Origin of the sequence: Pseudomonas fortuita (assembly GCF_026898135.2) — a bacterium.
Lineage (GTDB): Bacteria > Pseudomonadota > Gammaproteobacteria > Pseudomonadales > Pseudomonadaceae > Aquipseudomonas > Aquipseudomonas fortuita.
The window spans coordinates 1,623,199-1,851,193 of sequence record NZ_CP114035.2 but is presented as its reverse complement, the minus strand read 5'-3'; the positions used below and the strand labels follow the sequence as shown (position 1 = coordinate 1,851,193).

Sequence of the window (227,995 nt, the reverse complement as noted above, 5' to 3'; positions counted from 1 at the left end):
TCCACAGCTGGCGGGTCTTCTCCTCACCAAAGCCAAGCTTCTTGCCAACATCCCTGAGCGAGGTGTCGCGGGAGGTGTAGTACTTGATGATGACCTGGCCGCACTCTGGGTAACGCTTACTGAGCCGGCCTACCAGACGGTCAATGAACAAGGCATCGTCATCCGTGATCATTGGATCGAGGATGGTGTTCTCCCGCGATGCGCAGCACGAAACGCCGGAGCCCAGTACAACCCAGCGACCCCAGTGCTCCAGCAGGTATTCAGCCGACTTTTCTACGTTGCTCATGTCCTTCCCCCTCAATCGCCGGTGTAGTTGGTGCCGCCGGCGCCGCGCCGGTTGCTTCCCTGATATGTAGCCTCAGGCCCGGATGCCTGAGGGTTCTTCAATTGCTCGATCTGCCGATGCGCGGCCCGCAGGGCCATGCTCAGCTGGGTCACCAGCTCATCCAGCGCCAGACCCTCGCCTGTTGCAGCCGCCACAAAGCCCGAGGCGTTGCAGTGGTCGCATGGCAGTTCGTAGAACACACCCTTGGTGACCGCTCTCCCACGGCACAAAGGGCACTTGTCCAGCTCGATCACGGCCTTTTTGAAGGCTGGGCCGTGGTTCTTCATCACTTAGCTACCTTCAGTCCTTGGGCGGTAATGGACTCAACTACCTGGGATACCCACATCTGCCCATCCATGGCCAGTGGCAGCTCCACCACCACTGCCTCCCGGGAGGCCTGCCAAACCAAGAAATAGATCTGGTAAGGGTGAATCAGCTGGCTTTGGCACCAGGCAGCAAACTCTGCATACCCTGGGTGCCCAGTGATTGCCTGCTCTACCAGCGCCGGGAGGTCATTGCGCATCCTGTTGCCGCTGCTCATTTTGAATCCTCGCTTATGGTGGATACCGGAAGTCCGCCGAACCCCGCTCGCTCTGCGGCCTTGCAGAGAATCCATGAATCCGTTGATCTATCACCGGTCAAGCCGTGAACCGAGGCGAAACCCTTCTGATCAAGGTGGGCGTGCCACTTCTCCAGCGCCTCACGCTTGCGCGCCATGACGTCGGACTGGATGTACACCTTCACGTTGTGGCCCATGGCATGGTTGATCAGCAGCTCACCCACCAGGTGGTCGACGCCCAGGTCAGCCCAACCGGTGCGGGCCAGCTTGCGCAGGTCGTGGCTGGTCCACTCGCCCTGCCCCATAACGGTGAACACGGCGGATGCCTTGGCCTCGCTCATGGGCTTGCCCTGGCGCCCCGGGAACAGAAACTCGCCGTCGTAGCCTTCGTTGCGCTGGATCTCGCGGTAGGCCATCAGCAGGAAACGCACCTGGTCGGTCAGTGGCAGACGGTGCTGCACGCTGGTCTTGGTGTGCTCGGCGGGAATAAACCACTCTCGCTCGGCCAGGCTGATGTGGCTCCAGCGGGCCAGGCGGGTTTCGCCCAGTCGGGTGCCGTGGCACAACATCATCAGGGCCAGCACGCCATGCTGCGGCCGGTTGGCCAGCGTGCTCTTCATGCGGGCCATCAGGTCGTCGAGGTGCACACCACGCAGGCGCGACGGCTTGACCTTGACCTTGGCCTTGGAGAAATCACCAAAGCGGATGCCGGCCATGGGGTTCGAGCTGATCTTGCCGAGCTTGCGAGCCTGCCGGAACGCCAAGGCCAGCAATTGGAACACGAGGCGCACGTAGTCGATCGACAACGACTCTTGCAGCGGCCACATCAGCTCGCGGTCGAGCAGCGCCTTGTCGATCTGGGCCAGCGGGATCTGGCCGAGCCGCGGCACCAGGTGCTGCTTGATAGCCGACGCCGCCGTGCTCTTGCGCTTGGTCGACAGGTTGCGGTCGCGGGACATGCGCTCAGCGAACCAAGCCAGCAACTCGCCGGTCAGCACCCAGCTCGATAGGTTGGAACCCTCACCCGCTTCCAGCCGCAGGCGGATATCAGGCAGCGCAGCGGCCACCTTGGCAGCGCTCAGCTCAGGGTATGAGCCGATCAGGTTCCACTTGCCCTTGTGGATCAGGTACCAAGACCCGCGCTCCCGGGAACGGTGAAAGCGAAAATACAGGCCGTGGTTGCCCAGAGCGCGCAGGTCACGCACCTGGCCGGCGGCCTGCCGGCGAATCTCTGCATCGCTGATTTTCACAGCGGCGGTGTTGGTCATGCTGCAACCTCCGTTTTCGGCAGCAGCAAGTAGGCCCGCAGCTGCTCCATAGCGTCGAAGTGCCCTCGGCACACGATGGCGAGATAGCCCTGATCATTTAGGCGCCGGATACACGCCTGCTGACTGGGCGAGACGGGCGCGGGGTCAACCGTCGCCTTGAATTCGATGTACATGCCGAAATAGCCGCCCCGGGCCATCGGCAGCACCAGATCAGGGATGCCGGCCTTCACGCCCTGGTCCTTCAGCTTTTCAGCAACCTTCTTGTGCCTGTGGCCGCCATTCGGTACGTGGTAGATCAGCTCGAATACGTCCGGGTAGCGAAGCGCGATTTCTTCCATCAACGCGGCCTGCTCTGGGCCTTCCCGGTCTACAGGCTTCGCCCGAGGCTTCTTGGCCCGTACAGGCTTCATGATCGCCGGCTTCACTGTTCAGCCCTCCCCAGCTGGGCTTGGATCTTCGCCAGGGCTTCAGGTGAGACGAACGCCCGGCCGCCCAACATGATCATCGTGTCGCAAGGGACTTCCTTCGCACGCTTCCGGTAACGAAGGGCCGGAGCGTTCTTCCAGTGGCACCACTTCCGCTCTGTCTGCCAGCGAACGGTTTTCGTCCTTGGCAGGTGCTCGCTGACATAGATCGGGATGCCGCTGAACATCATGGCTGGACTGATCATGCGGCCACCTTCCCTTCGCTCACGAGGATGGCGAGCGTTCGCACTACGCCTTCCAGGTGCATCAACCGCAGCTCTTCGTGGCTGAACGTGGTCTTCCTGCGCGAATCGACAGCGTCATGGCACGCGCTGCAAGACCAGGCGCCCTGCAGGTCGTTCGGCTTGATACCCGCGCCGCAGGTGCCGGCCAGGCGGTAGTGCGCCAGAACGGTGGTTTCCGGGTTTCCGTTGCACACGCCAGGAATGCGTACCTGGCACTCCCGGCCGCGCGCGGCCTTAGTCAATTTGGTCTGCCGCATGGTCAGAACTCCTCCTTGCCACGGTGAGATTCCCACTCGAAGGGCACCACCACTCCGCCACCCTCGCGCAAGCGGTCGTAACACCGCTCGCCCATGGCGTGGCGCAGCTGGCTGGCCTCCAGATTGGAGATCACCACAGTGGGGCGCATCTGCTCATAGCGCCCGTTGATGATCGAAAACAGGGTTGTCAGCTCAAACTCACTCGGCTGCTCTTTGCTGACGCCTACCTCGTCGAGCACCAGCAGCGACGGCTCGATCAGGCTGGACAGGATGTCGGCCTCGGACTGTTCGCTTTGGCGGACGTAAGTGGCGCGGATGGACTGCAGAATCGCGCCCACCGTGCGGTACACGGCGGTGGCAGAGGTGTTGCGCATCAGCTCGTTGGCCATGCCGGCACCCAGGTGGGTCTTGCCGGTGCCGACCTTGCCCAGCAGCATCAGGCAACGCCCGGTACGCTCGATCTCCTCGAACGCGGCCACGTAGCGCGTGCAGTAGGCTAGGGCCTTGCGCTGGCCTTCGTGCTCTACGCGGTAGTTGGCCAGGGTCCGCTCGGCGAATCGCTTCGGGATCAGCGCTGAACCCAACTTGCGGGTCATGGCCTCGCGCTTCAGGCGGGCTTCCTCGGTCTGCTGCTTGGCCTGGCGCTCGGCAATGGCGGCCTTCTCGCACTCTGGGCAGCGCCCGACGATCTCGCGCCCCATGAGCATGGTCACGCGCTGCTCGAAGTCGCCGTGATGCTCGCAGTGCGCAGGTTGGACGCGGAAGCCGGCGGCGTTTCGCACGTCGGACATGGTGATCACCGATTCAGATCGCATAGGTACCGTCCTCCCGCGAGGCCAGGCCAGCGGTGTAATCGCGGTCGTTGAAGCCGTGGTGGCGGCTATGGTGTTTGGCTTGGGGCGCCGGCTGGGCGCCGATCCGCTTGGTGATCCAATCCACCTCGAAACCCTGCCAGCCGTTCTCGACAGCGATCGCCAGGGCCTGGTCCGGCTGCACGCCGAAGGCCTTGCACTGCTCGAGCTTGGAATTCAGGGTCGACCAGACTCGGGCGGTCAACGGAGCGCGCTTGGCTTTGCGGACGGCAAGGTAATCAGCGATCAGCGCCTCGCTCAGGTCGTGCGGGTTGTCGGCCAGCATCGCTACCTTGCCGAAGGGAGCCTTGCGCTCAGCCTTCACCGGGGACTGCCCAGATTCACTGGGGGGGCATGTAACATCTTCCGAAGGAAGATTTACATAGGGGGTTTCTTTCTTAGAATAAAGAAGGGAGCCGGCGGTTTTGGTCTGTTTCGACTCTTCGCCGATTCGGACCACTTCAGCCGAATTGGCTGTTTTGGTCTGTTTCGGATCATTCACGTATACCCAGTCTTTCGGGTCATTCACGCCGATGTCGCCCCGGGCACCACCTTCACGGAACAGCACGCGACGGCGCAACAGGCTGGAAACGGCCTTTGACACGGTGTCAGGGTGAGCGTGGATAGCTTTCGCAATGTCGGTGGCCGGGATGCGCTGGGCACCAGCCCCAAAGTTGATGGTGGCCTTGGCCACGTACAGCACAATCTTCATCTCCCGAGCGGAAAGATCGATAGCCAGCAGGCCATCCATGAGCTGGTTGTCCATCCGGGTGAACCCCCTGGACTTGTCAAGTGGGACGATGTTTGTCATGCTTAAACCCGTTATGAAGCTGTAGAGAAAGCCGCCCTGCCAGGCGGTTTTTTTTCGTCTGCGATTCAGGTACTGGATGAATCAGCAGGTGTTTCGATCATCTACTGGCTCAGTGCCAGATCAGTAATGATTCAAATATCAGGCTGCTTCTGGGTCGCGAGCCGTTGGCGGGAAGACATCGTCAAGGCTGCACTCGGCGCCTAGCCCGTTCAGCGCAGTGACAATCTTCCGGGCCGCATCCAGGCCGACACACCGTCGCCCGGCCTCGTAGTTGGCCAGACGCGACTGGTTCCAGCGGAGCTCCCGGCATAGCCGGGCTTGGCTAATCCCCGCAGCTACCCGGATCTTGCGAACGTTGTTCATTCGGGGTTCCTCAATGACTAGCACTCAGGATAAACACGCATCGTGTTAATATCAATCACAATAAGTGAAAGCCGTGTATTTCATTTCGTGATGAAATCCCGCGCATGAATGAATCACTGAGCCAGCGCATTAAGCGCTTGAGAAAAGCGACGGGAATGTCCCAGGCCCAGCTGGCAGATGCTTGCGGCTGGAAATCGCAGTCACGCGTCGGAAACTATGAAGCCGGTACGCGAGAGCCAACGCTGGCGGATATTGCCGCTATGGCAGCTGCCCTTGGAGTCGACCAATCCGAGCTACTCCTGAACTCTGCGGCAGTGACCGAGGTTTCGGCGCCAGCCCGGAGTACGACTGATCTTGTCAGGCAGATGCTCGCAAAGAGCGGCAAAGGCATTCCGGAAGAGGCCCGTCAGCGCCTCCTTGCTGCGGCTGAGGAGCCGAGCGCCAGCAGTGCCGTCGCGGCTAACTTCGTTCGCCCAGGCCTCGTGGGCGATGAGGTGTGGATTGCTCACTACGACGTGCGCGGAGCAATGGGCGATGGCGAAGTAGCTCACGACTTCCCTGAAATGCTGCAGGACATCCGCGTCAGCCCTACTCACCTGCGAGAGATGGGGGTCGAGTTCAAAGAGCACTTCCACCTGAAGCTCATTACGGGTGTCGGTCAGTCCATGGCCCCGACCATCAAGAGCCGCGACCCGTTGGTCGTTGACATCAGCATCCGTGAGTTCGTGGGCGACGGGATCTACTACTTCTCCCATCAGGGTCATCAGTACATCAAGCGTCTGCAGAAGAAGGGCCGCAACCACTTCAAGATGATTTCGGACAACACCAATCATCCGCCTGAGGACATCCGAGTTGATGAGACCTACATCCAGGCCCGAGTGCTGCTGGTGTGGAATGCGCACCTGGTGTGAATCATCCGCGAGCGGGGATTATCGGCAAGGATTTGGCGAGCTGGCAGCTTTAATTGTTGGCTCCATTAGCAAGGAAACTATATGTCGCGACTGATTTTGGCTGTATTTGGCTTTGCTTTGATTCCTGCGGTTTCTGTGGCCGCAACGCTACACGTGCCATCCGACCCCAAGGCTGCCTATACGATCTTGGCCCGGGATACCTCTGGCAATGAGCGTACGATCACGACGAAGCGCGTCGGATCGAGTGGCACGTCCTATTCTCGACGCCTGTACAACTGCGCAGATCGCACAGTGAAGTACCTCGGCAGCGGTGAAACCCTGGAGCAAATGAAGGCGTCTCAGCCTGATCCCCGAATGGGACCCATTGTGAGTGGTTCGATTGCCGATTACGTCGGCGCAGAAGCTTGCCGATAGACTGAGGCCTTCCCATGCCCCTAACCAAGCCTAACCAACAGCTGCGCCGAGACCTGAAGGATGCTGCTTTTGCCTTGGAAAGCGCCGCACTGGAGATCTTCCACAAGGCTCAAGGCGGTGAGGAAGACCAGTTCCTGGAGGCGATGAAGCGTGTCGGGAAGCTGCATGAGCTTGCCGATCGGTTGGTAGGGTATGGGGATGAGGTGAAGGCGGGGCGGATCATTCGGGCAAAGGAATAGATCCGGCAGATGCGAAGTTTCGACGGGAAGGTGCCTACATCTAGGTCCGGGTTCTGCTGGTGTGGAATGCTCACTTGATGTGATAGTTTGGCTGCGAAGAGTGAGTCAAGGGGAGCGCCCACTCTGCGGAACGCCGGAAATCCAAGAAGAGTCAGGCCGTTGCCAGTCTCCGAAAAACTGCGCCGCGGATGTGCATAAATTCATTCAGCTCTTCTGAAACACCCTTTTGCCCATAGAATCGGCCAGAGTCAACACCATAGTCAACGGTCAACTGAAGACGCTTCCGGAGATCTGCCACATAGACAGGATCATATTCTTCCCGTCCGTGTTTACCCTTCTTTAAAATCCTTGTAACGATTTCCCCTTCCTTGAGGACATCCACTAATCCGTTCCGCTCCGAGAGCTCAAAGTCAAACCTTCCCAGTTTTTCTCGCAAATCACTGAAAGAAAGATACTTGTCGGATTTCATGATTTTTCGTGAATTCCGAAGAAGCCAGTCGACTATTACTGAAATTTCATCTTCACGCTTTTCTGCTATTTCATGAGCTGCAATTTGCCGAGTAAACTCAAACATATCGTCATCATTGCAGCGATCAACCCAAATATTGTTTTCACCTAGATAATATAGCGCGCTCAGGAGAGCGGTTCGCTTATTACCGTTATGAAAGCAATGATTTGCGATGATCCCATGGAAGATCGCGGCCCCCTTTTCGTACTCCGTTTCATAGGCATCTCTGCCATGAACTGTTTGAAAAGGTCTGGCGCATGCTGATTCAAGCAGATTGTAGTCCTTAACTCCAGAGGGTTCTAAAGGGTCATCCGAATCCGCAAAGTGATCAACCAAATACAGGTGGATACTTTCTACCAACTCCCTGTCCATCTTCCCCTCGGAAAAGCTTTAGAGCTTTGAAAATTTAGATTTGAGTGTTTCGTTATTGTAATACGCGTCAGCAGCCAGCTCGTCGAGCTGAGAAACGTCAAACTTTACACTCCAGTGCTTAAGCCAGCAGGAGAAATCATCAATGTCAAAAGTGTGCTTGGCAAGCCCCTCAAACATCTCAACCACTTGCTCCCATGGCGCCTTAAGCATCACTCCATTAATTAGCAAAAACACCATCACGGCCGCAGCCGCAGTTCTTTTATTAGCATTAAAAAATGGATGATTTTGGACCAACGCTTCGGAAAAAACTGCACCCAGTACAAAAATATCGCTGACGCCAGCGTAATTTTGATACTGAATAGCTCGATATTGAGCGGATGAGAGCCCTGAAAGATTCAGGACCCCCACTGGCTCCATCGGAGTTTGAGCATCAATCAAATTATGATTGAGCGACGCTATGTCTGATTCACTTAGCCATTGAATTACATTTGCAGATCCAGCCATATCAAACTTTCGCCAATTCTTCAAAGGCACGTTCGTATTGCGCAAATATAATCAAGAACGCGTTGTTAACCTGCTTCGTGTGGGCAGAATAGCTTCTTCTACTGACCACAGCGCTCACGTTTCCATTTTTCGCGTTTGGACGAATTGCCCCTGGTTTAGTGTGTGCCATAGCTATCTCCAGCATGTGAGCCTTCTCCTTAAGTCTGTAGCTTAGGCCGATCTTGGCCTAGTTTCCTGCGGCTTCACGGACATGCTTCGTTCTGTGCAAGCAATCTCACGCGCTCACACGCACGTCTTATATCCTCAACCGTATCGTCTTGACAGTGGTTTCGCTGCGTTTTATCAAAAATATTTTTTGTCAAGGCAGCAAGGCTGTACATCAAACCAGTATTACGATCTCTAGAGACGATCAGAAAGGCGCCTCTTCCTCCACCACCTCCTCCTCCCAGTCCTTCTCCACGACCAGGTCGTCGCGATCCTCGGCGCTCTGCGGCTCCCACCGAACCGTCACGCTCTCGTCGTCGTTGAAAGTCAGGTCTAGCTCTGGCGTTTCGGTTAACAGCCCCATCACCTCCTCCCACTCCATGTCTCCATCCGTGTCCAGGCGATGGATTGTCACCCACCGCTGAGACTGTGCAATGGGGTGATTGATCATCGACGAAATCCGCAGCCCGAGCCGCTCTACCCCGCTCATCTCTTGGCGTCCTTGTGGTGCCGTCTTCTTCTGCTTGGACATAAGCTATCTCCTTTACTGTATATCCATCCAGCTATTGCAATGAGCTTACATCACGCCTCGTGAAACGTGAACCCGCCTCGTAGGGAAAATCCCCAACACAACCTCAGGCAAAATAAATCACACATTGTGTTGACATAAAAAACACGATGCGTGATATTTGCCTCAACACGCAGCCACTCACCAGGGACTGCCGAGGCCCTCACCGGCCACCGCTCTTTACACAACCAGACGTGACCACCTCGACGCACCCAGGCCATTACCTGGGTCGGGACAAGCTAAGTCGTCGACCACGCAGCCTCTGGATAGCTGCCGGACCTCAGGCATTGAGGGACGCCTAACCATGCAAGCCAGCCGGGAAGAACACCGAACACGAAATGTGTGACCCGGCCAGGTGGGGATACCGCGGCGCCGCGCATGGTGCGGACAACAGATTTCACTGACTGGCCTTGGCGACAGGGCCAGGCGGGAAATCAACCGATAGCGGAGCATGTAGAGATGACCACGATTATCCAAGACCGCTTCGATAGCGGTGCCCAAGTGAGCCTGGAGATGGACAAGAGCGAGGGCGAGCTGTTCGTCTTCCACTGCCCGGCAGGCCAAGGCTGCAAGGTCAGCAAATGGCCGCTGGATAGCTATCACATGCCCATCGCGATGGCTCATTACGAGCAATGTCTCGAGCTGGAACGGGCTGCCTTTGAAGCCTGCTCCACGTCAGCCTGAAGTTAACTGCCCGACGCCCTGCTACCCATCGCAGGCTGCATCGGTGTGTGATCTGAGTACCGTCACCCAGCGCGAGAGCAATGGGCGACAAACGTCATGCAGATCACACCCCGATGCAGTTTTCACCAGTTTAAAGCGCATCACCGTAAGCCTTATCCAAGTTAAGGCTCACCGCAGTAAAGATTAATCGACGTACACGCAGGCGAATCCGGGGCCTACCCGGCCAGACCAGATGCATGTGAGGTAGCGCTCACCGCCTGCACCCCTTCCCTTCACATACGACCGCATTGGCAGGCGCCAGGCCACCTTCACGGTGGGTCTGGTCACCCGCGCTTGGCGCCTGACCAATGCGGTTGCTGAGGACAATCATGGAAACGATCACTTGCGGCTCATGGATTGGCCAGCTCGGCAAGGCGCTGGCTCCCCGTGAGCTCGAAGCACTGCTGTGGGTGGCTCAAGGCCTCACTACGAAGGAAATCGCCCGCCAGATGGCGGTCAGCCCGGGCACCGTGGCCAACCGGATCGAGGCAGCGCTGTTCAAGCTGGAAGCCGGCCGGCGCATCGAGGCGGTCACTAAGGCCATGCGCCAACAGCTCATCAGCCCGCTCTGCATCGCCCTCGCCTGCCTCATCGCCATGCATGCGGTGATCAACGACAGCGACCCCATGCGCCGAGACCGCCGCGCGCCAGAGCGCCGCACCGCCCAAGTTCGAATCGTTCGCAAGGCCGAGGCCTTCGAGCTCCACGCCTGATCACAATGAGGAATACCACCATGCAAACAGCCATTGAACAGAGCAAGGCCGGGCTCGAAACGCTCCGCCAGGAAGTCATCACCGCTACCGAGGCATTCCACGCCAAGTCGCGTTTCACCGTAACCAAGGCCGGGAACGGCTGGATGGTGGTCTCGTCCCGCGACAATCGGGTCTACGGCCGCAACACCAGCTATCCACAGGCAGTTCGCTATGCGGAAAGTCTGGAGCGCGCCATCGAGGCGAAAGCCCTGCCTGTTGTTGCCCTGGTGAGGGCCCGCCAGGTCGGCGAGAGCGCGACGCGCTGGTGCTCACTCATGGCCCTGCTGTTCATCGTTGCGGCAGCGGTTGCTCAGTCATGAGTCGCGGGGTCAACAAGGTCATCTTGGTCGGAACCTGCGGCCAAGACCCGGACGTGCGCTACTTGCCGAACGGCAACGCCGTAACCAACCTGAGCCTGGCCACCAGCGAGCAGTGGACTGACAAACAGTCGGGGCAGAAGGTCGAGCGCACCGAGTGGCACCGTGTTTCGCTGTTTGGCAAGGTCGCGGAGATCGCCGGCGAATATCTGCGCAAGGGCTCGCAGTGCTACATCGAAGGCAAGCTGCAAACTCGCGAGTGGGAGAAGGACGGCATCAAGCGCTACAGCACTGAGGTGCACGTCGACATGCGCGGAACGATGCAGCTGCTCGGCAGCCGGCCGCAGGGTCAGCAGCCCGGGCAAGTGCCAGATCGGCAGCCGCAGCAGCGCCGGCCAACGCCTCAGCAGCAGAACCAGCAGGCCGCGCCGCCGGATCACGACAGCTTTGACGACGACATCCCGTTCGCCCCGCTCCACTACCTCGCCGGCGCGTAGAGATGAAGCGCCGGCAGCGTGTTCACCCACCCGCGTACTACCTCGGCCGCGCCTGCCGCGACAACAGCCAGTCACGCGATGCCCAACCTTACGACTGGCTAACGGTGAACTGCGGTTGGTGGCTTGCCGGCTGGCATGACCGAGACATGGAGCTTTCCGCTTGAAACGCATCACCGCGCGCGTCCGCCACGGCCGGCGCCAGCAGCACATCAATCTGCCGCCCAGCGGCTTGGGAGGTATCAGCAATGGCGAAGACGCCAACCCAGCGCAAGCAAGAACAGCGCGAGCGGGACAAGCTGACGAAGGAAGAGCGCGAAGCCCTTTTGCTGTCACGCCGCATTGTCACGGACCTCTATCACAACACGGACAACGCACTTAAACGCTCGATGGCCCGCGCCGGGATCGAGGAAGAGCAGGACCTGATTTCGCGCCTCATCCACGGCGCCGATCGCCTCACGGACAAGCAGCTCGAAAGGCTGATTCGCACAACGTGACATGTCGCCGTGACAGGCGATCCAGACAAAACAGACTCATTGCCACCATGCCGCATGCCGGCCACGGAGAATCACCCATGCCCATTCGCCACGCAGTGATGCACTTTATCGACAAGAAGCCGGACGGCAGCCCAGCGGTCCTGCACCTGGCCAGTTCGGAGCTTCCGGACAGCTCCGCTATCCAAAACCTGCTTTGCGACGTTAATGGCACCTACAACGCCAAGACCGGAAAGGGCTGGGGCTTCTTCCACCCCGCGTCCGGCGCCTATCCACTCAGCGGGTGGCTGGGCAAGGTCATGATCGACGAAATAGCGTTCCTCGACTTCACCAGGACCGGAGCGGAGCACTTAACGAAGCTGATGGAGGAGTTGAACCTGTCTGTCGGTGGTCACGTTCTGTTCGCACTCTACACCCAGGGCATGACTGACTACCTGATGATCGCAATCCTTCAACAGGTTGATACGGTAGCCGTTGCCCATGACCTGACCGTTGCCACATCCCGCCAGATCGACACCCGAACATTGCACTTCGCCGCTCGAATCAACCTGAGCGAGTGGAAGAACAACCCGGCGTCGCGGCAGTACGTTTCCTTCATCAAGCCGAAGGGCGGTCGCAAGTCTACCGCCTACTTCCGCGACTTCATTGGAGCGCAGGAAGGAGTCGACGCCCCGGGCGAAACCCGCACCCTGCTCAAGGCCTTCGCCGACTTCGTGAAGGCCGAGGATCTGGCAGACGACACCGCCAGCGAGAAAAGCCACAACCTGGTGGCCTACGCACAGGCACAAGGAAAGATCGACGAGCCTATCAGCCTGGACGAACTATCTGAGTTGATGAACGAGGACAGCCCCAAGACCTTCGCCGAATTTATCCGGGCAGGGGAATACGGGATCTCCGAGTGCTTCGCAGCCGACAAGCGCACCCTCAACCAGTACCGACGCTACACCGGGCGCGCCGAAGGGATGTCAATCAGCTTCGAGGCCCATCTGCTCGGCAAGCGCGTCGAGTTCGACCAGGACAGCGCCAGCCTCACCATTAAGAACCTACCGACTCAGCTGATTGACCAGCTCAAGCGTTCATCTGCTGCCTGATATCAGCTCAGGTTGGGGGCCGGCAAGCTCTTCATAGGCAGCAGGAACAGCTACCCGCAGTACGCCGCTAAGACATAGAGCCTTGAGTTGTTCTTCGGCGCCACGCATAGCGTCGGCGCTGGTTCGCAAATTCTGGGTGGTTGGTATTTGTTTTGACCTGTACGCGGAGCCCGCCTTAACACGAACATTAGCCTCGCCCTGCCAGGGGCCTTCGCCGAGTGAAGTTGCAGACAGGAAGTAATGAACCCCGGCGAACACGCTATCGAATTTCATCCCCTTGCCCTCGCTATGCGGTCTTGATGGTTCTTCGTCATACCGCACCATCAAAGAAAACTCAACCATGCCGCATCCGGCCACGGAGGGCGGCGCATGCATGGAGAAAGCCATGAGCCAATTCTACCTTCAGGACAGTCGGAGCCATGTCGGTGACGGCCTCATGTTCTGGGCCCTGGGCGGCGGGTACACCACCAGCCTCGACAAGGCCGAGGTTTTCACGCAAGAGCAGGCCTGCAGCCATCGCGATACCGACATCCCTGGGCCAAAAGACTACGTTGACGCCCGCGCACACGTTGGCGTCGATCATCAGTACATCAGCCTGGATGAAGCCCGCGACCACCTGACCCCGGGATGCACTGTTGTCCTGCAGATCCCTGGGCACTGGAACGGGAACGACATTGCCTTGGCCAGGTGGCCAATAGGCCACACCTTCCGATTCGAGAAGGCACATCACCTCACCTTCGAGGCTGCCAAAGCGATCGGCAACACTCCAGAGGAAGCGGTGATCTGGCCCTTGTCTTACCTTGAGGCCAAGGCCAGGCGCCTGGTGCATAAGCGGGACGTGAATATCAAAGAAGCCCTCCGTGGCACCGGCATTGAGATAGCGAAGCCGCGGAAGCAGCGCAAGCCCTGTGACCGACCGCTCAACTGCCATGGCTGCGGACGCTTCATCAGCTGGGACGGCCGATTCCTCAACGACTGCCAGAACTGCGGCGCGAACAACTGCCCGTGACCCTCCGGCGCTACCCGCCCGCCTCAGTCGACTGAGCGGGCGTCAACACAAGTTGCAACGCATTCGACGATCGCCGTGAAGCTACCGGTGAAGCTGTGCCGCAGCTCTCGCGGCATGTCGTAGGAAAAGTGGATCAGCCAGGAACCGTCGCCCAATAGCACAGCCTCCCGACGATACTTAGCAACCTGATCCTCATCAATTCCGAGAACTGCTGCGACTTCCTGGTTTGTTGGCTCGCGGTCCATCGGGGATTCAACTCGCTGGTCTGGAATCACAAGCAATAGACCAAACGACATCAAATTGCCACTAATAAACGCCACCCCGGCGAGGGCGGCGCCTGCACGCAAGGACCACAACATGACCTGTATGACCTCCCTCGCCCTGCCCTTCGAAAAGGAGCTGGTCGTCGATCTCTTCGCCGGCGGAGGCGGCGCCAGCAGCGGAATCGCTGAGGCGTACCGCGAACCGGATGTGGCGGTGAACCACAACCCGATCGCCCTGGCTGTGCACCGCGCCAACCACCAGCAGACCGAGCACTACGTTGCAGACGTGTTCGAAGTCGATCCGATCCTGGCAACGAAGGGGCAGCCGGTCGGCATCTTGTGGGCTTCGCCCGACTGCCGGCACCACAGCAAGGCCAAGGGCGGGAAACCCCGTGACCGCAAGATTCGCGGCCTCGCATGGGTGATCATTCGCTGGGCATACCAGACTCGTCCGCGACTGATCTTCCTTGAAAACGTGGAAGAGTTCGCCGACTGGGGGCCGCTCGACGATGAGGGCAAGCCGGTCAAAGCCGAAAAGGGCCGGACATTCCAAGCGTTCGTGAACGTCCTGGGCAAGGGGATTCCAGAGGATCACCCAGACCTGCCTGAGATCTTGGCCGAAATCGGCGACCACGTACCCAAGGAAGCACTGGTGCGAGGCCTTCGCTACAACTTCGAGCACCAGGTGCGCGTCGCGGCCGATCAGGGCGCGCCAACGATCCGCAAGCGCCTTTACGGCATCGCGCGGCGCGATGGCAAGCCCATCGTCTGGCCGGCACCGACACACCACAAGAACCCGGGCAAGGGTCAGAAAGCCTGGCGATCCGCCGCCGAATGCATCGACTGGGAACTGCAGGGCCGCACGATCTTCCGGGACGACGCTCTGGTCGAAAACACAATGAACCGTATCGCCAAAGGCCTGTGGCGGCACACCCTGGCCTGCAACGACCCGTTCATAGTCCCGCTGCGCGGAACCTCGAAGTCGCACACCAGCACGCACAGCGTCGGTGAGCCAGCCTCGACCATCAGCGGTGGCGGTACCCATCACGCCCTGGTTCAGCCGACGATGGCGATGGCGGGATGCCTTACTGAGCATGCGAATGGGTCGACCCAGCGCACTTTCGACACTCTTGAGCCACTGCGAACCCAAGTTGCTCAAGTCAAGGGAGGCCACTTTGCGTTGGTCGGCGCGCATCTGACACACCTGACGCACCATGGCGATCGATCAGGCTACCCTGCCACGGACCCTGCCATGACGGTGACAGGCGCCAATCGCGGCGAGCAGGCACTGGTTTCGGCCTCCCTGGTAACGTTACGCAAAGGCTGCGTGGGTGCTGCCGCAAACGGCCCTCTCAGCTGCATCACGCAAAACAGCGGTCACCACGCTGTTGCATCCGCCCACTTGGAGCAGGCCAACGGCGGCTTCTACAAGGGCGACGGCCGTGCAGCGGACGATCCGTTCTCGACCGTCCTGGGCAAAGGCTCAAATCAGCGTCTGGTCACTGCCTACATGGTGAAGTACTACGGTGCCGAGAAGGACGGGATCTCACTTCGTGAGCCGGTCCACACGATCCCGTCGAAGGATCGCATGGCTGTGGTCGAAGTCGTCCAGTTGCACAGCCACACGCTGACAGATGAGCAACTGGCCGGTGCCCGCAAGTGCGCGGCGTTCCTCCGAAAATACCTGCCGCAGCACTTCACCGAGCACGCCGATATCGTCATGGTCGGTGACTACGTGCTGATCGACATTACCCTGCGCATGCTGCAACCGCACGAGCTGAAACGCGCCCAAGGCTTCCGACCGGACTACATCATCGACCGAGGCCTGTTCCTCGATGAAGTGACCGGCCAGCTGCACTGGAAAGCCATCAGCAAGACTGACCAGGTGAAGCTGCTGGGCAACAGTGTCTGCAAGGACGAAGCCCGGGCCCTTGTCGCGGCGAACGCATCCGACCTCATCGAACTCTACCAGCGCCTGGCGGCCTGACGTTGCCAGCAGGAGACACCCATGCCCACAGAAAACCGATCCAGCACCATCGAGCAGCATGACCATATCGAGGGGATCATCGATATGGTAAGCGTGCCGCGCGAGTGGCTTAACAGCGTCGCCCTTCTGCAGATGCCGCTCGACGAACTTCAGGAACAAGCCATCCAGCATCTTTGCGAGCCCTGCAATGAGCCAGCCCCGCAGCCCCACCCCGAGCCTATAGCCTGGATGGTTGGTACTGCCTTCTGGTGGACCAATGAAGAGGCAGAGCGGGATGTGGCAGCGACTGGGCTGCCGATTGTGGGCCTGGGACCGATGTCCGGCTTAGCGCCTGCCGAGCAGAACCAGGGCCAGCCCTATGGCTGGGCTCACGACGACGGCAAGGAGTTCACCACTCATGCCGATTATGCGAGCGACTTGCAGAGAGAGGGCATTCAGATGATACCCCTCTACACCCGCGCCGATTCTGGGGAGGTTGAGCGGCTGCGCGAAGCACTGAAGCTGGAGCAGGAAGCCACCACAAAGTGGCAAGAAACGGCCGTAACCTTGGGCGCCCAGCTGGCCGAACAGGGTGACGCTTCGCGCAATGCCTTGGAAGTCCTGCGTCGAATCATCGAATCGAAGTCGGCTGGGGTTCAGTACGCTGCCGCTGTGGCGGCTTGCCACCAACTCAACGCCGCCCTATCCGCCAGCGCAGAGCCGAGCGTGCCAGGCAAACAAGGTGCGCCACTTGGAGCAGTGCGGGCGCCTGAGATCCAAGACTTGCTGGATCGAGCAGCCACCGCCATTGGGCAATACGGCGATTCATTGCTCGGCCGCGGCCAACGTGAAGATAGCGTCGACCTCCTTGATCTAGAGCGCGAGGTCCGAGACCTGGAGCAACAATTCAAAGGCGCCTTCGCTCAGCCCAGCACGTAGAGCACATTTGTACTCCACCCAGCTGTAACCCCTCGCCCCTCTATTTCGAGCAGGCCGCGTGCTTGTCCGTTGCAGCCAGGCCCTCGGTGGCGATTCGGCGAGCACGCCCCACGCCCCACGCTAATGCCCTGGTCATCGACTCGCCTGGACGAGAGTCGAACGCCTCTTCGTGGAGGGGAGCTCCACCCGCCGCATAAACGCCGAGGAACATCTGCGTGTTGCCCGTGCGCGACAGTCGCACTTGGACATCTATGAACGTTCCATCGTCGAGTGTTTCGTCATGAGTCCTATGGTGAAGCGTCGGGTCAGCCCAAGACCAAAAAACATCACCGCGAATTCTCATGCCGTCCTCCTTCGACTTCAGTTGTATGCATCAACCCACCATAGCCAAACCGAAGCGGTTCGCAACCCCACCTGCCTGTTTCGTGATCTGAATCAGACTATTGGCCATCACCAATGCTCCTAACCCCTCTCCCCTCTATTCACTGCCGCGATATGGCGGCCAAGGATCTGCCGTGGGCAAAACAATCATCCTGACCGGCAAGGCAGTCGTGAACTTCCGCAAGGTCATGAAAAACGTACCTGACGATGAGGTGCAGGACCTGGTGAGCATGAACGACACCCGGGAAGACCAGATCACCGAAGACGACCTACTCGACATCGAGTGGATTCATGACGACGTGACGATCAAGGTGAAGGAATGACCCGCCTCGTCCTCTGTCTCCTGCTGCTGGCCACTGGCGCCAGCGCAGATCCGTTGCCCCATGGAGTGCGCGTATTCCATGACGATGAGCGCGGCGCTACCTGTTGGCTCTACGGCTTCAGCTCGCCAGGCGGCATCAGCTGCATTCCCGACAGCCAGCTGCAGGCCGGCAACCAGCGCCAGCTCTCCCCGCACGAAACACAACCCGAACCTACACCCGCACTGGCGCCTGGGCGCTGGATTGATGAGAGGTATCAGCTGTGAGCGAAGATTTCGAGAAAGCCAAGGCCTGGCGCCAAGGGCTGAAGGCCGGAGCCGGCGTGGTGATCACTGAGAAAGGTATTGGTCGACGCAAGAGCATCACTACGGTTGAACGCGTTACAGCTACCCAGATCATCGTCAGTGACCGTGGGCGCCGATTCAACAAGCAATACGGGCGAGAGATCGGAGCTAGCTACGGACCGACCATCACCCCGATCACTGGCAAGGATAGCGCGGAAATTCGCGCTGATAAGAACCGCTCAGATTTCAATACTCTTACCTACAGAACTGAAAGGCTGACTGACGAAGAAATTGCCGTGATGCTTGATGCGGTTAGCGCTCTTCGCGCAAGCAATAAGCAGGTGACTCCATGACCGACCTGATCGAAGTGACTACGGCGGAGCTGGTCGGTGAGGCGCTGGGATGGGCTGTCGGCAAGGCCGAAGGGCTGGATGTGTACCTGGAACCTCCCGGGTACAACGGCGTGCCATGGCGGGTGTTCGCCCGGTACCGGGGCCAGGCCATCGAGCACACCAAGCGCTATAACCCATGGGAGGACTGGTCCCTGGCCGGCGCCCTGCAAGACAAGTACGTGCGCTTGCTAGAGCGTAGCGCGGACGGCGAGAGTGTTGCCATCACGTGGCGGCCTGGCTCGTGCCGTGAGGGTGAAGGCTGGGGGGATACGACGCCAGTAGCGGTGGGCCGGTCCATCGTCGAACTCATCCGCGGCGATACCGTCCAGGTGCCGAAGGAGCTGATGCCATGATCCTGCCCCTGATGTACATGGCCTACCTGATATACAGGGGGCCGCGATGAGTGCTGCAGCTAAAGTGCTCGACCCTTGCAGCGCCAGCCGCATGATGTGGTTCGACAAAGAAGACCAGCGCGCCCTGTTCGGTGACATCCGCGACGAAGAGCACCTGCTCTGCGACGGCCGGGTGCTGAAGGTTGAGCCCGATGTGCTGATGGACTTCCGTAGCCTGCCCTTCGAGGCCTCAACCTTCCGCCTGGTCGTGTTCGATCCGCCGCACCTAACCCGGGCCGGCGTCGATAGCTGGATGCGCGCCAAGTACGGACTGCTGACCAGCGACTGGCGGGAGGACATCCGCCAGGGCTTCGCCGAGTGCTTCCGCGTACTGAAGCCCGAGGGAATCCTGATCTTCAAGTGGAACGAAACCCAGGTGCTGGTCAGCGAGCTGTTGGCCCTCACCGATGAGAAGCCCCTGTTCGGCCACAAGTCCGGCAAGCGCGAAAAGACGCACTGGATCACCTTCATGAAACGCCCGGCAGCCTAACCCCTCCCCCTACAACGCAAGCTCGCAGACATGCGCGGGCGAGGCACGTGTCGAGCCTGCGCCAGCAGCCTGACCACCAACCTGCCGCCACCGGCGGCGTGGAGAACAACATGAATACCGCCTTCCTGCTGATGGCCCAGTACAACGGCCAGGCCATCATCCCAATCGACCTGGTCTGCAAGGACTACTTCGATATCACCCCAACCAAGCTCAAGGCCAAGGTGGCCCGGGGCGAAATCAACTTGCCGCTGGTGTGGATGGAGCCCAGCCAGAAAGGCGCACGCGGTGTGCACCTGACGGACCTGGCCGCCTACATCGACAACCAGCGCGAGAAGGCTAAAGCCGAGCAGGACAAGCTCATGGGTCGCGGCCTCAGGCGTGTCTCTTGACCCTCTTTTGGGCCTCGATAACGGGGCCCGTTACAACCTCTTCCAGCATCTCCCACCCCTCATAGGGGTCTCCCTTCCCCCGCAGGTGCGTATAGCGCCGCATCGAGTTCCAATCCCGGTGGCCCGACACGCTGGCCACGCGCGGAATATCCCACCCTTTTTCGAACAGACGGCTTACGCCATCGTGGCGCAGGTCGTGGAAGTGAAGGTCTTCAATCTGAAGGAAATGACAGGCCCTGGTGAAGGACGCCGATATCGACCTGGAGTTGTACGGAAACACCTCGTCGGCAACCTTTGGCATGGACTGCAAAATGCGCCATGCCTCGTCGGGCATGTGGCACCACACGTCGTTGCCGTACTTCTGGCCCGGGTTCTTCATGTCGGTGATCAGCGCCGATTGCTCCTGGTCATCGAGCGCAGCCCAGCGAATCCGGGTGATCTCTTCCTGGCGCCGGGTGGAGAACAGCGCGAAGACCACCACCCGCACCATGTCGATCTCTTGGCGCCTGGCATCGCGCACCTTCTGGAAGTACTTGATCAGCTTTTCGAGTTCATCCTTGGTCGGTCGGCGGTTGCGCTCAACGCTTTTGGTCACGGCGCCCAGCTTCTTTAATACGCGCCGGGCGTCAGGCATGGCCAGCGGATCAACCTCATAGCCCCAGGCCGGCCTGGCCACGGACAGTACGGCACCGAGGTGCGCCAGATCATTGCCGACCGTCTGTGGCTGGATGCCGTCCTTCTCGATCCGGTCCATGGCGTAGTCAACCAGCTTCTGGCTGGTCAGGTCTTGGTCTGCAACCTCGCCAAGCCAGCTTTCACCAATAGCCTTGAGGGTTGCACGCTTGGTCTTGCCCAGCGGCCGCAGCTTCTCGTACTCGGCCAGGTACTGGTCAATCATCTGCTTGACCGTCACGCCCTTCCGTTTGGCTTTCTCGATGGCGCCCGGCTCGTACAGTTCGGCCTCACGCTTCCTGATCCAGGCCTGCGCCGTCGCCTTCCGGTCGAACGTCTGGCTTTCCTGATAAACTGCCTTACCTTCCTTCATGATTCGGATCTGGGCCGTAAAGCCCGAAGACCCGTCCTTGCGCTTGCGCTGCGTGATGGTTCCCATGATTTGCTACACGGCTGATTGGAGTTGCTACATTGTAGCAACAGCGGTAGTAAAACCAGCAAGAACCGGAACAAAGTAGCAAAAAACAGAGATAGAGAAATGCCCCAGAAACAAGCAGAAAACCCCGGAAACTCAGGCAATACGGTAGTTAGGAGGTTTTCTGTTGCGCCGATGATGGACTGGACAGACCGCCACTGCCGCTTCTTCCTGCGCCTGCTCTCCAAGCAAACCCTGCTCTACACCGAAATGGTCACCACCGGTGCCCTGCTGCACAACGACGCCCACCGTTTCCTGCGCCACGATGCCTCCGAGCACCCGCTGGCCCTGCAACTGGGCGGTAGCGTGCCCGCCGATTTGGCCGCCTGCGCACGCCTGGCCGAGGACGCGGGCTACGACGAGGTCAACCTCAATGTCGGCTGCCCGAGCGACCGGGTGCAGAACAACATGATCGGTGCCTGCCTGATGGCTCACCCGGCATTGGTGGCCGATTGCGTGAAAGCCATGCGTGATGCGGTGTCGACACCGGTGACGGTCAAGCACCGCATCGGCATCAATGGCCGCGACAGCTATGCCGAACTCTGCGACTTCGTCGGCCAGGTGCGCGAAGCCGGCTGCCGGAGTTTTACCGTGCATGCGCGCATCGCGATTCTGGAAGGACTGTCGCCGAAGGAGAACCGCGAGGTTCCGCCCCTGCGCTATGAAGTAGCAGCGCAGTTGAAGGCAGACTTCCCGGACCTGGAGATCGTGCTCAACGGCGGGATCAAGACCCTGGAAGAATGCCAGGCACACCTTGAAACCTTCGATGGCGTAATGCTCGGGCGTGAGGCGTATCACAACCCTTACCTGCTGGCCGAGGTGGACCAGCGGCTGTTTGGCAGCGATGCGCCGGTGGTCAGCCGTAGCGAAGTGCTGGCGCAATTGCGGCCCTATATTGTGGCGCACATGGAAAGTGGCGGCGCGATGCACCACGTTACCCGGCATATTCTGGGGCTGGCCCAAGGGTTCAAGGGGGCGCGGCGCTTCCGTCAGTTGCTGTCGGCAGACATTCACAAGGCGGCGCAGCCGCTGGCAGTGTTTGACCAGGCGGTGGAGTTGCTGCAAGGACGGTGATACTACCCGTGCACGCGACACGGCCGTTGTAGGAGCGCCCTGTCGCGACACAAGGCCGCTCAGACGAGTATGTGGAACCTCAAGGCAGCCGGGCACTCGAATCTTCACCTTACGTACGGCCCTTCGTGGGCAAGCCCGCTTCTACAGGCCCTTGAGCGGCTGTCGGGGCTCGGGTAATGTCGAGTAAATGCACAGGACAGAGCACGCCCATGACTTCCAAGCTGGAACAACTGAAGCAGTTCACCACCGTGGTCGCCGACACCGGGGACCTGGATGCCATCACCCGCCTGAAGCCGGTCGATGCCACCACCAACCCGTCGCTGCTGCTCAAGGCTGCCGCCATCCCGGGCTACGCCGACCTGCTCAAGCAGGTGAAGGCCGATGCCAAGGGCGATGTCGACCTGGCCTGCGACAAGTTCGCGGTGGCCGTGGGCTCGGGCATTCTCAAGGTCATTCCCGGGCGTATCTCGACCGAGGTGGATGCACGCCTGTCGTTCGATGAACCGGCGCTGCTGAACAAAGCCCGCCAGCTGATCGGCCTGTATGACGCAGCCGGGGTCTCCAAAGACCGCGTGCTGATCAAGCTGGCCTCCACTTGGGAAGGCATCCGCGCTGCCGAGCAGCTGGAGAAGGAAGGCATCCAGACCAACCTCACCCTGCTGTTCTCCTTCGCCCAAGCCCAGGCCTGTGCCGATGCCGGGGTGTTCCTGATTTCGCCGTTCGTGGGTCGTATCTACGACTGGTACAAAAAGAGCACCGGCACGGATTACGTGGGCGCCGAGGACCCTGGCGTGCAATCGGTGACGCGCATCTACAACTACTACAAGGCCAATGGTTACAACACCGTGGTGATGGGCGCCAGCTTCCGCAACCTCGGCCAGATCGAACAACTGGCCGGCTGCGACCGCCTGACCATCAGCCCCGAACTGCTGCAGCAACTGAGCGACGATCAGGGTGAACTGCCACGCGTGCTCAAGCCGGGCAATGCCGGTGAGGCCAAGCAGCAGTTGAGTGAAAGCCAGTTCCGCTGGGCGATGAACGAAGATGCCATGGGCACCGAAAAGCTGGCCGAAGGTATCCGCCAGTTTGCCCGGGACCAGGAGAAGCTGGAGAAGTTGATGGCTGAAAAAGCCTGATACATATCCGGTTTGCCTGATGGGCGGGAAGTGTTCAGCATTTTCCGCCCGTTTTTGTTTTGCCAAGCTTTAGTTGTGAATTGAATTCCAGGGCCTCTTCGCGGGTAAACCCGCTCCCACACGCATACCCGCAGGCCTGAAATTGGCGCTGTACTTGTGGGAGCGGGTTTACCCGCGAAGGGGCCCGATAAGCCACCCGAGCTGTCGATGACCTCCTCTACCCCCTTGCCCCTCGTACTCGCCGGCCCGGTACTGCGCCGCCTGGAACCCCAGCGCCTGGCCATCTGGCTGGTCGCTACCCAACCGCTGCAACCCGAATTCATCCTCCCGGCAAGCGAGGCCACGGTGGATTGCCAGGTCGTCCCGGTCGGCCAGCACGCCTTCATCCACCTGCTGGATATCCACTTCGACAATGCCCTACCCCGCAACCAGCAGCTCGACTATGACCTGCTGATCAATGGCCAGGGCATCGCTGGATGGGGGCCGCATCTGCTCTACCCCGGCACCCAGCGCCCAAGCCTGGTGCTGCGCGATCGGCTCGACCACTTGCTGCACGGCTCCTGCCGCAAGCCCCACCACCCCGCCATCGATGGCCTGCTGTGCGCCGACCGCTTGCTGCAAGCCTGCAAGCAACCCGAAGATCGCCCGGCCGTGCTACTGATGACCGGCGACCAGGTGTACGCCGACGATGTTGCCGGCCCGATGCTGCGTGCTATCCATTGCCTGATCGAGCGCCTGGGCCTGTTCGACGAGCAACTGGATGGCGCAGTGGTGCCTGATAGCCAGGCGCTGTACCAGCACCCGGCCAGCTACTACCACCGCGCCGACCTGTTGCCGGCGCAGGAAACGAACGACACCCTGCGCGAGCGCTTTTTCGGCGGCAAGCGCAAGCCGATCTTTTCGTCCAGCAATGCCGACAACCACCTGGTGACGTTCGCCGAAGTCATGGCCATGTACCTGCTGGTCTGGTCACCCGTGCCTTGGCAGTGGGTGGACATGGCCATGCCCGACGGGCTCAGCGACCAGCGCCAGGCGCGTTACCGGCAGGAGCTGCCGCTGATTCAGGCGTTTGCCGAGAACCTCGGCCAGGTGGCGCGGGTGATGGCCCACCTGCCCTGTCTGATGATCTTCGACGACCACGACATCACCGATGACTGGAACCTCTCGGCACAATGGGAAGAAACCGCCTACGGCCACCCGTTTTCACGGCGGATCATCGGCAATGCCCTGCTCGGCTACCTGCTGTGCCAAGCCTGGGGCAACGATCCGGACGGCTGCAAGCCACTGGTCAGGCAATGCCAGGCGTCGAACAGCCAAACCCGCGATGAACTGATCGGCGATCTACTGCGCTTTCAGGGCTGGCAATTCAGCTTGCCAACAAACCCACCCTTGCTGGTGCTGGACACCCGCACCCGGCGCTGGCGCAGCGAAAGCAACCTGGCCAAGCCATCCGGCCTGCTCGACTGGGAAGCGCTTAGCGAATTGCAGCACGCGCTGCTCGACCACCCATCAGCGGTCATCGTCTCGCCTGCGCCGATTTTTGGCGTGAAGCTGATCGAGACCGTGCAGAAGGTGTTCAGCTGGCTGGGGTATCCGCTTTTGGTGGATGCCGAAAACTGGATGGCCCACCGCGGTGCGGCGCAGGTCATCCTCAACATCTTCCGCCACTCGCGTACGCCGGGCCACTACGTGGTGCTGTCCGGGGATGTGCACTACTCGTTTGTCTATGAAGTAATGATCCGCCACCGCCAGCGCAGCCCGCATTTGTGGCAGGTGACCAGCAGCGGAATCAAGAACGAGTTCCCCCGGCGCCTACTCGACGTGCTCGACCGGCTCAACCGCTGGCTGTATGCGCCACGCTCGCCGCTGAACTGGTTTACCAAGCGTCGGGAGATGGAAGTAGTGCCACGTACGCCGAGCCACAGCAAGGCCGGGGAGCGGTTGTGGAACGGTGCGGGGTTGGGGCAGGTGTTCTTTGATGAACAGGGGCGGCCGATGCGGGTGTATCAGCTCGATGCGGGTGGGGGTGAGGCTACCGAGTTTACTGGCGGAAAATAGTCTGCTCGAGAAATTCTGCTGCCTGTGCCGGCCATTTCGCGGGCTTGCCCGCTCCCACAGGGGCGGTGTACCGCTTGAAAACTACGCAGCACCTGTGGGAGCGGGCAAGCCCGCGAATGGGCCGGCGCAGGTTAACGATCAGGTCCGCTCCAGCGCATTGACCAGGTCATGGAAGGCTTCGCGGTTGGAGTCGTTCAGGCCCATGAGGATCTTGTGCGCCTCCAGTACCTTGGAACGCACCACGTCTTCGTTCTGGTCCTGCGACGGCAGGTCGGTCAGGCACTCAGGGCAAGGAATCGGGCGATCGACAATGTTGAACACCTGATCGAAGCCCATCGACTGCAACAGCCGGGAAATGTCCGGGTTGGTGGTGACCACGGTCGGCAACAGGCCGACCTTCTGCCGCGACAGGATCGACAGCTTGGCCAGCAGGCCCAAGGTAGTGCTGTCGATACTCTCGGTTTCGGTGAGGTCGATGACAATCGCCGAGAAGTTCAACGCAGTGAAAATTTTCTCGATCGTCGCATCCAAGGCCGAACACAGGGTCAGGCGCACTTCACCGACGAACTTCAGTACGAAGGTGCCGCTCTGCTCGGCGAACTGGATTCTACCGGTACTCATTGAAGGTTCCTGCTTAACACCAATAGGGCGATATCATCCGGCATATCCCCAAGCGTAGCTAATCCGAATCGTTGACGCAGCCCATCCAGGCTGCCACCTGCTGCCCTGACGATCTCCGGCAAGGCGGCTTCTTTATCTTTGAGCGTATCACCCGGCAAAAGGTCCAGAATGCCATCGGACATCAGGCTAAGGCTGAACTGCGGTGGCAGCTCAACAACCAGATCCTGATAAGTGGCCTCGTCGAACAGCCCCACCGGCAGGCCCCGGCCTTCCAGGTAACGGGTGTGCGCCGGGGTATGCAGCACTGGCAGCGGCAAATGCCCACCCACGGCGTAGGTCAACAGACCAGACTCTTCGTCGATCACCCCGCCGACCATGGTGACGTGCTTGCCCAGCTTGCTGTTGATCAGGCCGCGGTTGATGTGACTGAGCACTTCGGACGGCTTGAACTCGCGCATTTTGCTGCGCTTGAGCTCAAACATGAGTCGCGTGGTCATGAATTTCAACAGGACGGTGACAAAGGCCGACGACGCGCCATGCCCGGAAACATCAGCGAGGTAGAATGCGATGCGCCGCTCGTCCACGCGGAAGTAATCGACAAAATCACCCGACAGGTACAACGACGGGATGATCTGGTGCTCGAACGCGAACTCGCCAGCTACCCAGGGGCTTTCCGGCAGCATGTTCATCTGCACCTGGCGACCGGCGGTCTGGTCCTCCTGCAACAGGTGCAGGCTGGCCTCCAGCTCGCGGTTGGCCGCTTCGAGCTTGTCGCGGTAGCGCTGGTTTTCCAGCACCAGACGCGAGCGGTCGAGGGCACGGCGCACCGAATGCTCAAGGACGGCCAGGTCTTCCAGCGGCTTGATCAGGTAGTCGGCGGCGCCCAGGCGCAACGCTTCCACCGCATCGCTCATGACGCCGGCACCAGACACCACGATCACCGGTAACTGCGGCGCACGCTCGCTGACCTGACGGATCAGTTCGAGGCCGCCCATCTGCGGCATGCGCAAATCGCAGATCACAAGGTCGGGCTGGTGTTCTTCGAAGACCTGAAGCCCCTGCTGGCCATTACCGGCCTGGAGGACGCTGAAGCCACTGTCTTCGAGATAGGCGGCGAGGCTCGCACGGACCACGTCGTCATCATCGATAATCAGCAGCGTTGCACTGGTTTTCTGCATGTGGGCGAACGGCGCCGATTTGGGTTGGTGCAGCGGTGTCGGCAAAGCAGACGGCCAGCTACGGGAATTCTTGGTGGTCACACTCTACTTGAGTTGTAGGACAAGAACACCTGCCCGGCAACTGTCAAAGGTACCTTGTAAGGCGCAGACGGTACTCCCATCCGGCAGGCGTTTCAAGCATGCAACGGTCGACCTCGCCGCTCTTTACAGGGCAAATCACCGGGAGTTATAAGAAAGTCGACTAGCGCACCCCAATGGGAAGGATGCAGCATGCCCCACACGCCCTCCAGCCATAGTGAAAAACGCGATTTCATCCGCATGCGCATCGACACTGCGGTGAGCCTGCTGCATGAAGGCCAGGTGATTTCCGCCGTGTGCCTGGACCTGTCCAGCAGCGGCATGCAGGTGCAGGCCCCGCAACGCTTCCAGGTGGGCGATCAGATTGAGGTGCGCATCGATTCCGACCACCCGGCGTTGAAAGGGCTGCACGCCAGCACTGAGGTGGTATGGATTGCCGACCAGCCGGGTGGGCAGCAGAAGTTCGGGTTGCGCGTGCTGGCCATGCATTGAACAGGGGCCGATTGCGGCCCCTGTTCACAGATCAGAAGTCGTCTTCGACTTCGCCATCCTTGACCTTGAACTCGCGGTTCTGCAGGTAGGCGTTACGAATGAAGATGTACTTGTCACCCTGAATCAGCTTCTCGGCGGACAGCAGGTCGGCACGCGTGTCGATCACGTCCAGGGCGAATATCGAGTTGCGCGTCGGCACATGGTCGATGTAGCGGTAAGGCTTGGTGTAGCTGTCGGGGTACTTGGCCACGCCATCACGCACCGTGCTTGGCCCCAGCAGCGGGATGACCACGTAAGGGCCGCTCGGCACACCCCAGTAACCCAAGGTCTGCCCGAAGTCCTCGTCATTGCGCTGCAGGCCCATCTTGGTGCCCACATCGAAGAAACCGCCCAGGCCGAAGGTGGTGTTGACGATCAGCCGCGCAGTGTCCACACCCGCCGCATGAGGCTTGAACTGCAGCACGTCGTTGGCCAGGTTGGTCACGTCGCCCAGGTTGCGGAAGATGTTGTGGATGCCATCTTCAAGGAACTGCGGCGTGACAGCCTGATAGCCCTTGGCCAACGGCTTGAGGGCATAGGTGTCGAGGGTATCGTTGAAGCGGAAGATCGGCCGGTTGACCGCTTCCCAGGGATCTTCCTCGGTGGCTGCCTGGGTGGCTGCCACGGGCGCCAGCAGCATGCTGGCGCAGACACAGGCCTGGGTGACTCGTTCGATCACACTGGCACCGATCCTACGCATAGATGTCTCTCCATCGAATTTCTCGGCCGCAAGCGCAACGGGTCGCGCTGCTGGTAAGGCGGCAGTATAGAGGCTTGCGGGCTGATAAACAGCTTTACACATGTTTGTTCAATATTTTGTGAACAACTGTTGCACAAGGGCCGATGTCACAGGGCGGTAACAATCAACGAATAGCCTGCGGACTATTTGGGGGAAGTTGCCATGGACGCTGCACCCGCCTTCACTGCTGTGCTGTTCGGCTTGCGCGGCTGCCTGGTGCAGGCGGCCAATGGTAGCGCCCCCTCGCCCGCCCCCGGCGCCCTGGCTACCCTCGCCAGCCTGCGCCAGCACCAGGTGCCGTGCATCTGGCTGGATGACCTCAGCGCCACCCAAAGCAAGCGCCTGGCACACGTACTGCCCGACTGGCTGCCGGGGCATTCGGTAAACGGCGTACGCTGGCCGGCGCCCAACGCCTGCTGGCAGGCGTTGATGACCCTGGAAAGCGAACGCCTGGACGGCTGCGTACTGGTCAGCGGCAACCCACAACTGCTGCAGTCCGGCCTTAACGCCGGCTTGTGGACAGTTGGCCTGGCCGCCTGCAGCCCATTCTGCGATCGCAGCTCTCGGCAATGGCAAGCCATGACCTCACAGCAACAGGACGCGGCCCGTGGCAAGGCGACGCTGGAACTGTTCGGCCTGGGGGTGCACTCGGTCATCGACCACCTGGAAGCGCTGGATACCTGCCTGCAGGACATCACCCAGCGCCGGCGCAAAGGTGAAAAACCTTGATACAGCACCCTTGATGCGGATCATGCAAAGCAGCTTCAGGTGGATTACGCTGAAGGCAGACCAGAACCTTTGCCGCTTCGCTAAGGTCCATGGTTTGCCAAGCCATTGATGGAGAACTACCCATGCCTGCCCGCGAATTGCAAAAGCGCCTGAACAGCCTGCGCGAGCAACTGGACCGCAACGTACCGCTTTCGGAAGACGAACTGGCTGCGCTGCACGAAGAAGCGCGCCAGATCGAGGCGCAACTGAAACTGGAGGAAGCCACGCCAGACAACAACCTGGTGGATGGCGTGAACCTGGCAATCGAACGCTTCGAGGCTGACCACCCAGACCTTACCGCCACCCTGCGCAGCATTGCCAACTCGCTGCACAGCATGGGTATCTGATACAGCAAGGGCCGCTTCGCGCCCCATTCGCGGGACAAGCCCGCTCCCACAGGCTATTCGCTGCACTTGAGGGCAGTGCGGCACCTGTGGGAGCGGGCTTGCCCCGCGAATGGGCCGAGAAACGGCCCCAGTCCGGTCAGAGTTACTGACGCACCAGACGCACATTCTTCGGGCTGATCGCCCCAGTGCTACGGTACGGGTTGATATCCAGCCCACCCCGGCGCACATACCGCGCATACACCGTCAGGTGCTCGGGCTGCAGCAGGTTCTTCAAGTCCAGATAAATGCGTTCTACGCACTGCTCATGGAAGTCGGCATGCTGGCGGAAGCTGATCAGATAGGTCAGCAGGCTGGCGTGGTCCAGCGCCCTGCCCTTGTACTCGACCACCACGCTGCCCCAGTCCGGCTGGCCGGTAACGGGGCAGTTGGACTTCAGCAGGTGGCTGTGCAAGGTTTCTTCTACCACTCGCTCCGGGGTGCAGCGCAGCAGCTCAGGCTGCGGCTGCTCGTAGTTGCTGATGGCAACGTCCAGCGCATCGATGCACAGCCCAGGCAAGGCCTCCACGCCTTGGCCCTCGACTTCAGCCAAGGTACGTACCTTCACCCCCACCGGCTTGCCGGCCGCGGCAGACAGGTCTTTCTCCAGGCAGGCCTGCAATTCGCCCAGCGAGGCAAACACCGTCTGGTTCAGCGAGTTGAGGTACAGCTTGAACGACTTGGACTCGATGATGTTCGGCGAATCGGCCGGGATGGCGAACTCGCCGATCGCCACCACCGGTTTGCCCGACGGCAGCAGCCAGCTCAATTCGAAGCAGTTCCAGTAATCCACGCCCTGCCAGGGCAAGGTCTGTGCAGTGACGCCCAGCTCAGCCCACTTGGCGGTACGCGGAATCGGGAAGAGCTGCTCCGGGGAGTAGGTGGCAATGTATTCGCTGGACTTGCCCAGCGGCGAGTGTTCGGCAGCAGGATGCATGGAAACTGACCTAGAGGTTCGAAATTGCCCCTAGTCTACCGGTTTTGCACCCTGCCTTGGAGCGCAAGTCACTCGATGGTCAACGCCCCGACCATGCCAGCCTGATAATGCCCCGGCACGTTGCAGGCGAACTCGATGGGCGCCGACTTGCGGAAGGTCCAGGTCAGCTCGGCGCGCTGGCCTGGCATGACCAGCACCGTGTTGCCGCCACCGTGGCCATGGCCGCCGCCGTGACCCATCATCTGGCCGTGGTCCATGCCTTCGTGGTTCATGGCCTCGGTGAACAGCTTGCCTTGCATGGCGACCATTTCCTTCTGGTGCTCGGCATGCATGGCCTTGTCACCCAGGTTGAATTCATGCGGCAGCTTACCCTCGTTGACCAGCACGAAGCGCACCGTCTCGCCGGCTTTTACCTGCAGGTTTCTGGGCTCGAAGGCGATGTCCTTGAGCACCACGTTGACCGTGCGGGTGGCTTTGTTCGCCGGGGCCGGCTCGCCAAAGGCGAAAGTTTGCGCCTCGCCGGCAAAGGTCGGCAGGCTGGCCAAGGCAAGGGCGGCGATGAACAGGCGTTTCATGATGACTCCGGAAATGTACAACAGGATGAGGCCACCTTAGTCACGGGCGACTGGCAGCTACCTGACAGGGAGATTACAACTTTGTCAGCTTGGGCGTGCCTGCGCTTCGTCACGTATCATTTCAGCCACTACATCGCCCGCTTCCACAGGGCAGGTACAAACTTTCAGATTATGGACAGTGCATGAAACTGCTGATCGTCGAAGACCAGGCCCGCACCGGCCAGTACCTCAGCCAGGGCTTGAGCGAGGCCGGCTTCGCCACTGAGCTGGCCACCGATGGCGAAACCGGCCAGTTCCTGGCCCTGACCGGCGACCACGACCTGCTGATCCTCGACGTAATGTTGCCTGGACGTGACGGCTGGCAGATCCTCCAGGCCGTGCGCCAGGCCGGCCTGGATACGCCAGTACTGTTCCTCACCGCCCGCGATGCCGTCGAGGACCGCGTGCATGGCCTGGAGCTGGGCGCCGACGACTATCTGGTCAAGCCGTTCGCCTTTTCCGAACTGCTGGCCCGGGTGCGCAGCCTGTTGCGCCGCGGTACCAGCCCCAGCCAGGACACCACCCTGAACCTGGCCGACCTGCGCCTGGACTTGATCCGCCGCCGCGCCGAGCGCGCCGGCCAGCGTATCGACCTGACCGCCAAGGAGTTCGCCCTGCTCGAACTGCTGCTGCGCCGCCAAGGCGAGGTATTGCCAAAATCGCTGATCGCCTCGCAGGTGTGGGACATGAATTTCGACAGCGACACCAACGTGATCGAAGTGGCGATCCGCCGCCTGCGCCTGAAAATCGACGACCCGCACCCCAACAAGCTGATCCACACCGTACGTGGCATGGGCTATGTGCTCGAAGAGCGCACGGAATGATGCGCAGGGTTTCCCTCGGCAGCCGTCTGGCCCTGTTGTTCGCCGCCTGCACCGCCGCCGTTTCGCTGGGCGCCGGCGTGTTGTTCAGCCGGGCCAGCGAGCAGCACTTCGTCGAACTCGACCAGCAACTGCTGGACTCGCGCCTGTCACTGTTCCGTACGCAACTGGCTGGCATCGCCACCCCAACCGAGCTGCAGGCACGCCTGCCCGCCCTGCGCGATGAGCTGAGCCACCAGGCCGATCTGGCCCTGCGCATCAGCGGCAGCGACGGCACCACCTGGTTCGAAAGCCGCACCGGGCTACCGCAGGCACCGCTGCCCGCCGGGCTGGCCACCCTGCATGCACAAGGCACCGACTACCGCAGCCTGGCTGTGCACCTGGCGCAGGGCGCCGTGCAGTCGCCACAACTGGCCCTGTACCTCGACATCACCCACCACCAGCATTTCCTGCAGGGCATGCAACGCCTGATCTGGCTGACTGTCGGCCTTTCAGCGCTGGCCACCGCGCTGCTCGGCGCCTGGGCGGTACGCAGCGGCCTGCGCCCGTTACGGCAGATGGGCCAGGTGGCCGCCAGCGTGTCGGCACGCTCGCTCACCACACGCCTGCCGGTGGCGCAAATGCCCGAAGAGCTGGCCGAACTGGCCACCAGCATGAACGCCATGCTGCAGCGCCTGGACGATGCCTTCCAGCGCCTGTCGGCATTTTCTGCCGACATAGCCCACGAGTTGCGCACGCCGCTGTCCAATCTGCTAACTCATACCCAGGTTACCCTCACCCGCCCACGCAGCCTTGAGGAGTACCGCGAAGCGCTGCATGGCAACCTGGAAGAACTGCAGTGGATGGCGCAAATGATCAACGACATGTTGTTCCTGGCCAAGGCCGATCACGGCTTGCTGGTACCGGGGCAAGCGCCGTTGGCGTTGCATGACGAGGTGGATGCGCTGCTGGAGTACTACGCGCCGCTGGCCGAAGACAACAATGTGCAGATGCTGCGCGAGGGGGAGGCCGTGTTGCACGGTGACCGGCATATGCTGCGCCGGGCGCTGTCCAACCTGCTGGATAACGCCATGCGCTTTACCCCGGCGGGCGGGCAGATAAGGGTGACGCTGGCGCCTGGGCCGAGAATCAGCGTGGCCAATACCGGGCCGGCCATCGAGCCAGCTGCTTTGCCGCGGTTGTTCGACCGCTTTTACCGTGTGGACCCGGCACGGCGCGAAGGCAGTAGCGAGCATGCTGGGTTGGGCTTGGCGATTACCCGGTCGATCGTGCAGGCCCATGGCGGGGGCATTCGGGCGGAATGTGAAGATGGGTGGACACGGTTCGTGATCGAGTTCAGCCAGGATCGGTGAAAATGGGGCCGCTTCGCGGCCCATCGCCGGCAAGCCGCCCCCCACGGGTACGCATCAAGCCGAGAGCCTGCGCGGTACCTGTGGGAGCTGGCTTGCCGGCGATAAGGCCCTGGCACCTACCTCAAACCGCCAGGCCAATCGCCGGCTGCACCTGCGACGCCCGATAAGCCGGGTAAATGGTCGCCAGGAAGCTCATCACCAACCCCGCCGTGCAGATCATCACCACATCGCCCCACTGCAATTGCGACGGCAAGCTGCTGACGAAGTACACATCCGAAGTAAAGATGTGTTGCCCGCTCACCCGCTCCAGCCAACCCACGATCTGGCTGACATTGAACGCCGCAATCACGCCCAGCACGCCGCCGATCAGCGTCCCGACAACACCAATCAGGCTGCCCTGGACCATGAACGTGCCCATGATCTGCGCGGGCGTGGCGCCCAAGGTCCGCAGAATGGCAATGTCCGGCCCCTTGTCGTTCACCACCATTACCAAGGTGGCAATGATATTGAAGGCCGCCACGGCGATGATCATCATCAACAGCAGGCCGATCATGGTCTTTTCCATCTTCATGGCGCTGAACAGGCTGCCCTGGGTGTGCGACCAGTCATCGGCGCGGTAGGCGTCACCCAGCCCGGCTGCTATCGCCTTGGACACCTGCGGGGCGGCATACAGGTCATGCAGCTTCAGGCGCACGCCCTGCACCTGGCCCGGTGCCCAACGTTGCATCTCGCCGGCATCGGCGACGTGGATGTAGGCTTGCGAACCATCCAGCTCGGCACCGACCTTGAAGATACCGACCACGGTCAGGCGCTGCATGCGCGGGGTAATGCCACCCGGCTCCTTGCTGATTTCCGGCACGATCAGGGTCAGCTTGTCGCCGGTGTTCAGGCGGAAGCGCCGTGCGGTCAATTCACCAATGACCACACCGAACTCACCCGGCTGCAGGTCCTGCAGGCGGCCCTGGACAATGTGCTGGCCAACGATCGAGACCTTGCCCTCTTCGGCCGGGTCGATACCGCCCACCTGGATCGGCTGCATCGCACCCTTGTACGAGAGCATGCCCTCCATTTCGGTAATCGGCGCAGCCGCCATCACCGCCGGGTTCTGCAAGGCTGCGTCGGCCACCTTGTGCCAGTCGTCCAGCGGCTGCACGCCGAGGATGGCGGCATGCGGTACCAGGCCGAGAATGCGCGAGCTCATTTCGCGCTGGAAGCCGTTCATCACCGACAGCACCACGATCATCGCCAGCACGCCCAGCGACAGGCCGATCATCGAGGTCATCGAGATGAACGAGATGAAGTGGTTGCGCCGCTTGGCTCGGGTGTAGCGCGCGCCGATGAAGATGGGCAAGGGTCTGAACATGTACGAAATCACCCAATGAAAACAGGAAAACGGGGCGGCACCTGCCACCCCGAGCAGTCGATCAGATCGCCACCAGGTGGCCGTCGTCGAGCTTCAATACACGGTCCATCTGCCGCGCCAGGTTGAGGTCATGGGTCACCACCAGGAACGCCGTGCGCGACGAACTGGACAGCTCCTGCATCAGTTCCTGGATGCCTTGTGCGGTATGGTGGTCGAGGTTGCCGGTAGGCTCATCGAGCATCACCAGGCCGGGGCGGTTGACGAGTGCCCGGGCAATCGCCACCCGCTGGCGCTCACCGCCAGACAATTCGGCCGGCTTGTGGTTCAGGCGGTGGCCCAGGCCCACCCGCTTGAGCAGCGCCTCGGCACGTTCCCGGGCCTCAGGGATGGGCGTGCGGCCGATCAGCAGCGGCATGCACACGTTCTCGATGGCGGTGAATTCCGGCAACAGGTGGTGGAACTGGTAGACAAAGCCCAGCTCACGGTTGCGCAGCAGGCCACGGGCACGTTCACCCAGGGCCGACAGCTCTTCGCCAGCCAGCCATACGCTGCCTTGTGTGGGCCGATCAAGGCCGCCCAACAGGTTGAGCAAGGTACTCTTGCCCGAACCGGAGCTACCGACAATGGCCACCCGCTCCCCGGCATGCAGCTCAAGGTTGAGCCCGGATAGCACCTTCACCGATTCCGGGCCTTCGTCGTAAGACTTGCCCAGGTTGCGGCAACTCAGAACGGCTTTATCACTCATGCGCGACTCACTCATAACGTAGCGCCTCTGCAGGCTGGGTGCGGGCCGCACGCCAGGCCGGGTACAGGGTGGCGAAGAAACTCAGGACCAGCGCCGCACCACAGACCATGTACACGTCCTGGGACTGGATCTGCGACGGCAGGTAATCGATGAAGTACACGTCGGCGTTCAGGAACTTGTGCCCGATCAGCTTCTCGATGCCGGCGATCGCCGCACTCACGTTCAGCGCAGCAACGATCCCGACCACGGCGCCGATCAGGGTACCGATCACCCCGATCACCGTGCCCTGGACCATGAAGATGAGCATGATCTGGCCGGGCGTGGCGCCCAGCGTGCGCAAGATGGCAATGTCGCCGCGCTTGTCGTTGACCACCATCACCAGGGTAGAAATGATGTTGAACGCCGCCACCGCCACGATCAGCAGCAACAGCAGGCCGATCATGGCCTTTTCCATGCGGATGGCCTGGTACAGGTTGCCGTGGGTGCGGGTCCAGTCACGGCTGTAGAACTCCTGGTCGCCCAGCTGCTGTGCGATGCTCCAGGCCACGCGCGGCGCCTGGAACAGGTCGTCGAACTTCAGGCGCAGGCCCTGCACCTGGTCGGGCTTCCAGCGGTGCAGGCGGGAAAGGTCGCTGATGTTGGTCAGCCCCAGGTAACCGTCGATCTCGCCTGCGCCGACGTGAAAGGTGCCAACCACGGTGAAGCGTTTCATGCGCGGGAACATGCCGGCCGGCGTCACGCTGACCTCGGGGGCGACGAAGGTGAGTTTGTCGCCAATGCCCACCCCCAGCTTGGCCGCAGCCTTGTCGCCGATCATGATGCCCCACTCACCCGGCGCCAGCTGGTCGAGGCGGCCTTGCAGGACAAAGTTGTCGATGATCGACACCTCGCGCTCGCGGGCCGGGTCGATGCCGTTGAGCAGCACCTTCTGCACCTTGCCGTCATGGGTCAGCAGCCCCTGCATCTGGGTGAACGGCGCAACCGCCACCACCTGCGGATTCTGCTTTACTTGTTGGGCAAGGGCCGGCCAGTCGGCAATGGGCTGGCCGCTCTCCAGCGTGGCATGCGGGATCATGCCCAGCACGCGGGTGCGCATCTCGTGGTCGAAGCCGTTCATCACCGACAGCACCACGATCATCACCACCACGCCCAGGGCGAGGCCGATCATCGAGGTCAGGGAAATGAACGAGACGAAGTGGTTACGGCGTTTGGCACGGGTATAACGCGTGCCTATGAATGCGAAAAGAGGTCTGAACATGTCGGGGCTTGTTCGGATGAAAGGGAACGTCCTTGTGGCGAGGCGCCTACGGCGGCTTTACACTCGGACCACCGCCGCTACCTTGGGTTCGCCATGACGACATTAGACGAAGAAGATCGCCGCGAATACTACCGCATCGAAGACCGGATCGCACTTCAAATCAGCCCCCTCAGTGCGGCCGAAGCCCTTGAGCCAGATGTATTGCAAGATGATTCTCCGCTGTTCAACCTGCTGAGCGAGCTGCACCTGTCCGACTTCGAGTCGCAGCACCTGCTGCGTCAGTTGAGCGACAAGGACCGCACACTCGCGGCCTTCCTGCGGGCGCAGAACAAACGCCTCGACCTGCTCAGTGCAGTCGTCGCCCAGACCCTGCTCGGCGAAGTAGGCCAGCCGGTGCCGGTCGTGCTTTCCGAAGGCGGTATCGAATTCGCCCAGGCCACGCAGGTTGCCCCTGGCACCCGGGTGAAAGTGAAGATGGTGCTGATGCCCCGCGCCCACGGTTTGCTGCTGCGCGGCAAGGTCACCCATTGCGACCCGCGCCCCGCGGGCGGCTTCGAAGTCGGTACCGAATTCATCGACATGACCGACGCCCAGCGTCAACTGCTGGCTCGCTATATCCTGCAGCGCCAGCAACAACAGCGGCGCCAGCAGCTGGAACAGAACGATCCCGCCCCATGACCCTGTTTTTCTCTGATTTGAAGGAACGAACGTGACCCTGATCTACGGCCATCGCGGCGCCAAGGGCGAAGCACCCGAGAACACACTGCACAGCTTCCGCCAGTGCCTGTCCCACGGCGTCACCCGCTGCGAACTGGACCTGCACCTGTCGGCCGACAACGAGCTGATGGTGATCCACGACCCCACCCTCAAGCGCACCACTGGCCGACGCGGCAAGGTGGTCGACCACCCGGCCGCCGACTTGATGAAGATCGATGCGCGCAAAGGCGGCCCGGGCCACGTGCAGCCCTGCCCTATACCGAAACTGGAAGAGCTGTTCGAAAAATGCCCGTTCGAGCACTGGCAGCTTGAGGTAAAAAGCGCCTCGCGCACCCGTGCTGCCACCACCGTGTTGGCAATTCGCGAATTGGCCCAGCAGCATGGCCTGCTGGACAAGGTCACCATCACCTCCAGCTCACGCGAAGTGCTGGGCGCCGCCCTGGAGCTGGTGCCAGACGTGAAACGCGGGCTGGTCGCCGAGTACGCCTGGCTCGACCCGTTGAAGGTGGCGCAGAACTACGGCTGTGAACTGCTGGCATTGAACTGGACACTGTGCACCCCCGAGCGCCTGCTTAAAGCGCAGGGCCAGGGTTTGCACGTATCGGTGTGGACGGTCAACGAGCCGGCACTGATGCGCCGGCTCGCGGACTTTGGCGTGGACAGCCTGATTACAGACTTTCCCGGTTTGGCCAAGACCACCCTCGGGTAGGGTTGAAATCGGTCTCTCCGACCGGCTCAGGCCACCGGTCGGAGCCGCTCAAAAAAGCCGGTTCAGGCCATCGTAGGCAGCTACCCGATAGGCTTCGGCCATGGTCGGGTAGTTGAACGTGGTGTTGACGAAGTACTTCAGGTTGTTCTGCTCACCCGGCTGGTTCATGATCGCCTGGCCGATATGGACGATCTCCGAAGCCTGGTAGCCGAAGCAGTGCACGCCGAGGATTTCCAGGGTTTCACGGTGGAACAGGATCTTCAGCATGCCCTGCGGCTCGCCGGCGATCTGCGCACGCGCCATGCTCTTGAAGAAGGCCTTGCCCACTTCGTACGGCACCTTGGCCTGGGTCAGTTCCTGCTCGTTCTTGCCGATCGAGCTGATTTCCGGAATGGTGTAGATACCGGTCGGTACGTCATTGACGAAGCGCCAGCTGCCATTGTCGACGATGCTGCCAGCCGCAGAACGCCCCTGGTCATGGGCGGCACTGGCCAGGCTCGGCCAGCCGATCACGTCACCGGCGCCGTAGATGTTCGGCACGGTAGTGCGATAAGCCTCGTCGACCTCGATCTGGCCACGGCTGTTGACCTTGATGCCGATGTTCTCCAGGCCCAGCTTGTCGGTGTTGCCGGTCCGGCCGTTGCACCACAGCAAGGCGTCGGCCTTGATCTTCTTGCCCGACTTCAGGTGCAGGATCACCCCGTTGTCCAGGCCTTCGACACGCTCATACTCTTCGTTGTGGCGCACGGTGATGTTGTTGTTGCTGAAGTGGTAGCTCAGTGCCTGGGAAATTTCCGAATCCAGGAAGCTCAACAGTTGGCCACGGTTATCCACCAGCTCTACCAGCACGCCCAGGCCGCTGAAGATCGACGCGTATTCGCAACCGATCACACCGGCGCCGTACACAATCAGCTTGCGCGGGGTGTGGCTGAGGCTGAGGATGGTATCGCTGTCGTAGACCCGCGGATGGTGGAAGTCGATGTCGGCCGGGCGGTAAGGGCGCGAGCCGGTGGCGATGATGATGTGCTTGGCGTTGAGCTTTTCAACTACACCGTTCGGGCACACCACTTCAACGGTTTGCTCGTCGGCAAAGCTGCCGGTGCCGACGAACACATCAACACGGTTGCGGGCGTAGTAGCCGGTGCGCGATGCAACTTGCTTGGAAATCACCTTCTCGGCGCTTTTCAGCACGTCCGGGAACGAGAACCAGCGCGGCTCACCGATCGCCCGGAACATCGGGTTGGTGTTGAACTGCATGATCTGCCGCACCGAGTGACGCAGTGCCTTGGACGGGATGGTACCCAGGTGCGTGCAGTTGCCACCGACCTGGCGACGGTCATCGACCATCGCTACCTTGCGCCCTGCTTTGGCGGCGTTCATTGCCGCGCCTTCACCGGCCGGGCCGGAACCCAGCACCACTACGTCGTAGTTGTAGACAGCCATGCGTACTCCTTCAGAACTGGCCCGCAAGCCACGGTCGCTCGCGGGACGCGATCATGCCGCCGGGGCGTCATGAGAAAATTCGGGTGCAGTCTAATCAAGCCTGAACGCCGCGCACATTAACCCTTGGTCGCGTCGTAGGCCAATTTTGCCCGCACTACATTTGGTTCACCCATTCCCTGGCGGCCATCATCCCTGCCTGCGCTTTCAATCGCCTTTCACCGCCCGTTCGAATGCGGGCGTAGCTCGAGAGACGAAGCCACCCTCGGCCCGAGTCACCAATACCGCGGCCAAGCCGTGCGCCACGGCAAAATCCCAGCCACGCTCAGGGCCAAGGATCAGCAGCAGTGTCGAATAGCCGTCGGCCTGCAACGCCGAGGCGTCCAGTACGGTGACTGCAGCCAGGTCGTGCTGCACGGGGCGCCCGAGGCGGGCATCGAAGGTGTGCGAATAACGCCGGCCATTCTCCTCGAAATAGTGCCGATAGTCACCCGAGGTTGAGACTGAAAGCTCATTGACTGCAATGATCTGCCGGGCGATCTGGCGGTCTTCACGGGGCAACTCCAGGGCGATGCGCCAGGGACTGCCATCGGGCTTGCGGCCAACCGCCTTGAGCTCGCCAGTGGCTTCGGCGACAAAACTGGCTATACCCATGGCGCGCAGGCGCGCAGCGATCAAGTCCACGGCATGGCCGGCGGCGATGCTATTGAAGTCGAGCTGCACCGGGGCGTCCTTGCACAGGGCCTGGTCTTCGATATGCAAGTGCCGGTAACCCACACGCTGACGAACCTGGGCCACGGCTTGCGGGTCGGGTACCCGCTCATGGCGGGCCTGGGGGCCGAAACCCCACAGGTCAAGCAAGGGTTCAACGGTGAGGTCAAAGGCACCCTCACTCTGCTCGGCCAGGTGCTGGCCAAGGGCAACCAGTTCAAGCATGTCGGGTGGCAGGGCCAGGCACTGGTTGGCGGGCAACTGGTTGAACCGGCTGACGGTAGAGTCGCCGCGGTAGGTCGAATAGTGCCGGTCGATTTCACCAAGAATGGTTTCGACCGCTGCCTGCACCTGGGCCGGCGCCGGGCCGCCAGGCTCGCGAACGTACTGGATGCTGTAGCTGCTACCCATGGTCGGGCCGCCCAGGCGCTCAAGGGTGGGGCCCTGGTTGCAGGCGGTGAGCAGCAGGAAAATGAACAGTAAGGCTGTGCGCAAGGTTCGGTTCCTGGGTGCTTGGCTTGGGCTTTGGGGTATGGCGCATATCGAGCGCCGCCCGCGCGGCGCTCGATCTCACAGGCACCACACGACCCACGGCAAGCAAAAAAAACGGGAACCCGAAGGTTCCCGTTTTTTCATTGCCTTACAAGCGAATCAGCGTGGAAACGCTGGCGGGTTCACACCGGCCATGTCTTCCATCACGCGAACCACCTGGCAGCTGTAACCGAATTCGTTGTCGTACCAGACGTACAGGACAACGCGGTTGTCGTTGGCGATGGTGGCTTCAGCGTCAACGACACCGGCGTGGCGCGAGCCAACGAAGTCGGTCGAAACCACTTCCTGCGAGCTGACGTAGTCGATCTGCTTGTGCAGTTCCGAGTGCATGGCGGTCTGGCGCAGGTACTCGTTGATTTCGTCGCGGTTGGTGGCCTTTTCCAGGTTCAGGTTCAGGATGGCCATCGAAACGTTCGGCGTCGGTACGCGAATGGCGTTGCCGGTCAGCTTGCCCTTCAGCACTGGCAGCGCCTTGGCGGCAGCAGTGGCTGCGCCGGTTTCGGTGATGACCATGTTCAGCGGCGCGGCACGACCACGGCGGCTGCCCTTGTGGAAGTTGTCGATCAGGTTCTGGTCGTTGGTGAACGAGTGAACGGTTTCGACGTGGCCGTTGACGATGCCGTACTTGTCGTTGACAGCCTTGAGCACCGGCACGATGGCGTTGGTGGTGCAGGAGGCCGCCGAGATGATCTTGTCATCGGCAGCAATGTCACCGTGGTTGATGCCGTGCACGATGTTCTTCAGCGCGCCCTTGCCAGGTGCGGTGAGGATCACGCGGGCAGCGCCCGGGCAGGCCAGGTGCTGGCCCAGGCCGTCGGCATCACGCCATACCCCGGTGTTGTCGACGATCAACGCGTTTTCGATGCCGTACTGGGTGTAGTCGACTTCGCTCGGGCTCTTGGCGTAGATAACCTGGATCAGGTTGCCGTTGGCAGTGATGGTGTTGTTGGCTTCGTCGATGGTGATGGTGCCGTCGAACGGGCCGTGAACAGAGTCACGACGCAGCAGGCTGGCACGCTTGACCAGGTCGTTCTCGGCGCCTTTGCGCACGACAATGGCGCGCAGGCGCAGGCCGTCGCCACCACCGGTCTTCTCGATCAGGATACGCGCCAGCAGGCGGCCGATGCGGCCGAAGCCGTACAGGACAACGTCGGTGCCTTTGCGCGCCGAAGCGTTCTGCTGGCCAACCACGTCGGCCAGTTCTTCACGGACGAACTGCTCGGCAGTACGGCCATTGCCTTCCTGCTTGAACTTGTTGGCCAGCTTGCCCAGGTCGACCGAAGCGGCGCCCAGTTTCAGCTCGCTCATGGCCTTGAGCAGGGGGAATGTCTCGTGGACGGACAGCTCGGTTTCGTCGGCTTGACGATGACGCGCAAAGCGGTGCGCCTTGAGGATCGAGATAACCGAACGGTTGATCAGGCTACGGCCATAAATCGAGCTCACCACGTTGTTGTTGCGGTAGAGCTGACCGATAAGCGGGATCATCGCTTCAGCCAGAGCTTCACGATCAATCCACTCACCAAGACACTGGTCGGGCTTCTGAGTCACGGGAACCTTCCACATGTAGGGACAGAAAAAAGGGGCTACATTATGACGCCCCGACGCGGAACCGGCAATGAGCGCCTGTCGCAGTCACGCAAGCCAGCGTTCACGCCCTTTCGAGCCTGACAGCCGGCACGGTCACCGGTACAATCGGTGTCTTTGCCGCAACGCTTGGAGTGCAATCTCCCGTGTCAGTTCTGCGCCTACCGCACATGTCGGCCACGGCCGGCAAACAAACCTGGGGTAACCTGCCCGGTGCCGCCCTCAGCCTTGCCATCGCCGAGGCCGCCAGCAACGCTGGCCGCTTCACCCTGCTGCTGACAGCCGACAGCCAGGCCGCCGACCGTCTGGAGCAGGAGCTGCGCTTCTTCGCCCCGGACCTGCCGGTGCTGCCATTCCCCGACTGGGAAACCCTGCCCTACGACCTGTTCTCGCCACACCAGGACATCATTTCCCAGCGCATCGCAAGCCTGTACCGCCTGCCGGAACTGAGCCATGGCATCCTCGTGGTGCCGGTCACCACCGCCCTGCACCGCCTGGCGCCCACCCGCTTCCTGCTGGGCAGCAGCCTGGTGCTGGACGTGGGCCAGACCATCGACGTGGAGCAGATGCGCACACGCCTGGAGGCCAGTGGCTATCGTTGCGTCGACACCGTCTACGAGCATGGCGAGTTCGCCGTGCGCGGCGCGCTGATCGACCTGTTCCCGATGGGCAGCAAGCTGCCCTACCGCATCGACCTGTTCGATGACGAGATCGAGACACTGCGCACCTTCGACCCCGAGACCCAGCGCTCGATCGACAAGGTGGATTCGGTGCGCCTGCTGCCGGCACGCGAATTTCCGATGCAAAAAGAGGAAGTGACCCGCTTCAAGGCACGCTTCCGTGAACGCTTCGACGTGGATTTCCGCCGCAGTGCGATCTTCCAGGACCTGGCCAGCGGCATCATCCCGGCCGGCATCGAGTACTACCTGCCGTTGTTCTTCGAAGAAACGTCCACCCTGTTCGACTACCTGCCGGCCGACACCCAGGTGTTTTCGCTGCCTGGCGTGGAACAGGCCGCCGAACACTTCTGGAACGACGTGCGCGGCCGTTATGAAGACCGCCGTGGCGACCTCAGCCGGCCGCTGCTGCCGCCTGCCGAGCTGTTCATGCCAGTGGAGGACTGCTTCGCCCGGCTCAAGCAGTGGCCGCGAGTGGTGGTCAGCAGCGAAGACATCGAACCGGGCGCGGGCCGCGAGCGCTTCCCGGCGCGCGCCCTGCCCAACCTGGCGATCGAGGCCAAGGCCAACCAGCCGCTGGCCGAGCTGGCCAACTTCCTCGACCAGTTCCCCGGCCGCGTGCTGTTCACCGCCGAATCGGCCGGCCGCCGCGAAGTGTTGCTGGAGCTGCTCGAACGATTGAAACTGCGGCCGCACACTGTCGACGGCTGGGCCGACTTCATCACCGGAAGCGAGCGCCTGGCGATCACCATAGCCCCGCTGGATGACGGCTTGCTGCTGGACGACCCAGGCCTGGCCCTGGTCGCGGAAAGCCCGCTGTTCGGCCAGCGCGTGATGCAGCGCCGCCGCCGCGACAAGCGTGGCGAAACCGCCAACGACGCGGTCATCAAGAACCTCACCGAGCTGCGCGAAGGCGCACCGGTGGTACACATTGACCATGGCGTGGGCCGCTACCTGGGCCTGGCCACCCTGGAAATCGAAGGCCAGGCTGCCGAATTCCTTACCCTGGAATACGCCGAGAACGCCAAGCTGTACGTGCCGGTGGCCAACCTGCACCTGATCGCCCGCTACACCGGCAGCGATGATGCCCTGGCACCGCTGCACCGGCTGGGCTCGGAAGCCTGGCAGAAGGCCAAGCGCAAGGCCGCCGAACAGGTGCGCGACGTGGCCGCCGAACTGCTCGACATCTATGCCCGCCGGGCCGCGCGCAAAGGGTATGCGTTTGCCGACCCGTCCGCCGACTACGCCACGTTCAGCGCCGGCTTCCCGTTCGAAGAAACCCCGGACCAGCAAACGGCCATCGAGGCGGTGCGGGCTGACATGCTCGCGCCCAAGCCAATGGACCGCCTGGTGTGTGGCGACGTCGGCTTCGGCAAGACAGAAGTGGCCATGCGGGCGGCGTTCATCGCCGTGCACAGTGGCCGCCAGGTCGCCGTGCTGGTGCCCACTACCCTGCTCGCCCAGCAACACTACAACAGCTTCCGCGACCGCTTTGCCGACTGGCCGGTGACCGTGGAGGTCATGAGCCGCTTCAAGTCGGCCAAGGAAGTGGCCGCCGCCGCCGCCGACCTGGCCGAAGGCAAGATCGACATCCTCATCGGCACCCACAAGCTGCTGCAGGACGATGTGCGCTTCAAGGACCTGGGCCTGGCCATCATCGACGAAGAGCACCGCTTTGGTGTACGCCAGAAAGAGCAGCTCAAGGCACTGCGCAGCGAGGTCGACATCCTCACCCTGACCGCTACGCCGATCCCGCGCACGTTGAACATGGCAGTGGCCGGCATGCGCGACCTGTCGATCATCGCCACGCCGCCAGCGCGCCGCCTGTCGGTGCGCACCTTTGTCATGGAGCAGAACAAGAGCACGGTCAAGGAGGCACTGCTGCGCGAACTGCTGCGCGGTGGCCAGGTGTACTACCTGCACAACGATGTGAAAACCATCGAAAAATGCGCCGCCGACCTTGCCGAACTGGTGCCCGAGGCACGTATCGGCATCGGCCACGGGCAAATGCGCGAACGCGAGCTGGAACAGGTGATGAGCGATTTCTACCACAAGCGCTTCAACGTGCTGGTGGCGTCGACCATCATCGAAACCGGCATCGACGTGCCTAGCGCCAATACCATCGTCATCGAGCGCGCCGACAAGTTTGGCCTGGCCCAGCTGCACCAGCTGCGTGGCCGGGTCGGCCGTAGCCACCACCAGGCCTACGCCTACCTGCTGACCCCAACCCGACAGAAAGTCAGCGCCGACGCTGAAAAACGCCTGGAAGCCATCGCCAACACCCAGGACCTGGGTGCTGGCTTTGTGCTGGCCACCAACGACCTGGAAATCCGCGGTGCGGGCGAGCTGCTGGGCGAAGGCCAGAGCGGTCAGATCCAGGCGGTGGGCTTCACCCTGTACATGGAAATGCTCGAACGCGCGGTCAAGGCGATCCGCAAGGGTACCCAGCCAAATCTGGAGCAACCGCTTGGCGGCGGCCCGGAGATCAACCTGCGCCTGCCCGCACTGATCCCCGAGGACTACCTGCCTGACGTGCATGCTCGGCTGATCCTGTACAAGCGCATTGCTTCGGCCGCCGACGAAGAAGGCCTCAAGGACCTGCAAGTGGAAATGATCGACCGCTTCGGTCTGCTGCCAGAACCGACCAAGAACCTGATGCGCCTGACTTCGCTCAAGCTGCAGGCGGAAAAGCTCGGCATCAAGAAAGTCGATGCTGGCCCCAATGGTGGCAAGCTCGAGTTCGAAGCCGAAACCCCGGTCGACCCGCTGACCCTGATCAAGCTGATCCAGGGCCAGCCCAAACGCTACAAGTTCGAAGGCGCTACCCAGTTCCGCTTCCTTGTGCCGATGGAACGCCCCGACGAACGTTTCAACACCCTGGAGGCGCTGTTCGAGCGCCTGACCCCACAGCCTGCCTAAGGAAGATCCATGCGTGCCATCCGTTGCCTGACCCTGCTGCTGGCGCTGTTCGCGCCAGCCGCCTTCGCCGAAGGCCTGTATCAGGTAGAAATGATTCTGGTGCGGCAGAACAGCGTGCCCGCCTTCACCAGCCCGTTCGCCCCGGAAGACTGGAGCGCTGGCGCCCCACGCCTGGCAAAAGACGCAGAGCGCCCACTGGCGCTGGAAGACGAAGCCACCCGCCTGGAAGCCACCGCCGACTACACCGTATTGATGCACAAGGCCTGGCAGCAGCAGGTCGGCAGCGAACCTGGCCGCATTGCCCTGGGCGAAGGCGCCGAACAGTTCGGCCACTTCCCTATCGAAGGCAACCTGAGCATCGCGCAAGGCCGCTTCATCTCGGTCGAGGCCAACTTCTGGGTCAACCAGCTGGACGGCAACGGCAGCGTGCTGCAAAGCGAGCAGTTCAGGCAGAACAACAGCAACGTCAAGGCCGGCCAGCTGACCTTCCTCGACGGCGGGCACCTGGCGGTGCTGCTGAAGGTGACACCACCGGGTACGCCGAAAATGCCGGTGATGGACCCGGAGATGATGGAGCAGTAATCCGATGAAGCAAGATGCCGCCGAGATGGTGAACGCTTATCCGAACTGGACCCAATCGTTCAGCAAAGCTGCCCTGCAACGCGGTGAGCGCTATGCCGAGGAAGGCAGGGTCGAACTGGAAGGCTTCTATGGGCCGACCATCACGGCCAATTGCCAAGGGAGTGGCGACAACCACTATCGGCAAAGCATCGAGTTGCACGTAGCCGGCGGCCGTTGCCATGTGCACGGTGAATGCGATTGCCCTGTAGGGCAAAACTGCAAGCATTGCGCCGCTGCACTGTTCTGCATAAGCGACCCTTGGTCCAATCATGAGGCCACGCAAGCCGACCCGGCAACGTTGTCCGCGGAACTGCAGCACTGGTTGAGCGGCCTGGAGCAGGCCCCGCCCAAGCCCAACGCAGCCGAAGACAAACGCGGACGCATGGTGTGCTACCAGCTCGACCTCACCGATGATGCCGTCTGCGCCCTGCTGGTACGCAAGGGCACACGAACCGAGGACGGCATACGCTTCAGCCGCGTCCAGTCACTGTACGACTTTCTCTACGAGCCACCGCGCTTCGTGACGGAAGAAGACACCCGCATTCTGCGCCTGCTCTCGGCCCTGAATCAGGGCGGCGGCCAGGACCGCGGCTATAAACTGAAGGGCCAGGAAGGTGGCGAGTTGTTCCAGCGCGCACTCGAAACCGGGCGCATGTTTTACGATGTCGGCTTCCCACCGCTTCATCAAGGCCCGGTGCGCCATGCCGAGTTCCGCTGGGTACGCCTGGACAACGGAAACTACCGGGGACTGTGGTACAGCGGCGAGGAAATGCTGCGCTGCGTCATCCCGCTGCTGCCACTTTACTACTTCGATCTGCTGACCAGTGAAGTGGGCAAGGTTGAGCACAGCCTGGATCCGCATGTCGCCGTGCAGCTGACTATTGCCCCCGATGTACCCGAGCACCTGGTCGTACCCCTCAGCCATAAACTCAATGCCCTCAGCCACAAGGTGCCGACGCCGACGCCAGTGCAGGAGCAGTTGCTCGATCACATCCAGCCCAAGCCCATTCTTGCGCTCGGCAGCCTTGAATACACCGCCTACATGCCGAAAACCGGTCGCATGCAACGGCAAATGCAACACCGCGCCGCATTGGCATTCAACTATGACGGTTTGCAGGTCAGCGGCACCGACGAGAAGCCGCTGACCCGCCTGGCGGGCAGCACCAGCCAGCGAATTCGCCGACAGCCGCAAGCCGAGCTAGCCCTGCGCAATGCGTTACGCGACCTGGGCTTCAAACCCGCCACTCGGCAGAGCAAGGCCCTGCCCGACAGTGCCGGCGAAATGTATCAGTTGCCCGACGACGAAGCCTGGCTGCGCTTTGCACGCGAAGGTCTGCCGCGCCTGCGCGAAGCCGGCTGGAACATCGACATACACCGCGATTTCGCCTTCAACTTGCAGGAGGTGGACGACTGGTATGCGACCATCGACGAGGCGCCCGGCCATGAATGGTTCGACCTGGAGCTGGGCATTGTGGTCGATGGCCAGCGTCACAGCCTGTTGCCCATCGTGTTGCAACTGCTGCGCAGCAGCCCAGAGCTGCTGCGCCCCAGCGAACTGGCCCGGCGCAGTGACGATGAACACCTGCTGATCGACCTCAACCGCGGCCGCCTGGACACACCGGCATTGCGCGTCGCCCTGCCCTACGGCCGCATCAAGGCCGTGATGGGCACCTTGGGTGAGCTGTACCTGCACGAAGACACCGCTGGCCCGAGCCTGCGCATGGAGCGCGCCGACGCCGCGCGCCTGAACGAAATCGAGGGCCTGCCCTTGCACTGGGAAGGGGGCGAGCACGTACGCGACCTGGGCCGCCGCCTGCGCGATGCCCGCGAGCTGCAAGTGCCACCCCCCGCCGGGCTGCGGGCCAACTTGCGGCCGTATCAGCAGCAGGGCCTGAACTGGCTGCAGGCACTGCGCGGGATGGGTACCGGCGGCATCCTCGGCGACGACATGGGCCTGGGCAAGACCCTGCAGACCCTGGCACACCTGCTGCTGGAAAAACAGTCCGGGCGCTTGGGCGCACCGGCCCTGGCGGTCATGCCCACCAGCCTGATACCCAACTGGTTGGACGAAGCCCAGCGTTTCGCCCCTGACCTGCGCGTACTGGCACTGCATGGCCCAGGGCGCAGCAAGCATTTCACCCGGTTGCACGAATACGACCTGGTCCTGACCACTTACGCCCTGATGCCACGCGACCTGAAACACCTGCGCGCCCAAGCCTGGCACATGCTGGTGCTGGACGAGGCACAGAACATCAAGAGCAGCACCAGCAAGGCCGCCCTCGCCGTCTGCGAGCTACAGGCCGGCCAGCGCCTGTGCCTCACCGGCACGCCGATGGAAAACAACCTGGGCGAGCTGTGGTCGATCTTCCACTTCCTCATGCCCGGCTGGCTGGGCGACCTCAAACGGTTCAACCAGGACTACCGCGTCCCGATAGAGCGCCATGGCGACGCTGAGCGCCTGGCCCACCTGGTCACGCGTATTCGCCCCTTCCTGCTGCGCCGCACCAAGGAGCAGGTGGCCACCGAGTTGCCCGCCAAGACCGAGATGGTGCACTGGGTCGAGCTCAGCGACGCCCAGCGCGACACCTACGAGGCCGTGCGAGTGGCCATGGACCAGAAAGTCCGCGACGAAATCGCTCGCAATGGCGCCGCGCGCAGCCAGATCGTCATCCTCGACGCCCTGCTCAAGCTGCGCCAGGTGTGCTGCGACCTGCGCCTGGTAAAAGGGGTGGAAAGCCATGGGAACCAGGCCGACAAGGGCAAGCTGGGCGCGCTGCTGGAAATGCTCGAGGAGCTGCTCAGCGAAGGGCGCCGGGTACTGCTGTTCTCGCAGTTCACCTCGATGCTGGCACTTATCGAGCAGGAGCTGCAGAAACGCAAGATCCGCTATAGCTTGCTGACCGGCGACACGCGCGACCGGCGCACGCCAGTGCGGCAGTTCCAGCAGGGTGACAGCGAAGTGTTCCTGATCAGCTTGAAGGCAGGCGGGGTGGGCTTGAACCTGACGGCCGCAGACACGGTGATCCACTACGACCCCTGGTGGAACCCGGCCAGCGAAAACCAGGCCACCGACCGGGCGTACCGGATTGGCCAGGACAAGCCAGTGTTCGTGTTCAAGCTGATTACCCGGGGTACGGTGGAAGAGAAGATCCAGATGTTGCAGCAGGAGAAAGCGGCATTGGCAGCCAGCTTGCTGGATGGCGGGCAGGCTGGGCAATGGCGCATGGGCGATGAAGAAATCGAGGCACTGTTTGCGCCATTGCCAGGCAAGCGTGGGCGGTAAACCATCAACTTTCACTGCCCAAGCTGGCCTCTTCGCGGGTGAACCCGCTCCCACAGTGACCGCACCGCTATCTGGCATGCGCAGTACCTGTGGGAGCGGGCATGCCCGCGAAGCGGCCGAGGCAGTCAATCGACCAGCTGAGCTTCCTTCAACGCCCCCAACGCCTCCAGCCAGCGCGGCTGCTGGCGATAATCGGTCCGCGCAAACCCTTGCCCGCGCATCCGCGCAATCCGCGGCGATGGCTTGACCTTCATACGTTGCGCCGCACTCAGTGCCAGCTCCGCTGCCGCCCGGTCATTGCACACCAGGCCCATGTCACAGCCGGCGCTCAACGCTGCCTCGATACGGCTGGCCGCATCACCCACCACATGCGCACCGGCCATCGACAAGTCATCACTGAAGATCACCCCGTCAAAGCCCAGCTCGCCGCGAAGGATGTCCTGCAGCCAGCGCCGCGAAAAACCGGCTGGCTGGTTGTCAACCTGCGGGTAGATGACATGCGCCGGCATCACCGCCGCCAGCTGGCCGCTCAGGCGCGTGAACGGCACCAGGTCGGCCTGGCGTAATTGCTCAAGGCTGCGCTCATCGGTGGGAATGGCCACATGCGAGTCAGCCTCGGCCCAGCCATGGCCGGGGAAGTGCTTGCCACAGGCAGCCATGCCCGCCGCATTCATACCGCGGATGAACGCCCCCGCAAGTTGCGTGGCACGCAGGGGGTCGCCCTCGAAGGCACGGCTGCCGACCACGGCGCTGCGCTGGTGGTCCAGGTCCAGCACGGGTGCAAAGCTGAGGTCCAGGCCAACCGCCAGCACCTCGGTCGCCATCAGCCAACCGCACTGCTCCGCCAGGTACTCGGCGTTGTCATTGTCGGCCAGCGCACGCATGGCTGGCAGGCGCACGAAACCCTGGCGCAGGCGCTGCACGCGGCCGCCCTCCTGGTCTACCGCCAGAATAAGGTCAGGGCGTATGGCGCGGATCGATGCGCACAGCTCACGCACCTGGCGCGGGCTGTCGATGTTGCGGGCAAAAATGATCAGGCCGGCCACTTCGGGTTGGCGCAGCAAGTGACGGTCTTCGGCGGTCAGCCATTTACCGGCGATATCCACCATCAGGGAGCCTTGCAGGCTGACGGTCATGGGTAATCCTTCATTGAAGACAAAGAGAGGCCCACTGGGGGCAGGCGGCCTGTTCGATACGCACCGGGCAATGGGCCGGCACCCGCTCGAACAGGCTTAGCAAGTCAGTGTTGCGCAGGCGTATGCAGCCATGGGACAACGCTACGCCCATGGGTTCCGTATCCGGGGTGCCGTGCAGGTAGATGTAGCGGCGGAAGGTGTCGACCGCGCCCAGGCGGTTAAGCCCCGGCTCACAGCCGCTGAGCCAGAGGATGCGGGTGAGTATCCAGTCACGGCCCGGGTATTGCGCGTGCAATACCGGCGACCACACCTCACCCGCCCAGCGCCGCCCGACCAGCACTGCAGCAAGCGGCAGGCCCGCGCCAATTTTTGCCCGCACTTGATGCAGGCCACGCGGTGTGCAACCCGAACCGTAGCGCTCGCCCGCACCGTTGCGCGACGTGGAAACCGGCACGCGCACGCGCAGCTGGCCACAGGCAAAGCCATACAGGCATTGGTCGGCAAGGGAAATGTGCAGCAGGTCGAGATCGGGCATGGCGCTAGCTTAGCCGAAGCGCCCTGCCCCGCCCAGCCTTCAGGCCTTGGCGGTAATAGCGGTAGCTTTGCTGCGTGGTCGCAGCTGCGCCGTGGCCATGGCTTCGTCGGTGACGCCGCTGTCGGCACGCATGCCTGCAGCCAGGAACGGTACCATCAGGCGCATCACCTGCTCGATCGAGGTGTTGATGCCAAAGTCAGTCTCGGCGATCGCACGCAGCGCCTTGATGCCGGACATGCTGAAGGCGGCGGCGCCGAGCATGAAGTGCACGCGCCAGAACAGTTCCAGTGGTGGAATACGCGGCGCAGCCTCGTTGACCAGCAGCATGTAGCGGCGGAACACCTTGCCGTACATGTCTTCCAGGTAACGCCGCAGGTGGCCTTGGCTCTGGCTGAATGCCAGGCCCAGCAGGCGCATGAAGATCGACAGATCGTTGTTGCTGCGAGGTTGCACGACCAACGCCTGCTCCACCAGCATCTCCAGCAGCTCTTCGAGGCTGGGCTTGTGCTCCGGCTTGGCCTGGCGACGCTCCAGCTCGCGCTCCAGGCTGGCGCAGAACGGCCCGAGGAAGCGCGAGAACACCGCCTGGATCAACGCTTTCTTGGAGCCGAAATGATAGTTGACGGCCGCCAGGTTCACCCCGGCCTTGCTGGTAATCAGCCGCAATGAGGTTTCGGCAAACCCCCTTTCCGCGAACAGCTGCTCGGCAGCATCGAGAATGCGTTCAACGGTTTCCGATTGGGCCATGACTACTCCGCGTACTCCGCCAGACAAACAGGTGTTTGAAACATACGTTTCAGTCCTGCTTCTGTCAAGGCTCGGTGACCGGGCGGTCGCCATTTAAAAGCCCCAGGCGGCGTGCTGCAAGTGCCAGCGTTCAGGTTTAATGCGCCTTTTGGCTTGCAGCGCATCCAGTACTGTATATAATCCCAGTCACTGTACAAAAAGACAGAGCGCTCACCATGTTGAAACTGACGCCACGCCAAGCCGAAATTCTCGCGTTCATCAAGCGCTGCCTCGAAGACAACGGCTTCCCGCCGACACGCGCCGAGATCGCTCAGGAGCTGGGCTTCAAATCGCCCAACGCCGCCGAGGAGCACCTCAAGGCCCTCGCCCGCAAGGGCGCAATCGAGATGACCCCGGGCGCCTCCCGTGGCATCCGCATTCCCGGCCTGGAAACCAAGGCAGAAGAAAGCGGCCTGCCTATCATCGGCCGGGTTGCTGCCGGTGCGCCGATTCTTGCCGAACAGCACATTGAGCAATCCTGCAATATCAACCCCGCCTTCTTCCACCCCCAGGCCGACTATTTGCTGCGCGTACACGGCATGAGCATGAAGGACGTCGGTATCTTCGACGGCGACCTGCTGGCAGTTCACACCTGCCGCGAAGCCCGCAACGGCCAGATTGTCGTCGCCCGCATCGGCGACGAAGTGACCGTCAAACGCTTCAAGCGTGAAGGCAGCAAGGTCTGGCTGCTTGCCGAAAACCCCGAATTCGCCCCCATCGAAGTCGACCTGAAAGAACAGGAACTGGTGATTGAGGGTTTGAGCGTCGGCGTCATTCGCCGCTGATCCAGGAGGCGTCATGCAGCAGTTCATTCACGCACCCGAGCAAGCCCAGTTGCCCCTGTTCGAAGCATTTCTCGCCCAGCCCGTGCTACCTGGCCTGAAAGCCAGCGAACTGGCGCGCAAGCACAACCAGCCTGAACTGTTCAGCGAATTGTCGCTGCGCGGCGCGCCAGGTCACTGCCAAAGCCTGCTGGCACCGGTACTGCGCGAACTGAGCGAAGAGGACGCGGCCCGCTGGCTGACCCTGATCGCCCCGCCGTCGAGCCTGACCCAGGCCTGGCTGCGCGATGCCGGCCTCAACCGTGAACGCATCTTGCTGCTGCAACCTCGTGGCAATCAAACCCCGCTGCAACTGGCCTGCGAAGCTTTGCGCCTGGGCCGCAGTCACACGGTGGTCAGTTGGCTGGGCAACGTCAACGCCACCGCTCGCCAGCAATTGCTGCGCGCCGCCAGTGTCGGAAACGCACAAAGCCTGAACATCCGCCTCGGCTGATGCTCAGGCTTTGCCTGTCATTCGAAAACCCTGCTGGCTGCTGCACGGTCAGTGCAGCACACGCGGCCCTTCATCACGTTCGAGCTCACCATCCATGAGGCGGCCGGCCATCTGCACGCCCACGCTAAGCATGGCCTTGGCCACTTCTACATGCTGGCCCTGCAGGAACACCTTGGCGTCTTCCGAGAAATCCAGGGTTACCAGAGAGCCCTCATCCTCAGCGCGACGCAGTTCGATGCGGCCATCAGGCAACTCGACAATTTCCAGAAAAGACGTAGACATAAATGGCAGTTCTCCGCGAAAGGTCCGTATTGTACCAGCCGTAACGGCTATCAGCACTCACTCAACGCATCGCGGAAACGTCTCACCAAACCCTTGAGGTTGTTGCGCCAGCTTTCCAGCTCGGTACGCGATAGCGCCGGATGCTCGGGCTCATCGAGATTGACGGCCTGGATCAGAGGCTGCGTGACATCGGTTTTCGGCGCTTTCCTGGCGACCGGTGGTCGGAACAAATCGGCATAAGCACCCAGCATTTGCGCCAGCCAGGTTTCGCGCTGACGGGCAAGCTCAAGCAGCTCGGCCACTTCCGGGATAGCGATTCCATTCAGCGCGTCGTCGGCCAGCGCTTGCTCGACAGTTGCAACCACCGGCAGGCGGTAGAACACCCCGATTTCATGGCACAGGCCCAGCAGCGCGCCATACAGGTGGAACAGCGCCGATTCGCGCTCAGCCTGAACCAGGCCCTGTGCATTCATGGCCTGGCTTTGTTCAGCCTTGGCCATGGACTCCAGAGCGAGGCCGGCGAAGAACAGTTTCTGGTTGGTGCGAGTGTAGGTTTCCTGGGCCATTTCTTTGCCCTCCCATCAGGCTGCAAGGCGAATACATGCATCATAAATGATTGGGGCCGCTTTGCGCCCCTTCGCGGCACAAGGCCCTCCTGCAAGAGAACGCGATTCCTTGCAGAAGCGGCCTTGTGCCGCGAAGGGGCGCAAAGCGGCCCCAATTAAAGCACCGAAAGATCAGCGCTTGTCTTCAACCTTCCAGGCATTGCCGTCGTAGAAGGCCTTCCAGCCGGTCGGCTTGCCATCGACCTCGGACTGCACGTACTGCTCCTTGGTTTTGCGGCTGTAGCGGATAACTGCCGGGCGGCCTTCTGGATCTTTCTGTGGCGCATCGCAGAGGAAGTGGTACTTCGGATCGATCTCGTGCTTGTGCGGCACAATTTCAAGCACCAGCGGCGCACGGGTTTCACGGTTTTTCGGGAACTGACTGGCAGCCAGGAACAACCCCGAAGCACCGTCACGCAGCACGTAGGTGTCGTCCACCTTTTCGCACTTGAGCTCCGGCATGTCCACCTTGTCCATCTTCGGCGGCGCCGCCTCTCCACTCTTGAGCAGCTTGCGGGTGTTCTTGCACGTCGGGTTGGTGCAGCCGAAGAATTTGCCAAAACGGCCGGTCTTCAACTGCATCTCGCTGCCACACTTGTCGCACTCCAGGCTCGGCCCTTCGTAACCCTTGATGCGGTAGCTGCCCTCTTCGATCTCGTAGCCAACGCAATCGGGGTTGTTACCGCAAATGTGCAGCTTGTGCTTCTCATCCAGCAGGTAGGCGTCCATCGCTGTGGCGCAGATCGGGCAACGGTGCTTGCCCAGCAGCACGCGGGATTCCGATTCACCCTCGTCATCAGCGGCAATCTCGTCACCCGGCACCAGGTTGACGGTGGCCTTGCAGCGCTCTTTTGGCGAAAGGCTGTAACCCGAACAACCCAGGAAAACACCCGTGGAAGCGGTGCGGATCATCATCGGCCGGCCGCATTCCTTGCACGGAATGTTGGTCATGGTCGGCTGGTTGGCGCGCATGCCGTTTTCGCTGGACTCTGCAGTCTGCAGCTTCTTGCTGAAGTCGCCGTAGAACTCGTCGAGTACGTTTTTCCAGTCACGCTCGCCCTGGGCCACGTCGTCGAGGTTCTCCTCCATATCGGCGGTAAAGCCGTAGTCCATCAGGTTGGAGAAGCTTTCCGACAGGCGCTCGGTGACGATGTCGCCCATTTTCTCGGAATAGAAACGGCGGTTATGCAAGGTCACATAACCACGGTCCTGAATGGTCGAGATGATCGCCGCATAGGTCGACGGGCGACCAATGCCGCGCTTTTCCATTTCCTTGACCAGGCTGGCCTCGGTGAAGCGCGCCGGCGGCTTGGTGAAGTGCTGGCTCGGGTCGATCTGAATCAGCTTCAGCGCTTCGCCCTGGACCATCTCAGGCAGCACGTCGTCTTCGCCCGGCTTGCTCTGTTGCGGCAGCACGCGGGTATAACCGTCAAATTTGAGGATACGGCCCTTGGCACGCAGCTCGAAGTCGCCCGCAGCCACGGTGACGCTGGTGGACAGGTACTGCGCCGGGGGCATCTGGCAGGCCAGGAACTGGCGCCAGATCAGCTCGTACAGGCGCTCGGCGTCGCGCTCCATGCCGCTGAGCTTGGTCGGGTGCGTATTCACATCGGAAGGACGAATCGCTTCGTGCGCCTCCTGGGCCCCTTCCTTGCTGCCGTAAACCAGTGGCGCATCCGGCAGGTACTGCTTGCCGAACTCGCGCTCGATGTAGCTACGCGCCATGTCCAGGGCATCGACCGACAGGTTGGTCGAGTCGGTACGCATGTAAGTGATGTAGCCGGCCTCATACAAGCGCTGGGCCATCATCATGGTCTTTTTCACCCCGAAGCCCAGGCGGTTACTGGCCGCCTGCTGCAGGGTGGAGGTAATGAACGGCGCCGACGGCTTGCTGCTGGTCGGGCGGTCTTCACGCTTGACCACGCTGTAGCTGGAAGCCTTGAGCTTCTCCAGCGCAGCCATGGCCTGGGCTTCGTTCAGCGGCTTGAAGGCCTCGCCCTTCTCGCGCGCCACCTCGAAACGCACCTTGGCGTTCTTGGCGGTACCGAGGTCGGCATGAATCTCCCAGTACTCTTGCGGGATGAATGCACGGATTTCACGCTCGCGCTCCACCACCAGCTTCACCGCGACCGACTGCACACGGCCAGCAGACAGGCCGCGAGCAATCTTGGCCCACAACAGCGGCGAAACCATGTAACCAACCACACGGTCGAGGAAGCGCCGCGCCTGCTGAGCGTTGACCCGGTCGATGTCCAGCTCGCCTGGCTGCGAGAAGGCTTCCTGGATGGCCTTTTTGGTAATTTCGTTGAACACCACGCGCTTGTAGCGTGTGTCGTCACCACCGATGGCTTCGCGCAGGTGCCAGGCAATGGCTTCCCCTTCGCGGTCCAAGTCGGTTGCGAGATAGATGGTGTCGGCATCCTTGGCCAGGCGACGCAGCTCTTCGATCACCTTTTCCTTGCCAGGCAGGATCTCGTACTTGGCCTTCCAGCCGTGATCCGGGTCGACGCCCATGCGTGCCACCAGCTGGCGACGGGCCTTTTCTTTCGGCGACAGGGCCGGAGCCTCACCCGCGGCCTTGCCACGCTTGGCGGCCGGCTCTTTGCTTGCGCTGGCCGAACCGCTGGTGGGGAGGTCTCGGATATGGCCGATACTCGACTTCACCACGTACTGGTTGCCCAGGTACTTGTTGATGGTCTTGGCCTTGGCCGGGGATTCCACAATGACCAGCGATTTGCCCATGGATCGGAGTATTCCTGAATCTGAAAATGAAAAACGCGTCAGGTACCAAACGCGGCACCGCTATATATAGTGGCAAAAGTGTGAGGTCAAGCTCGGACAATCACTCGTGCGACTTGCCCAGCAACCCAGGCAGCCCTTCTTCGGCCTTGACCAAAGCAAAGCGTGGCACCTGCTCGCCGTCAACCTCGACGGACTCCTGGAACATCAAAAGGGGGCGTACCCAGAAGCTGTAATCACCATACAGGCATTGGTAGAACACCATCCACTCTTCGTTCTCGGAGTGCCGCGCAACGCTGAAGACACGATACTCAGGCCCTTTGTAATGCCGGTATACGCCTGGTTGTATCTGCATGTTGCCCACCCTCTTGAATAAAACCTGTAAAAACAAAACCGGGGCACAAGGCCCCGGTTGCTGTCCCGCAACGCGATCAGACGCGTTCGAAGACAGTGGTGATACCTTGGCCGAGGCCGACGCACATGGTCGCCACCCCCAGAGTACCGCCATTCTGCTTCATGACATTGAGCAGGGTGCCCGAAATGCGTGCCCCGGAGCAACCGAACGGGTGACCCAAAGCAATGGCGCCGCCGTGCAGGTTAACCTTCTCATCCATCTTGTCGAGCACTTTCAAGTCTTTCAGCACTGGCAAGGCCTGTGCAGCAAAGGCTTCGTTGAGCTCGATGAAGTCGATGTCGGCCATGGTCAGCCCGGCGCGCTTGAGCGCTTTCTGGGTCGACGGTACCGGACCATAACCCATGATCGCCGGATCAACACCTGCCACCGCCATCGAACGAATCACCGCCAATGGCTGGATACCCAGGTCCATTGCACGCTGGCCAGACATGACGATCATGCACGAAGCGCCGTCGGTGATCTGCGACGAGGTACCGGCGGTGACAGTACCGCCTTTCGGGTTGAACGCGGGCTTGAGCGATGCCAGGCCTTCGAGGGTGGTCTCCGGGCGAATGGTTTCGTCGAAATCGAATACCTTCAGGAAGCCGTTCTCGTCATAGCCCTGCATCGGGATGATCTCGTCCTTGAACTTGCCTTCGACCGTGGCTTTGTGGGCCAACTGGTGCGAACGCACGCCGAACAGGTCCTGCTGCTCCCGGGTGATGCCGTGCATCTTGCCGAGCATTTCTGCAGTCAGGCCCATCATCCCGGAAGCCTTGGCAGCATGCAAGGAAAGGTGCGGGTTAGGGTCCACGCCATGCATCATGCTGACGTGGCCCATGTGTTCCACGCCACCGACCACGAACACATCGCCGTTACCGGTCATGATCGCCTGGGCAGCGGTGTGCAAGGCGCTCATCGAAGAGCCGCACAGGCGGCTGACGGTCTGCGCTGCAGACGTGTGCGGAATCTGGGTCATCAGCGACGCCATGCGGGCGATGTTCCAGCCTTGCTCCAGGGTCTGGTTGACGCAGCCCCAGATCACGTCTTCGACTTCTTTCGGGTCGACCTTGCCGTTGCGCTCCAGCAGCTTGCTGATCAGGTGCGCCGACATGTCTTCGGCGCGGGTATTACGGTGCATGCCACCCTTGGAGCGGCCCATTGGCGTGCGACCGAAGTCGACAATCACCACGTCTCTTGGATTCAGGCTCATATCAAATCTCTCGCTCTAGCTCGTTGACCGCTCAGTTGAAGAAGCGCTGGCCGTTCTTGGCCATTTCACGCAGCTTCGCAGTCGGGTGGTACAGCGGCCCCAGATCGGCGTACTGATCGGCCAGTGCGACGAATTCGGCCACACCGATCGAGTCGATGTAGCGCAGCGCACCACCGCGGAAGGGAGGGAAACCAATGCCATAGACCAAGCCCATGTCGGCTTCGGCGGCGGTTTCGACAATGCCGTCTTCCAGGCAGCGCACGGTCTCCAGGCACAGGGGGACCATCATCCAGTTGATGATGTCTTCGTCGGTGACTTCACGCTGTTCGAACACGATCGGCTTGAGGACGTCGAGCACGGTGGCATCGAAGACCTTCTTCGGCTTACCGCGCTTGTCGGTTTCGTAGGCGTAGAAGCCCTTGCCGTTCTTCTGGCCCAGGCGGTTGGCCTCGTACAGCGCGTCGACGGCCGAGCGGCGGTCGTCCTTCATGCGGTCCGGGAAGCCTTCGGCCATCACGTCACGGCCGTGGTGGCCGGTGTCAATGCCAACCACGTCCATCAGGTAAGCCGGGCCCATTGGCCAGCCGAACTTTTCCATGACCTTGTCGATGCGCACGAAGTCGACACCGGCACTGACCAGCTTGGCAAAGCCGCCGAAATACGGGAACAGCACGCGGTTGACCAAAAAGCCCGGGCAATCGTTGACCACGATCGGGTTCTTGCCCATTTTCTTGGCGTAGGCCACGGTGGTGGCCACCGCCACTTCACTGGACTTCTCACCACGGATCACTTCAACCAGCGGCATCATGTGCACCGGGTTGAAGAAGTGCATGCCGACGAAGTTTTCCGGGCGTTTGAGCGCTTTTGCCAGCAGGTTGATGGAGATGGTCGAGGTGTTGGAAGCGAGGATCGCGTCGTCCTTCACCTGGCCTTCCACTTCAGCCAGCACAGCTTGCTTGACCTTCGGGTTCTCGACCACAGCTTCGACGACGATGTCGACATTGGCGAAGTCGCCATAGGACAGGGTCGGGCGAATGGCGTTGAGTGCCTCGGCCATCTTGGCCGGGGTCAGTCGGCCCTTCTCGACGCGGTTGCCGAGCAGCTTGGAGGCCTCGTTCAGGCCCAGCTGGATAGCTTCCTCGCGGATATCCTTCATCAGGATCGGGGTGCCCTTGACCGCCGACTGGTAAGCGATGCCGCCACCCATGATGCCGGCGCCGAGCACGGCGGCCTGCTTGACGTCGTGGGCAATCTCGTCATGCGCCTTGGCCTTGCGCTTGAGTTCCTGGTCGTTCAGGAACAGGCCGATGAGGCTTTCGGCAACCGACGTCTTGGCCAGCTTGGCAAAGCCTGCGGCTTCGACCTCCAGGGCCTTGTCGCGGCCGAAGTTGGCGGCCTTCTGGATGGTCTTGATGGCTTCGACCGGGGCCGGATAGTTCGGGCCGGCCTGGCCGGCAACGAAGCCCTTGGCGGTCTCGAAGGCCATCATCTGCTCGATGGCATTGAGTTTGAGCTTTTCCAGCTTCGGCTGACGCTTGGCCTTGTAGTCCAGCTCGCCGCTGATGGCCCGCTTGATCAGGTCCAAGGCACCGGCCTGCAGCAACTCAGGGGCGACCACGGCGTCGACAGCGCCCACTTTCAAGGCGTCCTCGGCACGGTTTTCCTTGCCGGAGGCGATCCACTCGATAGCGTTGTCCGAACCGATCAGGCGCGGCAGGCGCACGGTGCCGCCAAAGCCGGGGTAGATGCCCAGCTTGACTTCGGGCAGGCCAATCTTGGCGCTGGAGGACATGATCCGGTAGTCGGCGGCCAGGCACATTTCCAGGCCGCCGCCCAAGGCGATGCCGTTGATGGCAGCAACGGTCGGCACTTCGAGGTCTTCGAAGGCACTGAAGATGCGATTGGCTTCCAGGTTGCCGGCGACCAGTTCGGCCTCGGGCAGCTTGAAGTTGTCGACGAACTCGGTGATGTCGGCGCCGACGATGAACACGTCCTTGCCACTGCTGACGATCACGCCCTTGACCGAGGCGTCGGCCTGGATGGCGTCGACGGCCTGGCGAAGCTCGTTCAGGGTCAGGCGGTTGAACTTGTTGACGGACTCACCCTTGAGGTCGAATTTGAGCTCGACGATGCCACTTTCAAGAGCCTTAACCGTGATGGCTTTACCTTCGTAAATCATCAACTGATCTCCACGATATGGAAGCTGAACTGTACACGCCGATCGCTGCAGCAGAAGCAGGCCTAGCTGCCCTGCCCCAGGCACACCCGTCAGCGCGCTAGTCGGAAGTATGGCTTGGCGTCATGACATACAAACGCTCAATTCATACGCCCGTTTGATTTGGGTGTGCACACATTCTCCGAAAAGATCGGCGTTGTCAAATGCTCAGGAGCACGACGAAAACGCGACTTTCCAGTCACTTTGTATCGTCCGGGTGCAAAACATGATGACAGTGATCGCCGACCATTCACGTCAGCGATTGACCACGCCCGGTTGGACAGTGCTGCATCTTTCGGCTTGCGCGGCACCCCAGTGCGGCTACACTGGCACTTGCTTGAATGAATACCCGGCCTGCCTGGCCTTTTCTGCGTAGCAGAAACGCAAAGCGGCGACTTGGCACCCCACCCCTTCAGGGTTCTGCCAAGCCGCCGCTTTGTCGTTTAAAGCCCTGAACGCCTGCGCCGTACCTGTGGGAGCCGCCTTGTGCGGCGAAGAGGCCGATACGCCCGGAACAGTACTATCAGGCATACCGGCCTCTTCGCAGCACAAGGCTGCTCCTACGGGTACGACGTGGCCCCACGAGGTTTCAGGCCAGGGTTTCGAGGACGTAGGCAACATCCTGCAATACAGCCGTATCACCCCGTTCAGTCCAGTACAGGGCGATCATCCGCGCGTCGGCTTCGACCTTGTAGACGCTCGCCGGCAAGCGCGCCAAGGCCTCGATGAAGCGAGGATCTTCGCAGCGCTCGCGCCATTGGTTCCACCACACCCCTGGGGTGACCTGCCAGAAGCTGAAGCTGTCCTCATGCCCGCGACGCCGCGCCCGGTGGTATTGCGGGCAAGGGCTTGGCGGCTCCATTTCGAGCCAGTGCGGCCACTGCTGCGGCGCCAGTTGCATGGCCAACCCCATGCGCCGGGCCTCCAGCCGCAACTTCATCTGCTCGCTCTGCTTGCGCGAGCCTCGCAGCCAGGAAAGCGGGCTGAGAATCAGCGCAAGGATTGACACCACCAGCAATACCGTCATATCAGTAGTTCCCATAAAGCGTTGCAAATGAGCTGGTTAGCCATTTTTCACGGTAGACCCGCCCGAAAGCGACCATACTTCTTCTATCGCGATTGCCAGGAGTACCGCTCATGCAATATGAACATTTGTTGGTCGCCGTCGACCTGACCGAAGAATGCGACCCGGTGATCAAGCGTGCCATGAAGCTCGCCGAGCCCTCAGGCGCCAAGGTGTCCCTGGTGCACATCGTCGAGCCGATGGCCATGGCATTCGGCGGTGACGTACCGATGGACCTGTCGCAGTTGCAACAGCAACAGTTCGACCAGGCCAAGGAGCGCATGGACCGCCTGTTCAACAAATACCCGGACATCCAGCGCGGCGATTCCCACCTGACCTACGGCCAACCGCGCCAGGAAATCCACCAACTGGCCAAGGAACAGAATTGCGACCTGATCGTGGTCGGCAGCCATGGCCGCCATGGCCTGGCGCTGCTGCTGGGTTCCACCGCCAATGACGTGCTGCATGGTGCGCCGTGCGATGTGCTGGCGGTGCGGTTGCAGAAGAAAGAATGACTTAACCTGTACCGGCCTCTTCGCGGGGCAAGCCCGCTCCCACAGTGACCGCGCCGCGATACCTGTGGGGGCGGGCTTGCCCCGCGAAGAGGCCGGTACAGGTTAAAGCCGATCAGCCTTCCAGCTCGGCCCAGCGCTCTACCAGCGCATCCAGCTCACCCTGTAGCTTCTCGATCTTCGCAAGCACTGCCGAAGTTTCCGCAATCGGCCGCTGATAGAAGCCCGCCGCATTCACTTCTTCCTGGGCCTCAGCCATACGCTGCTCAACTTCGTCGATCTGCCCTGGCAGCATCTCCAGCTCACGCTGCAGCTTGTAGCTGAGCTTCTTCTTCGACGCCTCTTCCGCCACCGGCGCAGCAACAGGCGCGGGCTTGTCCTCGACTTTTTCCACCACTGCGCTGTTGAGTTCGGACTTGCCGCCCTTGCTCTCGGTCACACCCAGCAGCTTTGGCGAGCCGCCCTGGCGAATCCAGTCCTCGTAGCCGCCCACGTACTCACGCACCTTGCCCTCGCCTTCGAACACCAGCGTGCTGGTGACGACGTTGTCGAGGAAGGCCCGGTCGTGGCTGACCATCAGCACGGTGCCCTTGTAGTTGGACAGCACTTCCTCGAGCAGCTCGAGGGTTTCCACGTCCAGGTCGTTGGTCGGTTCGTCGAGTACCAGCAGGTTGGCCGGCTTGCTGAACAGCTTTGCCAGCAGCAGGCGGGCACGCTCGCCACCCGACAGTGCCTTGACCGGCGTGCGGGCACGCTGAGGGCTGAACAGGAAGTCGCCCAGGTAGCTCAGCACGTGGCGGTTCTGGCCGTCGATCTCGATAAAATCACGGCCTTCGGCCAGGTTGTCGATCACGGTCTTTTCCAGCTCGAGCTGGTGGCGCATCTGGTCGAAGTAGGCCACTTCCAGCTTGGTGCCGCGCTCGACCTTGCCCGAAGTGGGCTCCAGGCCGCCGAGCATCAGCTTGAGCAGGGTGGTCTTGCCGGTGCCGTTGGCCCCCAGCAGGCCGATCCGGTCCTGACGCTGCAAGACCATGGAAAAGTCTTTGACCAGCATCGGCCCGTCGGCGTGATGGAAGCTGACGTTTTCCAGCACCATCACCTGCTTGCCGGATTTTTCCGCCGCCTCGATCTGGATGTTGGCCTTGCCCTGGCGCTCGCGGCGCTCGCCACGCTCCACACGCAAGGCTTTCAATGCCCGCACACGCCCTTCGTTCCGGGTGCGGCGTGCCTTGATGCCTTGGCGAATCCACACTTCTTCCTGAGCCAGGCGCTTGTCGAACAGCGCATTGGCAGTTTCTTCGGCGGCCAGTGCGGCCTCCTTGTGCACCAGGAAGCTGGCGTAGTCACCGTTCCAGTCAATCAGGCCGCCGCGGTCCAGTTCAAGGATGCGGGTGGCCAGGTTCTGCAGGAAGGACCGGTCGTGGGTGATGAACAACACCGCGCCGTTGAAACTGCGCAGGGCCTCTTCGAGCCAGGCAATCGCACCGATGTCCAGGTGGTTGGTCGGCTCGTCGAGCAGCAGCAGGTCGGGCTCGGACACCAGCGCCTGGGCCAGCAGCACACGGCGGCGCCAGCCACCAGACAGCTCGGCCAGGGTCTTGTCGGCCGGCAACTGCAGGCGGCTCAGGGTGCTCTCCACCACTTGTTGCAGGCGCCAGCCATCACGGGCTTCCAGCTCGTGCTGGACGTGCATGAGTTTTTCCAGGTCTTCGTCGTTCTGGATATTCATGCTCAGGTGGTGGAACTGCGCCAGCAGCTCGCCGACGCCATCCAGGCCTGCGGCCACCACATCGAACACCGTGCGCTCGTCGGCCACCGGCAGTTCCTGCGGCAGCTCGCCGATCTTCAGGCCCGGGGCACGCCAGACTTCACCGTCGTCACCCTTCTGCTCGCCCTTGACCAGGCGCAGCATGCTGGACTTGCCAGTACCGTTGCGGCCGATGATGCACACCCGCTCACCACGAGCGATCTGCCAGGACACTTTGTCCAGCAGCGGCATGGCGCCGAATGCGAGGGACACATCGCTGAATTTGAGCAGGGTCATGTTGGTCTCCATAAATCGGGCGCGCATTCTACCTGACTTGGCCCTCGACGGCATCCGCTTGGCCACCCGGCGACCGCTTTGCGACATCTGGTCGAAGTTAATATCCCGATACAAGCACAGTGCTTTCACCCGCCGCCGGCAAACAGCTAAGCTAAGGGCAATCGCTTCCAACAGTGCTGGCTCCGCCGTCACTTCCCCATGGTTCTACTGCCCGGACGTATCATGCGCAGCCGCCTGTTACACATTGCATCATGCCTGCTGCTCACCGCTGCCACCTGCGCGGCGCAGGCCACCGACCTCACCCAGCAACGCCAGTACTACGACGAGGCCAAGCGTGCGCTGGCCAAAGGCGACAAAGGCCCGTACTTGCGCTATGCGCAAGCCCTGAGCGACTACCCGCTCACACCGTACCTGGCCTACGACGAGCTTACCGCCCGCCTCAAAAGCGCCAGCAACCAGGAGATCGAAGGCTTTCTCGCCAAGCATGGCGACCTGCCCCAGGCCAACTGGATGAAACTGCGCTGGCTACGCTGGCTGGCCGAACGCGGCGAATGGGATACTTTCGTCAAATACTACGACCCAAAACTCAACTTCACCGAACTGGACTGCCTCAATGGCCAGTATCAGCTCAGCCATGGACTGCGCGCCGAGGGCTACGCCACAGCCGACAAACTGTGGAACGTCGGCAAGTCGCAGCCTGCCGCCTGCGACACGCTGTTCGGCATGTGGGCGGCGGAAGGCCAACTGACCGAGGCCAAACGCTGGGAACGCACCAAGCTGGCGGCCCAGGCCCGCAACTACGCCCTGGCCAACAACCTGGTCAAGACGCTGACCACGCTAGGCCCGCAGGGGCGCCTGCTGGTCGATGTGGCGCAGAAGCCTGAGCTGCTCGGCCAGCCGTCGCGCTTTACCCCGGCCAACGACGCCATGTCCGACGTCGTCAGCCTCGGCCTGCGCCGTCTTGCACGGCAAGACCCGGACCGGGCCATGGCACTGCTCGACGATTACGCCCAGCGCATGCACTTTTCCCGCGATGAGAAGGTTGCCATCGCCCGCGAGATCGGCCTGACCCTGGCACGTCGCTACGACCCGCGCGCGCTCGACCTGATGACCCGCTACGACCCCGAGCTTCGCGACAACACCGTCAGCGAATGGCGCCTGCGCCTGCTGCTGCGCCTGGGCCGCTGGGAAGACGCCTACGAGCTGACCAAGCGCCTGCCCCAGGACCTGGCCAGCAGCAGCCGGTGGAAATACTGGCAGGCACGCAGCCTGGAACTGGCCCAGCCGAACAACCCGCAGATCCCCCTGCTGTACAAGACCGTGGCACGTGAGCGGGACTTCTACGGCTTCCTCGCCGCCGACCGGGCACAGACGCCGTACCAGTTGAACAACAAGCCGTTGTTGCTGAGCCCGCAACTGGTCAAGAAGGTCCGCAACACACCCGGCATTCAGCGTGCCCTGGAGTTCCACGCCCGCGGCCAGATCGTGGAGGGCCGTCGCGAGTGGTACCACGTCAGCCGCCACTTCACCCGCGACGAAATGGTTGCCCAGGCTCGCTTGGGCTATGAGCTGCGTTGGTACTTCCCGGCCATCCGCACGATCAGCCAGGCGCAATACTGGGACGACCTGGACATCCGTTTCCCGATGGCCCATCGCGACACCCTGGTGCGCGAAGCCAAAGTCCGCGGCCTGCATTCGAGTTGGGTATTCGCCATCACCCGCCAAGAGAGCGCATTCATGGAGGATGCGCGCTCGCCGGTGGGCGCCAGCGGCCTGATGCAGCTTATGCCGGCCACCGCCAAAGAAACCGCGCGCAAGTTCAGCATCCCGCTGGCATCACCGGCGCAGGTGCTGAACCCGGACAAGAATATCCAGCTGGGTGCGGCCTACCTGAGCCAGGTGCACGGCCAGTTCAACGGCAACCGGGTGCTGGCCTCGGCGGCCTACAACGCCGGGCCCGGGCGCGTTCGGCAGTGGCTGAAAGGCGCCAAACACCTGAGCTTCGATGTGTGGGTGGAATCGATCCCGTTCGACGAAACGCGCCAATATGTGCAGAACGTGCTGTCGTATTCGGTGATCTACGGGCAGAAGCTGAATTCGCCGCAGCCGCTGGTGGATTGGCATGAGCGGTATTTCGATGACATGTAAGGCCTGCTGAACCTGAACCGGCCCTATCGCCGGCAAGCCAGCGATAGGGCCGGTTCAGGCGGCACATTCACTCCAGAACTTCCACCTGCATTCCTGTTTCAAGCCACCCGCTGCCATCCACTGCCAGGTTCTGGCCAAACAGTACATCCCCCTCCTTCTCGCGAAAGGTCTTGAGCGTGACCATCGGCTCGCGGTCCGCACTGCGCTGCCCGGTTGCCGGGTCTATCGTGGTAAAGATGCACCGCACACTGGGCTTGAGCACGCGAAATTCCAGGTTGCCGATGCGGATTCGCTTCCAGCCATCCTCGGCAAATGGTTCAGCCCCCCGCACCACCAGGTTGGGTCGAAAGCGCAACATTTCCATGGGCCGGCCAATACGCCGGTTGAGCTCGTCCAGCGAGCCCTGCCCGATAAGCAGCAAGGGGAAACCGTCGGGAAACGCCGCCCGATCACTGTTGAAGCCATAACCATTGGGCAGGTAACGTGCGCGCTGCTCCGGGCAATACACCAGGCGCACGGGCTTGCCCAGCAACGCGGTCAACCAGGCGGCTGCCGCGTCGCCGGCATCCGGCACCCGCAGGGTGTCGCGCCAGATCGTCACGCCGCGCAGGGCCTCATCGGTAGCGGGCACGGGCACCCGCAACGGCACCCGCCCGGGCGCCTGCAGCAACAACTGGCCCTCGTCGTCGTCGCACGCCTGGAGCTGGCCAAGGTGCGGCCAGGCCCGCTGGGTCAGGAAGCGTCCATTTTCTTCCTCGACCACCATCCAGCGGCGGTCGCCTTGCAACCCCAGCAAACCCACCCGTGAAGCCTGCAGGCTTTGCGCCTGCCCCGACTTCACCGGGTATCGATACAACTCACTGAGAAACATCCCTGCAGCCTCGCATCATGCCAAACACCAAGCTTATACCTGGCCGGCCCAACGTTCACGCAGTGGCGGTATCCAGCAGCAGGCGTTGCTTGACCACATCGACCAGGCGGTCGGGCTGGAACTTGGACAGGAAGTTGTCGCACCCCACCTTCTTCACCATGGATTCATTGAAGCTGCCTGACAGTGAGGTATGCAGCACCACATAGAGCTGGCGCAGCCGCGCATCACTGCGGATCTCGGTGGTCAGCCGGTAGCCGTCCATTTCCGGCATTTCGGCGTCGGTAAACACCATCAGCAGCTTCTCGCACACGTCCTCACCCGCATCGGCCCAGGCCTTGAGCATGCGCAGCGCCTTCAGGCCATCGCTGGCCACATGTAGCTTCATGCCCAGCTGGGACAGGGTGTCACGCAACTGCGCCAGGGCCACACTGGAGTCGTCCACCAGCAGCACCTCGCGGCCACGGGCACGGGCCAGCACCGGGTCGGCGAGTTTATCGCCAGAGACCCGGGCGTTGTACGGCACGATCTCGGCCAGCACCTTCTCCACGTCGATCACCTCCACCAGCTTTTCATCGACCTTGGTGATGGCAGTCAGGTAGTGCTGGCGCCCGGCGCTGGCAGGCGGCGGCATGATCGACTCCCAGTTCATGTTGACGATGCGGTCGACACCGCCCACCAGGAAGGCCTGAACCGAACGGTTGTACTCGGTGACGATGATGGTGCTGTCCGGCCCCGGCTGCAGCGGGCGCATGCCGATCGCCTGGGACAGGTCGATCACCGGCAGGGTCTGGCCACGCAGGTTGACCACCCCGCAGACGAAGGCGTGGCGCTGGGGCATCAGGGTGAGCTTGGGCATTTGCAGCACCTCCTGCACCTTGAACACGTTGATCGCGAACAACTGGCGGCCGGCCAGGCGAAACATCAGAATTTCCAGGCGGTTCTCACCCACCAGTTGCGTGCGTTGGTCTACTGTGTCGAGAATGCCAGCCATTGGAAAACCCCCAGGCTTGAGTCAAAAAAGTGAAAACATCCACCCTGTATCGGCGGCTTCACGTGCACCTTGACCCTTGCGGGAAAATGCCGTGAAGGCAATTGATATCACTTTACCATCATGCTTTACTGCGGGCATTCCATGGGAATTCAGCGGGTGCTACAAAAGTTCCCCTCCTTAGCCCGGCATCAGGGAAACCCTTAGCTGCAATCGGGTGTAACCTGATGTTCGCGATATCCTTTAGCCATTAATGTGACGCCATTCTCAATGCATGAATGGAGTCAGGCTTTTGCTAGCTATCGTTTCGGCGTGCCCGCCCCCTGCGCCTGCACCACGCGCGGGGACCTGATCATGGACACTGCCTTATCGTTCGATGAAGCCCTGCAGAATTACCTGCTGGATGCACAGATATTGCTGACCCAGGCTCAGGAATGCCTGCAGCATCTGGAACTGATCGACAATGATCCGGATGCCTGCCGCTGCCTGGACAGTACCCTCGATAACCTTGCCCGGCAGGCCACGCGCCTGGGCCTGCGTGAAGTCGCCCATTACACCAACGCCCTGCAACAGTTGCTCGCCCCCGCCTGTCACCGCGGTCGCCTGCAACGTGAAGCCCTGCCCGCGCTAGAGGCCTGCCTGACCTTGCTGGCCTGGCAACTGGAACTGGTCGATGCCCGTACCGGGCGGCTGAACCTGGACATCGGCGAACAACTGGTGTTGCTGAAAAACCTGGCCAAGGTCGTGCAGCAACCCATTGCGCCGTCCTGTGCTTCCTGCGACGAGCAAGGCAGCGTGTGCCTGCACTCGCACACCACTGTGGCAGCCGGCACACGCCCCGGCCGGTCGAATCCACCGTATTAACCAGATACAAAAGGCAACTAAGCCTGCTCGTTCAGGCCCCGCCAAGATCAAACTTGAAAAGTTCTAAAAATGCTCGGGGGCCACGTTGAATGATTACCGCACGAGTTAAGCGACAAGTGCATAGTGCGCGATCAAAGGGTGGCACTTTGCTACCCGCCAAATGCCCCACCCGCAGGCGTTTCAAGGCGTTACCCAGCCGCGACCGATACAGTGCGAAGTGGTAATATGCGCCCCCACAAACGCTTGCAACCTGAATAAAGGTTGAACGATCACGTGTCAGAAAAGAAATCGAAAGTACTGCGCCAAAGCCTCTGAGCAGCATTGTGCAAGGCCTCCATCAGCAATACTTCAGTGGCTTCCCTACCTATGCTCCCACGCTTGAAGACTTCTTTGCGTTGCTGGTCCCGCGTTGCCCTGCTGCCTTGGGCCACGGCCGCGCTATGCGTGGCCTCGCTGGTCGCCAATCTGGTGCTCTACTTTACCCAGCAGGCAATCCCGGCCAGCCTGCTGGCTCTGCAACTGGCCGCTACGCTGGCCACTGTCGCCTATCTGGCCCTGGGCGCAAGGTCGATCAGCCTGCGCCCGGCGGAACTGGCCGAGCGTATGCTCAAGGTCCAGGAAGACGAGCGCCAGCACTTAAGCCGCGAACTGCATGACGACATCGGTCAGATGCTGACCGCTGCCAAGCTGCAACTGCAGTGGTTGCAACGGCGCATGCCAGACGAACTGCAGAGCCACTGCAACACCCTGCGCAGCACACTGGATGACACCTTGGGCAACGTGCGCGACGTGTCCGCCCTGCTCAACCCTCGGCAATTGGCCAGTCTTGGCCTTGAAGCCAGCCTGCGCGCGCACCTGGTGCGCACCCTGGCCAACAGCGACGTGCACTGGAGCCTGGCGTGCAACCAACGCCTGGGCGGCATCGACGAGGCAGTGGCCATGGCGGTGTTTCGCATTACCCAGGAAGCGGTGACCAACATGCTGCGCCACGCCCAGGCAGGCAACCTGATCATCCAGCTGCAGCGCACCCCAGAGGGGCTGGCGTTGTCGATTCAGGACGATGGCTGTGGGTTCGTCCCGACGCGGCACCCCGCCGCAGCTGGCCAGCGTGGCCTGGCCGGCATGCAGGAGCGGGTCACCGCATTGCAGGGTAGCCTCGACATCACCAGCCAGCGCGGCCTTGGCACGCGTATCGAGGCAGTGTTCCCTTGGCCTGCGCGTACTCAGCAACGTGCCGGGAGTACGAACACCCATGATCTGTAGACTTTTGCTGGTAGACGACCACTCGCTGATCCGCGCCGGTGTGCGCGCACTGGTCTGCGACATTCCTGGGTATGACGTCATCGGGGAAGCAGACGACGGCAGCCAACTGCTCGACAACGTGCGCGCGCTGGCGCCCGACATCGTCTTGCTGGACATCTCCATGCGTTCGACCAGCGGCCTGGATGCACTCACCCAACTGCGGGCAAGCGGCAGTCCGTGCAAGGTACTGATCCTGTCGATGCACACTGACCCGGACCTGATCATGCGAGCTCTGGAAAGCGGCGCCCACGGCTACCTGCTCAAAGACACCAGTGCCACCGAGCTGGAACAAGCCCTTGGTGCGGTACGCAACGGCGAACGCTACCTAAGCCCGGCCATCGCCCATACGGTCATCAACCAGGCCCTACGGCACACCAAGAATGGCAAGCAAGCTGCTGGCGAGCGGCACAACCTCACTGCTCGCCAACTGGAAATCCTGCGCCTGATCGTACGCGGCAAGGCCACTCGGGAAATCGCCACTGGCCTGGGCCTGTCGATCAAGACCGTCGAAACCCACCGCTCGCAAATCATGAAGCGCCTGCAGATTCATGACGTGGCCGGGCTTGTGCTGTTCGCCGTACGCGAGAAAATCATCAGCCTGGATGACTAAGCAATGGCGACCCGGCCGGCAGGTGCAGGCGTAACGCGGCAGGCCTGGCCTGGAAGCGTAGGTTGTCGGCCTGCAAAGGCTCGCCGTCAAGGTTCATGTCCAGCCCTTGGGCACTCTTGATCTCGACCCAAGGTAACCTGGCCCGAACGAACAGGCCGTCACCCGCCAGCAGGTCACGCAGCGCCCCAACCACCTCTTGTGGCGCTGGCAGGATGGCGATGTCGAGCAAGCCGTCGTTCACCACCGCGTCGGGGCATAGCACCTGACCGCCCCCAGCCTGACGACCATTACCGATACCCAGTGCCAGCAAGCTCCCCTGCCAATGGAAGTCAGGCCCCTGCAGCTCAACAGAAGCGGCCTGCAATTCGCTGAAACGTGACAAGCCAGTGAACAGGTAGGCCGCAGCACCCAGCACTTTTTTCAGGTCTTCGGAGGTGTTGGCGGTGACCTGGCTACCAAACCCGCCCGTGGCCATGTTGAGGAACAACTGGTCGCCGGCCTGGCCCAGGTCAATGGCCTGCGCGGGCGCATTCAGCAGCGCCAGTGCCGCAGCGGGCTCCAAGGGTATGCCGGCGGCTTTGGCGAAATCGTTGGCCGTGCCCAGCGGCAACAACGCCAGGCTGGCTTCGGCGCCCGCCAGCCCCATGGCCTCGGCCACATCCCGCAAAGTGCCATCCCCACCGCCAGCGACGATATGGCTGTAGCCAGCCGTCAGCGCCTCGCCGACCAGGCGCTGCGCGTCACCTGCCTCCCAGGTGACCCGCACATCCAGCACCCAGCCTGTATCACGCAGATCCAGCACGGCGCTGCGCAGCTCTTCATTCATCGCCTGCTTGCCGTGCAGAATCAGCATTGCCTTGCGCCCTTGCATCGCGCGTCTCCGAGAAATTGACCGACCCAGATCTCGACCACACACGGCCGCGGATCGTTGCATGCCCACAAAAAAATACCGAAGCGTGCGTGGTCTTTTTCCCACACCCGACAATGCGCGCTATGCTCAGAAAATGAACATTTGACAAGTTTTTGACCTAGGCAAACAACGCCCCCTGGCAAGTCAGTCTTTTGACGCTTGTGTGTGGGGCTCCGAACCCTAGCCATGGACGCGCCCCGGCAGTGGTACTCAGCACACTGGCGATGGGCGCGTCTTTACATCCGCGGCCTTTAGCGAGGATTCCGGGTCATGCGCATTCTCTGGACACTGCCCTATCTACCCTGGCCAACCACCAGTGGCAGCAAGACCCGGCAATACCACCTGATACGCGCACTGGCGCAGAAGGGCCATCGCATTACCCTGTTGGCGCAGTCAAAAATACCCCTGAGCGACGCAGCCCGCGAAGCCTTGGAGCCACTGCTCGAACGCCTGATCGTAATACCCCGTCGGCCATTGCACAGCCCGTTGAACCTGCTGGCTTCGCCAATCATCGACTACCCCATGCGGGCCATCATCAACGGCCTTTCGCCTTGTCTGCGGCACCGTTTCGAGCAATTGCTGGACGAACCCTGGGACGTGATCCAGATCGAGCACAGCTACAGTTTTCAACCCTTCGAAAAAGCGCTGCAGGCCCGCGGGCTGCCCTACATGCTAAGCGAACACACGCTGGAGTCGGTGATGGGTGGGGCCTGCCACGACCGGCTGCCCTTGTGGCTGCGTCCTCTCAACGCCTTCGACCGCTGGCGCTACCGCCGCTGGGAGCACAGGGTGCTCCGCCAGCCCACCGAACTGGTGGCAGTCAGCGCCCACGATGCCGAGCTGATCGCGCAGATCAGCGGACGGCCGGTAAACGTAGTGGTCAATGGGGTTGACTGTGATTTCTACCAGCACGTGGAACCCGCGCTACACAGCCAGCGCCTGTTGTTCGTCGGCAACTTCGAATATGGCGCCAACCTGGAGGCCATCGAGTGGGCGCTGGAGGACATCATGCCGCAGGTGTGGATGAGCAACCCGGCAGTGCGCCTGGCAATAGCCGGGCACGCCCTGCCGGCTAGCTGGAAACTGCACTGGAACGACCCGCGCATCGAATGGTTCGGCTACCGCCCTGACCTGCGTGAGTTGCAAAAACGTTCGGCACTGTTCTTCGCGCCGCTGCGCTATGCCGGCGGCTCCAAGGTAAAAATCCTCGAGGCCATGGCAGCAGGCCTGCCGGTAATCACAACCGGCAAAGGCGTATCGGGCCTGAGCGCAAACAATGGTGAGCACTACCTGGGCAGTGATGACGGCGACCAGCTGGCCCTGCTGATCACCCAACTGCTCAACCAGCCCTGGCGCATGAGCCAGTTGAGCGCTGCCGGGCGCCAGTTGGCCCGCCAGCGTCATGACTGGAGCGTAGCCGCACAGCAGCTGGAGAATGTGCACATGCGCCTGACCCAGGCAGCACCGTCAGAGGCCGCCCCACTGGGCAGTGCCTGGCTGGGCCGCTCAGCCAAGTAGCTCGCTGAAGGGAATGAACGGCACGCTGTCACCCTGTTTCAGTGTGCTGCCCTCACGCACTTCCACCAGCCCCTCGGCCCACGCCGCGCTACGCAGCACCCCGGAGCTCTGGTTCTTGTAGATACGCACCTGGCCGTGCTCGATGCGTGCACGCAGGTACTCGCGCCGGGTGCCAGGCTTGGGCCAGTCAAAGCCTGCCGGCATATCGAAGCGCAGCGGCGTGACATCCGGCACACCCTGGCGGCGCAACAGGTAAGGCCGGGTTAGCAGGCCAAAGGTGACCAAGGTCGAGGCCGGGTTACCCGGCAGGCCGATCACCGGTACGCCCTGGAAGTGGCCGAAGGTCAGTGGCTTGCCCGGCTTGATCGCCAGCTTCCACAAGGCCAGTTCGCCGGCTTCGCGCAGCGCCGCGCCCAGGTAGTCGGCCTCGCCCACCGAAACACCACCGGTAGACAAGATCAAATCAACGTCGCCCAGCGAAGCCAGGCATGCGCGGGTCAGCGCCAGGTCATCCGGCAGGATGCCTGCATCCACAACATCGCAGCCCAGCCGCTGCAGCCAGCTGACCAGCAGCCGACGATTGCTGTTGTAGATTTGCCCCGGCCCCAAGGGCAGACCAGGCTCGACCAGTTCGTCTCCCGTGGACAGCACCGCCACCCGCACCTTGCGCACCACGTCCAGGCGGCCGTGACCCAGCGTCGCCGCCAAGCCCAGTTCGATCGGCCCCAGCCGGGTACCGGCGCTCATCACCTGCTCGCCCTTGCGGGTTTCCTGGCCTTGGGGGCGAATGTTCTGATCAGCCTGCAAAGGTGCGAGAAAGCGCACCCGACCGCCGTCGACCACTTCGGTGTTTTCCTGCATTTCGACGCAGTCGGCACCTTCGGGCACAGGCGCCCCGGTGAAAATGCGCGCACAGGTGCCTGGCTGCAGCGGCTGCGGCGCATGGCCGGCGAAGATCCGCTGGCTGACCGGCAGAGGCTCGCCTTGCCAGTCGGCCTTGCGCAAGGCATAGCCGTCCATGGCACTGTTCGGCCAGGGCGGCAGGTCGAGCGAGGCCACCAGGTCGGTGGCCAGTACGCGGCCCTCGGCCTCGGCCAACGGCAGGTTCTCGATGTCACGGATTGGCGCCGTTTCGGCCAGCGCCAGCAGTTGCCCAAGGGCTTGCTCCACCGGCATCAGCGGCCGGGCCTGGCTGACCTCAGCCACGGCTGTCACAGGCCGCTGCCTGCTTCAGGTGCGCCACGAAGTTGCAGGGGCGATGGCGTGCATCGAGCTGCTCGGCCAGGATGCCATCCCAGCCCGTGCGCACCGCATTGGTAGAGCCCGGCAGGCAGCAGACCAACGTGCCGTTGGCCAGCCCGGCCAAGGCGCGCGATTGCACGGTGGAGGTGCCAATATCGGCCACGGATATCTGCCGGAACAGCTCGCCAAAGCCATCGACCTGCTTGTCCAGCAGGCAGGCCACCGCCTCGGGTGTGCTGTCACGGCCGGTAAAGCCAGTACCGCCCGTAATCAGCACCACTTGCACGCTGTCATCGGCAATCCAGGTGGCGACCTGGGCGCGAATCTTGTACAGGTCGTCCTTGAGCAGCACACGCTCGGCCAGGTGGTGGCCCGCGGCGCTCAGGCGGTCGACGAACAGCTGGCCAGAGGTGTCGGTGTCGAAGGTACGGGTGTCGCTGACCGTCAGCACGGCGATGTTCAGCGCCACGAAGGGGGTATCTGCCTTGGCTTTCATGGGTGTCCGTCACAACAGGATGAGATGGCCGCAGTTATATCACAGCGTACCTTTTCCGGCGTTGCGCCCATCAGCCTTGCCCTGGATCAAGGGGACAGATTTGTCGCTATGCTGCACTTGCAGTGAACTTGCACTAAAGTCCTGCGTCATAAATGTCATCTAGCACCATCGCACTTGGAGAAACACGATGATCAAACGGACCCTACCCGCCTTCCTGCTCGCTCTGGGCCTGGGCGCCCTCGCTGGCTGCTCGACCCCTACCGTCATCACCCTGAACGATGGCCGGGAGATCCAGGCAACCGACAAACCGTCCTTTGACGAAGACTCCGGTTTCTACGAATTCGAGCAGCTAGACGGTAAGCGCACGCGCCTGAACAAGGACCAGATCCGCACCGTCAAAGAGCTGTGAAAAACACCTTTTTTTGCCAATGGCCCTTTAAACAACAAGGGCTTGCGGGCAAAAAACGGATGCAGTAGGATTTTGTTCATCGGAGTGTAGCGCAGCCAGGTAGCGCGTCTCGTTCGGGACGAGAAGGCCGCAGGTTCGAATCCTGTCTCTCCGACCAGATCCTTTCAAAAAGCCCGCCTTGCGCGGGCTTTTTGTTGCGCTGAAATTGTCAGGCGCTCAGGCGCGAGGTCACTTCACCCAGTTGCCCCGACAACCCATGCAGGCGTTGCCCCGCCTGCTCGGTGTACTGCACAGACGCCTGGTTGGCCGTGGCAATACGGGTGATTTCGATGAGGTTGCGCGAGATGTCTTCGGCCACGCTGGTCTGTTCTTCGGCCGCCGTGGCGATCTGCCGGTTCATGTCGCGGATCGCCTCTACCGCGAGGGTGATGCGCTGCAACATCTGCCCGGCCTGCTGCACCTGCTCGGCCCCCTCTTCGCTTCGCTGCTGGCCGCTTTCGATGGCCTTCACCGCTTCCACCGCGCCCGACTGCACCGCTTCGATGATCTGATGGATCTCGGCAATCGAGGCTGCCGTGCGCTGGGCCAGGCTGCGCACCTCATCGGCCACTACCGCAAAGCCCCGCCCGGCCTCACCAGCGCGGGCCGCTTCGATCGCCGCGTTGAGCGCCAGCAGGTTGGTCTGCTCGGCAATACCGCGGATCACTTCCAGTACTTTGCCGATACGGGTGCTGTCATGCTCCAGGTCGCGGATCACCGCTGCGGTACCGGCGATTTCGCGGTTGACCACGCCAATGATGTCGATAGTCTGCTGCATGACCTGCTCACCGGCCTGGGCACTGTGGTCGGCGTCATCCGCCGCACGGGCAGCTTCTGCAGCATGGCGGGCAACTTCCTGAGCGGTGGCAGACATCTCGTGCATGGCCGTGGCCACCTGGTCGGTACGCTGGAACTGGTCATGGGTGCCGCGGGCCATGTAGCCGGCAATGCTGCGCAACTGGCCGCTGGCTCCTTCCAGCTCCTGGGCATTGTCCTTCAGCCGGCCGACGGTGTCGGCGAGGAAGTCGCGCAGGGTATTGGCGGCCCGCGCCAGGCGCCCCAGTTCATCCTCCCGGCGGCTGTCCACCCGGGCGGCAAAACGGCCCTGGCTCAGCTGCGCAACATACTCGATCAGCTGGCGGATCGGCTCGATCAGGCTGCGGTTCACCAGCCACAGGCTGAGCAGCCCCACCGTCACCGCCGAGGCCAGCATCACCAGCAGGCCCAGCCATACCGTGCGCTCGGCGCTGGCGCTGATACTGGCCGCGCGCTGGCGGGCATCGGCACGCAATTGCTCGACCAGTTCGCTCATCTGCTCACTGGCTGCGCGATCCACGCCCTTGACCGCCCGATCGCCGGCGACCGGGTCGCCACCCGCGGCGACGAAGGCCTGACGGCCCTGCGCATAGGCCTGGCCCAACTGTCGGTGGCTATCACGCAATTGCTGCAACGGCGCCTTGAGCCTGGCGTCGCTGCTGTCGATCAATTGCCCGAGCAGTTGCTGCACCTGTTGCTCGCGCGCCTGAAACTGCTGCCAGTACTTGTCCAGCTCAGCCGGCTGACGCCCGCGCAGCAGCACGTTCTTCCATTCCTGCACCTGGATCTTGAACTGCAGGTTGGCTTCGTCAATCAGTTGCGAGGCCCGAAGCGGCCCGTCGACCAACTCAGCATAACCGCGCACGCTGGACGACAAAAACTGGAAACACACCAGTGCGATCAGCAGCATCGCCACCAGGCTACCGCCAAGCAGCGAGAGAATTTGCACTCTGAGGGATTTACGCAACATCGTGGATCTCGAAACCGGAAGGAAAGGAATGGCGCGCATCCGCAACACCAGGTAAGACATTCCATGTCCTTGTTGGCAGGCCAAAAAAAAGCTGCCATCAAGCAATGGCAGCCAGGTCGAGCACTTACGCAACAGTTGAGCCAGATACTCTCAGGCAATTGCTACAAAATTGTTACAAGCTTACGACGCGTTAGCCGCTTGTGAATTGCAAGGCCGCCAGCCGCGCATACAGTGGGCTTTCCTCGATCAACTGGCGGTGGGTGCCCACCGCCACCACCCGCCCCTTGTCGATGACCGCGATGCGCTCGGCGTGCTGCACCGTGGCCAGGCGATGGGCGATCACCAGCGTGGTACGCCCGGCCATCAGGCTGGGCAATGCCTGCTGGATCAGGTGCTCGCTCTGCGCATCGAGCGCGCTGGTGGCCTCATCCAGCAACAGGATCGGTGCATCGACCAGCAACGCACGGGCAATCGCCAGGCGCTGGCGCTGGCCACCGGAAAGGCCGATGCCGCCCTCGCCCAAGGGCGTCTGGTAGCCTTGCGGCAGCTGCCGGATAAATTCGTCGGCATAGGCGCCATGCGCCGCTGCTTCGACCTCCGCCAAGGTCGCCTCGGGCCGGCCATAACGGATATTGGCCTCCACCGTGCCACGAAACAGTGAGGGGTTTTGCGCCACCAGGGCAAACTGCCGTCGCAATTGGTCGGGATCCAGCTCGGTAACCGGCAGCCCATCGAGCAGGATGCACCCTTGCTGGGGGTCGTAGAAGCGCAGCAACAAATCGAACAGGGTCGACTTGCCCGCCCCCGAAGGGCCAACCAAGGCCACGGTCTGCCCAGGCTCGATGACCAGGCTCAGGCCATCGACAGCCGCCACCGAGGGCCGTGACGGGTAGGCGAATACCAACTGCTGCAGCTCGATATGTCCGCTGGCCCGCTGCTGCGGTAGCGCCTGCGCCACGGTGGGTGGCAGGATCGCGCTGCGCGCCGCCAACAGTTCGGCGATACGCTCGGCCGCACCCGCCGCACGTTGCAGCTCGCCGATCACCTCACTCAGGGTGCCGAACGCGCTACCGACGATCAGGCTGTAGAACACAAAAGCCGCCAGCTCGCCTGCGGAAATACGCCCGGCAATTACATCCATGCCGCCGACCCACAGCATCACCCCCACCGCCCCCAACACCAGCACGATCACCAAGGTAATCAGCCAGGCACGCTGGGCAATCCGCTTGCGGGCGACGCCAAATGCGGCTTCGACCGTGTCGGCGAAACGCTCGCGGTCATGTGCCTGGTGGTTGTAGGCCTGTACTGTCTTGATCTGCCCCAAGGTCTCGGCCACGTAGCTGCCCACATCGGCCACCCGGTCCAGGCTCTGGCGCGACAGGCTGCGCACCCGCCGGCCGAACAACAGGATCGGTGCCAGCACCAGCGGCAGGGCCACCACCACGATGCTGGTGAGCTTGGGGTTGGTGATGAACAGCAGCACCACACCGCCAATGACCATTAGCGCGTTACGCAGGAACATCGACAACGAGGAGCCGATGACCGATTGCAGCAAGGTGGTGTCGGAGGTCAGTCGCGACTGGATCTCGGAGCTGCGGTTGTCTTCAAAAAAACCGGGGTGCAGGCCGATCAGGTGGTCGAACACGGCACGGCGGATATCGGCCACGCAGCGCTCGCCAATCCACGACACCAGGTAGAAACGACTGAAGGTGCCCACTGCCAGGGCTAGCACCAGCAGCAGGAACAGCCCGATGGTCTGGTTGAGTTGGTGCGCGGAGCGGGTCATGAAGCCCTGGTCTACCAGCAGGCGGATGCCCTGGCCCATGGACAGGGTGATGGCGGCAGTGACCACCAGGGCCAACAAGGCCAGTAGCACCTGGCGGCGGTACGGACGGACGAACTGCCAAGCCAGGCGTAAGGCACGGCGTTGGCGGGGAGAAACCGATTCTGGCATGGCAGCGACCACAATGGCGGGGAAACCGCAGACTATCATTCATCCGGGTCGGTGGAGTGTACGCAGGTTGCTATAACGCATTGGTCTAAACAGATCATGGAGCTTTCACAGGGTTTCTGTTGGACTGTTGCTGCCGTGACACAGAAGCTGTCACAGGCCAGTCACGGCGCAGGGCTACCCTGACCTTGAACCTGAAGAGGAGACAGTGCATGAGCTTGCAGCATGGCAATGACAACCAGAAGCCCCAGACCATCCCGCAATCACAGGCGTGCGGTTCGATCATCGACGGCAAGGGGCGCGAAGTGCCTATCACCGAGCAGATGATCCAGCAGGCCTGCAAGGCTCTGGAAGAAAGCCGGGTCGAGCGCGTACGCAAAGGTTAATCGGCGGATTTTTTGCAACCCGGCGCATGCGCCGGGTTTTTATTGCCTGACAGCCGGTGTACGCCGCGCCTACAGGGGACTGCAAAAACCTGGGGAATTGCCAACTTGTCAGACCAACTCAGCCCCCAAGGCACTGACCAGCTGCGCCAACTGCGGCGACTCCCCACGCAAGCGCACCGCCAGCCCTTCGATCTCGCGCCGAGGCGGGTACTGTTTGCGCAACTGGTCGAACGCCGCACGCTGCTGCTGCGGGTCATCACTCAGGCTGCGACGGAAGTCGGCATCGTCGCGTCGTGGGTCGTACACGGCGCGGCACAGGGTCGCCAATGCCCAAGCCGGGTCAGTGCTGGCATCCAGCTCGATCTGCGCCAGCGGCGGTCGGGGCAGCAAGTCTGCCAGCTGCACCTGCTCATGCACCCCCAGGAAACGGCACAGCGCCTGGTAGATCTGCGCCGTGCCACGCTGGCGGCCGTCGAGGCTGTAGCCGGCAATGTGCGGCGAGGCCAAGGTGCACAGGTCGGCCAATTGCAGGTCGACCTGTGGCTCGCCCTCCCACACATCCAGCACCGCATGCACATCTTCACGGTCCAGCAGCAGCTCGCGCAAGGCGGCGTTGTCCACCACCGGGCCTCGGCTGGCATTGATCAGCCAGGCACCCGGGCGCAACTGCGCGAGCTGCGCCTGGCCCAACAGGTGCCAGGTCGGGTGCTCGCCACCGCGCTGCAACGGGGTATGCAGGCTGATCACATCGCACTGTTGCACAATGGTTTCCAGGCTAACGTAGTTGCCGCCCTCGGCGGCCTGGCGCAACGGGTCGCACACCAGCACCTTCCACCCCAGGCCGTGCAGCACCCGCACCAGGCGGCCACCCACCTCACCCGCACCCACTACCCCGTACACGCGTTCGGGCAGTGCTGCTCCATCCAGCTCGGCCAGGGTCAGCAGGCTGCCTAGCACGTAATCGACCACACCGCGGGCATTGCAGCCCGGCGCACTGCTCCAGCGAATGCCGGCTTGGGCAAAGTAGTCCAGGTCCAGGTGATCGGTGCCGATGGTGCAGGTGCCGACAAACCGTACACGGCTGCCTTCGAGCAACTGGCGGTCGACCTTGGTTACCGAGCGCACCAGCAGGATATCGGCGTCCTTGACGCTGGCGGCATCGAGGCTTCGGCCGGGGTAACGGCGGATTTCACCGAAACCCTGGAAGAAGGCATCGAGCAGCGGGATGTTCTCGTCGGCAACTATCAGCATGGCGCTCTCCTGTCTGGGGAACGCAGTGTAGGCGCAACGTCGGGCGTGTTCCAGAGCGCTTCAGTCGGCTTTCTTGCGGATCCAGTACAAGAAAGTACCGGCGTCCTCTTGCTGTTGCAGCAGTTCGTGGCCGAGGAAGTTGCAGAACTTGGGAATGTCGCGGCGGGTCGACGGGTCGGTGGCGATGACCTTCAGCAGGCCGCCAGCGGCCAGGTCACGCACGTGCTGGTGCAGCATCATCACCGGTTCCGGGCAGTTCAGGCCGGTTGCATCGAGGATGGCGTCGGGGGTGAAATCGGTCATGGGGGGCTCCGAAAATGATCGCCATTGTCGCGCATAGCGCGACGCGGTCCAAGCACCGCTTGAGAAATGCCCAGCTGCGCCCCCCCCGGCCCAGCTCTTGATCTTGATCTTGATCTTGATCTTGATCTTGGATCTTCGCGACTTCAGGAGGCCGAACGCAGGCCTTGCGAAGGGAGGTGACGGGCATGGATGCCCGTCAAGCGCTGGGCCCCAGGATGGGGCCTGCAGCGCCATCCTCCCGGGAGCGAGGCCGGAGTGAGGGGACCCCGGAGCGCAGCGCAGGGGCCGGATGATCGGAGCGCAGCGTTTTTTAGTTACTTTTTGTCGCGTCTGACAAAAAGTGACTCGCCGTAAGGGCGAAAAGGTGAGTCAGCGTCACCATCGCAAACGGACTGTTCGATGCACCAAAACAGCCATATCCGCTTTTTAGCTTCTTGCGAGGTGGGCCTCAACACAGTGTAGACATTCGTTCGCGCAGGTGGCGCCGAGTCACCTTTCCGCCCTTCCGGCGGGTTACTTTGGTCTTGGCCAAAGTAACCAAAGCCGTCCGCTCCCATCATCCGGCCCCTGCGCTTCGCTCCGGGGTCCCCTCGCTCCGGGCTTGCTCCCGGGAGGACCGCGCTGCAGGCCCCATCCTGGGGCCCAGCGCTTGACGGGCATCCATGCCCGTCACCTCCCTTCGCAAGCCCTGCGCTCGGCCTCCTGAAGTCGCAACCTGCGTCGCCTGGACTACCGCGCGCTTAGAAGCAAAAACCGAAGCAAGAGCTAGAACAAGAGCTACCGCTGGAGCGCGAACAGCGCGCTGGGCTCAGCGCGGCTTCAGATCGAGCCGGCGCAGGTGGCAAGTCACTTCCTCACGGTCGTGATACAGCTGCTTGCAGGCAATCGACACCCTGATCTTGCGCGCCTTGAACGTCGCCTCCATGCGGTCGAGCAGCCGGCGCACTTCGGCATAGCGCTGCTTCATCGGCAGTTTCAGGTTGACCACCGCCTCGCGGCACAACCCCTCCCCCAGCCAGGTTTCGATCAGCGAGGTGGTGCGCGCCGGCTTCTCGACGATGTCGCACACCATCCAGTCAACCGGCTGCTTGGGCTGCCAGGTAAAACCATCAGCCATCAGGTGCTGGACCAGGCCAGTGTCCATCAGGCTTTCGGCCATCGGGCCGTTGTCGATGGCGGTCACCAGCATGCCCCGGCGCACCAACTGGTAAGTCCAGCCACCTGGCGAGGCGCCCAGGTCAACGCCGGTCATGTCATCCCCCAGGCGCTGGTCCCATTGCTCGCGCGGGATGAACTGGTGCCACGCTTCCTCCAGCTTGAGGGTCGAGCGGCTGGGCGCCTCGCGAGGGAATTTCAGGCGCGCAATACCCATGGGCCACAGCGCACTGTTGTTGACCGGGGCAACACCGGCAAACACCCGCCGGCCGCTGATGAAGGTGAGCAGCAGGCGTGGGCGGCTGGCATCGTCAACCAGGCGGCCGGCCTTTTCCAGTGCTTTGCGCAGCGGCACTTCGAACTTGCGGCAGAACGTAGACAATTCCTTGCCGTCGTTACTGTCCAGCACTTCCAGCCACAGGCTGCCAAACACCGGCAGTTCGGCCAACTGTGCCAGCAACACACTGATGCGGTCACTTTCCGGCAGCTCGACATAACCGCCCCGGGCCCACTGCCGCGGGAAAATCAGCTCGCTGAAACGCAACGCCCCCATCAGCCGCTCGGCACCGCCTTCTTCGGTACAGACAAACTCGGCGCTGGCACTGTGCGGCTTGCCTTTGGCGTAGCCCGCAATGCCAAGGCGGGCAGCATGTTCGCTGATTTCGGCGCACACCTCGCCCTCGAAACCAGGCCGGCAATGCATGAACAGGGTATTCATCTCTCACTCCACTACGGCTGGCGCGCAACAGGCGCCGGCAGGGCGGCGATGATAAAGGAAGTTCGGAACCTGCGACACGCCCCGCCGGTCCAGAAAAGGGTCAGGGGCCGCAAAGCGGTCTAACCTGACCACTCAGCCAGGTCCGTACCGTGCGGATCGACACAGAGCGGTGACACCGGCAGACCTTTAATATTTGCCGGGCACCGGCGCAGAAGGAGTTGGCAATGCCCTCGCTCGATAGCCTGAACACCCTCAAGCCCCTCCAGGTCGGGGACCAGACCTACCATTATTTCAGCCTTACCGAGGCCGCCCGCCAGTTGGGTGACCTGCAACGCTTGCCCATGTCGCTGAAAGTGCTGCTGGAAAACCTGCTGCGCTGGGAGGACGGCCATACCGTCACCGGCGACGACTTGCGCGCCCTCGCCCAGTGGCTGAGCGAGCGGCGTTCTGATCGCGAGATCCAGTACCGCCCGGCGCGGGTGCTGATGCAGGACTTCACCGGTGTGCCGGCCGTGGTCGACCTGGCCGCCATGCGCGCGGCAATGGCCAAGGCCGGCGGCGACCCCCAGCGGATCAACCCGTTGTCACCGGTGGACCTGGTGATCGACCACTCGGTAATGGTCGACCATTACGGCACGCCGCAGGCCTTCCACGAGAACGTGGACATCGAAATGCAGCGCAATGGCGAGCGCTATGCTTTCTTGCGCTGGGGGCAGAGCGCCTTCGACAACTTCCGCGTAGTGCCGCCGGGCACCGGCATCTGCCACCAGGTCAACCTTGAATACCTGGGCCGTACGGTTTGGACCCGTGAAGCCGATGGCCGCACCTACGCCTTCCCCGACACCCTTGTCGGTACCGACTCGCACACCACCATGATCAATGGCCTGGGCGTGCTCGGCTGGGGTGTCGGTGGCATCGAAGCCGAGGCGGCCATGCTCGGCCAACCCGTGTCGATGCTGATCCCCGAGGTAATCGGCTTCAAACTGACCGGCAAGCTGCGCGAAGGTATTACCGCCACTGACCTGGTACTGACGGTGACGCAGATGCTGCGCAAGAAGGGTGTGGTGGGCAAGTTCGTCGAATTTTATGGCGACGGCCTGGCCGAGCTGCCCTTGGCTGACCGTGCGACCATCGCCAATATGGCGCCCGAATATGGCGCCACCTGCGGTTTCTTCCCGGTTGACCAGGTGACGCTGGACTATCTGCGCCTGTCGGGCCGCCCCGAAGCGACAGTGCAACTGGTCGAGCAGTACTGCAAGGCCCAAGGCCTGTGGCGCCTGTCGGGGCAGGAGCCGCTGTTCAGCGACAGCCTGGCACTGGACATGCACGAGGTCGAAGCAAGCCTGGCCGGGCCGAAACGGCCACAGGACCGCGTGGCGCTGGGCCAGGTCAGTCAGGCCTTTGACCATTTCATCGAACTGCAGCCCAAGCCACTGGCAAAAGAAGTCGGCCGCCTGGAAAGCGAGGGCGGGGGCGGCGTAGCGGTGGGCAACGCCGACCAGGCTGGCGAGATCGATTACAGCCATGCAGGCCAGACTCACACCCTGCGCGATGGCGCCGTGGTAATTGCGGCGATCACCTCGTGCACCAACACCTCCAACCCCAGCGTGATGATGGCTGCCGGGCTGGTGGCCAAAAAGGCCGTGGAAAAAGGCCTGCAACGCAAACCCTGGGTCAAGAGTTCCCTGGCACCAGGCTCCAAGGTTGTCACGGACTATTTCAAGGCCGCCGGGCTCACCCCCTACCTTGAGCAACTGGGCTTCGACCTGGTCGGCTATGGCTGCACCACCTGCATCGGCAACTCGGGCCCGCTGGACGAAGCGATCGAGAAAGCCATCGGCAGCGCCGACCTTACCGTAGCCTCGGTGCTGTCGGGCAACCGCAACTTCGAAGGCCGCGTGCACCCACTGGTCAAAACCAACTGGCTGGCTTCGCCACCGTTGGTAGTGGCTTACGCACTGGCCGGCAGCGTTCGCCTTGACCTGACTCGCGACCCGCTGGGCACCGGCAAGGACGGGCAACCGGTGTACCTGCACGATATCTGGCCCAGCCAGCAGGAAATTGCTGCGGCCGTGGCCAAGGTCGATACCGCGATGTTCCACAAGGAATACGCCGAAGTGTTTGCCGGCGATGCGCAGTGGCAGGCCATCGAGGTGCCACAGGCTGCCACCTATGTGTGGCAGGCCGACTCAACCTACATTCAGCACCCGCCGTTCTTCGACGATATCGCCGGGCCGCCGCCACAAATCGCCGACATCCAAGGCGCCCGGGTGCTGGCGCTGCTGGGCGACTCGGTGACCACCGACCACATCTCCCCTGCCGGCAACATCAAGGCCGACAGCCCTGCCGGGCGCTACCTGCGTGAAAAGGGCGTGGAACCGCGCGATTTCAACTCATACGGTTCGCGGCGCGGCAACCATGAAGTCATGATGCGCGGCACCTTCGCCAACATCCGTATCCGCAACGAAATGCTGGGCGGGGAAGAAGGCGGCAATACCTTGCACGTGCCTACTGGCGAAAAGCTGTCGATCTACGACGCGGCCATGCGCTACCAGCAGGAAGGCACCCCACTGGTGGTAATCGCCGGCCAGGAATACGGCACCGGCTCGAGCCGCGACTGGGCGGCCAAGGGTACAAACCTGCTGGGCATCAAAGCGGTGCTGGCGGAGAGTTTCGAGCGCATTCACCGCTCCAACCTGGTGGGCATGGGCGTGCTGCCGCTGCAGTTCAAGGCCGGCCACGACCGCAAGCAACTGGTGCTGACCGGCAAGGAGCGGATCGATGTGCTGGGCTTGAACGGTGCACAGATCCGCCCGGGCATGAGCCTGCCGTTGCGCATTACCCGCGAAGACGGGCAGCAGGAACAGATCGAAGTGTTGTGCCGGATCGATACCTTGAATGAGGTGGAGTACTTCAAGGCCGGCGGAATCCTGCACTATGTGTTGCGACAGATGATCGCTGGCTGAGGCTGGGAGGTTCGGCTGCAGATTTGCGGCGCTCCCGAGACCGAGCGCCGCCCGCGCGGCGCATCGCGAGCTGGCGCTCGCTCCTACGTTTGTTTCGGGCCAGTTATGCCTGTGGCAGGCGCGCGCGACCGCCTTGTGTGTACGACGAGATATTGCGCCATGCACCAAGGCGTTCGCGCGCAAATTGCACAGGAAAAATTGGCCCGAAACAAACGTAGGAGCGAGCGCCAGCTCGCGATGCGCCGCGCAGGCGGCGCTCGATTTCACAGGCGCCAGAGCCCCAACGACGAACAAACGCAGCCACATTAAATAATCATTCAATAAAACCCATAGCTTGCCGATACCTGTCCAAAGCCCTGCGGACTATCAACCCATGCGTAACAACCAGCCGATTACCCAGAGAGAACGGACTTTCCCTGCCCAGCAGCGGTTGATCTCCACCACCAACGCCAAGGGCGTGATCACTTACTGTAACGATGCCTTCATCGACATCAGTGGTTTCACCCGCGAGGAGTTGACCGGGGCGCCGCACAACCTGGTACGCCACCCCGATGTGCCGCCTGCCGTGTTTGCCCATATGTGGCAAACCCTCAAGCAGGGCCAGCCGTGGATGGGCATCGTCAAGAACCGTTGCAAGTCCGGGGACCACTACTGGGTCAACGCCTACGTCACACCGATTTACGACAATAACCAGGTCATCGGTTTCGAGTCGGTGCGGGTCAAGCCAACCGCCGAGCAGATTCGCCGCGCCGAGGCCCTGTACCAACGCATCAACCAAGGCAAGCCCGCAGTACCTCGCAGGGACAAGTGGCTGCCGGTGCTCCAGGACTGGCTGCCGTTCATCCTGATCAGCCAGGTAGGCTTCCTGATCGGCAACTGGCTGGGCCATTCCTGGGGCTTTGCCCTGGCTGCCGGGCTATCCGTCCCCTTGGGCCTGCTGGGCTTGAGCTGGCAGCAGCGTGGCCTCAAACGCCTGTTGCGCCTGGCCGAACAGACCACCTCCGACCCGCTGATCGCGCAGATGTACACCGACAGCCGTGGCGTGCAGGCGCGTCTGGAGATGGCCATGCTCAGCCAGGATGCCCGCATGAAAACCTGCCTGACCCGCTTGCAGGACAGTGCCGAACACCTCAGCGACCAGGCGCGCCAGTCCGACGCCTTGGCACACAAGAGTTCGTCGGGGCTGGAGCGCCAGCGGGTGGAAACCGAGCAGGTCGCCGCCGCCGTCAACCAGATGGCCGCCACCACGCAGGAAGTGGCCAACCACGTACAGCGCACGGCCGACGCCACCCAGGAAGCCAACCGCCTGACCAGCCAGGGCCGGCAGATTGCCGGGGAAACCCGCGAGGCCATCGAGCGTCTGTCGGCAGCGGTGGGCGAAACCGGTCAGACGGTTACCCAACTGGCCAAGGACAGCGACGAGATTGGTGGCGTGGTCGATGTGATCAAGGGCATTGCCGACCAGACTAACCTGCTGGCACTGAACGCGGCCATTGAAGCGGCGCGTGCCGGCGAGATGGGCCGTGGCTTTGCCGTGGTGGCCGACGAAGTCCGCCAGCTGGCCCAGCGCACTGCCGAATCCACCGGGCAGATCCACGGCCTGATCGCCAAGCTGCAACAAACTGCCAGCAACGCCGTGCTGACCATGGAAACCGGCCACCGTCAGGCGCAGGAAGGTGTCGACCGGGTGATGCAGGCTGATGAGGCATTGGTGGGGATCAGCGAAGCGGTGGCCAACATCACCGATATGGCCACCCAGATTGCCGCTGCGACCGAGGAGCAGACTGCAGTGGCCGACGAGATCAGCCGCAACATCAGCACCATCGCCGAACTGGCCGACCAGACCGCCGAACAGGCGCAGCATTCAGCACTGCTGAGCGAGGCGCTGACCAGCACAGCGGGTAGCCAGTATTCGCTGGTGGAGCGGTTCAACCGCTGACGCTCCGGTATTCGCGGCTGAAGCCGCTCCCACAGGAACCTAGTGACCTTGGAGCCTGCGACGTCCCTGTGGGAGCGGGCATGCCCGCGAAGAAACCAACGCGGTGGATGGCACCGGCCCTGCCGGTGTTCGCGGGCATGCCCGCTGCCACAAGGGCCGCGTATGCCTGCGGTCTGTGTTACCAGTCCAGCCGCAGGCGGCTCTCGAAATAGCGTTCTTCGCCGCTCAACGGGTCTTCGAAACGCAAGCTCTGCGCCAGCAGTTTCAGCGGCCGTTGGTAGTCATCCTCTGCAGTAAGCAGCTGCGGGTAGAACGGGTCATTGCAGATTCCCGCCCCCAAGGCTGCCATGTGCACGCGCAACTGATGGGTCTTGCCGGTCACTGGTGACAGCCCATAGCGCCACAGCTCCCCATTCTTTTCCAGCACCTCGGCCAAGGTTTCACTGTTGGCCTCACCCTCCACCTCATGCATACGGAAAAACGGCTCGCCATGCACCAGGCGGCTTTTGTGCACCAGCGGAAATGCATGCTGCGGCATCGCCGCCGCAATGGCCTGGTAGCGCTTGTCGATGCGCCGCTCGGGGAACAGGCGTTGGTAAACGCTGCGGCTGTGCGGGTTGGCGGAAAACAGCACAAGCCCGGCGGTGTGCCGGTCTATGCGGTGCAACGGCACCAGATGCGGGTTATCCAGGCGACGAATCAGGCGGCGCAGCAAGGTCTGCTCGACGTACTCGCCCGTCGGCGTCACCGGCAGGAAATGCGGCTTGTCGGCCACCACCAAGTGTTCGTCCGCGTGCAGTACCACTTCCTGCACCGGGATCGGCCGCTCGTTCGCCACTTCGCGGAAGTAGTGCAAACGCAGGCCACGCTTGTAGGGTAACTCGGCAGCAATCGCCCGCCCCTCGGCATCCAGTACCCGGCCACGGGCAAAACGGTCAAGCCACTGGGCGCGGTCGATGGCCTTGAAATGGTCGCACAGGCAATCGAGCACCGTCGCCCAGTTACCGGGGGGCAGGCACACCGTGCTGGCTTGCTGGCGGGCGGGGTCGAAGGGCGCGGTCATGGCAGGGCTCGAAACGTTCACGGCCGCGCATTATCGCCCAAGCCCGCGCCCTCAACCAGCCTGGACTATCGCCTCGCTGCGTTCCTTCAGCCAGCGCAACACCTGCACCGGTTCCCAACGACCGGGGTCGTACAGGGCATAGAGCAACCCCTGGTAACCCACCACATCCAGCCCGCGGTGATAGCCGGCACGCTGGAACAAGGCCTCGATCTCGGCGAAGCAGGTATTGAAGTGGACTTTACCGAACGGCGTGCGGTCGTCGGTCACCAGGCCTTCGAGGCGCAGTTCCAGAACGGCGTCAGCCACCCGATCCACGGGCATGCGGTTGACGCTGTACTTGAGTTGCTCGACGTTGAGCATGACGTTACCTCGACACTGTATTTATATACAGCATACGAACATCCCCTTGCCGCCGTCAATGCGGTTCATTGCAGCCCCGGCAGGTAGCCGCTGCCTCTGCGCAGGGTCAAAACCTGCCTGCGCGGGGTGCCACGGGTTACCGAAAGATGCACCCATCTGTCGAACTCCAGGATGAGTTGATCGAACGGCACGGCACTTTCGTTGATCCGCCGAGCGGTTTCCCGAGGGCTGACTTCCATCACCGTGAAGTCAGCCGCCAGCCCCTGAATATGCTGGCTGTTGGTGGCACCGCCGATCAGCCGGTTAACCTTCTCGCTGCGAAAACCGCTGCTGACGATGATCGGCACGCCGAACAGTGCGCGCACCTGCTCCAGCGCACAACATAGCAATTGCAGGTTGGCCCGGGCATCAGGAGGTGGGGTGTTATCGAACCCGTCCCTGGCGGCGAGCTGGGAAACGGTCATTTCATCGAGCGTGAAATGTGGAGTGATCAACATGGCGAACTATTCCGATGATGGGAAAGGTGACCGGCGCCAGTGCGCCGGCACCTGATCATCAGCTCGCTTCACCCTTCATGGAGCAGGGTTGCAACTCCTCTGCAGCCATCATTGCCCCAGGAACGCCACCACCTGTTCGGCATCGAACGGCCAGTGCAGCTCAGCAGCATTGTCGCAGCGTCGCAACACCGGAATGATCAGGCCATAGCGCTCGAACAGCACCTCACTCTCGGCGATGTCGACCAGCTCGACCAACAGGCCATGATCGACAAAAGGCATCAGCACGGCCTCGGCCACTTCACACAGGTGGCAGCCGAGGGTACCGAACAGTTGGCATTCAGGCGGCATGGCTCAGGTCCCGGTTGGCATGCAGAGATACCTATTCTAGGTCTCTCGCACTCGTCATGCACCTGACCTGGCTCAATCCTGGCTGGTGGCGCCGATACGGTGCAGCGACAAGTCCGCGCCCTGAAACTCCTGCTCATGACTCAAGCGCAGCCCATGCAGCGCACGGATTGCGCCATACACGGCAAAGCCGCCGGCCAATGCCACCAGCACGCCCATCAGGCTGCCCAGCAGCTGGCTGGCCAGGCTGACACCACCCATTCCGCCCAGTGCCGTCTGGCCAAAGACGCCGCAGGCAATGCCACCCCACACGCCGCACAGGCCGTGCAGTGGCCACACGCCCAGCACGTCGTCGATCTTCCAGCGGTTTTGCGCTGCAGTGAAGGTCCAGACGAACAACGCGCCAGCCACCAGTCCGGTGGCCAGTGCGCCAATCGGGTGCATCAGGTCGGAGCCGGCGCAGATCGCCACCAGGCCGGCCAGCGGCCCGTTGTGCAGGAAGCCCGGGTCGTTACGCCCGGCCAGCAAGGCCGACAGGGTGCCTCCGACCATGGCCATGAGCGAGTTGATTGCTACCAGGCCGCTGACGCCTTGCAGCGTCTGTGCACTCATCACGTTGAAGCCGAACCAGCCGATGATCAGAATCCACGACCCCAACGCCAGGAACGGAATGCTCGAAGGCGCAAACGCCACCAAACGGCCGTCCCGGTAGCGCCCACGCCGCGCGCCCAGCAGCAATACCGCCGCCAGGGCTAGCCAGCCGCCCATGGCGTGCACCACCACCGAGCCTGCAAAATCGTGGAAAGGCGCGCCGAAGCGGGCCTGCAACCAGGCTTGCAGCCCCAGGTTGCCATTCCACACCACCCCCTCGAAGAACGGGTAGATAAACGCCACGATCAACGCCGTGGCACACAACTGCGGCACGAAGCGCGCGCGCTCGGCGATACCCCCGGAGATGATCGCCGGGATCGCCGCAGCGAACGTCAGCAGAAAGAAGCACTTGACCAGCGAATAACCATGGTCAACGGCCAGCGCCGCTGCCGGCTGGAAGAAATGGACACCATAGGCTATCCAGTAACCAATGAAGAAATACACCAGTGCCGAGATGGCAAAGTCGCTGAGGATCTTCGACAAGGCGTTGACCTGGTTCTTGTGGCGTACCGTGCCCACTTCAAGGAAGGCGAAGCCGGCATGCATCGCCAGCACCAGGATGGCGCCCATGAGAATGAACAGAGTGTTGGAACCGTGGACGAGGGAGTCCATTGCGCTGTGCATGTTTTCCATGAAATAGGCAGGCCTGCTAAAAAAGGCACCAGGACAGTTCAAGAACCTGCATCCCTGCACCGAATCGGTGCCAGCCCCCTGCCCTGTTTCGGTGAGCGGGTCGGAGCCTGCGTGGTTTTTTCTTGGGTTTGTCGTGGATTGGGTTAAGGTTTATCGGTACACGCTGCGCTGACGCCCTGAATCGGCGCAATCGCTGCCAGCGACGCCCCGCAACGTGGCAATGACTTAGCAAGGCCCATACCAGCACCGGCACTTGAACCTTCCGCGCGTGCTATTACTCGAACTACCAACACTCATCGACAGGGAGAGGCCCATGGCCAGCAAATCGGCAAAGACTGCACAAGAGATACTGATGGCTGACTTCCAGGCGTTGGTACGCGACACCGAGAGGTTGCTGGCCGACACTGCCAACCTGGCCGGCGACCAGGCCGACGAATTGCGCGAACAGATTCACGACCGCCTGACCCAGGCTCGCGAAACCCTGCAACTGACCCAGGACTCCGTGCGCCAGCGCGGCCAGGCCGCGCTGGGCAGCGCCGAGCAGTACGTGCAGGAAAACCCGTGGCAGGCAATCGGCATCGCCGCCGGCGTCGGCCTGTTGATCGGCCTGCTGGCCAACCGGCGCTGAGGGGTTCCCATGGAGAATGACGCCAACGGCGCCAGCGCCTCGGGCAAGCGCCTGGGCGCAGCTGCGCTGGGGCTGCTGCACAGCCACATCGAACTGCTTGGCATCGAATTGCAGGAGCAAAAGGGCCGCACCCTGCGGTTGCTGCTGTTCGCAGGCCTGGCCCTGGTGTTCGCCCTGCTGCTGCTGACAGCCCTTTCCGGGTTGTTACTGGTGCTCCTGTGGGACAGCTATCGCCTGGCCGGCATCATCGGCCTGTGCGTGTTCTATGGCTTTGCCGCGCTGTACTGCGGGTTGCGCCTGAAGGCAGCGGTGTTCGACGAATCGTCGCCATTCGGGGCCACCCTTGAAGAACTCGCCAAGGACCGGGAGCGCCTGTTGCCATGAGCCTGCCACAACTGCCAAACACCCGTAACCCGCGCGAACTGCGCAAAGCACTGCTGCGCCTGCGCATGGAGATGCACCGCCAGGAAATCCGCCATGAGTCCGGGCAACTGATGGAGCCGCTGCGCCGCGTGCGCGGAATGGGCAGCTCGCTGCACGCAGGGTTGGGGATCAAGCATGCGCCTTTATGGGGGATTGGTGCCGTGGTGGCGCTGGGCTTCCTCACTGGCAAGGGCGTGCGCAGCGGTAACCTGGCACGGCTGGTGCGCCTGGGCAGCAGCCTGCTGCCGCTGGTGCGCCTGTACCTGCAAGGCAACCGCCGCCCCTGAACACTGCACATTCCTTTGTAGGAGCAGCCTTGTGCTGCGAAGAGCCCGGCCCGGCGATACCCGTGTATCGCTCAAACAGGCCTCTTCGCAGCACAAGGCTGCTCCGGCAGGATATGCTGCTTCCTTCGATCCACAGGAGAATGCGCCTTGGACTGGCACACCCTGCTCACCCGCGAACGCCTGGGCAAAGCCCTTTATAGCGCCGATGAACTCGGGCGCAGCCCCTTCCACAAAGACCATGACCGCATCATCTTCTCTGGTGCCTTTCGCCGCCTCGGGCGCAAGACCCAGGTACACCCGGTTTCCAGCAACGACCACATCCACACACGCCTGACCCACTCACTGGAAGTCAGTTGTGTCGGTCGCTCCCTGGGCATGCGCGTCGGCGAAACACTGCGCGACAACCTGCCCGACTGGTGCGCCCCCAGCGACCTGGGGATGATCGTGCAGTCAGCGTGCCTGGCCCACGACATCGGCAACCCACCCTTCGGCCACTCCGGCGAGGACGCCATCCGCCACTGGTTCCAGCAGGCAGCCGGGCGTGGATGGCTGGATGACATGAGCGACGACCAGCGGGCCGATTTTCTGAATTTCGAGGGCAATGCCCAAGGCTTTCGTGTGCTCACCCAGCTGGAGTATCACCAGTTCGACGGCGGTACCCGGCTGACGTATGCCACCCTCGGCACTTACCTGAAGTACCCCTGGAGCGCGCGCCACGCCGACGCCTTGGGCTACAAGAAGCACAAGTTCGGCAGCTACCAGAGCGAACTGCCCCTGCTCGAGCAGATCGCCCGCAAGCTCGGCATGCCGCAACTGGAAGAACAGCGCTGGGCGCGCCACCCGCTGGTTTACCTGATGGAGGCTGCCGATGACATCTGCTATGCGCTGATCGACCTGGAAGACGGCCTGGAAATGGAGTTGCTCGAATACGCTGAAGTCGAAGCCCTGCTGCTTGACCTGGTCGGTGAAGACCTGCCAGAAACCTACCGCCAGCTCGGCCCCCGTGATTCCCGCCGGCGCAAACTGGCGATTCTGCGTGGCAAGGCTATCGAACACCTGACCAACGCTGCCGCCCACGCGTTCGTCGAGCAGCAGCAGGCATTGCTGGCCGGGCACCTGGCAGGCGACCTGGTAGAGCACATGCACGGCCCGGCCAAGCGCTGCGTGCTGCAGGCCAAGGACATGGCACGCAACAAGATCTTCCAGGACAAGCGCAAAACCCTGCACGAAATTGGTGCCTATACCACCTTGGAGATTTTGCTCAATACCTTCTGTGGCGCAGCGCTCGAACAGCACGGTGGGCGCACCCCCTCGTTCAAGAGCCGCCGGGTACTGGACCTGATCGGCAACAATGCTCCGGACCCACGTGCCTCGCTGCACAGTGCCTTCCTGCGCATGATCGACTTCATCGCCGGGATGACCGACAGCTATGCCAGCGAAATGGCCCGGGAAATGACCGGGCGCTCCAGCCCCACCTGAAGCACGCCGGTGCAGCCACGGTCCTTGAGCCAGTGCTGCACCGCATATTGCAGGAAACTTCCTACATATACTGACGGCAAATTAAACAGCCCGAGTAAAAGTGCACGAAAAGTTACCAATCACGCTTTGACATTGGGTCAAACACACAAAATTCGTAGCCCGTTTTGTTTTATCTTGTAAGCCATTTCCCATAAAGGGCGAATCGCCCTTCCTCGCATGTCTGACGACTTCCAACTGCGATAAGGTGCCGATTATCCCCCTCAATCGCCCGCAGGGAAGTTGAACATGCATTCCATATTTATTGTCGACGATCATCCTGTCATCCGCCTGGCCGTCCGTATGCTGCTGGAAAACCAGAACTACAAGATTGTCGGCGAGTCGGACAACGGCGTGGACGCCATGCAGATGATTCGTGAAGCCGCCCCTGACCTGGTCATCCTCGACATCAGCATCCCCAAGCTAGACGGGCTGGAGGTGCTTTCACGCTTCCAGGCCATGGCCCTGCCATTGAAGGTTCTGGTATTGACCGCGCAGTCTCCCGCATTGTTTGCCGTACGTTGCATGCACTCCGGCGCCGCAGGCTATGTGTGCAAGCAGGAAGACCTGAGCGAACTGCTCAGTGCAATCAAGGCGGTCCTGGCCGGTTACAACTATTTCCCCAGCCAGGCAATAAAGCATGACCAGACAGCCGATGCCGAGCTGAAACTCTTCAGGCAGGTAAATGACCGCGAACTGATGGTACTGCAACTCTTCGCCCAAGGCCGCAGCAACAAGGAAATTGCCAAGGGCATGTTCCTCAGCAGCAAGACTGTCAGCACCTACAAGAAGCGCCTCATGCACAAACTTCAGGTCAACACACTGGTTGACCTGATCGAAATTGCCAAACGCAACGCGCTGGTCTGAGGATGGTCATGCCGCGCCCTTTCGCTCGCCTGCTGTTTGCCCTGCTCCTGTTCAGCGGCGTCGTGCAGGCCACCTATCAAGAGGCCTCATCCTATACGTTACTGGCTCGGTCATCAGCCAAGCCGACCCGCCCCATGCTCACGGCCGAACAACGGCGATGGCTCGAAAGCCGTCAGGAACTGGTACTGGGCACGTCGGCTCCGGATTACCCGCCGTTCGACATCACCAGTGGCGGCCGCGACTACCAGGGCCTCACCGCCGAGTACGCGAGCCTGATCGGCACGGCCCTGCAGTTACCCGTGCGGGTGCTGCGTTTCTCCAGCCGGCAGGCGGCAGTGGAGGCGCTCAGGCATGGCGATATCGACCTGCTTGGCACCGCCAATGGCTACGAAGCGGCCAGCGACGGCCTGGCGCTGTCGCATCCGTATGCCGTTGACCAACCGGTGCTGGTAACACGCGAAGACGAAACCCGGGCGCTGGACGCGGACCTGACCGGCCTGCGCCTCGGCATGCTTTACCATTACCTGCCCAAGCAGGAGGTACGCCGCACCTACCCCATGGCCGAGCTACTGGCCTTTGGCTCCTCCAGCCAAGCCTTGAACGCCGTGGCGTTCGGCCAGGCCGACGTGTACATCGGCGACACCATCTCCACCCACTACCTGCTTAACCGCGGCCACCTGCCACGCCTGCGCATGGCCAATTTCGGCCAGCACGAAGCCATCGGCTTCGGCTTTGCCTTGCGCCAGCAAGACACGCAACTGCTGGCGCTGGTGAACACCACACTGGACAGCCAGCCTGCGGCACTGCGTGCCAGCATCTTCAAACGCTGGAGCGCCGGCAGCGACCTGCTGCTGACTGACCGCAAGCTGCAACTGACCGATGCCGAGGAACAGTGGCTGCAAGATCACCCGGTGATGCGCGTAACGATCGATGATACGGCTGCGCCGCTATCCTATTTCGATGGCTCAGGGCATTTTCGCGGCATCACAGCCGACCTGCTGGAGCTCATCAGCCTGCGCACCGGTTTGCGTTTTGACGTGCAGCGTGCAAGCGGCATTGCCGACATGATCGCCCGCCTCAAGGATGGCCGCGCCGATGTGATTGCCGCACTGGCCACTGGCGGGGTGACCAAAGACGACCTGCAGGTCAGCCGGGCCTACCTGGAGAGCGCCTTCGTGCTGGTCGGCCGCAAGGATGACAAGGGCATGAGCACGCTGGAGCAGTTGCAGGGGCATCGCGTGGCCATTACCCGCTACAGCGCCATGGACACCCTGTTGTCCCGGCACTATCCGAAAATCGGCTGGGTCGAGACCGAGAGCGCGTACTATTCCATGGCCTTGCTCAACAGCGGTGCCGTCGATGCGGTGATCACCACGTTGATCGACGCCAACCATGCCTTGGCCAGCAACCCTGGGCTGGTCATCCGCACCACGGTCGGCAGCGAGCCTGCCAACTTCGCCATGGCCACCAGCACCCCGTCACAGGCGATGCAGTCGATCCTCGACAAGGCGCTACTGAGCATCTCGCCCGAAGAGCTGGGGGTGATCAACAACCGCTGGCGCGGCTTCGGGCAGCACGACGATGGCAGTGGCAAAGACTACAGCCAGCTTGCGCTACAAGTGGTGCTGGGCATGGTCGCGCTGCTGTTGCTGGCCTTGCTCTGGAACGCCCGCTTGCGCTTGCAGATTCGCCAGCGCCAAACCGCCGAACGCGCACTGAACGACCAACTGGCGTTCATGCGCGCCCTGCTCAACGGCACGCCCCACCCCATGTACGTGCGTGACCGCGAGGGGTGCCTGCAAAGCTGTAACTACAGCTATCTGGAAGCCGTGCAGGCCCGCTCCGACGAGGTCATCGGCAAACGGCTGGACGCCAGCCTGTTTGCCGACAGCGAGCAGACACGGCAGATCCAGGCCGACTATCTGAAAGTCATGGCCGCAGGCTCGCCGTTGATCATGGACCGGCCACTGCGGATCAAGGGCCGCGAAATGACCATCTATCACTGGATACTGCCGTACCGTGACTCACTGGGCGAAGTACAGGGCATCATCGGCGGCTGGATCGACATCAGCGAACGCCGCCAGTTGGTCATGGAGTTGCGTCAGGCCAAGCAGCAGGCCGACGACGCCAACCGCGCAAAGAGCACCTTCCTGGCCACCATCAGCCATGAGATCCGCACCCCGATGAACGCCGTCATCGGCATGCTCGAACTGGCAGTCAAACGCGCCGACCAGGGCCAGGTGGACCGCAGCGCACTGGAACTGGCCCACCACTCAGCCAAAGACCTGCTGGGCCTGATCGGCGATATTCTCGATATCGCGCGTATCGAATCCGGGCACTTGTCCCTGGCACCGGAAGCCGTCGACCTTGCGGCCCTGGTCGAATCGGTAGGGCGCATTTTCGAGGGGCAGGCACGCCAGAAAGGCCTTGCCCTGGAGGTGATGATTGCACCCGCCGCGCGTTGCCACGCACTGCTCGACCCGCTGCGTTTCAAACAAGTGCTGTCCAACCTGGTAAGCAACGCCATCAAGTTCACCGAGCATGGCCAGGTTCGCATCTGCGTAGGCCTGCTGGATGACGGCAGCACCCTGCCCGCAGTGCTGGAACTGGAAGTGCGCGACAGCGGCATCGGCATCCATGCCGACGACCTGCAGCGCCTGTTCAATCCGTTCATACAGGCCAACCCGCATAGCCAGGGCGCCCGCGCGGGTACCGGGCTGGGCCTGGCCATCTGCCGCAGCCTGTGCGAAATGATGGGCGGCAGCCTGACCATCAAGAGCCTGGAAGATGTTGGCACCCAGGTGCGCCTGAAAATGCCGCTGCAGCGCATTGACGCCGCCCCGCATTCAGCGCCGCCCTTCGAACACCTCGAGGTGCCTGACCCGCGGCTGAATGTGCTGGTGATCGATGACCACCCGGCCAATCTGCAGCTGATGGCGCAGCAGCTCGGCTACCTGGGCCTGCCGCACGCCAGCGCCCGCGATGGCCGTGAAGGCCTGGCCACCTGGCGCGCAGGCGACTTCGATGTGCTGGTGCTCGACTGCAACATGCCGCACATGAACGGATACCAACTGGCGACCGCCGTCCGTGCCGAAGAACGCCATGGCAAGCGGCAGCGCTGCACCATTCTCGGCTACACCGCCAACGCACAGCCAGAGGTGCGCCGCCAGTGCCTGAGCGCCGGTATGGACGACTGCCTGCTCAAGCCGATCAGCCTGGGCACCCTCAGCCAGCGCCTGGCGGGCATTCGCCCGCGCCGCCAGCAAAAGCCCCGGCGCAAGCTGTACCACCTGGAAGGCCTGGCTGCAGTGATCGGGCATGACCCCGACGACCGCCAGCGCTTCCTGCTGACCTTGCAGCAAAGCCTGCAGGCCGACCGGGCCAGCTTGATGGCGCTGCACCCGGAGCAAGACAGCGAGGCCATTGCCGAGCAGGCCCACAAGGTGCTGAGTGCCGCGCGCATGCTGGAAGCCCGCGACCTGATGGCGGCCTGCGAAGCCCTGGAGGCCCGCGGCTTGCCTACCCCCCAGTTGCGCTTGCGCCGTCAGGCACTGGCGCGGCACATGTGCCGTGTGGAACGGGCGTTGGCCAACGAACTGACTACCGGCGCACGCACTCAGGCAGGCAGCCCCACGTGTTAACTGGTAGACTGCGCGGCGTTATTACCTAAGAGGATTGTTTCATGGCCACAAACCGCTCCCGTCGTCTGCGCAAAAAGCTGTGTGTCGACGAGTTTCAGGAATTGGGCTTCGAGCTGAACCTGGAATTCAAGGAAGATCTGGATGACCAGGCAATCGATGCTTTCCTCGATGCGTTCCTGGAAGAAGCGATGGACGCCAACGGCCTGGACTATGTAGGCGGTGACGATTACGGCCTGGTGTGCTCGGTCAAACGCGGATCGGTCAGCGAAGAACAGCGTGCTGCCGTTGAAACCTGGCTCAAGGGCCGTAGCGAACTGACCAAGATCGAAGTCAGCCCGCTGCTGGACGCCTGGTACCCGGAAAAGCCGATCAACAAGGCTGAGTGATACCTGCCTGGCTTGATCGCTGAAAAGGCTGCCCTTGTGGTGGCCTTTTTTATTGGCGGTGCTTTTCCGTCGAACGTGGCGCATCGTCGCTACGCTTGGGGCATAATGCGTACTCTTTCGTCGTGGGGCCATCATCTCTTACAGCCCCAATGCCCTTTTCCCTCGCCGCAGGGTATTTATCCATTATGATCAAAACGCTTCGTCCCCTCATTCTGGCAAGCCTGCTGTTGCCACTCGCATTGCCCAGCCAGGCCGCCACCGTCAATACCACCCTGCCCGCCAAAGTGCAGCAGGCGCTCAAGGCCAACAAGCTGCAGGACACGGCCCTGTCGCTGGTCATGCTGCCGCTGGACGGCCCCGGCACGCCCACCGTGTTCAATGCCGATGTGTCGGTGAACCCGGCCTCGACCATGAAACTGGTCACCACCTACGCGGCCCTCGAACTGCTCGGCCCGACCTTCCAGTGGAAAACCGAGTTTTATACCGACGGTACCCTGAGCAATGGCGTGCTCAACGGTAACCTGTACCTTAAAGGTGGCGGCGACCCGAAACTGAACATGGAAAAGCTGTGGCTGCTGATGCGTGACCTGCGCGCCAATGGCGTGCGCACCATCACCGGTGACCTGGTGCTGGACCGCAGCCACTTCGTGCAGCCCAACCTGCCGCAGTTCAACGATGACGGCGGCGATGAAAACAAGCCGTTCCTGGTCAAGCCCGATTCGCTGCTGGTCAACCTCAAGGCGCTGCGCTTCGTGGCCCGCAACGATGGCGGCAAGGTGACCGTTGCGGTCGAGCCACCGATTGCCAGCATCCGCATCGACAACCAGGTCAAGGCGGTGGCTTCGAAGCAGTGCACAGGCGATGTGCGCTACAACCCGGTGCCACAGGCCGATGGCATCAGCGTCACCGTCAGCGGCCAGCTGGGTGACGGCTGCAACTCGCAGACCTATCTGTCGCTGCTCGATCACGCCACCTACGCCGCCGGTGCCGTGCGCGCCATCTGGAACGAGCTGGGTGGCAGTATCCAGGGTGGCGACCGCATCGAGAATGTACCCAAGAGTGCTCGCCTGCTGGCCCGCGCCTTCTCGCCAGACCTGGTGGAAGTGATCCGTGACATCAACAAGTACAGCAACAACACCATGGCCCAGCAGCTGTTCCTGAGCCTTGGCGCGCAGTTCCGCACCGATGCCGATGGGGACGATGCCCGCGCCGCCCAGCGCGTGGTGCGCCAGTGGCTGGCAAAAAAGGGCATTACCGCGCCGCATCTGGTCATGGAGAACGGCTCTGGCCTGTCGCGTGCCGAGCGGGTCAGCACCCGGGAGATGGCCCAGATGCTGCAGGCCGCCTGGAAGAGCCCCTACGCTGCCGAATTCATGAGCTCCATGCCGCTGGTGGGCATGGACGGCACCATGCGCAAGCGCCTGAAGCGCACTGCCATGACCGGTGAAGGCCACATCAAGACCGGCACGCTGAATACCGTGCGGGCAATTGCCGGCTTCAGCCGCGACAGCAACGGCCATACCTGGGCGGTGGCGGCGATTCTCAACGACCCGAAACCGTGGGGTGCTTCGCAGGTGCTCGACCAAGTCCTGCTGGACCTGTACCGCCAGCCGAAGCTGGCCGGCAGCACAGCGGCCAACTGATTGGCTGGTCCGTACCGGCCCTTTCGCGGCTGAGAGCAAGTGTCTTGCGCAAACTGTGACAGTTTGCGCGATCACTGTGGGAGCGGCTTTAGCCGCGAAAGGGCCGGCACAGACAGCTGGCAGCTAACAGGCCGACTCCCCCTCCACCCGGTCCCGCCCGGCCTGTTTCGCGATGTAAACACCCGCATCAGCCCGTAGCAGCAGGGCATCGGCACCCTCCCCCGGCCGCCAGCCAGCCACACCAAAACTCGCGGTCACCTGGCCCACGCCTTCCACCGGCAACGTGCGCACCCCTTGCCATAACTCAAGCGCTAACAACCGCGCCTGCTCAGCATCACTGCCCGGGCACAGCACCATGAATTCTTCCCCGCCCAGCCGACAGAACACATCAGTACGCCGCAAACGCTGGCCGATACGCTGGCACAAGCTGCGCAGCACGCGATCGCCCATGGCATGGCCGAAGCGGTCGTTGATGCATTTGAAGTGATCGATGTCGAGCATGATCACGGCCAGCGCCACGCCTTCGCGCTGGGCGCGTTCCAGCTCAACCTTGAGCCGCTCCTGAAAGTAGCGGCGGTTATGGATGCCCGTCAGCGAATCGGTCACCGACAACGCCCTCAATTCCTCCTCCACGCCCTTGAGGTCGGAGATATCCGTCAGGTAGCCATGCCACAGCGTGCAGCCTTGCTCACCCACCTCTGGCGTCGCTTCGCCACGCACCCAGCGTAGCCCGGCACGCGGCAGGCATACCCGGTATTCCTCGCGCCAGGGCGCCAGGTGCTCGGCCGAATAACGCACCGAGCGGCGCACGCGGTCCAGGTCGTCGGGGTGGATACGCTCGAACACCAGCGTGGCATCCTCGCGCAGCTGCTGCAGGTCGACTTCATAGATGTCGTACAGCCCTTGGCTGGCATAGGGAAAGCACGAATGACCATTGGCATCGAGGCGATACTGGTAGATACCGCCCGGCACCTCGGCGCTGAGCTTTTCCAGCAGTCGGTCACGCGCCGCCAGCGCCTCATGCACCCGACGCCGCTCTGTGACATCAATGCAGATGGCCAGATAGCCCACCCACAAACCCTGTTCATCCAGCATGGCGGTAACCAGCATGTTGGCCACCAGCTGACTGCCATCGGCGCGCAACAATGTCCACTCCCCAGGCTCGGCACCCTGCGCTTGAACCGTTTCGGCGAACATGGCCTGACCACCGGCGATCGTGCGGCCATAGCGCAGGCTCAGCGCCTGAGCCCGCTGGCTCAGTTCTTCGGGCAGCACCAGGTGGTCAAGGCGAAGCTGGCCGATCGCCTCGCTGGCCGGATAACCGAGCATACGCTCTGCACCGGCATTGAACGTACTCACTACACCCTTGAGGTTGGTGGCAATGATCGCCACTTGGGTGGCCGCATCCAGCACGCTGCGCAACTGGTTGTGGGTACCTCGCAGCGACTGCTCGCTGACCCGCAGTTCGGCGGTGCGCTGCTCGACCAGGGCCAGGGCGCGCTGGCGCTGGCTGAACAGGTTGTACAGCAAGGCGCTGAGCAGCAGGCTCAACAACCCGCCCAGTAGAACGACTGCCAGCACAGCTGACGAACGATTAGCCTGCAAGAAGGCCAGGCTCGGCAGGATGCTCAACTCAAAGCGATGGTCGGCCAGCTGCAACACTTGGTTGCTGGCCAGCGACAAGGGGGCTGCCTGGTTCAGCGAGTCGAACATCACTTCCGGCCCTTGCAAGCCGGACGGATCAACGATACGCACCACCAGGTTGTCATCCGTCGCCACTGGCCGCCCATCGCTCACCAGCTCGCGCATGCTCAGCAAGGCCATGACGTAGCCTGCTGCTGCGCCATGCTCGTTTGCGTCGGAAAACACCGGCGCCACCAGCAGCAGACCACGCGCGTACGAAGGAATATCGTACAAGGCCAGGGGTTCTGACACCGCCATGCTGCCAGGCCCGAGTGCGCGCGCCAGCGCGGCCTGGGCCGCACCTTGGCCGGCAAGATCCAGCCCATACGGCAGCCCGGGCATTTCACCCGATTGGGTATACAGCACAGGGAAGTAATGGTCGCGCTGTGGCGCGGGGCGCCACTGGCCTTGCGCGTCCTGATCACGGATTACATAGCCCGGGCCCGAATGCTCACGCGCATGGCGCTCGAACTCGGCGCGTTGCGCAGCTTCGACGCGGGGCGCCCAGGCGTAGGCCAGCGTGCGCTGCAGCAACGGCCTGGTGTAACCGTCAAATTCAAGTGAGGTGACTGTGTTGGAAAAGCCGAAGAACCGCCGCAGGCCGTCCAGCCGCTGCTGCTGTTCATCGAAGCGTTCAGCAATGCGGCTGAAGCGCTCGCTGGCCAGCAACTCGAAACGCTGGCGCAACTGCTGCTTGTAGACACCCTGCGCGGCAAGCGCCAAGGCGGCCGTCAACAGGCCGCCCGCCACCAAGACCACCAGCGCCACCGCCCAGGCGGACACCGCTTCTGTGCACAGGCCAGATAACCGCGCACGCACGCCACACTTTGACATACACCCATCTCGTCACGTCAGCGTCCTGCGGATTAGCTTGCCCTGCCCTCATTTATAGCTATTGGCCATCAGCCGCGCAACGTACCTCGTCGGCTCAACGCAATTGCAGACGCCAGGCGCGGTGGATGCGGTTGTTACGGGCAAAGTCCGGGTCCAGGGTCTGGGCGGTGATTTCCTCCACGGCATAGCGTGCCATCAGGTGCTCGTCGAGCTGGAACTTGCGGAAGTTGTTGGAGAAATACAACACCCCCTCCGGCGCCAGCCGAGCCATGGCCAGGTCCAGCAGTTGCACGTGGTCACGCTGCACATCGAACACGCCTTCCATACGCTTGGAGTTGGAGAAGGTTGGCGGGTCGATGAAGATCAGGTCGTAGCTGTCGCGGTTGCTTTCCAGCCAGGCCATCACATCACCCTGCTCCAGGCGGTTGCGCTCGGAGAAGCCATTGAGCGCCAGGTTGCGACGCGCCCAGTCGAGGTAGGTTTTCGACAGGTCGACACTGGTGGTGCTGCGCGCCCCGCCCTTGGCTGCATGCACCGACGCCGTAGCGGTGTAGCAGAACAGGTTCAAGAAACGCTTGCCGGCAGCCTCGCGCTGGATGCGCATGCGCATCGGACGGTGGTCCAGGAACAGACCGGTGTCGAGGTAGTCGGTGAGGTTGACCAGCAGCTTGACGCCACCTTCGTTCACTTCCTGGAAGCGGCCCTCGGTGGCCTGGCGCTCGTACTGGCGGGTACCACTCTGCCGCTCGCGGCGCTTGAGCACCACGCGCTGCGGCGAAATGCCCAGTGCCTGAGGGATCGCCGCCAAGGCATCGAGCAGGCGCGATTGGGCCTTGTCCGGGTCGATCGAACGTGGCGCAGCGTATTCCTGCACATGCACCCAGTCGTGGTACAGGTCGACTGCCAGGGCGTACTCGGGCATGTCGGCATCGTACAGGCGGTAGCAGTCCACCTGCTCGCGACGAGCCCACTTGCCCAGTTGCTTGAGGTTCTTCTGCAGACGGTTGGCAAACATCTGCGCCCCTTCCGACAGGCGCGCCGGCTCGCTGGCTACCGACGGTGCCTGTTCGCGGACTTGCGCGCTTTCGGGCTGTGCCTCGCGGCGCTCGCCCGTCACGAACTGGTCAGGCTGCACCTTGAACAGCAGCAGCTTGCACGGCAAGGCGCCGTTCCAGAACGCGTACTGCTTGTGGCTGCGAATACCCATGCGCTTGCCCAGCTGCGGCGCGCCGGTGAACACCGCCGCCTCCCAGCCCATGCACGCCTGACGCAGGCGCTCGCCCACGTTCTGATAGAGGTACAGCAAGCTGGCTTCGTCACCCAGGCGCTCGCCATAGGGTGGGTTGCTGATGACCAGGCCTTTCTGGTTCTGGTCCGGGCGTGGTTCGAAGGTGCTGACCTCGCCCTGATAGATCTTCACCCAGTCGCCCAGCCCGGCACGCTCGACGTTATTGCGGCCCGGCTGGATCAGCCGCGGGTCGGCCTCGTAGCCACGGATCCACAGCGGTGGCTTGGCCAGGCCGGCCTGCGCCCGCGCCTGCGCCTCGTCGTGCACCTTGCGCCACAGCGCCGGCACGTGGCCGAGCCAGGCACTGAAGCCCCAACGCTCACGCTTGAGGTTGGGCGCGATATCGGCGGCGATCATCGCCGCTTCGACCAGGAAGGTGCCCACACCGCACATCGGGTCGGCCAGCGCGCCACCTTCGGCGGCAATGCGCGGCCAGCCCGAGCGGATCAGCACCGCCGCCGCCAGGTTTTCCTTCAGCGGCGCAGCCCCTTGCTGCAGGCGGTAGCCACGCTGGTGCAGGCTGTGGCCGGACAGGTCGAGGGAAAGGATGGCCTCACCACGGTCCAGGCGCAGGTGCACACGCACGTCAGGGTCGATTTTTTCCACCGACGGGCGCAGGCCTTCGCGGTTGCGCAGCTTGTCGACGATGGCGTCCTTGACCTTCAGCGCACCGAAGTGCGTGTTGTCGATGCCCGAGCCATGGCCGCTGAATTCCACCGCCAGGGTGCCGTCGGCTGCCAGGTGGTCGGCCCAGTCAACCGCGTTCACGCCGTCGTAAAGGTCGTCGGCGTTCTTCATGGAGAAGCGCTTGAGCACCAGCAGCACCCGGTTGGCCAGGCGCGACCATACGCACAGGCGGTAGGCGGTTTCCATGTCGGCGGCGCCGCGGATGGCCGAGGTGTGCTCACGCACCTCGTCAAGGCCAAGGCCCTTGGCCTCCTCGGCAAGCAGGCTTTCAAGGCCTTTAGGGCAGGTGAGGTAGAGTTCGAAACGGTCCGACATGAGTATTCCAGAGCCTTGGGCTATTTGACTGACGAGGCGACGCATCGCCCCGCGATGTTTGCCCGCATGCCTTTCCAGCAGGCGTGCGGGTGGCCCCTTTCGGCACATAAGCGTGCCGCGAAGGGCCGGGCCGCCTGACCGATCTGCGCTCGGCCCAGTGGCAAAGACAGCTTAGATCATCAGGCAGTACAAAAAATTCTGGCGATGCCGGGGCCTGTGTGACCCTTCGTCGCATTTCAAATTATTTCTGCCACCCGCCAGAGACGCTGGCGAAATGACGTCAATCATCAGCAAACCCCGATCATAGCGGGCCAAACCTCAAATAAGGTTAAGTCGCATTTATTTACTTATCCCCTGACCCTATGAAAGGTTACGTGCTTATGACAAATCGATCATTCACACCGTGACTCGCATTCGTTAGAACTGGTCTCAGGCCGCTTCGCAACGAGGCGGCACTTTCAGCTCGCCACGCCGGCAGCGAGCGCAAACCGGCAGAAAGACTCTGCCCGGCCTCAGAGAGGCCGACGGGACATTACAGTCAACAAGTGAGGGCAACACCCTATGAGAAGACTTAAGCGTGATCCGTTGGAAAGAGCATATTCACGTGGCTACCAATATGGGGTCACCGGCAAATCCCGCGAACTTTGCCCCTTCAATCTTCCTTCTGTTCGCCAAGCCTGGATCAACGGCTGGCGCGAAGGTCGCGGTGATAACTGGGACGGAATGACTGGCACCGCTGGTATCCATAGACTCAACGAAAATCACGCCGTTGGCTGATCGAGGACACTGAATTCGATTTACCATGCACGCCCCATCCGGGCGGCGGGCGAAGGCCCAGGGGCCCCTTGAAGGGGCCCTTTTTTTGTCTGCCGATCAAACCCGTGGCATTGCCGCGATAGCGTCCACCGCCTCGCGGACAAGTGCCGGCCCCTTGTAGATGAAGCCCGAATAGATCTGCACCAGGCTCGCCCCGGCGGCGATTTTCTCGGCAGCGTGACGGCCTTCGGTAATGCCACCGGCAGCAATGATCGGCAGTTTGCCGCCCAGTTCACCTGCCAGCACCTTGACGATGTGGGTGCTCTTCTCCAGCACTGGCGCGCCCGACAGGCCGCCCGCCTCGCCACCATACGGCAGCCCTTCGACACCTTCACGACCCAGCGTGGTGTTGGTGGCGATCACCGCATCCATGCCCGATTCCATCAGGGCGGCGGCTACCAGCGCGGTTTCTTCGTCACTCATGTCCGGGGCAATCTTGATGGCCAGCGGCACGCGCTTGCCATGGGTAGCGGCCAGCTGCTCACGGCGCACGGCCAGGGCATCGAGCAACTGCTTGAGCGAATCGCCGAACTGCAGGCTGCGCAGGCCGGGGGTGTTCGGCGAGCTGACGTTGACGGTGATATAGCTGGCGGCGGTGTACACCTTGTCCAGGCAGATCAGGTAATCATCGACGGCACGCTCCACCGGGGTGTCGAAGTTCTTGCCGATGTTGATGCCCAGCACGCCCTTGTAACGCGACGCACGTACCCGGTCGAGCAGGTTATCAACACCCAGGTTGTTGAAGCCCATGCGGTTGATGATGGCCGTGGCTTCCGGCAATCGGAACAGCCGCGGCTTGGGGTTACCCGGCTGCGGCCGCGGGGTGACGGTGCCGATTTCGACAAAACCGAAACCCAGCTGGGCGAAACCGTCGATGGCTGCGCCGTTTTTGTCCAGGCCGGCAGCCAGGCCCACCGGGTTGGCGAAGTTCAAGCCCATGACCGTGACCGGCAATGCTGCCGGCTGCTTGCACAGCATGCCGTTAAGGCCAAGGCGGCCACCGGCACCGATCAGGTCCAGGGACAGGTCGTGGGAGGTTTCCGGAGAAAGCTTGAACAGCAGCTGGCGGGCCAGGGTATACATGGGCAGGCAAGGCTCGGGGTAAGTGAGGGGGCGATTATAGCCACCGTGGCGCTGGCAGGACAGCAAATCATGGGCCAGTGCAGCCCTGGCACATCGGTTGCACCGGTTTGGCCCACAGCCTAATCAGTACAGGCGAGGAACCTTGTGAACACTGTACCCCGAGCAACGCCCCTGGCCTGGGTCAACGGCAGCGATGCGCCCGAGAAGCCCAGCCTGAACATCGGCTACATGGCCCTGACCGACTGCGCCTCGGTGGTGGTCGCGGCCACCCAGGGCTTCGCCCAACAACACGGACTTACCCTCAACGTCCACCGCCAGGGCTCCTGGGCGGGGCTTCGCGACAAGCTGGTCAGCGGCGAGCTGGACGCGGCGCACTGCCTGTATGGCCTGGCCTACGCCGTGCATCTGGGGATTGGCGGGGTACCCGCCAGTGATATGGCCGTGCTCATGGGACTGAACCAGAACGCCCAGGCCATCAACCTGTCCCCGGCGCTGCAGCGCAAAGGCGTGACCAACCCTGAAGCACTGGCGCGGCTGGTGCACCAGCAAGGCGCACGGCTGACCTTCGCCCAGACCTTCCCCACCGGCACCCATGCCATGTGGCTGTATTACTGGCTGGCCAGCCAGGGCATCCACCCACTGCGCGACGTCGACAGCGTGGTGGTGCCACCGGCACAGATGGCCGCACACATCCAGGCCGGTCGCATCGACGGCTTCTGCGTGGGCGAGCCCTGGGCCGCTGATGCGGTCGCCAAGGGCCAAGGCTTCACCCTGGCCACCAGCCAGTCGATCTGGCCGGACCACCCGGAAAAGGTCCTGGCCTGCGCCCGCGCCTTCGCCGAACAGTACCCCAACAGCGCCCGCGCCCTGATCAAGGCAATCCTCGCCGCCAGCCGGTTCATCGAGCAAAGCCCGGAAAACCGCCGCAGCACCGCGCAACTGCTCAGCGGCAGCGCTTATCTGGATACGCCGCTGGCGAGTATCGAGCCACGCCTGCTCGGCCACTACCAGGATGGCCTGGGCAACCACTGGCAAGACCGGCATGCCCTGCGCCTGTTCGACCACGGCCGGGCCAACCTGCCATACCTGTCCGACGGCATGTGGTTCATGACCCAGTTCCGCCGCTGGGGCCTGCTGCGCGAAGACCCCGACTACCTCGGCGTGGCCCGCCAGGTACAGCAACTGGCACTGTACAGCGAGGCGGCGCAAAGCCTGGGCGTAGCGTGCCCTTCGCTGCCGATGCGCAGCAGCCTGCTGATCGACGGCACCTGCTGGGACGGCAGCGACCCCTACGGCTACGCCCGCAGTTTCAGCCTGCATGCATTGGGCGACCTGCCCGAAGCCCGCGTCGGCGTGTGAGGGAGACCTACATGTTGCGCATCCTGCTGATTGACGACACCCAGCACAAACTTGGCCGCCTCAAGGCGGCGCTGATCGAGGCGGGCTTCGAGGTCACCGAAGCCCCAGGCTTGACCATCGACCTGCCCGCCTGCATCGAAACGGTGCGCCCGGATGTGGTGCTGATCGACACCGACTCACCTGACCGTGATGTGATGGAACAGGTGGTGCTGGTCAGCCGTGACCAGCCGCGCCCCATCGTGCTGTTCACTGACGAGCATGACCCCGGGGTGATGCGCCAGGCGATTCAGGCGGGCGTCAGTGCCTATATCGTCGAAGGCATCCATGCCGCCCGGTTGCAGCCCATTCTGGATGTGGCCATGGCCCGCTTCGAAAGCGATCAGGCACTGAAGGCGCAGTTGGTGGCACGCGACCAGCAACTGGCCGAACGCAAACGCATCGAGCAGGCCAAGGGTTTGCTGATGAAAATGAAAGACTGCAACGAAGAACAGGCCTACACCCTGATGCGCCGCCAGGCCATGAGCCGGCAGCAGAAGCTGATTCAGGTGGCAGAGCAGATCATTGCCATGCATGAAATGCTCGGCTAGCAGTGCAGGCCTTTGTGGGAGCGGCCTTGTGTCGCGATAGGGCTGCGCAGCAGCCCCGGCAAATTCAGTGGCGAAGCTGAAATCATGGGGCTGCTGCGCAGCCCTATCGCGACACAAGGCCGCTCCCACAAAGTCCGCGCTGCTCGATATTCCGAATTGGCCCGGCTCTTGCTGATGTATTTGCACCGGTAGCCAACGGCGGTTGCCCCACTTAAATCCCGACAAAGACGTCGCTCTCCCCTCCACCTCCGTGGAGCGGGTAGCGGCGTCTTTTTCGTTCCGCTGCATTGCCAAGTGAGGTGTTCGATGAGTACCAGCTTCTGGAAATCCGGGCATGTGCCCACGCTGTTCGCTGCGTTTCTGTACTTCGACCTGAGCTTCATGGTCTGGTACCTGCTGGGCCCGCTGGCGGTGCAGATTGCCGGTGACCTGCAACTGAGCGCACAACAACGGGGCCTGATGGTGGCCATGCCGATCCTGGCCGGGGCAGTACTGCGCTTTGCCATGGGCGTACTGGTCGACCGCCTGTCGCCCAAGACCGCCGGCGTGATCGGCCAGGTGGTGGTGATCGTCGCGCTGGCGGTGGCCTGGCACTTCGGCGTACACAGCTATGAACAGGTGCTGCTGCTGGGCATGTTCCTCGGCTTTGCCGGCGCTTCGTTCGCCGTATCGCTGCCGCTGGCGTCGCAGTGGTACCCGCCGCAGCATCAGGGCAAGGCCATGGGCATTGCCGGCGCCGGCAACTCCGGCACAGTGTTCGCCGCCCTGCTGGCGCCGGCGCTGGCCGCGGGTTTTGGCTGGAACAATGTGTTTGGCTTTGCGCTGATTCCTTTGACACTGGCGCTGGTGGTGTTCGCCCTGCTGGCGCGCAACGCCCCGCAGCGCCCAAAACCAAAGGCCATGGCTGACTACCTCAAGGCCCTCGGCGACCGTGACAGCTGGTGGTTCATGTTCTTCTACAGTGTCACCTTCGGCGGCTTCATCGGCCTGGCCAGTGCCCTGCCTGGCTACTTCAGCGACCAGTACGGTTTGAGCCCGGTCACCGCTGGCTACTACACCGCGGCCTGCGTGTTCGCCGGCAGCCTGATGCGCCCTCTCGGCGGTGCCCTGGCCGACCGCTTCGGCGGTATCCGCACCTTGCTGGGCATGTACAGCGTTGCAGCCATCTGCATAGCCGCAGTCGGTTTCAACCTGCCGTCTGCCGCCGCCCTGGCGCTGTTCATCAGCGCCATGCTCGGCCTGGGCGCGGGCAACGGCGCGGTATTCCAGCTGGTACCGCAGCGCTTCCGTCACGAAATCGGCGTAATGACCGGGCTGATCGGCATGGCCGGGGGCATCGGTGGCTTCCTGCTGGCCGCCGGGCTTGGCACCATCAAACAGCACACCGGCGATTACCAGGTGGGGCTGTGGCTGTTCGCCAGCCTCGGCCTGCTGGCCTGGTTCGGCCTGCACGGCGTGAAACAGCGCTGGCGCACCACCTGGGGCTCGGCTGCAGTCACTGCGGCGCGGGTCTGAGGCACCTCGATGAGCCTGCAACTGAGTTTCGCCCAGGCCAGCGCCACCGGGCCGCGCGAGGAAAACCAGGACGCCCTGCGCCTGGTTACCCCGGCGCCAGAGCTGGCCGCCAGCAAGGGCTACCTGTTCGCCCTTGCCGACGGCGTCAGCCAATGCGCCGATGGTGGCCTGGCAGCACGCGCCAGCTTGCAAGCGCTGGCCCTGGACTACTACGCCACCCCCGCCACCTGGAGCGTGGCCCAGGCCCTCGACCGCCTGCTGCTGGCACAGAACCGCTGGCTGCGTGCCCAAGGCAGCGGTCAGCCATTGTTGACCACCCTCAGCGCACTGGTGCTGCGGGGCCGGCGCTTCACCCTGGCCCATGTTGGCGACTGCCGTGTGTACCGCTGGCACGCCGGGCACCTGCAGTGCCTGAGCGAAGACCACGTGTGGGACCAGCCGGGCATGCAGCATGTGCTGAAACGCGCGCTGGGCCTGGATCAACACCTGCTGGTGGATTATCTGGAGGGCGAGCTGCAGGCGGGTGAATGCTTCTTGCTGGTCAGCGACGGCGTCTGGGCCAGCCTGGGCGACCAGCATATACAGGCGGTGTTGCGTGAGCAGCCCGACCTGCAACTGGCCGTCGACACGCTGGTTACCAGTGCGCACCTCAATGGCAGCCAGGACAACGCCAGTGCCTTGCTGGTGCAGGTCGAGCAACTGGGCACGGCCAACCTCGGCGACACCCTGGCACAGCTGCAGCAGGGGTCGGTACCCGGCCCGCTGCGCGAAGGCCAGGTGATCGATGGCTGGCTCACCGAACAGCTGCTGTCACACAGCCGCCAGTCCCTGGTCTACCGGGTGCGCGACGGCCAAGGTCAAGCGTGGCTGCTAAAAACCCTGCCTGCCGCACGCGAGCAGGAGCCAAAAGCGGCGCAAGGACTATTACTGGAGGAGTGGTTCCTGCGCAGGGTCGCTGGCCGACATTTCCCCGAACTGCATGCCGCCAGCCAGCGCCAGCACCTGTACTACGTGATGCGCGAATACCCCGGCCAGACCCTTGCAACGCTGCTGGCCGAACACGGCCCGCTGCCCTTGCCACAGTGGCTGGAAATGGCCCGGCAACTGCTGCAGGCGGTCGGCGTGCTGCACCGGCGCAACCTGCTGCACCGCGATATCAAGCCAGACAACCTGCACTTGGGCAGCGATGGCCAGCTGCGCCTGCTGGACTTCGGCCTGGCCTACTGCCCAGGCCTGTCCGAAGACCCGCTGCACGACGTGCCCGGCACACCCTCGTACCTCGCCCCGGAAGCGTTTGACGGCCAACCGCCCAGCCCGCGCCAAGACCTGTATGCCGTGGGCGTGACGCTGTACCGCCTGCTGACCGGTCACTACCCGTATGGCGAGGTGGAAGCCTTCCAGCGCCCGCGCTTCGGCCAGCCAGTCAACGCCGCGCGCTACCGCCCCGACCTGCCGGAATGGCTGCAGCACAACCTGCAACAGGCGGTGGCCGCCGACCCGGCGCAACGCTTCGAAACGGCCGAACACTGGTTGCTGCTGCTTGAACGCGGCGACCGCCAGGAGCTGCCCACCCGGCCACGGCCACTGCTGGAGCGTGAGCCGCTGAAGGTATGGCGCACCCTGGCCTTGCTGTCCCTGCTGTTCAACCTGATTTTGCTGTTCAGCCTGCAAAAAGGCTGAGCGGACCCTGCCGATGAGGAATACCTGATGAGTGCAAAAGTCTGGCTGGTGGGTGCCGGCCCTGGCGACCCTGAACTGCTCACCCTCAAGGCGGTACGCGCCCTGCAACAAGCCGCAGTGGCGATGATCGAGAATGCCTCGATGCCGCAGCAGCGGGAGTGCAGGAGCGATGTGCGAGGCATGGTTGAAGATGCGCGTGGGTTTGGCTTGCGTAGCCCGGCGATTCTGGTGATTGGGGAAGTGGTCGGGGAACAGCAGGCTCTGGAGCTGGTTTCAATCGCGGGCTGAATACCCTTCACTGCAGGAGCAGGCTGTGAGGCCGGTTAAAACCCAGGCAAAGAAAAACCCGGCCGAGGCCGGGTTTTTCATGAAGCATCAGGCCAATTACTTGGACTGAGCTTCTACCTGAGCTTCAACGCGACGGTTGATAGCACGGCCTTCTTCGGTGGCGTTGTCAGCAACCGGACGGGTTTCGCCGTAGCCAACCGAGTCAACACGGTTGGATTCTACGCCGTACTGCTGGGTCAGGACTTGCTTGACAGCGTTGGCACGACGCTCGGACAGCTTCTGGTTGTAAGCGTCTGGACCCACGGAGTCAGTGTGACCTTCAACCACGGTGGTGGTTTGTGGGTACTGCTTCATGAAGTCAGCCAGGTTCTTGATGTCGCCGTAGCTGTTTGGCTTGACGACCGACTTGTCGAAGTCGAACTTGACGTCCAGCTCAACACGAACGACTTCGGCAACAGCCGGGCAGCCGTCGGCGTCAACGGTAACGTTGGCCGGGGTGTCTGGGCACTTGTCGACGTTGTCGCAAACGCCGTCGTTGTCGGAGTCGGAGCACACTTCAGCTACTGGAGCTGGAGCGACTTCGGCTTGCTTCGGGCTACCGCCGAAGTTCAGGCCAACACCAACGCTTGGGGCCCACTCGGTGTCGCCCTGGTCGATGTTGTACTGAGCTTCTACGCCGGCACGGGCATAGAACATGTCGGTGATGTACCACTTGGCACCAGCGCCAACGTTGGCGAAGGTGGAGTGGTCACGACCGCCACGGCCGGTCTGGCCCAGCGACTGGTGCGAGAAACCAGCGGAAACGTACGGACGGATTGCGTCATACGGGTTGTTGAAGTGGTAAACGGCGTCCAGGGCGGTGTTCGAGCCCTTGATGTTCTTGCCGTCTTCGCCACGAGCGTTGTGAACTTCGTCGTAACCCAGGCGCAGTTCAACGTCGTCGGTCAGGAAGTAACCGATCGAGCCGCCGAACAGGTTGCCGTCGTTCTTGAAGTCACGCTGGCTGTCGAAGAACTCTTTCTTGTAGAAGCCTTCGACTTCCACAGCGCCTGTGCCTTGTGCCATAGCGCCAATCGAGGTAGCGGCTACGAGCGAACCAATGGCCAAGCCCAAGGTGTTTTTCAATTTCATCCGTTAAATCCCCATCTGGTGATAGTTAAGCAGTCCCACCACAAACAAGGGGGACAACTCGACGGCAAGTCTAGCAGAACTCGCCGGTTCGTTAGAGATATTTGCACGCCACTAAGTTTCATCCAGGCCGGCAAATTTCTCACGAAGCTTGTCTAGCGCGCGCTTGTAACGCATTTTCGTCGCGCTCAGGCCCATGTGCATGATGTCTGCAATTTCCTGAAATTCCAGCTCTGCGACAAAACGCAGCACCAAAATCTCCCGGTCAATCGGGTTCACATGCACCAGCCACTTGTCCAGCCCGCCTTTTTCTTCCGGTTTCGGTGCCTTGTCTTCGGACGCCTCTTCAACAGGGTCCAGGCTCAAGGCATCCATCAGCCGGCGTTTACGGCGCTCCTTGCGGTACTGGGTAATGCACTCGTTGTAGGTGATGCTGTAGAGCCAGGTCTTGAACTTGGATTTGCCTTCGAAGTTCTTCAGCCCGTACAGCACCTTGAGCATCACTTCCTGACAGACATCGTCCGCGTCACGGTCGTTCCCCAAATAACGCGCACAGACGTTGAACAGGGTTCGCTGATAGCGCCGCATGAGCTCCTCATAGGCGCGGGTAACGTGGTACAGCTCCTCATGCGAACGCGCCACCAACTCTTCGTCGGTGAGCTCGCGGGGGTCATAACGCATGGGCGGCGAATGAACTTTATTCAAAACGGATCTGGCCGACAGTCAGGTCAATGTCGCCGCGCGACCCCGTGGGTCGAATTTCGCGGCGGCATACATTAACAGCTTTTGTGCGGTTAGCGACTATTGACGCGCTGCTCGAGCAACTCTCGATTGGACAGCGACACCAGTTCGCCATCATCGGTCAGCAACGTAGTCTTGACCGTGCCGATTTCTTCAATATGCCCTTCGACCTCTCCAATTCGCACCTGCTGGCCGACCTGGTACAGCTCGCGCACGTAAATTCCGGCCAGAATCTGCCCGGCAATTTCACGGCTGCCAAGGCCCATGGCCAAGGCTACCGCCAGACCAACGGTAATCAGCCCGATGACGATCACGTGGTTCAGCAGGTCGGTTTTCACCTCCAGCTGGCTGATGGCCACCGAGATGCTGATGATGATCACCAAGCCCTGGGTGATACGCCCAAGGCCCGCCGAGTACTCCAGGCCGATACCTTCGGCGGCGCCGCGCACCAGGCCGTTGGCCACCTGTGCCAGCAGCACGCCGACCAGCAACACCAAGGCCGCGCCGAATACTTTCGGCAAATACAGGGCGAGCATGTCCAGGGTGGCCGAAACCCGCTCCAGGCCTAGCGATTCAGCGGCCGAGACGAGGAAGATGAGCAGCACGAACCAGTAGACAATCTTGCCGATCAAGGTAGAGATCGGTACCTGGATGCCGACCCGGCCGAGCATCTTGGTCAGGCCGGTGCCGGCCATCAGGCGGTCCAGGCCAAGCTTGGCCAGCAGCTTGGACAGCAGCGTGTCGAGCAGCTTGGCCACCACGAAACCGAGCAGCACCACGACCAGCGCGCCGAACAGGTTGGGGATGAAGTTCGCTACCTTGGTCCAAAGGGCGGTCATCGCGGTGACCAGGCTCTGGGTCCAGAGATCGAGTTCCATATTCAATCGGCCTTATCTGCTTTGCTGCCGCTGGCAGCGTTGCGGGAAGAGTGTCGACGCACCGGCGCGACATGCGCCGAGCCATTATTGACGGCAATCAGCAGCGCCTGGCTCCAGCGGCCAAGCAGGCTGAACAGATCACCCGCGCCAACCTGACGGTTGGCAGTTTTAAGCACGCGACCCAGGCAAGCAGCGTCGTCCAGGTCATCCCGGTCATTGCCGGAGGGTGACGCCTTGAGCAGGTCACGCAGGGATTCTTCAAACGGATCGTGCATGTGCACCTCGCGCAGTGTCAGCAAGAGACGAGATGGCCGGGCAATGGGTCACACATCCGATTGGCACGAATGTTTCAAAATGAACACCTAGACCCATCGCAACCGCCGGAACATCCACCACTGCCCCACCGCCAGCCCCAGCACGACGAGGCAGGCGAACAGGAAGCCATAGGGGTTTTCCGCCCCCGGGATGCCGCCGACATTGATGCCCAGCAACCCGGTGATGAAGCTCATGGGCAGGAAGATGCAAGTGATGATGCCAAAGCGGTACATGGTGCGGTTCATCCGCTCGCTGCGCCGGCGATCTTCGCTCTCCAGCACCAGCGCAGCGCGCTCGCGGGTCAGCTCAAGCTCTTCGAGGTAGCGGATCAGGCTGTTGTTCAGCTCGTTCCAGTAATCGGCATCGGCATCGGCAAACCAGCCCCATTTGCTGCGCGACAGCTGGGCATAGATTTCCCGCTGCGGTGCCAAAAAACGCCTCAGGCCCGCTGCACGACGGCGGATCTGCTGCAGGCTGCCGTTCTCCGGGGTGTACCGTTCGTCGGCTTCGACCTTTTCTTCTTCCAGGTCGACCAGTTCGGAGAGGTCGCTGACCAGGCCCTGGACCTTTTCGGTCAGCAGCTCGCCCATCAGCAGCAGCAGTTCGGAAGCCGACTTCGGCCCCCTGCCCTGCTCCAGCAACTGAAGAATCTCGTCACTGGCGCGCAATGGGCGCAAGCGCAACGATATGACCCGCTGCGCCTGGGCGAAGATACGCACCGAGACCATGTCTTCGGGTTCTGCGCCCGGGTTGAGGTTAACCCCGCGCAAAAACAGCAACAGCTGTTCGTCAGCCATGGGCAGCAGGCGCGGCCGGGTGTTTTCTTCCAGCAGCAGCTCGCAGGCAAACTCGCTCAGGCCGCTGTCATGCAGCAGCCAGGTGCGGGTTTGTGGATGGCTGCGATCCCAGTGCAGCCACAGGCTCTGCTCAGGTTGCAGCTGCAAGTCGTCCAGTTCGGTACGGGCAATCGGGCGGGCGCTACCTTTACCATCGAGCACCAGGGCATGGACCAGCCCCCACTGCGCGTTGTCTTCCTCGAACATCAAAGCTCCATCAGCGCGTGCGGCGCATCACTCCGGCATCTTCAGCGGGCTTGGCGAGACCAGCACGCCATTGTTGTCGGCATACACATATTCGCCCGGGCGGAAGGTTACCCCGGCGAAAGTCACCACCACGTTGAGGTCGCCGATGCCGCGCTTGTCGGTTTTCATCGGGTGGCTGGCCAGGGCCTGTACGCCGACATCGGTCTGGATCAATACGTCTACGTCACGCACGCAGCCATAGATCACCAGGCCTTCCCAACCGTTCTTGGCGGCCTTGTCGGCAAGCATGTCGCCAAGCAGCGCACGGCGCAGCGAGCCACCGCCATCGACCACCAGCACCTTGCCCTTGCCGTCGAGTTCGACCTGCTCCTTGACCAGCGAGTTGTCTTCGAAGCACTTGATGGTCACGATCTGGCCGCCGAACGAATCACGGCCGCCAAAATTGCTGAACATCGGTTCCAGCACCTGCACCAGGTCCGGGTAGGCGTCACACAGGTCGGGCGTTACGTAATGCTGCATGGGGAGGCTCCTGTCAGTCACAACGAAAGCGGGTATCGGCCAAGGCTACACCTTGGAGGCTGTCGTAGTCACCAAGGACCAAACGGTCATCTTCAGCCTGTGCGGGCCTCTTCGCGGGTGAACCCGCTCCCACAGGGATATCACAAGACTTCAGTGCTGTGTAATCCCAGTGGGAGCGGGTTCACCCGCGAAGAGGCCGGTACAGACAAAACAAGGTCAGCTGGCTGGCAAAGGCTCTACAGCCACAATGGACTCGTGCACCGGCAACAGCGGGTTACGCAACCAGCGTTCCACCAGCGGCCACACCTGCACCTGCGCAGCCTTGCTCACCAGCATGTCGACATGCCCGAAGGCGTCGAAGCCTTCCTCACGCCCAAGCCGCAGGAACTGCTTGCGCTCACCCCCCAGTTGCTCGAACAGCTTGCGGCAGGCCCACACCGGGTCTTGGAAGTCCCCCGCGCCAGCCACCGCCAGCAGCGGCACATCCACCTCTGCCAGCCCCGCCCACCAGTCGCTCTGCTTGTCGCCAAAGCGCCCGAACAGGCCGTGCCAGCGCATGCTCTCCAGCGCCAGACCGATCGGCTCATCCTCCGGCCCACGCTTGAAGCGCGGCCCGGAGATCTGCCCCCAGCGCTTGAGCAACAGCTTCGCGCCCCAGGCCAGCGGTGGCACTTTCAGCGGCCAATAGACGCGGCTGATCTGGGTACCGAACAGTGCCACGCTGGCCACCTGCCCGGCAGCCAGAAAACCACCGCCCAAGGCTGCCGCCAGGGTCGTGCCGCCGAGGGAGTGGCCTACCCAGTGCGGCGCCTGGCCCGACTGCTCGCGCACGAACGCAGCAATCAGTGGCAGGTCATCACGGGCATAGGCGGCAACAGTGTTGTGCTGCCAGGCGCGGTTACGCGGCGACAGGCCATGGCCGCGCATTTCCGGGATCCACACATCGAAACCGGCACGGGCGAGATAGGCGCCCAGGCCAACCCCTTTGGGCGAATACCAGAAACGCCGATTGGAAAAACTGCCGTGCAGGAGAATGACCGGCACGCCAAAGGCCTGCCCCTGATCGGCAAGCCCCAGACGGGTGAGGGCAAGCTCGACGCTAGGGTCGGGGCTGTTGCCAGCCTTGATCCGGTACACGTCTTCGCTGAGGTCGCCGCGCCGCTCGGCACTGAGCAGGGCCACGGGAAATAGAGTGCTGCTGCTTTGCATAAGGTTGCTTGGTGCACAAAAAAGGGCGGGAACCATTACTGGAACACGCCCTGGAAAAAACCAGGCGGGGGCACGCCAGACGTCCCCCCGCGTTTTACTGCGTCAGGCCGCGCCCTGGCCTTCGGCCAGGAAGAACCAGGTCTCGAGCACCGAGTCCGGGTTCAGCGACACGCTTTCGATGCCCTGCTCCATCAGCCACTTGGCCAGGTCCGGGTGGTCCGATGGGCCCTGACCGCAAATGCCGATGTACTTGCCGGCCTTGTTGCACGCGGCAATGGCGTTGGCCAGCAGCTTCTTCACCGCAGGGTTACGCTCGTCGAACAGGTGGGCAATGATGCCCGAGTCCCGGTCCAGGCCCAGGGTCAGCTGGGTCAGGTCGTTGGAGCCGATCGAGAAGCCGTCGAAGTACTCAAGGAACTCTTCAGCCAGAATGGCGTTGGACGGCAGTTCGCACATCATGATCACGCGCAGGCCGTTGTCACCGCGGGCCAGGCCGTTTTCGGCGAGCAGGTCGACGACCTGGCTGGCTTCGCCCAGGGTCCGCACGAACGGCACCATGATCTCGACGTTGGTCAGGCCCATCTCGTTGCGTACACGCTTCAGCGCACGGCACTCGAGCTCGAAGCAGTCACGGAACGATTCGCTGATGTAACGCGAAGCACCGCGGAAGCCCAGCATCGGGTTTTCTTCTTCTGGCTCGTACAGCTTGCCTCCGATCAGGTTGGCGTACTCGTTGGACTTGAAGTCCGACAGGCGCACGATGACCTTTTTCGGGTAGAACGCTGCAGCCAAGGTGCTGATGCCTTCGACCAGTTTCTCGACGTAGAAGCCGACCGGGTCGTTGTAGCCGGCAATGCGTTTGTCGACGCTTTCCTTGAGCTCCGGCGGCAGGCCCGCATAATTGAGCAGCGCCTTGGGGTGCACGCCGATCATGCGGTTGATGATGAACTCCAGCCGCGCCAGGCCGACACCGGCGTTGGGCAACTGGGCAAAGTCGAACGCACGGTCCGGGTTGCCGACGTTCATCATGATCTTGAACGGCAGCTCCGGCATGGCATCGACCGAGTTCTGCTTGATGTCGAAGCCCAGCTCGCCTTCGAAGATGAAGCCGGTGTCGCCTTCGGCGCAGGACACCGTCACACCCTGGCCGTCTTTGAGCACCTGGGTGGCGTTGCCGCAACCGACTACGGCCGGAATACCCAGTTCACGGGCGATGATCGCCGCGTGGCAGGTGCGGCCGCCGCGGTTGGTAACGATGGCACTGGCGCGCTTCATCACCGGTTCCCAGTCCGGGTCGGTCATGTCGGAAACCAGCACGTCGCCCGGCTGGACCTTGTCCATTTCCGATACGTCGTTGATCACACGAACCTTGCCGGCGCCGATGCGCTGGCCGATGGCGCGGCCTTCGACCAGCACGGTGCCCTTTTCTTTCAACAGGTAGCGTTCCATGACATTGGCGCTGGAACGGCTTTTCACTGTTTCCGGGCGTGCCTGCACGATGTACAGCTTGCCGTCGTCACCGTCTTTGGCCCACTCGATGTCCATCGGGCGCTGGTAGTGCTGCTCGATGATCATGGCCTGCTTGGCCAGCTCGCTGACCTCGGCATCGGTCAGGCAGAAGCGCGCGCGCTCGGCACGGTCGACTTCGACGGTCTTGACCGAGCGGCCGGCCTTGGCTTCTTCGCCATAGACCATCTTGATCGCCTTGCTGCCCAGGTTGCGACGCAGAATGGCCGGGCGGCCAGCCTGCAAGGTGTTCTTGTGCACGTAGAACTCGTCAGGGTTGACCGCGCCCTGCACCACGGTTTCGCCCAGGCCATAGGCGCCAGTGATGAACACTACGTCGCGGAAACCCGACTCGGTGTCGAGGGTGAACATGACACCGGCGGTGCCGGTTTCGGAGCGGACCATGCGCTGCACGCCGGCAGACAGGGCGACCAGCTTGTGGTCGAAGCCCTGGTGCACGCGGTAGGCGATGGCGCGGTCGTTGAACAGCGAAGCGAACACTTCCTTGGCCGCGCGGATCACGTTATCAACGCCGCGGATGTTGAGGAAGGTTTCCTGCTGGCCGGCGAACGAAGCATCCGGCAGGTCTTCGGCAGTGGCCGAGGAACGCACGGCCACCGCCATGTTGTCGTTGCCGGCAGCCATTTCGGCGAAGGCGGTTCGGATTTCCGAATCCAGACGTGCCGGGAATTCGGCTTCCATGACCCATTGGCGGATCTGCGCGCCGGTCTTGGTCAGGGCGTTGATGTCATCCACGTCAAGCGCATCGAGCGCCGCATGAATCTTGTCGTTCAGACCACTCTGTTCGAGAAAATCGCGGTACGCCTGCGCCGTAGTGGCAAAGCCGCCCGGCACAGATACACCAGCACCGGCAAGGTTGCTGATCATCTCGCCCAGGGATGCGTTCTTGCCCCCCACATGCTCTACATCATGGACGCCGAGCTTATCGAGGGAAACTACGTACTCTACCAAGGTGATCTCTCCACTAACTGTGTTGGAAAAGCTCAAAGAGGCGCCCGCCTGTCTTCGGTGACTTGGCCGGGCGTTTGTGGCCTGTACCTGGAAAATAAGTGAGAATGCCGACAGCCGCATTCGGCAAACCGAACTTATCATATCCAAGAAACGTCATCAGCTTAAGGCCCAGATCGCAAATGAAACGAACCGCGTTCTTCATCTCCGACGGCACCGGTATCACTGCCGAAACCCTGGGCCAGAGTTTGCTGGCGCAATTCGAGAGCATTCCGTTCAACAAATTCACCCGTCCGTACATTGATTCGCCCGACAAAGCACGCACCATGGTCCAGCAAATCAACGCGGCGGCCGAACGTGACGGGGTACGCCCGATCATCTTCGACACGATCGTCAACCAGGACATCCGTGAGATCCTGGCGACCTCGAACGGCTTCATGATCGACATCTTTTCTTCGTTTTTATCCCCCCTTGAACAGGAATTGACCGCCCATTCGTCGTATTCCGTGGGCAAATCGCACTCGATTGGCGGCAACTCCAACTACATGGAACGCATCGAGGCGGTGAATTTCGCCCTGGATAACGACGACGGCGCGCGCACCCATTACTACGACAAGGCCGACCTGATTCTGGTGGGTGTGTCCCGCTGCGGCAAAACCCCTACCTGCCTGTACATGGCGATGCAATTCGGCATCCGCGCGGCCAACTACCCGCTGACCGAAGACGACATGGAGCGCCTGCAACTGCCAGCGGTGCTGAAAAAGCACCACAGCAAGCTGTTCGGCCTGACCATCGACCCCGACCGCCTCACCGCCATCCGTCACGAACGCAAGCCCAACAGCCGCTATTCCAGCTTTGCCCAGTGCGAGTTCGAAGTGCGCGAGGTAGAGAGCCTGTTCCGCCGGGAGAACATTCCCAACATCAATTCCACGCATTTTTCAGTGGAAGAGATTTCCGCCAAGATCCTGGTGGAAAAAGGGGTGGAGCGGCGGTTCAAGTAAGCCTCTACCGGCCTCTTCGCGGGGCAAGCCCGCTCCCACAGCTGCTGCACTGAACTTGAAGGCAGTGGGGCACCTATGGGAGGGGGCTTGCCCCGCGAAGAGGCCGGTACAGACAAAAGAAAAGCCCCGGCATCACTGCCGGGGCTTTGTTTTACCGCACCATAAGGCTCAGGACGGTACCACCGCCGCCTGCCCGCTCATGGCCAGGTCGACCAGCTCGCGGTTGGCCACCGCGTACATCGCATAGTCGGTACCGGTGGCGTTGCGCAGGTCGTCCAGCATGGCGCGCCAGCGCTCCACCATGACCCGGTGCTGTTCAGCCCACAATGCCACACGGGCGTCCATGTCATCCGGCGCATCGGCCATTTGCAAGACCGAGATGGTGATCGCCCGCTGCTGCAGGTCGATATCGTCGCGGAAGGCTTCGCGGGCCAGCGCCTGCCAGTTGTTCTCAACCGGCAAGTTACTGATTTCCTGCAGGTACCAGGTCAGGTCCAAGGCACTCCCCACGGCAAAGAACGCCTTGGCCACCTGCGCCGGGTCGTGGCCCGTGACGTCGGCTGCTTCAATGATCGGCAGCAAGGTGTAGAGGTGGCTGGTACCCGCCACCATGCGCGCCAGCAACTCTGGAACACCGGCGTCGACAAAGCCTTGATAGCGAACCATCCAGCGTTCGCGGGTCGGGCCTTCGAGCAGTTCATCGAGCTTGAGCCCCAGTTGCGCGACTTTCGGCCCGAAGTGTGCGGTATCACGCCCAGCGTCCTGCTCGTTACGGCGGCTGCGCAGGAACCAGCGCGTGGCACGGCGGCCCAGGCGCATCAGTTCGTCCATCAGGGTCAGCTGGACTTCTGCCGGCACCTGGTAATCCAGTGCCTCGATCTGGCGGAACCAGTGCGGCAGGTGGAAGATGTCGCGCACGATCACATAGGCCCCGGCCACGTTCGCCGGGCTCATGCCGGTCGACTCCTTCAGGCGCTGGACGAAGGTGATACCCATGTTGTTGACCAGGTCGTTGGCGATCTGGGTGCTGACGATTTCACGCTTCAGGCGGTGGCGGCGCATGGAGTCGGCGAACTTGCTGACCAGCGACGGCGGGAAGGCGGTTTCCATGTCGCGGGTCAGGTAGTCGTCGTCTGGCACCAGCGACTTAAGCAGCTGTTCCTTGAGGTCGATCTTGCTGTACGAAATCAGCACCGACAGCTCGGCGCGGGTCAGGCCCTGGCCGGCCGCCAGGCGTTCGGCCAACTGCTCTTCGGACGGCAGGAACTCGATGGCACGGTCCAGCTTGCCACGGGCTTCCAGGTCGGCCATCAGGCGCTTGTACTCGGCAATCCGCTCGCGGGCACGACGGGCCGCCAGCGATAGCGCCTGGGTCTGCTTGTAGTTGTTGCCCAGCACCAGGGCGCCCACTTCGTCGGTCATGCTGCCGAGCAGCTGGTTGCGCTGCTTCTCGGTCATGTCGCCACCCTGCACCACTTCGTTGAGCAGGATCTTGATGTTGACCTCGTGGTCGGAGCAGTCCACGCCGCCGGCGTTATCGATGAAGTCGGTGTTGGTGGCGCCGCCGTTCAGGCCGAACTCGACCCGGCCGAGCTGGGTCATGCCCAGGTTGCCGCCCTCACCCACCACTTTGCAGCGCAGTTCGTTGCCATTGACCCGCAGCGCGTCGTTGGCCTTGTCGCCAACATCGGCGTGGCTTTCGGTGCTGGCCTTCACGTAAGTACCAATGCCGCCGTTCCACAACAGGTCGACCGGTGCCTTGAGCAACGCGTTGAGCAGCTCGGTCGGGGTCAGGCGGTCGGCTTCGATGGCGAAGCGCTCTTTCATCTGCGGGCTGATGGCGATGCTCTTGGCACTGCGCGGGAAAATCCCGCCGCCTTCGGACATGATGCTGGTGTCGTAATCGCTCCAGGCCGAACGCGGCAGGTCGAACAGGCGCTTGCGCTCGGCAAAGCTGGACGCAGGCTCCGGGTTCGGGTCAATGAAGATGTGCAGGTGGTTGAACGCCGCCACCAGTTGCAGCTTGTCGGACATCAGCAGGCCGTTGCCGAACACGTCGCCGGCCATGTCGCCCACGCCAATCACGGTGATCGGGTCTTCCTGCACGTTGATGCCGCGCTCGCGGAAGTGGCGTTGCACACCAACCCAGGCGCCGCGCGCGGTAATACCCATCTTCTTGTGGTCGTAACCGGCGGAGCCGCCCGAGGCGAACGCATCGCCCAGCCAGAAGCCGTAGTCGATGGCAATGCCGTTGGCGATGTCGGAGAAAGTCGCCGTGCCCTTGTCGGCCGCCACCACCAGGTATGGGTCGTCATCGTCGTGGCGCACCACGTTGGCCGGAGGCACCACGCCGCCGTCCTTGAGGTTGTCGGTGATGTCGAGCAGGCCGGAAATGAAGATGCGATAGCACGCCACGCCTTCCGCGGCGATCTCGTCACGGCTCCCCCCCAGCGGCAGGCGACGCGGCAGGAAGCCACCCTTGGCGCCGACCGGTACGATGACCGAGTTCTTCACCTGCTGGGCTTTCACCAGGCCCAGCACCTCGGTACGGAAGTCTTCCTCACGGTCAGACCAGCGCAGGCCGCCACGGGCGACGTTGCCAAAGCGCAGGTGCACGCCCTCTACCCGCGGCGAATAGACGAAGATTTCGAACTTGGGGACTGGTTTGGGCAGTTCGGGGATCAGCTTGGGGTTGAACTTGAAGCTGAAGTACGACTTGTTCTGGCCGTTGGTGTCCGGCTGGTAGAAGTTGGTGCGCAGGGTAGCCTTGATCAGGTCCAGGTAGCGGCGCAGGATGCGGTCTTCATTGAGCACCTGCACGTCGTCCAGCGCGGTCAGGATCGCTTGCTCCAGGCGCAGTTGCTTGTCGTCCAGGTCGTCCTGGGTGAGCTTGCGTGCCAGGTAGAAGCGGGTCTTGAACAACCGGGTCAGCTCGCGGGCAATGTCGGTGTGGTTGTTCAGGGTACTGGCGATGTAGCCCAGGTCAAAGCCCAGACGAATCTGCTTCATGTAACGGGCGTAGGCGCGCAACAGCGCTACGTCACGCCATGGCAGGCCGGCGGTGAGCACCAGCCGGTTGAAGGCATCGTTCTCGGCATCGCCGCCCACGATGTGGATGAAAGCGTCCTGCAGGGTGTCGTTGAGCTGCTGGATATCCAGGCTCAGGCCTTCGCTGTAGGTGAAGGCGAAGTCGTGGATCCAGTACTCGCGGCCATTGGCATGGCGCAGGCGGTACGGAAACTCGCCGAGCACACGCAGGCCGAGGTTTTCCAGGATCGGCAGCACATCGGACAGCGCCAGGGGCGTATCGGCGTGGTACAGCTTGCAGTGCAGGATGCGCTCGCCCACCTGGGTCAGCGGCTGGTAGAAGCTCATCGCCAGCGGCTTGCTTTCCGACAGGTTCAGCACGTGCTGCAGGTCGACCACCGCCGAGTGCGCGGCGAAGCGCTCACGGTACCCGGCCGGGAAGCCCTTGGGGAAATCGGCCAGGATGTTGGTGCCTTGGGCTTCACCAAAGTTCTCGACCACCAGGGTCGAGTAGTCGTCTTGCCACGAGCGGCAAGCCTGGATCACTTCGCGTTCCAGCTGCTGCGGGTCGATGTCGATGCGGTTTTTCGGGTCTACCCGCAAAATCAGCTGCACGCGTGCCAGCACCGACTCGGAGAAGAAGGTCCAGAATTCGCAGTCGCTGGCCTTCAGGCGCTCCATCAGCACCTGCTGGATCTTCTGCCGCACTTCGGTGGAGTAGATTTCCCGCGGGACGTAGGCCAGGCAGTAGCAGAAGCGGCCGTAAGGGTCCTTGCGCAGGAACACGCGGATCTTGTTGCGCTCCTGGATCTGCACGATCGCCATGACGGTGGTGAACAGCTCGTCGATCGGCGTCTGGAACAGGTCGTCGCGCGGCAGCACTTCCAGCACCTGGGCCAGTTCCTTGCCCAGGTGGGCCTTGGCGTCGAAGCCCGAACGGCGCTCGACTTCAGCCACCTTCACACGGATGTACGGAATGGCATGCACGCTTTCGCCATACACCGAAGAGGTGTACAGGCCCATGAAGCGGTGTTCCTTGATGACTTTGCCGTCGGCGTCCAGCTGGCGGATCGACACGTAGTCCGGGTAGGCCGGGCGGTGCACGCGGCTGGGCAGTGCGGCCTTGGCGAACGACAGCAACAGTGGTTCGTTGAGGTAGGCCACGGCGTAGTCTTCGATGCGCAGCTCTTCGGCCGTCAGCCCCACGCGCAGGCGGCGCGGCAGGCCGAGGAACGACTGCTCGTCGTAGACCATCTGGCCGCCGTCGGCGTCGCGCTTGACGGTGAATTCTTCATAGCCCAGGAAGGTGAAATGGTTGTCCAGCAGCCACTCGAGGAAGGCTTTGACCTCGCCCTTCTCGTTCTGGGCAGGACCAAAGGCGGTCTGCTCCACCTGCGCCACCACTTCACGCAGCTTGGCCTTCATCGGTTCGAAGTCGGCCACGGCCACCCGTACCTCGGCCAGCACCTGCTCGATCTCGCGGGTCAGCACGGTCAGTTCGGCGGCATTGGCGCAACGGTCGATCTCCAGGTACATCAGCGACTCATGACGCACGCCCTCGCCCTGTGTGCCCTTGGGCAGCAGCTCCAGCAGCTCGCCCTTGGCGCCACGGCGCACGCTGAGCACGGTGGTTTGCAGGGTATGGATGCTGTAGCCGCGGCGGTTGAGCTCGGTGCGCACCGAGTCGACCAGGAACGGCAGGTCGTGGTGCAGCACTTCGACCACGGTATGGGTCGATTGCCAGCCGTTGCGTTCGTAATCAGGGTTATACACCCGCACTTGCGGGTATTCGGGGTCGAAACGCTCGATGATGCGCCAGGCTGACAGGGTGCAGCCGGCCAGGTCGGAAAGCCTGCGTTGGGTGAGTTCGTCCAGAGAGATGATGCCGAAGAACTGCTCGGCGAACAGCGCCACTTGTGGCAGGGACTGTTCGCTGATGTGCTGCGCCAGGGCCGCTTGCAGTTGATGCTGGAAGTCGGCTTTGCTGGCTGCGGTGAAGAACGCCATCTGTGGTACTCCGCTTGGGCTTTGTAATAATTGAAGCGTCGCTGCGTGCGCCGTGTACGGATCAACGATAGCCAACCCGTGGCAAGGCGGACGGTAAAACCAGGCGTCGAACGTGCACAGGCACGCTCAGGGCTCGGCGAAGCTTAACGACTGATCGGTCATCAACGCTTGCAGCGCTGCGACAATTTCGGTCAAGGGGCGGTAACTTTACGTTTATGCCTGTACGCAAGACTGTCAGAATTCCCTTCCGTTTCCTTTGATCCGAGCCTGCTCATGCAAATCAACACCGCCCTGCTGTTCGCCACCCCTTGCGATGACGAGGAAGACAACATGGCGACCCTGTGCTGCCACAGCGACAAGGGTCAGATGTTCCTGCTTACCCGCTACCCGGACGAAGACACCGTCGACCTGACCCTGGATGACGAGCCGTCGACGCTCGATGGGCTGAAGGTGACGCTGAGTGCCAAGCGCCTGCTGATCGAAGTGGCGGCCGGCGACCAGGATGCGCTTAAGGGGGACGAGGTGCTGGAGATCCACCTCACCAGCGACCTGAGTGACCTGGACGAAGTGAAGCAAACCCTGGAAAACATCCTGACCGGGACCGGGACCTTCGTCTGCGAACTCTGAACCGCAGATTGCACATAGGACCGACCGTTGTTGCCTGTACTGGCCTCATCGCCGGCAAGCCAGCGCCCACCCCGACCACCTCTGCCTCAAGCCATGTGCAGCACCTGTGGGAGCTGGCTTGCCGGCGATGAGGCCGGCACAGGCAGCACAAAACCCCTTGGGAGAGTCAGGCGCTAGCGCAATGCTGCCTGCATTGCTTTAGCCTGCACCCGCAGCGCTTCGCAAAACGGCTCCACCGCTGCCGATGCCGGCCGGTGGTCGGGGCGTATCAGCATGACCTGGTAGGGCACCGACACCCGCAACCTGCGGATCGGCAAACCGCCCTGGGCCGCCTCCAGGCCGCTCAGCGGGTTGATGATCGCCACCCCGAGGCCTTGCCTGACCATGGCGCACACCGAGGCGGCACTGGTGGTCTCGATCACCGTGCGGCGGTTCACCCCCGCCGCGCGAAAGTGCTGGTCCAGGCGCTGCCGGTAGGTGTCCAGGCTGGCCAGGTTGATGAAATCGACCTCGTGAAAATCGCTCAGCTCCAACTCGGCCTTGGCCTGCAACGGGTGATGCTCGGGCAGCACGCACACCATGTTGGCGCTGAACAGCAATTCGCCATAAGCGCCGCGCGGTATCTGCTCCACCTCGGTCAGGCCAAGGTCATGCTGCTGGGCGACCAGTGACTCCTCCAGCAACGGCGATTCCTGCGCCAGGATGCTCACGCTCACGCCGCGGTGCTGCTGGTGGAAGCGCTGGCAGGCCTTGGGCAGCAAGGTCTGTGAAAACAACGGCAGGCAGGTGATGGCCAGCCGCCCCTGCTCGAAATTGCGGATGGCCTGGGCAAAGCGATCGATCCGCTCCAGCCCGACGTAGGCCCGCTCGACTTCTTCGATCAACAGCAGCGCCTGGGCGGTCGCCACCAGGCGCCCTCCCTCGCGTTCGAACAGGTTCAGGCCAGTCACCTGCTCCAGGCGCGCCAATTCGCGGCTGACAGTGGGCTGCGAGGTGAACAGCAGGCGCGCCGCCCCGGTGACACTGCCAGCGGCCATGATGGCGCGGAACACTTCGATGTGGCGGACGGACAGTTTCACGGCAGCACCCGGTGAGTCGACAATGGGTATATCAGATATGAATGACTGGCAGAAAAATAGCTATTTTTCTGAATTCCCGCTTTGATTCATCCTCGTGGCCTTCCTTATACGAGTAGTGCCACCATGACCGCACCCTTCTCCCTTCTGGCCGAGGCGGTTCGCCAGCACGGCTCGCCGCTGTGGGCGTACGACGCCAGTACCATCGCCGAGCGTGTCGAGCAGTTGAACGTATTCGACACCGTACGCTTCGCCCAGAAAGCCAACCCCAACCTGCATGTGCTACGCCTGATGCGCGCCCACGGCCTGGTGCTGGATGCCGTGTCGCTGGGTGAAATGGAGCGGGCCTTCGCTGCGGGTGCAAGCGTGGACGGTGATCCTGCCGGCGTGGTGCTGACGTGCGACGCGCTGGACCGGCCAACCCTGGAGCGCGTGGTGGCAGAAAAGATCGAAGTCAACGCCGGCTCCATCGACATGCTGCGCCAACTGGGTGAGCGCTCGCCCGGCCACCGCGTGTGGGTCCGCATCAACCCGGGCTTCGGCCATGGCCACAGCCGCAAGACCAACACCGGCGGCGAAAACAGCAAGCACGGCATCTGGCACGAGGAACTGGACGAGGCGCTGGCATGCATCAAGGCCCATGGCCTGCACCTGGTAGGCGTGCACATGCACATTGGTTCCGGGGTGGACTACCAGCACCTGGAACAGGTGGCTCGCTCGATGATCGAGCTGATCGGCCGCCTGGGCGTGGACATCGAGGCGTTCTCCATAGGTGGCGGGCTGTCCACCCCTTACCGCAGCACTGACAAGCCGGTCGACCTGCAGCGCTACGCCCAGACCTGGGCGGTGGCGCGCAAGGAAATCGAAGCCATGCTGGGTCACCCCGTGCGCATGGAGATTGAGCCTGGGCGCTTCCTGGTGGCCGAGTCGGGCTACCTGGTAGCAGAAGTGCGTGCCGTCAAGCAAGTGGGCCGCAATACCTTCGTCATGATCGACGCCGGCTTCAACGACCTGATGCGCCCGGCGATGTACGGCGCCTATCACGGCATGACCCTGCTCGACGCCAACGGCCAGCCGGTGGACCGCCCACGGCAGCCGACTGTTGTGGCCGGGCCATTGTGCGAATCGGGTGACGTGTTCACCCAGGATGACCAGGAACTGACCCCGCAGGACCTGCCTCAGGCACAGGTGGGCGACCTGCTGGTGATCCATGATGCCGGCGCCTACGGTGCATCGATGTCGTCGAACTACAACAGCCGGCCGTTACTGCCGGAGTTTCTGATCGAGGACGGGGCGCTGCGGATGATTCGCCGGCGGCAGACGGTGCAGGAGCTGCTGAGCCTGGAGGCCGGGTTCTAACAACGTTTTCAATGTGTGCGTCCTGCCTTTGTGTGAGCAACTGCCTTGCTCAGGATCCAGAAGCTGGCGCAACCTCTGTGGGAGCGGGCATGCCCGCGAACACCGGCAGAGCCGGTGCCATCCAACGTGTTGCCTGTTTCGCGGGCACGCCCACTCCCACAAGGCTGTGTGCATGCACACGATCCTTGCAATCAGCCCGCCCTACTACGACAATGCGATCAATTCCCATTAATATTGCGGTCTTGACGCATGTCGACGCTCGATCCCCAGGCCCTGCACCAGCTGTACAGCGAAAACAACAGCTGGCTGAAGGGCTGGCTGCGCGCCCGCCTGGGCAACGCCGCCGATGCTTCCGACCTGGCGCACGACACGTTCTTGCGGGTAATGACCGCGCGTAATCCGTTGCCGATCCGCGAGCCGCGCAGCTACCTCAGCGCTATAGCCCGCGCGCTGCTGATCGACAAAGCCCGCCGTCGCTCCATCGAAAAAGCCTACCTGCAAGCCCTGGCCCTGCGCCCGGAGCCGGTTGACGTCTCGCCGGAGGTGCGCTTGTCCATCATAGAAATGCTGGTGGCCGTGGACAGCCTGCTCGACGAACTCGGCGCCAAGACCCGCGCCATTTTCCTTGCCGTTCAACTTGAAGGCCTGACCTACGGTGCTGCGGCTGAGCGTTTCGGCGTGTCGGTTACCACCGTGAAGAACCACCTGATCAAGGCGATGACCCGCTGCCTGCTGGTAGTTGAAGGCTGAACGCGATGGATCTCAAGACACTCGAAGCCGCTGCCACCTGGTATGTGCAGCTCAACGATGGCGCCTGCGACGAGACCCGCACCCAGGCGTGGCGGCAATGGCTGCAGGCCAGCCCGCACCACGCTGCCGCCTGGGCGCGGGTGGAGAAGCTGCAGCAGCAATGGGCCATGGTGCCCGCGCAAGCAGCATTGTCCAGCCTTGGCGCTGCGCAGGCGCAGCGCCGCGATGTGCTGAAAGTGCTGGGCCTGCTGGTAGCCATGGGTGGCGGCAGCTGGCTGGCAGCCGAACAGGTGCCCTATCGCGCCTTGCTGGCACAGCAACGCACCGGCACGGGTGAGCGACGCACCCTAGCGCTGGCGGACGGCTCGCAGCTGGAGCTGAACGTGGGTACCGCGCTGGATGTACGCTATGACACGAAGGTGCGGGCGATTCAGCTGTACCAGGGAGAAATACTGGTCAGGCCTGTCAGCGAGGTGCAGCACCGTCCGTTCATCGTGCACACCGAGGACGGCAGTATCCTTGCCCGCAGCACCGAGTTCAGCATCCGCAAACTCGCGCACAAGACGCGCGTCGGGGTACTGCAGGCCAGTGTCGAGGTTCGCCCGCAGCGCCACGTTGAGCGGAGGCTGCAACTGCAAGCCGGGCAGCAGGTGAGTTTTGACCAGAATGACTTCGCCACCCCGCACGCCCTGCCCGTTGACTCGACTGCCTGGCGGCATGGCATGTTGAGTGTGAACGACTGGCGCCTGGGCGACTTCCTCGAAGAGCTGGGGCGTTATCGGCCAGGGGTGTTGCGCTGCGCCTCGTCGATCCAGGCCATGAGCATATCCGGCGCATTCCGCATCGACGACACCGATATCGCCTTGGCCAACCTGCCAAAAACACTGCCCGTGAAGCTGCGCTACCTCAGCCGCTATTGGGTGAGTGTGGAACCCGCCTGAGCAATTGCGAAAAAACTTTCGCCGCAATCTTGCTGATTTCGATTCTCGTCCGTCCCTGACACAAGCCGCGACGACAGCGACTTTCTGCCATGACTCGGAAGGATCACGAAATGCCTCACCTGCACCCTACCCCTGCAACCAAGCTGAGCCAGGCCGTGCGCCTGGTGCTGTTCGGCATGTCCCTGGCCAGCGCGCCGGGCCTGCTGCTGATGCCTGCCCAGGCCATGGCCCAAAGCCAGACCGCCTACCACGTCGCCGCTGGCCCGCTGGGCAATGCCATCACCCAGTTCGGCGTGCAGGCGGGCGTGACCATTTCGTTCGACACCGCCCAGACCCGCCACTTGAGCAGCGCCGGCCTGGAAGGCAGCTACAGCATCGAGGAAGGGCTGGTGCGGCTGTTGGCCAATAGCGGCTTGCAGGCACAACGCCAGGGCAATGGCGGCTACGTGCTGATGCCTGCCAACAACGGCGCGGCCATGGAACTGGGCCCACTGAACATCGATGCCAACCGGCTGGACGCCACCAGCGAGGGCACCCAATCGTACACGGCACGTGCAGTAACCATCGGCAAAGGCGTGCACACGCTGAAGGAAACCCCGCAGTCGGTCACCGTGATGACCCGCAAGATGCTCGACGACCAGAACCTCAATACGCTGGAACAGGTGCTGGACAAGACCCCGGGCATCACCGTGTACGACTCGCCCATGGGCGGCAAGTACTTCTACTCCCGTGGTTTCAACCTGGACGGCCAGTACCAGTATGACGGCGTGCCGCTGGACGTGGGCGGCAACTACGTGCAGGCCAACAGCTTTTCCAGCGACATGGCGTTCTACGACCGCGTCGAAATCCTCAAGGGCGCGGCGGGCATGATGAAGGGCTCCGGCTCCTCCGCCGGCGGCGTCAACTTCGTACGCAAGCGTGGCCAGGAAAAGGCCACCACCACCGTCACCCTGTCTGCCGGCAGCTGGGACAACTACCGCGGCCAAGTAGATGTAGGCGGCCCGCTGAACGAGTCGGGCACCGTGCGCGGGCGCGCCGTGGCCTCGCTGCAGGACCGTCAGTACTTCTATGACACGGCCAAGCGCCAGGACCAGATACTGTACGGTGCCATCGACTGGGACGTCACCGCCGACACCACCCTTGGCTTTGGCCTGGCCTACGAGGATGTCGATGCCACACCGTGCTATTCCGGCCTGCCACGCTACGCCAATGGCAGTGACCTGAAGCTGTCGCGCTCTACCTGCCTGGGGGCCAGCTGGAACGACCTGCAAAGCCAGCGTATTACCGGTTTTGCCGACCTCAAGCACCGCTTCAATGATGACTGGACGCTGAACTTCGCCTCGATCTACACCCACAACACCCAGGACATCGAATACGCCTACTCCGAAGGTACGGTGCCGGTCGGCGCCAGCACCGCCAGCATGAACGTGCGCGCCGGCCGCTTCGACTACGACCAGGACGACTACGGCTTCGATAGCTATGTCGATGGCAAGTTCGAGGCGTTCGGCTTGCAGCACGAGCTGATCATCGGCGCCAACGCCAGCCGGCAGAAAACCCATGATTACTTCGCGTTGATGCTGCTGAACGCCAAGCAGGACCCATTCAACCCAACCTCGAACTTCCCACACCCGTCCAAAGGCGATTATCTGGTCAACCCGAGCCGCGGTGGCAGCGTGCCAACCGATTCCACCACCACCCAATATGGCACTTACGCCAACCTGCGGCTGAAGCTGGCAGAGCCGCTGACCCTGGTGCTGGGCGCACGGGTCAGCTGGTACCGCAACAAGAGCGACTCCTATACCCAGCTCTACGATTACTGGGTGAACAACCGCAGCCAGGAAAACGGTCAGGTTACGCCATTTGCCGCCGTGCTGTACGACCTCAACGAGCAGTGGACCGCCTACGCCAGCTACGCCGACATCTTCCAGCCGCAGAGCGACAAGGTGAACGCCGAGCGGCAGTCGCTTCAGCCCAAGACCGGTGCAAACTACGAGATTGGCATCAAGGGCGAACTGCTTGATGGCGCATTGAACACTTCGTTCAACCTGTTCCGTACGGTAGAGAAACACCGTGCGGAAACCGACTACAACGAAGCCTGCCCGTCAGGCGACGGGTATTGCTACACCGACAGCGGCAAGGTCCGTGCCCAGGGTTTCGAGGCCGAGATCAGCGGCTCGCCAATCGAGCGGCTGCAGCTGCTGGCGGGTTACACCTACACCCAGACCAAGTACCTGAATACCATCGAAGACAGCGACCCCACCGAGCTGACCTTCACCTCCAGCTTCATCCCGCGGCACATGCTCAAGGTATGGGGTGACTACCAGCTGGGCGGTGCACTGGAGCGCTTCACCGTCGGCGCCGGCCTGAACAGCCAGAGCGAGAACTTCCGCACCACCGGCACTACCCGCGTCGAGCAGGCAGGCTACACCGTATGGAACGGCCGCGTGCAGTACCGCATCGACCCGAACTGGACAGTCGCGCTAAACGGCAACAACCTGTTCGACAAGAAGTACTACGCCACCATCGGTGCGCCGGCGTGGGGCAATTTCTATGGTGAGCCACGCAATTTCATGGTGACCTTGCAAGGCACGTTCTAAGCGATCACGACGCAGTTGTGGGAGATTGTGCAGAGAACAAAGACGGCAGGTAAGCCACTTGTGGGGGCAGGCTTGTTCCGCGAATGGAACAGGCGGTGCCTGGCACCGGCTTTGCCGGTGTTCGCGGGACAAGCCCGCTCCCACAAAGCCCGTGCTGGATCAACGGGCTGGCGGTCGTTCTATGAGGGCGCAAGCACGCTACTTGTGGGAGCGGGCTTGTCCAGGGTACAGACCGGAGACATCGTTGACATTTTCAACCGGGGACATGGTTGCGCTCCTGCATCAGGGCTTCGAACACCACCATCAGGTTGATATCGGCTTTGCGCAGTTCGTTGCGGTTCATTGGGGCTCCCGGCCATGGCCATGACGTGCGGACTCAATTCCAGCATCGATATGGATTGCGGTCGAGTAAAAACCGGAAACCCGACTCAGGCTGCATTGCCCCACACTGCGCAATCCGGGTAACCTTCTGCCATCTTCCCTTCCGGCTTCCCCTGCCGTGCACCGCCCAGGCGTTAAATCGCGAAGCGGTCATTCATGATGCCGACACCTGCATGGCCGCCACCTTTTGGCGCGCCCATCTGCCATCTATACATTCAGGATGACCCTATGATCATTCGCCAAGGCATTGCTGCAGACTTCCCGCAGCTGCTCGACATCTGGCTGCGCGCCGTACGCGCCACACACCACTTTCTGCAACCGTCCGACATCGACGCGCTGTTGCCACAGCTGCAAGACGTGTACTTTCCGGCCGTCGAGCTGTGGGTTGCAGTAGATACCGATGACCAGCCGTTGGGCTTCATCGGTTTCAATGAAAACCACGTGGAAATGCTCTTCGTCGACCCCGAGCGACATGGCCAGGGTATTGGCCGTGCGCTGCTGGATTTTGGCCGCCAGTCGCGTAACGCGATGAGTGTCGATGTCAACGAGCAGAACCCCCAGGCAACAGGGTTCTACGAGCACTACGGCTTCGTCCAGACCGGCCGCTCGCCGCTGGATGGCGAAGGCCGGCCGTTCCCCTTGCTGCATATGAGCTTGCCCACCAAGACATGACTAGAAGGCACACACCGCGATGGACCGGTCCATCGGGCCATGTGTCGCAAAAAGGGCCGCAAAGCGGCCCCCCAGGGCAGCCGTTCAGCGCAAGGTATTTTTGGTCAGTTCGACTTCGTTCATCAATGCCTTGGCCAACGCCGTGAGGTAATCGGCGGCGCCCAGGAATTTGTGGTCGTCCTCCATATCGCCTTCGCGCAGCAGATGCTTGATGTAGCTCAGCAGGATCGAAACTTGCTCATAGGCATCATCGATAGGAATGCCGGGCTGGACCCGCAGCAGATCCTGTGGATCGGGGACGAGCTTTTTCATTGTGTAATTCCAGCTTCTAGGGAAGGAACCACCACCTGAATCTTTCTCATGGATTGAAGGCGGCAGCCGTACGCAGGTGTGAGAAAACCGGGCAGAAGCTAGCAAAGGCCCGACCAGGCGAAAGCCCGCCCACGTACGGCCACCATGAAGGTGCTGCTAGCTTGACTGTCGGGTTCTCATGCCCGGTCGCCGGAGCGACGCGAAAACGTTATCCCTGAGGTACTTCGCCGACAACGGCGATAGTTCAGCAGCGCGCGTAGGATAATTCCTAAGCGGGTTGATTCTGAAGCGTTTGGTTTCATGTTCAGAAATGTCTTACAGGGGATGGCTTTGAGGTGCCTGCCAAGGGATCGGTCAGGGCCACCAGGTGCTTGCCGCAACATTTTCAGCGCCTACAAGACCGAGCGCCGCCCGCGCGGCGCTTCGCGGGGCAAGCCCGCTCCCACATGTGTTTCGGGCCAATTACTCCTGTGACAGGTGCGCGCGACCGCCTTGTTTGTCCGACGCGATATCGAGTCATGCGCCAAGGCGTTCGCGCGCAAATCGCACAGGCAGAATTGGCCCCAAAACACATGTGGGAGCGGGCTTGCTCCGCGAAGCGCCGCGCGGGCGGCGCTCGATCTCGCAGGCGATGAATAATTGCGCCGAACCGCCAACCTTCGCAATCAAGCATCAATAAACCGCCGTATAATCGGATCCAATACCGAGGATGCCCCGCATGCAAGCATTGGAAATGGACTACGGACACGGCGAAGAAGTGGCCAGCCACTGCCACGCCGAAGATCAGCTGATCTACGCCGCCAGCGGCGTCATGCGGGTCAGCAGCGAAGGCGGTAGCTGGGTGATCCCTGGCGGGCATGCGTTGTGGATGCCCGCCGGGGTCAGCCATGCCATCCGCATGGAAGGCGTGGTCTGCATGCGGACCTTGCTGCTCGAAGCACGTATCGAGCGCTGCCAGGTCATCGTGGTAACCGGCCTGCTGCACGAACTGATCCTGGCTGCGTCACGCATGCTCGACCTGCGTGACGGCGAGCACGTGCGGGCACTGATCCGGCTTGAGTTGGCCACTGCCAGGCGCATCGATGCCTTTGTGCCGTTGCCGCACCAGGCGAAACTGCGCGCCTGGTGCGAGCGTTTCCTGCAGGCCCCGGCCCAGGACCTGACGCTGGAACAATGCGGCGCGCAACTGAACATGAGTGCCCGCAGCGTGGCACGGCTGTTCCAGCGTGAGGTGGGCATGTCGTATGGCGAATGGCGCGCCCGTGCCCGGGTGATGCTCAGCCAGCAATGCCTGGCCGATGGCCAACCGATCCTGAACGTGGCGCTGGAGCACGGCTACCAGAGCGCCAGCGCCTTTGCCGCCATGTTCAAGCGCATCCTCGGCTACGCGCCGAGTGATTGGCAAAACAGTACCGCGCGCGGGTACTGAGCTCCAGGTTGTCCCACTTGCGCGCAGGGTTGTCCCGCTTGCGGCAGCGGCGGGCGCCCCACCCTCGTTAACCTCGCATCACCACCCTTGAGCGACATGTGTGATGCCCTTACTGCCTTCATTTCCCTTCCCTGCCCGGTTTGCCGTACTCGCCATACTCGGCGTGCTGGCGGCGTGCACCCGGCAACCCGCACCTGCCGAGCCACCCGCAGCGCTGCTGGCCAACCCGCTGGCGAATGTGCCGGCGGGTGTCAGCCGGCAACCATTGCCCCAACAATGGTGGGCGCTGTTCCAGGACCCGCAACTTAACCACTGGGTACAGCAAGCCCTGGCGCACAATCAGGACCTGGCCCAGGCCGAAGCCAATGTGCAGGCCATGCTGGCGGGGATAGGCGAGTTCGATGCCAGGCGCTGGCCGTCAACCTCGATGGACTTTGCCGCCACCTATGGCAAGAGCGCCGATGACCAGACCCTGGCCGAGGCGACCGACAGCCACGCGCCGTCGCAATGGCAATTCAACCCAGGCATCGAGTTGGCCTATCAGGTGGATGTCTGGGGCCAGGTGCGTGCTGCCATCGAGCGCGCCCGGGCCCAGGCCGAAGCCAGCGCTGCGGCGCTGGACCTGGTGCGCCTGCAAGTGGTCGCCCAGACCAGCCGCGCCTACCTCGACCAGTGCATCTACACGGCGCGCCTGGACGAGGCTAAGCAGTCCCTGCAAACCCTCGACCACAGCGTGCAACTGAGCGAACGCCAGCGCCAGGCCGGCGTGGCCACTGCCCTCGACAGCGAGCGCCTGCTGGGCTTACGGGAACAAGTGCGGGCGCAGCTGCCGATGCTCGCAGCCGGGCGGCAGATGGCGCTTTACGAACTTGGCATGCTCAGTGGCCAGGCCTCGCTGGCCGACACCGCCACTTGCACAACCATCCCCACGCTGTCGGCGCCGCTACCGGCCGGCGATGGTTGGCATTTGCTCGAACGCCGGCCGGATGTGCGCCAGGCAGAACGGGAACTGCAGGCTGCCACCCTGGAAACCGACATCGTCCGGGCCGACCTGTATCCGAAGGTCAGCTTCGGCGCTTCGCTGACCTCCTCGGACCATCACCTGGCCAACCTCGGCGACAGCCGCGCGGTGATGTTCGGCATTGGCCCGCTGATCCGTTGGGAGTTTCCGAATATGAAAGCCAACCGCGCGAGGGTCGGCAAAGCCGAGGCGTTGCAGCAGGCGCAGGTTGCCCATTACCACGGTATGGCGCTGAGCGCGCTCAAGGACGTGCGCCAGGCCCTTGCACGCTATGACGGTGAGCGGCAGCGGTTGCAGGCACTGGATGCAGCCCTGGCGCACAGCCAGCGCGGCTATGCCCTGGCCCAGGGCAACTACCGCGCCGGCACCTTGGACGGGCTGGCCTTGCTCGACAGCGAGCGAGAACTGATCCGCCTGCGGGCCAGCCACGTAGAAGCCCGAGGGCGGCTGGCGCAGGCACAGGTCAACCTGTTCCGCGCCCTGGGCGGGCGGTGGTAGCTCCAGGTAACAACAAATGGGGCCGCTTAGCAGCCCCAAAAATCAAGCATGGAAACCGTACATGAATGTCGCCGTAGAACAAACCGCACCAGCCGAAACTGAACCGCGGGCCAAAGCCAGATCCCGTCGCCGCCTGGCCTACACCGCCAGCGGTAGCCTGGCAGCAATCGCCCTGCTGGCCTTCACCAGCTACTGGCTCACCACCGGCCGCTACCTGGAGACCACCGACGACGCCTACGTGCGCGCCGACTGGGTGGCCCTGAGCCCACGCGTGGCCGGTTACGTGGCCGAGGTCGCAGTGGCTGACGACCAGCCCGTGAAAGCCGGCGATGTACTGGTGCGCCTGCAAAGCCGCGACTACCGCGCCCGCCTCGACCAGGCACGGGCAGGTGTGGCCGAGGCCCAGGCGGCACTGATCGCCGCCCAGGCCCGCCAGCAGGTGGCCAGCGAGCGTATCAACCAGCAACAACAAGCCATCTTGCAGGCTGAAGCAGCCATGCGCAGTGCCACTGCCGAACAGCGGCGCAGTGACTTGGACATGCAACGCTACCGTGGCCTTGTGCGAGACGAGGCCGCGACCGTGCAGCGCCTGGAAACCGCCAGCGCCCATGCCACCCAGGCACAAGCCGCGCTGCAAGGTGCCCAGGCCGCGCTGCGCCAACAACGGTCACAACTGGCCATGGCCAAGGCCCGGTCAGCCCAGGGTAACGCCGAACTGCAACAGCGCGCGGCAGCGCTGACCCGCGCGCAGGCCCGCCAACAGTTGGCCGAGCAGGACGAACAGGACACCGTGATCCGCGCACCGATCACGGGCGTGGTCGGCCAACGCCGCGTACGTGCCGGCCAGTACGTGGTGCCGGGCCAGCCGCTGCTGGCCGTGGTACCCCTGCAGCAGGCCTATGTGGTGGCCAATTTCAAGGAAACCCAGTTGGCCAACATGCGCCCGGGGCAGCCGGTAGAAATCCGCGTCGACAGCTTCGTCAGCCAGCCACTGCGCGGCCATGTGGCCAGCTTTTCGCCAGCGTCCGGCAATGTCTTCGCACTGCTGCCGTCGGACAATGCCACCGGCAACTTCACCAAGATTGTCCAGCGCTTCCCGGTGCGTATTCTGCTGGACACACCGCTGGATGGCCCGCAGGTACTGCCCGGCATGTCCGTGGTGAGCACGGTCGACACGCGCCCCGCAGAGGTGGCCGATGGGCACTGAACCAACGGTCACACTGCGCGCCTGGGTAGCGGTGCTCGGCGGCCTGCTGGGCTGCTTCATGGCCGGCATGAACGTGCATGTCACCAGCGCCGCGCTGCCGGAAATCCGCGGCTCGCTGGGCGCCAGCTTCGAGGAGGGCTCCTGGATTTCCACCGCCTACCTGGTAGCGGAAATCGTGATGATTCCGCTGACGGCCTGGCTGGTGGACGTGTTCTCGCTGCGCCGGGTGATGTGGACCGGCTCGCTCATCTTCCTGATCGCTTCGGTGGCCTGTTCCTGGGCGCCCAACCTGGAGGCGATGATTGCCATCCGGGTGATCCAGGGTGCTGCGGGCGCGGTGCTGATCCCCCTGTCGTTCCAGCTGATCATCACCGAACTGCCGGCCAGCAAGATGGCCATGGGCATGGCGCTGTTCAGCCTGGCCAACAGCGTGGCGCAGGCGGCCGGGCCATCGATTGGTGGCTGGCTGAGCGATGCCTATTCGTGGCGCTGGATCTTTTATCTGCAACTGTTCCCCGGCCTTGCACTGCTGTTCGCCATCGCCTGGTCGATCGAGGCCAAGCCCATGAAGCTTGAGCTGCTACGCAAAGGTGACTGGCTGGGTATCACCGCCATGGTGATCGGCCTGGGTGGCTTGCAGATCGTGCTGGAAGAAGGCGGCCGGCTGGACGGGTTCGGCTCGCCATTCATCGTCGCCATGAGTGTGGTCGCCGCCATTGCCCTGGTGGTGTTCGTGGTGACCCAGCTGTTCGGCCAGCGCGCCTTCATCAACCTGCGCTTGCTCGGGCGCTACAACTTCGGCGTCGCCAGCGTGGCGATGTTCATCTTTGGCGCCGCCACATTCGGCCTGGTTTTTCTGGTGCCCAACTACCTGTCGCAGCTGCAGGGTTTCAGCGCGCACGATGTCGGCGTGGCGCTGATCGCCTATGGCGTGGTGCAGCTGCTGCTGGCGCCGTTGATGCCCCGGCTGATGGGCTGGACCAGCGCCAAGTTCATGGTCGCCAGCGGCTTTCTGATCATGGCCCTGGGCTGCTGGCTGGGGGCTAGCCTGAGCGCCGACAGTGCCGACAACGTGATCATCCCGTCCACGGTGGTGCGCGGTATTGGCCAGCCTTTCATCATGGTGGCGTTGTCGGTGCTGGCGGTGGCCGGGCTGGACAAGCGTGAAGCCGGCTCGGCCTCGGCGGTGTTCTCCATGCTGCGCAACCTGGGGGGAGCCATCGGCACGGCCGGGTTGACGCAACTGGTGGCCACCCGTGAGCGCTTTCACAGCGAGCGCATTCACGAGCAGGTGACAGTGTTCGCGCCTGGCGTGCAAGAGCGCATCAACCAGACAATACAGAGCTGGTTGCCGCACCAGCAGCAGATGCTGGAGGGGCTGGCCGGGACGATTCGGCGGGAGGCTTACCTGCTGGCTTACAGTGATGCGTTCTACCTGGCGTGCCTGGCGTTGGTCGGGTGTGCAGTAGCGGCATTGCTGTTACGGTCAAAACACCAATTGTGACGCCGACACATCTCCCTGTCGGAGCATGCGTTTAGAGTGCCGCACCCGGCGCGCGGCCCAGCACCGCACGCATTTCGGCGGTGCCGAACATATCCCTGTCGCTGTTACACTGCCAACCGATGAAATTTACGAGACAGACCAGAGGTATGAACCCGACGCGCTACTCCACCGTGGCAAAGGACTTGATGGATGGCATCGCCAACGGCCGCTACCCGGTGGGCAGCCTGCTGCCGACCGAGTTCGAGCTGTGCGACCTTTACGATGTGAGCCGGCACACGGTGCGCGCCGCGATCAACCAGCTGCTCGACCAGGGGCTGGTGTCGCGGCGCAAGCGCGTAGGCACCCGGGTAGAGGCCAGCAGCCCGCGCGGCGGCTATTCGCAGTCGCTGGCCAGCGTGGCCGACCTGGCCCACCTGGCCGAAACCCAGCAGCGGGAAATCCAGGACGTGCGCCATTTCGTCGCCGACCTGAGCGAGGCGGCGCGGCTGGGGCTGGTACCGGGGGAGCACTACTTTTGCGTGTCGAGCATCCGCGTCGACCGCCTGCACAATGCCGCACCGCTGTGCTGGATCGATGTGTACGCACAGCGCGACTATGCCGAGGTCATCGAGCGGGCCCGCGAGCACCCCGACCAGCTGATTGCAGGGCTGATCGAGCAGCACGTTGGCCGGTCAATCGCGGTGGTCGACCAGCAGGTACGGGCAGTGTTGCTGACGGCAGAGCTGGCCAAAGCACTGAAGGCCGAGGCGGGTTCACCGGGGCTGAAAATCATCCGCCAGTACCGCGAGGAAAACGGTGATTTGATGGCGGTTTCCGAAACCGTGCACCCGGATGACCGCTTCACCCTGGTGACCCAGATGCGCCGGGTTCGCTCACCGTCCTGATCGTGCAACCGGGGCCGCTATGCGGCCCCGATATTCCTGTTCCCTCACTTCACATGCCCAACACCCGATCGGCCTCCAGCAACTGCTGCCCCCGCACCGTGGTCACCCGGTGATCGCGCGCCAGCCAGGCATAGAGGGTCGGCAGCACGAACAAGGTAAACAAGGTGCCCACCAGCATCCCGCACACAATCACCACCCCCAGCCCGAAGCGGCTGTTGGCCCCGGCGCCGCTGGCAAACAGCAGCGGCAGCACGCCAAAGGTCATCGCTGCGGTGGTCATCAGCACCGGCCGCAAACGTATCTGCGCGGCACGGACAATGGCGGCAGCACGGTCGAGGTTGTCGCGCACCTGGATCTCGTTGGCGAACTCCACCATCAGGATACCGTGCTTGCTGATCAGGCCGATCAGCGTCACCAGGCCAATCTGCGTGTAAATGTTCAGCGTGGCCCAGCCCAGCGCCAGCGGCAGCAGCGCACCGCAGATCGACAGCGGCACAGTCACCAGGATGATCAGTGGGTCAACCAGGCTTTCGTACTGCGCCGCCAGCACCAGGTAGATCACCACCAGGGCAGCAAGAAACGCCCACATCAAGGCAAAGCCTTCCTGCACATACTGGCGCGATTCCGATTGCCAGTCGTGGCTGAAGCCCGGTGGCAACTCGGCGGTGAGCTGTTCGAGAAAGGCCACGGCATTGCCCATCGACACACCCGGGGCCGGGATTGCCTGCAGGGTACTGGCGTTCTGCTGGTCGAACTGCAACAGGCGGTTGGGCGCCACTTCGAGATCCAGGTGCACCACCGTGGCCAGCGGCACCAGGCTGCCCTCTTCGGCGCGCACATACTGGCGGTTCAGCGCCGCAGGCGTCAGGCGCTGGTCTTGGATACTCTGCGGGATCACATCATAGGCGCGCCCGAACAGGGCAAAGCGGTTGAGGTATTGCTCGCCCACCAGCACCCCCAGCGACTCGCCAATGGCCTGCATGCTGATGCCCAGGCTGGCCGCCTTGGCCCGGTCGACACGCACCTTGACCACCGGGTTGTTGTAGTCGAGGTCGCTGTCCACCACGGCAAACAGGCCGCTGTCGCGGGCGCGTTGCTTGAGCACTTCCATGGTCTGGTACAGCTCGGGGTAATCCTGGGCGCTGCGCAGCACCATCTGCACCGGCAGGCCACCACTGGAGCCCGGCAGCGAAGCGACCTGGAAGGCGAAGATGCTGCTGCCTTCGATATCCGCCACGGCCTGCTGCAGCTGTGCCTGCACCTGTGCCGCGGACCGCTCGCGCGCCTGCCAGGCGCTGAGGTTGATGCCCCCGAAACTGGCGGCCGGGCCGTCGGTGCCGTTGATGATCCAGGTGTCGGTGGTTTCGGCGATGGACTTCATCACCTGGTCGAGCTTCAGCGCAAAGCGTTCCGCATATTCGAGGCTGGCATGCTGCGGCGACTTGATGGCGGTCAGCACCGCGGCCTGATCCTCGGGTGGCGCCAGCTCGCGTTGGGGCAGCAGGTAAAGCCAGGGCAGGCTCAGGCACACCAGCAGCGCCACACCAGCGCTGATCCAGCGATGCGCCAGGGAGTAGGCCAGCACTTGTCCATAGGCCCCGGTCAAAGCAGCAAACAACCGATCGGCCATGTTGGCCATCGCGCCATGCTGCTGCCCGGGTTGCAACAGCAACGAGCTCATCACCGGCGACAAGGTCAGCGCCACAATGCCGGACACGATCACCGCCCCCGCCAAGGTCAGGGCGAATTCGCGGAACAGCGTGCCGGTCAGCCCGCCCATCAGCCCGATCGGCGCATACACCGCCGCCAAGGTCAGGGTCATGGCAATGACCGGCCCGGCGATTTCCCGCGCCCCGGCCAATGCCGCAGCAACCGGCGACTTGCCCTCTTCGATATGCCGGTGCACGTTCTCCACCACCACGATGGCATCGTCCACCACCAGACCGATGGCCAGCACCATCGCCAGCAAGGTCAGCAGATTGAGACTGAAGCCGAACATCAGCATCAGGCCCGCGGCACCGAGCATCGACAGCGGAATGGCCACCACCGCGATCAGCACACTGCGCAACGAACCCAGGCACAACCAGATCACCAGCACCACGATCAGCATCGCCTCCACCAGGGTGCGCAACACCTCATGGATCGAAGCATCGATGAAGCGCGCAGTCTCATAGGCCAGCGCCACCTTCACCCCAGGCGGCAGGGTCTGCTGGATTTGCGGCAGCAGCTGGCGAATGCCCTCGACAATCACCAGCGGGTTGCCGGCCGGCGTGGGGAACAGCCCCAGGTGCACGGCAGGCTTGCCGTCCATGGTAGCGCTGGTCTGGGTGGCCGCCGCACTGAGCTCGACGGTGCCGACATCGCGCAGGCGCACCAGGTCGGTGCCATGGTTGCGGATGATCAGCTCACGGAAGTCCTCGACCCGGGTCAGGTCGGTGTCCACCTGGATATCGGCCAGCACGTACTGCCCACGCACCTGGCCCGGCGTCGCTTGGTAGTTGTTGGCCCGCACCGCCTGCGCCACGTCCGCTGCCGTCACCCCGCGCCCGGCCATCTGCTCGCTGTCCAGCCACAGGCGCATGGCCAGGCGTTGCCCACCGAACGACTGCACCTTGGCCACGCCGTCGATGCCTGAGAACTGCGGCTCCACCACCCGCGACAGGTAATCGCTCAGCTCCGGGATCGACACGCTGGAGCTGGAAAAACCCACATAGGCCACGGCGGTGGAGTCGCCTGCCGACAGCTCCACCACCGGGTCGTACGCCTTTTCCGGCAGGCGATAGCGCACCTGGTTGACCTTGGCCATGGTCTCGGCCAGCGCCTGGGTCGAGTCGCGGTTGAGCACCATGCGCAAGGTGATCAGGCTGCGCCCCTGCTGCGACGACGAGGACAGGTAGTCGATGCCCTCGACCGACGACACCGCCTGGGTAATCGGCTGGGTCACGAAGCCCTGCATCAGCTCGGCAGAAGCGCCGGGGTACTCGGTGCTGATGGTAATGGTCGAGCTTGCCAGCAACGGGTACTGACGGATCGGCAACTTGCCCATGGCAAACAGCCCCATCAGGATGATCAGGCTGCTGACCACCAGCGCCAGCACCGGGCGGCGCACGAAGAGATCGGTAAATTTCACCGCTGCCGGCCTCCGAGGTTGGCCTGCAAGCTGTCCTGCGCCACCGGCTCGACCGACATGCCGTCGCTCAGCTTCAACTGGCCAGACACCACCACCCGGTCACCGGGCGCCAGGCCGGAGGTAACCTCCACCCGCCCCTGCCAGCGCTCACCCGTGGTTACCCGCACCCTGCTGACCCGGGTACCATGCGCCGCGTCCTGAGTGGCAACGAATACTGTCTGGCCATAGGCGGCGTAGGTGATCGCGGTTTCCGGCACCGCCAATACAGTCGAAGGCTGCACAGCATCCAGGCGCACGCCAGCGTACATGCCCGGCTGTAACTGCCCGTCCGGGTTCGGCAAGGCTGCCTGCACCTGCACCAGGCGCGCCTTGCTGACCACCGGATCGACCGCCACCACCCGGGCCTGGAAGCCTTGCCCGGGTACGGCGTCCAGCGTCAGTGCCAGCACTTGCCCGACGTGCACTTCGGGGGCGGCCTGCTCGCCCACGGCAAAATTCACATGCAACTGGCTGATGTCGGCCAGGCTGACGATGGCCTCGCCGGCGCCCAGGTATTGGCCCTGATGCACCCGCCGAATGCCCAGCTTGCCGGTAAACGGTGCGCGAATGGCCTTCTGCGCGATCAGCGCTTCGACATGCTGCAGCTCCCCGCTGGCCACGTCCACGGCGGTGGCGGCGTTGTCCAGCAACTCTTGCGACACGACATTCATCGCCCGCAGCTTGCGGCTGCGCTGCAGCACCACGTTAGCGTTACGCAATTTCGCCCGCAACTGCACCCGCTGGGCCTGCTCCGGCGCGTCGTTCAACTGCACCAGCAACTGCCCGGCGGTTACCGCCTGCCCCGACTCGAAGGCAATGCGGGTAATGCGCCCCGCCGTCTCGGCCGCTACCTGCACCTGGTTGACCGCCTCCAGCTCCCCCGAAGCAAAGTGCTGCCGCGCCAGTGGCACCTGCTCGGCCGTGGCCAGCGCCACCCTGGTCGCCGGCCACGCCGCCGCGGCGGGTGGCGCCGAACCGCTACCCACTAACGCATAGCAAGCAGCCAGCACACCGGCTACAGCGCCAGCCCAGGCCAGTAACGTCCGTTTGTTCATGCACAGCTCCGATCACAGGGAAAGCGGTTGCGGGGAAGATCGGGCAGGACTATAAGAGCTCAACTTAACTTGAGGTCAACAGGCATGGCAGCGGACAACACGCGGATGCTCACTGTGGGTGAAGTGGCCAGGCGCAGCGGCGTGGCGGTGTCTGCGCTGCACTTCTACGAGACCAAGGGGCTGATCGCCAGCGTGCGCACGGCTGGCAACCAGCGCCGCTTTCCCTCACTGGTGCTGCGTACACTGGCGATCATCAAGGTGGCGCAGCGCACGGGTATTCCGCTGGAGGAAATCAGGCAGGCGTTCAGCCGCTATGCGCCCAACAGCAAGCTTACGGCGGCGCAATGGGGTGAGATGTCCACCGCCTGGCGCGAAGACCTGAACGCCCGCATCCGCACGCTGGAGGCGCTGCGCGACAGCCTCGACAACTGCATTGGTTGCGGTTGCCTGTCGCTGGAAGACTGCCCGCTGCGCAACCCCGAGGATGTGCTGGGCAAGGAAGGTACCGGGGCACGGATTCTGGAGAAGAAGGCCCGCTAACCTCGCGCTCTCGAGCCATGTGCAACCCTTCGCAACAGCGCGTGGCCTGCAGGTGGCAAGCAGTTGCTTGGAACCATTGCGGTCCTTCACCGCCCTAACCCTGTGCTGTTAACCCAAAGCCGATCACAGGAAGGAACAAAGCCATCATGAAACGTGAACAGATCGAAGGTGTTGCAGAGAACCTCGCAGGCAAGGCACAAAGCGCTGTAGGCCGTCTGGTCGAAGACCCGGCGCTGGAAGCCGAAGGCGATGCGCGTCAGGCCGCAGGCCAGGTGACCAAGACCTACGGCGACACCCTGGATACGGTGTCTTCGTTCGTCAAGGAAAAGCCCTTCGCCGCACTGGCCATCACCGCCGCCGTCACACTGGTGGTTTCTCGCCTGCTGCGCCGCTGAACCACGGCGCCTCAGGCGGCTCAGGGCCGGAGATATCGTCCGGCCTGTGCCATCACCAGATGGCAATATCGTAGGTCAGGTACAGGCGATTGCTGTCTCGGCCGCGGGCGAAATCTGATCGATACACATAGTTTCGCAGCTTCACGCCCAGCCCTTTCAGCGGTCCGCCCTGCACCACGTAGGCAATCTCGGCGTCACGCTCCCACTCCTTGATGCCCTCGCCAGCTGAACGGCCATTGTCCCCACTCAGGTACCGCGTCATGAAGGTCAGCCCCGGCACCCCGGCCGCAGCGAAGTTGTAGGCGTAGCTGGCCATCCAGGTTTTCTCTTCCTCCTCGATGAATTTGCCGATGCCGACGTTGCTGAACGAATACACGGTCGCACCGCTGATGTACGGCAAGCCGGCTTCGCCATCGAGCACCTGGTAACCGGCACCCACAGAATGACCGGAATGCGCGTACGCCACCTGGCCGCTGAACATGTGGTTGTCGATGCCGCCGCCGTAGGCCGCCCCGCTGTCGCGGCTTTTGAAGTAGCGCAGGTCGGTGGTCAGTACCCCGCCGGCCAACGGCAGGTCATGGACCAGCCCGGCAAAATCCTGGCGATAGAAGTTTGCCAGCTGGCCATGGTAGACACTCAGGCGCAGTTGTTTGGTCACTGCATAATCGGCACCTGCAAAGCTGAAGTCACCCGATTTGCCGCCCCCATATCCGTCCAGATAGATACCGGTGCTGTCAGACGAGTCACGCTGCTTGAAGCGGTCGAGGTGCCCGGCCGTCAGGGTCAGCCCGTCGATATCCGTGCTGGTCAGCTGAGTGCCCTGGTAGGTCTGCGGCAGCAGCCGCGCATCGTTGTAAACCAGCACCGGTGTCTTTGGCAGCAAGGTGCCGTACCTGACCACGGTCTGGCCCAGGCGTGCCTTGGCCGTGGCCCCGGCACTGGCAAGCTCCTGCGCTGCGCGGCCATCGTCGTGCACCGGCAACAAACCCGTGCCGCTGCGCCCACGACCGGAATCGAGGCGCAAGCCTAGCAGCCCCAGTGCATCGAGCCCCACGCCCACCGTACCTTGGGTAAAGCCAGACTGGTAGTCGAGCAGAAAACCTTGAGCCCACTCCACCCGTTCGCTTTTGGCGGTGGCGGCCGCGCGGGCGCTCATACCGTGCTCGTCACGGAAATTCTCGTTGAAATACACATTGCGCAACTGCAGCTTGAGCTTGCTGTCGTCGACAAAACCGGAAGCGCCGGCAACAGGCAGCCAGCCGCAAAGCAGGCCACAGGTGGCCCCACGGAACACAGCTCGGGACATGATCGGTACTCTATTGTTGTTTTCTGAGTGAGCGGGAGCCCGGGCGCCTGGCAACGCCCGGTAATGCTTAGACGAAGAAGGACAAGGCGCCCGTGAGCAGCGCCAGCGCTGTGATCACCAACGAGGTGAGCACGGCCCATTTCACGGTGGCTTTCTGGAAGTCACCGATATCGCGGTCGACCATGCCCACCAGCAACAACGTGGAAGCCACCAGCGGGCTCATCAGGTGCACAGGCTGGCCTAGCACCGAAGCGCGGGCAATTTCCACCGGGTCGATGCCGTACGCGGCCGCGGCGTTTGCCAGGATCGGCACAACGCCGAAGTAGTACGCGTCGTTGGACAGCACAAAGGTAAGCGGCATGCTGGTCAGCGCCACCACCAGCGGGAACCAGTGGCTCCAGGCTTCCGGAATCCAGTCCACCAGGGTCTGGGCCAACGCATCGACCATCTTGGTACCCGAGAAAATACCGGCGAATATGCCTGCGGCGAACACCAGCAGCACCACGGTCATGGCGTTGCCCGAATGGGCGAGGATGCGCTCTTTCTGCAGGTCCAGCTGCGGGTAGTTGATCATCAGTGCGGCGACAAAACCGATCATGAACAGGATGGCCGCGTGCATCAGCCCCAGCACCAGCGCGGTCATCACGGCGATCACCAGCACCAGGTTCACATAGGCAAGGCGCGGGCGCTTGTGCGGGCTGTCCCCGAGGATTTCCTTGATGTAGCAGTTACCCCCTCCCGACTCCAGCGCAATATTGCCGATACGCCGGCGCTCGGTGCGACCAAGCAGGTAAGCGGTGAACACCACCCACAATGCGCCGCCGATGACGGTGGGCAACATCGGAATGAAGTATTCGGTCGCATCCAGACCGAGCGCGGCAATGGCGCGGGTGGCGGGGCCGCCCCAAGGGCTCATGCCGCTCATGATGCTCAACGACAGCATCGACACGGTGGCCAGGATCATCGGGTTCATGCCGATCCGCTTGTACAGCGGCAACATGGCGGCGCAGGTAATCATGTAGGTCGTGGTGCCGTCACCGTCCAGCGCCACCAGCAGCGACAGCAAGGCCGTGCCGATGGCGATCTTGACCGGGTCGCCGTTTACCCGTTTGAGGATCTTGCGGATCAGCGGGTCGAACAGGCCAGCGTCGATCATCAAGCCGAAGAACAAGATGGCAAACAACAGCAGCGCGGCAGACGGTGCGACCATTTTCAGCCCATCGAGCATCATCTTGCCCAGGTCTGGCGCGAAGCCGCCAACCAGGGCGAAAACAATCGGAACGACGGTCAGTGCAACGATCGGGGACAGGCGTTTACTCATGATCAGGTAGGTGAAAGTCACCACCATGATCAGGCCCAAGAGTGCGAGCATGGTTTGTTCTCTTGTTTTTATTGTCTATGTGGCCACCTGCAGCGCAGACGGCCCCCTACCCCACCCGGCAGCGCCTGGTGGGGGCCTTGTCAAAAGGGTGAAGGAGTGGGTGTTCAGCCGTGGCGGCGCGGTTCGGCGACCCAGTCGGCGGATTCAACCACGGGGCTGGCCACCGGCTCGCCGTTCAGGCGGCTGTGAAGCGTCTGGCGGTCACAGGCATTTTCCGACAGCGAAACCACCACCGTAGCCACTGCGTTGCTGGCAAGACTCGTCAGCGCACGGGCTTCCGACATGAAGCGATCGACGCCGATCAGCAGGGCCAGGCCGGCCAGGGGAATGTCATGGATAACGGTAAGGGTCGAGGCCAAGGCCACAAAACCGCTGCCGGTGACACCTGCCGCGCCCTTGGAAGACAACAGCATGATCGCCAGCATGGTCACCACCTGGCCCAGGCTCAGGTCGATGTTGCAGGCTTGTGCGATGAACACGGCTGCCAACGACAGGTAGATGGCAGTACCGTCAAGGTTGAAAGAATAGCCGGTGGGCAGCACCAGGCCGACCACGCCTTTCTTGCATCCAAGCTTCTCGAGCTTTTCAAGCATGCGCGGCAGCACAGGTTCGGTGGACGAGGTGCCAAGCACCACCAGGAACTCCTCACGGAAATAGCGCAGCAGCTTCCACAGGCTGAAGCCATGGGCCCGGCAGATGCCACCGAGCACCACCAGAACGAAGAACGCACAGGCGATATACAACGTCCCCACCAGCTTGGCCAGCGAGCCGAGGGAGGTAATGCCGTACTGGCCTACGGTGAATGCCAGTGCGCCGAAAGCGCCGATCGGGGCAAAGCGCATCAGGTAACCGAAGATGCGGAACACCATGGTCGACGCCGATTCCAGCACATCCAGTACCGGCTTGCCCTTTTCGCCCATCGACGACAGCGCGAAACCGCTGAGCACGGCGATGAACAGCACCGGCAAGACCTCTCCCTTGTTGAAGGCACCGACGAAGGTGTCCGGGATGATGTGCATGAAGAAGTCCACCACGCTCAGCTTGGCGGCCGAGGCGGTGTACTGGCTCAGGCCTGCAGTACTGAGGGTGGCAGGGTCGATGTTCATGCCACTCCCCGGCTTGAACAGGTAGACCGCCGCCAGTCCGATCACCAGGCTGACCACCGTCAGGCCCAGGAACAACAGCAGGGTCTTGCTCATCAGCCGCCCCAGCGAGCGCTTGTCGGTCATGCCGGCGATGCCGGTGACGATGGTGCAGAACACCACCGGCGCAATCATCATCTTGATCAGCTTGATGAACGCATCACCCAGCGGCTTGAGGGCCACGGCCTGTTGCGCCCAGAAGTGGCCGACCACCACGCCCAGCAGGACGGCGCAGAGGATCTGGAAGTACAGCGATTTGGCGAGTTTCATGGGGCATCACCATTGTTGAAATTGTGCGGATGCGCTTGCTACGAATGTGCGGGGCTTGATCGACGCCTGGTGCTACCCGGCCAACCTGCGGAATGTAGGGGCGTAGACGAAGCCTGAGAAGAGCCGCCGGGCGGTTCGTACGACCGAGGCCTGGATCGTCTGGCCATCGGCACCGCTGCGCGTCAGGGCGATATCGATGCCGCCACTGGGGTGCTCGAGTCGGACCTCGGTCAGCTGCTGCGCGCCTTCGCCCAGCAGGTCGGCAATCACCGTGCCGGGGCTGACGCAGGCAGTCGCCAGCCCCACTGCGCCAGTGATAGCCAAGGCGCGATGGCAGTTGTGCGGCATGAAATAGCGAACCTGCAGCGTGCCGTCGTAGCGAGGCCTGGATACCAGCACTGGTTTGGGAATGACCATGCCACTGACGTCGCCCAGGCCCATGGCCTTGCCGGCCTTCAACCGCAATGCTTCAAGGCGTTGCAACAGTTCGCTGTTGGCGTCCAGCTGGGCCGGGGTTTCCGAGCCGGTGACACCCAGCTGGCTGGCCTCTACCACCATCATCGGCATGGCCATGTCGATGCAGGTCACCGGTACACCATCGATCAAATCCTTGGCCTGACCGGTGGGGAACAGCTTGCCGGTCTTGCTGCCGACTGCATCAAGGAAAGTCAGGTGCACCGGGGCCGCCGTGCCTGGTACGCCGTCGATTGCGGTTCGGCCTTCGTAGCGCACGATGCCGCCTGGGGTTTCTACCAGCGAATTGACGAAGGTACCGGTGTTCAGGTTGCGAATACGGACCAGGGTCTTGCCTTCCTTGCCTTTGACCAACCCCTGTTCGATGGCGAACGGGCCAACGGCACACAGCATGTTGCCGCAGTTGGGAGCAGTATCGACCCGCCGCTGTGCAACCATCACCTGCACGAACAGGTAGTCGACGTCGGCGTCGGCGTGCAAAGACGGGCTGATGATCGCCACCTTGCTGGTCTGCGGGCTGCCGCCACCGATGCCGTCGATTTCCAGCTCATGGCCAGAGCCCATCAGGTTGATCAGCAACTCGTCGCGCTCGACCACATTGGCAGGCAGGTCCCAAGCGTGGAAGAACGGCCCTTTGGAGGTACCACCGCGCATGAGTACGCAAGGAATTCGTTGCATGATTTCGCACTCTTGTTGATCAATGGACATCATTGATGCTGTGAGCAAAAGAGTGACAGGCATGGATAAATCAATCCAATGCAAATATCGTAGCCATTATTGCGATTCAAACATTAATCAAGTACGGCGACAGTAGCGGGTTTTCTTATGGAATATGAGCTGCAAGACATCAGATCTTTCGTGAAAATCGCCGAACTCGGCAGCTTCCACGAGGCCGCCGAAGCGCTTCACCTGTCCCAACCAGCGCTAAGCCGGCGGATCAAGAAGCTCGAGGAAGGCCTGGGCACCTCGCTGCTGGAACGCACCACTCGCCGGGTCAGCCTGACCAGCGTGGGCCGCGACTTCCTGCCCAAGGCCAGGCGCCTGCTGGATGATTTTGAAGACTCGATCCTCAGCATTCGCGAGCTGGCCGAGCGCCAGACCGGCCAGGTTACCCTCGCCTGCATTCCCACCGCAGCGTTCTACTTCCTGCCGTCGGTGATCCGCGATTACAACGAGCAGTACCCTAAAATCCGCATTCGCCTGCTGGACCTTAGCGCCAACGACGGGCTCGAAGCAGTGCTGCGCGGCGAGGCCGACTTCGGCATCAACATGATGAGCGGCCAGCACCCGGACATCGAGTTTGTCTCACTGGTGCAAGAGCATTTTGTACTGGCGTGCAGGCGCGACCACCCACTGGCAGAACGCGCATCCGTTACCTGGACAGAGCTGGCTGATTACCGCCTGATCGGCGTCGGCCGCCTGAGTGGCAACCGCATGCTGCTGGACCATGCGTTGTCCGGGCTCAACCTGCGGCCCAAATGGTTCTACGAAGTGCAGCACCTGTCGACGTCGCTGGGCATGGTCGAGGCCGGGCTGGGCGTGTCGGCCATGCCCAGCCTGGCCATGCCCAACGCTGATCACCCGACGCTGGTGAGCGTGCCGTTGATCGAGCCGCAGGTCACACGCACCCTGGGGCTGGTGTACCGGCGCGGTGCGTCATTGTCGCCTGCGGCGGAGAAGTTCGTTTCGATCCTGCTGCAGCAGTGGCCCAACCGTTGAGTCGCGGCTGCGCAGGCAGGTGAGGTCAGGCGTCCTTGCCCAGCACAATGCGGTCGAAATGCTCGATGTGCTCATCCAGATTATCTTCGAGCATCATCCGGTACTGCTCGCAGAAGTACTTCAGAATCTCCTCCCGGGCTGCCGCAAGTTCCGCGCCCGACTTGAAGCTGCGGGCGCTCATCCAGGCGCTGAAACGCGTGGCGCCAAAGGTCAGCGAGGCACTTACCTTGCCCAGGTCTTCGAATTTTTCAATCTGCTGGTTGGCCAGGTCGATGTGCGCATCGGCGCGGTCATAAAAGGCCTGATCGGTAGCTTGGGTCATTGCGCTTCACCTTGTAACGGAAGCCCAAGCCTTGCATGGCGGCGCGCATACGTGCAAGGCTGAAAAAGGATGACCCATGACGAAAAAGGAAGCAAAGCACCTTATGCTTGGAATCACACGTATCCATCGCTACTTGCGCCCACTGCCTGCAAAACCGACTGCAGCCAGTGGGCGTGACCTCAAGGCCAAACCAGTTGCCCGCCTCGCCTCAAAGGTTACAAACCTGCTCTGCACGCCCCGCTCCGCCCCGCCTTACCTCTGCGTCACCCCTGAGCGCCCCCCTGTCGACCGTGTGCCCCCTACCTGACTGCCATCGCTGCAGCTCACACACCGTATTCGCCTGTTACAGGCGGGATGTATGACGCAACAACAAGGGGCAATACCCAATGCTTTTCTTTCACGGTAAACGCATTTTCAGCGCCATCTTCGATATGGATGGCACCCTCTTCGACACCGAACGCTTGCGCTTCAAGACACTGAAGCAAGCCTCTGTGGAAATCTTCGGCAAAGCGCTGAGCGAGGACACATTGATCGGCTCGCTGGGTTTGAGCGCGACCAAGGCCGAAGCCTTGGCCAAGGCGCATAACGGTGAAAACTTCCCGTACGCCGAGATTCGCAAACGCGCGGATGAACTTGAGCTCGAATATGTGCGCAATCACGGCGTACCCATCAAGGCCGGCCTGCTGGAGGTACTCGAACGCCTGCGCAAGTCGGGGTTGACCATGGCAGTGGCCACCTCCAGCCGCCGTGCCATTGCCGAGGAATACCTGATCAATGCCAATGTGCTGAAGTATTTCGACATCACTGTCTGTGGCGATGAAGTCAGCCAGGGCAAACCCCACCCCGAGATTTTCCTGAAAGCCGCCCGGGCGCTCAATTGCGAACCCGATCAGTGCTTCATGGTCGAGGATTCAGAGAACGGCATGCTGTCGGCCATCCGCGCCGAAGGCCAGGCGATCCTGATCGAAGACATCAAGCCGCCCGCTGCCCAGATCAAGGCAGGCGCACTCAAAGCCTACCGCAGCATGCATGAGTTTCTCGCCGACCTGAGCGAGTGCGTACCTGACTTGGGCATGCCAGCATTGAGCGAGCCGTTCCCGGCTTCGTTGAACCAGTTCAGCGTGGGCATTCATGGCTTCGGCGCCATCGGCGGTGGGTACCTGACACAGGTATTTTCCCATTGGGACGGCTACACCCGGCCCCGTGAAATCATCGCCGCGACCCGCTCGCGCATGCTGCGCGAAAGCGTCAATGCCTTCGGCCGTTACAGCGTGCGCTACGGGGCCACTTCGTTCGACCAGACCATCGACAATGTACGCATGATCGACCTGGACGATGACGACGCCGTGATCGGCATGTACACCACTGCCGAAATTGTCGGCCTCAGCCTGCCCGAGCAGGCCATCCGCAACCAGGCGAAGGTGATCGCCAAGGGGCTGCTGCAACGTTTCGAACGACGTGGCCGTGAGCTGACGCTGCTGATCGTGCTGAACAAGGTAGGCGGCGCCGCGTTCGTGCGCCGCCATGTGCAAGCGGAGCTGGCATTGCTGTGCCCGCCGGCCATTGGCGAGCAAGTGCTGGAAAAGACCCATTTCGCCGAAACGGTGGTCAGCCGCATCGTCTCCAAGCTCAGCAATGACGCACTGGTGCGGCAACTGCGCATCAAGTCGCAGATGTTCCAGAACAGCCTGGAAGACGAACCGGCAGTCGCCACAAAGGCATCCACGCCAGTGCCTGAGTACGAACGACTGATCGGGCGCTTCAGGCCTTTCGCCCAGCCGAGCAGCGCGATGAGCCAGTTGCACCTGATCCTGTTCAACAGCGAACCCGACATGCCGCTGTATGTAGAGCACGGCAGCGAGCTGCTCGAGCGCCTGCGCCAGGTGAAGACGGTGCCTGACATCACCCAGATCCAGGTCATCAAGAACCGCCTGTGGAACGGCCCACATGCCGTTGTTGCCTGGTACGCAAGCCTGCTGGGCCATGATTCGGTGGGCCAGGGTATGGGCGACGCGCGTGTCAGCGAACTGGCCGAACGCCTGATTCGCCAGGAAGTCGGGCCCGCACTGGTGGCGGAGTACCCACACATGGCCGAAGTGGTCAGCCGTTTTGCCGATACGTTCCTTGAGCGCTGTGCAACCTCGTTCAAAGACCCTTGTGCCCGGGTGGGGCGCGACCCGTTGCGCAAGCTTCAGCGTAACGAACGGATCCTCAGCAGCATCGACCTTGCACGCAAACACGGTATCGAAACCCCGGCACTGACGTTTGGCGCGGCCTTGGCCATTCACCATGCGTTGCGCTGCGAAGACAGCAAGGACCAGGAAGCCCAGGCGATCAGACAGGTTTATCGGGAAAACGACGCCAGCGTTGAGGCCGTGCTTACCCGTGACGGTGACTGTAATGGCAAGCGTTTTCCGGGATTGCACCCGATCAGGGATGAGCAGCTGATCACCGCCATTTCAGAGGCGTTCCGACAGTACCCGCAAAGGGATATGGCAACCAGGCGGGACGACCTTTGCATAGGCGCATGAGGTACTGCATAAGCCTGCAACCCGCGCAGTGAATGGCACGGGCTTCGCCCGTGTTCGCGGGACAAGCCCGCTCCCACAGGGACCGCGCTAGATTCTAGACATTGAGCAAGACAGTGGCTCCCACCTTGATCGCGCTAGCTTTCAGAGGGTTGCCAGCCAGCCCCCCCTTTTGAATGACACAATGCTTGCGCATGACACAAAGTGTCATTAAGATCGACGTGTGTCCTGGCGACGCCATCACGACGAACAGCCAGCGCCCGCCCTTTCCCATGCAGGTACCGCCCATGACGACCACCATGCACATCCCCAAGGACCAGTTGGTCAAGCTGGCCCAGCAGCAGATGCTGACGGCCCTGGCCGACAACACCTACACCGCCCGACAAAAGCTTGCCCTCACCTGCCGCATCCTGTTCGATGGCGGCCACGACTCCGGCCTGGCCGGGCAGATCACCGCTCGTGCGCAGGAACCTGGCACCTATTACACCCAGCAACTGGGCCTGGGCTTCGACGAAATCGCTGCCTCCAACCTGCTGGTGGTGGACGAAGACCTCACCGTGCTGCAAGGCCGCGGCATGGCCAACCCGGCCAATCGCTTCCATAGCTGGCTGTACCGGGCCCGCCCCGACGTCAACTGCATCATCCACACCCACCCGCTGCACAGCGCCGCCCTGTCGATGCTTGAGGTGCCGTTGGCCATCTCGCACATGGATCTTTGCCCGCTGTTCGACGACTGCGCATTCCTCAAGGAATGGCCAGGCGTACCGGTGGGCAACGAGGAAGGTGAAATCATCGCGAAGGCGATTGGCGACAAGCGTGCAATCCTGCTCTCCCACCACGGCCTGCTGATTGCCGGTGGCTCGATCGAGGAAGCCTGCGTGCTCGCCCTGCTGTTCGAGCGCGCAGCAAAGATGCAATTGCTGGCCATGGGCGCCGGTGACATCCGCCCCATCCCTGAGGCACTGGGCAAAGAAGCCCACGACTGGATCTCCACCCCCAAACGTCATGGCGCCGCGTTCAGCTACTACGCACGCCGTGCCTTGCGTGCCCATGGCGACTGCCTGGGCTGATCGAAGCTGTACTCTTTCCTCAACAACGGCAAAGGTGCCTGGTCATGTCTACACCTGTAATTCGCGGCGTTATCGGCTACACCATCACTCCCTTCACGGCTGAGGGCACGCTCGACCTTGATGCCCTGGGCACGTCCATCGACAGCCTGATCGCAGACGGCGTGCACGCCATCGCACCGCTGGGCAGCACCGGCGAAGGGGCCTACCTGTCCGACAGCGAATGGGAAACCGTGGTGCGCTTCAGCCAGGCACGCATTGCCGGCCGCGTACCCAGCGTGGTCAGCGTATCCGACCTGACAACCGCCCGTACCGTGCAGCGTGCCCGCCTCGCCCAGGCCTGCGGTGCCACAGCAGTGATGGTGCTGCCCATTTCCTACTGGAAGCTCACCGAAGCCGAAGTGGTTGCCCACTACAAGGCCGTCGGCGCGGCCATCGACATTCCGATCATGCTCTACAACAACCCGGGCACCAGCGGCACCGACCTGTCGGTGGAGCTGATCCTGCGCATACTCGGCGAAGTGCCCAATGTGACCATGGTCAAGGAAAGCACCGGTGACATTCAGCGCATGCACCGCCTGTTCAAGGCCACCGACGGCCGGGTGGCCTTCTATAACGGTTGCAACCCGCTCACCCTGGAAGCCCTGGTGGCTGGCGCCACGGGCTGGTGCACCGCCGCACCCAACCTGATACCAGCCCTGAACCTGGCGCTGTGGGACGCCGTGCAGCAAGGCGACCTGGCCCAAGCGCGCGCGCTGTTCTACCGCCAGTTCGAGCTGCTGGAATACATCACCCGCCGTGGCCTGCCCACCACCATCAAGGCCGGCCTGAAAATGCTCGGCCAGGATGTCGGCGCGCCGCGCCTTCCCCTGCAGCCGCTGGATGCGCAAGGCAGCAACTACCTGAAAAGCCTGCTGACCGAACTGGCCAACTGACCTTGAAACCTGCCCGGCGGCACCTCGCAGCCGGGCCCCTGCTGCACCCGACCTTCACCAGAGGCAACCATGGACGCGCCTGCACAAAGCTCTTCAACCCCGTTTCGGCCTACAGACCTCCTTCACCCCGTGATAGCCGGGCTCGTTTCGGTCATCGTCAACTATGGCGGCACCTTCATCCTGGTGTTCCAGGCGGCCAAGGTGGCCGGGCTGAGTCCAGAGCTGACGTCATCATGGGTCTGGGCCGTGTCGATCGGCGTCGGCCTCAGCGGCCTGTTGCTGTCCTGGTACAGCCGCGAGCCGATAATCACGGCATGGTCCACGCCAGCCGCAGCATTCCTGGTCACCGCCCTGGCCAGCGTGCCCTACAGCGAAGCCATCGGTGCCTACCTACTGTCGGCCGCGGGCTTCGTGGTGCTGGGGCTGAGCGGGTGCTTCGAGCGCCTGGTGCGGGTGGTCCCTGGCGGCATTGCCGCCGGGCTGCTGGCGGGCATCCTGCTGCAGTTCGGTATCGGCGCCTTTGCCAGCCTGTCGCTCGACCCCGTCCTGGCCGGGCTGCTGATTGCGGCCTATGTGGCATTCAAACGCTTCACCGCCCGTTATGCCGTGGTTGGCATTCTGCTCCTGGGCCTGGGCTACCTGCTGCTGCAGGGGCAAGCAGGCCTGACGGCATTGCAGCTGGAATTCGCCTCCCCAGTGTTCACCGCGCCCACCTTCACCCTCAATGCCGCCCTCAGCGTGGCCCTGCCATTGTTCCTGATCACACTCACCGGCCAGTACATGCCAGGCATGCTGGTGCTGCGCAACGACGGCTTCAAGACCAGCGCCAACCCGATCGTCGCGGTCACGGGCCTGGGCTCATTGCTGATGGCGCCATTCGGTTCCCACGCCTTCAACATCGCCGCTATCACGGCGGCCATCTGCACCGGCAAGGAAGCCCATGAAGACCCGGGCAAGCGCTGGGTGGCGGGGATTGCTGCCGGTGTCTGCTACATCGGCGTGGGGGTGTTCGGGGTCACCCTGGCCAGTGTGTTCATGGCGCTGCCAGGTACCTTTATCACGACTCTGGCCGGCCTTGCCCTGCTGGGCACCATCGGTGCCAGCCTGGCCGGCGCAATGGCGGATGCCAGCTCGCGCGAAGCGTCACTGATCACCTTCCTGGCGGCGGCGGCCAACATCAGCCTGTTCGGCATTGGCGGGGCCTTCTGGGGGCTGGTCATTGGCCTGCTGGCGTATGCCGTGCTGAACGGGCGCCTGCCACGCGCCAGCCGTTCATCCCGATAGACAGCTTACAACCAACCTACCCTGCGCCCTGTATCCACGCCGTTCGACAGGTATCGACATGCCCCAAGCTGGCCCCAAGCTTCTTACCCAAATTGCTGCCGTGCACTTTGTCAGCCATGTGCACATCATGCTGATCCCGGCATTGCTGCCCGTCCTCCCCGGCCTGCTGGGCGTGGGGTTCGTCGAGCTTGGCGTGGCCCTGGCGGTGTTCAACATCGTCTCTGCCTTGGTGCAGGCACCGCTGGGCTTTGCCGTCGACCACTACGGTGCGCGCAAGGTGCTCAAGGCCGGGTTGCTGCTGGGCAGTCTCAGTTTCCTGATGCTGGCGGTCAGCCCCGGCTATGCGGTATTGCTGGTAGCGATGGCCTTGGCCGGGCTGGCCAATGGCGTCTACCACCCTGCCGACTACGCGTTGCTGGTCAACGGCATTGAGGCAGGCCGCCTGGGGCGATCGTTCTCGATCCATACGTTCGCCGGTTTCCTCGGTTCGGCGGTAACGCCAGCGGTATTTCTCGGCATCGCCGCCGTGTTGGGTACCCAGGCCGCCCTGGCAGCAGGTGCGGTGGTAGGTATTGCCGCGCTGCTGCTGATCTCTGTGCCACGCAGCGGCATTTATCAGGTTTGCGGGCATGGCAACAAAAGTGACGCTGGCCTTGGTGCTGCGCCTGGCCGCGTGCGCTTGCTCACGCCGATGATCGGTGTGTTGACGGTGTTGTTCATCCTGCTGAACCTGAGCACCAGTGCCATCGAGAAGTTCTCCGTGGCCGCCCTGGTCCAGGGCCAAGGCCTGACCCTGGCCTGGGCCAACACGGCGCTCACGGCGTTTCTGCTCAGCAGTGCAGTGGGCGTTTTGTGCGGCGGAGCCCTGGCTGACCGCACCCGCCGCCATGGCCTGGTGGCGGCCATGGCCTTTGCCCTGGCGGCGGCGCTGACGACGCTGGTGGCGCTGGGGCTGGTGCGGGACTGGGCATTGGTAGCGGTACTGGGGGCAATCGGCTTGCTGACCGGGGTCATCGCGCCGTCGCGGGACATGCTGGTCAAGGCGGCGGCACCCCGTGGTGCCGAGGGTAAAACCTTCGGGCTGGTCTCGACCGGCTTCAACATCGGCGGCGCTCTCGGGCCCATTGCATTCGGCTGGATGCTCGATCAGCGCCTGCCCGAAGGCATCTTCATCGCTTCGGTGGTGTTCATGCTGCTGACCGTGCTGCTGACCCTGGCGCAGGAGGCATATTTAGCCAGTAAGCGTCGCCAGCTGGCTTAGACCCTAGGGCTGCTTTGCAGCCCTTTCGCCGGCAAGCCAGCTCCCACAGGACTCCACACCTCTTGAGTGCGGCGCGATCCGTGTGGAAGCCGGCTTGCCGGCGATGAGGCCGGTTCAGGTTGATAAAGCTACCGGGTTCGGATGCACCACCCGACCGCCTGCCGCTGGCCGGTTGATGAACAACATATCCAGCACACTGTTGCGCAACCCCTTCAGCGCATTCCAGTTCGCCGAGGTGTGCACATACCTGTCACGCAACAACCGCTGCTCATCCCCGGTCAGGCCAGGCTGTTCACATTCACCCAGGGCAAACGCATGCAACTTGCGGCTGATCTCCAGCAAATCAGCCGGCACCCCATGCTCAGCCTGCCCACCCAACGGCTCAAACGGCACCCCCGCACGCACCGCCAGCTCACGCATGACACTCAGGTACACCCGCGAAAGCTGCCCCGCCACCTCCCGCTCCCGGTACACCGCCGCATACACCTGCTTTTGCGCCTCCTCTGGCCGCCCACCGGCAATCGCTTCTTCCCAGGTAATCACCCGCGCGCCCAAGCCGCCAAATGCCGACGCCAACAACGCACTTACCTTGGCATATGCGCGGGTCTGTTCAGCGCAGACGCGCCGCATCACACGCTGTGACTGCGGTTTGCACAGCAGTACCCGCTCCAGCGTACTGCTCGGGTAACCACCACCAATATTCGAATGCACACCCGGCAACACGATGTCGTGACCGCTGCTCACCAATGGGAAGTTGTGCCGCTGCTCATCCCCCGCCACCAGTTGCACCACATGACGGGCAATGCCGGTACCCAGGCCCAGCCGCAAGCCGCCATGGCGGTCGTCGGCAGGGTCGAAATCGCCCTGCAACGGCGCAATGATCGCAGCCACGGTGTCGAACAGGCCGATGAAATTGATCGTGATACTGCACGGTACTGCCAGCAGCCTGGCGCCGTCGTCGTGCAGCAGATTTGCCAGATGACGTACTGCCGCCGCACCGCGGCTGAAGCCGAACAGGTCGAACTCGACCTGCGCCAGCATGGCCTGCGGATGCGCCCAGCGCCAATCGCGCAGTTGCCCGGCAAGCCCCGCCAAGGCTTCGGTAACCCGCGCTTGCGCCCCCGTGTGGCCACGCCCGGTGGCCGAGGCATAGGTGCCATCCGCCTCACCGGCTCGGGTACCCACCCCCTCCACATAACATTTCAGAAACGCCATGGCCCCGCCCGTATCGGCCGCCTGCGCCGGGTACAGCGCATGCAACAGGGCCACATTGCTCAAGGCGTTGGCATAACTGGCGCCTTTGTCGCCGTTCGCATCCGCCGATATCGCATTGTGCTGGTTGTTACCCGTGCCGTCGAAAAACACGCCGAACCTCAAAGTGAGCGGCGCAGCGGCTTCATTACTGCAGCTGTTCAGTTCCATCGTTGTGCTCCTGCTTGCGTCAGAAGCACAAGCAGGCGCCAGGACCCCGCCGCAGAACATCGGCCTTTGGCCAGCCACTTGCAGGACATTTCTGTATATACAAGGCCCAGGGCTGGATAAATTTCCCAGCCGCCATTGGTCGCCACCCCCCCGGATGGATTAAAGTATCACCCCTTGCCAGGGCAGCTGCCTTCAGCCCCGCCTGCGGCCCCATACCAGGAACCGTCACTGATGGAACACCGTGAAGCGCTGACCGCGCTGCGCACCTTTCTTTCTACCCAGATCCTAGGCCAGGAGAAACTGGTCGAACGGCTGTTGATCGTGCTGCTGGCCGACGGCCACATGCTGGTCGAAGGTGCCCCGGGCCTGGCCAAGACCAAGGCCATCAAAGAACTGGCCGAAGGCATCGAGGCGCAGTTCCATCGCATCCAGTTCACCCCAGACCTGCTCCCGGCCGACATCACCGGTACCGAAATCTACCGCCCGGAAACCGGCAGCTTCGTGTTCCAGCAGGGGCCGATCTTCCACAACCTGGTACTGGCCGACGAAATCAACCGCGCCCCGGCCAAGGTGCAGTCGGCACTGCTCGAAGCCATGGCGGAGCGCCAGGTCAGCGTGGGCCGCAGCACCTACGACCTGTCGCCGCTGTTCCTGGTCATGGCCACGCAGAACCCGATCGAGCAGGAAGGTACCTACCCCCTGCCCGAAGCCCAGCTCGACCGCTTCCTGATGCACGTTAAAATCGGCTTCCCCGACGCAGCCGTGGAGCGGCGCATCCTGGCGCAAGCCCGTGGCGAAGCGCTGGGCGGCGAAACCAAGCCCGAGCGCCGGGTCAGCCAGCAGGCCATCTTTGCTGCGCGCAAGGAAATCCTCGGCCTGTACATGGCCGACGCGGTGGAGGAATACCTGGTGCAACTGGTGATGGCCACCCGCACCCCGGCCAAGTTCGACACCGAGCTGGCCGACTGGATCGCCTACGGCGCCAGCCCACGCGGTTCCATCTCGCTGGACCGCTGCGCGCGTGCCCACGCCTGGCTGGCCGGGCGGGACTTCGTCAGCCCCGAAGACATCCAGGCCGTGCTGTTCGACGTGCTGCGCCACCGCATCATCCTGTCGTTCGAGGCCGAGGCGGCGGGGATCGACCAGGACCGTGTGGTCCAGCGCATCCTCGACGTCGTCGCCGTTGCCTGACCCAATGCCCACCGCGCAGCTGGCCGAACCCGGCATCCGCATCGGCCTTGCCGAGCTGATCGACATGCGCCACCGCGTGCGCGAAATCCAGCTGTTTTCCAAGCCCGGCCAGCGCAGCCCGCTGGTGGGCCTGCACCATTCCAAGCTGCGCGGGCGCGGGGTGGACTTCGACCAGGTGCGCGTGTACCAGGCCGGCGACGATGTGCGCAACATCGACTGGCGGGTCACTGCACGCACCCAGGAACCGCACACCAAGCTGTTCCACGAAGAGCGCGAGCGGCCGATCTTCATCCTCGTCGAGCAAAGCCAACGGCTGTTCTTTGGTTCGGGCCTGCTGTTCAAGTCGGTGCTGGCGGCCCAGGCTGCGGCACTGTTCGGCTGGGCCGCACTGGGCCACAACGACCGCATAGGCGGGTTGGTGTTCGGTGACAACGACCCTCACGAAATCAAGCCCCGGCGCAGCAAGCAGAGCCTGCTGCAACTGCTCAACCGCCTGGCCAAGGTCAACCAGTCGCTGCACACCGAAGCCGTGCCCCAGGCCGACAGCCTTGGCCTGGCCCTGCGCCGGGCGCGAGAGGTACTGCGCCCTGGCAGCCTGGCCATTGTCATTTGCGACGAACGTGCGCTGACCGCGCAGTGCGAACAGCACCTGGCCATGCTTTCGCGCCACTGCGACTTGTTGCTGCTACCAGTCTCCGACCCGCTCGACCACGCCCTCCCTGCCGCCGGCCTGTTACGCTTTGCCCAGCGGGGCGCGCAGCTGGAACTCGACACCCTGGACGCCAACCTGCGCCAGGCCTATCGCAAGCAGGCCGAAGCACGCATCGAGCGCTGGGAGCTGATGGCCCAGAAACTGCGCGTCGTGTTGATGCCGCTGAGCACCCAAAGCGACATGATCGAGCAACTGCGCGAGTACCTGAACGCCCAGCGGCCAAGGAGCGCGTCATGAACCCGCTCGACCAGTTGCACCCACTGATCGAGCCTGCGCCTGTCGGCCTGTGGCCGCCTGCGCCCGGCTGGTGGCTGCTGCTGGCCGTGCTGCCATTGCTGGGCTGGGGCCTGTGGCGGCTGCGCCGCTGGCGCCCGGGCAAACGCCGCATCGTGCGCGCCGAACAACCGCTCGACCCGGTGCGCGTGGCCGCCCTGGCCGAGCTGGCGCGCCTGCCGCGCCCCTACGACGGCGCTCCGGCCGGGGCCTGGCTGCAACACATCAACGCCCTGCTCAAGCGCCTGTGCCGCAGCCACTACCCGGGTGCCAACAGCCACACCCTCAACGGCCGCCAGTGGCTGGCATTTCTCGACAACCGCTGCCCGGCTGCCGGCCTGACCCGCTGGATGATACTGGTCGAAGGCGCCTACAAGCCTGAGTGCAAGCTTGATGACAAGGCCATTGCCGGGCTCAGCCAAGCCGTCGAAACCTGGATCCGCAAGCATGTTTGAACTGGCCTGGCCGTGGGTCTTCGCCCTGTTGCCGCTGCCTTGGCTGGCGCGCCTGCTGCTGCCGGCCGCCGACAGCGGCGAGCCGGTGCTCAAGGTAGGCTTCCTCAACGAGCTGGAAGGCCTGGCAGGGCGCCGCGCACGGCTCAACCTGCCCACCTGGCGCCAGCAGGCGCCGTTCGTGGTCATCTGGTTGTTGCTGCTATGCGCCGCCGCCCGCCCGCAATGGCTGGGCGATCCGGTGCCGGTGGCCGCCAGCGGCCGCGACCTGCTGGTGGCGGTGGACGTGTCCGGGTCGATGGACTTCCCCGACATGCAGTGGAAAAACGAAGACATCAGCCGCCTCGACCTGGTCAAGGCGCTGATGGGCGACTTCTTGCAAGACCGTGAAGGCGACCGTGTGGGCCTGATCCTGTTCGGCAGCCAGGCCTACCTGCAGGCGCCGCTCACCTTCGACCGGCGCACCGTGCGTACATTCCTGATGGAGGCGCAAATCGGCATCGCCGGCAAAAACACCGCCATCGGTGACGCCATTGGCCTGGCGGTCAAACGCCTGCGCCAACGGCCAGCACAAAGCCGGGTGCTGGTGCTGATCACCGACGGCGCCAACAACGGCGGGCAAATCCACCCGCTGACCGCTGCCCGCCTGGCCGCCCAGGAAGGGGTGCGTATCTACACCATCGGCATTGGCGCCAACCCCGAAGCCAGTGGCACCCCCGGCTTGCTTGGCCTGAATCCGAGCCTGGACCTGGATGAGGCCTCGCTCAAGGAAATCGCCGACATCACCCACGGTGCCTATTTCCGTGCCCATGACGGCGCCGAACTGGGCGCCATCGGCGACGCCCTCGATCAGCTGGAGCCGGTAGCCCAACAGCCTACCCAGGCACGCACGGCCCAGGCCCTGTACGCCTGGCCCCTGGCCTTGGCGCTGCTGCTCAGCGTGCTGCTGGTGGTGGCCGTGCAATGGCCCAACAACTTGTTGCAACGCCTGCTGCGCAAGCCGCGTTTCCTGCAGCCGCACCCGGAATGGCGCCAGCGTCTGAAGCGCCTGCGCCTGAGGAGGCGGCGATGATCGAACTGTGGCCCCAATGGCTTCGCCCGCTGTGGTTGCTGGCCGTGCCGCTGCTCGGCTGGCTGCTGTACAAGCTGTGGCACCGGCGCAAGCGCGCCGGGCGCTGGCAGATGATCTTGCCGCCGGCCTTCCACGGCGTATTGCTGGGCGGTGGCAGCGGCAGCGCAAGCAAGCTGCCGTGGATAGCACTGGGCCTGGCCTGGGCGCTGGTGATCCTGGCCCTGCTCGGGCCCAGCTGGCAGCGTGTGGAAGAAAACCGCCAGCGCCCGGCCGACCCCTTGGTGATCCTGCTGGAGCTGACCCCGCAGATGCTCGCCGACGACAGCCCGCCCAACCGCCTGGAGCAGGCCCGGCGCAAGGTGCTCGACCTGCTCGAACGCCGCCGTGACAGCCAGACTGCGCTGGTGGTGTATGCCGGCTCGGCGCACACCCTGGTGCCGCTGTCCGATGACCTGGCCACCACCCGCAACCTGCTGGAGGCCATCGACCCGTCGATCATGCCAAAACCTGGCCAACGCGCCGACCTGGCCGTGCAAAAAGGCCTGGCCTTGCTGGCCCAGAGTGGCCTGGGCCAAGGGCGTTTGCTGTTGATCGGCTCGTCGCTGAGTGCCCAGGAACGGCAAGGCATCAGCCAGGCCCTCGGCCGTCAAGGCCCAAGCCTGCTGATGCTGGGCATTGGCAGCCGCGAAGGCGCGCCGGTACGCCAGGCCAGCGGCGAATACCTCAAGGACGACCAGGGCGGCATTCTTTTGCCACGGCTGGACAGCGCCAGCCTCAAAGGCTTCATCAACGGCACGGGCGGACGCTACCGGCATGCCCGCATCGACGACCTCGACCTGCGCGGGCTGGGCCTGTTCGACAACCCGCGCACCGCACGCAATGACGGCCAGACCCTGCAACTGGACAGCTGGGCCGACCAGGGTTACTGGCTGCTGATCCCGTTGTTGTTGCTGGCCGCCTGCGCCGGCCGTCGTGGCTGGCTGTTCTGCCTGCCACTGCTGCTGGCCCTGCCACAGCCCAGCCAGGCCTTTGAGTTCAACGACCTGTGGCTGCGCCCCGACCAGCAAGGCCAGCGCCTGCTGGAACAAAACCGCCCGGCCAGCGCCGCACGCCACTTCCAGAACCCACAGTGGCGCGGCATGGCCCTGTACCAGGCCGGCGACTATGCCCGTGCCGCCGAGGCATTTTCCCAAGGCGACACAGCCGCCGCCCACTACAATCGAGGCAATGCCCTCGCCCGCAGCGGCGAACTGGAGGCCGCCCTGGACGCCTACGAGCAAGCCCTGGAGCGCCAGCCAGACCTGCAACCGGCGCTGGACAACCAGGCGCTGGTGCAACAACTGCTGCAACAGCGCGAGGCCAAGGCCGAGGAGCAGTCAGCCAGCAGCGATGCCCAAGGTACACCCGGCAGTGAAACCGAAGGCAATAGCAGCTCGTCCAGCAGCCCGGCCCAAGGCACGCCCGGCAGCGACGAACAGGCCAACGCCGAACAACCCGGTGAAAGCAGCAATAACAACCAGGCCGCGCCCGGCAACCAGGCGGGTGCTGACGACAATGTCACCCAGCCGCCACAGCGCCCGGTTTCGACCAGCCTCGACACCGAGCAGCGCCAGGCCCTGGAACAATGGCTGCGGGAGATCCCCGATAACCCGGCGGAGCTGCTGCGGCGCAAATTCTGGTATGAACAGCAATTGCATCAGGAAACCCCACGATGAGTCGCTTCGGCGTCTTTCTGCTCACCCTGGTATGGGCCGTGCTGGCCCAGGCCGAGCCGCTGCTGCAAGCCAGCGTTGACCGCACCCGCCTGGAAGCCGGCGAGAGCCTGGAGCTGACCCTGGAAAGCCAGGACGTCACCGAGTTCGGCAAGCCCGACCTGCGCGCCCTGGAAGGTGACTTTGAAGTGCGCGGCACGCGCCAGCTGAACAGCCTGCACACCCTGGACGGTGAAACCCGCGCCAGTACCCGCTGGATCATCACCCTGCTGCCACGGCGCAGCGGCAGCCTGCGCATTCCCGAGCTGCAACTGGGCCAGTCGCACAGCCAGGCCATCGAACTGCAAGTGCTGCAAGCCGATGCCAGCCGCCAGGACAGCGCCTCGCAAGTGTTCATCGAAGCGACCCTGGACAGCAACGACGTCTACGTCCAGGCCCAGGCTGTGCTGACCCTGCGCATCTACCATTCGGTGGCGCTGTACGACGACAGCAGCCTCAGCCCGCTGCAACTGGAGAACGCCAAGGTCGAGCCACTAGGCGAATCGCGCACGTATGAAAAGGAAATCAACGGCGTGCGTCATGGCGTGATCGAAACCCGCTATGCGGTGTACGCGCAGCAAAGTGGCAGCCTCGATATTCCCTCACTGACCTTTACCGCCACTGCCGCCGCCAGCAACGACGAAGCGCCACAAGCCAATGGCACGGCGCGCGCCGGCCGCCAGGTGCAGGTCAGTTCGCTGCCCTTGCGCCTCACCGTGCGGCCGATTCCCGCGGCCTGGCCCGCTGGCGTACCATGGTTGCCAGCCCGCAGCCTGACCCTGGAAGAGCACTGGAACCCCGACCCGGGCAGCCAGCAGGTGCAGATTGGCGACTCGCTGACGCGCAACATCACCTTGCGTGCCGAGGGCTTGTCCAGCACCCAACTGCCGCCGCTGCCCGCCACAGAGATCATCGGCTTGCGCCGCTACCCTGACCAACCGCTGCTGCGCAACGAAATCAGCGAGCGCGGCATGACCGCCAACCGCGAAGAACGCGAAGCCCTGGTGCCGACTCACGCCGGTACGCTGACCTTGCCGGCGCTGGAAGTGGCCTGGTGGAACACCCGCGAAGACCATCTGGAACACAGCAGCCTGCCGGCGCGCACCCTGAATGTGCAGGACAACCCGGCGCTAAGCGCAGACACCCCTGTGGGCGACAACAGCAGCGCCAGCACCCTGCTGTGGCCTTGGCAACTGGCCACACTGGTGTTCGCCCTGACCACCGTGCTGGGCTTTGCCCTGTGGTGGCGCGCCCGCTCGCGGCCTGCGGTGCTGCGCGCGGCGCAGAACGGGCCAAGCCCACGTACCTTGCTGGACGACCTCAAGCGTGCGTGCCAGGCCAACGACCCCCAGGCCACGCGCCAGGCGCTGGATGCGTGGGCCCGGCAACAACCGGAAACCCTGGCCGAGATGGCCGCGCGCTTCGTGCCGTTGTCGGATGCGCTGGATGGGTTGAACGGGGCGTTGTATAGCGAGAGTGGCCAGTATTGGCAGGGTGAGGATTTATGGCGGGCGATTGGCACCATTCCGCCGGCTGAGCAGGTGCTGCTGCCGACGGGTGACAACGGCAGCTTGCCGCCGCTTTATCCCAAGTAGGCCACCAGGTGTTCGCCACAAGGTTTTCAGCGCCTGTGAGATCGAGCGCCGCCCGCGCGGCGCATCGCGAGCTGCGCTCGCTCCTACGTTTGTTTCGGGCCAGTTATTCCTGGGGGAATTGCGCGCGAACGCTTTGGCGCATGTCTCGGTATTGCGTCGTATGGACAAGGGGGGCGCGCGCGCCTGTCACAGACGTTACTGGCCCGAAACAAACGTAGCAGCTCGCGATGCGCCGCGCGGGCGGCGCTCGATCTCACAGCCGCCAAACATCTCCAGGCAGACACCTCTCAACCCCATCCTTGGGTTACCATACCGCCCTTTCCCCGCTTGCCCGACTCGACACCAACAGGTCATCCATGCGTCTGTTTCATACCTCCGACTGGCACCTGGGCCAAAGCCTGCACGGCCAGGAACGCGACTTCGAACACGCCTGCTTCCTCGACTGGCTGCTCGGCCAGCTGCGCCTGCGCCAGCCGGATGCGCTGCTGATTGCCGGCGACATCTTCGACACGGTCAACCCGCCGGTCAAAGCCCAGGAGCGCCTCTACGACTTCATCGTCCAGGCCCATGAGCAACAGCCCAAGCTGGACATCGTGATGATCGCCGGCAACCACGACTCCGGCTCGCGCATCGAGCTGCCCGCCGCATTGATGCGCCGTCTGCGCACCCATGCCCTGGGCCGTGTGCACTGGCTGGATGAAGGCCAGCTGGATGCCGAGCGCCTGTTGATCCCGTTGACCAACGGCCGCGGCAAGGTCGCCGCCTGGTGCCTGGCCCTGCCCTTCCTGCGCCCGGCCGAGGTCACCGGCCCGAACCTGGGCGACGACTATCTGCAAGGCATCACCCAGGTGCACCAGCAACTGATCGCCGCCGCGCAGAAAAAGCGCAAGAAAGACCAGGCGCTGATCGCCATCAGCCATGCGCACATGGCCGGTGGCTCGGTGTCGGAGGACTCGGAGCGCAGCCTGATCATCGGCAACGCCGAGGCACTGCCGGCCAAGCTGTTCGACAAGGCCATCAGCTATGTCGCCCTGGGCCACCTGCACAAGCCGCAGAAGGTCAACCGCGAAGAACGCCTCCGCTACAGCGGCTCGCCGATCCCGCTGTCGTTCGCCGAAATCAACTACCCGCACCAGGTGCTGGAAGTGGAGCTGGACGGCACCGACCTGGTCAGCGTCGAACCGCGCCCGGTACCGCGCGCGGTGGCCCTGCAACGGGTCGGCCCGGCGCCGCTCGGCGAACTGCTGCAACAACTGGCCGACCTGCCCGTGATCGACCTGCTCGAAGACCCCAACCGCCAGCCCTGGCTGGAGGTGCGGGTGATACTGGACGAGCCGCAACCCGACCTGCGCCAGCAGATTGAAACGGCGTTGGAAGGCAAGGCAGTGCGGCTGATCCGCATCAGCGCCGAATACGCCGGCCGCAATAACGCCGAAGACGATGACCTGGCCTTTGTCGAGCTTTCCCAGATGACCCCGCAGGACCTGTTCAGCCGCGCCTGGGAGCAGGCTTATGGCAACCCCGCAGATGAGCAGGCGCTGGCCGACTTTGCCCTGCTGTTGCAGGACGTGCAGCATGAAGAGGAGCAGCCATGAAGATTCTCGCCATTCGCTTGAAGAACCTGGCATCGCTGGCCGGCCCGGTCGAAATCGACTTTACCGCCGAGCCGCTGGCCAGCGCTGGCCTGTTTGCCATCACCGGGCCCACCGGGGCGGGCAAGAGCACGCTGCTCGACGCCCTGTGCCTGGCGTTGTTTGGCACGGTGCCACGCCTGAACGACATTGGCCGCGAGGCCAAGGTGCCCGACGCCGATGGCGAAATCCCCACCTACGACCCGCGCAACCTGCTGCGCCGGGGCACCGGCAGTGGCTTCGCCGAGGTCGATTTCATCGGTATCGACGGCCGCCGCTACCGCGCCCGCTGGGAAGCCAACCGCGCCCGCGACAAGGCCAATGGCAAGCTGCAACACAGCCGCCAGAGCTTCTACGACCTGGACAGCGAACAGGTGCTGGGCAGCGGCAAGAACGAATACAAGCAACTGGTCGAAGCCCGCCTGGGCCTGAACTTCGAGCAGTTCACCCGTGCGGTGATGCTGGCTCAAAGCGAGTTCGGGGCCTTCCTCAAGGCTGACGACAAAGAGCGCAGCGAGCTGCTGGAAAAGCTCACCAACACCGCCATCTACACCCGCCTGGGCCAGCGTGCCTTCAGCAAGGCCCGTGAAGCCGCCGAGGCCCACAACGCCCTCAAGGACCGCGCCAGCCACCTGTTACCAATGGCCCCCGAAGCCCGCACCGAACTGGACCAGCGCCTGGAGCAGGCGCAGCAGCAGTTCAAGGCCGACCAGGCCGGCGAGCGCCAACTGGAACAGCAACGCAACTGGCTGAATGAGCAACGCCAGTTGCAGGCCCAGCATGCCGAAGCCGGCACCGCGCTGCAGGCCGCCGAACACAGCTGGCAGCAACTGGCCGAACCCCGCCTGGACCTCGTACGCCTGGAACGCCTTGCCCCGCAGCGCCACCAGTTCCACCGCCAGCAGGCGCTGGCTGCGCAACTGGCACCCATGGCCGCGAAGATCGCTGAGCAACAGCAACAGCAAACCGAGCTGCAACTGCGCACCCTCGAGCTCGAACAGGCGCTGAGCGCCGCACGCCAAGCGCTTGCCGACCGCCAGGCCCGGCACAGCGAGAACGCACCACGCCTGCGTCAGGCCTTTGCCGCCCAGGACAACGTGGCCCGCCTGGGCCAGGAGCTGGCCGCGCAGCGCAGCACCGGCCAACAGGCTGAACAACAGGTCGCCGAGGGCCAGCAGCAGGTGCAGCAGCTGGAAGCCAACCAGCAGCGCAGCCTGCAGCAACTGGCCAACATCGACACCGCACTGGCCGACAGCCAGCACCTGGCGGGCCTGGCCGATGCCTGGCACGCCTATCTGCCGCAGCTCAAGCAGGTGATGCTGATTGGTGGCCGCCTGGCCAAAGGCCGTGATGAACTGCCCGGCCTGCAGGCCCAGGCCAGCCAGGCCAATGCTCACCTGCAGGCCGAGCGCGACGCCTATGACCTGCTATTCCGTGAAGCCAAGGCCGAACCGCAGGCCCTTGCCGAACAAATCGACCTGCTCGGTGGCATGCTGCAGGATAACCGCAAGCAACAGCGCGCCGTCGAGGAGCTGTCGCGCCTGCATGGCCGTGAACAAGACCTGCGCCAGCAGCTGGATGCCATGCGCGAACGGCAGCAGCAGGCCATGCAGCAACGCCAGCAACTGATTACCGAAGGCACCGCCGCCAAGGCCGAGCTGGAAGCGGCCGAGCAAGCGCTGACCCTCACCCGCCAGTTGCTGGAACGCCAGCGCCTGGCGCGCAACACCAGCGTCGAAGAACTGCGTGGCCAGCTGCGCGACGGCGAACCCTGCCCCGTGTGTGGCAGCGCCGAGCACCCGTTTCATCAGCCCGAAGCGCTGCTGCAGAGCCTGGGTCGCCATGACCAGGCCGAAGAAGAGGCCGCGCAGAAGCAGGTCGAAACCCTCAACGGCAAGCTGGTGGAACTGCGTACCCAGCTGGGCGTGGTGAATGCCCAGCTCAAGGACTACCAACAGCAACTGCAACAATTGGGCGAACAGCTGCAACCGCTGGTGGCCCAGGTACAGGCGCACAGCCTGTGGCCGGCCCTCGCCCCGCAGGACGACAAGGCCCGCAGCACCTGGCTCGACAGCCAGTTGCGGCGCCTGGATGAAGAAATCGGCCAGGACGAGAAGCGCCAGAGCGCCCTGCTCGCCCTGCAAAAAGATGCCGCCCGCCTCAACCAGCAATTGCAGGCTGCCCACGACGCCCAGCAGCAGGCCCAGCGTCATCTGGAGCAACAGCACCAGGCCCTGGCCAACGATGAGCAGCAGTTGCAGCAGGGGCTGAGCGACCTCGCTGGCGTATTGCCCGAGCAAGCCCTCAAGGCCCTCAACGAAGACCCGGCAAATGCCTTCCTCGCCCTCGACCAGCAGATTGCCCAGCGCCTCCAGCAACTGGAGCAGCGCAAGGACGAACTGGAAGAACAACAAGCCCGTCAGGCACAGCTGGACAAGTTGCACGACCAGCAACAGGCGCGCGTGCAAGGGCTGCAGCAGTTGCAGCAGAAACTGGCCGTCCTCGAAGAACAACGCCAGCAGGCCCAGGCCTCACTCGGCGAACTGCTGGGTGAGCACAGCAGTGCAGAAGCCTGGCAGCAGCACATGAACAGCACGCTGGAGCAAGCCCGCGCCCTGGACGCCGACACCGCCCAGCGCCTGCAAGACCTGCGCACCCAGGGTGTGCAACTGGCCAGTGAACTCAAGGCCAACGTCCAGCAGCAGCAAGCGCTGGACGCCGAGTGCCAGCAGTTGCAGGGCCAGATTGCCCAGTGGCGCAGCGAGCACCCGGAACTGGATGACGCCGGCCTGGATCGCCTGCTGGCCATGGATGACGCGCACGTCAATGAACTGCGCCAGCGCCTGCAAAACGCCGAAAAAGCCATCGAACAGGGCCGTGTGCTGCTGCAGGAGCGCGAACAACGCCTGCAACAACACGCCACGCAAATGACCGTGGACACCTCGGCCGAAGCCCTGGAGCACGCCCTGACCGGGCTGCGCGCGCGCCTGGCCAGCCACGAGCAGCAGTGCGCCGAACTGCGCGCGCAACAGGCCGACGACCAACGTCGCCAGCAGGCACACCAGGCGTTGGCGGCAGAAATCGAACAGGCCCATCAGCAATGGCAACGCTGGGGGCGCCTGAACGCTTTGATCGGTTCAGCCTCGGGCGATGTGTTCCGCAAGATCGCCCAGGGTTACAACCTCGATCTGCTGCTGCACCACGCCAACACCCAGTTGCGCCAGCTGGCCCGCCGCTACCGCCTCAAGCGTGGCGGAAGCGCCTTGGGCCTGCTGGTGCTGGACACCGAGATGGGCGACGAACTGCGCTCGGTGCATTCGCTGTCGGGCGGGGAAACCTTCCTGGTCTCACTGGCCCTGGCCCTGGGCCTGGCCTCGATGGCCTCCAGCACCCTGCGCATCGAATCGCTGTTCATCGACGAAGGCTTCGGCAGCCTCGACCCCGAGTCGCTGCAACTGGCCATGGACGCACTCGACGGCTTGCAGGCCCAAGGCCGCAAGGTGGCGGTGATCTCCCACGTGCAGGAAATGCACGAGCGTATCCCGGTGCAAATCCAGGTGCGCCGCCAGGGCAATGGCCTGAGTGACGTGGAGGTATGCGGGTGATCCTCTACTCGTTCCGCCGCTGCCCCTGGGCCATGCGCGCGCGCCTGGCCTTGCGCTATGCCGGGTGCGCGGTGGAAATCTGTGAGGTGGCGATGAAGAACAAGCTGGCAGCACTGCTGGCCTTGTCGCCCAAGGGCACGGTACCGGTGCTGGATACCGGTGCCGGGGTACTGGAAGAAAGCCTGGACATCATGCGCTGGGCGCTGACGCAAAACGACCCGCAGGACTGGCAGCTACAGGCTGACCCTGCGGCGGCGCAGCAGGCTGAAGCGCTGATTGCGCGCAACGACAGCACGTTCAAGGCCCAGGTGAACCTGTACAAGTATGCCGAGCGTTACCCGCAGCATTCCCGCGAGCATTACCGCCAGCAGGCCGAGGCCTGGCTGGCGGAGCTCGAAGGCCTGCTGGCCGGCCGGCCCTACCTGCTGGCCGACCACCCGAGCATTGCCGATGCCGCGTTGCTACCCCTGATGCGCCAGTTTGCCGGGGTCGAACCGCAGTGGTTCGCCGAGGCGGCTTATCCGCGGGTGCGGAGCTGGCTGGAGGGGTGGCTGGCTTCGGAGCTGTTCAGGTCAGTCATGGCCAAATGAACAGCTCTCAGCTTTACACGGTCCCCTGTGGGAGCGGCCTTGTGTCGCGAAAGGGCCGCACAGCGGCCCCAGCATTCTTAGAGTAAACCGCTCAAATCCTGGGGGCGCTGTGCGCCCCTTTCGCGACACAAGGCCGCTCCCACAGGGGCCGCAGCAGGCTGGCTCAGTGGTGCTGCTTGGCACTCAAGGCCGCATGGAAGTTGGCACTCTGGCGCAGGTACTGCTCGGTGTAGCTGTGGGTGGCAGAGGCCTTGCCGCTGCTGTCGGCATGGGCATGCGCCGGCAGTACGACCGATGCGGAAATGGCGGATGCGGCAATAACCGGGAAGAGATTGAAGTTCATCTGGGCTGACCTCGACGGCGGTGGTTTGACGGTGGCCCGCTTGGGCCTTGGGTCAAACTTACGCCGCCGAGGCCGCACGCAAAAATTCATTGCGCCAGTATCGATTATCACGCCAATCGATATCACTCGATGAACTTGAGGTCCGAGGGTGCATCCTGCTGCAGCGTCTGCACCGTCTCCAGCAGCTTGCCGCTGCGCGGATCGCGACGCATCACCACGATCTGGTTGCTCTTCTGGTTGGCCACCAGCAGGAAGTTGTCACTCGGGTCCAGGGCAAATTCCCTGGGGTGATCGCCTTCCACCGAACGACGCTGCAGGAAGGTCAACTGGCCATCGTCCTTGCTCACGCCAAACACCACAATCTCGTTAGCCGTGCCGCGGTTGCTCACGTACAGGAAACGCCCGTCCGCCGACAGGTGCAAGCCACCCGCAGCCTTGGCTGCTGCCTCCTGGTGCTCGGTCAGGGGCAAGCGCTGGCGTTCGACCAGGTTGCCGTCCTGCACATCGAACATCACCACCTCGGCGTTCATTTCCAGGGTGAGGTAGGCATGGCGGCCTTTGGCATCGAACAGCAGGTGACGCGGCCCGCTGCCCGGCGGCAAAGCCACGGACGCCGGTATCGCCGCTGTCAGCGGGTGGTCCGCACTGGCGCCGTCGTACCGGTAGATGAACACCTTGTCGGCACCCAGGTCGCTGGCATACAGGTGCTGGCCATCAGGCGACAGCACCAGCGAATGCACATGGGCACCGGCCTGGCGCTCAGGGTTTACCCCGCTGGCCTGGTGTCGGGCCTGCTGCACCACGGGCTTGAGCTTGCCGTCCCTGGCCACCGGAATCACCACCAGGCTGCCACCGGGGTCGGGCTTGACCGCATAGTTGGCCACGAACAGGTAGCGCTGGTCACGGCTGATGCTGGCGTGGGTTGGCTCGTCGCCCTCGGTGGCCACCTGGTTGAGCGGCTTGATTTCGCCTTTGCTGCTGATGCTGAAACTGCTGGCATGGCCCTGCGGGGTTTCATTCACCGCGAACAGCTGACGCTGGTCGGCGGACAACACCAGCCACGAAGGGCTGACGCTCTTCACCACCTGCAAGGGCGTGGGGTCAATATGGCCGACCTTGTCGTCGAATTGATAGCGGTAGATGCCTTGGCTGGCACCATCGGTGTAACTGCCCACCAGCAAGGTAGCGGCGTGGGCGTGGATTGTCAGGCTCATCAGGCTAGCGGTCAGCAGGTTCGTCCAGATCCGGTTCATCTTGGTCTTCATCCGGGGCGCGAAAGGCACTCATACAGACTAGCCGATGCTCGCCGTTGGCATCGTTGAGTTGCCATTCATCACCGGTGGCGATAGCGGCGGCGACCTGATCAGGGGTGAAGGACCAGCGGCGCAGCTGGCGGCCGTCCATGCATTCGACGGTGAGGCCGGATGCGTCGGCGGTGAAATCGAAGGCGTGCAGGCCGTCGATCAGGAGCATGTCGCAGGACTGCAGGGCGGTGGCGAGGGGGGACATGGGGGTACCTGTGGGAAATATGGCGGCATTATAACCCTGGGGCTGATTTGCAGCCCATTCGCAGCACAAGGCTGCTTCTACAGGGGATCGCGTAACCCTTGCAGGAGCAGCCTTGTGCTGCGAATGGGCCGCAAAGCGGCCCCTTGCGATTCAATGGGCGAAAATGGACCCACCTTCCTTGCCCACCATCTTCTCCGGCTTGATCAGGAACCGTGCCAGCGCCGGCAGCAGCCACAGCGCGCCAAACATGTTCCACAGCAGCATGAAGGTCAGCATCAACCCCATGTCGGCCTGGAACTTGATTGCCGAGAAGATCCAGGTGCACACGCCGATGGCCAGGCACAAACCAGTGAACAACACGGCTTTACCCGTCGAACGCAGGGTCTGGTAATAGGCTTCCTGCAACGGCAACCCGGCACGCAGGAAGCTTTCCAGCCGGCTGTAGATGTAGATGCCGTAATCCACGCCAATCCCCACACCCAGCGCCACCACCGGCAAGGTCGCTACCTTCACCCCGATGCCCATGTAGGCCATCAGTGCATTGCCCAGCACCGAGGTCAGTACCAGCGGCAGGACGATGCACAGGGTGGCGGCGAACGAGCGGAAGGTGATCAGGCACATCACCGCCACACAGATGTACACCAGGATCAGGATGGTCAGCTCGGCCGACTTGATCACTTCGTTGGTCGCCGCCTCGATCCCGGCGTTGCCCGCCGCCAGCAGGAACTGCAGGCCTTCCTTGTTGTGGCTGTCGGCAAACGCCTTGGCCACGGCGGTCACCCGCTCCAGGGTCTCGGCCTTGTGGTCGTTGAGAAACACCAGCACCGGCGCCAGCGAGCAGTCACCGTTGTACAGGCCGTCGGCACGGGCGATGGAGTTGTTGAGGATGTCCGGGTTACGCGACAGGGTTTCCCATTTCAGGCTGCCCTCGTTCATGCCCTTGATCACCTGCTTGGACACGGTCACCAGGGAAATCGCCGACTGCACACCCGGGGTGTTCTGCATGGTCCACATCAGCTCGTCGATAGGCGCCATGGTCGCGTGGACCGAGCACTGCTCGGGCGGGGTTTTGACCATGATCACCAGCACGTCGGAGCTGGTCGAGTAGTTGCTGATGATGAAGCTGTTGTCCTGGTTGTAGCGCGAGTCAGGGCGCAGCTCCGGCGCGCCCTGGTCGAGGTCGCCGATCTTCAGGTTCTGGCTGTACCACAGCCCACCGGCGAAGGCGACCAGCGCCAGGGTGACAGACACCGGCGCCACCTTGGCACTGGCAAAATTCGATAGCAGGCGCCAGAAGGGGTGCTCGCGGGTCGCGTCCTTCTTGCTGCGCTCGATGGCCTTCTTGCTGATGCCGACATAGGAAATGGCCACTGGCAGCAGGATCAGGTTGGTGAACACGATCACCGCCACACCGATGGAGGCGCCGATGGCCAATTCGCGAATCACCCCGATATCGATGATCAACAGAGTGATGAAGCCCACCGCGTCGGCAAGGATGGCGATCATCCCCGGCAGGAACAGCTGGCGGAAGGTGCGCCGGGCCGCCGTGAGGGCGTTGTCGGCGTCACTCGACTGCAAGGCGATGCCGTTGATCTTCTGCACCCCGTGGGAAATGCCGATGGCGAAGATCAGGAACGGCACCAGCATCGAGTATGGGTCCAGCCCAAAGCCCACCGCATGCATCAGCCCCAGCTGCCAGACCACCGCCACCAGGGTAGTGATGAGCACGGCGATGGTGCTGCGTATGCACCAGGTGAACCAGTACAACAGCACCCAGGTAATGGCCAGGGCGACGCCGAAGAACATCGCCACCATCACCAGGCCATCGATCAGGTCACCGACCTTCTTGGCGAAGCCGACAATGTGGATTTTCACATTGGGGTTCTGCGCCTGGAACTTGTCGCGGATCTTCTCTTCCAGCAGGTGCGAGAACTGCTGGTAGTCCAGCTTCACCTGCTTGCCTGGGTCCTGCGGGTCGGGGTAGCTCTCCAGCAGCGGCACGTCGACGATGCTCGACTTGAAGTTGTTACCCACCAGGCGCCCCACCTGGCCGGACTTGAGCACGTTGTCGCGCAGGGTGTCGAGGCTGTCCTGCGAACCGTTGTAGGTGTTGGGGATCACCTCGCCACCGGAAAAGCCCTCCTCGGTTACCTCGCTCCAGCGCACGCTGGGGCTCCACAGTGACTTCAGCCCGGCACGGTCGACGCCGGGGATGTAGAACACCTCGTCATGGACCTGGCGCAGGGTCTCCATGTAGTCCTTGTCGAAGATGTCGCCATTCACCGCCTCCACCGAAATGCGCACGGTGTTACCCAGGTTGGCAAGGTCGTTGCGGTGCTCCATCATCTGCTCGATGAACGGGTGCTGCAGCGGGATCATCTTCTCGAAACTGGTGGACGGGCGAATCTGCGTCGCCTGCCAGAACAGGAAAATGCTCACCAGCACACACAGGGCGATGACCACGGGGCGGTTGTTGAAGATCAGGCGCTCAAGCAGCGTGGCCTTGTCCTGGTGGTGCGGGTGCATGGTAATGCTCTCCCTGCTGGTCATCGGCTCACCCCTTCGGCACCCTGGGCATCCGCCAGGTGTACGCCGCCCTGCCCCACCAGCAGCAGGCCGCCATTGGCCAGGCCGCTGACGCCAGCCAGGGCGATGCGGTCGGCGCGGTTGTACACGCTGAAGGTCTGGCCGCCATCGGTACTGCGCAGCACACTGCCGCCGTTGCCGACCAGCACCAAGGTGCCATCATCGAGAAGCGTAGCGCTTGCCAGGCCGAATTCGAGGTTGCCGCGCGCGACCTTGAGTTCGATCGGCTGCCAGCTGTCACCAAAATCGGTGGAACGGAACAGGTTGCCGCGCAGGCCGTAGGCCAGCAAGGCGTGCGACTGGGCGGTGCCGATCACACCGAACAGCGAGCCCTCGTAGGGGCCCTGCACCTTGGCCCAGGTCTGGCCGTTGTCGGCGGAGCGGAACATGCCGCCCTGCTCGCCTACGATGAACAGGCCGGCATCCCGCACACGGGCAATACCGTTCAGGTGTAACTGGTCAGGGTTGTCCAGGCGCTCGGCCACGTCCTGCCAGTGCTGCCCGCCGTCGGTGGTTTCCATCAAGGCGCCATAGGCCCCTACGGCAAAGCCGTGCTGCGCATCGAGGAAAGCGACATCGAGCAAGGGTGCTTCACGGGCGAGGTCTTCGAACTGCTTGGTCCAGGTTGCGCCGCCGTCGCTGCTGACGAGGATCTGCGCATCATGGCCGACCGCCCAGCCGCGCTTGTCATCGAGGAAGAACACGGCGGTGAGCAACTGCCGGGTGGGTACGCGAGCCTGGGTCCAGGTATTGCCCTGGTCGTCGGAGAACAGAATGTGGCCGCGATCCCCCACCACCACCAGGCGCTTGCCGGCATGGGTGGCGCCGATCAGCAGGCTTTGGCTGGCCTTGGCAGATTCGGTGGAGTATTCGTCGGCAGCGGCGGCCTGGGCACTGTCGGCCCACACCCCCAATGCCAGTGCCAGCAATGCGCTGGCCGCCAATGGCCAGGCACCACGCCTGGCCGGCGCCCGTAGCTGTTCCCTCATGACTGCCCCCTTGTTGTGTTCTTGTTGGTGGGTCAATGCATTGCAGGTACTGCAAAAAGCCTGATCTAGAGGCCTGCAATAGCTTGAGGGGATCGTAGCGGGGATGTCTGCGCGATTACAACGGGCGGGGTGTTATGTTTTGTTGTCGGCCCAAAAAGCTTCGCGGGTAAACCCGCTCCCACAGGTGCTACACCGTCCATGAAAGCGGTGAAGTACCTGTGGGGGCGGGTTTACCCGCGAAGAGGCCGGCACTGACTACAGAAAACTCAAGCCAGGCTCTTGCTCACCACTTCATACACATCACTGGACAGCTCACCCGAAGCCAGAATCCGCTCCAGCTCGCCCCTCATCAGCGCCTGACGCGCATCGTCATATTTGCGCCAGCGGGTCAGCGGCGCCAGCTGACGCGAGGCGATCTGCGGGTTCAGCGCATTCAGCTCGATCACCAGGTCCGCGAGGAAGCGATAGCCCGAACCATCGGCGGCATGGAAGTTGATCAGGTTCTGCCCGGCAAAGGCCCCAATCAGCGCACGCACCTTGTTCGGGTTTTTCAGGGTGAACGCCGGGTGCTGCATCAACGCCTTGACCCGTGCCAACCCGCCCGGCAGTGTGCTGGCCGCCTGCACGCTGAACCACTGATCCATGACCAGCGGGTTGTCCTTGAAGTGCTCGGCAAAGGCTTCCAGGGCCTTGGCCCGCTCGGCTTCGAACGGCGAGTTGACCAGCACCGCCAAGGCCGTGAGGCGCTCGGTCATGTTGTCGCACTGATCGAATTGTTCCAGGGTCGCTTCCAGCACCTGCGGCTTGCCGCTCTGCATCAGGTACGACAGGGCAATGTTCTGCAGGCTACGGCGGGCGAAGTGCTCGGCAGAGGCCACGTAGGCGGTGCCGCGCGACACTTCACGGTGGGCCTGATAGCGCGCCCACAGGGCGTCGAACAGCTGCTCGGCGATCTGCTGGCGGGCGAACTCGCGGGCTGCGTGGATGGCGTCCACGTCGGCCACCTGGCTGATCTCGGTGAGGTACGCCTCGCCCGGCAACGAAAGCATTTCGGCAACCATGGCCGGGTCCAGCGACGCGTTACCCAGCACGGTGCCCAGGGCCGTGATCAGGCGCTGGTCGAGTTTCAGGGCTTCGCCGCGTTGATGCTGGCCGATCAGCTCCTGCAACACCTGTACCGACAGTTGCTGCCCCGCTTCCCAGCGGTTGAAACCGTCGCTGTCGTGCTGCATCAGGAACATCAGCTGGTCGCGGTTGTAGGGGAAGCTGAGCTTCACCGGTGCGCTGAAGCCGCGCAGCAGCGAGGGCAGCGGCTTGGCCTGGATACCCTCGAAGGTGAAGGTCTGCTCGCCCTCGGTCACCGACAGCACACGGCTGGTACCGCCAGCTGCCGGCTCACCGGCCAGACGCAGCGGCAGGTCATTGCCTTGAGCGTCCAGCAGGCCCAGCTCGACCGGGATCACGAACGGAAGCTTTTCGGCCTTGTCCGGGGTTTGCGGGCAGCTCTGGCGGAAGGTCAGGCTGTAGGTTTGTGCAACTGCGTCATAGCTTTCGCTCACGTCCAGACGCGGGGTACCGGCCTGGCTGTACCAGCGCTTGAACTGGGTGAAGTCCACACCGTTGGCGTCTTCCATGGCCTTGATGAAATCATCGGTGGTCACCGCTTGGCCATCGTGACGCTCGAAATACAGGTCGCTGCCCTTGCGGAAGCCGTCGGCGCCCAGCAGGGTACGGACCATGCGCACCACTTCGGCGCCCTTCTCGTACACCGTCAGGGTGTAGAAGTTGGAAATTTCGATGAAGCTGTCCGGGCGCACCGGGTGGGCCATGGGGCCAGCGTCTTCGGCGAACTGGTGGGTGCGCAGGTAGGCGACGTCTTCGATGCGCTTGACCGTGCGCGAGTTCATGTCGGCGCTGAACTCGGCATCGCGGAACACCGTGAAGCCTTCCTTGAGCGACAGCTGGAACCAGTCACGGCAGGTGACCCGGTTGCCCGACCAGTTGTGGAAGTACTCGTGGGCGACCACGCCTTCGACGCGCTGGTGCGCGGCATCGGTGGCGGTTTCGGCACGGGCCAGCACACAGCTGGAGTTGAAGATGTTCAGGCCCTTGTTTTCCATGGCGCCCATGTTGAAGTCGTTGACCGCGACGATCATGAAGATGTCCAGGTCATACTCACGGCCGTAGACTTCTTCGTCCCAACGCATGGACTTCTTCAGGCTGACCATGGCGTGGTCGCACTTGTCGAGGTTTTCGGGTTCGACATAGATGCGCAGCATCACATCACGGCCAGACTGACGCGTAAACGTGTCCTCGACGCACCACAGGTCCCCGGCCACCAGCGCGAACAGGTAAGCCGGTTTCTTGAACGGGTCTTCCCAGGTTGCCCAGTGGCGGCCATCCTCGGCCGGGCCGCTGCCCGTCGGGTTTCCGTTCGACAGCAATACCGGGTAACGATGCTGCTCGGCGATCACCGTGGTGGTGAAAGTGCTCATCACGTCCGGGCGGTCGAGGTAGTAGGTGATCTTGCGGAAGCCCTCGGCCTCGCACTGGGTGCAGAACATCTTGCCGGACTTGTACAGGCCTTCCAGCGCAGTGTTGCGCTCAGGGTGGATCTTCACGCTGGTGTCGAGGGTGAAGCGTTCGGCCTTGGGATGGACGGTCAGGCTGTCGGCATCGACCTGGTAGTCGCCCGACTGCAGTTCCTGGTCGTCCAGCGAGGCACGCAGCAGTTCCAGCTGCTGGCCGTCTAGCACCAAAGGCGGCAGGCCGGCACCGCGTGCCGGGTTGCGGCGCATGACCAGTTGCGCGTGGACCAGGGTGTGGTCCTCGAACAGCTCGAAAGTCAGGTGCGTCTCGTCGATCAGGTACTCGGGCGCCTGGTAATCCTTCAGGTAGATCACTTGCGGTTGTTCGGTACGCATGTGCAGGTCCTTTTTACTGGAGCACGGCCAACTGGTAGGCCGTGTACTTGCGAATATTGATCACCCCGGTGTCAAAGATCAGATACTGGCCCTTGATGCCCAGCAGCGTGCCTTCGGCCACCGGGTCCTTGTCGAGGTTGAAGCTGACGATCTTTTTCGGGTAGGCCTCGACCGGGTAGTTCATCTGCACTACTTCGGCGTCGGGCAGCGGCTGAATCGCCTGCAGGCCAAAGCGCCCGTGCAGCTCGCGCAAGCCGTCGGCGCAGGCGTCGAAGATCTGCTCACGAATGGCGGGCAGGTCGAGCACCTCGGCATCGCCTTTGAGCAGCGTGCGCCAGTTGGTGCGGTCTGGCACCTGGCTGCGCAGTACATCTTCCACCAGGCCTGATTGCTGACGGGTGGCCACACGCATGATCGGCAGGGCCTGGCTGGCGCCCTGGTCGAGCCAGCGAGTGGGCAGCTGGGTGGCGCGGGTGATGCCGACCTTGATCCCCGACGAGTTGGCCAGGTAGACCACGTGGTCGGTCATGCAGAATTGTTCGCCCCACGACGGTTCGCGGCAGGTGCCGGCATCGTAGTGGCATTTTTCCGGGGCCATGATGCACAGGTCACACTGGGCCAGCTTGGTCATGCACGGGTAGCAGTAACCCTGGCTGAAACTGGTCTTGGTGCGCTTGCCGCAATGGCTGCAGTGAATGGCGCCGAGGTATTCCAGGCGCAGGCGCTGGCCGATCAGCGGGTTGACTGGCACCTGCGTGTCATCCAGCCGGAAGCTGTATTGCACCACGGGTGCCTGCAGGCTTACTGCCATCTTGCTCAACGAGCCACGAGCGAGTTCGATCAATGTACCGAGTCCGACTTGAACAGAATGTTGGCGATCGGCGCAGACTTCGATGCGCATTCCTGCGGGCCCATGTAACCGGTGCGCTGCTCTTCGGGCAGGTTTTTCATCTCCCAGGCGATGACCGCCTGCAGCGACAGCTCTTTCTGCTCGGCCGTGAGCTTGCGGCCATCCGACCATTTGCCGATTTCCACGGCCAGTTTCAGGCTTTCGTAGATTTCCGGGGTGATGTTTTCAATCATTTGCGCGAAAGTGGACATAGTGTCTCCTGATTCAAGCCGACAGTTTACGCCGGGCCAGCGCCCCACCCAAGAGCCCGGTCAGGCATCCGATGAGCAACCCACCAACATGGGCAGCGTTGGCGATCTGGCCAAGGCCCAGGGTGCCGACCACGCCGGTCAGGCACACCACCAGCCAGACCAGCATCATCACCAGTACGCCCTTGGGCAGGTTGAAGTGACGGTTGGGCGCCAGCCACTGGTACAGCCAGATATGCCCGAGCAAGCCGTACAGCACGCCGGACAGGCCGCCGAACAGGCTCGGCCCGCTGGTGTAGTGCTGGGCCAGGTTGGACACCAGGCTGAACAGCAAGGTCAGGCCCAGCAGCATCCACGGGCCCTGGCGCAACTCGATGCGCTTGCCCAGCTCCCAGTACCACAGGCTGTTCATGGCCAGGTGCAGCACGCCAAAGTGCAGCAGCATGGGTGATACCAGGCGCCACCACTGGCCTTGGTCCAGGACTTGCGCCAGCGAGCTGAAGTACAGGTAGTCGCCCTGGACGCGGAAGTCGAGGAAGGTAAACCAACTGATGGTGGTGAAATTGTCGCCCAGGCTGGTGAGGCCGGCGACGATGAAGCACAGCAGCAGCGTGAGGGTGGTGATCTTGCAGGCTTTGGCCTGCTGCACCAGGGAGGGTTGTGTGGGGCCGTTCGCAGGCCCCGCTCCCACAGGTTGCTCCACCGCCTGGAGGTCGGCGTTGCCGTCGGGGTAGCGCTGGTAGAGTTGCAGCACGTCTTCGGCAAGGGTGTCGGGGGCCCAGAGCACTTGGACATCGCCCTCCTCGCTGACCCGGTGCGGCACCTGCAGACGTTGCAGCAGGTGGACGAAGCCGCTGAGGTCAACCGACAGCGGCAGGCGCATCACTTCGATAATATTCATTGGTTGGCCTGTGGGCGGTCGACGTCGACCCAGACGAACTTGTGCGGGTCAATGCGGGTTTCATCATCCAGCCGGTAGGCGGCCAGTTTGCCGTAGAGCACGGCACTGTAGTCCAGGCAGGCCAGGTTGGCGCGGATCGGCGCTGGGCGGCCGCTGCGCCAGTAATGGCCCACGAACAGCAAGGGCTCGTCTTCGGCATAGCGCAGCAAAGCGTTCTTCTGGCTGTGGCTGAGCGGGGTACTGGCTACCTCCTCGGGCAAGGCATCGGGCTGGAACACGATGTCGCCATAGGTTTGCGGGTCTTCTTCCCAGAACTTGGTGCGGAAGAACGCGCGGGTCAGGCCGTCGCCGCCGGTCAGCGTCAGGCCGTCCGGCAGGCGCATGTCGGTGCCACGCAACAGGCGGTTGCACACCGTGTCGGCAAAACTGCCACTGACTGCCGAGGCCTGGATGAAGTGTTCATCGATGCGCCCGTCGGGGTATTGCTGGCGCAGCGGCTCGATCAACCGCGGGTCCCAGCAGGCGTGCACCAGGCGGAAGCGCCCGGCATCGATGAACAGCGGCAGCTGGTAGAACCAGTTGACGAAATCGTGCCAGTCGCCGGGGTGGTGGGCGAACTGGGTGAGGGTTTCGTCAATCAGCCGGGCGTGGCGTGGCGTGTGCTCGCGCACATAGGCCTTGCCGCTGCCGGGCAGTGCCGGGGTGACCCAGCCCAGGGCGTTATATTCGTGGTTGCCCATGATGCAGAACGCCTGGCCGGCCTCGACCATATCATGGACGATGTGCAGCGCCTCGCGAATGCGTGGCCCGCGGTCGACGATATCGCCCAGAAACAGCGCGAGGCGCCGCGGGTGGCGCCACACGCCGGCCACACGCTTGTAACCGAGGGCGTCGAGCAGGCGTTCAAGGGTCAGTGCACAGCCGTGTACGTCACCGATGATGTCGAAACTTCGCGCCGGATCGAGCATCAGTCGTCCCTGCTCCCCAGGCGGCTGCCCCAACCGAGCTTGGTGCGGCAGACCTCGTAGTAATTGTGGTCCAGCGGGTGAATCAGGCGCAGCTTCTGCGGCTTCTTGCTCACCGTGATGGTGTCGCCGGGGGCGCAGGTGAAGTGGTTCTGGCCGTCACAGGACACTTGCGGGTAGATCTGCAGGTCCTTGGACACCACGATCTTCAGCTCGCTGTTGCCGTCGACCACGATCGGCCGGCCCGACAAGGTGTGCGGGTACATCGGCACGATGACGATGGCGTCGAGCTTGGGGTGCATGATCGGGCCGCCGGCCGACAGCGCGTAGGCAGTGGAACCGGTGGGCGTGGCGACGATCAGGCCGTCGGCCTTCTGGCTGCAGACGAACTGGCCGTCGATGTAGATTTCGAACTCGATCATGCGCGTGGACTTGCCTGGGTGCAGCACCACGTCGTTCAGCGCATCACCCTGGCCAATGGCCTCGTGATGGCGACGCACCTCGGCCTGCAGCAGGAAGCGGTTTTCCACCAGGTAGTGGCCGTCGAGCACTTCGGCAACTTTCTCTTCCAGCTCGTCAGGGCGGATGTCGGTGAGGAAGCCCAAATTGCCACGGTTGATGCCCAACACCGGAATGTTGTGCCGGGCCAGGGCGCGGGCGGCGCCCAACAGGCTGCCGTCGCCGCCGACCACGATGACCAGGTCGCAGACCTCGCCCAGCAGCTTGCGGGTAGAGGTTTGCAGGCCATGGCCGGGTAGCACTTCGGCAATGGTGTCCTCGAGGATCACATGCAAGTGGCGATCGAGGAGGAATTTTTTCAGTCGGCGAATGGTGTCGAGCACCTGCGAGCTGCCAAGGCGGCCGATGATACCGATATTGCGAAATTGCTCCATGGGGCTCCTGCGGGGCTCTGCGACGGGTGACGATGGCCCGATTATGGGCGAAACCACCGGGTAGCGGCAAACCGGCTATGCTCGCAGGATGATGCCATTCGCCCTGCTCATCGACCTGCCCCGGCAGCTACGCCGCCCCGCCGTGCGCGACCTGGCCTGGGCGCTGCTGTCGCCGCCCCTGCTCAGCACCCCGCCCTGTCCCCAGCGCCACCCGCTGACGGGCAGCCTCTGGGCGCAGCAGCCGCAGCGTCTCGAGGGCTGGTTGCGAGCGCTGGATGCCGACGATCGCCCGCTGCAAGCGTGGCTGGCAAAGCTCGGCAGCCGGCGGCTGGGGCTTTACTACGAACGGCTGTGGCAATTTGCCCTGGGCCAGGCACCCGGCATCGAGCTGCTGGCGGCCAACCTGGCAATCCGTGACGGTGGGCACACCCTGGGCGAGCTGGACGTGGTGCTGCGCGACCGCGACGGTGTGCACCACCTGGAACTGGCGATCAAGTTGTACCTGGGGCCGCAAGACGCCGGGCACGACCCGCATGCCTGGCTGGGACCTGGGTGCCATGACCGGCTGGGGAGCAAACTTGCGCACCTGACGGGGCACCAGTTGCCCATGTCGAACGGCGCGCACAGCCGCGAGCTGTTGGCGCGGTTGGGGGTTGAGCAGGTGCAGGCACACGTGTGGCTGGGTGGCTACCTGTTCTATCCATGGCCTGGCCATGCCGAGCCACCCGCGGGCGCCAACCCGCAGCACTTGCACGGGCGCTGGGTGCGCCGGCGGGACTGGGTCATGGCAGAGGGTGAACATTGGCAGCCCTTGCAGCGGCATGCCTGGCTGGCACCTGCGCGGGTCGAGGCAGGTGAAGGCTGGACGGTGGAGCAGTTTGCGGCCTGGTTGCATGTGCTGGAGCGGCAGGCGCCGGCGCAGTTGCTGGTGAGGTTGGAGGCTGATGCCGAGGGTGCCTGGCAGGAGGTGGAGCGGGTGTTTCTGGTGGCTGATGACTGGCCGCACGTGCCCGGTGCCTGATGTTACCTGTACCGGGCCTATCGCCGGCAAGCCAGCTCCCACTGCACAGCCCAGGCTCAGCATCGTCCCTGTGGGAGCTGGCTTGCCGGCGATAGGGCCGGTGCTGGCAACACAATTTTCACAGACCTAGCGCAAAGATTTATTTCTGGTAACCACTACAGTGGTACCTGAGCGCCAGCAAGAGCGCCATTTTGACCTGATGACGAGGACCGATCATGGTTTCATCCAACCCCGCGACCCATTACGCACGCGTGTCCATCGCCCTGCATTGGCTGATGCTGGTGCTGCTGGCCGCTGTTTATGCGCTCATCGAACTGCGTGGCCTGTTCCCCAAGGACAGCGCCGAACGCAATCTGATGAAAGACCTGCACTTCATGCTCGGGCTGAGCGTGTTCGTGCTGGTCTGGCTGCGCCTGGCCATGCGCCTGAGCCGCCCTACCCCGCCCATCGTGCCCAAGCCGCCGGCCTGGCAGACCGGGCTTGCGCACCTGATGCACCTGGCGCTGTACCTGCTGATGATCGGCATGCCACTGGCCGGCTGGCTGATCCTCAGCGCCGCCGACAAACCTGTGCCGTTCTTCGGCCTGGAGCTGCCACACCTGATTGGCCCGGACCCGGACCAGGCCAAGTTCATCAAAGGCTGGCATGAACGCGTGGGCAGTTGGGGCTACTGGTTGATCGGCCTGCACGCCCTGGCCGGGCTGTATCACCACTACGTGCAGCGCGACAACACGCTGCTGCGCATGCTGCCCTTCAAGTAACCGCGCCGGCCCTGCAGGCCACCGGTATGCACAACGATCAGGCGAGTGCCGGGCGCAAACAGCCCGGCCTCGACCTGATCACGCAGGGCCAGCAGGGCCTTGCCGGTGTACAGGGTCTCGAGCGGTACACCACTGTGCTGCTCGCACCCGGCAATGAAGGCCAGCAGCTCATCGTCGAATTTGCCAAAACCGCCACGGCACGCATCGTGTAGCTGGTAGCCGTGTGTACCGGCCAATGCTGCCACCGTCTCCGGCACGCCATGATCCCTGGGCACGGCCAATGCGCCATGTACGACATGCGCACCCGCCTCGGCCAGCACCAGGCCGGCCAGGGTAGTACCGGTTCCAGCAGCCAGCCACCAGGCATCGTAGCCCGACCAGCCCAATGCCGTGAGCTGCGAACGCGCCTGCTGCATGATCAGCGCACAGCCCTGTGCACCAGCCGGGCCGCCGCCGCCTTCGGGGATGCAATGCCAGCCTGGGTAGCGTGACTGCCAGGGGCCCCAGAATCCGGTTTCGTTGCGCGCGCGGTAGCCGCCGTAGCCGAGCCAGTGCAGCTCCATGCCCAACGCCTGAAGGTCACGCACCGTAGGTGTTTCCTGAACGTGGCCCCGCAGCAGGCCGGCGGTGGCGAAGCCGAAGCGCTTGCCGGCGGCGGCCAGGGCGTGCAAGTGGTTGGAGTGATTGCCGCCAAGGCTGATCAGGCCCGGGGCTTTGCTGACGCTGGCTTGTTGCAGGTGATGGCGAAGCTTGAACCACTTGTTGCCGCTGACCAGTGGGTCGATCAGGTCCAGCCGCAGGATGGCGGCCTCGACATTGGCAGTTGCCAGCCAAGGCAGGTTCAGGGGTTGCAGGAGCGCTTGAGGGAGGTCGAAAAGCATCGTGCGAGTTTACCAGCGAAATCCTGGGGCCGCTGTGCGGCCGTTCGCGGGCAAGCCCGCGAAGGGCTGCAAAGCAGCCCCAGCAATCTCAGAGTTCCGCCGCCAACCTCGAACCTTGGTTGATCGCCCGTTTGGCATCCAGCTCGGCCGCCACATCAGCCCCGCCAATCAGGTGCACGGACTGCCCCGCCGCCACCAGGCCGTCCTGCAATTCGCGTAGCGGATCCTGGCCAGCGCAGATCACCACGTTATCCACCGGCAGCACCTGCGGCTCGCCGTCGGCCACACGAATGTGCAAACCGGCATCGTCGATACCCAGGTACTCGACACTGTTAAGCATCTGTACCCGCTTGTTCTTCAACCCGGTGCGGTGAATCCAGCCCGTCGTCTTGCCCAGGCCATCACCCACCTTGGACTTCTTGCGCTGCAACAGGTACACCTGCCGCGCCGGCGCATGCGGCTCGGCCTTGATCCCGGCCACACCGCCACGTGCCTCAAGACGGGTATCGATGCCCCACTCCTGCCAGAACGCCTCACGGTCCTGGCTGGTGGCCACGCCTTGGTGCACGAGGTATTCGGAGACATCGAAGCCGATACCACCCGCACCAATGACCGCGACCGCCTTGCCTACCGGCTTGCGTTCAAGCAGCACGTCCAGGTAGCTGAGCACCTTGGCATGCTCAACACCGGGAATGGCCGGGGTACGCGGTGCGATGCCAGTGGCCAGGATGATTTCGTCGTAGCCGCCGCTCACCAGCGCCTGCACGTCGACACGGGTATTCAGGCGCAGGTCCACGCCCGTGCTCTTCACCTTGTTGCGAAAGTAGCGCAGGGTTTCAAAGAATTCTTCCTTGCCCGGCACCCGCTTGGCCACGTTGAACTGCCCCCCGATTTCGCTTGCGCCGTCAAACAGGGTCACCGCGTGGCCCCGCTCGGCCGCCACGGTGGCCGCAGCCAGGCCAGCCGGGCCGGCGCCGACCACGGCAATGCGCTTCACTGCCCGCACGGGCAGGTAGTTGAGCTCGGTTTCGTGGCAGGCACGCGGGTTGACCAGGCAACTGGTCAGCTTGCCGCCGAAGGTGTGGTCCAGGCAGGCCTGATTACAGCCGATGCAGGTGTTGATCTCATCGGCACGGCCAGCCGCTGCCTTGTTGACGAATTCCGGGTCGGCCAGGAACGGCCTGGCCATTGAAACCATATCCGCATCGCCTTCGGCCAATACAGCTTCGGCCACTTCCGGCGTATTGATACGGTTGGTGGTGATCAACGGAATATTCACTACCCCACGCAGCTTGGCCGTGACCTTGCTGAATGCCGCACGCGGCACCTTGGTGGCGATAGTGGGGATACGCGCTTCGTGCCAGCCGATGCCGGTGTTGATCAAGGTCGCGCCAGCCTGCTCGATGGCTTTGGCCAGCAGCTCGATCTCGTCCCAAGTGCTGCCACCCTCAACAAGGTCGAGCATCGACAGGCGGAAGATGATGATGAAATTCGGCCCTACCGCGCCGCGTACCCGGCTGACGATTTCCACCGCCAGGCGCATGCGGTTTTCATAGCTGCCGCCCCAGCGATCGGTGCGGTGGTTGGTGTGGGCGGCGAGGAACTGGTTGATGAAGTAGCCTTCCGAACCCATGATCTCGACGCCGTCGTAACCCGCGCGCTGGGCCAGTGCCGCGCAATTGACGAAGTCGGCAATCTGTTTCTCGATGCCCTCCTCGTCCAGCGCCTTGGGCGTGAACGGATTGATCGGCGCCTGGATCGCGCTAGGTGCCACCTGCCGAGGGCTGTAAGCGTAACGCCCGGCATGCAGGATCTGCAGGCACACCTTGCCACCCGCCGCGTGCACGGCTTCGGTGACGATGCGGTGCTTGTCGGCCTCTTCTTCGGTACTGAGCTTGGCCGCGCCGGAATACACCCCGCCTTCATCGTTGGGCGCAATGCCCCCGGTGACCATCAGGCCGACGCCCCCACGGGCGCGCTCGGCAAAGTACGCAGCCATGCGCTCGAAACCACCAGGGCGCTCTTCGAGGCCGGTGTGCATAGAGCCCATCAGGGTGCGGTTGCGCAAGATAGTAAAGCCCAGGTCCAGCGGGGCGAGCAGGTGCGGGTAGCGGTCGGCAGCCATGGAAAAGTCCCCTGGTGGCGTGATCACGGTATGCGGGCACCTCACTGGTCGGCGGGGCCCGTCGTTTGTCTGTCAGCGAGATTAAACAGCCGTTTGAATGGGCTCAATGATCGAAAATGACAAGTTATTGATCCTGACGTACAGCCGGACTACCCTAGGGAACCCTCGGTTCTCAAGGCCTCGTCCTGTTCCATGCGAAAACTCCTGGCAAGCGCGCTGGCGCTGGTGATGATCGCCTCCCTGTGCGGCTACGGCTTCTGGACCCAGCAGCGCCCAGAAGGCCACTACCTGTCCGACCTGCGCATCGAGCTGGCCCTCAACCATGGCGTGCCGGGCGAGCACGGTAATCTGCTGGGCGTCGAGCCGCTGCTGTACCCGGGCGACTACCAGAACCTGCAACGCCTGCACCGCAAGCTCGCGGCTTATCTGGAGCAAGCCCGCGCGCAAGGGCTGGTGAGCCCGCGCACGGTGGTGGTGCTGCCGGAGCACATCGGCACCTGGCTGTGGGCGCGTGGGGAAAAGAATGAGCTTTATCAAGTCACGCACAGCCGCGAGGCCTTGCAGTGGCTGGAGCTGAGCAACCCGCTGCGCTACGGCCTGGCAATACTCGGCGCAGACGGCGACGACTGGCGCGCTGACGCGCATTTGCGCATGAAGGCCGAGCAAATGGCCGCAGACTATCAGCAGTTGTTCGGCGGGTTGGCCAAGGAGTTCGGCGTCACCCTGGTGGCCGGCTCCATCGTGCTGCCCGCACCCTATGTCAAACAAGGCGTGCTGCATGCCGGCAGTGGCCCGCTGTTCAACAGCAGCCTGGTGTTTGCCGCAGATGGCTCGCTGCTGGGCCAGCCACAGCGCCAACAGTTCCCCGACAGTGAAATCCGCCGCTACGTCCATGATGGCCGCCAGCAACCGCTGCAAGTGGTGCAAACCCCGGCCGGCCGCTTGGGTGTCCTGGTGGGCAGTGACAGCTGGTATCCGCAAAACCATGAGCAACTGGCACAACAAGCGGTACAGCTGATCGCCAACCCGGTGTTCCTCAGCGGCAAGGGTAGCTGGGAAGCGTCATGGCGCGGCAATCGCCACCAGGACGCCAGCGCAGGGCTGGCCCTGCAACGGGGCGAGGTCAGCGAACAGACTGCCTGGCAACGCCTGACCGAGGCAGCCGGGGCCAGCGTCAGCAGCATGAGCGTGTTCATGCGCGGGCAGTTCTGGGAGCAGGCCAGCGACGGCCAGGGCTTTGCCCGACAGTCGGGTGAGTTGCTGACGGGTCCCCCCAGCCCTGGCGCCCGCCTGCTGAATCTGTGGCTGTAGGCTCATGACCCGCCCCCGCGTACGCCTGGGCGACCTTTCGGTAGGCTTTGTCCAGCCGCTGACAGAGGCCCTGCGCGAACTGGGGCACGACCCCGAGCCCCTGCTGCGCCGTTATGGTCTGGGTGCGCCCCGCCTTGCCGAGGCCGGCGCGCGCTTGTCGATCCCCCGTTACATGCACCTGGGCCACGCAGCCATCGAGCTGAGCGGCGAGGCCGCACTGGGCCTGCACATGGGCCGCCTGAGCCGCCTTGCGCATGCCGGCCTGGCCGGGGTCACCGCCGCCCAGGCACCGACACTGGGCGACGCGGCGCGCACCCTGCTGCGCTTCGAGCCACTGTATGGGGCCAACTACCGTGGCCACTCCAGCTTTGAGGAAGACGCCCAAGGCGCCTGGTTGCGTTTCTACTCCATCAGCCCTTACAACGCCTACAACCGCTTCGTGGTCGACTCACTGCTTGCCGGCTGGCTGGCGCAACTTGCCGACCTGGCCGGCACACAGGTGCAGGCCGAGCGCCTGGACATCGAGTTTGCCGCCCCTGCCTACGCCAAGTGTTATCAGGCGCTGTGCAACACACCTGTACAATTCGCGGCCGAGGGCAACCAGCTGCGGCTAAGCCGCGCAACCCTGCAACTGGCCAACCCAAGGCATTGCCCGAGCACCTGGCAGCACCTGCTGCAACTGTGTGAGGCAGAGCTGCTGCAACGCACACGGGTGCGCAGCCTGGGTGAACGCATTACCCACTTGCTGGGCCCGCTGCTCAATGGCGGCCGTGAACCGGACCTGGAAGAAGTGGCGCTGCACTTACAGCTACCGACCTGGACGTTGCGCCGCAAACTCGCCGAAGAAGGCACGCGCTTTCGCGACCTGCTCAACGAAACGCGGCGCGACCTGGCCGAGACCTATATCCGTGACACGGAGCTGGCCTTCGGCGAGATTGCCTATCTGTTGGGGTTTGCTTCGGCCGAGGCCTTCCAGCGCGCATTCAAGCGCTGGACGGGCCTAACGCCGGGGGAGTTCCGCCGCAACCAGCGGCGGGCGGGCTAAAGCTCGGTAGCGTCTTCAGCCGGTTCCGGGGTGTCCAGTTCGTAAGCCTGGGTTTCGAGTAGTTCTTCCTGGTAATCATCCATCGCCCTGCGTCCTCTTTACTCATATTGTCTTCGTAGGTATCGCCTTCAGCCTAAGCAGGTGGGATGAAGGGATGATGACAAGCTTATGAGTGGTAAACGTAGCAGGGGTTCAGGAAGTTATCGCGGGTGTCTGTAACAGGCAAACAGTCAAAGGGAGGGTGACGCGGCCTCGGCAGGCTGGGATTGCTGCTGCACCTGAATAGGCGCAGCTTCGGCCGGCGGCGCCACCGGCTGCGAGCCCTGGCTGTCATCCACCACCGGTGCCGCTGCCGCTTCACTGGCCGGGGCAACGGCCGGCGCAGGTGCATCTTGCGCCTCCGGTGCCGCTTCCGGAGCCGGCGCAGGCGCCACCGGGTTCGCCGCTGCCTGCTCAGGTAACCCCAGTTCTACCGCTGGCTTCGGAACCTTGGGCGCCTCGACCTTGGCTTCTTCAACCTTCTTAGGCTTGGGCTTGGGCAGGTAGCTCTCTACCAAGGCGAAATAACGGTCATAGAACTGCGCTGCCGTCACCGTTTCGCTGGCCACCTTGACCATCGAGTCGTCGCTGGAGCCGATCGGCATCGATACCGAACCCAGTACCCCCACGCCCAGGCTGGCGGAGGTGTTGGATTTTTTCAGCGCGTAACGGTCCTGCAGGGCGTTGGCGAACATGGTCGAGCGCTGTTCGTCGCTCACATCCGGCGCACAGGTCACGTTGAAGCTGATCTGCAGGTGATTCTCGCTGTTCTGCTGGAAGCTCTTGTTGCCCACCACCTGGTTGGCACCGCTGTTGGTAATGATGTAGCCCTGGCTGAGCAAGGCACGCCGGGCGGCCTCGCAAGTGCCGGCATCGCTCACCGGAAAGCTGCGCGAGAAGGTACCCGAGTCATCGAAGTTCTCGTGCTCGTACACGGCAGTCTTTTTCGAGGAACAACCGGCCACCCCCGCCAGCACCAGGGCCAGCCCGAGCGCACCAAAGACGGAAGATCTGGTCATTGCGAATTCCGGGTAAGTCGAGAAGGTGCCTATTGTGCAACACAGCAGGCAGGCACAGGAACCACTGGTCGGTGAAGAGTCTGTCAGGTTGGTGTAAAAATGGGTAAAGACAGGTTTTCAGCCGCAGAAACAAAAAAAGCGACCCTAAGGTCGCTCTTTTTGTGCTTCAAGGCGTTCAAAGGGGCCTTGAGGCAAAGATGGCGCAGCGGACGGGACTCGAACCCGCGACCCCCGGCGTGACAGGCCGGTATTCTAACCGACTGAACTACCGCTGCGTATCATTCAGGCTTTCACCCGATTGAAACCTGGGTCTACCCTTCCGGCGCCAAGGCCTCAGGGCAGGCACAAAAAAAGCGATAACATGATCGCTTCTCTTGTGTTTGCTTCAAGGTGTTCTAGGGACCTTGAAGCGAAGATGGCGCAGCGGACGGGACTCGAACCCGCGACCCCCGGCGTGACAGGCCGGTATTCTAACCGACTGAACTACCGCTGCGTATCGTTCAGGCTTGCACCTGATTGAAACTGGGATCAGCCAAAGACAATTTGCCTTGTGGCTTCAGACCGGTGCAAAGCACCCATCTGTTACTGAAAAATGGCGCAGCGGACGGGACTCGAACCCGCGACCCCCGGCGTGACAGGCCGGTATTCTAACCGACTGAACTACCGCTGCGCAGTGCGTTCCTCTCTGGCCATGGGCTTCTTGCGAAACCTTGCACCAGGAACTTCTCAGGAAGTGGTGGGTGATGACGGGATCGAACCGCCGACCCTCTGCTTGTAAGGCAGATGCTCTCCCGGCTGAGCTAATCACCCTCGCGATGTTGCTTGTTGCGTTTGCTTCGCTGAGGCCGCGAAATTTACGCAGATGGCGAAGCTAAGTCAATAGCCCCATTGAATATTTTTCAAAAAGGGCAAAATAGTGCGCTTGCCTGTACGGGCCCCTTCGCGGGTAAACCCGCTCCCACAGGTACGGCACAGGTCTTTAGCACTGCGCTGTACCTGTGGGAGCGGGTTCACCCGCGAAGAGGCCCGTAAATGATAAGCAGAATGTTCAGGTGTAGATCATCTTGCGGGTCATGCCGCCGTCGACCACAAACTCCTGGCCAGTGACAAACGCCGCCTGGCGCGACAACAGCCAGGCAACCATGGCCGCCACATCTTCCACGGTGCCCACCCTACCCGTCGGGTGCTGGGCATGATCGGCGTCGGTCAACGGCTCGGCGCGGCGCTGCGACGGGTCACGGGCATCGATCCAGCCCGGGCTTACCGCATTGACACGAATCTCCGGGCCCAGGCTCATGGCCAGGGCATGGGTCAAGGCCACCAGGCCGCCCTTGCTCGCCGCGTAGGCCTCCGTATCGGGCTCGGACTGCCGCGCCCGGGTGGAGGTAAGGTTGACGATCGCCCCGTTGTGCGCACGCAGGTACGGCGCACAATGCTTGGCCAGCAGCATCGGGCCATTGAGGTTGACCGCCAGCACCCGGTTCCATTGCGCCAGGCTCAGGCTTTCCAGCGTCTGGTTGTGCGGATTGGCGATGGCCGCATTGCACACCAGCGCGTCCAGCCGACCAAACTGCCCGAGCACTTCAGACACCCCGGCACTGACCTGGGCCTCGTCGGCAACGTCCATGGTAATGAACCAGGCGTTGTCGCCCAAGGCCTTGGCCACTTTGCTGCCACGCTGCCGGTCGAGGTCGCTCAGCACCACCTGCCAGCCTTCACAGACCAGCCAAGCGGCAATGCCCAGGCCGATGCCGCGCGCGGCACCGGTGACCAAGGCTACCCGGCCATTGTGGCCCGGGGTACTGCCGCGGATTTCGATCACAGTGCGGCCAGCCCGCGTGCAAGGTCGGCCTGCAGGTCGGCCACATCTTCCAGGCCCACGGCAACGCGGATCAGGCTGTCGCGGATACCGGCGGCTTCACGCTCCTGCGCCGACAAGCGGCCGTGGGAGGTGGTGGCAGGGTGAGCGATGGTGGTCTTGCTGTCACCCAGGTTGGTGGTGATGGAAATCACCCGGGTCGCGTCGATAAAGCGCCAGGCGCCCTCTTTGCCGCCCTTGACCTCGAAGCTGACCACCGCACCAAAGCCACTCATCTGGCGCTTGGCCAGCTCGTGCTGCGGATGGCTGGGCAGGCCGGCGTAGTGCACCTTCTCCACGCCATCCTGCTGCTCCAGCCATTCGGCCAGGGCCTGGGCGCTTTCGCAGTGCGCACGCATGCGCAGGCGCAAGGTTTCCAGGCCCTTGGTGAAGATCCAGGCATTGAACGGGCTGAGCGTTGGGCCTGCGGTGCGCAGGAAGCCCACCACTTCTTTCATCTGTTCGGCACGGCCGGCAACCACGCCACCCATGCAGCGGCCCTGGCCGTCGATGAACTTGGTGGCCGAGTGGAACACGATGTCGGCACCCAGCTTCAGCGGCTGCTGCAAGGCAGGGGTGCTGAAGCAGTTGTCCACCACCAGCATGGCACCGCGGGCATGGGCGATTTCACTGAGCGCGGTGATATCGACCAGCTCGGCCAGCGGGTTGGACGGCGACTCGACGATCAGTAGCTTGGTATTGGCCTTGATGGCCTTTTCCCAGCCACCGAGGTCGACCAGCGGCACGTAGTCCACCTGCACACCAAAGCGCTTGAAGTACTTCTCGAACAGGCTGATGGTCGAGCCGAATACGCTCTGCGATACCAGCACGTGGTCACCGGCACTGCACAGCGACATTACCACGGCCAGGATCGCCGCCATGCCGGTGGAAGTGCCCACGGCCTGCTCGGCGCCTTCCATGGCCGCCAGGCGCTCCTCAAAGGCGCGCACCGACGGGTTTGTGTAACGCGAATAGACGTTGCCCGGTGTTTCACCGGCAAAGCGCGCGGCCGCATCGGCGGCCGTGCGGAACACGTAGCTGGAGGTCAGGAACAGCGCTTCGCTGTGCTCGCCCTCAGGTGTACGGTGTTGACCGGCGCGCACCGCCAGGGTGTCGAAACCGACACCCTCGAGGTCGCTGTCCAGTCGCCCGGCATCCCATTGATCCGTCATGCCGTCGCTCCCTGAATCAGTTGTTGTAGAGGTCGATGATCGCGCTGACGGCCTGGTTCTTGACCTTGGCCAGGTCATTACGGGCCTGCTCGATACGCTCGAGGTAGGCATCGTCGATATCGCCGGTGACGTACTCACCGTTGAACACCGCGCAATCGAAGTGATCGATCTTGATCTTGCCGCCACCGACCGAGTCAATCAGGTCTGGCAAGTCCTGATAGATCAGCCAATCGGCACCAATCAACTCGGCCACTTGTTCGGTGGTACGGTTGTGGGCGATCAGTTCGTGAACACTCGGCATGTCGATGCCGTAGACGTTGGGGTAGCGCACCGCAGGGGCTGCGGAACAGAAGTAGACATTCTTGGCACCGGCTTCACGGGCCATCTGGATGATCTGCTTGCAGGTGGTGCCGCGCACGATCGAGTCGTCCACCAGCATCACGTTCTTGCCGCGGAATTCCAGTTCGATGGCGTTGAGCTTCTGGCGTACCGATTTCTTGCGCGCGGCCTGGCCGGGCATGATGAAGGTACGGCCGATGTAGCGGTTCTTGACGAAGCCTTCGCGGAACTTGACGCCCAGCCGGTTGGCCAGTTCCAGCGCAGCAGTGCGGCTGGTGTCCGGGATCGGGATGACCACGTCGATATCATGCTCTGGGCGCTCGCGCATGATCTTGTCGGCAAGCTTCTCCCCCATGCGCAGACGGGCCTTGTACACCGAAATACCGTCGATGATCGAGTCTGGGCGGGCCAGGTAGACGTGCTCGAAAATGCACGGCTGCAGTTTTGGCGATTCGGCGCACTGCTTGGTGAACAGCTGGCCTTCTTCGGTGATATACACCGCTTCGCCCGGCGCCAGGTCGCGGATCAGGGTAAAGCCGAGCACGTCCAGAGCCACGCTTTCCGAGGCGATCATGTATTCCACGCCTTCGTCGGTGTGACGCTGGCCGAACACTACCGGGCGGATACCGTGGGGATCGCGGAAACCGACGATGCCGTAGCCAGTGACCATCGCCACCACGGCGTAACCGCCGACGCAGCGGCTGTGCACGTGGGAAACAGCGGCGAACACGTCCTCTTCGGTCGGTTGCAGCTTGCCACGCACCGCCAGCTCATGGGCGAACACGTTCAGCAGCACTTCCGAGTCGGAGTTGGTGTTGACGTGGCGCAGGTCGGACTCGTAAATCTCTTTGGCCAACTGCTCGACGTTGGTCAGGTTGCCGTTGTGGGCCAGGGTGATGCCATACGGCGAGTTGACGTAGAACGGCTGGGCCTCGGCCGAGGTCGAGCTGCCTGCCGTCGGATAACGCACGTGGCCAATGCCCATGCTGCCCACCAGGCGCTGCATATGGCGCTGCTGGAAGACGTCGCGCACCAGGCCATTATCCTTGCGCAGGAACAACCGGCCGTCATGGCTGGTCACGATACCGGCAGCGTCCTGGCCGCGGTGCTGGAGGACCGTAAGCGCGTCATACAGCGCCTGATTGACGTTCGACTTACCGACGATACCGACGATGCCACACATGCGACGCAACCCCTACTTTGACGAAACTTGAGTGAATAGCGCTCAGGGCCGGGACGGCCCGAGCAACTGTTCCTTGAACGGAAGATCAGCCGGAGCGCTGATCAACCCACTGGGCGTCCATTGGCCGGTAAAACCCAGGATCAGGTTTTTCGACCAGTCGGCGACCAAGAGAAATTGTGGTATCAGGCGTGATTCCTGCCACCAGGTGTCTTGTTGAACAGGCCCCAGGCTGATCAGGCCTATGGCCACCACTACCAGCAAGGCCCCGCGCGCAGCGCCAAAGGCCATGCCCAGGAAACGATCGGTGCCGGACAGCCCGGTCACACGGATCAGCTCGCCGACAAGGAAGTTGACCATGGCCCCCACCAGCAAGGTGGCGACGAAAAGAATGGCGCAGCCGGCGATGACGCGCATGGATGGCGTCTGGATATAGCTCTCAAGATACACCGAGAGCGAACCGCCGAACATCCACGCAACCGCACCCGCAACGATCCAGATGAGCAACGACAAGGCTTCCTTGACGAAGCCGCGCTTGAGACTGATCAGTGTGGAGACGGCGATGATCGCGATGATCGCCCAATCAACCAAGGTAAATGCCACGGTGCTGCCTGCAGACGTTTGAGGCGGCGCATTTTACCAGAGCGACGGGCTGGGAGTAAGCGGAATGTCGGGTGGATTGGTGTTGGCTTCATCGCCGGCAAGCCACCTTTCATAGAACAAAACATGACCGGGTGATTTGCCAGGCACTCTCTGGAGCTGGCTTGCCGGTGATGGCCGGCAAAGCCGCCCTCGTGCTATCAGCTGCGCTCTGGCTGGAAACGCACCACAAAGCCTTTGAGGCTGTTCTGCCGGTTGATGGCGTCGCGTGTCCGCTCCGCCTCGGCGCGCTCGATCAGCGGCCCGACATACACCCGATTCATTCCGCCCGCCGAGCGGATATAGGCGTTGTAGCCCTGGCTGCGCAGGGTTTGCTGGAGCTTTTCGGCACCGGCACGATTGGACAGGCTGGCCAACTGGATGGACCAACTGACAGGCAAGCCATTGACGTCGATTTTTGAAGGGGCAGCCGGCTTTGCCACTGGTGCGGCAGGTGCCGGGGTGGCCACTGGCTTCGACTCCACTTTAGGCGCAGCAGCCTGTGGCTTGGCCGGCTGGACCTGCGCCTGGGTTTGCGGCGATGGCGTAATGGGCTGACTGGGCGTGGCGGGCGGCGCAGTGGACTCGTCGACCACCACCGCTGGCTGCTCCGGCGCTTGCGCAATCGCCTGCGGCTCGGGCACGGCGACCGGCTCCACCTTCACTTCCGGCAGGCTTGGCATGGCCGGTGCTTGCGGGGCCTCGACGTGCACCTGGCGCATCTCGTCCTCGCGGGTGAACAGCATCGGCAGGAAAATAACCGCCAGCGCCACCAGCACCAGCGCACCCACCATGCGCTGTTTCATCCCTTTATCCAGCACTGCCATCTACTCCACCCTCCTGGGCGTGCCGCTCCAGCCACTCCAGCGCCTGGGCAACACAGAAAAACGAACCGAACAGCAGGACCTGATCATCCGCCGTCGCCTGCGCACATTGCCCTTCAAGGGCGGCGTCGACGCTGGCATAAGACTTCACCGCGGCGCCGAGGTTCGTCAAGGCTGTGGCCAGCTCGGCAGCCGGGCGGCTGCGCGGGGTATCCAGCGGCGCCACGGCCCAGTCGTCGACCAGGCCCTGCAGCGGCGCGACCACGCCTTCCAGGTCCTTGTCGGCGAGCAGCCCGAACACCACCAGGCGACGGCCCTTGGGCGGCCGGGCCGTCAGGCGCCGGGCCAGGTACTCCGCTGCATGAGGGTTATGCCCCACATCCAGCAACAGCTCCACCCGCTTGCCCTGCCAGTTCACCTGGCGACGATCGAGGCGGCCTGTAATGCGGGTAGCCAGCAGCGCCTGGCGCACCTGCGCGGCATCCCACGGCAGCCCCATCAGCAGGTACGCCTGCAGGGCCAGCGTGGCGTTTTCCATGGGCAGGTCGAGCAGTGGCAGGTCACAAAGCGCAACTTGCGCGCCGTCTGCCGCAGTACCGCGCCAGCTCCAGCCGCCCACGGTGCTGGCCAGATCAAAGTCCCGACCACGCAGGAACAGCGGCGCAGCCAGCTCGGCGGCCTTGTCCAGCAACGGTTGTGGCGGATCGAGGTCGCCGCACAGGGCCGGCTTGCCCGGGCGGAAGATCCCGGCTTTCTCGAAGGCTACCTGCTCGCGGGTATTGCCCAGGTAATCGACATGGTCGACGCCGATGCTGGTCACCAGCGCCAGGTCGGCATCCACCACGTTCACGGTGTCCAGGCGGCCACCAAGCCCCACTTCCAGCACTACGGCATCCAGCTGCGACTGGTAGAACAACCAGAACGCGGCCAGCGTGCCCATTTCGAAGTAGGTCAGGGAAATATCGCCCCGCGCCGCCTCGACGGCGGCAAAGGCTTCGCACAGGCGCTCATCGCTGGCCTCTTGGCCATCGATCACTACCCGCTCGTTGTAGCGCAACAGGTGCGGCGAGCTGTAGACGCCGACCTTGAGCCCCTGGGCACGCAGCAGCGAGGCCACGAATGCGCAGGTCGAGCCCTTGCCATTGGTGCCGGTTACCGTCACCACACGTGGCGCCAGCTTGCCCAGCGCCAGCCGGGCAAGCACCTTCTGCGACCGCTCAAGGCCCATGTCAATGGCCGAGGGATGCAACTGCTCGAGGTAGGCGAGCCATTCGCCCAGGGTTCGTTGTTTCATCACGCGACAGCAGCCGCCTCACGCGCTTGCTCCGGGGTTTCCTGGCCGGTCATCTGTGCCAGCAGGCGGGCCAGACGCGGGCGTAGTTCACCACGGGAGATGATCAGGTCGATAGCACCGTGCTCCAGCAGGAACTCGCTGCGCTGGAAGCCTTCTGGCAGCTTCTCGCGTACGGTCTGCTCGATCACGCGTGGGCCGGCGAAGCCAATCAGGGCCTTAGGCTCACCGACGATAACGTCGCCGAGCATCGCCAGGCTGGCAGAAACGCCGCCGTACACCGGGTCGGTCAGCACCGAGATGAACGGGATGCCCTCTTCGCGCAGGCGCGCCAGCACCGCCGAGGTCTTGGCCATCTGCATCAGCGAGATCAGCGCTTCCTGCATGCGCGCACCGCCCGAAGCAGAGAAGCAGACCATTGGGCAACGGTGTTCCAGGGCGTAGTTGGCCGCGCGTACGAAGCGTTCGCCGACAATGGCACCCATGGAGCCGCCCATGAACGAGAACTCAAAAGCGCTGACCACGATCGGCATGCCCATCAGGGTGCCGCTCATGGAGATGAGCGCGTCTTTTTCGCCAGTCTGCTTCTGGGCGCCGGCCAGGCGATCCTTGTACTTCTTGCCGTCACGGAACTTCAGGCGGTCGACCGGCTCCAGGTCGGCCCCCAGTTCGGCACGGCCTTCGGCATCCAGGAAGATATCGATGCGCGCACGTGCGCCGATGCGCATGTGGTGGTTGCACTTGGGGCAGACATCCAGGGTTTTTTCCAGCTCCGGACGATACAGCACGGCCTCACAGGCTGGGCACTTGTGCCACAGGCCCTCAGGCACCGAGCTCTTCTTCACCTCGGAACGCATGATCGAAGGGATCAGTTTGTCGACTAACCAGTTGCTCATGCTTTATTTCTCCAGTATCGGCAGGCGGGGGGCGGTGTCACCGCCCTGCCCTGCCCTTGAGCTCAAAATCTTTTATGAAACAATGGTAGACCGGCCACCGGGGCTGCCAGCGTGCCACTCCACCGCTAATGTGTTGTTCCGCCGCCAGCGGCGGCTGCCCCGCAGGGCTGCGAAAGCTATGGACGATGGCGCGCAGCCAGCCGTCACATCTGCCATCACGCCTGTTTCACCGCCTGCATGAAGGCCTCGATTTTCGCCGCGTCCTTGATGCCCTTGGCCTGTTCGACGCCACCACTGACATCCACCGCGTAAGGCCGTACCTGGGCAATGGCCTGGCCAACGTTGTCGGCCGACAGCCCGCCCGCCAAGATGATGGGCTTGCTCAGATGTGCCGGCACCAGTGACCAGTCGAACGCTTCACCGGTTCCCCCGGGTACGCCTGCCACGTAGGTGTCCAGCAGTATGCCGCGAGCCCCCGCATAAAGCTGGCAGGCCGCCTCCAGGTCGTCGCCCGGGCGCACCCGCAGGGCCTTGATCCAGGGGCGGTGATAGCCTTCGCAGTCTTGCGGGGTCTCGTCGCCGTGGAACTGTAGCAGGTCCAGCGCAACCACTTCGAGGATCTCGTTCAGCTCGCAACGCGAGGCGTTGACGAACAGACCGACCGTGGTCACGAACGGCGGCAACTCGGCAATGATCGCCCGCGCCTGGCGCACGTCCACGGCCCGCGGGCTCTTGGCATAGAAGACAAAACCGATGGCATCGGCACCCGCCTCGGCAGCAGCCAGCGCGTCTTCGATACGGGTAATCCCGCAGATCTTGCTGCGAACATTGCTCATGGACAGCGAACCCTGATTGTTACGGTGAAAGGCCGGATGTTAGCAAATGGCTATTCGCCCGTCAGTCGGCCAACGCCTCGTAGCCCGTCAAAAAGTGTGGGCCGATGTAACGCTGGGGCAGCGCATACGCCTCGGGGTACTCCACCTGGACCAGGTAAAGCCCGAACGGATGGGCCGTGACCCCGCCTTCACGGCGGTTGCGCCCTTCCAGCACTTCACGCGCCCAGGTGACCGGGCGCTCGCCGGCGCCAATGGCCGTCAGCACACCGACAATATTACGCACCATGTGGTGCAGGAAAGCCGTGGCGCGCACGTCCAGCACGATCATCTGGCCATGGCGGGTAACGCGCAGGTGGTAGATATGCTTGATCGGCGACTTGGCCTGGCACTGGCTGGCGCGGAAGGCGCTGAAGTCGTGGGTGCCAAGCAGGAACTGCGCGGCTTCGGCCATGCGTTCGACATCCAGCGGGCGGTGGTTCCAGGTCACTTCCTCGGCCAGGTGCGCCGGGCGGATCGGGTCGTTGTAGATGACATAGCGGTAGCGCCGGGCACATGCCTTGAAGCGGGCATGGAAGTCGGCCGGCATCGGCCGCGACCAGACCACGCTGATGTCGTGCGGCAGGTTGAAATTGGTGCCCAGGGTCCAGGCGCGCTCGTCGCGTACGGCACGGGTATCGAAGTGCACGACCTGGCCACAGCCATGCACACCGGCATCGGTTCGCCCGGCACAGATCACCGAAACCGGTTCGTTGGCCACCTTGGACAATGCTTGTTCCAGCGCTTGCTGGACGCTGGGTACTCCGCTGGCCTGGCGCTGCCAGCCGCGGTAGCGGGCGCCCTTGTATTCCACGCCCAGGGCGATACGGGAGTAGCCTTCGGCTGCGGATTCGGCGGTAGCGGTGTCGATGATGTCCAAGCGCATGAAACCTGTGGGGTGTACGAAATGGCGGGGATTATAACGACAACGGCAGCCTTGTAGGGCTGTGGGAGCGGCCTTGTGCCGCGATAGGGCCGCAGAGCGGCCCCGGCGATGCTAGCTGAGTGGCTGAAATTCTGGGGCCGCTATGCGGCCCTATCGCGACACAAGGCCGCTCCCACAGGCGCGAGCATCAGACCAGGCGAGACAGCATGTCCTCGGCTTCCTGGCGCTGGCTGTCGTCGCCGTCCTTGACCACTTCATCAAGGATGTCGCGGGCCCCCTGATTGTCGCCCATGTCGATGTAGGCGCGGGCAAGGTCGAGCTTGGTGGCCACTTCGTCACTGCCGGAAAAGAAGTCGAAGTCCAGGTCGTCCAATGGCTCGGGTTCAGGCTGCGCAATCGCATCGTCGCTGGTGAAGTGTGGCTCCAGCGATGGCGATTCGAGGCTTTGCGACAGCTTGTCCAGTTCGGCGTTGACGTCGTCCAGCTCCGAGGCAAAGCGCTTGGCGGCAGGCGAATCGTCTTCCAGCGACAGCGACAAGTCGAAATCCGACGGCATGTCGAACTCGGAGACCGGGTCAAACTCCGGCACGCTGTCGAAGGCAGCCAGCTCGGCGGCGATGTCCACCGGGGCCTCCTCCACGGCTTGCGGGGCGGCCGGGGCAACCGGCTCAGTGACATCGAGGTCGAAATCGGACAGGTCCGCAGCAGGCTGTGGCTCTGCCTGGGCCAGCATGGCCTCGAAATCGGCGTCGGCGTCGGCTTGCAGTTCGGCATCCACGGCAAACGGCTGCTCTTCTGGCTGAATCGTTTCCAGCGCTGGCTCATCCAGCACAGGCTCGGCAATGACCAGCTCGTCGGGTACAGGTTCCTGTGCCGCCGGCTCGTTCAGCAACGGCGCTGCCAGTGGGTCTTCTTCCGGCAGGTCTTCACCCAGACTCAGGTCGAAGGCGCTGTCCAGGTCCTGCTCATCCAGGCCCGGTGCATCGAGGGTCGGCAGTTCTTCGAAGGCATCCAGTTCGGCTTCAGGCTCTGCTTGCGCCACAACCTCTGGCTCAGCCTCTACCTGTTGCTCGAACTCAGGCACCTCGCCAGGCACGACATCAGCAACCACCGGCGCCTCAGGCTCGTCGTGCAGCAGCTCCTGCACATACTGCTGATCCATCTCGGCAGCCAGCGCCGCCGCACCCAGGCCGGCGGCGGCCAGGCCGAGCATGGCCGGGTAACGTTCTTTCAGCCCGGCAACCTGGGCAGTGTTGTGCTCGCTGGCCGGCAGCTTGCGCTCCTGTTCGGCGAACGCGCTCTGATCACCCTGGCGGGCGTACACATCCATCAGTTTCAAGCGCAGGTCGTCACGCTCCGGCGCGGCGTCCACAGTGGGCTCCAGCAGTTCGGTGGCGCGATTCAGGCGGCCCTCGGCCAGGCATTGATCCACTTCGGCCAACAGCGCGGCGTGAGGGTCTGCGTACGGCTCAGGCTCGAGTGCTGGCTCGGCGGCTGGCGCTGCCACTTTTTCCGCAGCAACGGCAGCGGCAGCCGAGGCTGCGACCACGGCTGGCGACAGCGTCACGCTCGGCTCCGCGACCTCAACGCCGTCAAGGCTCTCGGTATCGTTGTCGAAACCTGTGCCTTGCTCTTCTTCCAGCGCCCGCGCCATGCGCAGGTGCTTTTCTGCTTCTTGCTGGGCCTTGCGCTTGCGCGCCAGCAGCCACAGCAACAAGGCCAGCACCAGAATGCTGGAGCCGGCAATCAGCCAAAGCAGCCACGGGTTGCCCAGGATCTGGTCAAGTGCGCTGCCCGACTGGCTAGCTGACGCTGGATTGGCGGCCGGCACCGGCTTGGGCGCGGTATCGACGGCAGCAGGTGCAGGCTTGACCGCTGGCTGAGCGGCGGCTGCCGGCTGGGCAGAAGCAGCAGCTGCCACTGCCGGAGCGGCTGCACCCTGGCCTTCCAGGCGCGCCAGCTGATTGTTCTTCAGCTCGATCAGACGCTGCAGCTTGTCCAGCTGGCTCTGCAGGTCGGCCATGCGGCTTTTGAGTTCGTCGTTGTCACGGCGGCTGGTGTCCAGGCTTTCCTGGGCCACGGCCAGCTTGTCGTTGAGTGCCTTGGCCTGGCCGGCACCGGCCTGGCTGCCCGGTGTGACCAGGCGCAGGTTGTCGCCCTGGGCGATGCGCGCCGGGGCGGCTTCGGCGGCGCCACGGCGGGTAGCGTCCAGCTGGCGGGCACGCGGGCCGAGGCGGCGGCCTTCACGCCAGGCGGCGTACTGCTCGGCCACCTCGCGGTTCGCCTCGCCTTGGGCAATGTTCTGGACCTGCTGCTGGTCGGGCAGGCGCAGTACCTGGCCAACCTTCAGCTGGTTGATGTTGTTGCCGATGAAGGCGTCCGGGTTCAGCGCCTGGATCGCGATCATGGTCTGCTGGATCGAGCCACCCTGGGTGTTGCGCGCAGCAATTTGCCACAGGGTATCGCGGCGCTGGGTGGTGTAGTTGCTGGCACCGGTTGTGGCCGGTGTGACATTGCCCGCCGCCGGCTTGTCGCCTTGCGCCTTGGCCTGGTCGAGCAACACGCTGTAGTCACGCAGCAGGCGGCCTTGCGGCCACATGACCTGGACCAGGAACTTGACCACTGGCCCCGGCAGCGGCTGGCTGGAGGTCACCCGCAGCACGCTCTTGCCGTTGGGGTTGATCACCGGTGTGAAGGTCAGGTCTTCGAGGTAGGTCGGAAACGCCACCCCGGCCTTGCTGAACTCTTCCGGTGGCGCCAGGCTCGGCGCCACTTCGGCGGCTTTGAGGTCGCGTACGTCGAGCAATTCGATCTCGGCGTCCAGCGGCTGATTCTGTGCCGACTTCAGGGTCAGCTCCCCCAGGCCCAGCGCATTCGCCATGCCAGACGACAGCGCGGAGGCTGCAGCCATGGCCAGAACCAGTTTGCGAATTCGAAGCATGACCTCTTCCCTTGTATGAATCGTCCCGAAACCTGCAAGCAGAGCAGGACAAAAGTGCTCGCCAGTATCTTTTACGGCATCTGTTTAATCAACAATTGTGCCACTTGCACGGCATTGAGCGCGGCGCCTTTGCGCACGTTGTCGGTGGTCAGCCAGAGGTTGAGCTGCTGGTCTTCATCAACACCGTGACGTACACGACCAACATAGACCACGTCTTGGCCCACTGCGTCACCGACCGGGGTCGGATAATCATCACGCTCCACCCGCTCGACGCTATCGGCTGCCTCCAGCGCCTGGTTGACCGCCTCCAGGTCGACCGGGCGACGGCTCTGCACAGCCACACTGAAGCTATCGCCGAAAAACACCGGGACTTGAACGCAGCTTACGGAAATCTTCAATTCAGGCATGCCGAGCAGCACCCGCAACTCGCTGACCAGGCGGCGCTCCAGCGCTGTATGGCCCTGTTCATCGGCGGCCCCTACCTGGGCCAGCAGGTTGAATGCCACCTGGCGGTCAAAGAAGCGAGGCTCCAGCGGCCGGGCATTGAGCAGCTCAGCGGTTTGCCGGGCCAGTTCGCTGACCGCTTCACGGCCTTGCGCAGACACCGCCAACGCGGCCATCACTTGCACCCGCTCAATGTCGAGCAGGCCTTTGAGCGGCGCCAGCGCGACGGCCAGGGCTACAGCGGCCGAGCATGGGCTGATGATGCGCGCTGGCAACGACAGGCCGGCCAGGCGGTCGGTATTGGCTTCCGGCACCAAGGCCAGGGCGTCGTCCAGGCCACCGGACAGGTCGATCACCGTGCAGCCTGCCTGCAGCGCCTTGCCGGCAAAGCTGCGGCTGACGGCGGCGCCGGTGGCGAAGAAGGCCAGCTTGACCTGGGCAAAGTCGAAGCTGTCGACTTCGCGCACTTTCAGCTTCTTGCCAGCGAACATCACGCTGCTGCCCGCCGATTCCATGCTGGCCAGCAGGTGCAGCGTGGCGACCGGGAATGCGAGTTCTTCGAGGATCTGCACCAAGGCTTCACCGACGCTGCCGGTGGCGCCGACGACGGCGATGTCCAAAGGGTGTGTCATGGTAGGGATCCTCTTGCAGAAAACGGCGGGGGCGGCACTTTACTCGGATTGTAGGGTTTTGTCTGTGCTGGCCGTATCTTCGCCGCTGTGGGTTGCGTGAGGGCTAGCGGGGATGGCTTGGGATTTGCGGTGTTTGTGAGATCGAGCGCCGCCCGCGCGGCGCATCGCGACGCAAGGCCGCTCCCACATTTGTTTCGGGCCAGTCCATCCTGCGCCAGGCGCGCGCGACCGCCTTGTATGTACGACGCGATATCGATGCATGCGCCAAGGCCTACGCGCGCGAATCCCACAGGAATAACTGGCCCGAAACAAGTGTGGGAGCGGCCTTGCGTCGCGATGCGCCGCGTGGGCGGCGCTCGATCTCACCGGCACCAAAAATGCTGTGGCGAACACTCAAAAAAAACCCGCACTGTCGCCAGCGCGGGTTTTTGGTCAAAGCAGAACGATCAACGCTCCAGCAGAATCCGCAGCATGCGGCGCAGCGGTTCGGCGGCGCCCCACAGCAGCTGGTCACCCACGGTGAACGCGCCCAGGTACTGCGAGCCCATGTTCAGCTTGCGCAGACGGCCAACCGGGATGTTCAGGGTACCGGTGACCTTGGTCGGGGTCAGCTCCTGCATGCTGATTTCACGCTGGTTCGGCACCAGCTTCACCCAAGGGTTGTGCTGGCTGATCATGCCTTCGATGTCGGCGATCGGCACGTCCTTGTTCAGCTTGATGGTCAGCGCCTGGCTGTGGCAACGCATGGCGCCGATGCGCACGCAGATGCCGTCGACCGGGATCGGGCTCTTGAAGCGACCGAGGATCTTGTTGGTCTCGGCCTGGGCTTTCCATTCTTCACGGCTCTGGCCGTTCGGCAGTTCCTTGTCGATCCACGGGATCAGGCTACCGGCCAGTGGCACACCAAAGTTCTCGGTCGGGAAGGCGTCGCTGCGCATGCTCTCGGCAACCTTGCGGTCGATGTCGAGGATGGCGCTGGCCGGGTTGGCCAGGTCGTCGGCAACGGCTGCGTGAGTGGCGCCCATCTGCTTGATCAGCTCGCGCATGTTCTGCGCGCCAGCACCCGAGGCTGCCTGGTAGGTCATGGCGCTCATCCACTCGACCAGGCCGGCTTCGAACAGCCCACCCAGGCCCATCAGCATCAGGCTGACAGTGCAGTTGCCGCCGATATAGTTCTTGGTACCGGCGTCCAGCTGCTGATCAATGACCTTGCGGTTGACCGGGTCGAGGACGATCACCGCATCATCCTGCATGCGCAGGGACGAGGCCGCATCGATCCAGTAACCCTGCCAGCCGGCTTCACGCAGCTTGGGGAAGACCTCGTTGGTGTAGTCGCCGCCCTGGCAGGTCAGGATTACGTCGAGGGTCTTGAGTTCTTCAATCGAATAAGCGTCTTTGAGCGGCGCTGTATCCTTGCCCACGTTCGGGCCTTGGCCGCCGACATTGGAGGTAGTGAAGAACACCGGCTCGATAAGGTCGAAATCCTGCTCCTCCAGCATCCGCTGCATGAGCACGGAACCGACCATGCCGCGCCAACCGATCAGACCTACACGTTTCATCGCAACTACACCTTTGCTAAAAGTGGGCCGCCACCGGGAATTTGGGGTGGCGGGCCAGAGAGATTACAGATTCCGCAGCGCTGCGACTACTGCGTCGCCCATTTCCTGCGTACCAACTTTGCGGCAGCCTTCCGAGAAGATGTCGCCGGTGCGCAGGCCCTGGTCAAGGACCAGGCTGACGGCCTTCTCGATCGCCTCGGCGGCAGCCGACTGATTGAAGCTGTAACGCAGCATCATCGACACCGACAAAATGGTCGCCAGCGGGTTGGCGATGCCAAGGCCGGCGATGTCCGGCGCCGAACCGTGGCACGGCTCGTACATGCCCTTGTTGTCGGCATCCAGCGACGCAGATGGCAGCATGCCGATGGAACCGGTCAGCATGGAAGCTTCATCCGACAGAATGTCACCGAACATGTTGTCGGTCACCATCACGTCGAACTGCTTGGGTGCTCGCACCAGCTGCATGGCAGCGTTGTCGACGTACATGTGGCTGAGTTCGACGTCCAGATAGTCCTTGGCCACGTCTTCGACCACTTCACGCCACAGCTGGCTGGACGCCAGGACGTTGGCCTTGTCCACCGAGCACAGCTTCTTGCCACGTACGCGGGCCATGTCGAAGCCGACACGGGCAATGCGGCGCACTTCGCTTTCACTGTACGGCAGGGTGTCGTAGGCCTGGCGCTCGCCGCCTTCCAGCTCGCGCTGGCCACGCGGGGCACCGAAGTAGATGCCGCCGGTCAGCTCACGGACGATGAGGATGTCCAGGCCCGAAACGATTTCCGGCTTCAGCGACGAGGCATCGGCCAGCTGCGGGTAGAGGATGGCCGGGCGCAGGTTGGCGAACAGGCCCAGTTGCGAACGGATTTTAAGCAGGCCGCGCTCAGGGCGGATGTCACGCTCGATCTTGTCCCACTTCGGGCCACCCACGGCGCCCAGCAGCACGGCATCGGCCTTGCGCGCACGCTCCAGGGTTTCGTCGGCCAGCGGCACGCCATGCTTGTCGATGGCGGCGCCACCGATCACGTCATGTTCCAGGCTGAAGCCAAGCTGGAACTTGTCGTTGGCCAGTTCCAGCACCTTGACCGCTTCGGCCATGATTTCCGGGCCGATACCGTCACCAGGGAGAATCAGAATCTGCTTGCTCATGCTTTCCTCTATCCATTCACGCGGTGCGGCCAAACGGGCCCCACCGAAAAGTGCTTAACGCTCGGCCCACAACACCAGCACATCGGTGCTGAACGAGCCATCGGCCTCGATCTGGTAATACTGCCGTACTTCTTCACCCATGGCTTGCTGCAATTGGCGTATGGCCACGCGCATCGGCTCGGGGGTGCGCATGCGCTCGACCCAGCTGCTGAACTCCAGGCGCAGTGGCTGGCGCGTGTGGCTGCGCACATGCAGGCCGGCTTCGCTGACCTGACGCTGCCATTCGGCGGCGGAGTAGTCGCGCACATGGCTGGTGTCGCGCAGCACCTCGACCGTTTGCAGGTAGGTGTCGAGCAGCGGGCTGCCGGGTGACATCACATCGACGAACGCCGCCACGCCACCGGGCTTGAGCACCCGGCGCACTTCGCGCAGGGCCAGGCCCAGGTCGCTCCAGTGGTGGGCCGAGTAGCGGCTGAAGACGAAATCGAACGAAGCATCGGCAAACGGCAGGCGTTCGGCCGCGCCGCGCTCGGTGATGATGTTGGCCAGGCCGCGCTCGGCGGCAGCACTGGCGACCACGTCGAGCATGGCTTGCGAAAGGTCGTAGGCGACCACCTCGGCGACCAGCGGCGCGACGTGGAAGCTGACATGACCGGCACCGCAGCCCAGGTCCAGCACGCGCGCATGGGCCTGCCCTGCCAGCTCAGCCTGCAGCAGGGCGAACTCACTGCCCTGGGCGTGCACGGTGCTGCTGAGGTAGGCGCTGGCCTGTTCGCCGAACTGGCGCTGGACCACGTCGGTATGGTTGGTGCTGGTCATGGGTGCAGTCCTTTTGATTGTCATCACCAGTACCGGCCTCTTCGCGGGGCAAGCCCGCTCCCACAGAGGCCAGCACTCACAGCTACATCACTCAGGCATCACGGAACAGCCAAGGCTGGCTGGCGCGGTGCTTGCCTTCGAAGGCCTTGATCGCATCGCTGTCCTGCAGGGTCAGGCCGATATCGTCCAGGCCGTTGAGCAGGCAGTGCTTGCGGAACGCATCGATCTCGAAATGCAGCACCTTGCCATCCGGACGTGTCACGGCCTGCGCTTGCAAGTCGATGGTCAGCTGGTAACCCGGGTTGGCTTCGACCTGCTTGAACAACTCGTCGACTTCCTCATCGCTGAGGATGATCGGCAGCAAGCCGTTCTTGAAGCTGTTGTTGAAGAAGATGTCGGCAAAGCTCGGCGCGATCACGCTGCGGAAGCCGTACTCGTCCAGCGCCCACGGGGCGTGCTCACGGCTGGAGCCACAACCGAAGTTTTCCCGCGCCAGCAACACGCTGGCACCCTGGTAGCGTTCGTGGTTGAGCACGAACTCGGTGTTCAGCGGGCGCTTGCTGTTGTCCTGGTAGGGCTGGCCCACGTCCAGGTAACGCCATTCGTCGAACAGGTTAGGGCCAAAGCCGGTGCGCTTGATCGACTTCAAAAACTGCTTGGGGATGATCTGGTCGGTGTCGACGTTGGCACGGTCCAACGGCGCGACGAGGCCAGTGTGCTGGGTAAAGGCTTTCATGCTGCGCTCCCTTGGATCAACTCGCGGACATCGATGAAGTGGCCGGTCACCGCGGCAGCGGCAGCCATGGCCGGGCTGACCAGGTGGGTACGGCCACCGGCCCCCTGACGGCCTTCGAAGTTGCGGTTGGAGGTGGACGCGCAGTGCTCGCCGCTCTCCAGGCGGTCCGGGTTCATCGCCAGGCACATCGAGCAGCCTGGCTCACGCCATTCGAAACCGGCTTCGACAAAGATCTTGTCCAGGCCTTCGCGCTCGGCCTGGGCCTTGACCAGGCCCGAACCTGGCACGACGATGGCTTGCTTGACGGTAGCGGCCACCTTGCGGCCCTTGGCGATTTCGGCTGCGGCGCGCAGGTCTTCGATACGCGAGTTGGTGCACGAGCCGATGAACACGCGGTCCAGCTGAATATCGGTGATCGCCTGGTTGGCGGTCAGGCCCATGTACTTCAGGGCACGCTCGATCGAACCACGCTTGACCAGGTCGGCTTCGGCAGCCGGGTCCGGCACGCGCTGATCGACGGCCAGGACCATCTCGGGCGAGGTGCCCCAGCTGACCTGTGGCTTGATCTGGCTGGCATCGAGCTCGACCACGGTGTCGAACACGGCATCGTCATCCGACACCAGGTCTTTCCACGACTCGACCGCTTGTTTCCACTGCTCGCCCTTCGGCGCGTACGGGCGGCCTTCAACGTAGGCAACGGTGGTGGCGTCAGTGGCCACCAGGCCCACACGGGCACCGGCCTCGATGGACATGTTGCAAATGGTCATGCGGCCTTCCATCGACAATTCGCGGATGGCGCTGCCGGCAAACTCCATGGCGTGACCATTGCCACCCGCGGTGCCGATCTTGCCGATCACGGCCAGGACGATGTCCTTGGCGGTAACGCCGGCAGGCAATTGGCCTTCCACGCGCACCAGCATGTTCTTCATCTTTTTGGCGACCAGGCACTGGGTGGCGAGCACGTGCTCGACCTCGGAGGTGCCAATGCCGTGGGCCAGGGCACCGAAAGCGCCATGGGTGGACGTGTGCGAGTCACCGCAGACCACGGTCATGCCGGGCAAGGTGGCGCCCTGCTCGGGGCTGATGACGTGAACGATGCCCTGGCGTTCGTCATTCATCTTGAATTCGACGATGCCGTATTCGTCACAGTTTTCGTCAAGGGTCTGCACCTGCAGGCGCGACACCTGGTCGACGATGGCCTCGATGCCGCCCTTGCGCTCCGGCGTGGTCGGCACGTTGTGGTCGGGGGTGGCGATGTTGGTGTCGATGCGCCACGGTTTGCGGTTGGCCAGGCGCAGGCCTTCAAAGGCCTGGGGCGACGTCACTTCGTGGATGATGTGGCGGTCGATGTAGATCAAGGACGAGCCGTCATCACGGCGCTTGACCTCATGGGCTTCCCAGAGTTTGTCGTAGAGCGTTTTGCCAGCCATCAGACTGTTCCTCATCAGCGTCTTTCTATGCCAAAGACCCCTTGGCTTGTACGGACGATGCTAGGGGGTTAGATTGAATAACTCAAATTCATAATTTTTATGCTTTGGATAACCCAAAGGAATACAACCCCATGGACCTGGCCAACCTCAGTGCCTTTATCGCCATTGCCGAAACCGGCAGTTTTTCCGGGGCCGCCGACCGGCTGTTCCTGACCCAACCGGCCATCAGCAAACGCATCGCCGGGCTGGAACAGCAACTGGGTGTGCGCCTGTTCGACCGCCTGGGCCGCGAGGTCACCCTGACCGAGGCCGGGCGCGCCCTGCTGCCACGGGCCTACCAGATTCTCAATGTGCTTGATGATACCCGACGGGCGCTGACCAACCTGACCGGGGCCGTGAGCGGTCGTCTGACCCTAGCCACCAGCCACCACATCGGCCTGCACCGCCTGCCTCCATTGCTGCGGGCTTTCACCCGCCAGTACCCGGCGGTGGCGCTGGATATTCAGTTTCTGGATTCAGAACAGGCCTACGACGAAATTCTGCATGGCCGTGCCGAGATTGCCGTGATCACCCTGGCGCCCGACCCGCACCACCTGATCAAGGCCGTACCGGTGTGGGACGACGCCCTGGACTTTGTCGCCGCGCCCGAGCACCCGCTGGCCAACAACCGTACAGTCAGCCTGGCTGATGTGGCCCGCCACCCGGCGGTATTCCCCGGCGGCAACACCTTTACCCACCATATTGTCCAGCGCCTGTTCGAAAGCCAGGGCCTGACGCCGAACATCGCCATGAGCACCAACTACCTGGAAACCATCAAGATGATGGTATCGATCGGGCTGGCCTGGAGTGTATTGCCACGCACCATGCTCGACGAACAGGTTGCACCCATCGCATTACCGGGCATACAGCTGTCACGCCAGCTAGGCTACATCTTGCACACGGAGCGTACGCTGTCGAACGCGGCCAGGGCTTTCATGGCCCTGCTCGACAGCCACGCAGGGCCGGCCTGACCGGCCGTCAGCCCGGCACATCCAATTCAAGGACGCGTCATACGCCAAAGGTCTGGTACCGATGCCCAAATCAGCAAACCGCTTTTTGCGCCTGCCGCGTATTCCTGCGGCCGATCCCCAAGAGTCGGAGCAGGCCTGGCAGAACGCCCCACAACTGCTGGCCGCGCTCAATGGCGCGCGCCTGGGGGCCTGGCTATGGGACATCGATAGCGGCCGGGTCAGCTGGTCACGAGGCACCCAGGCGCTGTTCGGCTTCGACCCGCAGCGACCGTTGCCCGCCGATGTCGACTACCTCGACTTGCTGCCCGAGGAAGACCGCGCCCGCACCCGCCAGGTGTTCCAGGCCGTGTTCAACGGCGAGCCGGTGGAACAGGCCATGCGTCACCGCATTCGCTGGCCTGACGGCAGCCTGCACTGGCTGGAGATCAACGGCAGCCTGACCCACGACCAGCATGGGCGCCCGCAGATGATCGGGGTGATCCGCGAAATCACCCGCCAGCGCGAGCGGGAAACAGCGCTGATCAATTCGGAAAAGCGCTTCGCCACCCTGTTCCACCTCAGCCCCAACGCCATTTTGCTGACCCGCCGCCACGACGGCATGATCTTCGAGGTCAACCAGCATTTCGAAGACATGTTCGGCTGGCCTGGCAGCCAGGTGATCGGCAAGACCAGCCTGGAGTTGGGCCTGTGGGTCCACCCCGAACAGCGTCACCAGGTGATGGAGTCGACCCGCGCCAATGGCGGCCCGCTCATCATGGAGGTGCAGTTCCGTGCCTCCAGCGGCAAGGTGCACGACGGCATCCTCTGCACCCAGGGCATCGAACTGGAGGGCATCACCTTCCTGATCAGCACGTTCGTCGACACCACCGAACGCAAGCGCGCCGAGCAGGCCCTGAAGGACAGCCAGGAACGGCTGGACCTGGCCCTGGACTCGGCGCAGCTGGGCACCTGGGACTGGCATATCCCCAGCGGCATGCTCTACGGTTCGGCCCGCGCCGCGCAGCTTCACGGCCTGCCGCCCACCCCTTTTCACGAGTCGTTCGATGCGTTTTTCGAGGGGGTGCCGGAACAGGAGCGCAACTCGATGCGCCAGGCCTACCGCAGCCTGCGCGAAGGGCCCGCCGGCAACTACCAGATTACCTACCGGGTGCAGCTGGAGAACGGCATTTCGCGCTATATCGAAAGCCGCGCACGCCTGTACCGCGACGAACAGGGCAACCCGCTGCGCATGGCCGGCACCTTGCTCGACATTACCGACCAGGTGGAGCGCGAGCAGCGCCTGAGCGCCTCGGAAGAGAAGTTCGCCAGCCTTTTCCAGGTCAGCCCCGACCCAATCTGCGTTACCCGCCAGGACACCGGCCAGTTCATCGAGATCAACCCCGCGTTCAGCCAGACCTTTGGCTGGGGCAGCGACCAGGTGATTGGCCGCACAGCCGAGGAAATCGGCTTGTGGGCCGAGTCCATCGAACGTGCGCAACGTATCGAGCGGGTCATCCGCGAACAGGCCCTGAGCAACGTTGCCGTGGTGGTCAACCACCGCGACGGCGCGCCGCTGACCTGTGTGATCTCCAGCCGCCTGATCACCGTCGACGACCAGCCCTGCAGCGTTACCACCCTGCGCGACATCACCCAGCAACAACGCGCCGAGGCGGCGCTGCAGTCCAGCGAGGAAAAGTTCGCCAAGGCCTTCCACTCCAGCCCCGACGCCATCACCATCACCGAACGCCACAGCGGCCGCTACCTGGAAATCAACGATGGCTTCTGCCGCCTGACAGGCTACAGTGCCGCCGATGTGGTCGGCCACACGGTATATGAGATCGGTATCTGGGCCGATGACAAGCAGCGCAGCGCGTTGCTGGCCGAGTTGCGCGAGCGCGGCCGGGTGCATCACCGGGAAATGCTTGGGCGTAACAAGCGCGGCGATATCCTCACCGTGGAAGTTTCTGTCGAGCCGATCACCCTCAACGAAGTCGACTGCCTGCTGCTGACCGCACGCGACGTCAGCCAGTTGAAAAACGCCCAGGCGCAAATACGCCATCTGGCCTACCACGATCCGCTGACCAACCTGCCCAACCGTGCCCTGCTGATGGACCGCCTGAGCCAGCAGATTGCCCTGCTCAAGCGCCACAACTTGCGCGGCGCCCTGCTGTTCCTCGACCTCGACCACTTCAAACACATCAACGACTCGCTGGGCCATCCGGTGGGCGACGCGGTGCTGAAGATCATCACCGCACGCCTGGAAGCCAGTGTGCGCCTGGAAGACACCGTGGCCCGACTGGGTGGCGACGAGTTCGTGGTATTGCTCAGCGGACTGGAAGGCAGCCGGGAGCTGGTAGAGGAAAAAGTGCGTGAACTGGCCGACACGCTGCGTGAGCTGTTGGCCGAACCGATGTCGCTGGATGGCCAGCGCCTGCAGGTGACGCCCAGCATCGGCGTGGCGCTGATCCCCGACCACGGCACCACGCCGGCCGATCTGCTCAAGCGTGCCGATATCGCCCTTTACCGGGCAAAGGACTCTGGGCGCAACACCACCCAGTTGTTCCACACCACCATGCAGAAGGCCGCCAGCGAACGCCTGCGCATGGAAAACGACCTGCGCCTGGCCTTGGCCCGCGGTGAACTGGCGTTGTACTTCCAGCCGCAGGTGGATGCCCGCGACAACCGCATCGTCGGCGCCGAGGTGCTGCTGCGCTGGCATCACCCGCAACTCGGCCAGCAGCCGCCCTCGCAGTTCATACAGGTGCTGGAAGAAAGCGGCCTGATCCTGGAAGTTGGCAGCTGGATCCTTGACGAAGCCTGCGATGCTTGCGCGCACATGCTGGCCGACGGCCTGATCGACGCGGATGATTTCAGCCTGTGCGTGAACATCAGCCCTCGGCAGTTCCGCCAAAACGACTTTGTCGGGCGTGTGTTGCGCAGCCTGGACGACTATCGGCTGCCACGACACATGCTCAAGCTGGAAATCACCGAAGGCATCGTCATCCAGAACCTGGAAGACACCATCAGCAAAATGCGCGAACTGAAGCACTACGGGGTGAGTTTTGCCATGGATGACTTCGGCACTGGCTATTCATCGCTGACCTACCTCAAGCGCCTGCCGGTCGATGCGCTGAAGATCGACCAGACCTTTGTGCGCGATGCACCGATCGACCCCAACGACGCCGAAATCGTCCGCGCCATTGTCGCCATGGCCCGCAGCCTGGACCTGGCGGTGATTGCCGAGGGGGTCGAACTGACTGAACAGCTTGAGTTTCTGGAACGGCTGGGCTGTCACCTGTATCAGGGCTACCTGCACAGCCGGCCGTTGCCGTTGCCAGAGTTTCGCAAGCTGTTGCTGGAAGCGCCGGCGGACTACTGATCGCCTGGCTGCCAGCGCCTGCACGGTAGCGCGTCAGGAGCACAAAAAAGGGCACCCCTGGGGGTGCCCTTCTTCATCGCAGCGTGATCAGTTCAGCGCTGGTTTGTCGCCATTGATCGGGATGCGCTTGGCCTTGGCTTCTTCAGGCACGATGCGCAGCAGGTCGATGCTGAGCAGGCCGTTGGCCAGGCCGGCGGCTTTCACTTCGATATGGTCAGCCAGGCGGAACGACAGCTTGAAGGCGCGTTGCGCGATACCCTGATGCAGGTAGGTCACTTCAGCGGCGCCATTGTCGCGCTTGCCACCGGTCACGGTCAGGACACCTTTCTCAACCTGCAGGTCGAGGTCCTCCTCTTGGAAACCGGCTGCGGCTACTACGATGCGATAGTGGTCCTCGCCATGTTTTTCCACGTTGTAGGGCGGGTAGCTGCTACCGGCCTCATTACGTGCCGCGGATTCAAACAGGTCGTTGAAACGGTCGAAACCAACGGAATGGCGGAACAGTGGAGCAAGAGAGAAAGCGGTAGTCATGGTCATAAACTCCTGAGATTCAGCAAGTAAGTCATTACGCGACCCGACTTCGGCATCGCGTACTCAAAAGATATGGCCGAGGGAAAAGCTTTCAAGGGGCAATGATAAAAAAATTTGAAATCGGTGTAGCCCTTTTCGCGGGCATGCCAGCGAAGAGGCCAGCTCAGGCAACACAGGCCTCCAAAGCCTGCACCTCAACCCCCAGCAACCGGCTGATCCGCGCGCAGTCATCTTCCCGGCGCAACTCGGCAAACAGCACCACCGCTTCGGGGTAACTGCGGGTCAGCATGGCCAGCCATTGCTTCATCCGCCCCGGTGCATAACGCGGTGACAGTTTGGCCTGGGCCTGACGCCAGAACTCGCGCAACAACGGCAGCAGGTCATCCCAGCTCATCGGCTGATAGTCCCGCCCATCATGGGCTGCGGCAATCTGCAGACCCAGGTCCGGGCGCGATACCAGGCCACGGCCCAGCATGATGTCCTCGGCCCCGCTGACCTCACGGCACCGCCGCCAGTCATCAACAGTCCAGATCTCGCCATTGGCGAACACCGGTACCTTGACCACATCCTGCACCCGCGCCACCCATTCCCAGTGCGCCGGCGGCTTGTAGCCCTCGACCTTGGTCCGCGCATGCACCACCAGATGCGCCGAGCCCCCCTCTGCCAATGCCGTGGCACACTCAAGCGCGCCGTCGGGGCTGTCGAAACCCAGGCGCATCTTCGAGGTTACCGGGATATGCGCCGGCACTGCGCGGCGCACCTCCCGCACGATGGCGTGCAGCAACTCCGGCTCTTTGAGCAGCACGGCACCGCCACGTGACTTGTTCACGGTCTTGGCCGGGCAGCCGAAGTTCAGGTCGATCACTGGCGCACCCAGCTCACAGGCCAGCGCCGCGTTTTCCGCCAGGCACACCGGGTCCGACCCCAGCAACTGCACGCGCATGGGCACCCCCGCAGCCGTACGCGCGCCCTGGCGCAGCTCGGGCGCCAGCTTGTCGAACGAGGACGGCGGCAGCAGGCGGTCGCACACGCGAATGAACTCAGTGACGCACCAGTCGATACCGCCTACGCGGGTCAATACGTCGCGCAGGATGTTGTCAACCAGCCCCTCCATGGGGGCCAGGGCAATTTGCATGTCGGGGTCTCGGTGAAAAAGCCGGCAGTCTAACAAAAATTGTCGACGATTCAGGTGCCGATCAGCGCCGGACCGTAGCCATCTACGAATTCCGCCGGCATGCGCCTGGGCTTGCCGCTGGACAGCTCGATGCAGGCAAAGGTGGTGTGCGCACGCAGCAGGGTTACGCCGTCACGCGGGCGCTTGAGCTGAAAGCGCCGGGTCATGCGCAGGCGCTGATCCCAGTCGATGATCCAGGTGGCCAGTTGCAGCTCGTCGTCCTCGTAGGCGGCGGCCAGGTAATCGATTTCGTGACGCACCACCGCCATCGCCCGATCCAGGCGCCGATACTCCGCCAGGTCCAGCCCCAGGCGCTGGGAGTGGCGCCAGGCGCAACGCTCCAGCCACGTGACGTAGACCGCGTTGTTGGCATGACCAAGGCCGTCGATGTCCTCGCTGCTGACGCGCAGGTCGATGACGAAGGGTGTTGCCAGGTCCCAGCTCATGTTCGCTTCCTTGGCACAAAAGGCGATTTAGCAGCGACCTGCAGGGCAATGTCCAGCCCCTGCGCAAGATTTACCGGCCTCATCGCCGGCAAGCCAGCTCCCACAAAAACCGCGCAGGACTCCAGGTTTGCGCCGTACCTGTGGGAGCTGGCTTGCCGGCAATGAGGCCAGCACAGGCAACACCATCAGGCGGTTTGCCGCGCTGGCTCGTCAGCCCGGGCCAGCAATTCGAGCACGGCCACACTCAGCCGCGGGTCGGCCAGCACCCGCTGGTGGCCGCCCTCCTCCAACATCAGCAAACGGCTATCGAACCAGGCCTTATGAATGACCTGGGCTTCATCGGCGGCCACGAGGGCGTCATCGGCGGCATGCACCACCAACCCCGGAAGCTCAAGCTGGTAACCGGTCACATCCAGCCGCGCAATCTGCATGCCCACGTCCCGCTCCACCTGGCGTATGAAAGCCGCCCGCGCCCGCGCCGGCATCCCCAGGCGATGAGCAAAGCCACGCAACACGCCCAGCAGCCGCGCCGGGGCAGCAATGCTCACAGCCGCTTCCGTGCGCAACCCCATCTGCAGCGCCAGCAGCACACTGGCACCCCCCATCGAGTGGCCAATGACCGCACGCAGCGGCGGCAGCTCTGCAGCGGCCTCCAGCAGTGCCCGGGCAAACAGCACCACATTTGCCTGCTCGCCCGGCGAACGGCCATGGCCCGGCCCTTCCAGCGACACCACCGTGTGCCCGGCCTGGACCAAGGTCTCGATCAAAGCGGCAAACTGGGTCGGGCGCCCTTCCCAACCATGCATCAGCAACACGGTCGGCCCTTTGTCCCAGCGCAAGGCAGACAAGCCGAAGCGCAGGGTGATGCGTTCGGCGCTGGCCAGCGCGGGCAACTCCCATTCCCTAGGTGGCAGGTTGCGCGGGGTCATGAAGGCACGGCGCATCTTGCCCGCGACATGCTCAGGGGCCAGCCGGCCCAGGGTGCCATTGACACCACGAATCCAGCTCAGGGTAGTCATCGCCATGCTCCAGGGTTAAAGCACCGCCGATTTGGCGGCGCGCAGAATACGGTCAGAAAGTTCACTGGTACCCAAGGCACGGGCCAGGGCAAGGCCGCCAACCATGAGCGCCAGATCAGCCAGGGCCTTGTCGGCATCTTCAGGCCGGTCGACCATGGCGGCAGTCATCAGCTCGATGTGCTCAGCCAATACCTCGCGGAACGCCTCTGGCAGGCGCTGCATCTCGCCCAGCGAGTTGGGCAGCGGGCAAGCGTGCACTTCGGCATCCCGGTGCTTGCGCGACAGGTAAAAGGCACTGGCCAGCGCCCGCCGCCCTGCACCATCGAGGCTGGGGTCGATCTGGGCGAGCAAGGCGCGGCGCTCACCCAGCAGCTGGCGAAACGCTTCGAGCATCAGCTCGTCCTTGCTGTCAAAGTGGGCATAGAAACCACCGACGGTCAGGCCTGCCGCCCCCATCACCTGGCTAACGCTGGGCTCAGCCGGGCCGTGCTGGATCAGCGCACTGCGCGCTGCTTCCAGGATGCGTTCGCGGGTTCTGCTCTTCTTGTCGCTCATCAGGCATCCGCCATTCAAAATATGATGCTTGAAATATTATGGATATCATATTTTTTGGCAAGCAAAATTTTACGCCGCTGGTCAGCTGCGATTTTTCGGAAGGGAGAAAAAACAAAAGGCCCATTCAATAAGCGAATGAGCCTTTAAAATCCCGCAAAACGCGGGTAAATGTGGCGTCCCCTAGGGGACTCGAACCCCTGTTACCGCCGTGAAAGGGCGGTGTCCTAGGCCACTAGACGAAGGGGACGTAACCTTCGCGAAGATCCACTTACGTGAACCCTGGCAGAAATGGTGGAGCTAAGCGGGATCGAACCGCTGACCTCCTGCATGCCATGCAGGCGCTCTCCCAGCTGAGCTATAGCCCCGAAACAAAAGGCTCATCAATAATCGACGAGCCTTTTTAAGCCCTGCAAAACGCAGGAAAAAGTGGCGTCCCCTAGGGGACTCGAACCCCTGTTACCGCCGTGAAAGGGCGGTGTCCTAGGCCACTAGACGAAGGGGACGTAACCTTCGTGCCGATCCGCTTACGCGAACCGCGGCAAAATTGGTGGAGCTAAGCGGGATCGAACCGCTGACCTCCTGCATGCCATGCAGGCGCTCTCCCAGCTGAGCTATAGCCCCAGATTTCTAGCCTCGCGGCCCAGCGACAAGTGCACCATCGCTTGTGTAAAACTGGCGTCCCCTAGGGGACTCGAACCCCTGTTACCGCCGTGAAAGGGCGGTGTCCTAGGCCACTAGACGAAGGGGACGAACCTTCTTACCTTCAAGACCTGGTTGCTGGACCCGGTCTTGCTTGCCAGCCTTGACTGACAAGCGGAATTTGGTGGAGCTAAGCGGGATCGAACCGCTGACCTCCTGCATGCCATGCAGGCGCTCTCCCAGCTGAGCTATAGCCCCACAATGTCGCTTTGAACTGAACCGCTGGCTGGGTGCCTGACGATTCGTTTTCGTTCATCGCTGTGGACGGGGCGCATATTAAGATCGGATTGCAGGGCTGTCAAACGAAATTTTGAAAATATTCAAAAGTTTTTTCACAGATAACAATCACTTACCGCCCTGCCCCAGCAAAACCTCCCCCTCGAACCCTTGTAAGAGCGGCCTTGTGTCGCGATTGGACCGCAGCGCGGTCCCACAATCTTCGCCTTGAAGCAAAATCATCGGGGCCGCTTTGCGGCCCTTTCGCGGCACACGGCTGCTACTACACGGTTCAGCGGCAGCTTTCAAAACACCGTCAAGCGATAGAAGCCAGCAGCTTTTCCCACTCTTTGTTTTCTTTCTTCGAAACGCCACCCAGCAGGTCCAAGGCCTGGCGCAGGCGATAGCGGGTCAGGTCGGGGCCGAGGATTTCCATGGCGTCCAGTACCGACACCGAGCTGGCCTGGCCGGTAATGGCGGCGAACATCAGCGGCATCGCATCACGCAACTTCAGCTCCAGCGCCTCGACCACGGCCTGGATGCAGCCGGTGATGCGCTCTTTTTCCCACTGGCGCAGGCTTTCGAGCTTCCACAGGATCAGCTGGATCACCTGGCGCACCTGGTCGGCCGACAGTTTTTTGCTTTCGAACAGCTTGGCATCCAGTTTCAGCGCGCCTTCAAAGAAGAACCCGCCCAGCGGGGCAACCTGGCTGAAGGTCTCGACCCGGCCCTGCACGTGCGGGGCAATCTTCATCATGTAGTCGCTGTTGAATGCCCACTTCTGCAGCCGTGTGGCGAATTCCTCGACCGGCAGTTCGCGCAACCACTGGCCGTTGAGCCAGGACAGTTTCTCGATGTCGAAGATCGGGCCACCCAGCGAAATACGCGACAGGTCGAAGTGCTCGACCATTTCGTCCAGCGAGAACTTCTCGCGCTCGTCCGGCATCGACCAGCCCATGCGGCCCAGGTAGTTGAGCATCGCCTCAGGCATGAAGCCCATGCGCTCGTAGAAGGTCACCGAGGTCGGGTTCTTGCGTTTGGACAGCTTGGACTTGTCCGGGTTGCGCAGCAGCGGCATGTAGCACAGCTTGGGCTGCTCCCAGCCGAAGTATTCGTACAACTTGATCAGCTTGGGCGCCGACGGCAGCCACTCTTCGCCACGCAGTACGTGGGTGATGCCCATCAGGTGGTCGTCCACCACGTTGGCCAGGAAGTAAGTCGGCAGGCCGTCGTTCTTCATCAGCACCTGCATGTCCATGCGGTCCCATGGGATCTCGACATCGCCACGCAGCATGTCCGGTACCACGCAGACACCTTCGCTCGGCACCTTCATGCGGATCACATGTGGCTCGCCGGCGTCCAGGCGGCGCTGCACTTCTTCGGCGCTCAACAGCAGCGCGCGGCCGTCGTAGCGCGGGGTTTCGCCGCGGGCCTGTTGCTCGGCACGCATCTGCTCCAGCTCTTCGGCGGTGCAGAAGCAGTAGAAGGCATGACCGGCATCCACCAGCTGCTTGGCATACTTCGCGTAGATCTCGCCACGCTCGCTCTGCCGGTACGGGCCGTGCGGGCCGCCCACATCCGGGCCTTCGTTCCATTCGATGCCGAGCCAGCGCAGGGCGTCGAAGATCTGCTGTTCCGACTCGCGCGTGGAGCGCAGCTGGTCGGTGTCTTCGATGCGCAGGATGAACTCACCGCCGTGCTGCTTGGCAAAGCAGTAGTTGAACAGGGCGATGTAGGCAGTGCCGACATGGGGGTCGCCGGTAGGCGATGGCGCGATACGCGTACGTACGGTGGTCATGGAAGGTCTCGAACTGAAGATGAAACAAAGGCGGGATGTTAGCAGGAGGCAGGCACCGGGCTCCAGCAATGGCGCGAACGTCACTTGTCGACAGCCCCTGCAGCGCTGTTAAATTTGTTTACATTTCTGGAACGATAGTGCCCATGCCTGCCCAACTCAAACGTCGCCTGCTGGTCTTCTTCACCCTGGTGGCCATCATCGCCCTCGCCTTTCTGGCCCACTGGTACTTCAAGGGCCGCTTCTACGAGAGTACCGACAACGCCTACGTACAGGGCGAGATCACCCGTATTTCCAGCCAGCTGGGCGCACGTATCGAGGCGGTGCCGGTCGAGGACAACCAGCATGTCAACAAAGGTGACCTGCTGGTGCGCCTGGAAGTAGCAGACTTCGAGCTGGCGGTTGACCGCGCCCGCGCTACCCTGGCTACCCGCGAAGCAGAATACGCGCAAGCGCAAAGCCGCCTGACCCAGCAGGGTAGCCTGATCGCCGCCGGGCAGGCGCAGGTGGCAGCCAACCAAGCCACGTTCGAGCGCTCGCGGGTGGACCTGAGCCGTGCCGAAAAGCTGCGCAAGCCAGGCTTCATATCCGAAGAGCGGGTCACCACCCTGTCGGCGGACAGCCATGTCGCCGGCTCTCAGGTCGACAAAGCCCGCGCCGACCTGCAAAGCCAGCGCCAGCAGGTCAACGCCCTGAACGCCGACCTCAAACGCCTTGATGCACAGATCGCCAACGCCCGCGCCGACCTGGCACAGGCCGAACTGAACCTGACCCGCTGCGAAATCCGCGCGCCGATCAGCGGCACCATCGGCCAGCGCAACGCGCGCAATGGCCAGGTGGTGCAGGCTGGCGCCTACCTGCTGTCGATCGTGCCCGACGAAGACATCTGGGTGCAGGCCAACTTCAAGGAAACCCAGATCGGCCGGATGCAGCCCGGGCAACGCGCCGAGCTGCTGTTCGACAGCTACCCGGATACCCCCATCGAAGGCCGGGTCGACAGTGTCTTCGCTGCCTCGGGCGCGCAATTCAGCCTGCTGCCACCCGACAACGCCACCGGCAACTTCACCAAGGTGGT

205 protein-coding genes, 11 tRNA genes and 3 pseudogenes (2 of these 219 running past the window's edge) are annotated in these 227,995 nt (G+C 62.9%); 95 read left to right on the top strand and 124 right to left on the bottom strand.

Features of this window, described 5'->3' with window-relative positions; genetic code table 11:
• The 10 genes from OZ911_RS08415 to OZ911_RS08370 all read right to left on the bottom strand — a co-directional run.
• Window positions 1-286, bottom strand: partial view of an antiterminator Q family protein gene (locus OZ911_RS08415; protein WP_268968593.1) — the 5' portion only. 56 nt of this gene lie to the left of the window's left edge; only the first 286 of its 342 coding nucleotides appear in the window; the start codon lies at window positions 284-286; its stop codon lies beyond the left edge, outside the window.
• Window positions 287-297: 11 nt separating this feature from the next.
• A complete protein-coding gene (locus OZ911_RS08410) occupies window positions 298-615 on the bottom strand; it encodes a hypothetical protein (protein ID WP_042914264.1) in 318 nt (105 codons plus the stop codon).
• On the bottom strand, window positions 612-866 hold the full coding sequence (locus OZ911_RS08405) for a phiTE_015 family protein (RefSeq protein ID WP_016485698.1): 255 nt from the start codon (window positions 864-866) through the stop codon (window positions 612-614). The genes OZ911_RS08410 and OZ911_RS08405 overlap by 4 nt, the downstream gene beginning before the upstream one ends.
• Window positions 863-2,152, bottom strand: coding sequence for a tyrosine-type recombinase/integrase (locus OZ911_RS08400; RefSeq protein WP_070086601.1), 1,290 nt, complete (start codon window positions 2,150-2,152; stop codon window positions 863-865). The genes OZ911_RS08405 and OZ911_RS08400 overlap by 4 nt, the downstream gene beginning before the upstream one ends.
• Window positions 2,149-2,577: a VRR-NUC domain-containing protein gene (locus tag OZ911_RS08395; RefSeq protein ID WP_023047632.1), complete on the bottom strand. Its 429-nt coding sequence runs from the start codon at window positions 2,575-2,577 to the stop codon at window positions 2,149-2,151. The genes OZ911_RS08400 and OZ911_RS08395 overlap by 4 nt, the downstream gene beginning before the upstream one ends.
• On the bottom strand, window positions 2,574-2,822 hold the full coding sequence (locus OZ911_RS08390) for a hypothetical protein (RefSeq protein ID WP_023047631.1): 249 nt from the start codon (window positions 2,820-2,822) through the stop codon (window positions 2,574-2,576). The genes OZ911_RS08395 and OZ911_RS08390 overlap by 4 nt, the downstream gene beginning before the upstream one ends.
• Window positions 2,819-3,118 (bottom strand): DUF1364 domain-containing protein, encoded by a 300-nt coding sequence (locus OZ911_RS08385; protein WP_031311908.1) that lies wholly within the window; start codon window positions 3,116-3,118, stop codon window positions 2,819-2,821. The genes OZ911_RS08390 and OZ911_RS08385 overlap by 4 nt, the downstream gene beginning before the upstream one ends.
• A gap of 2 nt (window positions 3,119-3,120) precedes the next feature.
• Entirely contained in the window at window positions 3,121-3,933 is an 813-nt protein-coding gene (locus OZ911_RS08380; protein ID WP_070086600.1) for an ATP-binding protein, read from the bottom strand.
• The gene (locus OZ911_RS08375; RefSeq protein WP_083283717.1) at window positions 3,923-4,780 is read right to left on the bottom strand and encodes a phage replication initiator YdaU family protein; all 858 of its coding nucleotides are present in this window, start codon (window positions 4,778-4,780) and stop codon (window positions 3,923-3,925) included. The genes OZ911_RS08380 and OZ911_RS08375 overlap by 11 nt, the downstream gene beginning before the upstream one ends.
• Window positions 4,781-4,918: 138 nt before the next feature.
• Window positions 4,919-5,143, bottom strand: coding sequence for a helix-turn-helix transcriptional regulator (locus OZ911_RS08370; protein WP_070086598.1), 225 nt, complete (start codon window positions 5,141-5,143; stop codon window positions 4,919-4,921).
• Between the two features lie 104 nt (window positions 5,144-5,247).
• Between OZ911_RS08370 and OZ911_RS08365 the strand changes: the two genes are divergently transcribed.
• From OZ911_RS08365 to OZ911_RS08355, 3 genes are all read left to right on the top strand, one after another.
• Window positions 5,248-6,054 carry an XRE family transcriptional regulator gene (locus OZ911_RS08365; protein ID WP_070086597.1) on the top strand — a complete coding sequence of 269 codons (807 nt, stop codon included), beginning with the start codon at window positions 5,248-5,250 and terminating at the stop codon, window positions 6,052-6,054.
• Between the two features lie 81 nt (window positions 6,055-6,135).
• On the top strand, window positions 6,136-6,468 hold the full coding sequence (locus OZ911_RS08360) for a hypothetical protein (RefSeq protein ID WP_070086596.1): 333 nt from the start codon (window positions 6,136-6,138) through the stop codon (window positions 6,466-6,468).
• Between the two features lie 14 nt (window positions 6,469-6,482).
• Window positions 6,483-6,707, top strand: a complete 225-nt coding sequence (locus tag OZ911_RS08355; protein WP_070086595.1) for a hypothetical protein — start codon at window positions 6,483-6,485, stop codon at window positions 6,705-6,707.
• A gap of 151 nt (window positions 6,708-6,858) precedes the next feature.
• On the opposite strand, the gene OZ911_RS08350 is transcribed toward OZ911_RS08355, so the two are convergent.
• The 4 genes from OZ911_RS08350 to OZ911_RS08335 form a co-directional block, all read right to left on the bottom strand.
• Entirely contained in the window at window positions 6,859-7,587 is a 729-nt protein-coding gene (locus tag OZ911_RS08350; protein ID WP_070086594.1) for a type II toxin-antitoxin system death-on-curing family toxin, read from the bottom strand.
• A gap of 18 nt (window positions 7,588-7,605) precedes the next feature.
• A complete protein-coding gene (locus OZ911_RS08345; protein WP_070086593.1) occupies window positions 7,606-8,091 on the bottom strand; it encodes a type II toxin-antitoxin system death-on-curing family toxin in 486 nt (161 codons plus the stop codon).
• Between the two features lies 1 nt (window position 8,092).
• Complete coding sequence (locus OZ911_RS08340; protein ID WP_070086592.1) at window positions 8,093-8,275, bottom strand: hypothetical protein; 183 nt, start codon at window positions 8,273-8,275, stop codon at window positions 8,093-8,095.
• 225 nt (window positions 8,276-8,500) lie between these two features.
• Complete coding sequence (locus tag OZ911_RS08335) at window positions 8,501-8,827, bottom strand: DUF1654 domain-containing protein (protein ID WP_070086591.1); 327 nt, start codon at window positions 8,825-8,827, stop codon at window positions 8,501-8,503.
• Window positions 8,828-9,322: 495 nt separating this feature from the next.
• Here OZ911_RS08335 and OZ911_RS08330 point away from each other — a divergent pair, with 495 nt between their 5' ends.
• The 6 genes from OZ911_RS08330 to yejK all read left to right on the top strand — a co-directional run bounded on the left by OZ911_RS08330 (window position 9,323) and on the right by yejK (window position 12,734).
• The gene (locus OZ911_RS08330; RefSeq protein ID WP_070086590.1) at window positions 9,323-9,547 is read left to right on the top strand and encodes a hypothetical protein; all 225 of its coding nucleotides are present in this window, start codon (window positions 9,323-9,325) and stop codon (window positions 9,545-9,547) included.
• 368 nt (window positions 9,548-9,915) lie between these two features.
• Window positions 9,916-10,299: a response regulator transcription factor gene (locus OZ911_RS08325; RefSeq protein WP_070086589.1), complete on the top strand. Its 384-nt coding sequence runs from the start codon at window positions 9,916-9,918 to the stop codon at window positions 10,297-10,299.
• A gap of 20 nt (window positions 10,300-10,319) precedes the next feature.
• Window positions 10,320-10,658 carry a hypothetical protein gene (locus tag OZ911_RS08320; protein WP_070086588.1) on the top strand — a complete coding sequence of 113 codons (339 nt, stop codon included), beginning with the start codon at window positions 10,320-10,322 and terminating at the stop codon, window positions 10,656-10,658.
• Window positions 10,655-11,152, top strand: a complete 498-nt coding sequence (locus OZ911_RS08315; RefSeq protein WP_070086587.1) for a single-stranded DNA-binding protein — start codon at window positions 10,655-10,657, stop codon at window positions 11,150-11,152. The genes OZ911_RS08320 and OZ911_RS08315 overlap by 4 nt, the downstream gene beginning before the upstream one ends.
• 245 nt (window positions 11,153-11,397) lie before the next feature.
• Window positions 11,398-11,646: a hypothetical protein gene (locus OZ911_RS08310; RefSeq protein ID WP_008099698.1), complete on the top strand. Its 249-nt coding sequence runs from the start codon at window positions 11,398-11,400 to the stop codon at window positions 11,644-11,646.
• Window positions 11,647-11,723: 77 nt separating this feature from the next.
• On the top strand, window positions 11,724-12,734 hold the full coding sequence (yejK, locus tag OZ911_RS08305; protein WP_268968592.1) for a nucleoid-associated protein YejK: 1,011 nt from the start codon (window positions 11,724-11,726) through the stop codon (window positions 12,732-12,734).
• Here yejK and OZ911_RS08300 read toward each other — a convergent pair.
• Window positions 12,720-13,121 carry a hypothetical protein gene (locus OZ911_RS08300; RefSeq protein WP_070086585.1) on the bottom strand — a complete coding sequence of 134 codons (402 nt, stop codon included), beginning with the start codon at window positions 13,119-13,121 and terminating at the stop codon, window positions 12,720-12,722. The two genes, yejK and OZ911_RS08300, sit on opposite strands and share 15 nt — an antisense overlap.
• Between OZ911_RS08300 and OZ911_RS08295 the strand changes: the two genes are divergently transcribed.
• Window positions 13,120-13,743 carry a hypothetical protein gene (locus OZ911_RS08295; RefSeq protein WP_070086584.1) on the top strand — a complete coding sequence of 208 codons (624 nt, stop codon included), beginning with the start codon at window positions 13,120-13,122 and terminating at the stop codon, window positions 13,741-13,743. The genes OZ911_RS08300 and OZ911_RS08295 overlap by 2 nt on opposite strands.
• Window positions 13,744-13,766: 23 nt before the next feature.
• Here OZ911_RS08295 and OZ911_RS08290 read toward each other — a convergent pair whose 3' ends face one another.
• On the bottom strand, window positions 13,767-14,102 hold the full coding sequence (locus OZ911_RS08290; protein WP_232861628.1) for a hypothetical protein: 336 nt from the start codon (window positions 14,100-14,102) through the stop codon (window positions 13,767-13,769).
• Between OZ911_RS08290 and OZ911_RS08285 the strand changes: the two genes are divergently transcribed.
• Together OZ911_RS08285 and OZ911_RS08280 are read left to right on the top strand one after the other, a co-directional pair.
• The gene (locus OZ911_RS08285; protein ID WP_268968591.1) at window positions 14,101-15,993 is read left to right on the top strand and encodes a DNA cytosine methyltransferase; all 1,893 of its coding nucleotides are present in this window, start codon (window positions 14,101-14,103) and stop codon (window positions 15,991-15,993) included. The genes OZ911_RS08290 and OZ911_RS08285 overlap by 2 nt on opposite strands.
• A 21-nt stretch (window positions 15,994-16,014) precedes the next feature.
• A complete protein-coding gene (locus OZ911_RS08280; RefSeq protein WP_070086582.1) occupies window positions 16,015-16,911 on the top strand; it encodes a hypothetical protein in 897 nt (298 codons plus the stop codon).
• A 40-nt stretch (window positions 16,912-16,951) separates the two neighbouring features.
• Here OZ911_RS08280 and OZ911_RS08275 read toward each other — a convergent pair whose 3' ends face one another.
• Window positions 16,952-17,254: a hypothetical protein gene (locus tag OZ911_RS08275; protein ID WP_023047616.1), complete on the bottom strand. Its 303-nt coding sequence runs from the start codon at window positions 17,252-17,254 to the stop codon at window positions 16,952-16,954.
• A gap of 172 nt (window positions 17,255-17,426) precedes the next feature.
• Here OZ911_RS08275 and OZ911_RS08270 point away from each other — a divergent pair, with 172 nt between their 5' ends.
• The 6 genes from OZ911_RS08270 to OZ911_RS08245 all read left to right on the top strand — a co-directional run bounded on the left by OZ911_RS08270 (window position 17,427) and on the right by OZ911_RS08245 (window position 19,559).
• Window positions 17,427-17,615 carry a hypothetical protein gene (locus OZ911_RS08270; protein ID WP_070086581.1) on the top strand — a complete coding sequence of 63 codons (189 nt, stop codon included), beginning with the start codon at window positions 17,427-17,429 and terminating at the stop codon, window positions 17,613-17,615.
• Window positions 17,612-17,878: a hypothetical protein gene (locus tag OZ911_RS08265; RefSeq protein WP_070086580.1), complete on the top strand. Its 267-nt coding sequence runs from the start codon at window positions 17,612-17,614 to the stop codon at window positions 17,876-17,878. The genes OZ911_RS08270 and OZ911_RS08265 overlap by 4 nt, the downstream gene beginning before the upstream one ends.
• Entirely contained in the window at window positions 17,875-18,249 is a 375-nt protein-coding gene (locus tag OZ911_RS08260; protein ID WP_070086579.1) for a hypothetical protein, read from the top strand. The genes OZ911_RS08265 and OZ911_RS08260 overlap by 4 nt, the downstream gene beginning before the upstream one ends.
• Entirely contained in the window at window positions 18,246-18,641 is a 396-nt protein-coding gene (locus tag OZ911_RS08255) for a phage protein NinX family protein (protein WP_070086578.1), read from the top strand. The genes OZ911_RS08260 and OZ911_RS08255 overlap by 4 nt, the downstream gene beginning before the upstream one ends.
• 46 nt (window positions 18,642-18,687) lie before the next feature.
• The gene (locus tag OZ911_RS08250; RefSeq protein ID WP_070086577.1) at window positions 18,688-19,170 is read left to right on the top strand and encodes a class I SAM-dependent methyltransferase; all 483 of its coding nucleotides are present in this window, start codon (window positions 18,688-18,690) and stop codon (window positions 19,168-19,170) included.
• Window positions 19,171-19,280: 110 nt separating this feature from the next.
• Window positions 19,281-19,559 carry a pyocin activator PrtN family protein gene (locus tag OZ911_RS08245; protein ID WP_016485670.1) on the top strand — a complete coding sequence of 93 codons (279 nt, stop codon included), beginning with the start codon at window positions 19,281-19,283 and terminating at the stop codon, window positions 19,557-19,559.
• Here the strand turns inward: OZ911_RS08245 and OZ911_RS08240 are convergent.
• Window positions 19,543-20,670 carry a site-specific integrase gene (locus tag OZ911_RS08240; protein ID WP_070086576.1) on the bottom strand — a complete coding sequence of 376 codons (1,128 nt, stop codon included), beginning with the start codon at window positions 20,668-20,670 and terminating at the stop codon, window positions 19,543-19,545. The two genes, OZ911_RS08245 and OZ911_RS08240, sit on opposite strands and share 17 nt — an antisense overlap.
• A 99-nt stretch (window positions 20,671-20,769) precedes the next feature.
• Here OZ911_RS08240 and dusA point away from each other — a divergent pair, with 99 nt between their 5' ends.
• The 3 genes from dusA (at window position 20,770) to OZ911_RS08225 (ending at window position 24,974) form a co-directional block, all read left to right on the top strand.
• Complete coding sequence (gene dusA, locus OZ911_RS08235; protein ID WP_024717335.1) at window positions 20,770-21,780, top strand: tRNA dihydrouridine(20/20a) synthase DusA; 1,011 nt, start codon at window positions 20,770-20,772, stop codon at window positions 21,778-21,780.
• A 209-nt stretch (window positions 21,781-21,989) separates the two neighbouring features.
• Complete coding sequence (gene tal / locus OZ911_RS08230; protein ID WP_023048541.1) at window positions 21,990-22,916, top strand: transaldolase; 927 nt, start codon at window positions 21,990-21,992, stop codon at window positions 22,914-22,916.
• Window positions 22,917-23,123: 207 nt separating this feature from the next.
• Window positions 23,124-24,974, top strand: coding sequence for an alkaline phosphatase D family protein (locus OZ911_RS08225; RefSeq protein WP_070086575.1), 1,851 nt, complete (start codon window positions 23,124-23,126; stop codon window positions 24,972-24,974).
• Between the two features lie 138 nt (window positions 24,975-25,112).
• Here the strand turns inward: OZ911_RS08225 and rssC are convergent, their stop codons facing one another.
• The gene (gene rssC / locus OZ911_RS08220) at window positions 25,113-25,595 is read right to left on the bottom strand and encodes an anti-sigma factor antagonist RssC (protein ID WP_013971741.1); all 483 of its coding nucleotides are present in this window, start codon (window positions 25,593-25,595) and stop codon (window positions 25,113-25,115) included.
• The gene (gene rssB, locus OZ911_RS08215) at window positions 25,592-26,773 is read right to left on the bottom strand and encodes a two-component system response regulator RssB (RefSeq protein ID WP_024717336.1); all 1,182 of its coding nucleotides are present in this window, start codon (window positions 26,771-26,773) and stop codon (window positions 25,592-25,594) included. Before rssB ends, rssC begins: the two co-directional genes overlap by 4 nt.
• 270 nt (window positions 26,774-27,043) lie before the next feature.
• On the opposite strand from rssB, the gene OZ911_RS08210 reads away from it, so the two are divergent.
• The gene (locus OZ911_RS08210) at window positions 27,044-27,343 is read left to right on the top strand and encodes a PilZ domain-containing protein (RefSeq protein ID WP_016485664.1); all 300 of its coding nucleotides are present in this window, start codon (window positions 27,044-27,046) and stop codon (window positions 27,341-27,343) included.
• Window positions 27,344-27,374: 31 nt separating this feature from the next.
• Here OZ911_RS08210 and OZ911_RS08205 read toward each other — a convergent pair whose 3' ends face one another.
• Window positions 27,375-28,082 (bottom strand): MlaA family lipoprotein, encoded by a 708-nt coding sequence (locus tag OZ911_RS08205; RefSeq protein ID WP_016485663.1) that lies wholly within the window; start codon window positions 28,080-28,082, stop codon window positions 27,375-27,377.
• Window positions 28,083-28,283: 201 nt separating this feature from the next.
• On the opposite strand from OZ911_RS08205, the gene pcrP reads away from it, so the two are divergent.
• Window positions 28,284-28,850, top strand: a complete 567-nt coding sequence (pcrP, locus tag OZ911_RS08200; RefSeq protein ID WP_016485662.1) for an HAD superfamily inactivated hydrolase PcrP — start codon at window positions 28,284-28,286, stop codon at window positions 28,848-28,850.
• A gap of 122 nt (window positions 28,851-28,972) precedes the next feature.
• Window positions 28,973-29,236, top strand: a complete 264-nt coding sequence (locus OZ911_RS08195; RefSeq protein ID WP_016485661.1) for a DUF4404 family protein — start codon at window positions 28,973-28,975, stop codon at window positions 29,234-29,236.
• 142 nt (window positions 29,237-29,378) lie between these two features.
• Here OZ911_RS08195 and queF read toward each other — a convergent pair whose 3' ends face one another.
• A complete protein-coding gene (gene queF / locus OZ911_RS08190; RefSeq protein WP_016485660.1) occupies window positions 29,379-30,209 on the bottom strand; it encodes an NADPH-dependent 7-cyano-7-deazaguanine reductase QueF in 831 nt (276 codons plus the stop codon).
• Between the two features lie 68 nt (window positions 30,210-30,277).
• Complete coding sequence (locus OZ911_RS08185) at window positions 30,278-30,784, bottom strand: cupredoxin domain-containing protein (protein WP_016485659.1); 507 nt, start codon at window positions 30,782-30,784, stop codon at window positions 30,278-30,280.
• Between the two features lie 182 nt (window positions 30,785-30,966).
• On the opposite strand from OZ911_RS08185, the gene cinR reads away from it, so the two are divergent.
• A complete protein-coding gene (gene cinR, locus OZ911_RS08180; protein ID WP_016485658.1) occupies window positions 30,967-31,647 on the top strand; it encodes a two-component system response regulator CinR in 681 nt (226 codons plus the stop codon).
• On the top strand, window positions 31,644-32,996 hold the full coding sequence (locus tag OZ911_RS08175; protein ID WP_016485657.1) for a heavy metal sensor histidine kinase: 1,353 nt from the start codon (window positions 31,644-31,646) through the stop codon (window positions 32,994-32,996). Before cinR ends, OZ911_RS08175 begins: the two co-directional genes overlap by 4 nt.
• 121 nt (window positions 32,997-33,117) lie before the next feature.
• Here OZ911_RS08175 and OZ911_RS08170 read toward each other — a convergent pair whose 3' ends face one another.
• The 3 genes from OZ911_RS08170 to OZ911_RS08160 form a co-directional block, all read right to left on the bottom strand.
• Entirely contained in the window at window positions 33,118-34,359 is a 1,242-nt protein-coding gene (locus tag OZ911_RS08170; RefSeq protein ID WP_024717337.1) for a lipoprotein-releasing ABC transporter permease subunit, read from the bottom strand.
• A gap of 61 nt (window positions 34,360-34,420) precedes the next feature.
• Entirely contained in the window at window positions 34,421-35,104 is a 684-nt protein-coding gene (gene lolD, locus OZ911_RS08165) for a lipoprotein-releasing ABC transporter ATP-binding protein LolD (protein ID WP_172901731.1), read from the bottom strand.
• A 7-nt stretch (window positions 35,105-35,111) separates the two neighbouring features.
• Complete coding sequence (locus OZ911_RS08160) at window positions 35,112-36,362, bottom strand: lipoprotein-releasing ABC transporter permease subunit (protein WP_016485654.1); 1,251 nt, start codon at window positions 36,360-36,362, stop codon at window positions 35,112-35,114.
• A gap of 93 nt (window positions 36,363-36,455) precedes the next feature.
• On the opposite strand from OZ911_RS08160, the gene OZ911_RS08155 reads away from it, so the two are divergent.
• A complete protein-coding gene (locus OZ911_RS08155) occupies window positions 36,456-37,040 on the top strand; it encodes a PilZ domain-containing protein (RefSeq protein ID WP_016485653.1) in 585 nt (194 codons plus the stop codon).
• Between the two features lie 31 nt (window positions 37,041-37,071).
• The gene (locus OZ911_RS08150) at window positions 37,072-37,788 is read left to right on the top strand and encodes a glycerophosphodiester phosphodiesterase (RefSeq protein ID WP_016485652.1); all 717 of its coding nucleotides are present in this window, start codon (window positions 37,072-37,074) and stop codon (window positions 37,786-37,788) included.
• Window positions 37,789-37,836: 48 nt separating this feature from the next.
• Here OZ911_RS08150 and sthA read toward each other — a convergent pair whose 3' ends face one another.
• The 3 genes from sthA to OZ911_RS08135 form a co-directional block, all read right to left on the bottom strand.
• Window positions 37,837-39,231: a Si-specific NAD(P)(+) transhydrogenase gene (sthA, locus tag OZ911_RS08145; RefSeq protein ID WP_016485651.1), complete on the bottom strand. Its 1,395-nt coding sequence runs from the start codon at window positions 39,229-39,231 to the stop codon at window positions 37,837-37,839.
• Between the two features lie 204 nt (window positions 39,232-39,435).
• Window positions 39,436-40,434 (bottom strand): FAD:protein FMN transferase, encoded by a 999-nt coding sequence (locus OZ911_RS08140; protein WP_024717338.1) that lies wholly within the window; start codon window positions 40,432-40,434, stop codon window positions 39,436-39,438.
• A gap of 156 nt (window positions 40,435-40,590) precedes the next feature.
• The gene (locus OZ911_RS08135) at window positions 40,591-42,054 is read right to left on the bottom strand and encodes a glyceraldehyde-3-phosphate dehydrogenase (protein ID WP_016485650.1); all 1,464 of its coding nucleotides are present in this window, start codon (window positions 42,052-42,054) and stop codon (window positions 40,591-40,593) included.
• A 167-nt stretch (window positions 42,055-42,221) separates the two neighbouring features.
• On the opposite strand from OZ911_RS08135, the gene mfd reads away from it, so the two are divergent.
• From mfd to OZ911_RS08120, 3 genes are read left to right on the top strand one after another with little or no spacing between them, the layout of a single operon-like run.
• Window positions 42,222-45,671, top strand: a complete 3,450-nt coding sequence (mfd, locus tag OZ911_RS08130) for a transcription-repair coupling factor (protein ID WP_031311939.1) — start codon at window positions 42,222-42,224, stop codon at window positions 45,669-45,671.
• Between the two features lie 9 nt (window positions 45,672-45,680).
• Window positions 45,681-46,253 (top strand): CsiV family protein, encoded by a 573-nt coding sequence (locus tag OZ911_RS08125; protein ID WP_016485648.1) that lies wholly within the window; start codon window positions 45,681-45,683, stop codon window positions 46,251-46,253.
• Window positions 46,254-46,257: 4 nt separating this feature from the next.
• Window positions 46,258-49,575 (top strand): DEAD/DEAH box helicase, encoded by a 3,318-nt coding sequence (locus OZ911_RS08120; RefSeq protein WP_083283776.1) that lies wholly within the window; start codon window positions 46,258-46,260, stop codon window positions 49,573-49,575.
• A 125-nt stretch (window positions 49,576-49,700) separates the two neighbouring features.
• On the opposite strand, the gene nagZ is transcribed toward OZ911_RS08120, so the two are convergent.
• The 3 genes from nagZ to OZ911_RS08105 are packed head-to-tail and all read right to left on the bottom strand — an operon-like array spanning window position 49,701 to window position 51,993.
• Complete coding sequence (gene nagZ, locus OZ911_RS08115) at window positions 49,701-50,699, bottom strand: beta-N-acetylhexosaminidase (RefSeq protein ID WP_172455937.1); 999 nt, start codon at window positions 50,697-50,699, stop codon at window positions 49,701-49,703.
• 22 nt (window positions 50,700-50,721) lie between these two features.
• Entirely contained in the window at window positions 50,722-51,246 is a 525-nt protein-coding gene (locus OZ911_RS08110; RefSeq protein ID WP_023048970.1) for a L,D-transpeptidase, read from the bottom strand.
• Between the two features lie 39 nt (window positions 51,247-51,285).
• Window positions 51,286-51,993: a TetR/AcrR family transcriptional regulator gene (locus OZ911_RS08105; RefSeq protein ID WP_023048969.1), complete on the bottom strand. Its 708-nt coding sequence runs from the start codon at window positions 51,991-51,993 to the stop codon at window positions 51,286-51,288.
• 215 nt (window positions 51,994-52,208) lie between these two features.
• Between OZ911_RS08105 and lexA the strand changes: the two genes are divergently transcribed.
• Both lexA and sulA read left to right on the top strand, forming a co-directional pair.
• Window positions 52,209-52,817, top strand: a complete 609-nt coding sequence (gene lexA / locus OZ911_RS08100) for a transcriptional repressor LexA (protein WP_012271348.1) — start codon at window positions 52,209-52,211, stop codon at window positions 52,815-52,817.
• A 13-nt stretch (window positions 52,818-52,830) separates the two neighbouring features.
• The gene (gene sulA, locus OZ911_RS08095) at window positions 52,831-53,307 is read left to right on the top strand and encodes an SOS-induced cell division inhibitor SulA (protein ID WP_016485642.1); all 477 of its coding nucleotides are present in this window, start codon (window positions 52,831-52,833) and stop codon (window positions 53,305-53,307) included.
• A gap of 48 nt (window positions 53,308-53,355) precedes the next feature.
• On the opposite strand, the gene OZ911_RS08090 is transcribed toward sulA, so the two are convergent.
• The 7 genes from OZ911_RS08090 to OZ911_RS08060 form a co-directional block, all read right to left on the bottom strand.
• On the bottom strand, window positions 53,356-53,589 hold the full coding sequence (locus tag OZ911_RS08090; RefSeq protein ID WP_003248777.1) for a hypothetical protein: 234 nt from the start codon (window positions 53,587-53,589) through the stop codon (window positions 53,356-53,358).
• Window positions 53,590-53,639: 50 nt separating this feature from the next.
• On the bottom strand, window positions 53,640-54,155 hold the full coding sequence (locus OZ911_RS08085; RefSeq protein ID WP_016485641.1) for a DUF6586 family protein: 516 nt from the start codon (window positions 54,153-54,155) through the stop codon (window positions 53,640-53,642).
• 171 nt (window positions 54,156-54,326) lie between these two features.
• Window positions 54,327-56,936: a type I DNA topoisomerase gene (topA, locus tag OZ911_RS08080; protein WP_023048968.1), complete on the bottom strand. Its 2,610-nt coding sequence runs from the start codon at window positions 56,934-56,936 to the stop codon at window positions 54,327-54,329.
• Window positions 56,937-57,036: 100 nt separating this feature from the next.
• Complete coding sequence (locus OZ911_RS08075; RefSeq protein ID WP_016485639.1) at window positions 57,037-57,288, bottom strand: DUF1653 domain-containing protein; 252 nt, start codon at window positions 57,286-57,288, stop codon at window positions 57,037-57,039.
• 76 nt (window positions 57,289-57,364) lie between these two features.
• Window positions 57,365-58,540, bottom strand: a complete 1,176-nt coding sequence (fadA, locus tag OZ911_RS08070; protein ID WP_012271343.1) for an acetyl-CoA C-acyltransferase FadA — start codon at window positions 58,538-58,540, stop codon at window positions 57,365-57,367.
• A 31-nt stretch (window positions 58,541-58,571) separates the two neighbouring features.
• Entirely contained in the window at window positions 58,572-60,719 is a 2,148-nt protein-coding gene (fadB, locus tag OZ911_RS08065) for a fatty acid oxidation complex subunit alpha FadB (RefSeq protein WP_016485638.1), read from the bottom strand.
• A gap of 625 nt (window positions 60,720-61,344) precedes the next feature.
• Entirely contained in the window at window positions 61,345-61,782 is a 438-nt protein-coding gene (locus OZ911_RS08060; RefSeq protein WP_023048967.1) for a hypothetical protein, read from the bottom strand.
• 110 nt (window positions 61,783-61,892) lie between these two features.
• Between OZ911_RS08060 and OZ911_RS08055 the strand changes: the two genes are divergently transcribed.
• Window positions 61,893-62,333, top strand: coding sequence for a universal stress protein (locus tag OZ911_RS08055; RefSeq protein WP_016485636.1), 441 nt, complete (start codon window positions 61,893-61,895; stop codon window positions 62,331-62,333).
• 112 nt (window positions 62,334-62,445) lie between these two features.
• On the opposite strand, the gene OZ911_RS08050 is transcribed toward OZ911_RS08055, so the two are convergent.
• Window positions 62,446-64,374, bottom strand: a complete 1,929-nt coding sequence (locus OZ911_RS08050) for an ATP-binding cassette domain-containing protein (protein ID WP_016485635.1) — start codon at window positions 64,372-64,374, stop codon at window positions 62,446-62,448.
• A gap of 222 nt (window positions 64,375-64,596) precedes the next feature.
• On the opposite strand from OZ911_RS08050, the gene OZ911_RS08045 reads away from it, so the two are divergent.
• Window positions 64,597-66,522: a transglycosylase SLT domain-containing protein gene (locus OZ911_RS08045; protein ID WP_016485634.1), complete on the top strand. Its 1,926-nt coding sequence runs from the start codon at window positions 64,597-64,599 to the stop codon at window positions 66,520-66,522.
• 67 nt (window positions 66,523-66,589) lie between these two features.
• Here OZ911_RS08045 and OZ911_RS08040 read toward each other — a convergent pair whose 3' ends face one another.
• Together OZ911_RS08040 and OZ911_RS08035 are read right to left on the bottom strand one after the other, a co-directional pair.
• The gene (locus OZ911_RS08040; RefSeq protein WP_016485633.1) at window positions 66,590-67,393 is read right to left on the bottom strand and encodes an MOSC domain-containing protein; all 804 of its coding nucleotides are present in this window, start codon (window positions 67,391-67,393) and stop codon (window positions 66,590-66,592) included.
• A 55-nt stretch (window positions 67,394-67,448) separates the two neighbouring features.
• Window positions 67,449-68,384 carry a chemotaxis protein CheV gene (locus OZ911_RS08035; protein WP_016485632.1) on the bottom strand — a complete coding sequence of 312 codons (936 nt, stop codon included), beginning with the start codon at window positions 68,382-68,384 and terminating at the stop codon, window positions 67,449-67,451.
• 351 nt (window positions 68,385-68,735) lie between these two features.
• Between OZ911_RS08035 and OZ911_RS08030 the strand changes: the two genes are divergently transcribed.
• The 3 genes from OZ911_RS08030 to OZ911_RS08020 all read left to right on the top strand — a co-directional run bounded on the left by OZ911_RS08030 (window position 68,736) and on the right by OZ911_RS08020 (window position 71,157).
• Window positions 68,736-69,245, top strand: a complete 510-nt coding sequence (locus tag OZ911_RS08030) for a hypothetical protein (RefSeq protein ID WP_024717340.1) — start codon at window positions 68,736-68,738, stop codon at window positions 69,243-69,245.
• A gap of 366 nt (window positions 69,246-69,611) precedes the next feature.
• Window positions 69,612-70,508 carry a sensor histidine kinase gene (locus OZ911_RS08025; protein ID WP_016485630.1) on the top strand — a complete coding sequence of 299 codons (897 nt, stop codon included), beginning with the start codon at window positions 69,612-69,614 and terminating at the stop codon, window positions 70,506-70,508.
• Window positions 70,498-71,157 carry a response regulator gene (locus tag OZ911_RS08020; protein ID WP_016485629.1) on the top strand — a complete coding sequence of 220 codons (660 nt, stop codon included), beginning with the start codon at window positions 70,498-70,500 and terminating at the stop codon, window positions 71,155-71,157. The genes OZ911_RS08025 and OZ911_RS08020 overlap by 11 nt, the downstream gene beginning before the upstream one ends.
• Here OZ911_RS08020 and yegS read toward each other — a convergent pair.
• Window positions 71,141-72,028, bottom strand: coding sequence for a lipid kinase YegS (gene yegS, locus OZ911_RS08015; RefSeq protein WP_016485628.1), 888 nt, complete (start codon window positions 72,026-72,028; stop codon window positions 71,141-71,143). The two genes, OZ911_RS08020 and yegS, sit on opposite strands and share 17 nt — an antisense overlap.
• A 309-nt stretch (window positions 72,029-72,337) precedes the next feature.
• On the opposite strand from yegS, the gene OZ911_RS08010 reads away from it, so the two are divergent.
• The gene (locus OZ911_RS08010; protein WP_016485627.1) at window positions 72,338-73,585 is read left to right on the top strand and encodes a glycosyltransferase family 4 protein; all 1,248 of its coding nucleotides are present in this window, start codon (window positions 72,338-72,340) and stop codon (window positions 73,583-73,585) included.
• On the opposite strand, the gene OZ911_RS08005 is transcribed toward OZ911_RS08010, so the two are convergent.
• Together OZ911_RS08005 and moaB are read right to left on the bottom strand one after the other, a co-directional pair.
• Window positions 73,574-74,800 (bottom strand): molybdopterin molybdotransferase MoeA, encoded by a 1,227-nt coding sequence (locus OZ911_RS08005; protein WP_023048916.1) that lies wholly within the window; start codon window positions 74,798-74,800, stop codon window positions 73,574-73,576. The genes OZ911_RS08010 and OZ911_RS08005 overlap by 12 nt on opposite strands.
• Window positions 74,784-75,323 (bottom strand): molybdenum cofactor biosynthesis protein B, encoded by a 540-nt coding sequence (gene moaB / locus OZ911_RS08000; protein ID WP_016485625.1) that lies wholly within the window; start codon window positions 75,321-75,323, stop codon window positions 74,784-74,786. The genes OZ911_RS08005 and moaB overlap by 17 nt, the downstream gene beginning before the upstream one ends.
• Before the next feature lie 187 nt (window positions 75,324-75,510).
• Between moaB and OZ911_RS07995 the strand changes: the two genes are divergently transcribed.
• Together OZ911_RS07995 and OZ911_RS07990 are read left to right on the top strand one after the other, a co-directional pair.
• Entirely contained in the window at window positions 75,511-75,732 is a 222-nt protein-coding gene (locus OZ911_RS07995) for a YgdI/YgdR family lipoprotein (protein ID WP_016485624.1), read from the top strand.
• An 80-nt stretch (window positions 75,733-75,812) separates the two neighbouring features.
• Window positions 75,813-75,889: transfer RNA gene (locus tag OZ911_RS07990), tRNA-Pro, on the top strand.
• A gap of 51 nt (window positions 75,890-75,940) precedes the next feature.
• Here the strand turns inward: OZ911_RS07990 and OZ911_RS28945 are convergent.
• The 3 genes and pseudogenes from OZ911_RS28945 to OZ911_RS07980 form a co-directional block, all read right to left on the bottom strand.
• Window positions 75,941-76,645, bottom strand: a complete 705-nt coding sequence (locus OZ911_RS28945) for a methyl-accepting chemotaxis protein (protein ID WP_371855230.1) — start codon at window positions 76,643-76,645, stop codon at window positions 75,941-75,943.
• Between the two features lie 228 nt (window positions 76,646-76,873).
• Window positions 76,874-76,984 (bottom strand): annotated as a pseudogene (locus OZ911_RS28940) (hypothetical protein); the annotation flags it as partial.
• A gap of 763 nt (window positions 76,985-77,747) precedes the next feature.
• Entirely contained in the window at window positions 77,748-79,511 is a 1,764-nt protein-coding gene (locus OZ911_RS07980; RefSeq protein ID WP_024717342.1) for an ABC transporter transmembrane domain-containing protein, read from the bottom strand.
• Between the two features lie 209 nt (window positions 79,512-79,720).
• Between OZ911_RS07980 and OZ911_RS07975 the strand changes: the two genes are divergently transcribed.
• Window positions 79,721-79,894: a PA1571 family protein gene (locus OZ911_RS07975; RefSeq protein WP_016485621.1), complete on the top strand. Its 174-nt coding sequence runs from the start codon at window positions 79,721-79,723 to the stop codon at window positions 79,892-79,894.
• 108 nt (window positions 79,895-80,002) lie between these two features.
• Here OZ911_RS07975 and pdxB read toward each other — a convergent pair whose 3' ends face one another.
• From pdxB to rlmM, 3 genes are all read right to left on the bottom strand, one after another.
• Complete coding sequence (gene pdxB / locus OZ911_RS07970; protein ID WP_023048914.1) at window positions 80,003-81,145, bottom strand: 4-phosphoerythronate dehydrogenase PdxB; 1,143 nt, start codon at window positions 81,143-81,145, stop codon at window positions 80,003-80,005.
• A gap of 60 nt (window positions 81,146-81,205) precedes the next feature.
• Window positions 81,206-81,448 carry a sulfurtransferase TusA gene (gene tusA / locus OZ911_RS07965; RefSeq protein ID WP_016500764.1) on the bottom strand — a complete coding sequence of 81 codons (243 nt, stop codon included), beginning with the start codon at window positions 81,446-81,448 and terminating at the stop codon, window positions 81,206-81,208.
• 808 nt (window positions 81,449-82,256) lie between these two features.
• Window positions 82,257-83,321: a 23S rRNA (cytidine(2498)-2'-O)-methyltransferase RlmM gene (gene rlmM / locus OZ911_RS07960; RefSeq protein WP_016485617.1), complete on the bottom strand. Its 1,065-nt coding sequence runs from the start codon at window positions 83,319-83,321 to the stop codon at window positions 82,257-82,259.
• A gap of 224 nt (window positions 83,322-83,545) precedes the next feature.
• Here rlmM and acnA point away from each other — a divergent pair, with 224 nt between their 5' ends.
• Together acnA and aer are read left to right on the top strand one after the other, a co-directional pair.
• Window positions 83,546-86,287, top strand: a complete 2,742-nt coding sequence (gene acnA, locus OZ911_RS07955) for an aconitate hydratase AcnA (protein WP_070086975.1) — start codon at window positions 83,546-83,548, stop codon at window positions 86,285-86,287.
• Window positions 86,288-86,660: 373 nt separating this feature from the next.
• Window positions 86,661-88,226 carry a methyl-accepting chemotaxis protein Aer gene (gene aer, locus OZ911_RS07950; protein ID WP_016485615.1) on the top strand — a complete coding sequence of 522 codons (1,566 nt, stop codon included), beginning with the start codon at window positions 86,661-86,663 and terminating at the stop codon, window positions 88,224-88,226.
• A gap of 178 nt (window positions 88,227-88,404) precedes the next feature.
• Here aer and OZ911_RS07945 read toward each other — a convergent pair whose 3' ends face one another.
• From OZ911_RS07945 to OZ911_RS07925, 5 genes are all read right to left on the bottom strand, one after another.
• Window positions 88,405-89,289: a pseudouridine synthase gene (locus tag OZ911_RS07945; protein WP_016485614.1), complete on the bottom strand. Its 885-nt coding sequence runs from the start codon at window positions 89,287-89,289 to the stop codon at window positions 88,405-88,407.
• 51 nt (window positions 89,290-89,340) lie between these two features.
• Window positions 89,341-89,649 carry a hypothetical protein gene (locus tag OZ911_RS07940; protein WP_016485613.1) on the bottom strand — a complete coding sequence of 103 codons (309 nt, stop codon included), beginning with the start codon at window positions 89,647-89,649 and terminating at the stop codon, window positions 89,341-89,343.
• Between the two features lie 65 nt (window positions 89,650-89,714).
• Complete coding sequence (locus OZ911_RS07935) at window positions 89,715-90,146, bottom strand: D-Ala-D-Ala carboxypeptidase family metallohydrolase (RefSeq protein ID WP_016485612.1); 432 nt, start codon at window positions 90,144-90,146, stop codon at window positions 89,715-89,717.
• Window positions 90,147-90,254: 108 nt separating this feature from the next.
• Window positions 90,255-90,494: a glutaredoxin family protein gene (locus OZ911_RS07930; RefSeq protein ID WP_023047050.1), complete on the bottom strand. Its 240-nt coding sequence runs from the start codon at window positions 90,492-90,494 to the stop codon at window positions 90,255-90,257.
• A gap of 72 nt (window positions 90,495-90,566) precedes the next feature.
• Entirely contained in the window at window positions 90,567-91,775 is a 1,209-nt protein-coding gene (locus OZ911_RS07925; RefSeq protein WP_016485610.1) for an ammonium transporter, read from the bottom strand.
• Window positions 91,776-92,088: 313 nt separating this feature from the next.
• Here OZ911_RS07925 and OZ911_RS07920 point away from each other — a divergent pair, with 313 nt between their 5' ends.
• The 8 genes from OZ911_RS07920 to dacB all read left to right on the top strand — a co-directional run bounded on the left by OZ911_RS07920 (window position 92,089) and on the right by dacB (window position 101,165).
• Entirely contained in the window at window positions 92,089-92,403 is a 315-nt protein-coding gene (locus tag OZ911_RS07920; protein WP_016485609.1) for an ElaB/YgaM/YqjD family protein, read from the top strand.
• Between the two features lie 9 nt (window positions 92,404-92,412).
• The gene (locus OZ911_RS07915; protein WP_016485608.1) at window positions 92,413-92,787 is read left to right on the top strand and encodes a phage holin family protein; all 375 of its coding nucleotides are present in this window, start codon (window positions 92,413-92,415) and stop codon (window positions 92,785-92,787) included.
• The gene (locus OZ911_RS07910) at window positions 92,784-93,113 is read left to right on the top strand and encodes a hypothetical protein (RefSeq protein ID WP_016485607.1); all 330 of its coding nucleotides are present in this window, start codon (window positions 92,784-92,786) and stop codon (window positions 93,111-93,113) included. The genes OZ911_RS07915 and OZ911_RS07910 overlap by 4 nt, the downstream gene beginning before the upstream one ends.
• Before the next feature lie 147 nt (window positions 93,114-93,260).
• On the top strand, window positions 93,261-94,592 hold the full coding sequence (locus tag OZ911_RS07905; RefSeq protein WP_016485606.1) for a deoxyguanosinetriphosphate triphosphohydrolase: 1,332 nt from the start codon (window positions 93,261-93,263) through the stop codon (window positions 94,590-94,592).
• A gap of 285 nt (window positions 94,593-94,877) precedes the next feature.
• Entirely contained in the window at window positions 94,878-95,495 is a 618-nt protein-coding gene (locus tag OZ911_RS07900) for a response regulator transcription factor (protein WP_016485605.1), read from the top strand.
• A gap of 8 nt (window positions 95,496-95,503) precedes the next feature.
• Complete coding sequence (locus tag OZ911_RS07895) at window positions 95,504-99,136, top strand: ATP-binding protein (protein ID WP_070086737.1); 3,633 nt, start codon at window positions 95,504-95,506, stop codon at window positions 99,134-99,136.
• A gap of 41 nt (window positions 99,137-99,177) precedes the next feature.
• The gene (locus OZ911_RS07890; RefSeq protein ID WP_016485603.1) at window positions 99,178-99,522 is read left to right on the top strand and encodes a YggL family protein; all 345 of its coding nucleotides are present in this window, start codon (window positions 99,178-99,180) and stop codon (window positions 99,520-99,522) included.
• 185 nt (window positions 99,523-99,707) lie between these two features.
• Window positions 99,708-101,165, top strand: coding sequence for a D-alanyl-D-alanine carboxypeptidase/D-alanyl-D-alanine endopeptidase (gene dacB, locus OZ911_RS07885; protein WP_016485602.1), 1,458 nt, complete (start codon window positions 99,708-99,710; stop codon window positions 101,163-101,165).
• Window positions 101,166-101,288: 123 nt separating this feature from the next.
• On the opposite strand, the gene OZ911_RS07880 is transcribed toward dacB, so the two are convergent.
• Together OZ911_RS07880 and rlmKL are read right to left on the bottom strand one after the other, a co-directional pair.
• On the bottom strand, window positions 101,289-103,682 hold the full coding sequence (locus OZ911_RS07880) for a sensor domain-containing diguanylate cyclase (protein ID WP_023048314.1): 2,394 nt from the start codon (window positions 103,680-103,682) through the stop codon (window positions 101,289-101,291).
• A gap of 94 nt (window positions 103,683-103,776) precedes the next feature.
• Window positions 103,777-105,972, bottom strand: coding sequence for a bifunctional 23S rRNA (guanine(2069)-N(7))-methyltransferase RlmK/23S rRNA (guanine(2445)-N(2))-methyltransferase RlmL (gene rlmKL / locus OZ911_RS07875; protein WP_070086736.1), 2,196 nt, complete (start codon window positions 105,970-105,972; stop codon window positions 103,777-103,779).
• 561 nt (window positions 105,973-106,533) lie between these two features.
• On the opposite strand from rlmKL, the gene rmf reads away from it, so the two are divergent.
• Window positions 106,534-106,749 carry a BatR family protein gene (gene rmf, locus OZ911_RS07870; protein ID WP_003248687.1) on the top strand — a complete coding sequence of 72 codons (216 nt, stop codon included), beginning with the start codon at window positions 106,534-106,536 and terminating at the stop codon, window positions 106,747-106,749.
• A gap of 96 nt (window positions 106,750-106,845) precedes the next feature.
• Here rmf and OZ911_RS07865 read toward each other — a convergent pair whose 3' ends face one another.
• Window positions 106,846-107,871: a quinone-dependent dihydroorotate dehydrogenase gene (locus OZ911_RS07865; RefSeq protein WP_060519036.1), complete on the bottom strand. Its 1,026-nt coding sequence runs from the start codon at window positions 107,869-107,871 to the stop codon at window positions 106,846-106,848.
• A 144-nt stretch (window positions 107,872-108,015) separates the two neighbouring features.
• Here OZ911_RS07865 and OZ911_RS07860 point away from each other — a divergent pair, with 144 nt between their 5' ends.
• The 6 genes and pseudogenes from OZ911_RS07860 to OZ911_RS07840 form a co-directional block, all read left to right on the top strand.
• Window positions 108,016-109,230, top strand: a complete 1,215-nt coding sequence (locus OZ911_RS07860; protein ID WP_024717345.1) for a CmpA/NrtA family ABC transporter substrate-binding protein — start codon at window positions 108,016-108,018, stop codon at window positions 109,228-109,230.
• Window positions 109,231-109,241: 11 nt separating this feature from the next.
• On the top strand, window positions 109,242-109,817 hold the full coding sequence (locus OZ911_RS07855; protein ID WP_016485598.1) for an ANTAR domain-containing response regulator: 576 nt from the start codon (window positions 109,242-109,244) through the stop codon (window positions 109,815-109,817).
• Between the two features lie 306 nt (window positions 109,818-110,123).
• Window positions 110,124-111,332: a nitrate/nitrite transporter gene (locus tag OZ911_RS07850; RefSeq protein ID WP_070086735.1), complete on the top strand. Its 1,209-nt coding sequence runs from the start codon at window positions 110,124-110,126 to the stop codon at window positions 111,330-111,332.
• Window positions 111,333-111,341: 9 nt separating this feature from the next.
• Complete coding sequence (locus OZ911_RS07845) at window positions 111,342-113,012, top strand: bifunctional protein-serine/threonine kinase/phosphatase (protein ID WP_023047421.1); 1,671 nt, start codon at window positions 111,342-111,344, stop codon at window positions 113,010-113,012.
• Window positions 113,013-113,039: 27 nt separating this feature from the next.
• Window positions 113,040-113,102, top strand: a pseudogene (locus OZ911_RS28865) (uroporphyrinogen-III C-methyltransferase); the annotation flags it as partial.
• Between the two features lie 27 nt (window positions 113,103-113,129).
• Window positions 113,130-113,300: pseudogene (locus OZ911_RS07840) on the top strand (uroporphyrinogen-III C-methyltransferase); the annotation flags it as partial.
• Between the two features lie 96 nt (window positions 113,301-113,396).
• Here the strand turns inward: OZ911_RS07840 and OZ911_RS07835 are convergent.
• From OZ911_RS07835 to ppsA, 8 genes are all read right to left on the bottom strand, one after another.
• The gene (locus OZ911_RS07835; RefSeq protein WP_016485594.1) at window positions 113,397-114,431 is read right to left on the bottom strand and encodes an OmpA family protein; all 1,035 of its coding nucleotides are present in this window, start codon (window positions 114,429-114,431) and stop codon (window positions 113,397-113,399) included.
• A 111-nt stretch (window positions 114,432-114,542) separates the two neighbouring features.
• A complete protein-coding gene (gene sigX, locus OZ911_RS07830) occupies window positions 114,543-115,109 on the bottom strand; it encodes an RNA polymerase sigma factor SigX (protein ID WP_003248665.1) in 567 nt (188 codons plus the stop codon).
• Between the two features lie 113 nt (window positions 115,110-115,222).
• On the bottom strand, window positions 115,223-116,047 hold the full coding sequence (locus OZ911_RS07825; RefSeq protein ID WP_016485593.1) for a mechanosensitive ion channel family protein: 825 nt from the start codon (window positions 116,045-116,047) through the stop codon (window positions 115,223-115,225).
• A gap of 2 nt (window positions 116,048-116,049) precedes the next feature.
• Window positions 116,050-116,322, bottom strand: coding sequence for a hypothetical protein (locus OZ911_RS07820; protein WP_024717346.1), 273 nt, complete (start codon window positions 116,320-116,322; stop codon window positions 116,050-116,052).
• Between the two features lie 87 nt (window positions 116,323-116,409).
• Window positions 116,410-117,405, bottom strand: a complete 996-nt coding sequence (gene cmaX / locus OZ911_RS07815; protein ID WP_016485591.1) for a divalent cation transporter CmaX — start codon at window positions 117,403-117,405, stop codon at window positions 116,410-116,412.
• Window positions 117,406-117,432: 27 nt separating this feature from the next.
• Window positions 117,433-117,924 carry a ribonuclease E activity regulator RraA gene (rraA, locus tag OZ911_RS07810; RefSeq protein WP_016485590.1) on the bottom strand — a complete coding sequence of 164 codons (492 nt, stop codon included), beginning with the start codon at window positions 117,922-117,924 and terminating at the stop codon, window positions 117,433-117,435.
• 216 nt (window positions 117,925-118,140) lie between these two features.
• A complete protein-coding gene (locus OZ911_RS07805; protein ID WP_031311814.1) occupies window positions 118,141-119,133 on the bottom strand; it encodes an alpha/beta fold hydrolase in 993 nt (330 codons plus the stop codon).
• 102 nt (window positions 119,134-119,235) lie between these two features.
• Complete coding sequence (ppsA, locus tag OZ911_RS07800; RefSeq protein ID WP_016485588.1) at window positions 119,236-121,611, bottom strand: phosphoenolpyruvate synthase; 2,376 nt, start codon at window positions 121,609-121,611, stop codon at window positions 119,236-119,238.
• A 179-nt stretch (window positions 121,612-121,790) separates the two neighbouring features.
• On the opposite strand from ppsA, the gene ppsR reads away from it, so the two are divergent.
• A complete protein-coding gene (gene ppsR / locus OZ911_RS07795) occupies window positions 121,791-122,609 on the top strand; it encodes a posphoenolpyruvate synthetase regulatory kinase/phosphorylase PpsR (RefSeq protein WP_016485587.1) in 819 nt (272 codons plus the stop codon).
• Between the two features lie 168 nt (window positions 122,610-122,777).
• Here the strand turns inward: ppsR and OZ911_RS07790 are convergent, their stop codons facing one another.
• Window positions 122,778-127,643 carry an NAD-glutamate dehydrogenase gene (locus OZ911_RS07790; protein WP_023047423.1) on the bottom strand — a complete coding sequence of 1,622 codons (4,866 nt, stop codon included), beginning with the start codon at window positions 127,641-127,643 and terminating at the stop codon, window positions 122,778-122,780.
• Window positions 127,644-127,916: 273 nt separating this feature from the next.
• On the opposite strand from OZ911_RS07790, the gene OZ911_RS07785 reads away from it, so the two are divergent.
• Entirely contained in the window at window positions 127,917-128,270 is a 354-nt protein-coding gene (locus tag OZ911_RS07785; protein ID WP_016485585.1) for a hypothetical protein, read from the top strand.
• A 173-nt stretch (window positions 128,271-128,443) separates the two neighbouring features.
• Here OZ911_RS07785 and OZ911_RS07780 read toward each other — a convergent pair whose 3' ends face one another.
• Window positions 128,444-129,349, bottom strand: coding sequence for a LysR family transcriptional regulator (locus tag OZ911_RS07780; RefSeq protein ID WP_070086965.1), 906 nt, complete (start codon window positions 129,347-129,349; stop codon window positions 128,444-128,446).
• A gap of 123 nt (window positions 129,350-129,472) precedes the next feature.
• On the opposite strand from OZ911_RS07780, the gene lysA reads away from it, so the two are divergent.
• From lysA to OZ911_RS07755, 5 genes are all read left to right on the top strand, one after another.
• Window positions 129,473-130,705, top strand: coding sequence for a diaminopimelate decarboxylase (gene lysA, locus OZ911_RS07775; protein ID WP_023049222.1), 1,233 nt, complete (start codon window positions 129,473-129,475; stop codon window positions 130,703-130,705).
• A 249-nt stretch (window positions 130,706-130,954) separates the two neighbouring features.
• Window positions 130,955-131,455: a sigma-70 family RNA polymerase sigma factor gene (locus OZ911_RS07770; RefSeq protein ID WP_016485582.1), complete on the top strand. Its 501-nt coding sequence runs from the start codon at window positions 130,955-130,957 to the stop codon at window positions 131,453-131,455.
• Between the two features lie 5 nt (window positions 131,456-131,460).
• Window positions 131,461-132,396 carry a FecR domain-containing protein gene (locus tag OZ911_RS07765; protein WP_016485581.1) on the top strand — a complete coding sequence of 312 codons (936 nt, stop codon included), beginning with the start codon at window positions 131,461-131,463 and terminating at the stop codon, window positions 132,394-132,396.
• Window positions 132,397-132,506: 110 nt separating this feature from the next.
• A complete protein-coding gene (locus tag OZ911_RS07760; protein WP_023048215.1) occupies window positions 132,507-134,993 on the top strand; it encodes a TonB-dependent siderophore receptor in 2,487 nt (828 codons plus the stop codon).
• A 609-nt stretch (window positions 134,994-135,602) separates the two neighbouring features.
• The gene (locus OZ911_RS07755) at window positions 135,603-136,046 is read left to right on the top strand and encodes an acetyltransferase (RefSeq protein WP_016485579.1); all 444 of its coding nucleotides are present in this window, start codon (window positions 135,603-135,605) and stop codon (window positions 136,044-136,046) included.
• A gap of 84 nt (window positions 136,047-136,130) precedes the next feature.
• On the opposite strand, the gene OZ911_RS07750 is transcribed toward OZ911_RS07755, so the two are convergent.
• The gene (locus OZ911_RS07750; protein WP_023048213.1) at window positions 136,131-136,358 is read right to left on the bottom strand and encodes a DUF3077 domain-containing protein; all 228 of its coding nucleotides are present in this window, start codon (window positions 136,356-136,358) and stop codon (window positions 136,131-136,133) included.
• 718 nt (window positions 136,359-137,076) lie between these two features.
• Here OZ911_RS07750 and OZ911_RS07745 point away from each other — a divergent pair.
• The 5 genes from OZ911_RS07745 (at window position 137,077) to OZ911_RS07725 (ending at window position 142,901) form a co-directional block, all read left to right on the top strand.
• Window positions 137,077-137,787: an AraC family transcriptional regulator gene (locus OZ911_RS07745; RefSeq protein WP_023048212.1), complete on the top strand. Its 711-nt coding sequence runs from the start codon at window positions 137,077-137,079 to the stop codon at window positions 137,785-137,787.
• Window positions 137,788-137,890: 103 nt separating this feature from the next.
• Window positions 137,891-139,306 carry an efflux transporter outer membrane subunit gene (locus OZ911_RS07740; RefSeq protein WP_083283709.1) on the top strand — a complete coding sequence of 472 codons (1,416 nt, stop codon included), beginning with the start codon at window positions 137,891-137,893 and terminating at the stop codon, window positions 139,304-139,306.
• A 61-nt stretch (window positions 139,307-139,367) separates the two neighbouring features.
• Window positions 139,368-140,513 (top strand): HlyD family secretion protein, encoded by a 1,146-nt coding sequence (locus OZ911_RS07735; RefSeq protein ID WP_070086451.1) that lies wholly within the window; start codon window positions 139,368-139,370, stop codon window positions 140,511-140,513.
• Window positions 140,503-142,017, top strand: a complete 1,515-nt coding sequence (locus OZ911_RS07730) for an MDR family MFS transporter (RefSeq protein WP_023049385.1) — start codon at window positions 140,503-140,505, stop codon at window positions 142,015-142,017. Before OZ911_RS07735 ends, OZ911_RS07730 begins: the two co-directional genes overlap by 11 nt.
• 146 nt (window positions 142,018-142,163) lie before the next feature.
• Window positions 142,164-142,901, top strand: coding sequence for a GntR family transcriptional regulator (locus OZ911_RS07725; RefSeq protein ID WP_070086450.1), 738 nt, complete (start codon window positions 142,164-142,166; stop codon window positions 142,899-142,901).
• Between the two features lie 49 nt (window positions 142,902-142,950).
• On the opposite strand, the gene OZ911_RS07720 is transcribed toward OZ911_RS07725, so the two are convergent.
• Together OZ911_RS07720 and OZ911_RS07715 are read right to left on the bottom strand one after the other, a co-directional pair.
• Window positions 142,951-146,031, bottom strand: a complete 3,081-nt coding sequence (locus tag OZ911_RS07720) for a MexW/MexI family multidrug efflux RND transporter permease subunit (protein ID WP_023049178.1) — start codon at window positions 146,029-146,031, stop codon at window positions 142,951-142,953.
• A complete protein-coding gene (locus OZ911_RS07715) occupies window positions 146,028-147,125 on the bottom strand; it encodes an efflux RND transporter periplasmic adaptor subunit (RefSeq protein WP_070086449.1) in 1,098 nt (365 codons plus the stop codon). Before OZ911_RS07715 ends, OZ911_RS07720 begins: the two co-directional genes overlap by 4 nt.
• 84 nt (window positions 147,126-147,209) lie before the next feature.
• On the opposite strand from OZ911_RS07715, the gene soxR reads away from it, so the two are divergent.
• Window positions 147,210-147,665, top strand: a complete 456-nt coding sequence (gene soxR, locus OZ911_RS07710; RefSeq protein WP_023049466.1) for a redox-sensitive transcriptional activator SoxR — start codon at window positions 147,210-147,212, stop codon at window positions 147,663-147,665.
• A gap of 146 nt (window positions 147,666-147,811) precedes the next feature.
• Window positions 147,812-148,060, top strand: a complete 249-nt coding sequence (locus OZ911_RS07705) for a CsbD family protein (protein ID WP_016485569.1) — start codon at window positions 147,812-147,814, stop codon at window positions 148,058-148,060.
• A 52-nt stretch (window positions 148,061-148,112) separates the two neighbouring features.
• On the opposite strand, the gene OZ911_RS07700 is transcribed toward OZ911_RS07705, so the two are convergent.
• The 4 genes from OZ911_RS07700 to OZ911_RS07685 form a co-directional block, all read right to left on the bottom strand.
• Window positions 148,113-149,366 carry an OprD family porin gene (locus OZ911_RS07700; RefSeq protein ID WP_016485568.1) on the bottom strand — a complete coding sequence of 418 codons (1,254 nt, stop codon included), beginning with the start codon at window positions 149,364-149,366 and terminating at the stop codon, window positions 148,113-148,115.
• A 67-nt stretch (window positions 149,367-149,433) separates the two neighbouring features.
• The gene (locus OZ911_RS07695; RefSeq protein ID WP_016485567.1) at window positions 149,434-150,738 is read right to left on the bottom strand and encodes a CitMHS family transporter; all 1,305 of its coding nucleotides are present in this window, start codon (window positions 150,736-150,738) and stop codon (window positions 149,434-149,436) included.
• 113 nt (window positions 150,739-150,851) lie between these two features.
• Window positions 150,852-152,159 carry a dicarboxylate/amino acid:cation symporter gene (locus OZ911_RS07690; RefSeq protein WP_016485566.1) on the bottom strand — a complete coding sequence of 436 codons (1,308 nt, stop codon included), beginning with the start codon at window positions 152,157-152,159 and terminating at the stop codon, window positions 150,852-150,854.
• Between the two features lie 72 nt (window positions 152,160-152,231).
• Entirely contained in the window at window positions 152,232-153,311 is a 1,080-nt protein-coding gene (locus OZ911_RS07685) for a 4-oxalomesaconate tautomerase (protein ID WP_016485565.1), read from the bottom strand.
• A 147-nt stretch (window positions 153,312-153,458) separates the two neighbouring features.
• On the opposite strand from OZ911_RS07685, the gene OZ911_RS07680 reads away from it, so the two are divergent.
• On the top strand, window positions 153,459-154,352 hold the full coding sequence (locus OZ911_RS07680) for a LysR family transcriptional regulator (RefSeq protein ID WP_016485564.1): 894 nt from the start codon (window positions 153,459-153,461) through the stop codon (window positions 154,350-154,352).
• A gap of 25 nt (window positions 154,353-154,377) precedes the next feature.
• Here the strand turns inward: OZ911_RS07680 and OZ911_RS07675 are convergent, their stop codons facing one another.
• The gene (locus OZ911_RS07675; RefSeq protein ID WP_016485563.1) at window positions 154,378-154,674 is read right to left on the bottom strand and encodes a DUF3144 domain-containing protein; all 297 of its coding nucleotides are present in this window, start codon (window positions 154,672-154,674) and stop codon (window positions 154,378-154,380) included.
• Window positions 154,675-155,060: 386 nt separating this feature from the next.
• On the opposite strand from OZ911_RS07675, the gene mtlD reads away from it, so the two are divergent.
• From mtlD to OZ911_RS07650, 5 genes are all read left to right on the top strand, one after another.
• Window positions 155,061-157,205 (top strand): bifunctional mannitol-1-phosphate dehydrogenase/phosphatase, encoded by a 2,145-nt coding sequence (gene mtlD, locus OZ911_RS07670; RefSeq protein WP_023049009.1) that lies wholly within the window; start codon window positions 155,061-155,063, stop codon window positions 157,203-157,205.
• 284 nt (window positions 157,206-157,489) lie between these two features.
• Entirely contained in the window at window positions 157,490-158,272 is a 783-nt protein-coding gene (locus tag OZ911_RS07665) for an aldolase (RefSeq protein WP_016485560.1), read from the top strand.
• A gap of 44 nt (window positions 158,273-158,316) precedes the next feature.
• Window positions 158,317-159,204, top strand: coding sequence for a dihydrodipicolinate synthase family protein (locus OZ911_RS07660; RefSeq protein ID WP_016485559.1), 888 nt, complete (start codon window positions 158,317-158,319; stop codon window positions 159,202-159,204).
• A 69-nt stretch (window positions 159,205-159,273) separates the two neighbouring features.
• Entirely contained in the window at window positions 159,274-160,488 is a 1,215-nt protein-coding gene (locus OZ911_RS07655) for a benzoate/H(+) symporter BenE family transporter (RefSeq protein ID WP_023049012.1), read from the top strand.
• Between the two features lie 58 nt (window positions 160,489-160,546).
• Window positions 160,547-161,749 carry an MFS transporter gene (locus tag OZ911_RS07650; protein ID WP_016485557.1) on the top strand — a complete coding sequence of 401 codons (1,203 nt, stop codon included), beginning with the start codon at window positions 160,547-160,549 and terminating at the stop codon, window positions 161,747-161,749.
• Between the two features lie 114 nt (window positions 161,750-161,863).
• On the opposite strand, the gene OZ911_RS07645 is transcribed toward OZ911_RS07650, so the two are convergent.
• Complete coding sequence (locus OZ911_RS07645; RefSeq protein WP_023048608.1) at window positions 161,864-163,171, bottom strand: T6SS phospholipase effector Tle1-like catalytic domain-containing protein; 1,308 nt, start codon at window positions 163,169-163,171, stop codon at window positions 161,864-161,866.
• A gap of 231 nt (window positions 163,172-163,402) precedes the next feature.
• Here OZ911_RS07645 and OZ911_RS07640 point away from each other — a divergent pair, with 231 nt between their 5' ends.
• From OZ911_RS07640 to OZ911_RS07600, 9 genes are all read left to right on the top strand, one after another.
• Window positions 163,403-164,362 (top strand): AAA family ATPase, encoded by a 960-nt coding sequence (locus tag OZ911_RS07640; protein ID WP_016485555.1) that lies wholly within the window; start codon window positions 163,403-163,405, stop codon window positions 164,360-164,362.
• Window positions 164,363-164,366: 4 nt separating this feature from the next.
• The gene (locus OZ911_RS07635) at window positions 164,367-165,311 is read left to right on the top strand and encodes a DUF58 domain-containing protein (RefSeq protein ID WP_016485554.1); all 945 of its coding nucleotides are present in this window, start codon (window positions 164,367-164,369) and stop codon (window positions 165,309-165,311) included.
• Window positions 165,308-165,802, top strand: coding sequence for a DUF4381 domain-containing protein (locus OZ911_RS07630; protein ID WP_070086448.1), 495 nt, complete (start codon window positions 165,308-165,310; stop codon window positions 165,800-165,802). The genes OZ911_RS07635 and OZ911_RS07630 overlap by 4 nt, the downstream gene beginning before the upstream one ends.
• Window positions 165,795-166,871, top strand: a complete 1,077-nt coding sequence (locus OZ911_RS07625; RefSeq protein WP_070086447.1) for a vWA domain-containing protein — start codon at window positions 165,795-165,797, stop codon at window positions 166,869-166,871. The genes OZ911_RS07630 and OZ911_RS07625 overlap by 8 nt, the downstream gene beginning before the upstream one ends.
• Window positions 166,868-168,586, top strand: coding sequence for a vWA domain-containing protein (locus tag OZ911_RS07620; protein WP_070086446.1), 1,719 nt, complete (start codon window positions 166,868-166,870; stop codon window positions 168,584-168,586). The genes OZ911_RS07625 and OZ911_RS07620 overlap by 4 nt, the downstream gene beginning before the upstream one ends.
• Entirely contained in the window at window positions 168,583-170,217 is a 1,635-nt protein-coding gene (locus tag OZ911_RS07615; protein ID WP_016485550.1) for a BatD family protein, read from the top strand. The genes OZ911_RS07620 and OZ911_RS07615 overlap by 4 nt, the downstream gene beginning before the upstream one ends.
• Window positions 170,218-170,573: 356 nt before the next feature.
• On the top strand, window positions 170,574-171,812 hold the full coding sequence (locus OZ911_RS07610) for an exonuclease SbcCD subunit D C-terminal domain-containing protein (protein WP_023048392.1): 1,239 nt from the start codon (window positions 170,574-170,576) through the stop codon (window positions 171,810-171,812).
• Window positions 171,809-175,453 (top strand): AAA family ATPase, encoded by a 3,645-nt coding sequence (locus tag OZ911_RS07605; protein ID WP_070086445.1) that lies wholly within the window; start codon window positions 171,809-171,811, stop codon window positions 175,451-175,453. The genes OZ911_RS07610 and OZ911_RS07605 overlap by 4 nt, the downstream gene beginning before the upstream one ends.
• Window positions 175,450-176,043 carry a glutathione S-transferase gene (locus OZ911_RS07600; RefSeq protein WP_031311997.1) on the top strand — a complete coding sequence of 198 codons (594 nt, stop codon included), beginning with the start codon at window positions 175,450-175,452 and terminating at the stop codon, window positions 176,041-176,043. Before OZ911_RS07605 ends, OZ911_RS07600 begins: the two co-directional genes overlap by 4 nt.
• A 163-nt stretch (window positions 176,044-176,206) precedes the next feature.
• Here OZ911_RS07600 and OZ911_RS07595 read toward each other — a convergent pair whose 3' ends face one another.
• The 11 genes from OZ911_RS07595 to OZ911_RS07545 all read right to left on the bottom strand — a co-directional run bounded on the left by OZ911_RS07595 (window position 176,207) and on the right by OZ911_RS07545 (window position 188,251).
• On the bottom strand, window positions 176,207-176,386 hold the full coding sequence (locus OZ911_RS07595) for a hypothetical protein (protein WP_016485546.1): 180 nt from the start codon (window positions 176,384-176,386) through the stop codon (window positions 176,207-176,209).
• A 122-nt stretch (window positions 176,387-176,508) separates the two neighbouring features.
• Window positions 176,509-177,639 carry a lactonase family protein gene (locus OZ911_RS07590; protein ID WP_024717868.1) on the bottom strand — a complete coding sequence of 377 codons (1,131 nt, stop codon included), beginning with the start codon at window positions 177,637-177,639 and terminating at the stop codon, window positions 176,509-176,511.
• On the bottom strand, window positions 177,605-177,895 hold the full coding sequence (locus tag OZ911_RS07585; protein WP_016485544.1) for a DUF5629 family protein: 291 nt from the start codon (window positions 177,893-177,895) through the stop codon (window positions 177,605-177,607). Before OZ911_RS07585 ends, OZ911_RS07590 begins: the two co-directional genes overlap by 35 nt.
• Window positions 177,896-178,045: 150 nt before the next feature.
• A complete protein-coding gene (locus tag OZ911_RS07580) occupies window positions 178,046-180,421 on the bottom strand; it encodes an efflux RND transporter permease subunit (protein WP_033731806.1) in 2,376 nt (791 codons plus the stop codon).
• A 20-nt stretch (window positions 180,422-180,441) separates the two neighbouring features.
• Window positions 180,442-181,470: a WD40/YVTN/BNR-like repeat-containing protein gene (locus OZ911_RS07575; RefSeq protein WP_023048020.1), complete on the bottom strand. Its 1,029-nt coding sequence runs from the start codon at window positions 181,468-181,470 to the stop codon at window positions 180,442-180,444.
• A gap of 266 nt (window positions 181,471-181,736) precedes the next feature.
• Window positions 181,737-184,394, bottom strand: coding sequence for an aminopeptidase N (pepN, locus tag OZ911_RS07570; RefSeq protein ID WP_016485541.1), 2,658 nt, complete (start codon window positions 184,392-184,394; stop codon window positions 181,737-181,739).
• Between the two features lie 13 nt (window positions 184,395-184,407).
• Window positions 184,408-185,238, bottom strand: coding sequence for a DUF2797 domain-containing protein (locus tag OZ911_RS07565; protein ID WP_016485540.1), 831 nt, complete (start codon window positions 185,236-185,238; stop codon window positions 184,408-184,410).
• Window positions 185,235-185,495 (bottom strand): YeaC family protein, encoded by a 261-nt coding sequence (locus OZ911_RS07560; RefSeq protein ID WP_016485539.1) that lies wholly within the window; start codon window positions 185,493-185,495, stop codon window positions 185,235-185,237. The genes OZ911_RS07565 and OZ911_RS07560 overlap by 4 nt, the downstream gene beginning before the upstream one ends.
• A gap of 13 nt (window positions 185,496-185,508) precedes the next feature.
• Entirely contained in the window at window positions 185,509-186,393 is an 885-nt protein-coding gene (locus OZ911_RS07555) for a rhomboid family intramembrane serine protease (protein ID WP_016485538.1), read from the bottom strand.
• On the bottom strand, window positions 186,390-187,364 hold the full coding sequence (locus tag OZ911_RS07550) for a metallophosphoesterase (protein WP_169725181.1): 975 nt from the start codon (window positions 187,362-187,364) through the stop codon (window positions 186,390-186,392). Before OZ911_RS07550 ends, OZ911_RS07555 begins: the two co-directional genes overlap by 4 nt.
• The gene (locus OZ911_RS07545; protein WP_016485536.1) at window positions 187,361-188,251 is read right to left on the bottom strand and encodes an NAD(+) kinase; all 891 of its coding nucleotides are present in this window, start codon (window positions 188,249-188,251) and stop codon (window positions 187,361-187,363) included. Before OZ911_RS07545 ends, OZ911_RS07550 begins: the two co-directional genes overlap by 4 nt.
• A gap of 88 nt (window positions 188,252-188,339) precedes the next feature.
• Here OZ911_RS07545 and OZ911_RS07540 point away from each other — a divergent pair, with 88 nt between their 5' ends.
• Window positions 188,340-189,272, top strand: a complete 933-nt coding sequence (locus OZ911_RS07540; RefSeq protein WP_060519087.1) for a DUF1853 family protein — start codon at window positions 188,340-188,342, stop codon at window positions 189,270-189,272.
• Between the two features lie 215 nt (window positions 189,273-189,487).
• The gene (locus OZ911_RS07535) at window positions 189,488-190,033 is read left to right on the top strand and encodes a cytochrome b (RefSeq protein ID WP_016485535.1); all 546 of its coding nucleotides are present in this window, start codon (window positions 189,488-189,490) and stop codon (window positions 190,031-190,033) included.
• Here the strand turns inward: OZ911_RS07535 and OZ911_RS07530 are convergent.
• Both OZ911_RS07530 and OZ911_RS07525 read right to left on the bottom strand, forming a co-directional pair.
• Window positions 189,985-190,914: a 1-aminocyclopropane-1-carboxylate deaminase/D-cysteine desulfhydrase gene (locus OZ911_RS07530; protein WP_023048585.1), complete on the bottom strand. Its 930-nt coding sequence runs from the start codon at window positions 190,912-190,914 to the stop codon at window positions 189,985-189,987. The two genes, OZ911_RS07535 and OZ911_RS07530, sit on opposite strands and share 49 nt — an antisense overlap.
• A gap of 88 nt (window positions 190,915-191,002) precedes the next feature.
• Window positions 191,003-193,039: an NADPH-dependent 2,4-dienoyl-CoA reductase gene (locus OZ911_RS07525; protein ID WP_070086444.1), complete on the bottom strand. Its 2,037-nt coding sequence runs from the start codon at window positions 193,037-193,039 to the stop codon at window positions 191,003-191,005.
• A 192-nt stretch (window positions 193,040-193,231) separates the two neighbouring features.
• On the opposite strand from OZ911_RS07525, the gene OZ911_RS07520 reads away from it, so the two are divergent.
• Together OZ911_RS07520 and OZ911_RS07515 are read left to right on the top strand one after the other, a co-directional pair.
• Complete coding sequence (locus tag OZ911_RS07520; RefSeq protein ID WP_023049504.1) at window positions 193,232-194,350, top strand: nitrilase-related carbon-nitrogen hydrolase; 1,119 nt, start codon at window positions 193,232-193,234, stop codon at window positions 194,348-194,350.
• 4 nt (window positions 194,351-194,354) lie between these two features.
• On the top strand, window positions 194,355-195,395 hold the full coding sequence (locus OZ911_RS07515; protein WP_070086443.1) for an AraC family transcriptional regulator: 1,041 nt from the start codon (window positions 194,355-194,357) through the stop codon (window positions 195,393-195,395).
• A 230-nt stretch (window positions 195,396-195,625) separates the two neighbouring features.
• Here the strand turns inward: OZ911_RS07515 and OZ911_RS07510 are convergent, their stop codons facing one another.
• From OZ911_RS07510 to leuC, 21 genes are all read right to left on the bottom strand, one after another.
• The gene (locus OZ911_RS07510; RefSeq protein ID WP_016485529.1) at window positions 195,626-196,453 is read right to left on the bottom strand and encodes a DUF2242 domain-containing protein; all 828 of its coding nucleotides are present in this window, start codon (window positions 196,451-196,453) and stop codon (window positions 195,626-195,628) included.
• Between the two features lie 198 nt (window positions 196,454-196,651).
• Window positions 196,652-196,728: transfer RNA gene (locus tag OZ911_RS07505), tRNA-Asp, on the bottom strand.
• Between the two features lie 141 nt (window positions 196,729-196,869).
• Window positions 196,870-196,946, bottom strand: a tRNA-Asp gene (locus OZ911_RS07500).
• A gap of 100 nt (window positions 196,947-197,046) precedes the next feature.
• Window positions 197,047-197,123 (bottom strand) — tRNA-Asp (locus OZ911_RS07495).
• A gap of 64 nt (window positions 197,124-197,187) precedes the next feature.
• Window positions 197,188-197,263: transfer RNA gene (locus OZ911_RS07490), tRNA-Val, on the bottom strand.
• Window positions 197,264-197,501: 238 nt separating this feature from the next.
• Complete coding sequence (locus OZ911_RS07485; protein WP_016485528.1) at window positions 197,502-198,275, bottom strand: SDR family oxidoreductase; 774 nt, start codon at window positions 198,273-198,275, stop codon at window positions 197,502-197,504.
• A complete protein-coding gene (locus OZ911_RS07480) occupies window positions 198,272-199,483 on the bottom strand; it encodes an O-succinylhomoserine sulfhydrylase (RefSeq protein WP_016500858.1) in 1,212 nt (403 codons plus the stop codon). The genes OZ911_RS07485 and OZ911_RS07480 overlap by 4 nt, the downstream gene beginning before the upstream one ends.
• Before the next feature lie 16 nt (window positions 199,484-199,499).
• The gene (gene purF / locus OZ911_RS07475) at window positions 199,500-201,005 is read right to left on the bottom strand and encodes an amidophosphoribosyltransferase (RefSeq protein WP_016485526.1); all 1,506 of its coding nucleotides are present in this window, start codon (window positions 201,003-201,005) and stop codon (window positions 199,500-199,502) included.
• 42 nt (window positions 201,006-201,047) lie between these two features.
• Window positions 201,048-201,605, bottom strand: a complete 558-nt coding sequence (locus OZ911_RS07470; protein ID WP_016485525.1) for a CvpA family protein — start codon at window positions 201,603-201,605, stop codon at window positions 201,048-201,050.
• A 197-nt stretch (window positions 201,606-201,802) separates the two neighbouring features.
• A complete protein-coding gene (locus tag OZ911_RS07465) occupies window positions 201,803-202,468 on the bottom strand; it encodes an SPOR domain-containing protein (protein WP_016485524.1) in 666 nt (221 codons plus the stop codon).
• Entirely contained in the window at window positions 202,452-203,759 is a 1,308-nt protein-coding gene (gene folC, locus OZ911_RS07460; RefSeq protein WP_070086442.1) for a bifunctional tetrahydrofolate synthase/dihydrofolate synthase, read from the bottom strand. The genes OZ911_RS07465 and folC overlap by 17 nt, the downstream gene beginning before the upstream one ends.
• Window positions 203,759-204,652 carry an acetyl-CoA carboxylase, carboxyltransferase subunit beta gene (gene accD / locus OZ911_RS07455; RefSeq protein WP_016485522.1) on the bottom strand — a complete coding sequence of 298 codons (894 nt, stop codon included), beginning with the start codon at window positions 204,650-204,652 and terminating at the stop codon, window positions 203,759-203,761. Before accD ends, folC begins: the two co-directional genes overlap by 1 nt.
• Before the next feature lie 215 nt (window positions 204,653-204,867).
• Window positions 204,868-205,488 (bottom strand): phosphoribosylanthranilate isomerase, encoded by a 621-nt coding sequence (locus OZ911_RS07450; RefSeq protein ID WP_016485521.1) that lies wholly within the window; start codon window positions 205,486-205,488, stop codon window positions 204,868-204,870.
• Window positions 205,489-205,549: 61 nt separating this feature from the next.
• Window positions 205,550-206,410, bottom strand: a complete 861-nt coding sequence (truA, locus tag OZ911_RS07445; RefSeq protein WP_023048638.1) for a tRNA pseudouridine(38-40) synthase TruA — start codon at window positions 206,408-206,410, stop codon at window positions 205,550-205,552.
• 187 nt (window positions 206,411-206,597) lie between these two features.
• Entirely contained in the window at window positions 206,598-209,351 is a 2,754-nt protein-coding gene (locus OZ911_RS07440; RefSeq protein ID WP_070086441.1) for a FimV/HubP family polar landmark protein, read from the bottom strand.
• Between the two features lie 71 nt (window positions 209,352-209,422).
• On the bottom strand, window positions 209,423-210,427 hold the full coding sequence (locus OZ911_RS07435) for an aspartate-semialdehyde dehydrogenase (protein ID WP_070086440.1): 1,005 nt from the start codon (window positions 210,425-210,427) through the stop codon (window positions 209,423-209,425).
• Window positions 210,428-210,873: 446 nt separating this feature from the next.
• The gene (gene asd / locus OZ911_RS07430) at window positions 210,874-211,986 is read right to left on the bottom strand and encodes an aspartate-semialdehyde dehydrogenase (protein ID WP_016485516.1); all 1,113 of its coding nucleotides are present in this window, start codon (window positions 211,984-211,986) and stop codon (window positions 210,874-210,876) included.
• A 63-nt stretch (window positions 211,987-212,049) separates the two neighbouring features.
• Entirely contained in the window at window positions 212,050-213,132 is a 1,083-nt protein-coding gene (gene leuB / locus OZ911_RS07425) for a 3-isopropylmalate dehydrogenase (protein WP_023047847.1), read from the bottom strand.
• Window positions 213,133-213,186: 54 nt separating this feature from the next.
• Entirely contained in the window at window positions 213,187-213,951 is a 765-nt protein-coding gene (locus OZ911_RS07420; protein WP_023047848.1) for a class I SAM-dependent methyltransferase, read from the bottom strand.
• A 91-nt stretch (window positions 213,952-214,042) separates the two neighbouring features.
• Window positions 214,043-214,687: a 3-isopropylmalate dehydratase small subunit gene (leuD, locus tag OZ911_RS07415; protein WP_016485514.1), complete on the bottom strand. Its 645-nt coding sequence runs from the start codon at window positions 214,685-214,687 to the stop codon at window positions 214,043-214,045.
• Window positions 214,684-216,117 carry a 3-isopropylmalate dehydratase large subunit gene (gene leuC / locus OZ911_RS07410; protein ID WP_016500870.1) on the bottom strand — a complete coding sequence of 478 codons (1,434 nt, stop codon included), beginning with the start codon at window positions 216,115-216,117 and terminating at the stop codon, window positions 214,684-214,686. Before leuC ends, leuD begins: the two co-directional genes overlap by 4 nt.
• Window positions 216,118-216,248: 131 nt before the next feature.
• On the opposite strand from leuC, the gene OZ911_RS07405 reads away from it, so the two are divergent.
• Both OZ911_RS07405 and OZ911_RS07400 read left to right on the top strand, forming a co-directional pair.
• A complete protein-coding gene (locus OZ911_RS07405) occupies window positions 216,249-217,127 on the top strand; it encodes a LysR family transcriptional regulator (RefSeq protein WP_016485512.1) in 879 nt (292 codons plus the stop codon).
• Window positions 217,128-217,188: 61 nt separating this feature from the next.
• Window positions 217,189-220,485 (top strand): PAS domain S-box protein, encoded by a 3,297-nt coding sequence (locus tag OZ911_RS07400; RefSeq protein WP_016485511.1) that lies wholly within the window; start codon window positions 217,189-217,191, stop codon window positions 220,483-220,485.
• Window positions 220,486-220,572: 87 nt separating this feature from the next.
• Here OZ911_RS07400 and OZ911_RS07395 read toward each other — a convergent pair whose 3' ends face one another.
• The 12 genes from OZ911_RS07395 to gltX all read right to left on the bottom strand — a co-directional run bounded on the left by OZ911_RS07395 (window position 220,573) and on the right by gltX (window position 226,923).
• The gene (locus OZ911_RS07395) at window positions 220,573-221,016 is read right to left on the bottom strand and encodes an Hsp20 family protein (protein ID WP_016485510.1); all 444 of its coding nucleotides are present in this window, start codon (window positions 221,014-221,016) and stop codon (window positions 220,573-220,575) included.
• Between the two features lie 163 nt (window positions 221,017-221,179).
• The gene (locus tag OZ911_RS07390; protein WP_070086959.1) at window positions 221,180-222,151 is read right to left on the bottom strand and encodes a tRNA dihydrouridine synthase; all 972 of its coding nucleotides are present in this window, start codon (window positions 222,149-222,151) and stop codon (window positions 221,180-221,182) included.
• Window positions 222,152-222,201: 50 nt separating this feature from the next.
• Window positions 222,202-222,636, bottom strand: a complete 435-nt coding sequence (locus tag OZ911_RS07385; protein WP_016485508.1) for an acyl-CoA thioesterase — start codon at window positions 222,634-222,636, stop codon at window positions 222,202-222,204.
• Window positions 222,637-222,821: 185 nt separating this feature from the next.
• Window positions 222,822-223,655, bottom strand: a complete 834-nt coding sequence (locus OZ911_RS07380; RefSeq protein WP_268968590.1) for an alpha/beta fold hydrolase — start codon at window positions 223,653-223,655, stop codon at window positions 222,822-222,824.
• 15 nt (window positions 223,656-223,670) lie between these two features.
• Entirely contained in the window at window positions 223,671-224,210 is a 540-nt protein-coding gene (locus OZ911_RS07375; protein ID WP_039615373.1) for a TetR/AcrR family transcriptional regulator, read from the bottom strand.
• 171 nt (window positions 224,211-224,381) lie between these two features.
• Window positions 224,382-224,457, bottom strand: a tRNA-Glu gene (locus OZ911_RS07370).
• A gap of 42 nt (window positions 224,458-224,499) precedes the next feature.
• A tRNA-Ala gene (locus OZ911_RS07365) sits at window positions 224,500-224,575 on the bottom strand.
• Window positions 224,576-224,637: 62 nt separating this feature from the next.
• Window positions 224,638-224,713 (bottom strand) — tRNA-Glu (locus tag OZ911_RS07360).
• A 42-nt stretch (window positions 224,714-224,755) separates the two neighbouring features.
• Window positions 224,756-224,831, bottom strand: a tRNA-Ala gene (locus OZ911_RS07355).
• Window positions 224,832-224,883: 52 nt separating this feature from the next.
• A tRNA-Glu gene (locus tag OZ911_RS07350) sits at window positions 224,884-224,959 on the bottom strand.
• A gap of 72 nt (window positions 224,960-225,031) precedes the next feature.
• A tRNA-Ala gene (locus tag OZ911_RS07345) sits at window positions 225,032-225,107 on the bottom strand.
• Window positions 225,108-225,441: 334 nt separating this feature from the next.
• A complete protein-coding gene (gene gltX, locus OZ911_RS07340) occupies window positions 225,442-226,923 on the bottom strand; it encodes a glutamate--tRNA ligase (RefSeq protein ID WP_016485504.1) in 1,482 nt (493 codons plus the stop codon).
• Between the two features lie 143 nt (window positions 226,924-227,066).
• Between gltX and OZ911_RS07335 the strand changes: the two genes are divergently transcribed.
• Window positions 227,067-227,995 carry the 5' portion of an HlyD family secretion protein gene (locus OZ911_RS07335; RefSeq protein WP_023047685.1) on the top strand. The gene runs 127 nt beyond the window's last position, so only the first 929 of its 1,056 coding nucleotides appear in the window; its start codon is at window positions 227,067-227,069; its stop codon lies beyond the right edge, outside the window.

Coding starts and splice junctions, on each gene's coding strand:
- OZ911_RS07980 (WP_024717342.1), bottom strand. CDS start 79,511: ATGCCAGAATCGGTTTCTCCCCGCCAACGCCGTGCCTTACGCCTGGCT.
- pdxB (WP_023048914.1), bottom strand. CDS start 81,145: ATGCTGATAGTTGCCGACGAGAACATCCCGCTGCTCGATGCCTTCTTC.
- OZ911_RS08210 (WP_016485664.1), top strand. CDS start 27,044: ATGCCCCACACGCCCTCCAGCCATAGTGAAAAACGCGATTTCATCCGC.
- OZ911_RS07530 (WP_023048585.1), bottom strand. CDS start 190,914: ATGCTTTTCGACCTCCCTCAAGCGCTCCTGCAACCCCTGAACCTGCCT.
- rmf (WP_003248687.1), top strand. CDS start 106,534: ATGAGAAGACTTAAGCGTGATCCGTTGGAAAGAGCATATTCACGTGGC.
- OZ911_RS07645 (WP_023048608.1), bottom strand. CDS start 163,171: ATGGAACTGAACAGCTGCAGTAATGAAGCCGCTGCGCCGCTCACTTTG.
- OZ911_RS07890 (WP_016485603.1), top strand. CDS start 99,178: ATGGCCACAAACCGCTCCCGTCGTCTGCGCAAAAAGCTGTGTGTCGAC.
- fadB (WP_016485638.1), bottom strand. CDS start 60,719: ATGATTTACGAAGGTAAAGCCATCACGGTTAAGGCTCTTGAAAGTGGC.
- soxR (WP_023049466.1), top strand. CDS start 147,210: ATGGCAGCGGACAACACGCGGATGCTCACTGTGGGTGAAGTGGCCAGG.
- rlmM (WP_016485617.1), bottom strand. CDS start 83,321: ATGAATACCCTGTTCATGCATTGCCGGCCTGGTTTCGAGGGCGAGGTG.
- OZ911_RS07865 (WP_060519036.1), bottom strand. CDS start 107,871: ATGTATACCCTGGCCCGCCAGCTGCTGTTCAAGCTTTCTCCGGAAACC.
- OZ911_RS07995 (WP_016485624.1), top strand. CDS start 75,511: ATGATCAAACGGACCCTACCCGCCTTCCTGCTCGCTCTGGGCCTGGGC.
- OZ911_RS07910 (WP_016485607.1), top strand. CDS start 92,784: ATGAGCCTGCCACAACTGCCAAACACCCGTAACCCGCGCGAACTGCGC.
- OZ911_RS07705 (WP_016485569.1), top strand. CDS start 147,812: ATGAAACGTGAACAGATCGAAGGTGTTGCAGAGAACCTCGCAGGCAAG.
- OZ911_RS07940 (WP_016485613.1), bottom strand. CDS start 89,649: ATGCTCAACGTCGAGCAACTCAAGTACAGCGTCAACCGCATGCCCGTG.
- OZ911_RS08175 (WP_016485657.1), top strand. CDS start 31,644: ATGATGCGCAGGGTTTCCCTCGGCAGCCGTCTGGCCCTGTTGTTCGCC.
- OZ911_RS08325 (WP_070086589.1), top strand. CDS start 9,916: ATGGAAACGATCACTTGCGGCTCATGGATTGGCCAGCTCGGCAAGGCG.
- OZ911_RS07700 (WP_016485568.1), bottom strand. CDS start 149,366: ATGTCCCGAGCTGTGTTCCGTGGGGCCACCTGTGGCCTGCTTTGCGGC.
- OZ911_RS07525 (WP_070086444.1), bottom strand. CDS start 193,039: ATGGCTGCCGACCGCTACCCGCACCTGCTCGCCCCGCTGGACCTGGGC.
- OZ911_RS07880 (WP_023048314.1), bottom strand. CDS start 103,682: ATGTCAAAGTGTGGCGTGCGTGCGCGGTTATCTGGCCTGTGCACAGAA.
- OZ911_RS07925 (WP_016485610.1), bottom strand. CDS start 91,775: ATGGAAAACATGCACAGCGCAATGGACTCCCTCGTCCACGGTTCCAAC.
- OZ911_RS07380 (WP_268968590.1), bottom strand. CDS start 223,655: ATGACTACCCTGAGCTGGATTCGTGGTGTCAATGGCACCCTGGGCCGG.
- OZ911_RS08280 (WP_070086582.1), top strand. CDS start 16,015: ATGCCCACAGAAAACCGATCCAGCACCATCGAGCAGCATGACCATATC.
- OZ911_RS07440 (WP_070086441.1), bottom strand. CDS start 209,351: ATGCTTCGAATTCGCAAACTGGTTCTGGCCATGGCTGCAGCCTCCGCG.
- OZ911_RS08290 (WP_232861628.1), bottom strand. CDS start 14,102: ATGTTGTGGTCCTTGCGTGCAGGCGCCGCCCTCGCCGGGGTGGCGTTT.
- OZ911_RS08245 (WP_016485670.1), top strand. CDS start 19,281: ATGAATACCGCCTTCCTGCTGATGGCCCAGTACAACGGCCAGGCCATC.
- OZ911_RS07375 (WP_039615373.1), bottom strand. CDS start 224,210: ATGAGCGACAAGAAGAGCAGAACCCGCGAACGCATCCTGGAAGCAGCG.
- OZ911_RS07825 (WP_016485593.1), bottom strand. CDS start 116,047: ATGGAACTCGATCTCTGGACCCAGAGCCTGGTCACCGCGATGACCGCC.
- OZ911_RS07650 (WP_016485557.1), top strand. CDS start 160,547: ATGCCCCAAGCTGGCCCCAAGCTTCTTACCCAAATTGCTGCCGTGCAC.
- OZ911_RS07480 (WP_016500858.1), bottom strand. CDS start 199,483: ATGACGGATCAATGGGATGCCGGGCGACTGGACAGCGACCTCGAGGGT.
- OZ911_RS07580 (WP_033731806.1), bottom strand. CDS start 180,421: ATGCACCCGCACCACCAGGACAAGGCCACGCTGCTTGAGCGCCTGATC.
- purF (WP_016485526.1), bottom strand. CDS start 201,005: ATGTGTGGCATCGTCGGTATCGTCGGTAAGTCGAACGTCAATCAGGCG.
- OZ911_RS07540 (WP_060519087.1), top strand. CDS start 188,340: ATGATGCCATTCGCCCTGCTCATCGACCTGCCCCGGCAGCTACGCCGC.
- OZ911_RS08075 (WP_016485639.1), bottom strand. CDS start 57,288: ATGCAGATACAACCAGGCGTATACCGGCATTACAAAGGGCCTGAGTAT.
- rlmKL (WP_070086736.1), bottom strand. CDS start 105,972: ATGTCGGACCGTTTCGAACTCTACCTCACCTGCCCTAAAGGCCTTGAA.
- OZ911_RS07635 (WP_016485554.1), top strand. CDS start 164,367: ATGCCCACCGCGCAGCTGGCCGAACCCGGCATCCGCATCGGCCTTGCC.
- OZ911_RS07665 (WP_016485560.1), top strand. CDS start 157,490: ATGACGACCACCATGCACATCCCCAAGGACCAGTTGGTCAAGCTGGCC.
- OZ911_RS08355 (WP_070086595.1), top strand. CDS start 6,483: ATGCCCCTAACCAAGCCTAACCAACAGCTGCGCCGAGACCTGAAGGAT.
- dusA (WP_024717335.1), top strand. CDS start 20,770: ATGCCCCAGAAACAAGCAGAAAACCCCGGAAACTCAGGCAATACGGTA.
- cmaX (WP_016485591.1), bottom strand. CDS start 117,405: ATGTTCGAGGAAGACAACGCGCAGTGGGGGCTGGTCCATGCCCTGGTG.
- OZ911_RS07895 (WP_070086737.1), top strand. CDS start 95,504: ATGCCGCGCCCTTTCGCTCGCCTGCTGTTTGCCCTGCTCCTGTTCAGC.
- OZ911_RS08365 (WP_070086597.1), top strand. CDS start 5,248: ATGAATGAATCACTGAGCCAGCGCATTAAGCGCTTGAGAAAAGCGACG.
- OZ911_RS08035 (WP_016485632.1), bottom strand. CDS start 68,384: ATGGCTGGCATTCTCGACACAGTAGACCAACGCACGCAACTGGTGGGT.
- OZ911_RS07820 (WP_024717346.1), bottom strand. CDS start 116,322: ATGCACGATCCGTTTGAAGAATCCCTGCGTGACCTGCTCAAGGCGTCA.
- OZ911_RS07855 (WP_016485598.1), top strand. CDS start 109,242: ATGTTGCGCATCCTGCTGATTGACGACACCCAGCACAAACTTGGCCGC.
- asd (WP_016485516.1), bottom strand. CDS start 211,986: ATGAAACGTGTAGGTCTGATCGGTTGGCGCGGCATGGTCGGTTCCGTG.
- OZ911_RS07655 (WP_023049012.1), top strand. CDS start 159,274: ATGGACGCGCCTGCACAAAGCTCTTCAACCCCGTTTCGGCCTACAGAC.
- OZ911_RS07785 (WP_016485585.1), top strand. CDS start 127,917: ATGCAAATCAACACCGCCCTGCTGTTCGCCACCCCTTGCGATGACGAG.
- OZ911_RS07715 (WP_070086449.1), bottom strand. CDS start 147,125: ATGAACAAACGGACGTTACTGGCCTGGGCTGGCGCTGTAGCCGGTGTG.
- rraA (WP_016485590.1), bottom strand. CDS start 117,924: ATGCAGCATTACGTAACGCCCGACCTGTGTGACGCCTACCCGGACCTG.
- fadA (WP_012271343.1), bottom strand. CDS start 58,540: ATGAGCCTGAATCCAAGAGACGTGGTGATTGTCGACTTCGGTCGCACG.
- OZ911_RS07605 (WP_070086445.1), top strand. CDS start 171,809: ATGAAGATTCTCGCCATTCGCTTGAAGAACCTGGCATCGCTGGCCGGC.
- OZ911_RS08385 (WP_031311908.1), bottom strand. CDS start 3,118: ATGCGGCAGACCAAATTGACTAAGGCCGCGCGCGGCCGGGAGTGCCAG.
- OZ911_RS07835 (WP_016485594.1), bottom strand. CDS start 114,431: ATGAAATTGAAAAACACCTTGGGCTTGGCCATTGGTTCGCTCGTAGCC.
- OZ911_RS07400 (WP_016485511.1), top strand. CDS start 217,189: ATGCCCAAATCAGCAAACCGCTTTTTGCGCCTGCCGCGTATTCCTGCG.
- OZ911_RS08310 (WP_008099698.1), top strand. CDS start 11,398: ATGGCGAAGACGCCAACCCAGCGCAAGCAAGAACAGCGCGAGCGGGAC.
- mtlD (WP_023049009.1), top strand. CDS start 155,061: ATGCTTTTCTTTCACGGTAAACGCATTTTCAGCGCCATCTTCGATATG.
- moaB (WP_016485625.1), bottom strand. CDS start 75,323: ATGAAAGCCAAGGCAGATACCCCCTTCGTGGCGCTGAACATCGCCGTG.
- OZ911_RS08085 (WP_016485641.1), bottom strand. CDS start 54,155: ATGGCCCAGGAAACCTACACTCGCACCAACCAGAAACTGTTCTTCGCC.
- OZ911_RS08285 (WP_268968591.1), top strand. CDS start 14,101: ATGACCTGTATGACCTCCCTCGCCCTGCCCTTCGAAAAGGAGCTGGTC.
- OZ911_RS07750 (WP_023048213.1), bottom strand. CDS start 136,358: ATGAAAAAGCTCGTCCCCGATCCACAGGATCTGCTGCGGGTCCAGCCC.
- OZ911_RS07850 (WP_070086735.1), top strand. CDS start 110,124: ATGAGTACCAGCTTCTGGAAATCCGGGCATGTGCCCACGCTGTTCGCT.
- acnA (WP_070086975.1), top strand. CDS start 83,546: ATGCCCTCGCTCGATAGCCTGAACACCCTCAAGCCCCTCCAGGTCGGG.
- OZ911_RS07680 (WP_016485564.1), top strand. CDS start 153,459: ATGGAATATGAGCTGCAAGACATCAGATCTTTCGTGAAAATCGCCGAA.
- sthA (WP_016485651.1), bottom strand. CDS start 39,231: ATGGCTGTCTACAACTACGACGTAGTGGTGCTGGGTTCCGGCCCGGCC.
- OZ911_RS07760 (WP_023048215.1), top strand. CDS start 132,507: ATGCCTCACCTGCACCCTACCCCTGCAACCAAGCTGAGCCAGGCCGTG.
- OZ911_RS07740 (WP_083283709.1), top strand. CDS start 137,891: ATGCCCTTACTGCCTTCATTTCCCTTCCCTGCCCGGTTTGCCGTACTC.
- OZ911_RS08025 (WP_016485630.1), top strand. CDS start 69,612: ATGCTCCCACGCTTGAAGACTTCTTTGCGTTGCTGGTCCCGCGTTGCC.
- OZ911_RS07845 (WP_023047421.1), top strand. CDS start 111,342: ATGAGCCTGCAACTGAGTTTCGCCCAGGCCAGCGCCACCGGGCCGCGC.
- OZ911_RS07450 (WP_016485521.1), bottom strand. CDS start 205,488: ATGAGCAATGTTCGCAGCAAGATCTGCGGGATTACCCGTATCGAAGAC.
- OZ911_RS08185 (WP_016485659.1), bottom strand. CDS start 30,784: ATGAAACGCCTGTTCATCGCCGCCCTTGCCTTGGCCAGCCTGCCGACC.
- OZ911_RS07560 (WP_016485539.1), bottom strand. CDS start 185,495: ATGTCCACTTTCGCGCAAATGATTGAAAACATCACCCCGGAAATCTAC.
- lysA (WP_023049222.1), top strand. CDS start 129,473: ATGACCGCACCCTTCTCCCTTCTGGCCGAGGCGGTTCGCCAGCACGGC.
- OZ911_RS07805 (WP_031311814.1), bottom strand. CDS start 119,133: ATGCAAAGCAGCAGCACTCTATTTCCCGTGGCCCTGCTCAGTGCCGAG.
- OZ911_RS07675 (WP_016485563.1), bottom strand. CDS start 154,674: ATGACCCAAGCTACCGATCAGGCCTTTTATGACCGCGCCGATGCGCAC.
- OZ911_RS28945 (WP_371855230.1), bottom strand. CDS start 76,645: ATGTCTGCCACCGCTCAGGAAGTTGCCCGCCATGCTGCAGAAGCTGCC.
- OZ911_RS07590 (WP_024717868.1), bottom strand. CDS start 177,639: ATGAACCGGATCTGGACGAACCTGCTGACCGCTAGCCTGATGAGCCTG.
- OZ911_RS07385 (WP_016485508.1), bottom strand. CDS start 222,636: ATGAGCTGGGACCTGGCAACACCCTTCGTCATCGACCTGCGCGTCAGC.
- OZ911_RS07945 (WP_016485614.1), bottom strand. CDS start 89,289: ATGACCGCGCCCTTCGACCCCGCCCGCCAGCAAGCCAGCACGGTGTGC.
- OZ911_RS08405 (WP_016485698.1), bottom strand. CDS start 866: ATGAGCAGCGGCAACAGGATGCGCAATGACCTCCCGGCGCTGGTAGAG.
- OZ911_RS08060 (WP_023048967.1), bottom strand. CDS start 61,782: ATGACGGTATTGCTGGTGGTGTCAATCCTTGCGCTGATTCTCAGCCCG.
- OZ911_RS08225 (WP_070086575.1), top strand. CDS start 23,124: ATGACCTCCTCTACCCCCTTGCCCCTCGTACTCGCCGGCCCGGTACTG.
- OZ911_RS08020 (WP_016485629.1), top strand. CDS start 70,498: ATGATCTGTAGACTTTTGCTGGTAGACGACCACTCGCTGATCCGCGCC.
- OZ911_RS07690 (WP_016485566.1), bottom strand. CDS start 152,159: ATGAAACTCGCCAAATCGCTGTACTTCCAGATCCTCTGCGCCGTCCTG.
- tal (WP_023048541.1), top strand. CDS start 21,990: ATGACTTCCAAGCTGGAACAACTGAAGCAGTTCACCACCGTGGTCGCC.
- OZ911_RS07725 (WP_070086450.1), top strand. CDS start 142,164: ATGAACCCGACGCGCTACTCCACCGTGGCAAAGGACTTGATGGATGGC.
- OZ911_RS07685 (WP_016485565.1), bottom strand. CDS start 153,311: ATGCAACGAATTCCTTGCGTACTCATGCGCGGTGGTACCTCCAAAGGG.
- OZ911_RS07620 (WP_070086446.1), top strand. CDS start 166,868: ATGATCGAACTGTGGCCCCAATGGCTTCGCCCGCTGTGGTTGCTGGCC.
- OZ911_RS07755 (WP_016485579.1), top strand. CDS start 135,603: ATGATCATTCGCCAAGGCATTGCTGCAGACTTCCCGCAGCTGCTCGAC.
- OZ911_RS08320 (WP_070086588.1), top strand. CDS start 10,320: ATGCAAACAGCCATTGAACAGAGCAAGGCCGGGCTCGAAACGCTCCGC.
- OZ911_RS07920 (WP_016485609.1), top strand. CDS start 92,089: ATGGCCAGCAAATCGGCAAAGACTGCACAAGAGATACTGATGGCTGAC.
- OZ911_RS08040 (WP_016485633.1), bottom strand. CDS start 67,393: ATGTTTCTCAGTGAGTTGTATCGATACCCGGTGAAGTCGGGGCAGGCG.
- OZ911_RS07735 (WP_070086451.1), top strand. CDS start 139,368: ATGAATGTCGCCGTAGAACAAACCGCACCAGCCGAAACTGAACCGCGG.
- OZ911_RS08250 (WP_070086577.1), top strand. CDS start 18,688: ATGAGTGCTGCAGCTAAAGTGCTCGACCCTTGCAGCGCCAGCCGCATG.
- OZ911_RS07435 (WP_070086440.1), bottom strand. CDS start 210,427: ATGACACACCCTTTGGACATCGCCGTCGTCGGCGCCACCGGCAGCGTC.
- OZ911_RS08045 (WP_016485634.1), top strand. CDS start 64,597: ATGCGCAGCCGCCTGTTACACATTGCATCATGCCTGCTGCTCACCGCT.
- OZ911_RS08390 (WP_023047631.1), bottom strand. CDS start 2,822: ATGATCAGTCCAGCCATGATGTTCAGCGGCATCCCGATCTATGTCAGC.
- accD (WP_016485522.1), bottom strand. CDS start 204,652: ATGAGCAACTGGTTAGTCGACAAACTGATCCCTTCGATCATGCGTTCC.
- OZ911_RS08135 (WP_016485650.1), bottom strand. CDS start 42,054: ATGTGGAAGGTTCCCGTGACTCAGAAGCCCGACCAGTGTCTTGGTGAG.
- yejK (WP_268968592.1), top strand. CDS start 11,724: ATGCCCATTCGCCACGCAGTGATGCACTTTATCGACAAGAAGCCGGAC.
- OZ911_RS08090 (WP_003248777.1), bottom strand. CDS start 53,589: ATGTCTACGTCTTTTCTGGAAATTGTCGAGTTGCCTGATGGCCGCATC.
- OZ911_RS07595 (WP_016485546.1), bottom strand. CDS start 176,386: ATGAACTTCAATCTCTTCCCGGTTATTGCCGCATCCGCCATTTCCGCA.
- yegS (WP_016485628.1), bottom strand. CDS start 72,028: ATGCAAGGGCGCAAGGCAATGCTGATTCTGCACGGCAAGCAGGCGATG.
- OZ911_RS08330 (WP_070086590.1), top strand. CDS start 9,323: ATGACCACGATTATCCAAGACCGCTTCGATAGCGGTGCCCAAGTGAGC.
- gltX (WP_016485504.1), bottom strand. CDS start 226,923: ATGACCACCGTACGTACGCGTATCGCGCCATCGCCTACCGGCGACCCC.
- OZ911_RS07390 (WP_070086959.1), bottom strand. CDS start 222,151: ATGCAAATTGCCCTGGCCCCCATGGAGGGGCTGGTTGACAACATCCTG.
- OZ911_RS08110 (WP_023048970.1), bottom strand. CDS start 51,246: ATGCCCGATCTCGACCTGCTGCACATTTCCCTTGCCGACCAATGCCTG.
- truA (WP_023048638.1), bottom strand. CDS start 206,410: ATGCGCTTGGACATCATCGACACCGCTACCGCCGAATCCGCAGCCGAA.
- OZ911_RS08375 (WP_083283717.1), bottom strand. CDS start 4,780: ATGACAAACATCGTCCCACTTGACAAGTCCAGGGGGTTCACCCGGATG.
- OZ911_RS08160 (WP_016485654.1), bottom strand. CDS start 36,362: ATGTTCAGACCTCTTTTCGCATTCATAGGCACGCGTTATACCCGTGCC.
- OZ911_RS08010 (WP_016485627.1), top strand. CDS start 72,338: ATGCGCATTCTCTGGACACTGCCCTATCTACCCTGGCCAACCACCAGT.
- leuB (WP_023047847.1), bottom strand. CDS start 213,132: ATGAGCAAGCAGATTCTGATTCTCCCTGGTGACGGTATCGGCCCGGAA.
- OZ911_RS08370 (WP_070086598.1), bottom strand. CDS start 5,143: ATGAACAACGTTCGCAAGATCCGGGTAGCTGCGGGGATTAGCCAAGCC.
- OZ911_RS07420 (WP_023047848.1), bottom strand. CDS start 213,951: ATGACCAGCACCAACCATACCGACGTGGTCCAGCGCCAGTTCGGCGAA.
- pcrP (WP_016485662.1), top strand. CDS start 28,284: ATGGACGCTGCACCCGCCTTCACTGCTGTGCTGTTCGGCTTGCGCGGC.
- sulA (WP_016485642.1), top strand. CDS start 52,831: ATGCAGCAGTTCATTCACGCACCCGAGCAAGCCCAGTTGCCCCTGTTC.
- OZ911_RS07585 (WP_016485544.1), bottom strand. CDS start 177,895: ATGTCCCCCCTCGCCACCGCCCTGCAGTCCTGCGACATGCTCCTGATC.
- OZ911_RS08300 (WP_070086585.1), bottom strand. CDS start 13,121: ATGGCTTTCTCCATGCATGCGCCGCCCTCCGTGGCCGGATGCGGCATG.
- OZ911_RS08345 (WP_070086593.1), bottom strand. CDS start 8,091: ATGGCTGGATCTGCAAATGTAATTCAATGGCTAAGTGAATCAGACATA.
- OZ911_RS08335 (WP_070086591.1), bottom strand. CDS start 8,827: ATGTCCAAGCAGAAGAAGACGGCACCACAAGGACGCCAAGAGATGAGC.
- folC (WP_070086442.1), bottom strand. CDS start 203,759: ATGAAACAACGAACCCTGGGCGAATGGCTCGCCTACCTCGAGCAGTTG.
- OZ911_RS08205 (WP_016485663.1), bottom strand. CDS start 28,082: ATGCGTAGGATCGGTGCCAGTGTGATCGAACGAGTCACCCAGGCCTGT.
- OZ911_RS08105 (WP_023048969.1), bottom strand. CDS start 51,993: ATGGCCCAATCGGAAACCGTTGAACGCATTCTCGATGCTGCCGAGCAG.
- OZ911_RS07395 (WP_016485510.1), bottom strand. CDS start 221,016: ATGACTACCGCTTTCTCTCTTGCTCCACTGTTCCGCCATTCCGTTGGT.
- OZ911_RS07730 (WP_023049385.1), top strand. CDS start 140,503: ATGGGCACTGAACCAACGGTCACACTGCGCGCCTGGGTAGCGGTGCTC.
- OZ911_RS07765 (WP_016485581.1), top strand. CDS start 131,461: ATGGATCTCAAGACACTCGAAGCCGCTGCCACCTGGTATGTGCAGCTC.
- OZ911_RS08265 (WP_070086580.1), top strand. CDS start 17,612: ATGACCCGCCTCGTCCTCTGTCTCCTGCTGCTGGCCACTGGCGCCAGC.
- OZ911_RS08315 (WP_070086587.1), top strand. CDS start 10,655: ATGAGTCGCGGGGTCAACAAGGTCATCTTGGTCGGAACCTGCGGCCAA.
- sigX (WP_003248665.1), bottom strand. CDS start 115,109: ATGCGTTATGACCCCCGCGAGCTCACCGACGAAGAGTTGGTGGCGCGT.
- leuD (WP_016485514.1), bottom strand. CDS start 214,687: ATGAAAGCCTTTACCCAGCACACTGGCCTCGTCGCGCCGTTGGACCGT.
- OZ911_RS08340 (WP_070086592.1), bottom strand. CDS start 8,275: ATGCTGGAGATAGCTATGGCACACACTAAACCAGGGGCAATTCGTCCA.
- ppsR (WP_016485587.1), top strand. CDS start 121,791: ATGAAACGAACCGCGTTCTTCATCTCCGACGGCACCGGTATCACTGCC.
- OZ911_RS07615 (WP_016485550.1), top strand. CDS start 168,583: ATGAGTCGCTTCGGCGTCTTTCTGCTCACCCTGGTATGGGCCGTGCTG.
- rssC (WP_013971741.1), bottom strand. CDS start 25,595: ATGAGTACCGGTAGAATCCAGTTCGCCGAGCAGAGCGGCACCTTCGTA.
- OZ911_RS08360 (WP_070086596.1), top strand. CDS start 6,136: ATGTCGCGACTGATTTTGGCTGTATTTGGCTTTGCTTTGATTCCTGCG.
- OZ911_RS07900 (WP_016485605.1), top strand. CDS start 94,878: ATGCATTCCATATTTATTGTCGACGATCATCCTGTCATCCGCCTGGCC.
- topA (WP_023048968.1), bottom strand. CDS start 56,936: ATGGGCAAATCGCTGGTCATTGTGGAATCCCCGGCCAAGGCCAAGACC.
- OZ911_RS08400 (WP_070086601.1), bottom strand. CDS start 2,152: ATGACCAACACCGCCGCTGTGAAAATCAGCGATGCAGAGATTCGCCGG.
- OZ911_RS08350 (WP_070086594.1), bottom strand. CDS start 7,587: ATGGACAGGGAGTTGGTAGAAAGTATCCACCTGTATTTGGTTGATCAC.
- leuC (WP_016500870.1), bottom strand. CDS start 216,117: ATGGCTGGCAAAACGCTCTACGACAAACTCTGGGAAGCCCATGAGGTC.
- rssB (WP_024717336.1), bottom strand. CDS start 26,773: ATGCAGAAAACCAGTGCAACGCTGCTGATTATCGATGATGACGACGTG.
- OZ911_RS07935 (WP_016485612.1), bottom strand. CDS start 90,146: ATGTTGATCACTCCACATTTCACGCTCGATGAAATGACCGTTTCCCAG.
- OZ911_RS07930 (WP_023047050.1), bottom strand. CDS start 90,494: ATGCCGCCTGAATGCCAACTGTTCGGTACCCTCGGCTGCCACCTGTGT.
- dacB (WP_016485602.1), top strand. CDS start 99,708: ATGATCAAAACGCTTCGTCCCCTCATTCTGGCAAGCCTGCTGTTGCCA.
- OZ911_RS08120 (WP_083283776.1), top strand. CDS start 46,258: ATGAAGCAAGATGCCGCCGAGATGGTGAACGCTTATCCGAACTGGACC.
- OZ911_RS08295 (WP_070086584.1), top strand. CDS start 13,120: ATGAGCCAATTCTACCTTCAGGACAGTCGGAGCCATGTCGGTGACGGC.
- OZ911_RS07535 (WP_016485535.1), top strand. CDS start 189,488: ATGGTTTCATCCAACCCCGCGACCCATTACGCACGCGTGTCCATCGCC.
- OZ911_RS07770 (WP_016485582.1), top strand. CDS start 130,955: ATGTCGACGCTCGATCCCCAGGCCCTGCACCAGCTGTACAGCGAAAAC.
- lolD (WP_172901731.1), bottom strand. CDS start 35,104: ATGAGTGATAAAGCCGTTCTGAGTTGCCGCAACCTGGGCAAGTCTTAC.
- OZ911_RS07515 (WP_070086443.1), top strand. CDS start 194,355: ATGACCCGCCCCCGCGTACGCCTGGGCGACCTTTCGGTAGGCTTTGTC.
- OZ911_RS07975 (WP_016485621.1), top strand. CDS start 79,721: ATGAGCTTGCAGCATGGCAATGACAACCAGAAGCCCCAGACCATCCCG.
- OZ911_RS08240 (WP_070086576.1), bottom strand. CDS start 20,670: ATGGGAACCATCACGCAGCGCAAGCGCAAGGACGGGTCTTCGGGCTTT.
- OZ911_RS08380 (WP_070086600.1), bottom strand. CDS start 3,933: ATGCGATCTGAATCGGTGATCACCATGTCCGACGTGCGAAACGCCGCC.
- OZ911_RS07575 (WP_023048020.1), bottom strand. CDS start 181,470: ATGAGGGAACAGCTACGGGCGCCGGCCAGGCGTGGTGCCTGGCCATTG.
- OZ911_RS08050 (WP_016485635.1), bottom strand. CDS start 64,374: ATGACCCTGCTCAAATTCAGCGATGTGTCCCTCGCATTCGGCGCCATG.
- OZ911_RS07520 (WP_023049504.1), top strand. CDS start 193,232: ATGCGAAAACTCCTGGCAAGCGCGCTGGCGCTGGTGATGATCGCCTCC.
- OZ911_RS07555 (WP_016485538.1), bottom strand. CDS start 186,393: ATGAATATTATCGAAGTGATGCGCCTGCCGCTGTCGGTTGACCTCAGC.
- OZ911_RS07625 (WP_070086447.1), top strand. CDS start 165,795: ATGTTTGAACTGGCCTGGCCGTGGGTCTTCGCCCTGTTGCCGCTGCCT.
- OZ911_RS07695 (WP_016485567.1), bottom strand. CDS start 150,738: ATGCTCGCACTCTTGGGCCTGATCATGGTGGTGACTTTCACCTACCTG.
- OZ911_RS07630 (WP_070086448.1), top strand. CDS start 165,308: ATGAACCCGCTCGACCAGTTGCACCCACTGATCGAGCCTGCGCCTGTC.
- OZ911_RS08155 (WP_016485653.1), top strand. CDS start 36,456: ATGACGACATTAGACGAAGAAGATCGCCGCGAATACTACCGCATCGAA.
- OZ911_RS07405 (WP_016485512.1), top strand. CDS start 216,249: ATGGACCTGGCCAACCTCAGTGCCTTTATCGCCATTGCCGAAACCGGC.
- OZ911_RS07660 (WP_016485559.1), top strand. CDS start 158,317: ATGTCTACACCTGTAATTCGCGGCGTTATCGGCTACACCATCACTCCC.
- OZ911_RS08275 (WP_023047616.1), bottom strand. CDS start 17,254: ATGAGAATTCGCGGTGATGTTTTTTGGTCTTGGGCTGACCCGACGCTT.
- OZ911_RS07915 (WP_016485608.1), top strand. CDS start 92,413: ATGGAGAATGACGCCAACGGCGCCAGCGCCTCGGGCAAGCGCCTGGGC.
- OZ911_RS07545 (WP_016485536.1), bottom strand. CDS start 188,251: ATGGAGCAATTTCGCAATATCGGTATCATCGGCCGCCTTGGCAGCTCG.
- OZ911_RS07640 (WP_016485555.1), top strand. CDS start 163,403: ATGGAACACCGTGAAGCGCTGACCGCGCTGCGCACCTTTCTTTCTACC.
- queF (WP_016485660.1), bottom strand. CDS start 30,209: ATGCATCCTGCTGCCGAACACTCGCCGCTGGGCAAGTCCAGCGAATAC.
- lexA (WP_012271348.1), top strand. CDS start 52,209: ATGTTGAAACTGACGCCACGCCAAGCCGAAATTCTCGCGTTCATCAAG.
- OZ911_RS08195 (WP_016485661.1), top strand. CDS start 28,973: ATGCCTGCCCGCGAATTGCAAAAGCGCCTGAACAGCCTGCGCGAGCAA.
- tusA (WP_016500764.1), bottom strand. CDS start 81,448: ATGACCGATTTCACCCCCGACGCCATCCTCGATGCAACCGGCCTGAAC.
- aer (WP_016485615.1), top strand. CDS start 86,661: ATGCGTAACAACCAGCCGATTACCCAGAGAGAACGGACTTTCCCTGCC.
- OZ911_RS08055 (WP_016485636.1), top strand. CDS start 61,893: ATGCAATATGAACATTTGTTGGTCGCCGTCGACCTGACCGAAGAATGC.
- OZ911_RS07790 (WP_023047423.1), bottom strand. CDS start 127,643: ATGGCGTTCTTCACCGCAGCCAGCAAAGCCGACTTCCAGCATCAACTG.
- OZ911_RS08125 (WP_016485648.1), top strand. CDS start 45,681: ATGCGTGCCATCCGTTGCCTGACCCTGCTGCTGGCGCTGTTCGCGCCA.
- OZ911_RS07610 (WP_023048392.1), top strand. CDS start 170,574: ATGCGTCTGTTTCATACCTCCGACTGGCACCTGGGCCAAAGCCTGCAC.
- OZ911_RS08030 (WP_024717340.1), top strand. CDS start 68,736: ATGGACACTGCCTTATCGTTCGATGAAGCCCTGCAGAATTACCTGCTG.
- pepN (WP_016485541.1), bottom strand. CDS start 184,394: ATGCGTACCGAACAACCGCAAGTGATCTACCTGAAGGATTACCAGGCG.
- OZ911_RS07465 (WP_016485524.1), bottom strand. CDS start 202,468: ATGGCAGTGCTGGATAAAGGGATGAAACAGCGCATGGTGGGTGCGCTG.
- OZ911_RS08255 (WP_070086578.1), top strand. CDS start 18,246: ATGACCGACCTGATCGAAGTGACTACGGCGGAGCTGGTCGGTGAGGCG.
- OZ911_RS07510 (WP_016485529.1), bottom strand. CDS start 196,453: ATGACCAGATCTTCCGTCTTTGGTGCGCTCGGGCTGGCCCTGGTGCTG.
- OZ911_RS08170 (WP_024717337.1), bottom strand. CDS start 34,359: ATGTTCAGACCCTTGCCCATCTTCATCGGCGCGCGCTACACCCGAGCC.
- cinR (WP_016485658.1), top strand. CDS start 30,967: ATGAAACTGCTGATCGTCGAAGACCAGGCCCGCACCGGCCAGTACCTC.
- OZ911_RS07745 (WP_023048212.1), top strand. CDS start 137,077: ATGCAAGCATTGGAAATGGACTACGGACACGGCGAAGAAGTGGCCAGC.